Source organism: Aliikangiella coralliicola (genome assembly GCF_007004725.1).
GTDB lineage: Bacteria > Pseudomonadota > Gammaproteobacteria > Enterobacterales > Kangiellaceae > Aliikangiella > Aliikangiella coralliicola.
Window position 1 is genome coordinate 115,343 of record NZ_ML660165.1, and the last position, 230,686, is coordinate 346,028.

General features: G+C 41.4%; 190 protein-coding genes and 1 other RNA gene (1 of these 191 only partly in view). 76 read left to right on the top strand and 115 right to left on the bottom strand.

The window, feature by feature from the left end; all coding sequences use genetic code 11:
* The first annotated feature begins 255 nt into the window (after positions 1-255).
* From FLL46_RS13855 to FLL46_RS13870, 4 genes are all read left to right on the top strand, one after another.
* The gene (locus FLL46_RS13855) at positions 256-1,140 is read left to right on the top strand and encodes a MipA/OmpV family protein (RefSeq protein WP_142894355.1); all 885 of its coding nucleotides are present in this window, start codon (positions 256-258) and stop codon (positions 1,138-1,140) included.
* Positions 1,141-1,193: 53 nt separating this feature from the next.
* The gene (locus FLL46_RS13860) at positions 1,194-1,568 is read left to right on the top strand and encodes a DUF3019 domain-containing protein (protein WP_142894357.1); all 375 of its coding nucleotides are present in this window, start codon (positions 1,194-1,196) and stop codon (positions 1,566-1,568) included.
* Between the two features lie 62 nt (positions 1,569-1,630).
* The gene (locus FLL46_RS13865) at positions 1,631-2,332 is read left to right on the top strand and encodes a response regulator (RefSeq protein WP_142894359.1); all 702 of its coding nucleotides are present in this window, start codon (positions 1,631-1,633) and stop codon (positions 2,330-2,332) included.
* Between the two features lie 156 nt (positions 2,333-2,488).
* Positions 2,489-3,817 (top strand): ATP-binding protein, encoded by a 1,329-nt coding sequence (locus tag FLL46_RS13870; RefSeq protein ID WP_142894361.1) that lies wholly within the window; start codon positions 2,489-2,491, stop codon positions 3,815-3,817.
* Positions 3,818-3,850: 33 nt separating this feature from the next.
* Here the strand turns inward: FLL46_RS13870 and ispG are convergent, their stop codons facing one another.
* The 20 genes from ispG to ybgC all read right to left on the bottom strand — a co-directional run bounded on the left by ispG (position 3,851) and on the right by ybgC (position 24,592).
* Positions 3,851-4,990: a flavodoxin-dependent (E)-4-hydroxy-3-methylbut-2-enyl-diphosphate synthase gene (gene ispG, locus FLL46_RS13875; RefSeq protein WP_142894364.1), complete on the bottom strand. Its 1,140-nt coding sequence runs from the start codon at positions 4,988-4,990 to the stop codon at positions 3,851-3,853.
* Positions 4,991-5,011: 21 nt separating this feature from the next.
* Complete coding sequence (locus FLL46_RS13880) at positions 5,012-6,061, bottom strand: RodZ domain-containing protein (RefSeq protein WP_142894366.1); 1,050 nt, start codon at positions 6,059-6,061, stop codon at positions 5,012-5,014.
* Positions 6,052-6,849, bottom strand: a complete 798-nt coding sequence (pilW, locus tag FLL46_RS13885) for a type IV pilus biogenesis/stability protein PilW (RefSeq protein ID WP_142894368.1) — start codon at positions 6,847-6,849, stop codon at positions 6,052-6,054. The genes FLL46_RS13880 and pilW overlap by 10 nt, the downstream gene beginning before the upstream one ends.
* A 158-nt stretch (positions 6,850-7,007) precedes the next feature.
* Positions 7,008-8,120 (bottom strand): dual-specificity RNA methyltransferase RlmN, encoded by a 1,113-nt coding sequence (gene rlmN, locus FLL46_RS13890; RefSeq protein WP_142894370.1) that lies wholly within the window; start codon positions 8,118-8,120, stop codon positions 7,008-7,010.
* A 152-nt stretch (positions 8,121-8,272) separates the two neighbouring features.
* On the bottom strand, positions 8,273-8,704 hold the full coding sequence (gene ndk / locus FLL46_RS13895; RefSeq protein WP_142894372.1) for a nucleoside-diphosphate kinase: 432 nt from the start codon (positions 8,702-8,704) through the stop codon (positions 8,273-8,275).
* Between the two features lie 212 nt (positions 8,705-8,916).
* On the bottom strand, positions 8,917-9,336 hold the full coding sequence (locus FLL46_RS13900; RefSeq protein WP_142894374.1) for a DUF805 domain-containing protein: 420 nt from the start codon (positions 9,334-9,336) through the stop codon (positions 8,917-8,919).
* Positions 9,337-9,533: 197 nt separating this feature from the next.
* Positions 9,534-10,319, bottom strand: coding sequence for a crotonase/enoyl-CoA hydratase family protein (locus FLL46_RS13905; RefSeq protein WP_142894376.1), 786 nt, complete (start codon positions 10,317-10,319; stop codon positions 9,534-9,536).
* Positions 10,309-11,472, bottom strand: a complete 1,164-nt coding sequence (locus FLL46_RS13910; protein ID WP_142894378.1) for a Wadjet anti-phage system protein JetD domain-containing protein — start codon at positions 11,470-11,472, stop codon at positions 10,309-10,311. The genes FLL46_RS13905 and FLL46_RS13910 overlap by 11 nt, the downstream gene beginning before the upstream one ends.
* A gap of 3 nt (positions 11,473-11,475) precedes the next feature.
* Positions 11,476-15,120, bottom strand: coding sequence for an ATP-binding protein (locus FLL46_RS13915; RefSeq protein ID WP_142894381.1), 3,645 nt, complete (start codon positions 15,118-15,120; stop codon positions 11,476-11,478).
* The gene (locus FLL46_RS13920) at positions 15,110-15,880 is read right to left on the bottom strand and encodes a DUF4194 domain-containing protein (protein ID WP_142894383.1); all 771 of its coding nucleotides are present in this window, start codon (positions 15,878-15,880) and stop codon (positions 15,110-15,112) included. The genes FLL46_RS13915 and FLL46_RS13920 overlap by 11 nt, the downstream gene beginning before the upstream one ends.
* The gene (locus FLL46_RS13925) at positions 15,877-17,331 is read right to left on the bottom strand and encodes a Wadjet anti-phage system protein JetA family protein (protein WP_142894385.1); all 1,455 of its coding nucleotides are present in this window, start codon (positions 17,329-17,331) and stop codon (positions 15,877-15,879) included. The genes FLL46_RS13920 and FLL46_RS13925 overlap by 4 nt, the downstream gene beginning before the upstream one ends.
* Before the next feature lie 153 nt (positions 17,332-17,484).
* On the bottom strand, positions 17,485-18,162 hold the full coding sequence (gene queC, locus FLL46_RS13930; protein WP_142894387.1) for a 7-cyano-7-deazaguanine synthase QueC: 678 nt from the start codon (positions 18,160-18,162) through the stop codon (positions 17,485-17,487).
* Between the two features lie 124 nt (positions 18,163-18,286).
* Positions 18,287-18,931 (bottom strand): 7-carboxy-7-deazaguanine synthase QueE, encoded by a 645-nt coding sequence (queE, locus tag FLL46_RS13935; protein ID WP_246119319.1) that lies wholly within the window; start codon positions 18,929-18,931, stop codon positions 18,287-18,289.
* Between the two features lie 266 nt (positions 18,932-19,197).
* A complete protein-coding gene (gene ybgF / locus FLL46_RS13940; protein WP_142894391.1) occupies positions 19,198-19,983 on the bottom strand; it encodes a tol-pal system protein YbgF in 786 nt (261 codons plus the stop codon).
* Positions 19,973-20,497, bottom strand: coding sequence for a peptidoglycan-associated lipoprotein Pal (gene pal, locus FLL46_RS13945; RefSeq protein WP_142894393.1), 525 nt, complete (start codon positions 20,495-20,497; stop codon positions 19,973-19,975). Before pal ends, ybgF begins: the two co-directional genes overlap by 11 nt.
* 250 nt (positions 20,498-20,747) lie before the next feature.
* Complete coding sequence (gene tolB, locus FLL46_RS13950) at positions 20,748-22,100, bottom strand: Tol-Pal system beta propeller repeat protein TolB (RefSeq protein ID WP_142894395.1); 1,353 nt, start codon at positions 22,098-22,100, stop codon at positions 20,748-20,750.
* Positions 22,084-22,971, bottom strand: coding sequence for a cell envelope integrity protein TolA (gene tolA / locus FLL46_RS13955; protein WP_142894397.1), 888 nt, complete (start codon positions 22,969-22,971; stop codon positions 22,084-22,086). The genes tolB and tolA overlap by 17 nt, the downstream gene beginning before the upstream one ends.
* Before the next feature lie 80 nt (positions 22,972-23,051).
* Positions 23,052-23,489 (bottom strand): protein TolR, encoded by a 438-nt coding sequence (gene tolR / locus FLL46_RS13960; RefSeq protein WP_142894399.1) that lies wholly within the window; start codon positions 23,487-23,489, stop codon positions 23,052-23,054.
* A gap of 10 nt (positions 23,490-23,499) precedes the next feature.
* Complete coding sequence (tolQ, locus tag FLL46_RS13965; protein ID WP_342779798.1) at positions 23,500-24,189, bottom strand: protein TolQ; 690 nt, start codon at positions 24,187-24,189, stop codon at positions 23,500-23,502.
* Entirely contained in the window at positions 24,179-24,592 is a 414-nt protein-coding gene (ybgC, locus tag FLL46_RS13970; protein WP_142894401.1) for a tol-pal system-associated acyl-CoA thioesterase, read from the bottom strand. Before ybgC ends, tolQ begins: the two co-directional genes overlap by 11 nt.
* Before the next feature lie 260 nt (positions 24,593-24,852).
* On the opposite strand from ybgC, the gene FLL46_RS13975 reads away from it, so the two are divergent.
* Positions 24,853-26,550 carry an acyl-CoA dehydrogenase family protein gene (locus FLL46_RS13975; protein ID WP_142894403.1) on the top strand — a complete coding sequence of 566 codons (1,698 nt, stop codon included), beginning with the start codon at positions 24,853-24,855 and terminating at the stop codon, positions 26,548-26,550.
* Positions 26,551-26,581: 31 nt separating this feature from the next.
* Here the strand turns inward: FLL46_RS13975 and FLL46_RS13980 are convergent, their stop codons facing one another.
* Complete coding sequence (locus FLL46_RS13980) at positions 26,582-27,046, bottom strand: GNAT family N-acetyltransferase (protein WP_210418706.1); 465 nt, start codon at positions 27,044-27,046, stop codon at positions 26,582-26,584.
* 278 nt (positions 27,047-27,324) lie between these two features.
* On the opposite strand from FLL46_RS13980, the gene FLL46_RS13985 reads away from it, so the two are divergent.
* On the top strand, positions 27,325-29,883 hold the full coding sequence (locus FLL46_RS13985; RefSeq protein ID WP_142894405.1) for a serine hydrolase: 2,559 nt from the start codon (positions 27,325-27,327) through the stop codon (positions 29,881-29,883).
* A 185-nt stretch (positions 29,884-30,068) separates the two neighbouring features.
* Here FLL46_RS13985 and FLL46_RS13990 read toward each other — a convergent pair whose 3' ends face one another.
* Both FLL46_RS13990 and FLL46_RS13995 read right to left on the bottom strand, forming a co-directional pair.
* Complete coding sequence (locus tag FLL46_RS13990; protein ID WP_142894407.1) at positions 30,069-30,428, bottom strand: hypothetical protein; 360 nt, start codon at positions 30,426-30,428, stop codon at positions 30,069-30,071.
* An 81-nt stretch (positions 30,429-30,509) separates the two neighbouring features.
* The gene (locus tag FLL46_RS13995; protein ID WP_142894409.1) at positions 30,510-32,111 is read right to left on the bottom strand and encodes an ABC-F family ATPase; all 1,602 of its coding nucleotides are present in this window, start codon (positions 32,109-32,111) and stop codon (positions 30,510-30,512) included.
* A gap of 262 nt (positions 32,112-32,373) precedes the next feature.
* On the opposite strand from FLL46_RS13995, the gene FLL46_RS14000 reads away from it, so the two are divergent.
* The 5 genes from FLL46_RS14000 (at position 32,374) to FLL46_RS14020 (ending at position 36,732) form a co-directional block, all read left to right on the top strand.
* Positions 32,374-32,769 carry a GntR family transcriptional regulator gene (locus FLL46_RS14000; RefSeq protein ID WP_210418707.1) on the top strand — a complete coding sequence of 132 codons (396 nt, stop codon included), beginning with the start codon at positions 32,374-32,376 and terminating at the stop codon, positions 32,767-32,769.
* 2 nt (positions 32,770-32,771) lie between these two features.
* Positions 32,772-33,662, top strand: a complete 891-nt coding sequence (locus FLL46_RS14005; protein ID WP_142894411.1) for an ABC transporter ATP-binding protein — start codon at positions 32,772-32,774, stop codon at positions 33,660-33,662.
* The gene (locus FLL46_RS14010; RefSeq protein ID WP_142894413.1) at positions 33,649-34,971 is read left to right on the top strand and encodes a hypothetical protein; all 1,323 of its coding nucleotides are present in this window, start codon (positions 33,649-33,651) and stop codon (positions 34,969-34,971) included. Before FLL46_RS14005 ends, FLL46_RS14010 begins: the two co-directional genes overlap by 14 nt.
* A 570-nt stretch (positions 34,972-35,541) precedes the next feature.
* Positions 35,542-36,252, top strand: a complete 711-nt coding sequence (locus tag FLL46_RS14015; protein WP_142894415.1) for a UPF0149 family protein — start codon at positions 35,542-35,544, stop codon at positions 36,250-36,252.
* Positions 36,253-36,342: 90 nt separating this feature from the next.
* Positions 36,343-36,732, top strand: coding sequence for a hypothetical protein (locus FLL46_RS14020; protein WP_142894417.1), 390 nt, complete (start codon positions 36,343-36,345; stop codon positions 36,730-36,732).
* A gap of 65 nt (positions 36,733-36,797) precedes the next feature.
* Here FLL46_RS14020 and ruvB read toward each other — a convergent pair whose 3' ends face one another.
* The gene (gene ruvB, locus FLL46_RS14025) at positions 36,798-37,820 is read right to left on the bottom strand and encodes a Holliday junction branch migration DNA helicase RuvB (RefSeq protein WP_142894419.1); all 1,023 of its coding nucleotides are present in this window, start codon (positions 37,818-37,820) and stop codon (positions 36,798-36,800) included.
* 239 nt (positions 37,821-38,059) lie between these two features.
* Between ruvB and FLL46_RS14030 the strand changes: the two genes are divergently transcribed.
* Both FLL46_RS14030 and fghA read left to right on the top strand, forming a co-directional pair.
* On the top strand, positions 38,060-39,172 hold the full coding sequence (locus FLL46_RS14030; protein ID WP_142894421.1) for an S-(hydroxymethyl)glutathione dehydrogenase/class III alcohol dehydrogenase: 1,113 nt from the start codon (positions 38,060-38,062) through the stop codon (positions 39,170-39,172).
* 86 nt (positions 39,173-39,258) lie between these two features.
* Positions 39,259-40,104, top strand: a complete 846-nt coding sequence (gene fghA / locus FLL46_RS14035) for an S-formylglutathione hydrolase (protein ID WP_142894423.1) — start codon at positions 39,259-39,261, stop codon at positions 40,102-40,104.
* Between the two features lie 94 nt (positions 40,105-40,198).
* Here fghA and FLL46_RS14040 read toward each other — a convergent pair whose 3' ends face one another.
* From FLL46_RS14040 to FLL46_RS14065, 6 genes are all read right to left on the bottom strand, one after another.
* The gene (locus tag FLL46_RS14040; RefSeq protein ID WP_142894425.1) at positions 40,199-41,071 is read right to left on the bottom strand and encodes an AraC family transcriptional regulator; all 873 of its coding nucleotides are present in this window, start codon (positions 41,069-41,071) and stop codon (positions 40,199-40,201) included.
* A gap of 91 nt (positions 41,072-41,162) precedes the next feature.
* Positions 41,163-41,918: an alpha/beta hydrolase gene (locus FLL46_RS14045; RefSeq protein ID WP_142894427.1), complete on the bottom strand. Its 756-nt coding sequence runs from the start codon at positions 41,916-41,918 to the stop codon at positions 41,163-41,165.
* A gap of 207 nt (positions 41,919-42,125) precedes the next feature.
* Positions 42,126-43,328 carry an acyltransferase family protein gene (locus FLL46_RS14050; RefSeq protein ID WP_142894429.1) on the bottom strand — a complete coding sequence of 401 codons (1,203 nt, stop codon included), beginning with the start codon at positions 43,326-43,328 and terminating at the stop codon, positions 42,126-42,128.
* A 98-nt stretch (positions 43,329-43,426) separates the two neighbouring features.
* Positions 43,427-44,101 (bottom strand): ABC-2 transporter permease, encoded by a 675-nt coding sequence (locus FLL46_RS14055; protein WP_142894431.1) that lies wholly within the window; start codon positions 44,099-44,101, stop codon positions 43,427-43,429.
* On the bottom strand, positions 44,098-45,012 hold the full coding sequence (locus FLL46_RS14060; RefSeq protein WP_142894433.1) for an ABC transporter ATP-binding protein: 915 nt from the start codon (positions 45,010-45,012) through the stop codon (positions 44,098-44,100). The genes FLL46_RS14055 and FLL46_RS14060 overlap by 4 nt, the downstream gene beginning before the upstream one ends.
* Entirely contained in the window at positions 45,002-45,502 is a 501-nt protein-coding gene (locus FLL46_RS14065) for a GntR family transcriptional regulator (protein ID WP_210418708.1), read from the bottom strand. Before FLL46_RS14065 ends, FLL46_RS14060 begins: the two co-directional genes overlap by 11 nt.
* A gap of 243 nt (positions 45,503-45,745) precedes the next feature.
* On the opposite strand from FLL46_RS14065, the gene FLL46_RS14070 reads away from it, so the two are divergent.
* Positions 45,746-46,441 (top strand): hypothetical protein, encoded by a 696-nt coding sequence (locus FLL46_RS14070; RefSeq protein ID WP_142894435.1) that lies wholly within the window; start codon positions 45,746-45,748, stop codon positions 46,439-46,441.
* An 81-nt stretch (positions 46,442-46,522) separates the two neighbouring features.
* Here the strand turns inward: FLL46_RS14070 and ruvA are convergent, their stop codons facing one another.
* From ruvA to FLL46_RS14095, 5 genes are all read right to left on the bottom strand, one after another.
* Positions 46,523-47,131: a Holliday junction branch migration protein RuvA gene (gene ruvA / locus FLL46_RS14075; RefSeq protein WP_142894437.1), complete on the bottom strand. Its 609-nt coding sequence runs from the start codon at positions 47,129-47,131 to the stop codon at positions 46,523-46,525.
* A gap of 130 nt (positions 47,132-47,261) precedes the next feature.
* A complete protein-coding gene (ruvC, locus tag FLL46_RS14080; RefSeq protein WP_142894439.1) occupies positions 47,262-47,780 on the bottom strand; it encodes a crossover junction endodeoxyribonuclease RuvC in 519 nt (172 codons plus the stop codon).
* 359 nt (positions 47,781-48,139) lie between these two features.
* On the bottom strand, positions 48,140-48,883 hold the full coding sequence (locus tag FLL46_RS14085; protein ID WP_142894441.1) for a YebC/PmpR family DNA-binding transcriptional regulator: 744 nt from the start codon (positions 48,881-48,883) through the stop codon (positions 48,140-48,142).
* Positions 48,884-49,103: 220 nt separating this feature from the next.
* A complete protein-coding gene (gene aspS / locus FLL46_RS14090; protein WP_142894443.1) occupies positions 49,104-50,885 on the bottom strand; it encodes an aspartate--tRNA ligase in 1,782 nt (593 codons plus the stop codon).
* A gap of 205 nt (positions 50,886-51,090) precedes the next feature.
* The gene (locus FLL46_RS14095) at positions 51,091-51,729 is read right to left on the bottom strand and encodes a DUF1287 domain-containing protein (RefSeq protein ID WP_246119320.1); all 639 of its coding nucleotides are present in this window, start codon (positions 51,727-51,729) and stop codon (positions 51,091-51,093) included.
* A 309-nt stretch (positions 51,730-52,038) separates the two neighbouring features.
* On the opposite strand from FLL46_RS14095, the gene FLL46_RS14100 reads away from it, so the two are divergent.
* Entirely contained in the window at positions 52,039-52,650 is a 612-nt protein-coding gene (locus tag FLL46_RS14100; RefSeq protein WP_142894445.1) for a hypothetical protein, read from the top strand.
* A gap of 65 nt (positions 52,651-52,715) precedes the next feature.
* Complete coding sequence (locus tag FLL46_RS14105) at positions 52,716-53,453, top strand: oxygen-binding di-iron domain-containing protein (protein ID WP_142894447.1); 738 nt, start codon at positions 52,716-52,718, stop codon at positions 53,451-53,453.
* A gap of 111 nt (positions 53,454-53,564) precedes the next feature.
* On the opposite strand, the gene FLL46_RS14110 is transcribed toward FLL46_RS14105, so the two are convergent.
* From FLL46_RS14110 to rnr, 3 genes are all read right to left on the bottom strand, one after another.
* Positions 53,565-55,373 carry a DUF885 domain-containing protein gene (locus tag FLL46_RS14110; protein ID WP_210418709.1) on the bottom strand — a complete coding sequence of 603 codons (1,809 nt, stop codon included), beginning with the start codon at positions 55,371-55,373 and terminating at the stop codon, positions 53,565-53,567.
* Positions 55,374-55,506: 133 nt separating this feature from the next.
* Positions 55,507-56,247 (bottom strand): 23S rRNA (guanosine(2251)-2'-O)-methyltransferase RlmB, encoded by a 741-nt coding sequence (gene rlmB / locus FLL46_RS14115; RefSeq protein WP_142894449.1) that lies wholly within the window; start codon positions 56,245-56,247, stop codon positions 55,507-55,509.
* 86 nt (positions 56,248-56,333) lie between these two features.
* Positions 56,334-58,739 carry a ribonuclease R gene (gene rnr, locus FLL46_RS14120; RefSeq protein WP_142894451.1) on the bottom strand — a complete coding sequence of 802 codons (2,406 nt, stop codon included), beginning with the start codon at positions 58,737-58,739 and terminating at the stop codon, positions 56,334-56,336.
* Between the two features lie 217 nt (positions 58,740-58,956).
* Between rnr and FLL46_RS14125 the strand changes: the two genes are divergently transcribed.
* Positions 58,957-61,032 carry a S9 family peptidase gene (locus tag FLL46_RS14125; RefSeq protein ID WP_142894453.1) on the top strand — a complete coding sequence of 692 codons (2,076 nt, stop codon included), beginning with the start codon at positions 58,957-58,959 and terminating at the stop codon, positions 61,030-61,032.
* A gap of 58 nt (positions 61,033-61,090) precedes the next feature.
* Positions 61,091-62,743: a GGDEF domain-containing protein gene (locus FLL46_RS14130; protein WP_142894455.1), complete on the top strand. Its 1,653-nt coding sequence runs from the start codon at positions 61,091-61,093 to the stop codon at positions 62,741-62,743.
* Positions 62,744-62,763: 20 nt separating this feature from the next.
* On the opposite strand, the gene FLL46_RS14135 is transcribed toward FLL46_RS14130, so the two are convergent.
* On the bottom strand, positions 62,764-63,234 hold the full coding sequence (locus FLL46_RS14135; RefSeq protein WP_142894457.1) for an AAC(3)-I family aminoglycoside N-acetyltransferase: 471 nt from the start codon (positions 63,232-63,234) through the stop codon (positions 62,764-62,766).
* A gap of 330 nt (positions 63,235-63,564) precedes the next feature.
* On the opposite strand from FLL46_RS14135, the gene FLL46_RS14140 reads away from it, so the two are divergent.
* Positions 63,565-65,424: a M1 family metallopeptidase gene (locus FLL46_RS14140; RefSeq protein WP_142894459.1), complete on the top strand. Its 1,860-nt coding sequence runs from the start codon at positions 63,565-63,567 to the stop codon at positions 65,422-65,424.
* 146 nt (positions 65,425-65,570) lie between these two features.
* Here FLL46_RS14140 and FLL46_RS14145 read toward each other — a convergent pair whose 3' ends face one another.
* Both FLL46_RS14145 and FLL46_RS14150 read right to left on the bottom strand, forming a co-directional pair.
* Positions 65,571-65,930, bottom strand: coding sequence for a GFA family protein (locus FLL46_RS14145; RefSeq protein ID WP_142894461.1), 360 nt, complete (start codon positions 65,928-65,930; stop codon positions 65,571-65,573).
* A gap of 156 nt (positions 65,931-66,086) precedes the next feature.
* Complete coding sequence (locus FLL46_RS14150) at positions 66,087-66,545, bottom strand: nuclear transport factor 2 family protein (protein WP_142894463.1); 459 nt, start codon at positions 66,543-66,545, stop codon at positions 66,087-66,089.
* 293 nt (positions 66,546-66,838) lie between these two features.
* On the opposite strand from FLL46_RS14150, the gene FLL46_RS14155 reads away from it, so the two are divergent.
* Together FLL46_RS14155 and pyrC are read left to right on the top strand one after the other, a co-directional pair.
* Positions 66,839-69,043 carry a YgiQ family radical SAM protein gene (locus tag FLL46_RS14155; RefSeq protein WP_142932250.1) on the top strand — a complete coding sequence of 735 codons (2,205 nt, stop codon included), beginning with the start codon at positions 66,839-66,841 and terminating at the stop codon, positions 69,041-69,043.
* 46 nt (positions 69,044-69,089) lie between these two features.
* Complete coding sequence (gene pyrC, locus FLL46_RS14160; RefSeq protein ID WP_142894465.1) at positions 69,090-70,130, top strand: dihydroorotase; 1,041 nt, start codon at positions 69,090-69,092, stop codon at positions 70,128-70,130.
* Between the two features lie 114 nt (positions 70,131-70,244).
* On the opposite strand, the gene FLL46_RS14165 is transcribed toward pyrC, so the two are convergent.
* Complete coding sequence (locus FLL46_RS14165; protein WP_142894467.1) at positions 70,245-72,119, bottom strand: GGDEF domain-containing protein; 1,875 nt, start codon at positions 72,117-72,119, stop codon at positions 70,245-70,247.
* A gap of 418 nt (positions 72,120-72,537) precedes the next feature.
* Positions 72,538-73,200 (bottom strand): hypothetical protein, encoded by a 663-nt coding sequence (locus FLL46_RS14170; RefSeq protein WP_142894468.1) that lies wholly within the window; start codon positions 73,198-73,200, stop codon positions 72,538-72,540.
* A gap of 506 nt (positions 73,201-73,706) precedes the next feature.
* Between FLL46_RS14170 and egtB the strand changes: the two genes are divergently transcribed.
* Complete coding sequence (egtB, locus tag FLL46_RS14175) at positions 73,707-74,924, top strand: ergothioneine biosynthesis protein EgtB (protein ID WP_142894470.1); 1,218 nt, start codon at positions 73,707-73,709, stop codon at positions 74,922-74,924.
* A complete protein-coding gene (gene egtD, locus FLL46_RS14180) occupies positions 74,924-75,877 on the top strand; it encodes an L-histidine N(alpha)-methyltransferase (RefSeq protein WP_142894471.1) in 954 nt (317 codons plus the stop codon). The genes egtB and egtD overlap by 1 nt, the downstream gene beginning before the upstream one ends.
* Positions 75,878-75,987: 110 nt before the next feature.
* On the opposite strand, the gene FLL46_RS14185 is transcribed toward egtD, so the two are convergent.
* From FLL46_RS14185 to orn, 13 genes are all read right to left on the bottom strand, one after another.
* The gene (locus tag FLL46_RS14185) at positions 75,988-77,289 is read right to left on the bottom strand and encodes an adenylosuccinate synthase (RefSeq protein ID WP_142894473.1); all 1,302 of its coding nucleotides are present in this window, start codon (positions 77,287-77,289) and stop codon (positions 75,988-75,990) included.
* 307 nt (positions 77,290-77,596) lie between these two features.
* Positions 77,597-77,779, bottom strand: coding sequence for a DUF2065 domain-containing protein (locus FLL46_RS14190; protein WP_142894474.1), 183 nt, complete (start codon positions 77,777-77,779; stop codon positions 77,597-77,599).
* A gap of 67 nt (positions 77,780-77,846) precedes the next feature.
* A complete protein-coding gene (gene hflC, locus FLL46_RS14195; RefSeq protein ID WP_142894476.1) occupies positions 77,847-78,740 on the bottom strand; it encodes a protease modulator HflC in 894 nt (297 codons plus the stop codon).
* A complete protein-coding gene (gene hflK, locus FLL46_RS14200; protein WP_142894478.1) occupies positions 78,737-79,774 on the bottom strand; it encodes an FtsH protease activity modulator HflK in 1,038 nt (345 codons plus the stop codon). The genes hflC and hflK overlap by 4 nt, the downstream gene beginning before the upstream one ends.
* A gap of 221 nt (positions 79,775-79,995) precedes the next feature.
* Entirely contained in the window at positions 79,996-81,285 is a 1,290-nt protein-coding gene (hflX, locus tag FLL46_RS14205) for a ribosome rescue GTPase HflX (protein WP_142894480.1), read from the bottom strand.
* 143 nt (positions 81,286-81,428) lie between these two features.
* Positions 81,429-81,698 (bottom strand): RNA chaperone Hfq, encoded by a 270-nt coding sequence (gene hfq, locus FLL46_RS14210; protein ID WP_142894481.1) that lies wholly within the window; start codon positions 81,696-81,698, stop codon positions 81,429-81,431.
* A 418-nt stretch (positions 81,699-82,116) separates the two neighbouring features.
* Positions 82,117-84,231, bottom strand: a complete 2,115-nt coding sequence (gene recQ / locus FLL46_RS14215) for a DNA helicase RecQ (protein ID WP_142894483.1) — start codon at positions 84,229-84,231, stop codon at positions 82,117-82,119.
* 119 nt (positions 84,232-84,350) lie between these two features.
* Positions 84,351-85,301, bottom strand: a complete 951-nt coding sequence (gene miaA, locus FLL46_RS14220; RefSeq protein WP_142894485.1) for a tRNA (adenosine(37)-N6)-dimethylallyltransferase MiaA — start codon at positions 85,299-85,301, stop codon at positions 84,351-84,353.
* Positions 85,298-87,337, bottom strand: coding sequence for a DNA mismatch repair endonuclease MutL (mutL, locus tag FLL46_RS14225; RefSeq protein ID WP_210418710.1), 2,040 nt, complete (start codon positions 87,335-87,337; stop codon positions 85,298-85,300). Before mutL ends, miaA begins: the two co-directional genes overlap by 4 nt.
* A gap of 3 nt (positions 87,338-87,340) precedes the next feature.
* Positions 87,341-88,654 (bottom strand): N-acetylmuramoyl-L-alanine amidase, encoded by a 1,314-nt coding sequence (locus tag FLL46_RS14230; protein WP_246119321.1) that lies wholly within the window; start codon positions 88,652-88,654, stop codon positions 87,341-87,343.
* 232 nt (positions 88,655-88,886) lie between these two features.
* Positions 88,887-89,342 (bottom strand): tRNA (adenosine(37)-N6)-threonylcarbamoyltransferase complex ATPase subunit type 1 TsaE, encoded by a 456-nt coding sequence (gene tsaE / locus FLL46_RS14235; protein WP_142894486.1) that lies wholly within the window; start codon positions 89,340-89,342, stop codon positions 88,887-88,889.
* A gap of 95 nt (positions 89,343-89,437) precedes the next feature.
* On the bottom strand, positions 89,438-90,958 hold the full coding sequence (locus tag FLL46_RS14240) for an NAD(P)H-hydrate dehydratase (protein WP_142894488.1): 1,521 nt from the start codon (positions 90,956-90,958) through the stop codon (positions 89,438-89,440).
* Positions 90,959-91,008: 50 nt separating this feature from the next.
* Positions 91,009-91,554 (bottom strand): oligoribonuclease, encoded by a 546-nt coding sequence (gene orn / locus FLL46_RS14245; RefSeq protein ID WP_210418711.1) that lies wholly within the window; start codon positions 91,552-91,554, stop codon positions 91,009-91,011.
* A gap of 218 nt (positions 91,555-91,772) precedes the next feature.
* Between orn and rsgA the strand changes: the two genes are divergently transcribed.
* Positions 91,773-92,771 (top strand): small ribosomal subunit biogenesis GTPase RsgA, encoded by a 999-nt coding sequence (gene rsgA / locus FLL46_RS14250; RefSeq protein ID WP_168204164.1) that lies wholly within the window; start codon positions 91,773-91,775, stop codon positions 92,769-92,771.
* 105 nt (positions 92,772-92,876) lie between these two features.
* Here the strand turns inward: rsgA and FLL46_RS14255 are convergent, their stop codons facing one another.
* From FLL46_RS14255 to motA, 3 genes are all read right to left on the bottom strand, one after another.
* The gene (locus tag FLL46_RS14255; RefSeq protein WP_142894493.1) at positions 92,877-95,468 is read right to left on the bottom strand and encodes a bifunctional diguanylate cyclase/phosphodiesterase; all 2,592 of its coding nucleotides are present in this window, start codon (positions 95,466-95,468) and stop codon (positions 92,877-92,879) included.
* A 21-nt stretch (positions 95,469-95,489) separates the two neighbouring features.
* Positions 95,490-96,389, bottom strand: a complete 900-nt coding sequence (motB, locus tag FLL46_RS14260; protein WP_142894495.1) for a flagellar motor protein MotB — start codon at positions 96,387-96,389, stop codon at positions 95,490-95,492.
* Positions 96,390-96,518: 129 nt separating this feature from the next.
* Positions 96,519-97,373, bottom strand: coding sequence for a flagellar motor stator protein MotA (motA, locus tag FLL46_RS14265; protein WP_142894497.1), 855 nt, complete (start codon positions 97,371-97,373; stop codon positions 96,519-96,521).
* A 171-nt stretch (positions 97,374-97,544) separates the two neighbouring features.
* Here motA and asd point away from each other — a divergent pair, with 171 nt between their 5' ends.
* Positions 97,545-98,408, top strand: a complete 864-nt coding sequence (gene asd, locus FLL46_RS14270) for an archaetidylserine decarboxylase (RefSeq protein ID WP_142894499.1) — start codon at positions 97,545-97,547, stop codon at positions 98,406-98,408.
* 261 nt (positions 98,409-98,669) lie between these two features.
* Positions 98,670-98,876 carry a cold-shock protein gene (locus tag FLL46_RS14275; protein ID WP_142894501.1) on the top strand — a complete coding sequence of 69 codons (207 nt, stop codon included), beginning with the start codon at positions 98,670-98,672 and terminating at the stop codon, positions 98,874-98,876.
* 431 nt (positions 98,877-99,307) lie between these two features.
* Here the strand turns inward: FLL46_RS14275 and epmA are convergent, their stop codons facing one another.
* Together epmA and efp are read right to left on the bottom strand one after the other, a co-directional pair.
* A complete protein-coding gene (gene epmA, locus FLL46_RS14280; protein WP_246119322.1) occupies positions 99,308-100,246 on the bottom strand; it encodes an EF-P lysine aminoacylase EpmA in 939 nt (312 codons plus the stop codon).
* Between the two features lie 280 nt (positions 100,247-100,526).
* Positions 100,527-101,090 carry an elongation factor P gene (gene efp, locus FLL46_RS14285; RefSeq protein ID WP_142894505.1) on the bottom strand — a complete coding sequence of 188 codons (564 nt, stop codon included), beginning with the start codon at positions 101,088-101,090 and terminating at the stop codon, positions 100,527-100,529.
* Positions 101,091-101,295: 205 nt separating this feature from the next.
* Here efp and epmB point away from each other — a divergent pair, with 205 nt between their 5' ends.
* From epmB to FLL46_RS14300, 3 genes are all read left to right on the top strand, one after another.
* Positions 101,296-102,318 (top strand): EF-P beta-lysylation protein EpmB, encoded by a 1,023-nt coding sequence (gene epmB, locus FLL46_RS14290; RefSeq protein WP_142894507.1) that lies wholly within the window; start codon positions 101,296-101,298, stop codon positions 102,316-102,318.
* Between the two features lie 338 nt (positions 102,319-102,656).
* Complete coding sequence (locus FLL46_RS14295; RefSeq protein ID WP_142894509.1) at positions 102,657-104,498, top strand: hypothetical protein; 1,842 nt, start codon at positions 102,657-102,659, stop codon at positions 104,496-104,498.
* Between the two features lie 337 nt (positions 104,499-104,835).
* Positions 104,836-106,908, top strand: a complete 2,073-nt coding sequence (locus FLL46_RS14300; RefSeq protein WP_142894511.1) for an EAL domain-containing protein — start codon at positions 104,836-104,838, stop codon at positions 106,906-106,908.
* A 169-nt stretch (positions 106,909-107,077) separates the two neighbouring features.
* Here FLL46_RS14300 and serB read toward each other — a convergent pair whose 3' ends face one another.
* Complete coding sequence (serB, locus tag FLL46_RS14305) at positions 107,078-108,013, bottom strand: phosphoserine phosphatase SerB (protein WP_142894513.1); 936 nt, start codon at positions 108,011-108,013, stop codon at positions 107,078-107,080.
* Between the two features lie 293 nt (positions 108,014-108,306).
* Between serB and FLL46_RS14310 the strand changes: the two genes are divergently transcribed.
* From FLL46_RS14310 to FLL46_RS14320, 3 genes are all read left to right on the top strand, one after another.
* A complete protein-coding gene (locus FLL46_RS14310; protein ID WP_142894515.1) occupies positions 108,307-109,830 on the top strand; it encodes a hypothetical protein in 1,524 nt (507 codons plus the stop codon).
* Between the two features lie 133 nt (positions 109,831-109,963).
* A complete protein-coding gene (locus tag FLL46_RS14315) occupies positions 109,964-110,977 on the top strand; it encodes a response regulator (RefSeq protein ID WP_142894517.1) in 1,014 nt (337 codons plus the stop codon).
* Between the two features lie 233 nt (positions 110,978-111,210).
* The gene (locus tag FLL46_RS14320; RefSeq protein WP_142894519.1) at positions 111,211-112,173 is read left to right on the top strand and encodes a sensor domain-containing diguanylate cyclase; all 963 of its coding nucleotides are present in this window, start codon (positions 111,211-111,213) and stop codon (positions 112,171-112,173) included.
* A gap of 68 nt (positions 112,174-112,241) precedes the next feature.
* On the opposite strand, the gene FLL46_RS14325 is transcribed toward FLL46_RS14320, so the two are convergent.
* The 6 genes from FLL46_RS14325 to FLL46_RS14350 all read right to left on the bottom strand — a co-directional run bounded on the left by FLL46_RS14325 (position 112,242) and on the right by FLL46_RS14350 (position 119,916).
* Complete coding sequence (locus FLL46_RS14325) at positions 112,242-113,096, bottom strand: HDOD domain-containing protein (RefSeq protein WP_168204165.1); 855 nt, start codon at positions 113,094-113,096, stop codon at positions 112,242-112,244.
* A 214-nt stretch (positions 113,097-113,310) separates the two neighbouring features.
* Entirely contained in the window at positions 113,311-115,554 is a 2,244-nt protein-coding gene (gene parC / locus FLL46_RS14330; RefSeq protein ID WP_142894523.1) for a DNA topoisomerase IV subunit A, read from the bottom strand.
* Positions 115,555-115,618: 64 nt separating this feature from the next.
* Positions 115,619-117,508: a DNA topoisomerase IV subunit B gene (parE, locus tag FLL46_RS14335; protein WP_142894525.1), complete on the bottom strand. Its 1,890-nt coding sequence runs from the start codon at positions 117,506-117,508 to the stop codon at positions 115,619-115,621.
* A 347-nt stretch (positions 117,509-117,855) separates the two neighbouring features.
* The gene (cpdA, locus tag FLL46_RS14340) at positions 117,856-118,695 is read right to left on the bottom strand and encodes a 3',5'-cyclic-AMP phosphodiesterase (protein ID WP_142894527.1); all 840 of its coding nucleotides are present in this window, start codon (positions 118,693-118,695) and stop codon (positions 117,856-117,858) included.
* An 18-nt stretch (positions 118,696-118,713) separates the two neighbouring features.
* The gene (locus FLL46_RS14345) at positions 118,714-119,184 is read right to left on the bottom strand and encodes a DUF1249 domain-containing protein (protein ID WP_142894529.1); all 471 of its coding nucleotides are present in this window, start codon (positions 119,182-119,184) and stop codon (positions 118,714-118,716) included.
* A 123-nt stretch (positions 119,185-119,307) separates the two neighbouring features.
* On the bottom strand, positions 119,308-119,916 hold the full coding sequence (locus tag FLL46_RS14350; RefSeq protein ID WP_142894531.1) for an NUDIX domain-containing protein: 609 nt from the start codon (positions 119,914-119,916) through the stop codon (positions 119,308-119,310).
* 145 nt (positions 119,917-120,061) lie between these two features.
* Here FLL46_RS14350 and FLL46_RS14355 point away from each other — a divergent pair, with 145 nt between their 5' ends.
* The 7 genes from FLL46_RS14355 (at position 120,062) to FLL46_RS14385 (ending at position 125,765) form a co-directional block, all read left to right on the top strand.
* The gene (locus tag FLL46_RS14355; protein ID WP_142894533.1) at positions 120,062-120,715 is read left to right on the top strand and encodes a protein-L-isoaspartate O-methyltransferase family protein; all 654 of its coding nucleotides are present in this window, start codon (positions 120,062-120,064) and stop codon (positions 120,713-120,715) included.
* A 531-nt stretch (positions 120,716-121,246) separates the two neighbouring features.
* Positions 121,247-122,656 carry a TolC family outer membrane protein gene (locus tag FLL46_RS14360; protein WP_142894535.1) on the top strand — a complete coding sequence of 470 codons (1,410 nt, stop codon included), beginning with the start codon at positions 121,247-121,249 and terminating at the stop codon, positions 122,654-122,656.
* 141 nt (positions 122,657-122,797) lie between these two features.
* Positions 122,798-123,277 carry an SsrA-binding protein SmpB gene (gene smpB / locus FLL46_RS14365; RefSeq protein WP_142894537.1) on the top strand — a complete coding sequence of 160 codons (480 nt, stop codon included), beginning with the start codon at positions 122,798-122,800 and terminating at the stop codon, positions 123,275-123,277.
* 17 nt (positions 123,278-123,294) lie between these two features.
* The gene (locus FLL46_RS14370; protein ID WP_142894539.1) at positions 123,295-124,359 is read left to right on the top strand and encodes a LysM peptidoglycan-binding domain-containing protein; all 1,065 of its coding nucleotides are present in this window, start codon (positions 123,295-123,297) and stop codon (positions 124,357-124,359) included.
* A gap of 39 nt (positions 124,360-124,398) precedes the next feature.
* A complete protein-coding gene (locus FLL46_RS14375; protein ID WP_168204166.1) occupies positions 124,399-124,830 on the top strand; it encodes a type II toxin-antitoxin system RatA family toxin in 432 nt (143 codons plus the stop codon).
* Positions 124,823-125,107 carry an RnfH family protein gene (locus FLL46_RS14380; protein ID WP_142894541.1) on the top strand — a complete coding sequence of 95 codons (285 nt, stop codon included), beginning with the start codon at positions 124,823-124,825 and terminating at the stop codon, positions 125,105-125,107. Before FLL46_RS14375 ends, FLL46_RS14380 begins: the two co-directional genes overlap by 8 nt.
* Positions 125,108-125,387: 280 nt before the next feature.
* The gene (locus FLL46_RS14385) at positions 125,388-125,765 is read left to right on the top strand and encodes a hypothetical protein (RefSeq protein ID WP_142894543.1); all 378 of its coding nucleotides are present in this window, start codon (positions 125,388-125,390) and stop codon (positions 125,763-125,765) included.
* Between the two features lie 90 nt (positions 125,766-125,855).
* Here FLL46_RS14385 and FLL46_RS14390 read toward each other — a convergent pair whose 3' ends face one another.
* The 4 genes from FLL46_RS14390 to FLL46_RS14405 are packed head-to-tail and all read right to left on the bottom strand — an operon-like array spanning position 125,856 to position 129,634.
* Positions 125,856-126,497, bottom strand: a complete 642-nt coding sequence (locus tag FLL46_RS14390) for a hypothetical protein (protein ID WP_142894545.1) — start codon at positions 126,495-126,497, stop codon at positions 125,856-125,858.
* A gap of 11 nt (positions 126,498-126,508) precedes the next feature.
* Positions 126,509-128,299, bottom strand: a complete 1,791-nt coding sequence (locus FLL46_RS14395; protein WP_168204167.1) for a serine/threonine protein kinase — start codon at positions 128,297-128,299, stop codon at positions 126,509-126,511.
* Between the two features lie 6 nt (positions 128,300-128,305).
* The gene (locus FLL46_RS14400) at positions 128,306-128,818 is read right to left on the bottom strand and encodes an FHA domain-containing protein (RefSeq protein ID WP_142894549.1); all 513 of its coding nucleotides are present in this window, start codon (positions 128,816-128,818) and stop codon (positions 128,306-128,308) included.
* 45 nt (positions 128,819-128,863) lie between these two features.
* Positions 128,864-129,634 (bottom strand): PP2C family protein-serine/threonine phosphatase, encoded by a 771-nt coding sequence (locus tag FLL46_RS14405; RefSeq protein ID WP_168204168.1) that lies wholly within the window; start codon positions 129,632-129,634, stop codon positions 128,864-128,866.
* A 404-nt stretch (positions 129,635-130,038) separates the two neighbouring features.
* Between FLL46_RS14405 and ssrA the strand changes: the two genes are divergently transcribed.
* From ssrA to FLL46_RS14435, 6 genes are all read left to right on the top strand, one after another.
* Positions 130,039-130,385: a transfer-messenger RNA gene (gene ssrA, locus FLL46_RS14410) on the top strand.
* Between the two features lie 96 nt (positions 130,386-130,481).
* The gene (locus FLL46_RS14415) at positions 130,482-131,288 is read left to right on the top strand and encodes a Fic family protein (protein WP_142894553.1); all 807 of its coding nucleotides are present in this window, start codon (positions 130,482-130,484) and stop codon (positions 131,286-131,288) included.
* 566 nt (positions 131,289-131,854) lie between these two features.
* Positions 131,855-132,679 carry an SDR family oxidoreductase gene (locus tag FLL46_RS14420; RefSeq protein WP_142894555.1) on the top strand — a complete coding sequence of 275 codons (825 nt, stop codon included), beginning with the start codon at positions 131,855-131,857 and terminating at the stop codon, positions 132,677-132,679.
* Between the two features lie 133 nt (positions 132,680-132,812).
* Positions 132,813-134,414, top strand: coding sequence for an aldehyde dehydrogenase family protein (locus FLL46_RS14425; protein WP_210418712.1), 1,602 nt, complete (start codon positions 132,813-132,815; stop codon positions 134,412-134,414).
* 255 nt (positions 134,415-134,669) lie between these two features.
* Entirely contained in the window at positions 134,670-135,683 is a 1,014-nt protein-coding gene (locus FLL46_RS14430) for an AraC family transcriptional regulator (protein ID WP_142894557.1), read from the top strand.
* 251 nt (positions 135,684-135,934) lie between these two features.
* Positions 135,935-136,141, top strand: a complete 207-nt coding sequence (locus FLL46_RS14435) for a hypothetical protein (RefSeq protein ID WP_142894559.1) — start codon at positions 135,935-135,937, stop codon at positions 136,139-136,141.
* 332 nt (positions 136,142-136,473) lie between these two features.
* Here the strand turns inward: FLL46_RS14435 and FLL46_RS14440 are convergent, their stop codons facing one another.
* The gene (locus tag FLL46_RS14440; RefSeq protein WP_142894561.1) at positions 136,474-136,764 is read right to left on the bottom strand and encodes a tetratricopeptide repeat protein; all 291 of its coding nucleotides are present in this window, start codon (positions 136,762-136,764) and stop codon (positions 136,474-136,476) included.
* 456 nt (positions 136,765-137,220) lie between these two features.
* On the bottom strand, positions 137,221-139,332 hold the full coding sequence (locus FLL46_RS14445; RefSeq protein WP_142894563.1) for a winged helix-turn-helix domain-containing protein: 2,112 nt from the start codon (positions 139,330-139,332) through the stop codon (positions 137,221-137,223).
* Positions 139,333-139,469: 137 nt separating this feature from the next.
* On the opposite strand from FLL46_RS14445, the gene FLL46_RS14450 reads away from it, so the two are divergent.
* From FLL46_RS14450 to FLL46_RS14460, 3 genes are all read left to right on the top strand, one after another.
* Positions 139,470-139,763 carry a hypothetical protein gene (locus FLL46_RS14450; RefSeq protein WP_142894565.1) on the top strand — a complete coding sequence of 98 codons (294 nt, stop codon included), beginning with the start codon at positions 139,470-139,472 and terminating at the stop codon, positions 139,761-139,763.
* 681 nt (positions 139,764-140,444) lie between these two features.
* Positions 140,445-141,287 carry a hypothetical protein gene (locus tag FLL46_RS14455; protein WP_142894567.1) on the top strand — a complete coding sequence of 281 codons (843 nt, stop codon included), beginning with the start codon at positions 140,445-140,447 and terminating at the stop codon, positions 141,285-141,287.
* A gap of 209 nt (positions 141,288-141,496) precedes the next feature.
* Positions 141,497-142,798, top strand: a complete 1,302-nt coding sequence (locus FLL46_RS14460) for a PKD domain-containing protein (RefSeq protein ID WP_142894569.1) — start codon at positions 141,497-141,499, stop codon at positions 142,796-142,798.
* Positions 142,799-143,474: 676 nt separating this feature from the next.
* Here the strand turns inward: FLL46_RS14460 and FLL46_RS14465 are convergent.
* Positions 143,475-143,714, bottom strand: a complete 240-nt coding sequence (locus tag FLL46_RS14465) for a hypothetical protein (protein WP_142894571.1) — start codon at positions 143,712-143,714, stop codon at positions 143,475-143,477.
* 105 nt (positions 143,715-143,819) lie between these two features.
* A complete protein-coding gene (locus FLL46_RS14470) occupies positions 143,820-153,539 on the bottom strand; it encodes a fibronectin type III domain-containing protein (protein ID WP_142894573.1) in 9,720 nt (3,239 codons plus the stop codon).
* A 635-nt stretch (positions 153,540-154,174) separates the two neighbouring features.
* Between FLL46_RS14470 and FLL46_RS14475 the strand changes: the two genes are divergently transcribed.
* A complete protein-coding gene (locus FLL46_RS14475) occupies positions 154,175-155,353 on the top strand; it encodes a hypothetical protein (RefSeq protein ID WP_142894575.1) in 1,179 nt (392 codons plus the stop codon).
* Positions 155,354-155,528: 175 nt separating this feature from the next.
* Here the strand turns inward: FLL46_RS14475 and FLL46_RS14480 are convergent, their stop codons facing one another.
* Positions 155,529-156,131, bottom strand: coding sequence for a hypothetical protein (locus tag FLL46_RS14480; protein WP_142894577.1), 603 nt, complete (start codon positions 156,129-156,131; stop codon positions 155,529-155,531).
* Between the two features lie 282 nt (positions 156,132-156,413).
* Positions 156,414-156,791, bottom strand: a complete 378-nt coding sequence (locus FLL46_RS14485) for a DUF3592 domain-containing protein (protein WP_142894579.1) — start codon at positions 156,789-156,791, stop codon at positions 156,414-156,416.
* 700 nt (positions 156,792-157,491) lie between these two features.
* On the opposite strand from FLL46_RS14485, the gene FLL46_RS14490 reads away from it, so the two are divergent.
* The 4 genes from FLL46_RS14490 to FLL46_RS14505 all read left to right on the top strand — a co-directional run bounded on the left by FLL46_RS14490 (position 157,492) and on the right by FLL46_RS14505 (position 161,638).
* Positions 157,492-157,980 carry a winged helix-turn-helix domain-containing protein gene (locus tag FLL46_RS14490; RefSeq protein ID WP_142894581.1) on the top strand — a complete coding sequence of 163 codons (489 nt, stop codon included), beginning with the start codon at positions 157,492-157,494 and terminating at the stop codon, positions 157,978-157,980.
* A 429-nt stretch (positions 157,981-158,409) separates the two neighbouring features.
* Positions 158,410-159,219 (top strand): vWA domain-containing protein, encoded by an 810-nt coding sequence (locus FLL46_RS14495; RefSeq protein ID WP_142894583.1) that lies wholly within the window; start codon positions 158,410-158,412, stop codon positions 159,217-159,219.
* 62 nt (positions 159,220-159,281) lie between these two features.
* On the top strand, positions 159,282-160,982 hold the full coding sequence (locus FLL46_RS14500; RefSeq protein ID WP_168204169.1) for a PKD domain-containing protein: 1,701 nt from the start codon (positions 159,282-159,284) through the stop codon (positions 160,980-160,982).
* Positions 160,983-161,158: 176 nt separating this feature from the next.
* A complete protein-coding gene (locus FLL46_RS14505; protein WP_142894586.1) occupies positions 161,159-161,638 on the top strand; it encodes a cupin domain-containing protein in 480 nt (159 codons plus the stop codon).
* Positions 161,639-161,716: 78 nt separating this feature from the next.
* Here the strand turns inward: FLL46_RS14505 and FLL46_RS14510 are convergent, their stop codons facing one another.
* The gene (locus FLL46_RS14510; RefSeq protein WP_168204170.1) at positions 161,717-163,129 is read right to left on the bottom strand and encodes a serine hydrolase domain-containing protein; all 1,413 of its coding nucleotides are present in this window, start codon (positions 163,127-163,129) and stop codon (positions 161,717-161,719) included.
* Positions 163,130-163,395: 266 nt separating this feature from the next.
* Entirely contained in the window at positions 163,396-163,791 is a 396-nt protein-coding gene (locus FLL46_RS14515) for a RidA family protein (RefSeq protein ID WP_142894590.1), read from the bottom strand.
* Between the two features lie 231 nt (positions 163,792-164,022).
* Between FLL46_RS14515 and FLL46_RS14520 the strand changes: the two genes are divergently transcribed.
* On the top strand, positions 164,023-164,904 hold the full coding sequence (locus FLL46_RS14520; RefSeq protein ID WP_142894592.1) for a LysR substrate-binding domain-containing protein: 882 nt from the start codon (positions 164,023-164,025) through the stop codon (positions 164,902-164,904).
* 122 nt (positions 164,905-165,026) lie between these two features.
* Complete coding sequence (locus FLL46_RS14525) at positions 165,027-166,883, top strand: DUF885 domain-containing protein (protein ID WP_142894594.1); 1,857 nt, start codon at positions 165,027-165,029, stop codon at positions 166,881-166,883.
* Positions 166,884-166,953: 70 nt separating this feature from the next.
* On the opposite strand, the gene FLL46_RS14530 is transcribed toward FLL46_RS14525, so the two are convergent.
* On the bottom strand, positions 166,954-167,391 hold the full coding sequence (locus tag FLL46_RS14530; RefSeq protein ID WP_210418713.1) for a MarR family winged helix-turn-helix transcriptional regulator: 438 nt from the start codon (positions 167,389-167,391) through the stop codon (positions 166,954-166,956).
* Between the two features lie 100 nt (positions 167,392-167,491).
* On the opposite strand from FLL46_RS14530, the gene FLL46_RS14535 reads away from it, so the two are divergent.
* Positions 167,492-168,460: a catalase gene (locus FLL46_RS14535; protein ID WP_142894596.1), complete on the top strand. Its 969-nt coding sequence runs from the start codon at positions 167,492-167,494 to the stop codon at positions 168,458-168,460.
* A gap of 104 nt (positions 168,461-168,564) precedes the next feature.
* Here the strand turns inward: FLL46_RS14535 and FLL46_RS14540 are convergent, their stop codons facing one another.
* Positions 168,565-169,122, bottom strand: a complete 558-nt coding sequence (locus tag FLL46_RS14540) for a DUF3592 domain-containing protein (protein ID WP_142894601.1) — start codon at positions 169,120-169,122, stop codon at positions 168,565-168,567.
* 278 nt (positions 169,123-169,400) lie between these two features.
* Between FLL46_RS14540 and FLL46_RS14545 the strand changes: the two genes are divergently transcribed.
* The 3 genes from FLL46_RS14545 (at position 169,401) to FLL46_RS14555 (ending at position 171,839) form a co-directional block, all read left to right on the top strand.
* The gene (locus tag FLL46_RS14545; protein ID WP_142894603.1) at positions 169,401-170,024 is read left to right on the top strand and encodes a TetR/AcrR family transcriptional regulator; all 624 of its coding nucleotides are present in this window, start codon (positions 169,401-169,403) and stop codon (positions 170,022-170,024) included.
* A gap of 59 nt (positions 170,025-170,083) precedes the next feature.
* Positions 170,084-171,001, top strand: a complete 918-nt coding sequence (locus FLL46_RS14550) for an alpha/beta hydrolase family protein (protein WP_142894605.1) — start codon at positions 170,084-170,086, stop codon at positions 170,999-171,001.
* 217 nt (positions 171,002-171,218) lie between these two features.
* Positions 171,219-171,839 (top strand): glutathione S-transferase, encoded by a 621-nt coding sequence (locus tag FLL46_RS14555; RefSeq protein ID WP_142894607.1) that lies wholly within the window; start codon positions 171,219-171,221, stop codon positions 171,837-171,839.
* A gap of 49 nt (positions 171,840-171,888) precedes the next feature.
* Here FLL46_RS14555 and FLL46_RS14560 read toward each other — a convergent pair whose 3' ends face one another.
* Entirely contained in the window at positions 171,889-172,821 is a 933-nt protein-coding gene (locus FLL46_RS14560; protein WP_142894609.1) for a hypothetical protein, read from the bottom strand.
* A gap of 87 nt (positions 172,822-172,908) precedes the next feature.
* Positions 172,909-173,709, bottom strand: coding sequence for a DUF3108 domain-containing protein (locus FLL46_RS14565; RefSeq protein WP_142894611.1), 801 nt, complete (start codon positions 173,707-173,709; stop codon positions 172,909-172,911).
* A gap of 274 nt (positions 173,710-173,983) precedes the next feature.
* On the opposite strand from FLL46_RS14565, the gene FLL46_RS14570 reads away from it, so the two are divergent.
* Genes FLL46_RS14570 through FLL46_RS14580 form a run of 3 tightly spaced genes read left to right on the top strand, consistent with a single transcriptional unit; the run spans position 173,984 to position 178,639 of the window.
* Positions 173,984-174,610 (top strand): RNA polymerase sigma factor, encoded by a 627-nt coding sequence (locus FLL46_RS14570; protein ID WP_142894613.1) that lies wholly within the window; start codon positions 173,984-173,986, stop codon positions 174,608-174,610.
* Positions 174,607-175,713: a FecR family protein gene (locus tag FLL46_RS14575; protein ID WP_142894615.1), complete on the top strand. Its 1,107-nt coding sequence runs from the start codon at positions 174,607-174,609 to the stop codon at positions 175,711-175,713. The genes FLL46_RS14570 and FLL46_RS14575 overlap by 4 nt, the downstream gene beginning before the upstream one ends.
* A complete protein-coding gene (locus FLL46_RS14580; protein ID WP_142931973.1) occupies positions 175,670-178,639 on the top strand; it encodes a TonB-dependent receptor in 2,970 nt (989 codons plus the stop codon). Before FLL46_RS14575 ends, FLL46_RS14580 begins: the two co-directional genes overlap by 44 nt.
* A gap of 109 nt (positions 178,640-178,748) precedes the next feature.
* Here the strand turns inward: FLL46_RS14580 and FLL46_RS14585 are convergent, their stop codons facing one another.
* The 3 genes from FLL46_RS14585 to FLL46_RS14595 all read right to left on the bottom strand — a co-directional run bounded on the left by FLL46_RS14585 (position 178,749) and on the right by FLL46_RS14595 (position 182,454).
* Positions 178,749-180,443: a DUF2235 domain-containing protein gene (locus FLL46_RS14585; protein WP_168204171.1), complete on the bottom strand. Its 1,695-nt coding sequence runs from the start codon at positions 180,441-180,443 to the stop codon at positions 178,749-178,751.
* 68 nt (positions 180,444-180,511) lie between these two features.
* Positions 180,512-181,477, bottom strand: coding sequence for a class I SAM-dependent methyltransferase (locus FLL46_RS14590; RefSeq protein ID WP_142931976.1), 966 nt, complete (start codon positions 181,475-181,477; stop codon positions 180,512-180,514).
* An 86-nt stretch (positions 181,478-181,563) separates the two neighbouring features.
* Positions 181,564-182,454 (bottom strand): LysR family transcriptional regulator ArgP, encoded by an 891-nt coding sequence (locus FLL46_RS14595; RefSeq protein ID WP_210418714.1) that lies wholly within the window; start codon positions 182,452-182,454, stop codon positions 181,564-181,566.
* A gap of 226 nt (positions 182,455-182,680) precedes the next feature.
* On the opposite strand from FLL46_RS14595, the gene FLL46_RS14600 reads away from it, so the two are divergent.
* The gene (locus FLL46_RS14600) at positions 182,681-183,307 is read left to right on the top strand and encodes a LysE/ArgO family amino acid transporter (protein WP_142931978.1); all 627 of its coding nucleotides are present in this window, start codon (positions 182,681-182,683) and stop codon (positions 183,305-183,307) included.
* Between the two features lie 25 nt (positions 183,308-183,332).
* Here the strand turns inward: FLL46_RS14600 and FLL46_RS14605 are convergent, their stop codons facing one another.
* Positions 183,333-183,599: a hypothetical protein gene (locus FLL46_RS14605; protein WP_142931980.1), complete on the bottom strand. Its 267-nt coding sequence runs from the start codon at positions 183,597-183,599 to the stop codon at positions 183,333-183,335.
* Positions 183,600-183,866: 267 nt separating this feature from the next.
* Here FLL46_RS14605 and FLL46_RS14610 point away from each other — a divergent pair, with 267 nt between their 5' ends.
* Positions 183,867-184,235 (top strand): DUF1304 domain-containing protein, encoded by a 369-nt coding sequence (locus FLL46_RS14610; protein ID WP_281281972.1) that lies wholly within the window; start codon positions 183,867-183,869, stop codon positions 184,233-184,235.
* Between the two features lie 20 nt (positions 184,236-184,255).
* On the opposite strand, the gene FLL46_RS14615 is transcribed toward FLL46_RS14610, so the two are convergent.
* On the bottom strand, positions 184,256-185,326 hold the full coding sequence (locus FLL46_RS14615; protein WP_142931984.1) for a saccharopine dehydrogenase family protein: 1,071 nt from the start codon (positions 185,324-185,326) through the stop codon (positions 184,256-184,258).
* Between the two features lie 114 nt (positions 185,327-185,440).
* Positions 185,441-185,719: a hypothetical protein gene (locus FLL46_RS14620; RefSeq protein ID WP_142931986.1), complete on the bottom strand. Its 279-nt coding sequence runs from the start codon at positions 185,717-185,719 to the stop codon at positions 185,441-185,443.
* Positions 185,720-185,900: 181 nt separating this feature from the next.
* Between FLL46_RS14620 and norR the strand changes: the two genes are divergently transcribed.
* The gene (gene norR, locus FLL46_RS14625; RefSeq protein WP_142931988.1) at positions 185,901-187,457 is read left to right on the top strand and encodes a nitric oxide reductase transcriptional regulator NorR; all 1,557 of its coding nucleotides are present in this window, start codon (positions 185,901-185,903) and stop codon (positions 187,455-187,457) included.
* Positions 187,458-187,499: 42 nt separating this feature from the next.
* Here the strand turns inward: norR and FLL46_RS14630 are convergent, their stop codons facing one another.
* The 3 genes from FLL46_RS14630 to FLL46_RS14640 form a co-directional block, all read right to left on the bottom strand.
* On the bottom strand, positions 187,500-188,789 hold the full coding sequence (locus FLL46_RS14630) for a LamG-like jellyroll fold domain-containing protein (protein ID WP_142931990.1): 1,290 nt from the start codon (positions 188,787-188,789) through the stop codon (positions 187,500-187,502).
* A 182-nt stretch (positions 188,790-188,971) separates the two neighbouring features.
* On the bottom strand, positions 188,972-189,433 hold the full coding sequence (locus tag FLL46_RS14635) for a hypothetical protein (RefSeq protein WP_142931992.1): 462 nt from the start codon (positions 189,431-189,433) through the stop codon (positions 188,972-188,974).
* 168 nt (positions 189,434-189,601) lie between these two features.
* Entirely contained in the window at positions 189,602-189,892 is a 291-nt protein-coding gene (locus FLL46_RS14640; protein WP_142931994.1) for a DUF6172 family protein, read from the bottom strand.
* 246 nt (positions 189,893-190,138) lie between these two features.
* Between FLL46_RS14640 and FLL46_RS14645 the strand changes: the two genes are divergently transcribed.
* Positions 190,139-191,350: a cation:proton antiporter gene (locus tag FLL46_RS14645; protein ID WP_142931996.1), complete on the top strand. Its 1,212-nt coding sequence runs from the start codon at positions 190,139-190,141 to the stop codon at positions 191,348-191,350.
* A 31-nt stretch (positions 191,351-191,381) separates the two neighbouring features.
* Here FLL46_RS14645 and FLL46_RS14650 read toward each other — a convergent pair whose 3' ends face one another.
* The 3 genes from FLL46_RS14650 to FLL46_RS14660 all read right to left on the bottom strand — a co-directional run bounded on the left by FLL46_RS14650 (position 191,382) and on the right by FLL46_RS14660 (position 194,096).
* Positions 191,382-191,726, bottom strand: coding sequence for an STAS/SEC14 domain-containing protein (locus tag FLL46_RS14650; RefSeq protein ID WP_168204173.1), 345 nt, complete (start codon positions 191,724-191,726; stop codon positions 191,382-191,384).
* A 430-nt stretch (positions 191,727-192,156) separates the two neighbouring features.
* Positions 192,157-193,296: a sterol desaturase family protein gene (locus tag FLL46_RS14655; protein ID WP_142932000.1), complete on the bottom strand. Its 1,140-nt coding sequence runs from the start codon at positions 193,294-193,296 to the stop codon at positions 192,157-192,159.
* 242 nt (positions 193,297-193,538) lie between these two features.
* Entirely contained in the window at positions 193,539-194,096 is a 558-nt protein-coding gene (locus FLL46_RS14660) for an outer membrane beta-barrel protein (RefSeq protein ID WP_142932002.1), read from the bottom strand.
* Positions 194,097-194,514: 418 nt separating this feature from the next.
* Here FLL46_RS14660 and FLL46_RS14665 point away from each other — a divergent pair, with 418 nt between their 5' ends.
* From FLL46_RS14665 to FLL46_RS14680, 4 genes are all read left to right on the top strand, one after another.
* Complete coding sequence (locus tag FLL46_RS14665) at positions 194,515-194,868, top strand: hypothetical protein (protein WP_142932004.1); 354 nt, start codon at positions 194,515-194,517, stop codon at positions 194,866-194,868.
* Positions 194,869-194,944: 76 nt separating this feature from the next.
* Positions 194,945-196,249: a TolC family protein gene (locus FLL46_RS14670; protein WP_168204174.1), complete on the top strand. Its 1,305-nt coding sequence runs from the start codon at positions 194,945-194,947 to the stop codon at positions 196,247-196,249.
* Positions 196,246-197,538, top strand: a complete 1,293-nt coding sequence (locus tag FLL46_RS14675; RefSeq protein ID WP_142932007.1) for an efflux RND transporter periplasmic adaptor subunit — start codon at positions 196,246-196,248, stop codon at positions 197,536-197,538. Before FLL46_RS14670 ends, FLL46_RS14675 begins: the two co-directional genes overlap by 4 nt.
* 12 nt (positions 197,539-197,550) lie before the next feature.
* Positions 197,551-200,682 (top strand): efflux RND transporter permease subunit, encoded by a 3,132-nt coding sequence (locus FLL46_RS14680; protein ID WP_142932009.1) that lies wholly within the window; start codon positions 197,551-197,553, stop codon positions 200,680-200,682.
* A gap of 133 nt (positions 200,683-200,815) precedes the next feature.
* Here the strand turns inward: FLL46_RS14680 and FLL46_RS14685 are convergent, their stop codons facing one another.
* From FLL46_RS14685 to FLL46_RS14705, 5 genes are all read right to left on the bottom strand, one after another.
* Positions 200,816-202,828 carry an Ig-like domain-containing protein gene (locus FLL46_RS14685; RefSeq protein WP_142932011.1) on the bottom strand — a complete coding sequence of 671 codons (2,013 nt, stop codon included), beginning with the start codon at positions 202,826-202,828 and terminating at the stop codon, positions 200,816-200,818.
* 12 nt (positions 202,829-202,840) lie between these two features.
* Positions 202,841-203,218 (bottom strand): hypothetical protein, encoded by a 378-nt coding sequence (locus FLL46_RS14690; protein ID WP_142932013.1) that lies wholly within the window; start codon positions 203,216-203,218, stop codon positions 202,841-202,843.
* Positions 203,219-203,729: 511 nt separating this feature from the next.
* Entirely contained in the window at positions 203,730-204,335 is a 606-nt protein-coding gene (locus FLL46_RS14695; RefSeq protein WP_142932014.1) for an acyl carrier protein phosphodiesterase, read from the bottom strand.
* A 200-nt stretch (positions 204,336-204,535) separates the two neighbouring features.
* Positions 204,536-204,745 carry a cold-shock protein gene (locus FLL46_RS14700; RefSeq protein WP_142932016.1) on the bottom strand — a complete coding sequence of 70 codons (210 nt, stop codon included), beginning with the start codon at positions 204,743-204,745 and terminating at the stop codon, positions 204,536-204,538.
* Positions 204,746-205,317: 572 nt separating this feature from the next.
* Positions 205,318-205,755, bottom strand: coding sequence for an SRPBCC family protein (locus FLL46_RS14705; RefSeq protein WP_142932018.1), 438 nt, complete (start codon positions 205,753-205,755; stop codon positions 205,318-205,320).
* Positions 205,756-205,910: 155 nt separating this feature from the next.
* Here FLL46_RS14705 and FLL46_RS14710 point away from each other — a divergent pair, with 155 nt between their 5' ends.
* From FLL46_RS14710 to msrA, 3 genes are all read left to right on the top strand, one after another.
* On the top strand, positions 205,911-206,240 hold the full coding sequence (locus FLL46_RS14710) for an ArsR/SmtB family transcription factor (RefSeq protein WP_142932019.1): 330 nt from the start codon (positions 205,911-205,913) through the stop codon (positions 206,238-206,240).
* Between the two features lie 60 nt (positions 206,241-206,300).
* Positions 206,301-206,738, top strand: a complete 438-nt coding sequence (locus FLL46_RS14715) for an SRPBCC family protein (RefSeq protein ID WP_168204175.1) — start codon at positions 206,301-206,303, stop codon at positions 206,736-206,738.
* A gap of 288 nt (positions 206,739-207,026) precedes the next feature.
* Positions 207,027-208,355, top strand: a complete 1,329-nt coding sequence (msrA, locus tag FLL46_RS14720) for a peptide-methionine (S)-S-oxide reductase MsrA (RefSeq protein ID WP_142932023.1) — start codon at positions 207,027-207,029, stop codon at positions 208,353-208,355.
* 166 nt (positions 208,356-208,521) lie between these two features.
* Here msrA and FLL46_RS14725 read toward each other — a convergent pair whose 3' ends face one another.
* The 4 genes from FLL46_RS14725 to FLL46_RS14740 form a co-directional block, all read right to left on the bottom strand.
* Positions 208,522-209,889, bottom strand: a complete 1,368-nt coding sequence (locus FLL46_RS14725) for an aspartyl protease family protein (protein ID WP_142932025.1) — start codon at positions 209,887-209,889, stop codon at positions 208,522-208,524.
* Between the two features lie 256 nt (positions 209,890-210,145).
* On the bottom strand, positions 210,146-210,508 hold the full coding sequence (locus tag FLL46_RS14730; protein WP_142932027.1) for a hypothetical protein: 363 nt from the start codon (positions 210,506-210,508) through the stop codon (positions 210,146-210,148).
* Complete coding sequence (locus tag FLL46_RS14735; protein WP_142932029.1) at positions 210,505-212,757, bottom strand: hypothetical protein; 2,253 nt, start codon at positions 212,755-212,757, stop codon at positions 210,505-210,507. The genes FLL46_RS14730 and FLL46_RS14735 overlap by 4 nt, the downstream gene beginning before the upstream one ends.
* Before the next feature lie 2 nt (positions 212,758-212,759).
* Positions 212,760-213,845 (bottom strand): tetratricopeptide repeat protein, encoded by a 1,086-nt coding sequence (locus FLL46_RS14740; protein ID WP_142932031.1) that lies wholly within the window; start codon positions 213,843-213,845, stop codon positions 212,760-212,762.
* A 321-nt stretch (positions 213,846-214,166) separates the two neighbouring features.
* Between FLL46_RS14740 and FLL46_RS14745 the strand changes: the two genes are divergently transcribed.
* Complete coding sequence (locus FLL46_RS14745; RefSeq protein ID WP_142932032.1) at positions 214,167-215,258, top strand: hypothetical protein; 1,092 nt, start codon at positions 214,167-214,169, stop codon at positions 215,256-215,258.
* Between the two features lie 12 nt (positions 215,259-215,270).
* Entirely contained in the window at positions 215,271-215,759 is a 489-nt protein-coding gene (locus FLL46_RS14750) for a GNAT family N-acetyltransferase (RefSeq protein WP_142932034.1), read from the top strand.
* A 607-nt stretch (positions 215,760-216,366) separates the two neighbouring features.
* Here the strand turns inward: FLL46_RS14750 and FLL46_RS14755 are convergent.
* The 5 genes from FLL46_RS14755 to FLL46_RS14775 all read right to left on the bottom strand — a co-directional run bounded on the left by FLL46_RS14755 (position 216,367) and on the right by FLL46_RS14775 (position 220,793).
* The gene (locus FLL46_RS14755; RefSeq protein WP_142932036.1) at positions 216,367-217,071 is read right to left on the bottom strand and encodes a LytR/AlgR family response regulator transcription factor; all 705 of its coding nucleotides are present in this window, start codon (positions 217,069-217,071) and stop codon (positions 216,367-216,369) included.
* Complete coding sequence (locus FLL46_RS14760; protein ID WP_142932037.1) at positions 217,068-218,156, bottom strand: sensor histidine kinase; 1,089 nt, start codon at positions 218,154-218,156, stop codon at positions 217,068-217,070. Before FLL46_RS14760 ends, FLL46_RS14755 begins: the two co-directional genes overlap by 4 nt.
* A 114-nt stretch (positions 218,157-218,270) precedes the next feature.
* Entirely contained in the window at positions 218,271-220,013 is a 1,743-nt protein-coding gene (locus FLL46_RS14765) for an alpha/beta hydrolase family protein (protein WP_142932039.1), read from the bottom strand.
* 244 nt (positions 220,014-220,257) lie between these two features.
* Positions 220,258-220,491: a DUF2789 domain-containing protein gene (locus tag FLL46_RS14770; RefSeq protein ID WP_246119325.1), complete on the bottom strand. Its 234-nt coding sequence runs from the start codon at positions 220,489-220,491 to the stop codon at positions 220,258-220,260.
* Positions 220,492-220,580: 89 nt separating this feature from the next.
* Complete coding sequence (locus FLL46_RS14775) at positions 220,581-220,793, bottom strand: hypothetical protein (protein ID WP_142932041.1); 213 nt, start codon at positions 220,791-220,793, stop codon at positions 220,581-220,583.
* A 574-nt stretch (positions 220,794-221,367) separates the two neighbouring features.
* Here FLL46_RS14775 and FLL46_RS14780 point away from each other — a divergent pair.
* Positions 221,368-222,897, top strand: coding sequence for an FG-GAP repeat domain-containing protein (locus FLL46_RS14780; RefSeq protein WP_142932043.1), 1,530 nt, complete (start codon positions 221,368-221,370; stop codon positions 222,895-222,897).
* A gap of 139 nt (positions 222,898-223,036) precedes the next feature.
* Here the strand turns inward: FLL46_RS14780 and FLL46_RS14785 are convergent, their stop codons facing one another.
* The 5 genes from FLL46_RS14785 to FLL46_RS14805 form a co-directional block, all read right to left on the bottom strand.
* Complete coding sequence (locus tag FLL46_RS14785; RefSeq protein WP_142932045.1) at positions 223,037-224,704, bottom strand: S8 family serine peptidase; 1,668 nt, start codon at positions 224,702-224,704, stop codon at positions 223,037-223,039.
* A gap of 415 nt (positions 224,705-225,119) precedes the next feature.
* Positions 225,120-227,813 (bottom strand): Ig-like domain-containing protein, encoded by a 2,694-nt coding sequence (locus tag FLL46_RS14790; RefSeq protein WP_142932047.1) that lies wholly within the window; start codon positions 227,811-227,813, stop codon positions 225,120-225,122.
* Between the two features lie 375 nt (positions 227,814-228,188).
* The gene (locus tag FLL46_RS14795) at positions 228,189-228,689 is read right to left on the bottom strand and encodes a protein-tyrosine phosphatase family protein (RefSeq protein ID WP_142932049.1); all 501 of its coding nucleotides are present in this window, start codon (positions 228,687-228,689) and stop codon (positions 228,189-228,191) included.
* 163 nt (positions 228,690-228,852) lie between these two features.
* The gene (locus FLL46_RS14800) at positions 228,853-229,620 is read right to left on the bottom strand and encodes a hypothetical protein (RefSeq protein ID WP_142932051.1); all 768 of its coding nucleotides are present in this window, start codon (positions 229,618-229,620) and stop codon (positions 228,853-228,855) included.
* On the bottom strand, positions 229,620-230,686 hold the final stretch of the coding sequence (locus FLL46_RS14805; protein ID WP_142932053.1) for a hypothetical protein. Its footprint extends 1,183 nt past the window's final position; the window shows 1,067 of its 2,250 coding nt (coding positions 1,184-2,250); its start codon lies beyond the right edge, outside the window; the stop codon is at positions 229,620-229,622. Before FLL46_RS14805 ends, FLL46_RS14800 begins: the two co-directional genes overlap by 1 nt.

Sequence of the window (230,686 nt, forward strand, 5' to 3'; positions counted from 1 at the left end):
TTTAGTTGGCGTGTGTTTCGTTACTTGTATCACGCCTGTTTGATTACAATTTACAAGTATGCGATCTTATTATCTGTTGAAGAATTGATTAATTTTGTGAAATTCTGTAAAACTGACGTTATCCCTATGCTTTACAGTTTTTAACAATTACTCACTAGATAATAATGGAAACATTAACGAAGCTGATGCACTATAGAGATCAATTTATTTCAAACATCATTGTTTCAACTTTAATCTCTCTGGGATGACTGACTGTTGTTAATTAGTTTCAAATCCATCTCATCCATATTTCTTTTGCTCATGTTTTTATCGGCAAGCGGCAGGCTGTTAGCAGAAGAGCCCTGCCAAAAAGAATCCGATGATTGCACGGCGGTAGATACTTGGGCGTTTGGCGTCGCCACCGGCCTTGGTATCCGCACCAATCCGCTCGTCGACGGGGATGATATTCCACTGGTCATCCTGCCTTCAATTAGCTATTACGGCGACAATTTTTTTATTAACAACCTGGATTTCGGATACACATTTCACCAATCAGAAGAGTGGATGTTCAGCCTGCTAGCTACCCCGAGTTATGACCGTGTATTTTTTGAACGCTGGGATGTCGGCAACATTCTGGTCAATTTATCCGCTACAGATGTCGGACTCACTGCAGGCGGAGACACCGGTGATCCGCGAGATAACTTAACAGAAATTACGGGTTATGAACTGAAAGATCGAAAGTTTAGTATTCTCGGCGGGCTGGAAATCAGTAAGTTGTTAGAGCAAGGAGAAATTCAATTTAATATTCTTAGCGACTTAAGCGACATCCATTCAGGTAATGAAGTCAGGTTTGCCTGGACTCGACCAATTTTCAACCGACAGTGGCAATCGACAATCGGTTTCACCTGGAAAGACAAAGCCATGACCGATTATTACTATGGTGTAGATGCTGACGAAATTGTTGACAACCGCGCAGCTTATCAAGCGAAAGATAGCTTTAGCCCATTTATCAGGATTGCCTGGAAACAACAATCAACTGATGGCGACTTTTGGCGCTTCGGACTTGAGTACCAGAAGTTAGATAGCAGTATCAGTGATAGTCCTATTGTTGATAAAGATTATGTAATAACACTGTTTTTTGGGAAACAATTTAATTTTTAACTGAGAAAAATATTATTAAAAAGATAAACCGATTATACAAAATTGGTATTTTAATGACTTGTTTGACTGTCTTGCCGCTGAAAGCAATTGCGGAACGACAAATAAACGAGCTAGGTTTATTTTTGTCTCCAAATTTATGTCTGTTATCTCAAAAAGAGAGTCAGTGTGAGATCAAACTACACGTTCGCTGGCAAACTCAATCGCCTGGACACTACTGTATTAAAGTATCCGATGAAAACCAGGTTTTACAGTGTTGGAAAAATACAAAGAACGCACAAACCGAAGTCGAACTAAAACTCAAAAATAACCTGAGTGTTTCTTTGATTGAGCAAGAATCCGAACAAAAAATTTATCAACAGACCGTCAGATTACAACGCCAGGTAGTTAAATACCGTCGGAAACGACGCAACCCGTGGCAATTTTATTAAAGTATCGAAAAGAACAAGTTGTCGGTACTCTCATGCAGGCCTGTTGATCTTAGGAGCTAACGGTGCAACAACCCAAACAGAAAATACTCTTAATTGAAGATGATCAAAAATTAGCACAGCTAACTCAAAGCTATCTGACTGATGCCGGCTTCACTGTGGCAATAGAATCAGATGGAAATAAAGCGATTGATCATTTTCAAAGATTCACACCTGATCTCATCATTCTAGACATTATGCTACCGGGAAAAGATGGGTTGACGATATGCAAAGAAATTCGGCCTTCCTTCGACGGACCGATTCTTATGCTGACCGCACGTAATGAAGATTTTGATCAAGTCTTGGGGCTAGAGTTCGGTGCCGACGATTATGTAATAAAACCAGTTGAACCAAGAGTTCTGTTGGCCAGAATTAATGCCTTGCTCAGGCGCAGCTATTCACAAAAGAAATCTCTCTCCGAAAAGCTTAAGTTTGGCTGCCTTGAAATCGATATTCAATCCAGAAAAGTGATTTTTGAAGGCGCCCCGGCTTCGGTTTCCAGCCATGAATTTGAACTGCTGACATTATTGGCGGAAAATGCCGGTAACATTCTGAGCAGAGACGAGCTATTCAATCAATTATATAATCGCCCTTATGATGGTATGGATCGTTCTATCGATGTTCGTGTATCCCAGCTCAGAAAGAAGTTTGGTGATCACCCCGAAGATCCATTTCGAATAAAAACCATCTGGGGAAAAGGATACTTGTTTGTGGCTGACGCCTGGTGATTTCGTGTTATTGAAAACTGGATATTTACTTTTAAAAAAAATCGGACTGCTCACTACCAGGCAATTGAGAAAAAATTGCCCAGTATATAATTATTTTAACAGGCATGATTATTTTAGCAGACATGATTTTGTTAAACATTATCTCGGAAATCACGCGTGACACTTTCCACCCAAATATTTGTCAGGCTTTATCTGGTTATCATTTCCTCGGTTGTATTAGTTGGCTGGAGCGTCGACTTCATCTGGCAAACTTATTATTCAGGTCAGGATGAAAATTCCCACCATAGCGAAAATTATCATCACGAAGAAATTCTTACACTCGCTTCAAAGTTATTTGAGTTGGAGCCTGCTGAAAACTATCCAGAAAAACTGACAACCATTAACCAGTCAAGTTCGCTGCCGATGGCCTTGGTACCTCAACAAGAAATTCAAGCGAATGCATTAGAGTCTGTATTGGCGGAAAATAAAATAATCACGCTGGAAAATGACGATGGAACTTTAACCGCCTATAAACAAATTCCCGGTTCCAACTGGTTACTCGCAGTGCAATTAATTGAGAAACAACAACCAGTTTGGCCAAAGTATTTACTGTTATTGGTTTTTTACTCACTAATTGCCGGTATCGTTTATATTTGGACACTACCATTAACTCGCGACCTGAAAAAGTTAGAATGTGCCGCTTCTGATTTCGCGGCTTCAAAACGAGAAAAGTGGGATGTCGAGGTGCAGGTTCCAAGAAGTTCGCCGGTCAAACATCTCGCTGATGCATATAACAAATTATTGGCCCGGATTAAGCAACTACTCCACGACCAACAAGAAATGTCTCACGCAATCTCTCATGAACTTCGCACGCCTTTAGCACGAATAAAATTTTCCCTGGAAATGGCGATTAATCATCAACAATCAGAGCCAATCAAAGAGCAACTATCAAGTGTCACCGAAGATGTTAATGAAATTCAACGATTGGTCGACGAACTACTCAGTTATGCTTCCCTGGAAAAATCTTCCGGTGTTATTAACATTGAAAAGGGAGATATAGAAAGCCTTGTTGCGACACTCGTCGAAAAGCTGCGACGGAATTCTCCAGATAAATCGTTAGAACTGGTTATTGATAAACCACCGGCAAGTGTTTTCTGTGACGGCTATTTGATAGAACGAGGTCTGCAAAACTTAATCATAAACGGGCTTAACCATTGTCATACATTGGTTAGAGTTTCTTTTCGGCAGACCAACAATATTAATCAATTGATTGTTGAAGATGACGGTCGGGGAATTCCTCGTGACGAGCGACGGCGAGTGTTTGATTCCTTTGTCAGGCTGACTCAAAACAATCGCAGTAAAAGAACAGGCTTTGGACTTGGTTTGACAATAGTTAAACGAATTGCTCAGCTACACAATGGCCAAGTTAGTGTCAACGCATCTGAACTCGGCGGCGCACAATTTATCATTCAGTGGCCTAATGTTTCCTCAATTAACACCGATTAAGCAATTCATTTTTTGCGACTCTTAGCAAAAGAATTAGTTTGAAGTACTAACCTTAATCTGAGCTTCGCCTTTGGTCTTCTCGGCGATAGCTTCACTTTTTTGTGCCAGCTTTTCACGAACGGATTTTTCGATGGAATCAACCAGTTCCTGATTATCGATCTTGTGACTTTTTGCGCCATCTTGATATAGCAAGCTAGCTTTCAATCCACCAGTCAATCCAATATCAGCTTCTTTTGCCTCACCAGGCCCATTGACGACACAACCGATGATGGCAACATCCATTGCATCTCTAACATCTTCTAGTCGCATCTCTAATTCATTCACTGTTTTTATCACATCAAATTGCTGCCGCGAACAAGATGGACAAGCGATGAAATTAATTCCCCGCTGACGCAGTCCGAGTGATTTTAAAATATCAAAACCTACTTTAATTTCTTCAACTGGATCAGCCGCGAGAGAAACGCGAATTGTGTCTCCAATTCCTTCAGCTAATAACATCCCTAGTCCAACAGCTGACTTTACGGAACCTGCCCGTAAACCACCAGCTTCGGTGATTCCCAAATGCAATGGTTGATCAATTTGACTGGCCAGTTGTCGATAGGCAGATACCGTCATAAAAACATCAGATGCTTTTAAGCTAATTTTGTAATTTTGAAAATCATGACGATCAAGAATATCGATGTGACGAAAAGCAGACTCAACCAGTGCTTCTGGTGTCGGCTCTCCGTATTTCATTTGCAAATCTTTTTCGAGCGAGCCCGCATTAACGCCGATTCTAATGGGGATATTATTATCTCGCGCTTTTTCAATGACCGCTTTGACTCTCTCTTCATTACCAATATTACCGGGATTAATGCGCAGGCAATCCACGCCATAGTCAGCAACTTTCAAAGCAATTTTATAATCAAAATGAATGTCGGCAATGAGTGGAACCGGTGATGACTTTTTAATCTGTTTAAATGCTTCCGCAGCATCCATTGACGGCACGGAAACACGAACAACATCTCCTCCGGTATCAGCAATTCGCTGAATTTGAGCCAAGGTTGCCTGGACGTCACAGGTTTCCGTATTTGTCATACTCTGCACGGCAATTGGGGCATCGCCGCCGATTGGCACATTACCAACCATAATTTGACGGCTTTTACGTCTTTTGATCCAGGAAATACCTTTCATAACTTTCGATTACTCTATTAACTACTGCTCTAGTACAAATTGCGCGGAGCGCCCCGCTCCATATTGGGAAAGGTCATAATCCTCTCCCTTAAATTCAAGTTTAACAACCGATGGTTCACCTAATGTGACACGCCAGGGTGCAACGCCTTGTAGCGGCATAATTTTGCCTTGACGTTTTGTGCCAATTGCCAGCACTTCATTATTCGCATCAGTCACCTTAACCCAGCAGTCTCCGCTGAAAGTAAAAGTTGCGTTCACAACTGGCTCTGTCACTAATTCTAGTTCGGTAGTTTGCTGATTATTTTCAGCACTGGTGGTTTCGATGTTTGTTGCCGCTGGATTCGCGTTCCCGCTATCAATAATCGCGGTTTCTGCTGGCTGCTCTATGCTTTCTTGAGCTTGGGTCGATGTCGACTGGACATTAGACTCTGTTTGATCAGTAGTATCTTGCGAAAGGGTATTAGCTGGCGAGCTGGTCAACGCAGGTTCCTCGGAAACAACCGGCGCATTTTCCTCAACCTCGGCTTCGGATTGATCGGTGCTAACTGGTTGGTCAATTTGTAAGTCGACACTATCCGTACTTAGCGGGATGCTGTTACCTAATGAAATACTGTTATCGGTTGCTTCTTTTGAAGCTGGCGAAAACCTTTTCCAGGCTTCCCAACCGGCGAAAGTAACTAAACTAATCACAATCAGGTAAGTAATGATTTTGAAAATTGCACTACTTGAGTTGATTTCGCGTCTTGAAACTTTAAACGATGAAATAGGCTTCAAACCTTGCACAGGTTCTTCACCGGTTTGAGTCTGAACATCAAACTCAGTGCAAACCATCTCAGGATCAACGCCAACCTTCTGAGCATATGAACGAAGATAACCCCGAATAAATGCGAGTGGGATGTCCTGCTTAAACTGATTATTTTCAATCTTGGTAATGACTGCGACGGTCAGATTCATCTGATCCGCAATATCTTGATTAGAAAGATTTTTATTCTCACGTGCCTCAACTAGCAAAGCACCAATATCAATAGAAGGCTGTGTCGGTTGTTCCTGGTTTTTAGGTTCTACATCCATCGTTTTTTATCATCCAGGTATTCAGCGGTTTCATCACTATCGGGAAATCGTTGTTCTAAAATTAAGCCATAACGTGCAATCGAATCTTTATCTCTCATGTAGTGAGCCGTTCTCAAGCCTAACCAGGCAGACTCAGAGGAAATTCGACCGTTATTTTCAAATCGTTTCAAATAGGACATGGCCCGTGTATAGCGTTGCTTTGTATACTCAATTTTAGCCATCTCAATCAACGCCCCTGCCATATTTCTATCGCGATTTAGCGCTTTTCTAAAATAACTTTCAGCCTTGTCACTCTGATTCTGTTTAACAGCGCATAAGGCAACATTAAAAAACGCGGAGGCGACGTCGGGGTACGTCGGAATATCGATTGCTTTATGAAACATCTTATCGGCTTGCTTAAATTGGTTCCGCTCGCACAAAAACGCACCGTATGCGTTCAAATATTTTCCATTACGACTATCAGTGTCCATCGCTTCTTTAAAATGATCTTCTGCCTTCTTTAGCTCTTTGACTCGCTGGAAGTAGAGACCAAACGCGTAATGAACATCACCCGACTTTGGATCGTACTCAAGTGCCTTGTCCAGGTGAAATTTAGCTCTCTGATAATTGTTTCGATTTAAATAGGTAAGACCGGTGTTAACTCGATTTGCCGCTGCCTTTTTCTTATCAAAGCTTCGCTCTTTGACAGTTGTTGTAGCAGCACCAATATTCCCGGTTTTCGATTCGCGCGTTGTTTCGCAAGCAGACAACAGCAGCAACATGGTTACAATTGAAATAATTCTTATCACTGTTAGCTCCGAACTAGGTCTATGACTTTTTGTGCCCACCGATTGAGGCCACCTATGACTTCATTATAATGCCAGCCATTTATCACTGACATTTTATCACTAATCCATATCAGTTGAATGAAAACAACAAAAAAAGCTGACCTGATAACTCAGCAGCCCTACGAACTCAACTGTACTACATCGATCTTCTTTTGACGTCTTTCCTGGCGTTTAGTTCGATCCGCAACTTTACCCACTAACTGCCCACAAGCGGCATCAATATCATCGCCTCTGGTTCGCCGAGTAACGACGACAAAACCTTTTTTGAGCAGAATTTCACCAAACTTATCAATGTCTCTTTGGCTAGAAGTTTCAAATCGAGTCCGCGGAAACGGATTAAACGGGATTAAGTTTACCTTGCTGGGTAAATCTTTCAAGAGCTTAGCTAATTCATATGCATGAGCTGGGGTGTCGTTCACACCTTTAAGCATCACGTATTCGATGGTGACTTTTTTGCTCGCTTTAGAATCCTTAATATATTCTTTAACCGCCGGAATAAGTTTTTCAATCGGATACTTGCGGTTCAGCGGCACTAGTTCACTTCTTAGTTCATTATTGGAAGCGTGCAACGACAGTGCTAACGCAACATCCAGTCTTCCCAACAGCTTTTCGAGCCCGGGAACAACACCCGAAGTGCTAAGGGTGACACGCCTTTTTGATAATCCATATGCATTATCATCCAACATCAAATCAATAGCGCTGACAACATTGTCGAAATTAAGCAATGGCTCGCCCATTCCCATCATAACGACATTAGTCACTTTACGTTCACCGGTTGTCTTGATGCTGCCAAGTCGACGCGCGGCAAACCAAACCTGGCCGATAATTTCAGCAGTCGTGAGATCGCGGTTAAAACCTTGTTGTGCAGTGGAACAAAACGCGCAATCAACCACACAACCGACCTGTGAAGAAACGCATAAGGTTCCTCGCTCACCATCAGGAATAAAAACAGTTTCTATTGCTTGTCCATCTGGGGTTCGTAGCGCCCACTTGATAGTGCCATCGTCAGACAATTGCTCGGTAATGACTTCCGGGCCTTTTATTTCAGTCGTTTCTTGAAGTTTTGCTCGTAAAGATTTGGAAATATTGGTCATTTTGTCGAAATCATCGACACCAAACTGATGGATCCATTTGACAAGCTGAGGGGCACGAAAAGGTTTTTCACCGATATCTTCGAAGAATTTCACCATTTCATCGCGCGTCAGGTCGAGTAAATTCAATTTATCACTCATTGCAGTACCTTTTATGCGATTAAAAACAACAGTTCCCTCTTTATTAGAGGGAAAATTGGGAGAAGGTATCACTACTCAGAGTACCCTTGCCGCTCACAGTCGGCAAACTTCCCTCTCCCAGGTCCTCTCCAACGTGAGAGGAAAATTAAAACTTATCGAGTGCGAGCACAGATTTCTTCGTCAGAGAAGAAATATGAAATTTCACGAGCTGCGGATTCTGGCGCATCTGAACCGTGAACAGCATTTTCATCGATTGAATTAGCAAAGTCAGCGCGCAATGTGCCGCGAGCAGCTTCTGCAGGGTTAGTAGCACCCATAATTTCGCGATTTGCCTTGATTGCGTTTTCGCCTTCAAGAACCTGAACCATGACTGGACCTGAAGTCATAAATGCAACTAAGTCGTTGAAAAAAGGACGTTCTTTGTGCTCAGCGTAGAAACCTTCTGCTTTTTCTTTGCTCAAGTGGACCATTTTGCTTGCTACAATTTTAAGACCTGCGCTTTCAAATCGAGCATAAATTTGTCCGATAACATTTTTAGCGACTGCGTCAGGCTTTACAATTGAAAAAGTACGTTCGATTGCCATCAATAAACTCCAGTATAATATTCTTAAAAATCAACAAGTTATAAAATATACTATAAAAATAATATAATAATAAAAATTAGTCAGAATGCATCCGCCGATGCTAAGGGCGCGTATTATACACGGGTATTTGCACGGGTAATAGCATTGCGTGAAATTTAAACATTAGCCTGGATGATGAAACCAGCAGATCCTGTTGAAACATCACAATCAATCTACTTTCTGTAGATGGATTCTCCATATTGATTATCGTGAAAGTCGCCGATTGGAAGGCCACACCCAGCCAACACGATTAGCCAGCCAAATCCGGGCAATAATTGAAAAAGTCCAGCCCATCCCGCTTTACCCAGATCATGATATCGCTTGGTCGAAAGTGCAAAAAGAGGGTATAGGAGAAGCAATTTGATGTAGGCTGCCAGGATAATGTCGATAAATGCGGCGATAGAGATGATGCTGAGGGTAAATAAGTATCCGGTCAAAAACTGGCGTCGGCCTATTCGTCCAGAAAAACGAAAGAACAATGTGAAAATATCAACTTCTAACGGCGTTTTTCTCTTAATTCGATCTGCAACCTGACCGGGAGTCACATCGTAAGGCGGTGTCGCTGGTGATTTGTATGGATTATCGTCAGTCATAGCTAAAACCTTAGAGGTCAAAATGCCATATTTAAAATGCCATATTCAAAATACTTAGTTCAGATCAAGCTGAAAGTACGCGGCTAAAAATAGCGAATTCGAACTACATTACTTTAATACGATATCTCAAACAAATTATTCAATAAAATTTTTCCTTCTCAGGAATTTAGTGCAATGACTTAACGGCACGCGCGACCTTAGACATAATCAATATTCGATTGTCCCGTTTGCCGTTTTACCGCAATTCTTTGATTTTTGCCTAGCAAAATGCGCCATTGGTTTAGCGTTTCTCCCGCTAAAACTTTTCCTTCACTTCGGCTCCATATTTGGTGATATAGTTTCTTTATTCGATAGTTCGTATCGGGAGATCGTTGTTTCAATTGCTCGGCTAATTGATTGGATGCGGTTAGCGGATCATTACTAATCTGAGTAATTAGTTGCATCTCTAATGCTTTATCTGAGCCTATCGGTTCTGCCATCATAGCCAGTTGCATCGCACGGTCTACAGGCATATTTTCACGAAGTGCGAGCGTTCCACCCATATCAGGTATCAGGCCCCAGCGCGCTTCCATAATTGCGAGTGATGTATCAGCTGCAGCAATTCTGAAATCACCACCGAGCGCGATTTGCATTCCAGCCCCCCAACATTTACCGTGAACAGCCATGATCACCGGCACTTTTAAATGACGCCAGCCCACAGTAACTCTTTGCGCCATATTAGCCTGGCGAGGCCACCATTTCCAAAGCAGCTTCAGCGCACTTTTACGATTGGTCATCACCGACTTTACATCCAGTCCCGAACAAAAGCTCTCTCCGTTACCACTAACAATGACACATCTGACTGCTTTCTCTTTTTTAAGCTGACGAATCACTTTATCGATTGCATAAAACATCGGCATATCGAGTGCGTTATGTTTTTCTGGACGATTTAATTTTACCAGGGCCACCTGGTTATCAATCTGCAATTCAACTCTAGCCTTCACGCTTAAATGCCTCCAACTGATTAAAATCAATACCTTCTTGATCAAAACAGTATTGCCGATTTCGAAGTGAAGGTAAAACAATCTGATCAGCAAAATGACAGCCAGTTTTTACTGGATCATTTTGTCCTTGTTTCTTTCGATGGGATATTGAATGTCCGTGCCCATATTCCACAGCCTCGAGCATCGCGCCATATCCTGGGCGCCACGCTTGTGCATTTTCGAAATTATTTCTGAGTGCTTTTAAAATTGCCATCGCAGCAAAGTCAAAGTCTCCCCAGAAGTGCACCGGGAAAGAATGGTTGGAATCATTGAGCCACCAATCTATCAATCGAGCACTAGTACCGATACTCTCAATCGCCTGGAAGAAATTAATAGAAGCTGTATCTCTAATCCTTGTCGCTGCGCCAAGAAAACCAGAGCAGTAAACTAAAGCAGCCTGATCAATAACTTGAGGCTTCTTTGATATCAATTGATGAAAAGTATCCTTGTTTTCAACAAACAACACACATTGATAATCTTCGGGTAAGTAAAAATTAACCATTATCTGCTTATCAAAAACTTTAAGCCGAGGAAAAGTTTGTTTAAGCCAGTCTGATTTTGCTTCTAATACTTTAGAATCACCCCAAAAATATTTTGCACTCAACTCCTTGAGAGTCTTTGAACTTTGGTTATCTTCAGAGAGGGAAAAAAGGGCGTCTAAAATTTCATTTGAAGTTTTTCCTGTAAAACTAATTGCATTTTTTTTAAGTGATTCAAAATTACAATGGTCTCTGACTTCAGGATGCGTAGTGACATAGTGAGCAATCGCTGACTGCCAATTAACTAACTCGCTTTTTTCAATCGAAAGCCATGAGCGTACCAGGTTTTCGCTTTCCATTAGCAGCGATACTTTCGCTCGAACCCATGGATATTCGTACGCATCAATTTTTTTTGAGGAGCGGATCTCCAAAATAGTATCTGCCAGGGTATTAAGATTAGACCAACTCAATTCACCGGTTTCGTCACGCTGGAATGTACTTTCTGCTAATGTTATCGCGCTGGTTTTAATTTTTCCCGCTGATTTTTCTGCTCGTTTCAGCAGCCTGACCAACAAGGCTTCAATTGCTTTTTCTTCAGCCAACCAGGGAGGTTTCTCCAGTAGCTGATTCAGCATAGTCTACTCAACCTCTTCAGCACTTAACTCGCTCAAAAAGTCGAGCTCTGCTTGTCGGTGCACGGTTCGCTTGTGGTTCGCCCATAATGACTTTATCTTTTCCTGATTACAGACTTTTCTGTCAACCAGAACTCTGGTATAGAGTTCACCGCGTTTCTCTGGACTTGGACATTTTGCGAATACGAACTCATTGCTAATTAAATCCATAAAAGGACCACATTTACTAGTCGGCATAATAAACACTAATTGTAATCCCAGAGATTCCGTCAAATAATTAATCACTTCTCTGGAGCGTGTTTCATCCATTTTTGAAAACGCTTCATCCACTAGCACAGTTCTTAAATGACAACGACCTTCCGCAAATCGAAAAGCCGAAGTAATTGCCGCAGCTCGTATGATATAAGCCGGTGTTTCCAGCTGACCGCCACTACCAGTACCATACTCACTTAAAGCTATCGGCGGTTTGCCTTCAACTTCTTTGTAGATCTCGTATTGCCGATAGTTACGATAATCAGCAATTCTGGATAACTCTCGCAACGCTTTGTCACTGTCTTCTTCAAGTAACATATTCATCAATCGATCTCGAACTTCGATTGAATTCTTTTTCAATTTTGCTTCAAATAAAGTCTGACCATCATTAAGCTCCGGATTCTTGATTACTTCATCAAAGAAGCGCGCGTACTCTCTAAACTCTGGCACCCACTCATAATCAAAACGAAATGATTCACGGTCATCGCCGAACCGGTGATTTTGAAGTTCCTTATTTAACAGATCAATTTGACGCTTACCATCATTGATTGCTTGATGAATAGAGTGGCAAAGATTACTCACAAAGGTGTGGTTGAAACTTTCCTTCAATTGAATAAGTTGCTGATGTTTCTCCAGCAAAATATTATTTTTCAGGCGATTAAAAATGTTATCGATCTGTTGTTGTAACTTGACTATTTTTCCAAATAACACGAGATCGAGTTCGCTACTAAATGACTCATAAACCAACGAATCTCCAGGCTTACAAATCTGATTGTGCGTTTTAACCGCATCATCCAACTGTCGTTCAAAACGATACAGTCCGTTCTCTTGTTCATGAAGTGCGGTTTGAGCGGTGGCTAACTGCAGTGATTTAGCATCAATATCTGCTTGGTTAAGATGCGTATCAATATCAAAATCGGGCCAGATTGCGAGCAGCTTTTGTAGCTCATCTTCACAAGTATCGACTTGCTCTAAAGTCTTCTCCTGTTCGTCGCTCAATTTGGTAAAACTCTTGGTGAGTGTTTCCAATTTGTTTTTGAACTTTCCTGATTCCTCTATCAGCATTTTTCCTTCTTGCTGTCGCTCCATTTCTTCATTGGCAAGTTGAAGTAATTTATCTTCCAATTCTTGGTGATCCGAAAGGTCAATTTGCGCAATCAAATTTTCAATTTTTTGAAGTTCTCTACGACAGGTTAATGCTTCCGACAACTGCTCCGTCAGTTCAACTTTTGCCAACTTTATGACTTGTTCATTCAGTTGGTTAACCTTCAACATACGCTGATTAAGCTGATTCCATTGAATGGTAATTTTATCAAGTTCGTCTTTATGACCAAGTAAAGCTCGCTGCCGTGCTTCAGCCCCAAATACCAAATCACTTTCACTGATATCACAACGAAACATCGCATAGTTTCCAGAAGCAATACAATCAGCAGTTAACCCTCGACGGGTAAAACGGAGTTCCTGTTCATCTTTAACTCTTAACACATTGCCATAGCTCGCAATAATAAAGTGCTTTGCAGTACTATGAGTGAACTGCATTACCTGACAAATCGAGTCTTTATCAAGAGAGCTTCTTGATGCATCTTGTTCCGCTTTTTTCCCTTGGATTATTCGAGCGCGGTTAAACCTACCTGGCAATCCACGCACGATACGAATAGCTTCTGCTTCATAATCTTCGTCAACTAAGATTGAAAAACGAGCACCGCCTAAATACCCTTCAATAGCCGACTGCCATTTGGGATCGGTGACTTCAACATGGTCACAAAGCACTCTGGGGTCAGCTTTAGGACATAGGTTCTCAATAGCAGCCAGTGCTTTTTCAACATGTTCGGGGTAAGCAACTTTTTGCTTTTCAAGTTTTTCAACAATGCGTTCTTTGAGTTGCCGCTCTTTCGCTGATTGCTCGTAAGCCAGTTCTAACCGATCGAGTTGATTTGCAACCTGAGTATTTAGTGGTTTCAACCCTTGATGGCTTTCAAACCAAAGACTATGCCATTGGTTATACATTTTTTCGGCGTGACGAAATGTATCCAGTTGTATTTCCAATCCTTGAATATCGTTAAGAATATCTGAGCCAACTAGACTCTGCACATCTAGCGCTTTATCGGGCTCCAAAGCGAGCAGCTTCTTTGCAGTCCCGAGCATGCTCAATTCAGACAATGAATCAATTTCCGATTGAATTTCTGCACTCTGAATCAATTTTGTAATCTGACGAGTTGCTACAACTCCCTGTTCAAGGGTTTGGCTTTCACGTAGCAGGTTAACGCCTATTTGAGTGACTTTTTTATTTTGAATATCACGCTGTTTTTCTAATTCATCTTTTTGCTGTAGCGCTTCAATACCCATTCGCTGCGCTTCGAGTGCAACTCGCTGTTCATGGAGTTGTTCAACCCTTTGTCCATTAACATCAATCTTTTGTTCCAGCTCGGTAAGTTGAGATCTGAAATGAGACTCTTTGTCTTTCGCTTTTAAATAATCTTTTTGTCGAACCAAATATTCATGTTTGGCGACTGTATAGCGAGAGACTTGTAAATCTCGCCATCCTTCAATATAACTCTGGCTACTGTTAATTGCAGAATCCAGAATATCAACGGACTCCTGAATACGGCTGGCGTCACTTTCCATTCCATGAATCGTTTTAAGCTGGCCAGAGATAGAACGAATAGCTTCTCCAAGGTCCTTTTTTTCCAAAATTTCATCGGCGACAAAACGGTTAATACTCTGCACTGGTTTATAGGCCATAAACCGGGAAAATGCTTTAGCGGCGTTCATTGCCTCAATTTCGGTGACAGCGTCTTTTTTTCCCCTTAGCACACCATACAAACGTCTTAAATAGGCGCGTTTAGTATCATATTTTTCAACACTGGTTTTTCCAAAAAACTGGATCAAAGTTGAGTGCAAGTTATCCAGTGTAAGTACCGAATCTGCTGGTTGTAAATCAGCGAGAGATAAACTCCTGTTTTGCTGTTGAGTAAGAATATAAAATACCAACTCTTCCTGACGCGCCAGGCGATTTTTGCCGGCGGTTTCTAACCAGGCTCTCACACCGATTAATGCTGTAAAGGGATCACCGCTCTCACCTTGCGTCGGATGAAACACCGCAGCCATATATCCATCACTGGGATTTAAACGGGCATAACTACCATCATCACACCCCAAAATATAGGATGCCAGTGTTCTAACTTTTTTGCCCCCTCTTCCCTTCTGAGTAGTTTCGTCTTGTCCGGGGTTATACTGAAATAAATTTTCATGGGCCGCGGTCATAATCGTCTGGATCATATCCGCAGCAGTGGTTTTTCCAGAACCATTTCCGCCAGAAAATAGATTCACGGGCCCAAATTCAAATTCGTTATTGGGCAGGTTCCCCCAATTAACCATAATGAGCTTTTTAAGAAACATTCATTTCTCCTTCGGGCAAATCTTGACGCTCACTGATCACCGTTTTTTCATTGCAGCTCTTTTCAGAAGTCGCGAGCTCTTCCATGCCTAGCTTTTCCCCATCTATCTCTTCAACTTCGGTTTCACTATTACTTTCTGATGCCAGCGCATCCACCGCAGTATCACTTACAAAAGTAACAATCATAGGGTGAATCTTGATCCAGCCTTCACCGGTGTCAAATGCTTCGTCTGAACGAAAGTCGATCAGTCGGAGCAGTCTTAGTCGTTGAAATAATTTTTTTCGTTCAGTTAGTTTCTCTGGTAAATTTCGTCCTAATAAATTTTTTGCCGCAATAATCAAAGATTCAATTGAGTCAAGCGCGTAACCTTTTTCGTCTATTTTTCCTTCCCTGAGCGCTTTTTCGTATTGCGCTCTCAGCACTAATACCAATGCCACTTCATACTGCGACAATCGATTTCTTAGACTGCCACTCCAGGCATTTTCGTCGGCCTCTTTAATTCCAGGAATTTCACTTGAAGGCGGATAAACACGAACGTACTCAAATCTGGTATCCATATGAATTTGGATACCAATAACCGCTAAATATTCCTCTACCAGTTCTCGGCACCTAACCAAACGATCAAAAAGTTGTTGCTCAGTCTGACTTTCATCACGAACAATAACGGAGTAATTTACCAGGCGAATGATCAACTCTTGAAATTCACTTTCAGATATACCCGTTTCTTCCAGGCGTTGTGCTAAATAATCACTTAAATTCATTCGCTTTTCTCGTCAATCGTTTTGTTTACCAGCTTGAGGGTAAAACCATCCGCTTCTTCAAAATATTCGTCTTTGACACGTTGGTGTGTTTCTTCAACATTAAACTCAAATTCACTCGACTGGCGTCCTGCGCTACCGGCTTCAATTGCATGGCTTCGCATAAGCAGCTGTTTAGCATCGTTCACTGGTAATTGGTGTAAGTCGATTTGATGCCCCTTAGCCAATGAATCAATTAGATAGCGGCTCATTTGTTGATTATTGACAGTAAATGCTTTCTCAAGAACCTGTTGTAAATAAAATTCTTTGCGCGCATCCTCATCCATTTCTAAAAGCGCCTCGACACGCGTATCAATAATTTTTCTGGTTCGTCCGGTGTAGATTTTTAATTGCGCCGGGTCAAGAAACTCTACTTTTAAACCTGCCAGCTGCTCGCTCACCTCATACATTTTATGCTGAAATTTTTCGTCATCCATCGCCGCCAGATCGCGCAAATTGTTGAGCAGTTGATCGCCGCCCCCCTGATAGCTGAAGCTGAGCTGTCTCATGATGATATCTGCACGACGAGTGAAGTTAAGTAAAGCTCGACGCAATGCAGGTAACATTATTTCACTCGCGTTATGAATTCTTTGTTCAATTTTATCAAGTAGAATAAACAACAAAGATTGAGTTTCCGAATCAACAAGCTCCGGCACTGTTTTGCGTAATTCCTGTTCAACTTTGAGTTTAAACTCCTTTCTTTTTCGTCTTGCAGTTCCAATTGTCGACACGATTTCGTCACGATATTTTTCGACACTATCCACTGACAATCGAATCGCCAGATCAGGCACAAAACGCTTTTCCATAAAATCAAAAAATTCATCACTCGCTTTTTGCACGAGCTGCTGAGATTCTACTTCCTGGATTAAGGAACGCTTCCGCTCTTCCAACTCGCCGATAACATCAGTAAAATCGCTGATGATTCGCTCCGAATATTCGAAAGCATCTAACAAATCATAGACATCGCCCTGCTCAACAAAAATTTTTAAGGCATTGCGTGTGTTACGCGTATTGCGGTGTCGCGTTCTGAAGCGACCTTGGTTGAGTTCGATAATTGGTTGCGTAAACAAACGGCCAATTCGGGTAAACGCATAAGTGCTTTGCAAGGTTGTTTCATCAACCTGTTTTTCCAACCAGGCATGCTCCAATAATAAATTAAGCGTCCAACTGGCTTGCTCTCTATCATTTCTGACCGGTTGATTAAATTCATCATCCTGCTGAGTTTCTAAAAGCGGCGCTCTGGCGATTGCCTCTTGAAAACAATCAATTACCATTTCACGGGAAAGAAGCTGAGAGTAATCGGCCTGACTGGTATAAAGCCGGCTATAAAGCAATTGTAAACATTCGAGAATTTGCTCTCGATATTTACTGGTTAGTGGACGAAAAAAATCTTGATGTTGCCCTTCAAAAAACACTGGTTGGTAATCTCGCCTTTATTGTGGACTTTTCATTTAGTGTAAACAGTCTCTTGTTGTAGATAGTTCCTTCTTGTAAATAGTCCCTTCTTGTGGATAGCCCTTCTTGTAAATAATCATCGATTTTAATTTCCTTTGATTTAAATCGAATTTTTAAGAATGATAAATCGTTGGATCGCTGACCTGCGCACTTTCAAATGCATTTTTTCGAATGAGGCAAGAATCACACTCTCCACATGCTTTTCCATCGACATCAGCGTCATAACACGAAACTGTTTGTGAATAATCAACGCCGAGTGAATGACCGCGCTGTATAATTTCAACCTTAGTGAGATCAATAAGCGGAGTGATCAATTTTACTCCTCGACCTTCAATACCAGCCTTGGTCGCGAGATCGGCCATCTTTTGAAAAGCATCGATATATTCAGGTCGACAATCGGGGTAACCCGAATAATCAACGGCGTTGACACCTGCAAAAATAAAATCGGCTTCAAGCACTTCGGCCCAGGCTAAGGCAATCGACAAAAATACTGTATTTCTCGCCGGAACGTAAGTCACAGGAATTCCTTCAGTCCCGCCCTTAGGTACTTCGATCGAGTCATCTGTTAGCGCAGAGCCGCCAAAACTGCCCAAATTGAGATCGATTATTTTATGTAACTTTACCTTAGCATTTTTAGCGATTCGTTGCGCCGCCTCTAATTCTGATGAATGTTTTTGTCCATAGCGAAAACTGAGTGCATAACAGTCATAATTTTCCGACTGAGCTATCGCAAGACAAGTGGTCGAATCGAGCCCACCAGACAACAAAATAATCGCTTTTTTCTTACTCATAAACTTCCAATCAATTAACTTTGGTTCGGGCTAAGGTATTCATTAAATTGACAATATCTAAATGCCGATACTCATTGTCGCAATTTCAGGTTAACTTAATCGAAATGACAACAAGTGACAATAACTAGTGACCGGCAGCGTCATCCCATAAAATTTTATGCATTTGAATTTGAAATCTCACCGGTAAATTGTCAGCAATAATCCATTCAGCTAATTCCTTTTCATTAATTTCTCCAAAGCACGGAGAAAATAATACATTGGTTTTTTCGGACAACTGGTACTGTGACAACTGCATTTTTGCCCAATCATAATCTTTGCGGCTCATGATAACGAATTTAACTTCATCTGATTTATCCAGATGCTGAATATTACTGTAAAGGTTTTTTCCCATTTCACCTGAGTCCGGCGCTTTTAAGTCCATGACTTTAGTGACTCTGGGATCAACATCAGAGACATCAATGGCGCCGCTGGTCTCGATGGATACCGAGTAACCTTTATCGCACAATGCGACCATTAAAGCTTCACAGGGTTTTCGCTGCGCTAATGGCTCTCCTCCGGTGACACAAATGTGCTGTGGTTGATAAGACTCAATTTTAGCGACCAGCTCTTCTAGTTCCCAATACTCACCACCACTGAATGCATATTCTGTATCGCACCAGACACATCGTAATGGGCAACCTGTTAACCTGACAAACAGGGTCGGTTTGCCGATAGTCGAGGATTCGCCCTGTAGAGAGTAGAAAATTTCGGTAATTCTAAGACGTGGCAAAATAAAAATTCGATTAGTCGTCGGTTGAGGGATTTTACCGGAGAATGAAGGGGAATTCGAGCTTAGTCACCAGACTTTATTGAGTATAAAAACGCCACACTTTTGCACCACTGGACACTTATCGATAAACCTTTGATTTACGGTAATTTATCTATGGTAGCGTTTTTTATCAGAAAGATTTTGGGTAAAAACATCCCGCCCAAAATAAAAAAGGACGATAGTATAATCGCCCTTTTCGACTTTAATCTTTATTGAAATCAGGGATATTAATGCCCTGCTTGCTTAATATCCTGTAATCCTTTGCGCGCGAGCTGCTGAGGTGCGCCGGAATATTTACTGACAACTTCATTATAAAGTGCTTTTGCTTCCTGCCATTTTTCTTGCTTTACTTTGATTTCAGCAATTTTCAGAATAGCCGCAGACATTTTTGAAGAATCCGGAAAGTCCTTTCTTAATTGAACAAATTGTTGCTCTGCTTCAACCAGTTTTGACTGGGCAAAATAAACCTGACCAATCCAGAACCTGGCGTTGTCTGAATAACTACCACTAGGATATTGTTGCAAAAACGCCTCAAACCCCTGCACTGCTTTGGTATATTCTTTGTTTCTCACCAATTTAAACGCCGCTTCGAACTCTTTACGCTCATCGCCAGAACCAACAGCCTGCCTCACCTGACTTGCAGTGTTGGGACTAACAACTGGTGTTTTCACTGCCGTACTAGACGAAGTAGAAGTTTGCGCTTGATTACTTGATGAGTTATTTCTTGGAATAGCACTTAAGCGGGTTTCGATATCACGATACAAATCTCGCTGACGTTCCTGGATTTGCTGTAATTTAAATTCATGCTCTTCAATAATACCGCGAAGTTCTCGGACTTCTTTTTGTAATTCAATGACTTGTGTACTCATTTCAGACTGTAATTGACTACGAGTCTGGTTTTGCTGTTCGAGTTGTTCGATGCGTTGTTCGAGAGTCGATTGAGAGGCGGCAGAAACAGAAGAGGAAACAGTGGCGACAAACGTCGCCACTAACAACAAAGACTTATCCGTCATAGCTTAGTTCGCCACGTCGGTTTTTAGACCATGCACTTTCGTCATGACCTTGAACCGCAGGCTGTTCTTCGCCGTGACTAACAGTTTTGATTTGTGAAGAAGATACACCATTCAACATCAAGATTTGCGCGACAGCTTTTGCACGACGCTCGCCTAATGCCAAGTTGTAAGCCGGCGTACCACGCTCGTCACAGTGACCGTCAACAGTAATTACTACACTTGGGTTTTTCGCCAGGAACCATGCATGAGCTTCTAATAGTGCACGACCTTCAGAACTGACTGTGTCATCGTCTAGATCAAAATACACAGTGCGAGCTTTACGAGTTTCTGCATTGGCTTCCGCTGCAAGCTCTTCAGCCGATTTTGGTGGAGGCGTATCAATTGTTGTTGTCGTTGTTTCTTCAACTGGAGGTGTAACGGTTTGTGTTTCTTCTTGACCGTCAGACGCACAGGCAAATAAGAAAGTCGCTGAAGCCAGAATGACCAGGCCTTTCCCCAATTTGGTAATAGACATTAGAATGCTCCTATTTATTAGCTTTTAGTTTAAAATTCTAGTGATTCTCGTTATTCCGCCATTATCCCCGATTTTTACTCGGTAAAACAATGACAGATTTATCGATTCTTGAGTTTGAGCGTTATTAATCCGGCGATATTTTAATTAATCAGCCAATTTATTCAAAACTCATTCAAGTTTGTCATCAATCCAGATCTGTAATATTTCAACTCTTTAATATCCCAACTCGTTAATACTTCAATTAAAAACTCTAATTGAGATACGGCGACCATACTGGTGCCTTTACTTCTCCCTGCCTTGAAGGTAAACGCGCCTTAAATCGGCCATCCGTTGAAACTACTGATAATACTTGCCTATTACGATAAACCGTTGCATAGATCACCATACTGCCATTTGGTGCCAAACTAGGAGACTCGTCCAACGAAGTCTTGGTCAAAGTTTGCATCGTATTTGTTTCTACGTCCTGCACAGCTACGTGGAATATACCATTAGTCCTATTAATAAGCACCATGGTTTTCCCATCTGGCGTTAATGCTGCACTTGCGTTGTAATTTCCTTCCCAGGTTACCCGTTGTGCCCGATTACTCGCCAGGTTCTGTTTGTATATCTGCGGGCCCCGACCTCTGTCTGAAGTAAACAAAAGTGACTGGCCATCAGGTGTCCAACTTGGCTCGGTTTCTATTGAGTTAATTTTCTTCGTTATACGAGAGAATCGGTGACTAGTCAAATCTAGTACATAAATTTCGGGATTTCCATCACGAGAAAGGGTCAAAGCCAGTCTTCGACCATCAGGAGAAAATGCCGGTGCACTATTAATTCCTTCAAAGGCCGCTACTCTTTTGCGACTATTCGCAATATAAATATCTTGTATATAAACTTCAGAACGGCCATTTTCAAACGAAACATAGGCGAGCTTCTTGGCATCTGGCGACCAGGCCGGTGACATAATCGGTTGGGTCGAGGCAAATATAGTTTGTGGCGCAAAGCCATCTGAGTCGGCAACCATTAACCGATAAGGCTTAGTTTGGCTGCGATCAACACTGACATAGGCAATTTTTGTCGCAAATGCACCACGTTCACCGGTGAGCTTTTCGTATACTCTATCGGCAATTCTATGGGCATGGAAACGCAAGTCTTTTGCATTAACAAAAGCCGTGTAGGAATCGAGCCGATTTCTATCAACATTGACGAGTTCACCATTACGTACTTCTTGTTGCTTGCGAAAAATATCGACAAGCTCATAACCCACTTTTAGGCGACCATCAGGTTGCTCTTCAATATTACCCACAACAACTGCTTCAATTCCTTTTTCTCGCCAAAGTTCTAAATTAACGTCCTGGTATTTATCGACTTGTTGAACAAGTTCATGGCGGGCCATTGGGTTAAATCGACCACTACGGCGAAGGTCAGCTCCAACAACTGACGATACATCATGTAAAGGTCGATCTGCGACTCCCTTCCACGAAAAGGGTAGTACTGCTATAGGACGAGCACTATCAATACCTTCGCTTATAACAAAATCGAGTTTAATTTCTTCAGCAAGCGCATGCCCGCATATGAAAAAGGCAATAATCGATAAAACAGTTTTATAGTGAATCTTCATCGTTCTCATTTTCTAACTCAAATGTTCTAGTTTTTAGTTCCGCGTAAACATCAGGATCTTTCGACATAGGCAAAGGCTCAGCTCTCAAAATAGCCCTTCTTCCCGATTCGCAATGGACCGGATCTCCCCTGACAACTTCAATCTGGTAGACTAATCCATCTGGTGCAATACCGATTCTAAATGTACAGGATCCTTTTTTCTCTGGTTTAAACCAATTCCTCTTAATCTTCCCTCGAATCAACTGGTTAAACTTATCAACTTCGCTCAATACCTGTTGCCTATGGGCAGCTTCAAGCTCCGCAGCCTCAGCATCCATCTGCGCCTGCATTTCTCGTTCAATCGCTTCTTGGCGTGCTTTTTCCTCGGCTTCCTTGCGTTTTCGTTCAGCTTCAGCCTTCGCCTTGCGCTTTCGCTCTTCTTCTAACTTTCGCTTTCTTTCGGCTTCAGCTTTGCGTTTTTTCTCAGCGTCAGCTTTTTTCTTTCTTTCCTTCTCTTCTTTAATTCTTTTTTTCTTTAGATCTGCTGCTTTTTTTTCTTCAGCTTTTCTTTTCTCTTCAGCCTTCTTCCTTTTTTTCCGGGCATCGTCCGCTTTCTTTTCTTCCTCAACCCGTTTCCGCTTAGCATCATCTTCTGCTTTCTTAAGCTGATCTAATCGCTGTTTTTCTTTCCTTTTTTGATCAAGTTTTTCCTGTTTCAGCTTTTTAACCAGTTGCTCTACTCGCTGACTATTGATCGCCTTGGCATTAATCTTCTCCATCGGAGCAGAAGACTGTTTGACTTCAATTTTCGCAAACTGATAATTTGATACCAATAACGCAACTAACCCGATGTGAGCAACAATTGACAATAAAATGGCATTATTTAACTTCATTGGCAGCAAACTTTTTCAATACATCAAATTTAATCAACTTGGTCTTTCATTTAGATAACTGAACTTACTCAATCTCTAAGCTAACTTTCTGGATCAGTCATTAAACCAATTGACTCAATACCAGCTTCTGTCTGCAGCAGCACCATCAATTGGACCACTTTGTCATAGGAAACATTCCGATCGCCGTTGATCATCACTTCTGCATTCGGATTCAACTTAAGGTGAGCGGCCACTAACTCAACTAACTCATGGGCTTCTAACGCTTGATCCGATGATTGCCCCACTGACAAATAGTAATTTCCGCTTGAATCAATACTCGCAATCAGTGGCGGCTCGTCGTTAGCTGAAATCGGTTCTGCATCTACTTCGGGCAAATCAACTTTAACGCCGGCAGTAATCAATGGTGCTGTGATCATAAAAATCACCAGCAAAACCAACATTACATCGATGTAAGGTACAACATTAATTTCAGCGACGGGTCTTCGCTTATTTTTGCGTTTGATCGGCAATTGACTCATAAGTACTTACTCACTGCCCAGATACTTTACTGTGAGCCTTTCGGTGAAGAATTCCTGAAAACTCTTCGACAAAATTTTCATATTGAGTTTCTATCTTCTGAACTTTATGGGTAAACCGGTTGTAAGCGATTACAGCGGGAATCGCAGCAAATAGTCCCATTGCCGTCGCAATCAGCGCCTCAGCAATTCCGGGCGCAACCATGGCTAAAGTGGCCTGTTTTACGCTTCCCAGAGCGATAAAAGAGTTCATGATCCCCCAAACCGTTCCAAATAACCCGACATAAGGTGTTGTAGAACCAACCGTCGCTAAAAATGACAGGTGCACTTCAACTTTGTCGATTTCACGTGAATAAGCAACTCGCATGGCTCTATGGGTTCCATCCATTACCGCCTGCGCTGAAGTTCCGGATTGCTTGCGTAAACGAGCAAATTCGCGATAGCCGGCTAAAAACAACAACTCCATACCCGTTGGCTGAGTCTGTCGGCTGGTTAAATCGTTATAAAGCTTGCCGAGATCAATACCGGACCAAAACCTTTCTTCAAACTTATTGCCAGCATTGACCGCAGATTTGAGGCCGCGGCTTCGCTCCAGAATCATCGCCCAGGAAATAACCGACAATAATAAAAGCAAAACCATAACCAGTTGCACCACGATGCTGGCTTCTAAAAATAGATTGATAATTGACATATCAGCAGACACGCTGAAGTACCTCCCTAACAGCTGCCGGTATGCGGCAGGGTGTAAATGATTCTAATTTTAAACTGACAACGCTAATTTCGGCTTTGCATAATACCTGTTGACGGTCGCCATGTAGAAAAAGTTTTTGTTCAAATTGCAAACTGGCACCACGAATTGCTGTTAAGTGAGTAATGACTTCAACTTCGTCACCAAACCTTACCGGCTTGACATAATCAACATCCGACTTTTTGACGGCAAATGCGATATCTTGAGCAAATAAGTCAGCCTGATTAATCCCAAGACTTCTTAACCATTCGCTTCGTGCACGCTCAAAAAACTTGAGATAATTGGCGTGATAAACCACTCCGCCAGCATCGGTATCTTCGTAGTAGACACTGATTGGCCAAATAAATTCAACTGACATTATTATCGTTTGTTACGCTTCAAAGCCCCTAAAGTAGGGAACTATAACCAATTGAAAGGGAGAAATTAACCGTAAATGTGTAAAAATCTGGCAATTTTGAGTAATTTGTGAGGAAAACGCGCTAAATTATTGAAAATTTAATGAATTTTGTTGTTTAACGATTGAGTTGACGGACATTTAAGCCTGAAAAAATAGCCCTTTATTTGTTAATCGAGAGAGTGCTATAGTCATCGTACCAGTTTCTAGTCAGCCAGTTACTCATGAACACGCAACAGCCAGGTCAATCTCAAACCGACCAACTTAGAGACGGTCAAATCATCACCGCGGAAACTCACCAGGTGTTCAACCAGCCTAGCCCCCTGGAAAATTACAATGCCTTTACTTCAAATAATATTTTGCTCAATTATGTTGAAAAATTCGGAGGGGTTTGGGGTGAACAAAAGTTAGCAAATTATGGGCACCAAGTTGGACACGAGCTGTTAACAGCGGGATTTTCAGCCAATAGTCATAAGCCCGAATTTCAAAGTCACGACAGATTTGGCAATCGAATTGACCAGGTTAAGTATCATCCTGCTTATCACCAATTGATGAAAGCAGCGATTAATGCCGGCCATCACAACATACCGTGGACAAACCCCGAAAAAGGCACGCATGTTGTCCGTGCTGCGCTTGAATATCTCCACACTCAAGCCGACCCGGGCAGCGGTTGTCCCTTAACAATGACTTTCGCTGCTGTTCCAGCACTAAAACATCAACCAGACATCGCAGAAAAATGGTTGCCCAAAGTTCTTAGCAATGAATATGACCCCGACAATCGCCCATTTTTTGAAAAAAATGGATTGACTATCGGCATGGCAATGACAGAAAAACAAGGGGGGTCAGATGTTCGGGCCAATACTACCAGAGCATTTCCAATTGGCGAGCCTGGACCGGGCAAAGCCTATGAACTCGTTGGACACAAATGGTTTTGCTCAGCGCCCATGTGTGACGCCTTTCTGGTACTGGCGAATACTAATAAAGGTTTATCCTGTTTTTTGTTACCTCGATGGAAGCCTGATGGTCATAAAAATGAGATGCATATTCAACGCCTGAAAAACAAAATGGGCAACGTGTCTAATGCATCGTCCGAAGTAGAGTTTCGCGGTGCATTTGCCTGGATGATTGGAGAAGATGGACGTGGTGTTCGTACCATTTTAGAAATGGTAGCAATGACACGCTTTGATTGTATGGTAGGTTCCTCCGCTATTATGGGATTGGCAGCGGCGCAAGCGCTTCACCATACAGGTGGCCGAGAGGTTTTTGGTAAAAACCTGCATCAACAACCATTAATGCAAAACGTATTGGCGGACCTGGCTTTAGAATCAGAAGCAGCGCTGGCAATTAGCATGCGCCTTGCCTATTCTCTCGATCATCAGGAGAAAGAGCATGAACAATTGCTCTTTCGACTGGGGACTGCGATTGGCAAATATTGGATTTGCAAAAGAACGCCGCAACACACATACGAAGCAATGGAATCCATCGGTGGTGTTGCTGTCGTTGAAGATAATGTTCTAGCTCGCCTGTATCGTGAATCTCCGATAAACGCAATTTGGGAAGGTTCCGGCAATGTGCAATGTCTTGATGTTGCGCGAGCAATGACCAGGACACCAAAAGTTATCGAAGCTTTTATCGCTGAGCAGGAAAAGGCAGTTGGCCAGATTAAGTGTTTTGATCAACAACTATCGACGTTAAAAAATCAACTGGCCTCGAATAAAATTGCAGAAAATCAGCTCCGCATTTTAGTTGAAAAAATGGCGATACTTTGGCAAGCCTCAAGCTTAATTCAATTTTCAGAAGATTTTGTCGCCGAAGCATTTGTGGAAAATAGACTTAAGAATACAAGTGGAAATATGTATGGAACTTTAAACGAGAATGTCTCTTTTACCCAAATCATAGAGCGAGCAAAACCAGCTCTTTAGCTAAAACTAATTTAACTGTAACAGATTCATTTCAGGTTAAATCAAGCTCAAGGTAAATCACTTTGTTTAGTGGATTTTCATAGTAAGAAGAGATTTCCTTGAATCCCAGCTTTTCATAGAGTTCAACTGCTCGCTCCAGCCTCTCAAGCGTGTCGAGCTGCATTTTTTTATAGCCTAATTCTTTGGCTTTTTTGATAATAGCTTCAGCAAGTTTCCTTCCCGCCGAAAGCCCTTGAGAAACGGTTTTCACATACAGACGTTTCATCTCGCACGTATCGCCTTTAAGTGCTCGCACCGCGACACAGCCGATCATATCGCCCTCGTGCTTCGCCAATAAGATTGCCCCCTCAGGCGATGCGTATTTGCCCGGCAATGAGGCTAATTCTTGCTCAAACCCCTGAAAGCAAAGATCTTCGCCAAGAAATTCCTGGTACTCTCTAAATAGCTGTCGAGCAACGTCCATATCATCAGTAGTGCTGGCTAAAAAAATTTGCACGGTGACTTCCAGTTAATTATCAATGCTAATGATATTAGCATAAAGTGCATTGCCTGCGAGTTAAGATTAAATTAATAAAAATTAACTCGCTAGTCGAACCGCACTTCCTTTCTATCGAGCAGCTTACATTTTTCATCAATGTAAGTCGCTGTATACACATGTACAAGTTTTCTACATTTTTATACTTTTTTATCACAGATTTTCAGCAGTGTTAATTCTAAAGTTTCAACGCTTTATTTAACTAAAAATGTCGCATCTACATCCAAAAGGAATTAGCCATGAAAATTACTCACATCGTCGGCGCTGTTTCACTAGCGCTCGCAGTTATTGCTTGTGGTAATAGCAGTGATAAAAAAACACCACTTAGTATCACTAAAGATTCTGTTCAAGGAATTTATATAAAAACCGGGTATGGAGAAGCTTATCAAATAGACAAAAAAAAATATTCCGCTTATCAATACAATCAAAATGGCTGTATTAGAACTAACACTGGGCCCCGTGAGGAACTCTTTGAAGATGTTTCAGATTTAAAAAGTTCTCTCGATCTTAAAACTATTTCCTATCGAAACACGAAATATAGCACCCTCGCTCGGAACTATCTGGATAAACACAATGCACTTCCAGCTGCTTGCAACGCTGCATTCGAAAGCCCCGATATGGAACCCAAAACAAATTTCGACTATTTTTGGCACGCCATGAATGACCACTATGCCTTTTTCGCTGAACGCAATATCAACTGGCAATCGGCCTACGATACTTACGCAGGTCAAGTTAGTGACGATACCTCTGACGAGGAATTACTCGAAATTTTCTCAAAAATGATATCACCATTTAATGATGCTCATCTTTGGGTTTTAGATAAGGAAGGTAATCGAGCTGAATCGGGACATCCTTCAAGAATTGAACAAATAGCATCTCATATCGAACTTATTTACAACGTGAGCAGCGAGGAATATTTAACCCAATTAATAAATACTCAATATCAGATCTTTAATCACTACATTCAACCTTCCACTTATCAGCAGGCCGGTGGAACAGAAGAATCTCCAGCAATTCATTGGGGAATTAGTAAGGACAATGTCGGGTTTATATTTTTTGCTGAAACTGCCGGATTTTCTGGAGAGAACATCGAACATGTGGAAAAGGAGGTCGATGCATCAAAAGCTGTTTTTGATCGAATGATGAAACAGTTAGCGAATACTGATGCGATTATTATCGATAACCGATTTAACCTTGGCGGTGCCGACGATGTTGCGGTAGCATTCGCTTCGCATTTCGCAAAAAAGAAAGAGAAAGTACTCACAAAATACGCCAGAAACAAACTTGGCACTTCTGTTAAACAATCATTTGAATTGGTTCCCCATTCAACGCCATATACGAATCCCGTTTACCTGGTTAATAGTGAATTAACAACCAGTGCCGCTGAAATATTTTCGTTAATGTTAGAACAGTTATCACAAGTCACCGTATTAGGAACCGCAAGTTCAGGCGCATTATCAGACATACTCAATTTCTCTTTACCCAATGGATGGTTGGTAGGGTTATCCAATGAAGTGTATGAAAATCAACGGGGAGAAATATTTGAAAACAAAGGTATTCCTGCAGACATAGGTACACCGATTTATTCAAGTTCAGCTGCAGCATTGATGCGTCAGGAAAGTTACGATAAGGCACTCAAACTCCTAAACAAACCAGTCAATAGTCAGGGTAATCAGACAGTATTGGAAAATGCCATTGTCGAGGGAATGAACAACAACGCCTACCCTGGGCTTGCCATAGCTTTAGTTAAAAATGGTGATATCGTCTATGCGAAAGGATTTGGTCGCGCTGGTAGTGACGAAATGGAAGTCGAAAAATCTGTTACTGCAGACACAGCGTTTAACCTGGGCTCAACCAGCAAATTATTTGTCGGTACCAGCGCAGCGTTACTACACCAACAAAACCTGCTTGCTCTTGACGATCAAGTCGCACAAAAACTCGGTTATGAGCTTAGTGCACCCGAACACTTTAATAAACCAATAACAATTCAACATTTGCTAACTCACACTAGTGGAATTTTGGATTCAAATTTTTATGATTGTGGTTATTATCTTGACGAAGATAAAAGCAGTTTAACCAATTTAATATCAGGAGAAGAGGTTTGCCCAGACCCTGTCACCACAAACACCAGCGAGTATTTACAGTCGTATCTTACTCAAGGCGGTCAATACTATTCTGAAGAAAATTACATCACAGAGCAGCAATTCTCGCCTGGCATCATTTCTATCTACTCTAATGTTGCCACAGCCACAACAGCCCAAGTGTTGGAAAACATATCAGGAGAATCATTTCCACAATTAAGTAAGAGACTTATTTTTACGCCACTTAATATGGATAACACCGCCTGGTTCAAACAAGATCTTGGCGAAGATACTTTGGTTGCTACTCGCTATGCGTGGCTTGATGGAGAATATCAAGCAATTCCAGATTTTAGCCTGGCAACCTACGCAGACGGCGGCTTGAAATCATCAGCAGCCGACCTCGCTAATTTTGCAATCGAAGTATTGAAAAAAGAAAATCATGTTTTGTCAGATTCCGCTAAACAAATCATGTTGACACCACTATACGAGAACGCCAGTACCTACGGTATGGAAGGCATCGGATTTAACTGGCTAATGGATGGTGATTACTTTGGACACAGTGGCAGCGATCCGGGAACAGCGTCTAGTTTTATTCTTAATCGAGAAAAAGGGATCGGGATTATTTTGCTGTCAAATGGTGATGATGATCAAACACACTTTCAACAAGCCTGGCAGAAAATTCATTTAGCGGCTTCCGATTATCTGGAATCGTTGTAGTTTACGATATCTGCAACGTCGAAAAGTAACTCAAAGAAAGCTGTTATATTTGAAAGCACTGTATTTGAAAGCAATGCGAAGACAGTAATTTGTAATAGCTTTTACTAAAGCAAGAAAGCCAAGGTTCAGAACGCTGTCCTAAACCTTGGCTTTCTTTTTACTTTAGTAACTAAACTGATAACTCACTATTTAAAAACCCACAAATTATCAATGATTGGTGTCATGAGTCCACCGCCCCAAAAAGGAATAACTTCACAGCCAGAAGCATGCAGTCCAACCTTTTTGCCTGTGGTAAAAGCCATCATTGCATGTGAGAGCATATTTTGATGGCCTGCCAAATTCCCCTTAAGATGGACCTTGTCGGTAACTGCGCATCCATCCAGATTTTTAACAGCACCAGATATATGCAAAGTTATACCGCCACCAGAATGGACGTGAATTCTGGTGATAGTAACTCCTGCGTTGTAATCAGTAAAATACTTAGCGTTTGCGTTTTGCCCTAAAAAACATATGCCAACTAAAGCGACTAACAATATTTTTTTCATTTACGACTCCTTTAATTCACAACTCTTTATTAGTTAATAAAAAAAGCGAATCTTAACTGACGAAAACGACTATTTCCATAATTACTTTTTACTCTCAACAACACCTTGCGATATCAAATAATCCTCATACTTCCCTTCAAAATTAACAATCCCATCCGTCTTCATATCCAATACCCTGGTCGCCAAGGAAGAAACAAATTCGCGGTCATGAGAAACGAAAATTAAAGTGCCTTCGTAATGTTCTAATGCCAAGTTTAATGCTTCGATTGATTCCATATCCATATGATTAGTTGGCTCGTCCATAATCAGAATATTCGGTCTTTGCATGATCAGCTTACCAAACATCATGCGGCCTTTTTCACCACCGGATAATTTAGTCACAGACTTTTTAATATCATCCTGGGAAAACAACATGCGACCAAGAATTCCTCTGACAACTTGCTCATCCTCGCCAGGATTGCGCCATTGGCTCATCCAGTCGAACAAACTAATTTCTTCGGCGAAATCTTCGTTATGGTCCTGCGCGTAGTAACCGATATTCACATTTTCTGACCATTTAACCTCGCCTGATTTTGCCGGTAATTCTCCGACTAAAGTTTTCAGGAATGTTGTCTTACCAATTCCGTTGGGCCCAATCACAGCAACTCGTTCACCAACTTCAAGCATTAGGTCAAAGTCATTGATTAACATCTCTTGATAACCATTCGAAACTTTTTCTAACTCTAACGCTAATCGATAAAGTTTTTTCTCTTGGGTAAAACGGATAAATGGGCTAACGCGGCTAGAGGGTTTGACTTCTTCTAATTGGATTTTTTCCATCCTTCTAGCACGGGAAGTCGCCTGTTTGGCTTTTGAAGCATTAGCCGAGAAGCGGCTGACAAAGGTTTGTAACTCAGCGATTTGCGCTTTTTTCTTCGCGTTGTCAGCTAACAATCGCTCACGTGCCTGGGTCGCTGCAGTCATATATTCATCATAGTTACCAGGAAATAAACGCAGCTCCCCATAATCAAGATCAGCCATGTGGGTGCAAACACTGTTGAGAAAGTGGCGATCATGGGAAATGATAATCATCGTCGATTGACGTTGGCTGAGTATCTCTTCAAGCCAGCGAATTGAGTTGATGTCCAGGTTATTGGTCGGCTCGTCAAGTAGCATTATATCTGGATCAGCAAACAGGGCCTGCGCCAGCAACACTCGGAGTTTCCAACCCGGCGCTACCTCACTCATTGGCCCAAAGTGTTGCTCAGTTGGAATATCCAGTCCTAACAATAATTCGCCAGCACGAGACTCCGCTGTGTAACCGTCCATCTCGGCAAATTTGACTTCCAGATCCGCCACCAGCATCCCTTCTTCTTCACTCATTTCAGCTAAAGAATAAATTCGGTCTCGTTCCTGTTTTACTTCCCACAATTCTTTGTGGCCCATAATGACGGTGTCGATAACAGAAAACTCTTCAAACGCAAACTGATCTTGGCCTAACACGCCGACTCTTTCATTTGGATCAGTGGTTACATTACCTGCTGAAGGCTCTAGCGCCCCCGACAAAATCTTCATAAATGTAGACTTTCCGCAGCCATTAGCCCCTATAAGACCATATCGGTTGCCTTCGCCAAATTTAATAGAAATATTTTCGAACAATGGTTTAGCACCAAACTGCATGGTGATGTTAGCGGTAGAAATCAATGTAAAAGCCTTTAATTCAAATAGTTAACAGGGCGTGTGTTTATCTTTCGTTCTTTGTGAGAAAAACTCGGCAGAACTTCAGAGGGCGCGCATTTTAGCTTAGTTTGGATAGAAAGTAATCAACCTTAGTGAAAAATTCATTGACAGTTCATCACTTAGTGTATCATTATATTAATACACCAATATAAACACTGATACACTGACAGCTAATCAAGCAAAACATTCAGTTGTATCTGACTCAATTCGGGTAGAAGGAAAAGTTGTGACAACTTCATCAATGGTCAATTTGTTTTCATTAAATACTAGTTCAGGTATTCCAATATACCGGCAACTTATTGATCAAATAAAACAAGCTATTCGAATGGATTTATTAAAGCCAGGTGAACAATTACCTTCAGTCAGAAACCTGGCTAGCGCATTGCAAATTAATCCTATGACCATTTCAAAAGCGTTTGCCCAACTGGAACTGGAAGGCGTGCTTATTCGAAAGCGTGGCATTGGGATGCTAGTGACCGAGCAGGAAAAAGGCGAGGCACTAACGCCAGCAATAGAATTACCACTCGTAGAGTTTATTCAAAACGCCAGGTCGGAAAACCTGGACGATGAATCAATTATGACATTGGTTCAACAGTATTTATCGATTCACACCAAGGGTTAAATATGATGACGACTCCTATTATTTCCATCGCAAACTTATCTAAATCTTACCAGAATAATTTAGTATTAAATTCGCTTTCCTGGGATATTGAACAAGGTGATATTGTCGCACTACTTGGCAAAAACGGCGCAGGAAAAAGCACTTTACTCGAAACCATCATGAATTTACGCAATGGTGATCAAGGAGAACTAAAACTCTGGGATAAACATTGGGAGCAACTCGACCAGCCAACTCGTGAAAAAATTGGTTTTGTCGCACAAGATATAAAAGGGTTCGAATGGATGCGGGTTAGCGACTTCCTCAGTTATATTGGTGGTTTCTTCCCAACATGGAACAAAGATTATTGCGAACAATTACAAAGCCGTTGGAACCTGGACCCGAAAAAGCGAGTGGGTGATTTGTCAGGCGGACAGAGTCAGATATTACACGTTATTCAAGCCCTGTCGATAAAACCCGAGCTGTTAATTCTCGATGAACCTGTAGCTCACCTCGATCCCAGTATGCGGCGCCAGTTTTTATCAGAACTGATCGAGTTAACTTGCGAGCTCAATTCTACCGTTGTATTTTCCAGCCACATCGTTTCTGATCTGGAACGCGTAGCCAACAAAGTCGCACTGCTACAAAACGGAATCATCGATTACTACTATGATGTAGAACAATTAAAATCAAGTATTGCCCATGTCAAAATATCGGCTGATATTCCCATAGAACAAACCCCGTTATTCACCGAGTTTGTTAATTGGCGCCCACTCACAAACGGTGCAACGGCAAGTGTAGTACGCCCTCTGGAAAGCTCAATTGAAAATATTGCAGCCCAATCAAATACCAATATAGAAACAACGCCATTATCTCTGGAAGACTGGTATCTGGAGGTTAGTCATGCGGCAGGTTAGACAAACTTTATGGAATTTATTTTCTCATTCGTGGATAACATTAATTGCAATTACAATTCTCACTATTGTTTTTGTTTCTTTTCAACTGATAATCTATGTTGCCGAAATTCAGCAAAGCGATGCTTTTAAAGCCAGCACTATGACAAACCTGGTATTGGCTTGCTTCTGGGGAATTTACATTGGCGGAGCGCTGTTAAGGTTAAAACAATACTATCTCTGGAAAATTAACCAGTGTTTCCGTCAAACTCTGGTGACCACCTATCTCGGGTTACTGGGTGTTTTTAATCTATTGTTAATCTTTCCTGCCTATTTAAATATCAACTCGAATCACTCGCCACTGGTGTTAGTCGCTCCGTTTTGTGTCAGTATTTTTGCCTCACAAGTCGTACTAGCTAAGTCCCTTATTCTTAGAGCAATCGTTCCTGTAACCCCATTTATCATCGGTCAACTTTATTGGCTAAATGTTGACGAAAGCCTGATCATGTTGCTCATTATCGCGAGCACTTGTGGATTGATTTATTATTTGTATCAAAGTTCCAGTTATCGGAGAACGGAACCTCAGGATATGGTCTTTCCGGTAGCTTCACAATCTACTGGATTCAAGCCTTCAATCGTTTTTAAGTTCAATTATTTTATTAGCTTAATGATCGCTAACCACATCACCAAAAATAAAAAAAATGTCAGCTGGTCAATTTTATTACCTCATTCAAAACTTGCCATTTTTTCGTTTTTCTATGTTTTACTCATATTTGTCTTTTTAATATTTTTAGGTGGTGCAAAAAAATCAATGCTTGAGGTCTTTACATTAATCTTCATTTCGACATCATTAATCGCTATCGTTATGGAAGCGCGACAGCTGTTGCCTCAAGTTAAATTGTTTTCACATGTTTTTACAGAAGTTGATCATCGGCGATTAAAAAACAAAATTCTCATATCCTTAGATAAGGCTTTCACCTACAACGGTTTAATATTTATCACGGGTGCATTTCTGGTGGGTCAGCTACTCTCGCTAGAGAGTGACGCTCTGTATTTCTTTTCGGCTTCAATTGCAACATTATTGATTGCGATGGCACTTCATCCGTTGCTACTGTGTTTGACTTGGATAAATGTTTCGCTTACACAAATCTTAGTTGTTAGTGTCTATTTTCTAGCAATCTTCTTCGTTAGCGGTTGGATAGAAGCCAATCACAATTCGCTATTTTACTCTTGGGAAGTTTTATTATTTTTTATCTGTCTGGTAATCACAAGAACATTGGCGCAAGTATTATTTTGGAAAAAACCATTGGAAAAGTTACTTAAAACTAAATGATCTAATTTTGGGCGATCTAATTTTGGACGACCTTATTTTTGAACTGGCAGTCACTACCAGGGCAAAGAAACGCAGACTTACACCAGGAGGCCGACATGAATGTGATACTACCGGGGTTAGGCATCGTCATTTTGTGTAATTTGACTAATGAAATTGCGTGGTCGATGTCTATTTGCCTACTCCCCATTTGCCTAATAGGGCTATGCCGGTCAAAGCTTATTTTTTCAATAGTATCCCGCCCTGTATTCGCTAAATTCCGATTAATGCAAATTGGCAGGCAGACGCCTTGCCTTCATCAAAAACAGGAAAGTACAATCATTAAGCCCTGACAATAACGACCATGTCGCTAATAATTATTAATTACAAATTGATAATTAACAACATCGCACCATTCGATAACCATTATCAAATGTATAGATTTTCAGTCGTTGAACATTGAAACTGGCACTATACTTCACTTTTAATACCACGCCGACCAGTCATCAGTTACATTAGAAATTAATCATCAGGGAGTTTTTTTCATGGGTAAAACATGTACAATTCGTTTAAAGATCATTAGCAGAGTTGTACATGTCGTATAGTTTAGAAGAGCTTGAAATTTGCTTCAGCCAACCTTCAATCAAGCAGTCATTTGATGAATTGTATCAATGCCTGGGTTTTATTACCGCTGTGGCTTCCAGCCCTGATGAAATCAAGCCCAGCGAATGGATGGAACAACTTGTCATTACCGAGAGCAAGCGACCTCAATTTGATAGCGAATCTCAGGTTAAGACACTATCGAGTAACTTCACCGCCTGGTGGAATCATTGCGATGCGGTGTTTGATCACGCGACTCAGCTAGAACTACCTGAAAAAATTGGCTTAACCGCCAGCGGTAAACCCAACAAAAGTCTGGTTGAATTTTCATCAGGTTATTTAAAAGGCTATAACTGGCTGTCAAAAACCTGGCAGACGTTGCTACCACGTGGCAATGAAGAGGCCGCGAGAAGTTTAACCGTGTTGAACGCGATATTGGCGCGTTTTGTCAACGAAAGTGAATTAGCCCAGGCAAACCCTAAGCTTTTAGCCCAATTACCTGACCTTAAAGGTTGCTTTAAAACACTGCCTAACCTTTTGTCAGCAGTTGGTATGCTGGGTAAAGATATTGCGTCACAGCGAGCCGCTAAACAAAAAGAGCCACAAGAAAACCTGCCGTTTAACAATATTTATCGCAATATCGGCCGTAATGACAGCTGTCCCTGTGGCAGCGGCAAAAAATTTAAACGATGCTGTTTACATTAAAGATAGGTTTAAATCAAAATCAGGTTTACATCAAAGTAAGTAAATCTTCCATTTTCGCTAGCTGTTATTGATTAATAAGAGGAAATTTGTATGTTAAGAGTCGCTTCGATCACATTATTATTGCTCTTATTCGGCTGCCAGCAAGGGGCTACCGGACCACAGTCAAATGAAACCCCAGTGGTTGAAACTTCTCAGCCCGAATCCAGTGAGGTAAGTACGGTGACAGCAACCCTCCCATTTACCGGCACGGTAAAATATTTTGACCTTGAAGGCGGCTTTTTCGGAATTGTCACCAGCAAGGGACAAAAACTATTGCCGATGAATCTTGATAAAAAATATCTTCAAAATGGTACTGTTATTGAATTTTCCGGTGACTATAAAGAAGGCATGATGACCATTCAAATGTGGGGAAAACCCTTTGAATTAAAAGAGGTCAAGCTCATCAAAAAAGGCAAGGAAGTGCGCGATTCAGACCTTTAGCAAAGATGAATCGAATCAACCTGGTCTTAAACTAGCGCGGCTTGTTTTACACAAAAATAAGCCTGTCAGCCGCTAAATAAATCATTGGTGACCGGTTTATAGCCAAAATGTTGATAGGCTAACTTGGTCGCTACTCTGCCACGTGGTGTACGGTGAATAAAGCCCTGTTGAATGAGAAATGGCTCTAACACATCATCAATCGTATCTCGTTCTTCGCCAATTGCAGCGGCTAACGAGTCCAAACCAACCGGACCACCGTCAAATTTCTCTATAATCGCTAATATTAGTTTCCGGTCCATATTATCAAACCCTTTATCATCAACATCTAGCAGATTAAGCGCCTTGTCTGAAATATCAGGCGTGATTTTGCCGTCAGATTTGACTTCCGCGTAATCTCTAACTCGGCGCAGTAAGCGGTTAGCAATTCGGGGGGTTCCTCTTGATCGCCGAGCGATCTCCTTTGCGCCTTCAGTGTTAATGGGGATCCCAGTAATATTCGCCGAGCGTTCAACAATGTTGGTGAGATCTTGAATATCATAAAACTCAAGCCTTTGGACTATCCCAAACCGATCCCTTAAGGGAGAAGTCAACAAACCAGCTCTTGTGGTTGCTCCCACCAGGGTAAAAGGTGGCAGGTCGAGTTTAATTGAACGCGCCGCCGGACCTTCACCGATCATAATATCGAGCTGATAATCCTCCATCGCAGGATAAAGTATCTCTTCAACCATTGGACTTAGTCGGTGGATTTCGTCGATAAATAAAACATCGTTTTCTTCCAGGTTAGTTAACAAAGCAGCTAAATCTCCCGCCTTTTCCAGCACAGGGCCTGAAGTATGTCGAATATTAACGCTCATTTCATTGGCAATAATATTGGCTAAGGTCGTTTTACCAAGCCCTGGCGGACCGAAGATTAACGTGTGATCAAGTGCATCATTTCGCTTTCTGGCAGCCTGAAAAGCGATATCCATTTGCTCGCGAACTTTTGGTTGGCCAACATAATCAGCCAACGTTTTCGGGCGTATCGCCCTATCGACCTGCTCTTCGGTTCCCTGGCTTGTAGCGCTTATGATTCGGTCAGTCTCAATCATGGACAATATTTACGACTTATGTAGGTATTTGAGTAGTATTTTAACCAGATTTTAGCTTTGGAGGAAAATAAATTTAGCAATGTGGGTAAGATCCATCAGCAACCTTATGAAATCAGCCACATTCTAATGCTCCGTAAGCTCGCCACAGTTGCAAAACCGATCCGCTAATTGCACAATAGTTTAACCCTCTGCCTGGCTTCACAGGCCACTAAAAGAAAACAAGAAGGAATCACCAGACTATGGAAACTATTGCTGCCGTTGCCTATCAAGCGGGAAAGCCGCTTAGTATCGAGACAGTTCAACTTGCTGAGCCTCGCGCCGGCGAATGTCTGATCGAAATAAAAGCGACCGGTGTTTGTCACACCGATGAATTCACTCTCTCAGGCGCAGACCCTGAAGGTCTGTTTCCGGCGATTCTTGGCCATGAAGGCGCGGGAATTGTTCGCGAAGTTGGTGCAGGTGTGACTTCGCTTCAGCCCGGTGATCACGTCATTCCACTCTATACACCGGAATGCCGCCAATGTGAATATTGCTTGTCGGGCAAAACTAACCTTTGCCAAGCCATTCGCGAAACGCAGGGTCGCGGTGTCATGCCTGATGGTAGTTCGCGCTTTTCCATTGATGGCGAAAAGATTCATCATTATATGGGCACTTCAACTTTTTCTAATTTTACCGTCGTACCTGAAATTGCCTTGGCAAAGATCCGAAAGGATGCGCCGTTCGATAAAGTCTGCTACATCGGTTGTGGTGTAACCACTGGAATTGGTGCAGTAATAAACACCGCTAAAGTTCAGCCCGGCGATAATGTTATTGTATTTGGACTTGGTGGTATCGGTTTGAATGTTATTCAGGGTGCACGAATGGTGGGCGCTAATATGATTGTTGGCGTTGACACTAATCCGGCCAAAAAAGAGATGGCTGAAAAATTTGGTATGACTCATTTTGTTAACCCGAGTGAAGTCGAAGGCGATCTAGTCCCTTACCTTGTCGATCTGACCAAAGGCGGTGCGGATCATTCGTTTGAATGTATCGGCAATGTGGATGTGATGCGAGATGCACTTGAGTGTTGCCATAAAGGTTGGGGCGAAAGCACAATAATCGGCGTTGCCGGAGCAGGTCAGGAAATTAACACCCGTCCGTTTCAACTCGTCACCGGTCGAGTTTGGCGCGGTTCTGCCTTTGGTGGCGCAAAGGGGCGTACCGACGTTCCTAAAATTGTTGATTGGTACATGGATGGAAAAATTAACATCGACGATCTAATCACTCACACCATGCCGCTAAAAGATATCAATAATGCTTTCGATTTGATGCACGCAGGCGAAAGTATCAGAAGCGTGGTTTTATTTGACTAAGACTAAAACTCTCCGCTCAGAAAATGAGCGGAACCCTCTTCTCTTTTAAATTAAGAAAACATTAATCAATACCGAGAAAATAAATCATGTCATTGATTGTTAAATCGAAACAAAAGTCCTTTGGCGGAACCCAAGGTGTTTATACCCACCAATCGGCGAGTACTCAATGCGAAATGGAATTGAGTGTTTACCTTCCCGAAAAAGCCGATACAGAAAAATGCCCGGTGATTTATTATTTATCAGGCTTAACCTGCACTCAGGAAAACGTCACCGTCAAAAGTGGTTTTCAAAAATATGCCAATGAAGCCGGTCTCATTGTCGTTTGCCCCGATACCAGCCCAAGAGGTACAGATTATCCTGGCGAAAATGACAGTTACGATTTTGGTAGTGGTGCAGGATTTTATCTGAACGCGACTCAAGCGCCCTGGTCAACTAGCTACCGAATGTACGATTATGTTGTCAATGAACTTACCGATCTGATTAATAATAACTTTCCGGTGATTCAGGAAAAATGCGGTATTTTCGGTCATTCAATGGGTGGGCATGGCGCATTGACCATAGGTTTAAAAAACCCGGAAAAATTCAAATCAATTTCAGCATTTTCTCCAATCGTCGCCCCCTCTCAATGCCCATGGGGAGAAAAAGCTTTTAGCGGTTATCTTGGCAAAGATAAGGAAGCCTGGAAAAATTACGATGCCACGCAACTTATTCAGAACGGGCATCGAAGCGCGAATAATATTCTTATCGATCAAGGGACAGCTGACGATTTTTTAACGGAGCAATTAAAACCAGAACTATTTCAACAAGCCTGCGAACAACACGGACAACCCTTAACACTACGAATGCAACCTGGATATGATCACTCCTACTACTTTATTGCATCTTTTATGAAAGATCATATTTCGTTTCATCAAAAAAATCTCCATCAATAAATTCTTTATTAACATTTGCCGGGGAGTATGTTTTCTCAAGCATTACTCCCTCTAGATAACAAAGTTAATTACGATTTGCCAACAAGTAGAATTTTCACTCTAGTGGCAAGTAAATATCTGTGATCATTTCATGCTCTTTAATATCTGGAAATAAATTTACTCGATGTAAGAAACAAGGAAAATCTCTAAGTTCTTCTCCACTTTGCGGTAGCCATTGACCATAAAGGTATTCGAAGCTCTGGCGAAGATTTTGATCGGAACCTAAGTGACGAATGACCGCACAGCGACCACCTGGAATCGTTTTCTCAATGATACCGTAGCTATTATCATCGACTTCTCCGGTAACCGACGCACAAATGTCTAGTTGATAATCCTCAGCCGCTACTTGTTCGGGATCGTTATACAAAATATTGTATGTTTCACTCACATTTGGAGATAGCCTAACCTCTTTTCGCCATCGAATAAAAGTTCGGACACTCTCAAAGACTTTTTCTGGCGCCCCATGATGTTCCAACGCAGCGACTCGAGTTTCCTTAAACTCAACAATTTTTACTTCTTGATAATTCTCACGCTTTTTCACTTGATAAATTCTCTCACTGTTAATGACTTGAAAACATTGATACCAATGCTCCCAGTCGGGGGCATTTCTAAACTGCATGGGTGTTTGCCCAAATAATTTTTTAAAAGCACGAGAAAAAGATTCAGGGTTTTCGAAACCCGCAATCATTGCGATATCAATAATTTTAAACTGGCCTCTAAATGCTAATTGATATGAAGCTCGTTTCATTCTCTGCAATTGGATATATCTGGAAACTGGCAGCCCAAGTAATTCAGAAAATTGCCTGTGGAAATGGAACTTCGAAAAAAAAGCAACTCGACTGAGTTCATCGATTGAGAAATCGGTATCAAGATTAACATCGATATAATCTAATACTGCCTTGAATTTTTTTAAATAGTGATCAGTCATCGCCCTTTTTCCGAAATACTAGCTAGCGAGATAATAATGCCTGAGAGAATCGCGTTAATCCTGACTGATCTTGCTAATCTTCAACTACATTTTATTCCAGGAACCGTTGAATACTCTCCGAGTATTCTGGATAAAAAGAAATATCATTATGACCTGCCCTGTCAATAATAACTTGAGTTAAAAACTTCTGGCTAATGTGCCTGGCCAGGTTGTCACTTCGTTCGCGAGGAATAACCTGATCATGTTCCGCCACTAACAACAAAGTTGGCTTTTCAATATCAGGCGCCCGCTCAACTGAAAGATATTTATCGGTGATTAACAATGAAACCGGGAAAATTCGATAATGAGATTTCGCGACATTTTCAATACTGTCGTAGGGCGTTACCAGAATCAATTTTGCAATATCACGATTGGCAGCAACATATGTCGCTACACCACTTCCCAGGCTACGGCCAATCAGGCTAATACTTGAATGTTGAGCCTGCACTTCATCATAAACGAATAAAGCATCGGCGTATAAGTTCGATTCTGTTGGCTCGCCTCCGTTTTTACCATATCCACGATAAGGAATTAGATACACCGTGTAATCAGGGGTTACGCGGCGAAAAAATTCAATGTTATTCTCAACGCTCTCCGCGTTACCGCCATAATAAATTATCGCAGCATTGTTATTCGGATTAACAACCCAACCCGACAACTTCAAACCTCGATGATTAAAACTGACTTCCGGAATACCGGTAACTTCTCCAGCAGACTGAGGAAAGTAGAGAAAGGAGCGTTGAAACAGAAAAAGTAACAAGCATAGAAGAATGTAGCTGATAACAAGGATTATCAATATGCTTTTCATCTCTACGATATTAACTCCGAAAGTCTTTCAAATTAGTAAAGAGTAAATTGCTCTATGCTTATTTGCAAATCTAATTTAAGCACATTTTTTCGAGATGTCTATTTGCTCGCGCAGCTCAAAGTAAAAACCTTCCTCAATATTAAGCATTACAGATATCGTATACTACAGATATCAAATGTTACGAATATCAAATACTAAAGATATTCGCTATTTCCTACCATTTAACAACCATCCAATTGGTGTCCACCGAACCAGCAAAATATAACTCACCAGACCAATCGCCAAAGTTCCAAAAGAACCGACAAAAAACTTAACCCAGATATTCCAACTGACATCCAGTAATAAGTATTGAATGAAAAACAATAACGGCAAATGGACGATATAAACCCAGTAAGACGAATCAGCGACAAAACGAACTATTTTGTTTTCTTTATCAAGAAAAAGCCGACCAACAATCAAACTGCAAATACTCAAGTAGACACCAACATAAGCTTCAATAGTAACAATCAGGAGATGTTTCCAACTGTGCTCAATACCATTCGCTGCTTTCATGATGTCTTCGAAAGTGATTGTTCCAGGCAGCTCGTAGTAAAAATATCCATAGCCGACTAAACTAGCAAAAAACATCCACATCCAGTATTTTTTTAATTCGTCCATAAGCTCCTTTTTTTGATAGAACGCACAGCCAAGGAGAAAAAACATACCATAGAAACCAAACGACCAAAGCTCAGGATAAATTCTTTCCGGCGCAGGGTGAGGCGTAACCTGCGAATAGAGTGCAGGAACCAATAACAGCGGCATAATGAAAACGATAAACTTCGGCGTGAGAAACTTTCCATTAAATAAACCATTAAGCAACCGAAAGCGCATGAGAAATGCGATAGTCAAGCAAAACAAACATAAGTTAAACAAAAACCATAAGTGTGTCGTACTAAAAGGCGGTTTGGGAATATCTGGGTTGTTACTAATTGCGACAAAAAATTGCAAAAATGGTGATGGATTTTCGACATTAGTTGCTGCCCAAAATATAGTCCCCATAATCGCAATAAGAACTAACGGTAGAAACAAAAGGAAAGGAGCCAGAATTCGTTTACCACGATTTTTCAAAAACTCACGTAAACCTCTTTTCTCTATCAATAAAAAAGCAAAGAAGCCGGCAATAACAAAAAACAAAGGCATTCTAAACATGTGAGTGAACCAGGCAATCACATCGAGTATCAGTGAGTTTTCTTTATCGGCAGACAACCAGAGATTGTCCATAATGGGGCTATACGCTAACGCAGCATGAAAAAAGATCCCTGTTAACATTGCCAGGGCTCGAAGGTTATCCATGTAGTGATAGCGAATAGATTGATTGATATCAGTTTTTTCAAGGTGAGTGATATCATCACCTGTCATCGTGTGATTCATTACTTATTCCTCTATGAAATACTTTTCAGTTAAAAAGAAGCATTATCAAGTTAATGGAAATTGGCTCATTCAATTCCTGGTTAGTCGAGAGATAGCACCTACAAAAAATCTGTTTTTCTGGACTGGCACCAGAAAGTGACGATAATGATTAGTGCGGCAATCATCAGCTCGATAAGAATGATGCTAGCCGCCGTGGTATTCCAAATTGCCGTCTCCCCTTGAATATGTTTGCTAATTCCCGCAAAACTGGATATCCAAAACCAGAAAAGAGAGACGCCGATATTACAAATGGTTGTCATGACAATTGTCCAAACCTCTGATTCGGTGATCAGTGCAACCGACAAAACCAACAGGTAAGCAACAAATAATTCAAGCAGCACAATCAATGCGAAAGGAATGAGTCCATTTGGTATGTCCGCATTGAAACTGATCACGCTTAAAACGCCCGCCACCAGTAATCCCCAAGGAATTAAAAAAGCCACAATATTGGCTATCAGTTTTGCTACAGTATAATCCGAAAAAGTGACCGGCAAACTCATCACAAAAGACAAAGTTTGCTCTTTGCGCTCATTAACGACTGTCACAAATATCAGGTGCGCTCCAATGATAATAAGAATTGAAACTAGCAAAACGATACCGACATAAAACGAAAGTTTACTTGCCACACTGATTAGAAATAATGAAGCAACCCCGATCGCAAAGTAAAACGCCAGCGCATTACGACAAAATTGCCAGTCTTTAACGAACAAATGTTTTATCATCACGGTATTCATTTTTCAGCTCCTTGGCGACTTGAATGAACTTCGGCGACAAAAATTTCTTCTAATGTCATATTTTCGACGCCCAATATTTCAGCACCTTGCTGCTGGTAAGCAGATACCATATCTGGATTAAATTGATTGGTGGTAACAACTGCCAGATTTCCAGATTGCTGAATGTCAACGACGCCAGGTTGACTCGACGACAGATTATTTTCAGACCAGTCACTTTTGGACAAATCAAGACGAATTCTTTGCCAGCGCTCAAGAAATGTTTCTCTATCCTGAGAATTGACGACTTTGCCTCGATCGATAAAAGTAATTTGATCCGACAATTGTTCAACATCCTGGGTATTATGGGACGAAAACAGAACACTGCGCGTTTCGTCTTTAAGCACTTCCATCAACTCATTCAATACTTCGTGGCGTGCCACAGGGTCAAGGCCTGTTGTTGGTTCATCTAATATCAATAATTTGGGACGACGAGCCAGTACAAGCAACAAGCCAGCTTTCACTCTCTGGCCATGTGAAAGACCTTTAATTTTTTGCCGCGGAATTAAATCAAAACGCTTTAACAAGGTTTCTGCATATCCTTTATCCCAGCTGGGATAAATTGACTGCAAATATTCCATATGCCACTCAATCGTTGCATTTTTGTAGAGGCGCATATCTTCCGAGGCGAAACCAATTTCCCATTTTGCTTTCACCTGTGAAGACGGCATGGAATGTCCGAGCACAGAAACTTCGCCCGCATCCGGTTGAACCAAGCCCATTAAAAGACGGATAGTGGTTGACTTACCTGCGCCGTTAGGACCGATAAGTCCCATAATACAGCCCTCCTCCAGTGCCAGGTTGATTTTCGATAAATTGAAATGAGGGTATCGTTTTGACACTTGTGATAACTTTATTGCTAAATTACTCGTCATTGCTCTTTCCACCATCTTTCTTACTAATTTCATTCTTGCCTGAATGACTTTTCTCCACCACGTCGGTAACGCCCATTGCATCCAATGTTTTTCCTTGCCCTACAGATTCGGAATCGCTAAGTTGATGCAGTAATTCCAGGCGCTTAACCAATTCAGCTAGTCCCAATCCAAGAGATTGCGACTTAACCAAAGCCTCGGTTAAAAGATTATCAATTTCCTGATTCCTTATTTTCGCGCCAAGATTTTCAATACCAGCAACAAACGAGCCTTTTCCCTGGCGCGTAATGATCACTCCTTCGCTTTCCAGCTCCTGGTAAGCCCGCTTAACGGTAATTACACTAACCTTTAACGACACGGCTAACTCCCTGATTGATGGTAATTTAACCCCTTGCGCCCAGTCGCCAATAGCAATACGATTCTTAATCTGCTCAATAATTTGCAAATACATCGGCCTGCCATCTGCCTGGGATAAAATGAACTCGTTTTTCATAAATTGTGAGGTTGATTCCTGAATATGTACACACTGTATATAGTCAATATACACAGTATATACATATATACACACAGAGATCAAGAGACTGTTTTTTGTGGGTTGCTATCAAAAGCTCGATAATATGAACATTCTTTAAGACTACTTGAGCCCCAAAGACAAAAGAGATAGCGTATATTAAAACTGTAAACTTTTTAAATTAAAGTGATTTAGGGGAGATTAATTAAATATGAGGATTTCAGGGTGAGTCTTTTAACTAGACTGATCGCAATACTCGCATGCCTTACTTTTCCAGCGACAATATTGGCAGGAGAACATAAAGGAACTCACGGTATGTTGTTGCTATTAGGAGATGGTCACTTGATTGGTTCCCATTTTCCTTTGTGGAGAAAACCACACGATTTTCAGGCTTTTGTCGAAGTCAGCTTCATAGATGCCAAAACTCAAAAATCAGTCGTAAAAAAAATGGAAAAATCAAATAACTACTTTACTTTAGTTCCTAAACCATTTGACGCGGACAAGTTAAAATCAGGGACAGATTTTAACATCAAGGTCGATGTTTATGATGGCCACTTTGAACGCGCCGGCAAGAAAATAGTCGATTCAGCTAATGCCTCTATGAGAGCTTTGTTTTATCGACAACTAGTACCTGAACTCGATGAAAAAAATAAATCGAAGTATGAAAAGTATTATGCGCTTTATTCTGGTAGAAAGACGTTCCTGTTTAATCGAATCTCTGCTTATCGTCCGTTTGATCACGTTGTGGAAGCAGAAAGTAACCGGGAAAATATTTATTTTCCTTTAGAGGTGAAATTAGTTACGTCAAAATCGCAACCTTCTTATAGTGGCTCATTAGCCAATCTCAAAGCAATTTCGAAACGATATGATTTGGATATTATACGAACTATTTACCTGGAGAAAGATGAGCTCAAATGGTGATGAGTTGTTAAGGTGATTGATTGTTAAACTGTTATTTGAGATCACATGTTAACTTATACACAGCCCCTCTCAGGATTAAATCTACATCATATTTTTGAGCGCAAGTCGGATCAACGTTGACGCCGGTAAACTATCATCATCCAGCTTGCTGATTGCTTTACTGGCTTCCGTAGGTTTATAGCCGAGAGCAACCAAGCCACTAACCGCTTCCTGAACATTAGCACTACCACTAGAAACAGTTTGTGTTGATTGACTTGAGTCTGTCTTCACCGGTGCTTCAACTTGCCAGTCGTTCAGTCGATCTTTCATTTCAATAATCAACCGCTCGGCAGTTTTTTTCCCAACTCCCGGAATTTTAACCAGCGTGGAAGCTTCGCCGTGATGAACATTTTGCACAAATTCAATCGCGCTCATCGCCGATAAGATTGCAAGTGCCAACTTTGGCCCGACTCCATTAACTTTAATGAGTTCTCGAAATAACTTTCGTTCTTCTAAGCTGTAAAATGCAAATAAGGTGTGGGCATTTTCACTCACGGACAGGTGGGTATGCAAAATAGTATTCTGTCCAACTTCTGGCAGTTGATAGATAGTATTCATTGGTGCCTGGCATTCATAACCGACCCCATTGACATCAATTAAAATAAAAGGCGGTTGTTTTTCTAGTAATACACCACTTAATCGTCCGATCATTTTTTTCTCTTTTTAAATTTTTAGTGCCAGGTTCGAAATATCGATACCGTTAATAATTTGTCAATTCAATACACTATTTGTCAATTCAAACATCATTTGCCAATTCTCAAAACATTAATTGACAAGATCTCTATCGCAATCGACCACGGGTCACTTTCTTAGCGCCCGCTTGAAAAAGCGCACTTTGCATTGCGTGGCCATGGCAAATTGCCACCGCGAGTCCATCAGCAGCATCAGCCTGTGGTGACGCACTAAGCCCTAACAAACTGGTCACCATATGCTGAACCTGACTTTTATCAGCACCACCAGTCCCCACCACAGACTGCTTAATCTGACGAGCAGAATACTCAGCAACGACCAAAGCGTGTTGCGCCATAGCGACCATCGCCGCGCCTCGAGCCTGGCCTAGCTTTAGTGCAGAATCTGCATTTTTGGACATAAAAACCTGCTCAATCGCGGCTTCATTTGGCTTGTATTCCTGAACAACTTCGGCAATACAGCTATATATCTGGTTAAGTTTGTCAGAAAGAATGCCATCTTTCACTCTGATACATCCACTGGCAACATATTCCATTTTACGGCCATTTGAACGAATGACACCAAAGCCTGTGATTCTCGAGCCGGGATCAATTCCAAGGATGATTGACATAAAAGTCTCGCAAAGCAGTTTTGTTAGCGCATAATAACCTGCACTAGAATACCATAGTCAATTATCATTAACCTGAATTCTGGATAAGAGTAACTCAGGCTAATGAAACCTCTGGCTAATTAACCTCAGCTGCGCATAAGAAGAGTCATTGAAAGTCAGTACTGGTATGCATTAACACCAAAAACAAGTCTTAAGGATAATTGGGTCCCTCAATGTGAAGCCAGTGCAGCGATTTGAGTGGTTAGCGAGGCGAGTTTGTGTAGTAATAGCAAGCTATTAAAAACAAGCTCAACGAAGAAAACCGCTCAAAGCGCTGTATTGGCTGGCTCTTCTTATGCGCAGCTGAGGTTTATTAAGACCTATAGTTGTTCGTATGCTTCTGGTGGGATATCGGCATTACTATAAACGTTCTGAGTGTCATCAAGATCATCTAGCCGGTCAATTAATTTCAGAACCTTCACCGCCGTGTCAACGTCCAACTCCGCCTGCGTTGCCGGGATCATAGAAACTTCGCCGGCTTCAGGCTTGAGACCTTTTTCTTGAAGCGCCTCTTTTACCGTTAAAAAGTCTTCTGGTGTTGTTAACACTTCAAAGGAACCGTCTTCATGATTGACGATATCATCAGCGCCGGCTTCCAACGCTTCTTCCATAAGCTGGTCTTCATCAACGCCTGATGAAAAAACCATTTGGCCTTTTCTTTCAAAAAGGTATGCAACAGATCCCGATGCAGCTAACTCACTGCCAGCTTTAGTAAATGCATGACGAACTTCTGCGACGGTCCTGTTTTTATTGTCAGTTAAACACTCAACCAGTATCGCAACACCACCAGGCCCATAACCTTCATAGGTCAGATTTTCATAGTTATCACCTTCAGCATTTCCAGCACCACGGGCAATCGCTTTATCAATGGTGTCGCGCTTCATGTTAGCGCCAAGTGCCTTATCGATAACTGCACGCAACGATGGATTATCCTCAGGATTAGGCCCACCGCTTTTTGCTGCCACGACTATTTCACGAATGATCTTCGTGAATATTTTCCCACGTTTAGCGTCTTGTGCCGCTTTGCGGTGTTTGATGTTAGCCCATTTACTATGTCCAGCCATTGGTATGCTCCAATTTATTCACAACATTTATCTGTATTTCAAAACAAACTGTGCAGAGCTATCAATGCCTTGATTAAAAGTTACGGTTAAAACCCACAATTAAAATCAACGATTAAAAATAGCGCTGCTAATTTAGTGCTTTTCTCGACTAAAAACTTATCCTTAACTTCGTCATTCATCTTGCTTGAAAATACTGCTACGACGATGCAATATCACCGTTTTATTCTACATCCTCACCTTTGCTTTTGGCCAGTGACTTAATTGCCAGCTCAGCCAGCTGTGCTTCTGATACTGGAGAAGGTGCCGATGTTAAAGGGCAACTCGCGGTAGTCGTTTTTGGAAACGCTATTACATCTCGAATCGACTCAGCGCCAACCATTAGCATCACCAACCGGTCAAGGCCAAATGCAATTCCACCGTGAGGTGGACAACCATATTTTAAGGCTTCTAACAAAAATCCAAATTTTTCTTCCGCTTCCTGTTTTTCAATTCCTAATAAATCAAAAACTGCCGATTGAATATTCTGATCGTGGATACGAACCGAGCCACCGCCGACCTCACATCCGTTCAATACCATATCATAGGCACGAGATAAGGTTTCCGTAGGAGCTGCTCGAAGCTTGTCAGCATCGTTTTCCTGAGGTGCTGTAAATGGATGGTGTAACGCGTGAAGTTGGCCGTTTTCCTCTTCGAACATCGGGAAATCAACCACCCATAGCGGTTTCCATGCATCTTCTATTAAGTTACGGTCACTCGCAACTTTAAGCCTTAATGCCCCCATTGCATCGGTAACCACTTTATACGAATCAGCGCCGAACAATAAGATATCGCCGGCATTCGCATTGGTGCGCTCTATCAATTGATTAATAATGTCATCATTTAAGAACTTCGCGATTGGCGACTGAACGCCCTCACTACCCTTTCCGGTTTCATTAATTTTTATCCAAGCTAATCCTTTGGCGCCATAACGCCCGGCATACTCACCATATTGGTCAATCTGCTTGCGGCTTAGCTCTGCACCGCCGGGAACACAAATGACCGCCACACGGCCTTTAGGATCGTTTGCTGGATTAGCAAATACCTTAAACTCAACCTGCTTAAGCAAATCAGCCACATCGACCAACTCAATGGCTACCCGCAAATCCGGTTTATCACTGCCGTATCGCTGCATTGCCTCAGCGTAAGGCATACGAGGAAACTCGCCAAGCTCTACATCAAGACAGTCTTTAAATACCTGGCGGATCATATTTTCCATCAATCCCATAATCGCCTCTTCATCCATAAATGAAGTTTCGATATCAAGCTGGGTAAATTCTGGCTGACGATCGGCTCTTAAATCTTCGTCTCGGAAACATCGGACGATTTGATAGTAGCGGTCAAAACCACTCATCATCAGTAATTGTTTAAATAACTGTGGTGACTGAGGTAAAGCGAAAAAAGAACCTTTGTTGGTACGGCTTGGTACCAGATAATCGCGCGCACCTTCAGGTGTTGCTTTGGTCAGAATAGGGGTTTCAATATCGGTAAAGTTTTCAGCTTCAAGAAAATCGCGTAGTTTTTTCGCGACTTTATTACGAAATAAAAGACGCTGCTGCATTTCTGGGCGACGTAAGTCGAGATATCGATATTTGAGGCGTAACTCTTCAGAAACATCTTCATGGCCGTCAATCAGGATAGCAGGTGTTTCCGATTTATTAAGAACAGTCAGACCGGAAGCCAATACTTCGATCGTCCCGGTTTCCATATCTTTATTGATCATACTTTCCGGGCGCAGACGAACAACCCCATCGACACAAACCACAAATTCACTGCGAAGATCTTCAGCCTGGGCAAACAACTCAGCCTGATCAGGCTCAATCACCACCTGAATGATGCCGCTTCGATCTCGAATTTGTAGAAAAATCAAACCGCCCAAATCACGGCGACGATGCACCCAACCCGCAATTTTGACAGACTCTCCGGCTGGTATTTCAAGTAAATCACCACAATAATGGCTGCGCATAATAAAACCTTACAAAAATCGCTGAAAAAACGAGGTTTTAACCTCGCCTGAAAAACCGCGTATATTACTGGATACAGCCTGTAAAGTCGATGATTTTGCGGGGCGCGACTGGTCGTCGTATTTGAAATCGAGAGATATTATTACCAGCCTTAAAAAAGCCGATTACATTAAGTTGATTACGCTGTTCATTAAAGCCTTGATGACTTTACTTAGCTTGCGGAGCAAACCGGTAATGCCCAGTAATTTTAGCGCCGAACAAAAAATCGTCTTCACGTGGTCCAAGCCCAATATTATGCACGATCAGGTACCTTTGGCCGTCAGAGGACTTTCTGTTGCTAACAATACCGATATGGGGCAGGTTTCTGTGTAGCATCCAGGTCACCATATCGCCCGGTTGGTATGCAGCTGCGTTTTTTGAGATAGGCAATTGCTCTCCAAACCGAGAAAAAAACACTTGCAGATTGGGAACTCGACGATGATCGATATTTGTGTCTGGTCTTTTTAGCCCCCAGTTGTCAGGGTATAACTCAAAATGGTCACGCATATCTTCATGGACCAATTGCTGCAAATCAATTCCTAATTGCCGATAACTTCTGATAATCACATCGGTACAGACGCCGATATTTTCAGGCACATCTCCACCAGGATACCGAATTGAGATATAGCGCCCTGAGTAGGTCACGTTTTGCTTTGTCCTTTCCTGCGCAGCTTTAACCAAACGCTCATTCCAGGAAGCGGCTTCTTCAGCGGCATAAACCGCAGAAATCCAAAAGATATTGGCTAAGGCGAAAACCAGTGTTCGCTGAAAAAATTGTCTAATAAACAGGCTTAATTTTACGTTCAAATTTCACTCCTGATGATTTCAACTTAAGTAATCACTGATATTTAATCAATAATTCCATTATTCTTTCATCAATTGGTTTTCTCAATTTGGCTTGAACCTTTTTGACCCAAACCAGCGCGACTGAGTTCAATCTATCATTCTGTTTTTGTCAACTAACTCAATCGATACGGCCCAGGAGGTTACTCTAAAAACCTACACACTAAGAGAATGCAATAAACTATCGATGTAATTAAACCACTAAAAACTGGAAATATTATAAAAATTTGCCTATTTATTAACTACGCTCTCCTTAACGGCCAAGGCGAATTAATGGCGCAAAACAACGATGCCGCAGACACATTTATTTCAGTAGCTCACGTTGCTTCTGAACTATTTAAAGCCCAATCAATTGCAGAAGAATTATCAATTACTTCAAAGAACGCACGCGCTTTGGCAGTAAGAGCAGGTTCAACTGCTGCTGGATTTAATGAGATTACGCGTTTTATCGAAGGATTGTCCAAGCTCACCATTGAAGCAGCTAGCAGCGTTAATACTATAGCGATTTCACAGACCAAAATCGCATCGGATCTTTTTCGCGTGCAGGGATTTATTTCGCGCTTAGATCAGGTCAACTACAACCTTGAGGATGGGCAAGACAATGAACTTGCGCCGATTTATGCAACCGTTAACTCAACCAGAAAATCATTGGAACGACAAATACGCTCTAGTTTGAGAGAACTGGTCGACCGCTTGGATGAAACTAAAATGGAATTGCGAGCAACTCAAGTTGTTTCGGTTGTATCCAGAGTTGAGGCTTCAAGAGCACACGAAGATTTCCAAAACTCATTGAACTCTGTGGCAGACAAAGTTTCCAGCGCCGGGCAGAGAATTAACTCTCATCTGGAAAAAGCCCGTCGACATTTAGCCCATTTAAGAACTTAAAGCTACTGCACGTTTGATCGCAAAAAAATTAATCGATTTATTAAAATAAGGAATAACAAAAGACAATGAAAGCGATTTCCCTGTATCAAAAAGATAAACATCGATGGCTCTGTTTTGGACGAGATCCCGATAAAGACGAGAAAATAATCGACACCAACCAATATATGATAACCAGCGGCAGTCAAAGCATTATCCTTGATCCAGGTGGCATAGAACTATTTTCTCAAATGCTAACTTCTGTTTTACGTTATACCACCCTGGATAACATCAAAGCGTTGTTTGCATCACATCAAGACCCAGACATCATTTCTTCGCTAGGACTCTGGGATCAGTGCTTAAAAAATTCCAAACTTTATTCACCCTGGATTTGGGAGTCTTTCATTCGTCATTTTGGTATGAGCAGTATTGAATATGATCCGATTCCTGATGAAGGTAAAGAAATTCAACTTGGTAATATTACGCTGCAGTTTATTCCTGCTCACTATGTCCATTCCTCTGGTAATTTCAACGTCTATGATAAAGAAGCCAAAATTCTCATGAGTGGTGATATCGGTGCAGCGCTTGACGATAGTGCCGCCCCATTTTTCGTTGAAGATTTTGATGCCCACATTCCCAAAATGGAATATTTTCACCGACGTTGGATGCCATCAAATAAAGCAAAAGAAGAATGGGTGAAACGAGTAAGAAGGTTAGATATCGAAATTATGGCGCCACAACATGGTGGTATTTTCAAAGGAGAAATGATTGGTCAGTTTCTCGACTGGTTTGAACGGCTCGACGTGGGGATCGCAACCAATAAATAGCCTGGAGTTAAACCAATCTCGCTTAACATTAAAAAATGTAACGGTTAAAGATCTTGCCTTCTATTTTAGAAAACTCACATCGTTTTTTCGTCAATAGAAGGCAAATCCAGATTACAAACCGAGTTCTCTTAACATCAATGAGCGAATCACAGGAACCGGCGCACTGCCGTAACTTAAGAATTTATTATGGAATTTTTTCAGGTCAAACTTATCCCCTAGTTTATTTTTCATTTCTTCTCGAAAAGCATAAATCTCGGCGTATCCATTGTAATAACTGGTTAACTGAACCTGCGTCAAAGTTGCTCTTCGCCATTTTCCTTCAGCTTCGGTACGTTCTTGAAACGCTTCATTCATTAATAAATTCAAGCCGTCTTCCCTGGTCATTCCTAGCACTTGAATGCTGTAATCAAGGATAGTGTTCATTACCACCCTGAGATTCCACTTGCTGTACATTAACCACATTTCAGGCTCATCATTGGCGTACCCCGCTTCGAGCATCATTCGCTCAGAATACACAGCCCAGCCTTCGATCATTGCACCATTACCAAAAATTGACTTGATTAAACTCGGTGATTTATTCGCATGTAAAAGTTGCGTGTAATGGCCCGGCATTGCTTCATGAATATTGAGTATTTGCAGAATCCAATGATTGTACTCTCGCAAATAGCTCTCAGCCTGCTCTTCAGTATAATGATCAAGCGGCGTAACGTTGTAATAAGTATTGGCCGTTGCATCGTAAGGTCCTGGCGCATTGACTGAAGCGCCTGCAATCCCGCGCTGATATTCAGGTGTTTCCCTGATAACCAACGGGCGTGATGGGTCCATATCAAGGAGATCTTTTTCAATAATGAATTTTTCAATGATCGGCATTTGCCGTTTCACTTCGTTAACAAAATCACTTCTCTTAACATGTTTAACCGATAAATGATCGATCAGTTGTTTGACCGCAACCAAAGGTTCCGCCGGAATTTGTGTGTCAGGAAAATATTTAGGCCACAGTTGCGTGGTAATTTTAATCATTTCCTGATGCAAATTTTGTTTAGCCGTTAACGCCTTCTGGTAAAGTTCCTTTGCACTATAATCAGAAACGATATCATGTTTAAACTTTTGCTCATACAAGCTTTCTCCTATGCGAAAATCTCTCGCTCCACCGTCAGCAATTTTTTCTTTCTTTGCTTTTAACCAATTGATGTAGCCATTAATAGCAGCAACCGCTTTCTCTAGTTTTGGAGTAAATGCGTCTTTTTCAGCTTTTGATAATGTAGAACTTTCAACACTTTCTGGAATCGATTTCTCGAAAATACTGAGCGCGCCTGTATTTTGTTGTATGGCTAACTCAGTATGCTCAATAGTTGGAACCGTTATATTGTCAATGGCAGCTTGATAATATGCTGACACTTGATCGAGCCTGGTTGAAATAGCACGCAACCTTTCTTCCAATGGTTTATATTCCGTATTAAGTATGACGCCAAAAACGCCGGCAACATTATAATTTGAAGGATTCCAGTGACTTGACTTAAATACTTCCCGATACCACTGTGCCGACTCGATTTGGTTTTTTATCAAGGACCAATCCGTCGCATTCGCTGCAGAAAGTTTGTCGATATCAAAACCTTTAAGTTGCTGTAAAACTTTTCGTGTAAAAGCGACCTCTTTAGCAACACTTTTCTTATCAGGAACCACTAGCTTATCATCATGTTTGTAATAGCCGACATAAACTCCATAACTTGGGTTAAGTGACCAGAACTCTTCAAGAAACTTTTTCTTAAAATCGTCGAAAGCTTCATTTTGATCGGGCTGCGAAACGGTCTTCTCACTGGTTTGTTTACCGACTTGCTGCTTACTATCATTATTTTGCGTCGATTTATCGTCGCCACATGCAGCCAACAATAAACAAGTTATTAAAAATATTTTTTTCACTGGTTTCTCCCACACAATATATTTTGAATAGCCGGAGTCGGTAACATGGTTGCCAACCAAAACGCTAAACCTGTTTTTTTCAAATAATTCTTTAGTTTTATCTTAGGGCGTGTTTATCTTTCGTTCTAGTAACCTAACGACTTCTCTGTCTAACAATTTCGAACAGGCATACACCGGTTGCCACTGAGACATTTAGACTCGACACACTGCCGCTCATCGGTATTTTAATTAATTGATCACATTGTTCTCTGGTTAGTCGGCGCATACCACTTCCCTCGGCTCCCATAACCAGCGCAGTCGCACCGCTAAACTGAGTCTGATAAAGATCTGAAGTTGCCTCACCTGCAGTGCCAATAACCCAGACATTTTGTTGTTTTAACTTAGTTAAAAATCTGGAAAGATTCGTCACCTTAACAACAGGCACATGCTCTGCGGCTCCACACGCAACCTTTCGCGCAACGGCAGTTAATGAAGCCGAGCGATCTTTGGGAACAACGACTGCATCAACGCCAGAAGCATCTGCCGTTCTAAGACAGGCACCTAAGTTGTGCGGGTCGGTCACACCATCTAGAACAAGCAAAAGCAAATCTTGTTTTTCTTCCGCCAGTTCGAGTAGTTGATTTTCATTCATCAACGCATCATTAATTTTTACTTCGGCGATAACCCCTTGATGATTTCCGTTAATCCAGTCATCCATTTTTCTTTTATCAACTTGTTGAAAGCGGAGTCCTGCGTTATTCGCTAATTTTTCTATATGAGAAAGTTTTTTATCATGGCGATTTTTTTGTAAAAATAATTGGATCACTCTTTCTGGCGACTTCTCCAGAAAGCTTTCCACGGCGTGAATGCCAAATATTCTCTCATTTTGACTCATTTTCTATCTCAATCTAAAATTCAGGTTTTACAAACGCTATTACAACTTCAAGAAAAAACGATTAACTTAAATTTAGAGCTGCAATACTAGCGTTTTTTACGACGGCTAGATTTACTCTTGGCTTTTGAAGCCACTTTTTTCTTAACTTTACTTTTCGATGTAACCGATTTGCTTTTTTTCTTTCGGCCACTACCCACATCATTTTTGTCGCGCATGGATTTCATTCGAGCCCGAGCATAGAGTTTTTCTCTTTCGCTCATTTTTCTTTTGGTTCCGTCTGCTTGAGTCATTACCTCAACCAAAGTGAAATCAATTTTACGTTGCTCAATATCAACTTGAGCTACTTCAATTTCTAACTCGTCACCAATGCCAAAAGACTGTCGAGTTTTTTCTCCAATCATCCGCTGGCGAGTGCTATCGTAATGAAAATAATCGCTTCCTAACTCAGTGACGTGCACTAAGCCTTCAACAAAAACTTCATCAAGTCGAACAAATAAACCGAAGTTTGTCACCCCACTGACAACACCTGAATACTGCTTTCCGATATGACTTTGCATGTATTCGCATTTCAGCCAATCAACAACATCACGAGTTGCCATATCGGCATTTCGCTCGGTCATCGAGCTTGTCTGACCGATTGTCGCTAAGCTTTCTCTATCATAGCGCTTTAACACTTGCTGACTTTCCCGGGAACTTTGTAATGCTTCATCCGCCACTAGCGCCTTAATAATTCGATGAACAATCAAATCGGGATACCGACGAATCGGCGAAGTAAAGTGGGTGTAAGCATCAAATGCCAAACCGAAATGACCCTCGTTATCAGGCGAGTATTCCGCCTGACTCATAGAACGTAACAACATGATCTGGATATTTTCTGCATCAGGTCGAACGCTGACTTCTTCTAAAAGCCGTTGAAAAACCTCTGGGGCAGGCTCTGCTCCACCGGTAATAAAAAGTCCCAACTCCGCGAGATAGCCGCGAAACTTTTCTAACTTCTTTTCTTTTGGGCCTAAGTGAACTCGATAAAGCCCCGGGGTTTTATTTTTAATAAAAAATTTCGCCGCAGCCACATTTGCACAAATCATACATTCTTCAATAATCTTATGGGCGTCATTGCGGACAACAGGCACAATTTTGTCAATTTTTCGATTATCATTAAATAAAATTTGCGTCTCTGTTGTTTCAAAATCGATCGCACCACGTTGCTGTTTAACGAGCAATCTGGCCTGATAAAGTTGGTGTAAATCGTGAATAGGTTTGAGCAGTTCGGAATATTGCTCAACTAAAGCCTCATCACCCTGAATAATCTTCCACACTTTGGTGTAAGTCATACGAGCTTTTGAATGCATTACTGCCGGATAAAACTTACTTCGACTGACCTTCCCTTTAGCACTCACATTCATTTCGCAAACCATACAGAGTCGATCAACTTCTGGCTTCAACGAACACAATCCGTTAGAAACTTGTTCTGGCAACATCGGCACAACTGAGTTCGGAAAATAAACCGAGTTCCCTCTTTTTTGTGCTTCCAAATCCAGTGGGCTGTCCGGCCTCACATAATGACTTACATCGGCAATGGCTACCCATAACTTCCAACCACCACTTGAGGTGGGTTTACAATAAACCGCATCGTCGAAATCTCTGGCGTCTTCCCCATCAATCGTAATTAATGGCAAATCACGCAAGTCCACCCTGCCTTTAAGCTCACTTTCTTCAACTTCTAACGGAAGCTGTTGTAGTTGATCATGAACTTCGCTTGACCATTGATTTCTTATGCCGTATTGAGCAATGGCAATTTCAATTTCCATTCCCGGCGCGAGATAATCACCTAAAACTTGCGCAACAGTACCAACCGCCTTAGATCGTACCGTTGGTCTGGTAACCACATGAACAACGACTACCTGGCCCGATTCGACTTTCAAAGGGTCATCAGGCGGAATCAGAATATCTTGAACAATCCGTGTATCTTCCGGCGTCACAAAATTAATGCCGCTCTCCTGGTAATAACGCCCGACAATTTGTAAAGGCTCATCTTTTTCGAGAATTTCCACAATTCCGGCTTCTTTGCGCCCATCGGAATGTACTTTCTTTTCTCTTACAAGCACCCTCTCTCCGGGGAATACTCGACGCATTTCTCTTGCCGATAACAACCAGTCGTCTCCACCCGATTCAGGTGTGAAAAAACCAAACCCGTCTCTGTGGCCAATGACGGTTCCAGCCACCAGGTCAAGCTTGTCAACGATCCCATAAGCACCACGGCGGTCGCAATGCAGCTGTCCATCACGTTCCATTGCTTTTAGCCTGCGTGACAATGCAACTTCTTGTTCGACATCAAAAAGATTAAGATTAAACTGAATCGCTTTAAATTTTAGCGGTCCGCCGGCTTTTTCCAGCAATTCAAGAATAAATTCTCGGCTGGGGATGGGGTTATCATATTTTTTTGACTCTCGATCAAAGTGAGGGTCAATTGATGGCGATTTCTTTTTGGCCATATATCCTAAAAATTTATTGGTTCTAAAAGAGGTAGTGTAACCGATTTCCCGCAAATATCAGACTTTTAAGTCACACTTTGCTTGATTTAACTCGGTTTGCCATGAATTACCGATTTTGTATCAACCGCCATAAAAACCAACTAGAATCAAACAATATTAATTTGCTATCCTACGCTTTTGAGTAATCCCCCGATACAAAAGGACGCGGAGAGTCTGAATGTCCCAGCAGGAAAGTAAGCATTACCCCCCTATTGCAACGAAAATCGATCATATTCTCGAAACTCATGAACATCAGCGCAACGATCAATACTATTGGTTAAGAGACGATTCACGCGAAAACCCCGAAGTCATCAATTATTTACAAGCAGAAAATACCTACGCTAAACATAAACTGGCGCATACCGAAAAATTGCAGCAGACCTTATTCGATGAAATGACAGGGCGACTTGAACCCAATGATGAATCTGTCCCGGTTTTCGATAAAGGCTATTGGTATTGGTCTAAATATGAAGATGGCCAGGATTATCGAATCCACATTCGTCAAAAAGGTAATCTAGAAGCTCATCACGAGTTATTAATCGATCAGAATGAGCGTGCAAAAGGCCACGAGTTTTATCAGTTGGCGGCTCTCGAAATTAGTCCCGATCAAAAGTTGTTAGCGACTGCTGAAGATACTGTCAGTCGTCGACAATACGATATTCGCATTAAAAGTTTATCTTCAGGTGAATATTACCCCGAAATAATCCAAAACACTTCAGGAGAAATTGTCTGGTCAAATGACAATCAGACTTTGTTTTATGTTAAAAAAGATCCTGTAACGCTTCTCCCGTTTCAAGTTTATCGGCACAAGATTGGCACACCAACGAGTGATGACATCCTGGTTTACGAAGAAAAAGATGATACTTTTTATACCTACATTTATAAAACTCGCTCAGAGAAGTATATCGGTATTGGTGTTTCATCAACCATGAATAGTGAAGAACACTTTCTTGATGCAAATGATCCTTCAAGCGAACTAGTATGCTTTTTGCCTCGGGAAAAAGATCACAAATACAGTGCTGATCACATTGGCGAAAACTTCTACTTTCAAACTGATCTTAATGCACTAAATGAAAAGTTAATGTATGTGAATGAAAAACAAATCGGCAGTAAGCGCCACTGGCGAGAACTCATTCCTCATCAACACGATACCTTACTGCAAGAATTTGAATTATTTAATGACTACCTGGTTATAAATGAGAGAGTTCAGGGAATAGAAAAACTTCGTTTGCGGGACTATCAAGGAAATATCCTTCAAGAAATAGAATTTGACGATGCTGCTTATACCATTGGAATTGGAAATAACCCTGATCCTGCATCGAAAGTGATTCGGTATTTTTATTCCAGTATGACCACACCTGATTCCCAATATGAATATGACCCTCAAACTCGTCAGAGTAAACTGTTAAAGCAAGATAAAGTGCTCGGCAATTTCGATATCAAAGCCTATCAAAGCGAAAGAATAATGATTGAAGCACGGGATGGAAAGCAAGTTCCGGTGTCTCTCGTTTATCGAAAAGATAAATTCAAGAAAGAAGGTAAAAATCCTTTGTTGGTTTATGCCTACGGGTCTTACGGGATAACCATAGACCCTTCGTTTAGTATTTCTCGGTTAAGCCTTTTAGATCGTGGCTTTGTTTATGCCATTGCGCATATACGAGGTGGAAAAATGCTCGGCAGGCAATGGTACGAAGATGGCAAAAAACTCACCAAAATGAATACATTCACAGACTATATTGATGTGACCAAAGCGCTGACGGAAAAGGGTTACGGCGATAATAAAAAAGTTTATGCAATGGGAGGCAGTGCCGGTGGATTGCTGATGGGTGCAGTCATGAATATGGCGCCGGAATTTTATCACGGCGTCGTCGCAGCAGTTCCTTTCGTTGACGTGGTCACGACGATGTTAGACGAATCGATACCTCTGACCACCGGCGAATATGATGAATGGGGTAACCCAAATGACAAAGACTATTATGAATACATGCTCTCTTACTCGCCTTATGATCAAGTCAGTAAGCAAGATTATCCCAATACACTGGTTGTCACCGGTCTCCATGATTCGCAAGTTCAATATTGGGAACCGGCCAAATGGGTTGCCAAACTCAGGGCCCATAAAACAGATAACAATTTATTGATATTAGATACAGATATGGAGGTTGGGCATGGTGGCAAATCGGGGCGATACAAATCATTTATTGATCAGGCAAAGCAATATGCATTTATTCTCGATCTTGCAGGAATCAGTGAATAATCATCTATAATAACACCAGGGTCGGCAAAATAACAAAAAGAGAGATGAAACCTAGTTGATGTTTAAAAATATCGTACTATGGACTATTTTATTGTTCAGCCAATTCCTGCTGGCTGAAGAAAGTCCCAAGTCTGTTTTACCGTTGCATTTAGAGCAGGGTTGGAAGTTTTGCCCAGTGCAAAATTATCAGCCTAATGTCGATGTAGACGTACTCGATTGCCAGCCAATTACTTTACCTGCCGGTTGGGAGTCTGTTTATCCCGGTTATGACGGCTATGCACTGATCTACACTCAATTCACACTACCAAAATCTGTCGAAAAAGAGCCACTAGGCATTTACATTAGCAAAATTAGAGACGCAGATAAAACCTACATTAACAATCAATTGATCGGTGAAACCGGTGAATTTCCGCCTGAATTTGATAAGGCCGTTTTATATTCAAGACTTTACGCGATTCCTAAAGAAACGCTCAAATTCGGTCAAGAGAATACCATTCACTTCTGGATCTATAATGATGCTCGTCCGGGGGGATTGACACAATCGGTTCCGGTCATTGACACGCACCATCAATTACTCGATAACTTTTATACCAATAACTACCGGGCCCTTGCTTTTATTTTAGTGCTCGCGATTTTTGGGCTGCTCCATTTCGTTTATTATTTGTTTAATCGCCTTTCAAGCGAAAATCTTTACTACAGTTTGTTTCTGTTTGTTTGGTCAGTTTATCTTTATACTTATAGTGATCTGGCGATCGCCAGCGATCTACCAATGAGCCTGCTATTTAGAACTAATGTCGCTCTTTTCTTCGCCATTTTTTCGTTGTTGCCGTTGTTTATTTTTAAGTTTTTTCAACAGCCACTCCCTCTTTTCTTAAAGCTTCTCATCGGTCTGTCCGCAGCTCTTATTCCCATATGTTTTCTATTACCGGAAGATCGACTACTCTACTATCCGTTAGAAGTAATAGAAGTGCTGACTCTTCCTGCTCTTATTCCGATCTACTGGTTACTCATCAAAGTAGTAAAAGCAAAAATGGCATACGCCAGGCTAATGACTTTAGTATTAGTTTTATATACAACCTTAGGTAGCGTAGATATTTTTCTCGACTTTGTTCAATCAGAAGCATTAAACCGAGTTTTTTTATATGGGCCATGGGCCTTGCTCGTTTTATCTTTCGTTTTAACGCTGATTGTTGCCCATAAAAATCTGGTTTATTATCGCGATGCAACCTGGGACCGACTAACTGCAACCTTACGCTTTAACGAATTTAGTGATCGATTGGAACAGGAACTACTAAGAGCTGATCGCGCGAATAAGCCGATGGTTATCATCATGATTGATCTCGATAACTTTAAATATATCAACGACCATTATGGCCACATGCAAGGCGATAAAGTTCTTCAGTTAGTTAGCCAATCACTCCGAGGACAACTCCGGCATTTCGATCTACTAGGTCGATATGGTGGTGACGAGTTTTGTGTGGCGGCAACACTGGAACACGAACAAGAGATCAAAGGTTTTGTGAATCGACTGCACAAAAATATCAATCAGCAAACATTCAAAAAGAAAGGTCAGATAGAGCATATTGAGGCAACTTTCGGCGCGACCATTCGTAAGGCAAATGAAACAATTTCGGCGAAGTCACTGATTGAAAAAGCTGATACTTTACTCATTAAAGCAAAAGCAAGCGATAAAGGCACTGTCATGTGGTAAATACAAAGAATACGAGAAAACTAACCTGTTTTTATTGCGATATCGAAATGTAATACTTCTTCTTGTATTCCTAACTTATTGTAAAGAGCAATGGCAGGTTCGTCGCCCTGATCTGCTTGAACAAAAACCACGTAAGCCCCTCGCTCCGCGGCAATTTTCTTAAGTGTCTGGATTAAACCCGTAGCAACTCCTTGGCGCCTCTCTGCCTCATCAACAGCTAAGTCATAAATATAAATTTCACTTCGAGCCTGTTCAAATTTTTGCAGTTCATAAGCGGCAAGACCACCGATGACCTTATTAGAATTTAGCGCGACAATAGCCATAAAATGCGCTTTATCCAGTAAACGACGGAGATATGCAGTATCGGGCTGATGATTGCAATAGGTATCAACCTCATTGAATACGTCACCGAACAGGTTTAATAGTTCTCTCATCGTGACAATATCGTCAGATGAAAGCAGCTTAAATTCGTAATTCAATTCATTCTTCATATCAATTCACGTTCTCTTTGCGTACCTGCTTTTAAAACTCGATTCTCCTAAAACTCCTGAGACCTTACAAGTGGAATCAAACAATGCTAAATTAGCCGATAAACAGGCAGATCGTATGCGACTCGAACAGCCAACAGCTTATGGACCTTGAATTTTTAACATATAAATCAATGTGTTAAAAAGGTAACAACACAACATCAATTCCGTTCAAAATACATTTAACTGCGTTTCAAACGATCCTGTGATGCCTTTACACATTTCCAATAGCCTATGATAGACTGCTTTTCCTAATAATTATTAACCAAACTTTTTACTTGTCGAACCAAATCTATGAAATCAATTTTAACTTTTATTATTTTAGTCGTTTCTAACGCGGTCGTCTCGAATTCAATAATGGCCAAAGAAAATAAAGACTGGCATACGCAGTCGAACTATCAGGCGATCATTTCGACCCATGTGCATCTGGACCTCGCGGTAGATTTTAAACAAAAACAACTCACCGGATATATTGAACATCATCTAAAAAAACTGGATGAAAGCGTTGATAAACTCCAGTTAGACACCAGAGCACTTGATATCCATAAAGTAGAATTGTTAATCGACAATCAATGGCAAGCGGGAAAATTTCAACTTGCTGAACTTGATTCAATACGCGGAAATCAACTCACGATCCCATTAACGAAAAACACGGCCAAGGTAAGAGTTCATTATAATTCTCGTCCAGAGGCATCCGGCCTGCAATGGTTAACGCCAGAACAAACCGCCGGGAAAAAACATCCCTTTATGTTTAGTCAGTCACAAGCAATTCACGCTAGAAGTTGGATGCCCATTCAAGATACACCGGCAATGCGAGTCACTTATTCTGCAACAATCAAGACAGAACCGACGCTAAGACCGGTGATGAGCGCAAATAATACACCTCAAAGAAACCAGCAAGGGGTCTACCAATTTGAAATGCCTCAAGCCATTCCTCCTTATTTGATTGCAATTGCTGCCGGTGATATTCATCACAAAAAAATGTCGAAACAAACGGCTATCTATTCGGAAACGGCCTATCTTGATTCTGCGGCGAGTGAATTTTCTGATACCCAGGCGATGATTGATGCAGCCGAAAAGCTATATGGCGAATACCGCTGGGATCAGTATGACCTGTTGATACTGCCACCTTCTTTTCCCTTTGGTGGAATGGAAAATCCGCGACTCTCTTTTATCACTCCAACGGTTATTGCCGGAGACAAAAGCCTGGTTTCATTAATCGCCCATGAGTTGGCCCATTCCTGGTCAGGTAACCTGGTGACTAACGCGACGTGGCGAGATCTCTGGTTGAATGAGGGATTTACCAGTTATGTAGAAAATAGAATCATGGAAGTGATTTTTGGCAAAGACCGCGCAGTCATGGAGCAAGCGCTTGCAGCGCAAGATTTAATCGCGGAACTTGAAGAGCTTCCCAAAGGAGACTCTATTTTACACGTCGCGATCAAAGATAGAGATCCAGATGACGCATTTAGTGGTGTGCCTTATACCAAAGGACAACTGTTTTTAATGTTTTTAGAGCAGCGGTTCGGACGAGAAAAATTTGATCCTTTTGTGAGAAAATATTTCGACGATCACGCTTTTCAAAGCCTAGATACAGAAGGATTCGTTAAGTACTTAAAAACTAATTTACTAATACCTAATCCGGGAGTGGTTAGCGATACAGAGATCAATCGCTGGATATACGCGGCAGGCATGCCCGCTGAAACTCCCAAACCGACGTCAAATGCTTTTGTCAAAGTTCAACAACATATCGATCATTGGACCAAAAACAACTCATCTTTAGCTGATATTCCCACAGCTAACTGGACAATTCATGAATGGCTTTACTTTATCAATAATTTGCCCGCCGATATTTCTCTAACTCGTATGGCAGCTCTTGATAAAGCATTTAACTTGACCAATTCAACCAACAATGAAGTTGCCCACGCTTGGTTACTGTTGAGTATTAAGCGTCAATATTCGAAGATTGAAAAAAGGTTGGAAGATTATTTAATCTCAATCGGTCGGAGAAAATTAATTGTTCCGCTTTATAAAGAGTTAATAAAAAATAAACAATATTATCAATTTGTAAAAGGTGTTTATAAACAAGCTCGCCCTGGGTACCACCCATTAGCACAAGGTACTATCGACGCATTGTTCGAGGCGGCAAAATAAAATAAATGGCGAATAGTATTTGTATATTGTAGTAATTAGATACTCTACTATTCGCCGCAATCCTCGTCTAAAAATTAGCTAGCCTGAGCCCAAACATCAAATTTAAAATAGCTAACCCCATTATTTTTCGGCGGTGGCGGTCACCATTAAAAACTGGCTCCGTCAATGGTTTTTATCTGTAATCTTTCCAGACTAACCCGTTCAATACAACCAAGATTCACACGATATCGGCCGGGAACGTCAGACACTTCATGGAAGGGATAAATACCACAATGCTTGCAAAAATAATGATTAACTGCGTGATCGCCAAACTGGTAACACTGCAAGCTTTCCTGTCCCTGAATTAAACTAAAGTGTTCGTCAAAGTATTGCGCGGACATGGTCGCGCCTTTACGTCGACATATTGAGCAATTACATTGGCAGCCTTGTGTTATTGGCTCACAACTAATTTGAAATTGAATCGCGCCACAATGGCAACCTCCCTGATAGCTTTTTAGTGAACTCATGATTTACGCCTCGTAACCGTTCTGAATTACTGTGATCTAAAATTTGCTTTAATTGAATTTAATTAACCAGAATTCTGACAGAAAATTGACTAAGAGACTAAATTAAAGTTCAAGGCAGAAACGTAAAACCAAATCAATACGTATGGCATAAAGAAACTATTTTTTACTCTGTTGCCTGGATTGTTCATGGTATTGCCAAAGTACATTGATTATCTTCCATTCGCCCTGTTGGTTTTTAAAAAGATGCATATAGTCAATCCAGTCATCAGCCGTCAGTTTAATAGTTGCGACGCGCCCATCAATATCAAGAATTTTTATTTCTTTACGAGGATTTTCAGGAAATTTGTTACCATCTGCATTATAAGTTTCAGCAACCTTTAGCATTGTATCCCGGCTGGTCTCCATCACAAATTCAGTTCCGTCAGCATTTTTCCAGTAGGTTCTTTTGGCAAGTTTTTTATCGAGTGCCTTACTCATTCTTTTGGGAGACGGTACATGCTGGGATTCAATATAGTCTAAAACAACCTTCTTTATTGCAACTGCATCACCTTGTTGGCCAGCATGGGAACCAACGGATAATAGCGACAAACTTAAAAACAGTATAACTCTAAGCATTTTTCGAACTCCCAAAGTAGCTAAACTCTATGTGTTGTGTTGAAATATAGCGGGTGCTTATCAAATCCTGATAACTACCGTGCGCAAGCCGTAAGGCCTCTTCAGCACTTGTTTGAGCAATTCTACTATGGCGTGATTCTCCCATCTCATCACTTATCTCGTTAATTCAGCAACTGGTCGACACTTGTAAATTAATTTGACTAATTTTTAAACAAATAGTGAAAAACTCCGCTATTTTTGAGAGAATACGCGCCCATTTTTCGACTAATCCCGTTGAAGCCGACAAAAAGTTAATGATTAAAGCCGAACAACACCTGTTTTCATATCCAAAATACTGGGCAGAATGCTACGGTAGAGCGAAATTTTTGCCAATGTCTCGTGCTGAAATGGACGAGCTGGGCTGGGATAGTTGCGACATTATCATTGTCTCGGGCGATGCCTATGTCGATCATCCCAGCTTCGGCATGGCGGTAATTGGTAGATTTCTGGAATCTCAGGGCTTCCGAGTGGGCATTATTTCTCAACCAGACTGGAACGATCCAGAGGCACTTAAGGTATTGGGTGAACCTAACCTGTTTTTTGGCATTACAGCCGGGAACATGGATTCGATGATCAATCGCTACACTGCGGATAAAAAAATTCGTAATGATGACGCCTACACACCCCATGGCGATGCTGGAAAACGCCCTGACAGAGCCGTCATTGTTTATACCCAAAAATGCCGTGAAGCCTTTCCCAAAGTGCCCACGGTGATCGGTGGCATTGAAGCCAGTTTGCGTCGAATAGCCCAATATGATTACTGGAGCGATGAAGTTCGACGCTCAGTATTGTTAGATTCCGCTGCAGATATCCTGCTTTACGGCAATGCAGAGCGCGCGATGGCCGAAATAGCCCATCAAATTTCAATGGGCCGTGCTATTGAAGAGTTAACGGATATCCCTGGTACCGCCATAGTTCGCGATCATATTCCTGCAGGTTGGACAGAAGTTGACTCGACTCGTATTGACTGGCCCGGCAATCTGGCTGATATGCCAAACCCATTTGAGAAAAATCCATACGAATATGAAGATCCCAATTCTGACTCTTGTCAGAGCAAGCAATCAGAAAACAAAAACTCAACTGAAATTCCCATAAGAGTCATTCCAATGCCACTTATGGGTAAAAAAGGATTAGACAAAAAAAATACTGTCATCCGTTTACCGTCATTTGAAAAAATTCGTGGAGACGCCGCGCTTTACGCCCACGCGTCGCGTATTTTACACTTAGAATCCAATCCCCATAATGCATTTGCGTTAGTTCAAAAACATGGCACTAAGGAAGTCTGGATTAATACACCGCCGATTCCACTTGAAACCGATGAAATCGATGGTGTTTTCGACCTGGAATATGAAAGAGTTCCTCATCCATCTTATGGCGATGCCAAAATTCCAGCTTATGAAATGATCCGCTTTTCGGTCAATATTATGCGCGGTTGTTTTGGTGGCTGTACATTTTGTTCAATCACCGAACATGAAGGTCGCGTTATTCAAAGTCGCTCGCAGGAATCTGTCATACGAGAAATTGAGGAAATGCGGGATAAGGTTCCAGGATTTACCGGTACGGTTTCAGACCTGGGTGGCCCGACTGCCAATATGTATCATTTGAACTGTAAAGATGACGAGATTCAAAAAAACTGTCGTAAGTTATCCTGCGTCTATCCGACCATTTGTAAAAACCTCGTCACCGACCACCGGCAAACCACTGAGCTTTACCGCAAGGCGAGAGCAATTCCCGGCGTTAAACGAGTCGCTATTGCGTCTGGGTTAAGATATGACCTGGCAGTAGAAGACCCCGAATACGTTAAGGAGCTTGTCACTCATCATGTGGGTGGGTATCTGAAGATTGCCCCAGAGCACAGTGAGCATAATACGCTATCAAAAATGATGAAACCGGGAATGGACACTTACGACAAATTTAAAGAAATGTTCGATCGGTTCTCAAAAGAAGCTGGAAAAGAACAATACCTGATCCCTTATTTTATCGCCGCTCACCCAGGTTGTGACGACAACGATATGTTAAACCTCGCCTTATGGCTGAAGAAAAATAAATTTCGCGTCGATCAAGTGCAAACCTTTTATCCGTCGCCAATGTCTCTGGCAACAGCCATGTACCACTCAGGGAAAAACCCGCTGAAAAAAGTGACTTACAAAAGCGAAAGTGTTGACTCAGTCAGAGATTTGAACAAACGCAGACTGCAAAAAGCTTTTCTTCGTTATCATGATGCCAAGAGCTGGCCGTTACTGCGTCAGGCGCTGAAAGATCTTAATCGTGCAGAACTAATTGGAGAAGGCCCAAACCAGTTAATCCCTGCGACAGATCCAAATTACAAAAGCTATGGCGGCAACAAAAATACCGCGAAACATTTGACTCAACGAAAGAAAAATTCAGATAAAAAGCGTCAATCGAAATCGATGACAGGTCGAAAAAAACCGGTGGCCAGGCGTCGTCATTCAAAGTAGTAATCTGATAAAATTAAATCACTAATCAAAAACAATAGGATGTTTAATGAACGAATTAACCATACTCGCACCTGACGACTGGCATTTACATTTCCGAGACGGAGATATCCTCAAAGAAACGGTCCCGGCGACCGCTCGTTGTTTTAAGCGAGCCATCGTCATGCCAAACCTGGTGCCGCCGGTGGTTAATGCGCAAATGGCCGCAGACTACGAAAGCCGGATTATCGCAGCTATTCCAAACGGCCTCGAATTTACGCCGTTAATGACGATATACCTCACCAATGATACCAGCCCTCAAGATATTATTGACGCAAAGGCTGCCGGGATTGTGGCAGCAAAACTTTATCCTGCCGGTGCGACCACAAACTCAGACGCAGCGGTCAGTCAGTTAGACGCTTTATTCCCGGTTTTTGAAACCATGAGTGAACATAATATGTTGCTGCTGGTCCATGGGGAAGTTACCGATCACTTTGTCGATATTTTCGACCGAGAAAAAGTATTTATCGATCAAAAATTATCGGTTATTGCAGAAAAATTCCCACAACTTAAAATTGTTTTCGAACATATTACAACCAAGGAAGCTGCGGAGTTTGTGACTGATGCATCAGAGAAAATTGCTGCAACCATTACCCCTCAGCACTTGCTATTAAACCGCAACGATCTCTTAGTCGGCGGCATTCGTCCTCACAACTACTGCTTACCAGTGCTAAAAAGAAATATCCACCAAGAAGCTTTACGCAGTGTCGTCGCTTCAGGTTCAAATAAGTTCTTTCTGGGAAGCGATTCTGCACCACATGAAAAACACATGAAAGAATCCAGTTGTGGCTGTGCAGGCTGCTACAGTGCCTGGAGTGCATTAGAGCTTTATACTCACGTTTTCGAGGAATTAGGCGCGCTGGATAAACTCGAAGCTTTCGCGAGTAAAAATGGTCCAGATTTTTATAACCTGCCCAGAAACACTTCTCGCGTTACTCTAGTGAAAAAAGATTGGCAAATCCCGCAAGAAATTATTTTGCCAAATGGCAATCCCATTGTTCCATTCTTTGCTGGAGAAACAATTAGCTGGAAGATAAAAAGCGATAATTAAAAGCGACTACAAAAACCGGAAAAATGAATCAAGTATAGACTATCCTGAATGCACCAGTTGGATAGCTTGCAGAGCGTCCAGCTGGTTAAATTTGTCCAGCTGGCTAGCTTAAAATTATCGACTCACGCAGTTCCTGCCATTATTCTTCGCACGATAAAGCGCCTGATCAACCCTCGAATAAATCGTTTCCGGCTCACTCTCAAGATCTTCTATTGACGCAATACCAATACTGGCAGTGACGTTTATTATTTCTCCAGATTCACTGATGACCGGCGTTTCGCTGATGCGTTGGATAATTCGATTGGCGATAGACATCTCAAGTTTCTTACTGGTTCTAGTTAACAGTAGCATGTATTCATCACCGCCAATTCGTGCAAAAACGTCTCCATCTCTAAGAACTGAACGCCCGGCATCAGCAACCATCTTTAAGGCCCTGTCTCCATCCTGATGACCATAGTTGTCATTGATCGGCTTTAAATCATCTACATCGATTAGCATTAGTGAATGATGAACTTGTTTTGTGGTCGAGCTTGATAATAACTGAGAAATTGATGCAAATATAAAACGACGATTAGACAATCCTGTTAATTCGTCGGTGACTGACAAAGCTTTAAATCGCCTCGACACTCGAAGTTGCCAGAAAGCAACCACAAGAATAATTGAAATTAGCAGAATTGAACCGTACAGCCACAAACTTTGATTTTCAATTTTGCGCAATTGATTTTTTAACTTTAACCCTTGCACCTGATTTTTATTTTCCAGGTTCTCTAACTCCAATTGCTCTCGCTCTAATTGCAAGGTTAACTTAAGGGTCTCTAATCTAACTGAAGTATTTTCTTGTTGAATATCAATATAACGCAGGTAGTAACTATCAATTAACTGGTAAGCTAATTCAAAATCACCTTTCATTGCTGCAACCTGGGCGGCAATTTTATCGACTTCCAACACCCAGGTTGTTCCATTCAACTTCGGGATTTTCAGATATATATTTTTTGCTGCAGTAATCGAAGCATCGGCCGCGGCAAAGTCTCCCAACTTCGCCTGACAAAGCGCACTATTTTTATACAGTTCTGCATTATAGTCTTCAAAGTCCGTCAGTTTTAGCGCTTTCAAAATGATAGGTAACGCAGTTGTGCAATCGCCTTTATCGGAGTACGTCATTCCCACCCCATAGTGATAAAAAAACTGAGAAAATTTTGAATCAAGTGCTTTTACCGCTTGCTTGTATCGACCATACCACTTGATGGCTTTTGTCCAGTCTTTAGCATAACGATATGTTGTCGCTATACCATATGTACTTTCTCCTACATAAAAAGGGTACTCTAAGTCGATAAAAACCTGCCGAGCCTTTTGATAATGTCTGATACTTTCTTCAGGCTTATCGACATACGAATAAAGCGTTCCGTAAATATCTTCAGCGAGTCCAATTAACAGGGAGTAGTTCCGTTCTGATGCTTGAACATATCCTTCTTGAAGCTTGTTAAATGCACTCTCGTATTTCTCAGCCAACGTTAGCGTGTAAGCTATTTCAATCATTGCATATGCATAAATATATTTATTATTTAGCTTTATCGCTAAATCAGCCGCCAGGTTTAGTACTTCAATCGACTTCTCATATTCACCTTTTCGGTGTTTAACCACCCCGTAATATACCAAAACCAGGGCGTGTGTCTCCGCCAACGATTTTTCGTTACTTAACCGAAAAGCCTGCTCAACAAACATTTCAAACTCAGCAAATTGATAGGAATAATGACTGGCTTCAGCTCTCCTTAGCAACCACAAAACTTGCAAGTTTTCGTTAGACTGAATCAAATCTTTATCCATGTTTTTTAGACGAGCGTCAGTCGCTATCGGATCTCGCAACACTTGCTCCGTCATCGATTTCAATTCTGTAATTAATTTTTTATCAGAGTCGGCAAAACTAGTTTCGTACTTCAATAAAACGCAAACAACAATAATCAAAAACTTATTAAGCTGCAGATATTTCACTCCTTTGTACGCCTCAGGTTTGCTTATAGTTTGTTGCAGTAGATTGACTACATGGAAATTATCGTCCTACTTAAAATGGGTTTCCAAAGCCCCATATTTTTTGAGGTCTGGATTTCTGCACTTTAGAGCAAGCACTTTACTTAGAATGGACTTAGTATTAAACATGACTATTGATTAAAAACTCGTCAAAACTAAGCATAAGTTAGATTTTGCCAGATTACAACTCAACATCACAAAGTGTTAGCCTTAACGATTATCATTCAAAATTCGTTAAGACTAATTTCTTTGCTCTAACTTTGATTAGATGAAAATTGAAACGATATTTATCTAAATAACTCTTACAAAAATATCTGGCCATCTTATTTGATCGTTAAAATCGGATCATCAAAATCAGGCCAGATTTCGCTAACGAAAAAACTTACGCAGTTGCTTTTGCTTTATCATTCTCAACATTGCCAAAACCAAAATATCTTTCTAACAGTTTTGATGTCGGCCAATAAACCAACGCGGGCAAAACAACCATCAAAACTATCAAATAAAGGTGGTCTGGCAACCATTGTTGTTTCGTTGTCTCACTAAAACCATAAACATAGTTAATATTAACCGGCGCATTAACATTGTCTAATACTTGACCGGGTTCAGGCATAAACAGGTAACTCACCAGCATCGCTGCCCAAGCAACCAATGTCCATCCGATCAAAGCTTTGCGGTGGTATCCCGTTTTACTTAGAAGATAAAGAAGTAAAAAAGGTAACCAACCATGGAATAAAGATAAACTTCGAGCAAATAGAGAAATCGAGTCTCTAAACATATACTCAGTCATGCCTAACAACTTAAAATTAAAAAACATTGCCAAGAAATCTGCTACCCAAACCATTTGAGGAATAATGATTCCCACTGCAGCCATACTGATCCAGCGACTATCTTCTCGCCAAATACCAACTAACGTCAAAAATAATGCAATGTCACAAAAGTACAAAAAGTTACTGGGGCCATAGGCACTCCAATAGAATGGAACCAGCACAGCCATAAAACTGGTATAGAGAATTTTTAGGCTCATTGGTATTTTAGAATTTTCCATTTGTCTTCCTCAAACCATTAAAATATTCCTCATTTCTATTGAATTTGAGCAGAGAGTTCCATTTCGAGAGATAAAGTTGTAAAAGACAAGTCCAATCGTAGCAGTATTCGCTCCTGAAATTCATTTTAGCGATACTAACTGAAAATAATTGTGATTAATTATTTACCTCATACCGCTGAATACAAGTCCGCTGTTCAGGCCCGTTCAATCTTATTTTGAGCCCAATAAATCTCAAAAAGAGATTCATGGATATTCAAGTTTTGATCTTACAAAAACACTAGAAAACAGCCTCAAGGCGAAATAAAACAAATAAAATATTCAAGCTAACCGATGTAACATTTTGCCTGGCACAACGTCCATGCGTGGATATCAGAAAGCTGTTAAACCAATCACAACCTTTCTAACAACATTTGCATCGTTCCCTCTTTTTGACCTATAGTAATTGTAAAGAGAATGGTGTGTTGTTCGATTTTCATTCTTTAACAATAAAGGAAAATGATAGTAGAATGACCCAGGCTCTCAACTTTAAGGTTACTGGCAGTGACCTTCTACAGTCATACAAAAATACAAGAAATCACTCTCAAAGCATTTGTGCAAACCTGACGGATGAAGACGTTCAAGCGCAGTCAATGGCAGATGCGTCACCTTTAAAATGGCATTTGGCTCATACTACCTGGGCGTTTGAAACTTTTATTCTGAAACCTTTCGTTAATGACTATCGTACTTTTGACGACAGTTATGAATATCTTTTTAATTCTTACTACAATGCAATTGGCGCACAATTTCCTCGACCTCAACGCGGGCTTTTAACTCGCCCTGACAGGCAAACAGTTAATCATTATCGAAATCATGTTGATCACGCCATGGAGAAACTATTTTTCGAATTTGCTGAAATAAAACCAGACATTCAGAAAAAGCTTATTCCCCTCATCAAGTTAACAATTAATCATGAGCAACAACATCAAGAATTGATGTTAACGGATTTGAAGCATTTGTTTTCTTTTAATCCTCAATTTCCAGTTTATAGCGATATCGAACAATTTGAGCCTTGTGAAAAATCTGAAGCTATTCGATTTGAGGCGGGACAATATTCAATCGGCCATCAACAAGAAGAATTTTATTTCGACAATGAAGGCCCTCAACATCAATGCTATTTACAAGACTACACTATTGATTCTCATTTAATCAGCAATGGGGATTTTTTGGAGTTTATTAATGATGGTGGATATCAGTCCCCTCAGTATTGGTTATCTGAAGCATGGCAAAAAATTAACCAAAATTCAGTCTCACATCCACTCTATTGGAAAAAAATAAAAGGTCAGTGGCACGAATATACGTTAAACGGGCTAAAACCTGTTATGCCACGTCTCCCAGTCAAACATGTTAACTTTTTTGAAGCTAATGCCTTCGCAAACTGGCGAGGAAAAAGACTACCGACCGAACAGGAGTGGGAAACGGCTGTACGAAGCCAGCATCCTCAGTTGAAACAATGTTTTGGCCAACTTTGGCAGTGGACTTCAAGTAGTTATTCAGCTTATCCAGGCTTTAAACCACTTGAAGGTGCAGTCGGTGAATATAATGGAAAGTTCATGGTAAACCAATATGTCTTGCGAGGTGGTTCTATCGCTACACCAGCCAACCATATCAGACCATCCTATCGCAATTTCTTTTATCCTGATGCAAGTTGGCAGTTTAGCGGCATCAGATTGGCGGAGAGTATTTAATGGACGCAAAAGTCGGTAGTCTAATTGAAAATAATAATGAATTTTATGACGACGTTATTGACGGCCTTTCAAAAAAGCAAAAAAGTCTCCCCTGTAAATATTTCTACGATCAGGTTGGCTCTGAATTATTTGAAGAAATCTGTCAACTAGACGAATACTATGTAACCAGAAGCGAGCTAGAACTGATTGATACAATTAAATCAGAATTAGCACAGTTAATTGGTAGCAACGCTGTTATCATTGAACCCGGCGCAGGTGCTGGTATAAAAATTCAGAAGCTATTAGCGACGCTTGATACCCCTTCAACCTACGTCCCAATAGACATTTCCAGAGACTTCTTAAATTACAGCGGGGAAATCATCAAACAAAAATTTCCCAATATTGATGTATTTCCTGTCGCGGCTGATTTCACACAATCATTTAAGTGGCTTGATTATACGGTACAATCAAACCGAGTTGTTTTCTTTCCTGGTTCAACAATCGGTAATTTCGATCCAGCTCAAGCGGAATCGTTTCTCTCAAATGTCGGAGAGATTATTGGTTCGAAGGGCGCCATTATTATTGGTGTCGATTTGGTAAAACCAATCGCTCAACTAGAAGCAGCTTATAACGATCAAAAAGGAATTACCGCCGAATTTAACAAAAATATATTGGTCAGGATCAACAACGAGCTCAATGGAAATTTTGATCTGGATTTATTTGAACATGACGCTTTTTTTAATGTTGAAAAAAGTAGAATTGAGATGCACTTAAAAAGCAAGGAAGACCAATCTGTTATCATCAATGAACAACAAATTGACTTCAAAGAATCGGAAAGAATACATACCGAAAATTCCTACAAATATTCCATCGATAGTTTTGTAGAACTAGCACAAAGAGCCGGCTTGAAAAGAGCGAAAAGTTGGGTGGATAGTAACAACAGAGTCAGTATGCACTATCTGGTTAACCAATAAATGAAACCTACTCAATAACAGAAATTCTGACACTTTTATCTAACATAAAAAAGGTCGCTACTAAGCGACCTTTTTACTAATCTACAACAGTGTACTTTTCGAAGAATAACCTAAATTTCGAAAGGGTCTCGACGAGTGATAGTTTCAACACGATCGGGGCCTGTCGAAACAATATCAACCGGAACACCAACTATCTCTTCTATTTTAGCGATGTAGTTTTTGGCATTCTCTGGTAAATCATCCCATGACTGAACACCAAATGTGCTTTCTTGCCAACCAGGCATTTCAATATACTTTGGCTGAACCCTGGCAAAACCTTCAGCACCGACTGGTGTTGTTGATATTTCACCATCTTCAGGGCAATCATATGAGACGCAAATTTTAACAGTTTCAATACCGTCAAGGACATCTAACTTGGTTAAACAGATGCCAGTCACACTGTTAACTTGAATGGCTCTTTTAAGCGCTACAGCGTCTAACCAGCCACATCGGCGGCGGCGGCCAGTGGTTGCTCCAAATTCATGACCTTTTTCCCCTAAACGCTCTCCAACATCATCAAATAATTCTGTTGGAAAAGGACCACCGCCAACGCGCGTTGTGTAAGCTTTTGTGATACCGAGTACATAGTCAAGATATAACGGTCCAAAACCAGAACCAGTTGCAGTACCGCCAGCAGTCGTGTTCGAAGAAGTAACAAACGGAAAGGTACCATGATCAATGTCGAGCAATGTTCCTTGCGCGCCTTCAAACAACAGTGATTCGCCGTTAGCGCGAGCCTGATGCAAACTATCAGGGATATCTTCAATTAGATCTTTAAGCATTTTGCTATATTCAATACATTCTTGATAGACAGAATCAAAATCAATAGCTGCTTGTTTGAAATAGTTAGTGAGAACAAAGTTGTGGTATTCGAGCACTTCGGCGAGCTTTTCTTTCAAACGCTCAGGATAAAATAAATCATCAACTCTTAAACCACGTCGAGCAACTTTATCTTCATAAGCCGGACCGATTCCGCGGCCAGTAGTGCCGATTTTCTTTTCGCCAGATCTGGCAGCCTCGCGAGCTTGATCAAGTGCAATATGATAAGGAAGGATCAAAGTACAGGCAGCGCTAATTCTCAAACGCTCTCGAACCGGAACGCCGTTAGCCTCCAGCATTGCCATTTCTTTTTGAAGAGCTTCTGGCGAAAGAACAACACCATTGCCGATCATACAGGTTACATCATCACGCAAAATTCCAGATGGAATCAGGTGCAAAACGGTCTTTTTTCCGTCAATGACTAATGTATGGCCTGCATTATGACCACCTTGATAACGAACAACGGCACTAACGCGATCAGTCAATAAATCGACAATTTTGCCTTTGCCTTCATCACCCCACTGGGTGCCGAGAACTACAACATTTTTTGACATAGTCAGAATTTTTCAATATGTCTTCACAGGAAACCGCGCATTTTACTCCCATCCAAAACAAATTTCCGCATTTTTTGTGGATTTTTAACGAATTTATCGGCCTAAAGCGCTTTGCTTGATGTGAAAAGTATCGCAACTATTTGGTGTGCATAGAAAATTTGGAAAAGCCCTGTTTCCTGAAAAGACCTGTTAGCGTTAGTAAAAACTCTTCTGAGCAACACCAGACAACTCAAATGAGGGGATTAGACGCAAAATACCAGCTTTGCTGGTAAAGTTAGCTCGCAGTCAAATTATGTTGGATAAACGCCTAACGAACCAGAAAAAGCAGTAGTACACCGCCGAGCATTGCAATAAATCCAAAACCTCTAACTCGCTCATCAGGTAGCCTGAGGAATTTCGTTAGTGTCTCTTTCCAAACCCTGGGCGACAGAAAAGGCATCATCCCCTCTAAAATTAGCGCAATAGCGATTGCAGCCCATAAATCACTCATTACCAAACACCTGATGTAAAAAAGGCAGTCAATAGACTGCCTTGTATTATTCGATTAAAACCAAAGACTATTTAGAAGTTCCCTCAGCATCCTTTAGATACTTAAAAAACTCACTGTCAGGGTTTATCACCAATACGTCACCTTTATTTTTGAATGACTGCTCATAAGCATCCAAACTCCGCAAAAACGCGTAAAATTCCGGGTTCTTATTATAGGTATCAGCATAAATTGATGCCGCCTCTGCGTCACCTTCACCGCGTGTCGTTCTGGCGTATTCGTCAGCTTCTGCTTTAATCTTTTTCACAGTCGCATCGGTGGTCGCCTTAATAATATTACCTTCTTTTTTACCCTTACTGCGCCTTTCTTCAGCTGTAGCAGTACGCTCAGAAATGATTTGATTGTAAACATTGGGCAATACTTCATTGGTGTAGTTAACTTTTTTAACACGAATATCAACGACCTCAATGCCATAATCAGGAACACGCGCGTTAACATTCGCACGGATATCAATCATTAGTTGCTCTCGCTGACCGGCTACCGCTTCGAGTAAAGTACGTTGACCAAATTGGTCTCGCAGCCCGTTGTCTACCAACCTTTCTAACACACTCTCGGCTTCTCTGAAGCGACCCTGAGTTCGTAAGTAAAACTGAGAAAAGTCTTTAACACGCCATTGAACATAGGTATCAACATCCAAAAACTGCTTATCTGACGTAGTAAATACATTCGGCGCACCATCCATTGTTTGAACACGCGCATCGAGCGAGATTATTTTCTCGACGAAGGGCAATTTAAAATGCAAGCCAGGTTCAAAAGTGGTCGGTTTCTCATCGGCATCTCTTAAAACTTTACCAAACCTCAGCTTCAGAGCGCGCTCAGTTTCCAGAATGACATAAAATGAATCAGCTAATACAACCACTAGCAATATTGATAAAAACGCGACTATCGGAGTTTTTGCATTCATTTTTGTTCCTCCCCTGAAGTTCGCTTATTCATAATTTTATCTAATGGTATATACATCATATTGTTACCACCCTCGACATCAATCATTACTTTGGTTGAACGCGACATCACTTTTTCAAGAGTCTCCAGATAAAGTCTTTGTCGGGTTACTTCCGGTGCTGCTACATACTGAGGTAACAGCTGTTCAAAACGAGCGATTTCACCGCGAGCGCGCGCTAATGCTTCTATTTTGTAGGCATCGGCTTGCTGGCGCATCTTTTCGGCCTCCGCTTCCGCTAGTGGTAACGCTCGATTGCTATAAGCCTGAGCATCTTGTACTTCTCTTTTCGCATCTTGCTCTGCTCGGTTTACTTCCTCAAATGCGTCGTTTACCTGACGTGGTGGAAGTGCTCTTTCTAGCGTTACGGTTTCAATTTGAATACCACTTTTGTAGTTATCCAGTATTGTTACTAGCTCTTGTTGTAAATTGTTTCGAATTCGCTCTTTTTCAGAGGTTAAAACCGCATCAACACTATTGTCGCCAAGCACCTGTCGTAAAGCACTTTCGGACGCCTGTACCAACGCTTGTTTAGGGTCACTTAAATTAAAGAGGTAATCTTCTGGATCAATAATTCTATACTGAAGCCCAATCTCAACATCAACAATATTGATGTCTTTGGTCAACATTCTGCCATCAACTCGCGCCTGAAGAAGCTCGTTGGTGTTCACTTTATAAATTTTATCGATACCCCACAATCTCCATCCTAATCCAGGACCGACTGTGGTGTGGTATTTACCAAATCTTAAAATAACGCCGCTTTCCGCCTCATTAACGGTGTAAATACCGGCAACACCCCATAATGTCGCCAACACTAGCGCACCAACGACAAAAAAGTTTCTACTGCTTCCGCTGGTTCCGGTTCCGCCGCGTTTACCGCCACCAAATATTCCAGTGACTTTTTTGAGAATTTCGTCAATTTCAGGGGGGCCGTCCTGTTTTTTACGATTCCCCCAGGGATCTTTGTTACCGTTATTACCTGGCTCATTCCAAGGCATGTTTATCTCCAGTTTCTAATATCAATTGATCTTGTGAGTTTTTGTAATACATCACCTGCATTTATGCAGTGAAGTTGTTTTTCAACTTTTTTGTTTCTGCTGAACATTCTATGTAGCCAACACAGGGGATGCAAATTTATTAGCCATGGCTAGACGATTTACCCATTGAAGTAATCAATTACCAGGTTTTCGCCTAACTTTTACGCAATAAGTCAGCTGTATCAGGCTTCAATACAGAACTTTTCAATATTTCCCTGTGTTTGACGCATCAAACGTCGCCAATCTGCGTTATTAATACAGATGTCTAATACCAAACTACCGTCTTCTTCAACAACTTCATTCTCTACAACTTTCAGGTCAAACAATTCGCTTCTTAACCCTAGATCTTGTGGCGCAAGTCGTAATTTCAAGTGCTGCCATTGAATTTCAAGTTGCTCGGAAATGGTTTGGCAAAGCAATTCGATTCCTTCTCCGCTCATTGCAGAACACCAAACTCGGTCAGGTTCACCTTCAACTCCAGGCTCTACCTTCGGGCTAACCTGCTCCAGACGGTCGATCTTGTTGTAAACCTCAACGGTTTTAATCCCTTTGGCACCAATTGCTTCGAGCACTTCATAAACTTGCTCAATATTGTCATCTTTTCGCTCATCAGACGCATCTATGATATGTAACAAAATATCTGCCTGACGGCTTTCTTGTAGTGTCGCTTTAAATGCGGCCACCAGGTCATGGGGTAAATGCCGAATAAATCCCACCGTATCAGAGAGTATTGCCTGTTGCCCTGGCACCAGGTGGATTTTTCGATGAGTGGGATCTAAGGTGGCGAATAGCTGGTCAGCCGCGTAAACATCGGCCTGCGTTATTCGGTTGAACATCGTTGATTTTCCAGCGTTGGTGTAACCAACAAGCGCCACTGTCGGTAAACTTCCCCGTTTACGTGCTCGTCGACTTTGCTCTCGTTGTTTTTCAACTTTAGCGAGTCGCTTTTGAATCGTTTTAATCCTATCCCTGAGTAACCGGCGATCCGTTTCTAACTGGGTCTCACCCGGCCCTCTCAAGCCAATACCACCTTTTTGACGCTCAAGGTGAGTCCAACCTCTAACCAGACGAGTTGACAAGTGATTTAATTGTGCCAGTTCTACCTGAAGTTTCCCTTCATGGGTTTGCGCACGCTGGGCAAAAATATCGAGAATTAAGCCAGTTCGATCAATAACCCGGCATTCAACCAGGCGTTCTATATTTCGCTCCTGGGCCGGCGATAATCGATGATTAAACAACACAACATCAGCTGATTTATCTTTGACCAGCTGAGCAATTTCCTCGGCTTTACCTGTGCCGATAAAATACCGCGGATGCGGCTTATCTCGACTTCCCCCAACAATACCTTTTATCTGCAATCCTGCAGAAACAACCAAGTCGATAAATTCATCTTTGTCTTCTTTGTTGTGCGTATCTGGCAAATCGATATGAACTAAAATGGCGTTTTCACCGCCGGCGTGTCTTTCAAACAAAGGCAGGTCTCTTGAACGGCTTTCTAAAATAAAATAATTATTCTAGAAAAAATGCAAACCGAAACGCCAACCTGACATAATCAGGTCGGCGTAATTAACAGTTCGAATGTCAGTTTATCTCTGACAATATATAGCACTAGGTCCTAATAATTTCCGACACTATCGACAGAGCCGTCACCGCCCTCACCCTCATTAGAGTGTGGCAGCTTAACATTTCTGACTGGAACAACGGTCGAAATTGCGTGCTTATATACCATTTGGCTAACAGTGTTTTTTAACAAAACTACAAACTGGTCGAAAGACTCAATCTGGCCTTGTAATTTAATACCATTGACCAAAAAAATTGAAACTGGAATACGCTCTTTACGAAGCGCATTTAGGTAAGGGTCTTGTAAAGATTGCCCTTTTGACATAACTGTCTCCTTATTGATTTTTATAATCCCGAGACTTTGAAAGTTAAAGTTTGAGTCTCTTTAATTATTGTTCTTGAAAAGCCTGCAGACTGAATATAGCAATACTTTCACAAAAACTCTTCTGACAAGTTTACAAACCAGTGAAACAAAACATTAATGTTCAAATTATCGACTAATCGACAAAAAATCGAAAACCAACTATTTTCACTAACTTGAGGCTAATTTTAGCACCGAATTCTTACTTCTGCTAAATAAATAGAAGTAGTTAGCCAGGCTAAAAGTGTCTTCCTTTCCTTAGTGGGGTCATTCATTAATAAGTTCAATGCTTTTTCCCGTTTATTTCATCCTTAAAATCGTATTTTAATACTTTTGTTGTCGCGCATCTACGAAAACCTTCCTAGAAACTCAATATGCCATTTTATCCTACCTCTGCAGCGGCAACACAGCGAATAACGCCGTAGCAGAATTCTTGTTCAAGTGTCTCAAAAACTTTTTTCAGCTGACCTTGTTGTTCACCTTCACACGCATGAATCGTCTGACTGATTAATTCATAATCCTGATCGTCAATTTCGAGGGCTTCTAGCGGATCGAGCAGCCCAGCTTGTATCGCTTTTGCCAGATGGCTATAGATCGTATCTTCGGTCAATTTTCGCTCACTCGCGATTTGAGATACGGTAAATTCCTTTGAATGTAATATTAAAGTTTCATTAACGGTATCGCTCATCTGGGAATTATATTCCGCCGGGAGCGGATTATTTTTAATAATTTCGAGAAATTCCTCTCCATATTGAGACAATTTTTTCTCACCTACCCCACTGATAAATCGCATTTCAGATAATTGGCCGGGCCTTTGTTCAGCCATCTGTAATAAAGTGGAGTCGTGGAAAATAACATAAGGGGGCAAGCCATGCTGATCAGCAAGCTCACGTCTTTTCGCTTTTAATGCGTCGAGCAATGGTTGATGAATAGTTGAAATCTGCTTCTTTTTTGTTTCTTTTATCGTGACAGGTTTAATTTGTTTTCTCGCTTGAAGTGTCATTTCACCTCGAAGTACCGGCCGACATTTTTCAGTTAAGCGAATTGCACCAAACCTTTCATGGTCTGAAAACAGAAAACCTTGTGCAATTAATTGACGAAACAGGCTGCGCCATTCTGCCACTGACAGATCGGTTCCCACGCCAAAAGTAGACAACTGATCATGCCCATTGCTCACGATCCGTTGTTCGTTTTTTCCAAGTAACACATCAACCACGTATGCCACGCCAAACCTTTGCCCGGTTCGATAAACACAGGAAATCGCTTTTTGGGCTTCAATTGTTGCATCCCAGGTTTGCGGTGGTGTTAAACAGTTATCGCAATTTCCACAAGGTTGTTCTAGTGTTTCATTAAAATAAGCCAACAAAGATTGGCGCCGACAGCTGATCAGCTCGCACAGTCCTAACATGGCTTCTAATTTTTGTTGGGTCACCTGTTTGTAACCTTCTTCAGCTTCACTCTGCTGCATCATTTGACGCAAAGTGATAACGTCTTGAAGCCCGTATGCCATCCACGCAGTCGATGGCTCGCCGTCTCTTCCTGCTCTTCCAGTTTCCTGGTAATAAGCTTCGATACTTTTTGGCAGGCTGAGATGCGCAACGAACCTCACATCGGGTTTGTCGATCCCCATTCCAAAGGCGATGGTCGCAACGATAATGACGCCAGATTCACGTAAAAACCGTTGTTGGTTTTGATGTCTAATTTCACTCGATAGTCCTGCATGATAAGGTAATGCAACGCGGCCTTTTTTCGACAGCCATTCCGCTACCGATTCTACTTTTTTGCGCGAGAGACAATAAACAATTCCTGCATCAGTCGAATGTTCTTTTTGTAAAAAACGCCAGAGTTGTTCACGGCTGTTATTGCCCTGCTGAATGGCGTATTCAATATTTGGACGGTCGAAACTATTAATGTACCGGGCAGCGTGGTGCAAGCGTAAATTCTCAATAATTTCTTCACGAGTACGTTCGTCTGCAGTCGCGGTAAGCGCAATTCTTGGTATCTCTGGAAAATAGTCAGCTAAAATATTTAAGCGGCGATACTCTGGCCTGAAATCATGTCCCCATTGTGACACGCAATGGGCTTCATCAATTGCAAACAGGCTAATTTTTGTTTGTTGTAAAAGATTTAAACATTGAGGGGTAACCAACCGCTCAGGGGCGACATACAAAATGTCTAATTGACCACTTAGCAATTTCGATTCTATTTCTCGACTTTCAATTGAAGACAGGGTGGAATTTAAAAACGCCGCTTTGACACCATTTTGCGCCAGGGCATCAACTTGATCCTGCATTAGCGCAATCAAAGGCGAAATAACCACTCCGACGCCATCAAGAACCAATGCCGGGATCTGGTAACAAAGTGATTTACCTCCACCTGTTGGCATAAGGGCCAGGACATCGTCGCCGTCAAGTAAAGATTGCACAATGTCAGCTTGATTAAGCCGAAACTCAGAGTAGCCGAAGGTAGATTGAAGAATATTTAATGCTCGTTGCATTGAAAAAAATCATTAATTGTCGAAGGAGTGAAGTATACCTAAAGAAGCCAACCATTAGCATAGGCAATCACTGAATAACTTGTCAGTCTACTGCTATTTACTCGGCAGTCTTTGGTTAATTAACCGTTTAAGGAATGCCTGATTATTGCGTCTTTCGCTAGCTTTGTCTGTTCCAACACAGTCGGGTCAAACCATTTGACATCCGGCCAGCTTCGCAGCCAGGTGTATTGTCTTTTTGCTAACTGTCGAGTCGCGATAATGCCTCTTTCTATTGCTTCTTCTTTTGATAGCTCGCCGGCCAGATATTGCCAAACCTGTCGATATCCGACAGATTTCATTGAAGGACAATCCAGAGAAAGATCTCCTCGTTGATATAACTGGGTCACTTCCTCAATCAGCCCCTGTTTGATCATCAAGTGAAACCTTTCCGCAATTCGTTGGTGAAGTATACTTCGATCCTGCGGCGCCAGGGCAACCGACAGCAGTGGATTAGGTAAAGCATCGAGTGCTTGTTCCTGGTGCCATTGAGACATCGGCTTACCACTGATTTCATAAACTTCCAATGCACGCATAATTCTCTGGGTATCATTAGTATGAAGTCGCTCTGCGGTTAACTGATCGACCTCCGATAATTTTTCATGCAAATATTCGATACCTTGCTCATCCAGGTGTTTTTTCAGATTTGCTCTTACCTGCGGATCCGATTGGGGTAACTCGGCCAACCCTTCTTTTAACGCTTTAAAATACAACATGGTTCCGCCGGTCAATAACGGTGTTTTTCCCATTGCGTGAACTTGATTGATCAATCGTTTTGAATCTTGCACAAACTGCGAAGCAGAATAAGCCTGCCCAGGATCGATAAAGTCGATTAAATGATGGGGCGCGAGCTTCAGCTCTTCAGCAGTAGGCTTTGCACTACCAATATCCATTTGCTGATAGACCATCGCAGAGTCAACACTAATAATCTCAAACTTTTCAGTCTGATATAACTCCATTGCTAACGCCGTTTTTCCACTAGCAGTTGGTCCCATGAGAAAAACAACGGGCAATTCGGGGTATTCAATTTTCATTTAAACAGGCCCGAAAAATTCTCAGCGTTTAAGCGTCGATAACTTGATGATGGGATTGCAGGTGATAATTGAGAATAGATAAAATTGACCATCTCGTCAGACAGAGGTTCGAATTGATTGCTAATGACCTCCGCGGAAAAAAGCTCTATTTTTTTTGCCGGATTAAAATGACTCAACCACTCTGATAATAACGCCACAATTTGCGAATTATCCAGCCAGCATAACCACATAGGCACCTGGTTAATTTGAAGCTCACTGCTTCTTGCAGTTTCGCTCTCACTTGTTGTTTGACCTGGTGTCAAATTCTGATTAGCGGAATCAAGTTCCTGTTCTTGAACAGGCTTGAAAACAAACCCTAGGCGCTCAAGAAACAAATGGGTCTGGTAATCTTCTAATAATGCAATTTCTGCAGAAAATTTCAAAGGAAACAACAACGGTTGGCTTGACGCACTGGATTTCTCATTGAGCAAAGCTCTTATATATTCCGCTAACAATATCTGGCCATGAAGGATGATTGTTTGCTGTTGATTGCAGGTAATCCATAAATTGTCACCAACCGGTAATAATCCGTTTCTTGATTGCGCGTTTTCTTGAGTAAATGATTCCCCAACCTTCGGACCAGAATCGCCTGAATATCGATTGGTCGGCACATAGCTATGTTCAGTTCTCTTGGCATAATCAGTACCCTGTTCAGAACTTAGTGCAGACGGACTAGTTGAGTAGCGGGTGTTTCTGTATTTGTTAGCCTTAAAGTTACCGATATCGTAACTCGTTTGAGTATTCTGAACAGAATGGTGAACAGGTCGCATTCGATTTTCTACGACTTTGACATTAGAGACTGGGACAGTTAAATCTGCCTCATGCGGATTTGCCCCATGCGAAGCCGTGTCATGTGAGACAGCATCATGTGAACCCGTCCCATTTTTTTGTGTCGATTCGGTAAAAAACAAATCTCTGTTTTCTGCTTCAGAATTCGCACTGGCCGACTGTCGAGAATTAAAACTCTGATCATCATTAAAAACCAGCTCGCACTCGCCAATCGCTTCGGCCACGCTTTTCACTAACAAATCATGAACCAATCGCTGCTGCCCAAATCTGACTTCATGCTTGGTAGGGTGAACATTGACGTCTATTTGGTGTGGGTCCATCGACAAAAATATCACATAAGCAGCCATTCTTCCGGGCGGCAAAAGCCCTTCGTAGGCTTGCCGAATAGCGTGATTTAACGTTTTATCTTTTACTGGCCGCCCATTAATAAAAACGTATTGAATATCAGATTCGCTGCGATGAAAACTCGGCTTCCCCAACCAACCAAAAAGCTGGAGCAACTCATGTTGGCAATTAAATTCGACGCAGCTATCAGCGAATGGCTTACCACAAATCGTCGCAACACGTTTCAAATACTGACTGCTATCACCGCTCGCAGGAACTCGCTTTACAATTTTGTGATTGTGTTTTAATACAAATGCTTTAGAAAAATTAGCTAGCGCGTGGCGCTTAAACACTTCTTCAACGTGATTGAATTCCGTTTTTTCTGTCCTTAAAAACTTCTGTCTGGCGGGCGTATTAAAAAATAAATCAGCGACCTCAATGCGAGTACCCGGTGAAGCTGCGGCAGGCTGAATTTCCACCGACATATCACGGCCATGGGCCATCGCCTGCCAGGCTAATTCAGAATCATGAGTTCGTGAGGTTAACGTTAATTTTGATACAGCACTTATACTCGCCAGTGCTTCCCCCCGAAAACCTAAGGATTGAATACAGGCAAGATCATCGCTGCTTTGAATTTTACTGGTAGCGTGGCGTGTTAAGGCTAATGATAGATCGTCTTTATCGATACCCTTCCCATTATCAGTCACTCTGATCAGGCGAGTTCCACCGCGCTCAATATCAACTTCAATTCGAGTCGCGTCGGAATCGATACTGTTTTCCATGAGCTCTTTGACTACAGAAGCCGGGCGTTCAACCACTTCTCCTGCTGCAATCTGGTTCGCAAGACGATTATCAAGTCGTTTTATACGCGTTGTTTGAGGCAAAACTCATACCCCGGGGATCATCAATGTTTGGCCAATTTTTAGATTATTCGATTTTAGTTTGTTTCGGGACTTGATGCTGGATGTAGTCACGCCGAAATTTTGGGCAATCTGAGACAATGTATCGCCGCTTTTCACTTTATAAGATCGACTCTTGGAGAGCGTGGCATAATAACTTCCGTCAGGCGGGTTCGTTTTAAAATATTGTTTTACCCCCGCAAAGACAGCCTGGGCAATTTTATTTTGCTGGGCTGTAGTTTTCAGTAATTTTTCTTCTCCAGGATTAGAAATAAATGCCATTTCAACCAGCATTGCGGGTATATCAGGCATGCGCAAAACCATAAATGCCGCTTTTCTTAATCCTTTACCATGCATTTTCGACATTTTTCGAGACAATTGTTTTCTGACTTTTTCTGCGGCTTTAATACTTTCGCCAACTGAGTAATGCATGGAAAGATCAATTAACACCTGCGCTACTAGAGGATCTTTATTCTGTAAACTTTCAACGCCCCCTAACAAATCAGAACTTTTTTCCCGTTGCTCTAGCCATTTACCCATTTCAGAATTGGCTCCTTTCGGCGATAAAACCCAAACCGAAGCACCTCTCACTCTCGGATCTCTAAAACCATCTGCGTGAAGCGAAATAAATAAATCTGCCTTATTTTTTCTAGCCAATTTTGTTCTAGTTTCAAGCCCAACATAATAATCAGAGCTTCTTGTCAAAAATGCCTTAAACCCCTTTTCTTTATTAATTCTACTGGCTAATTTTTTGGCGACAGCCAGAGTAATATTCTTTTCTAGTGTTCCTTTTGGTCCTAACGCACCGGGATCATCACCGCCGTGACCTGCATCAATGGCAATCACGATATCTCTATTTTTATTTTTTAATACTGACGATGCGGTCTTAACAACTTGCTTTTTGCCATTTTTATCTCTTAAGTCAACCACCAATCGATGACCATAACTTTGGAATGGTTTTAGTGCAAAATGTTTGGTGGTAACGCCATTTTTAAGATCAATGACAATACGTAATTTATCGGCTTTTTGACTGGAGCGAATTTTACTCACTAGCTGTTTAGGAATTTCTATACGCGACAAATCCGTTTTTAATTTTGCTTTTTGAATATCAACGACCAAGCGATAGGGATCATCCAAAGTAAAGAGCTTGTAATCGACTTCTTCATCAACATCAAATACCAAGCGCGTTTTTTCAGGATCTTGCCAAAAACGAATACCGCTGACGTCACCAGCGAAAGCTTTGTGAATGGTAAACAATAACAACAAAAGTAACCCAGTAAATCTGGTCAGATACTTTAACAATTCAACACCTTTTTTCACTATCTTGTTTTTAAAACTATCTCTAACGAGATTCCCTGTCAGTTTAAATCAACATACCACACCCTGGCATAACTGAATCTGAATATTCGAGGTAAAAAACGAATATGACTTTTATTATAGATCAAGACACTTTTTATTGAGCAACAGCCTTTTTATTACGAACATTTCCGCCGCACCTACATTGATTGAGCAAAAAGTTCGAATCATAGCAAACTCAATACCCCAAGCTTTGCTCAACAGTCTGACACCAGCTCGCATCCGATGGTTCAAGTTTAATACTTCTTGCCTGGCCTTCATAGTCTAAATTAAGCACCAAATCGGCCTCTGGGATAAATCCAGCGCCTTTTTCCGGCCACTCAATCAGACAAATCGCTTTTTCATCCAGATAATCACGAATTCCGATGTATTCAAGTTCCTCAGGATCGCCAAGTCGATAGAGATCAAAATGATAAAATGACTTTGAGGGAAGTTGGTATGGCTCGACCAAAGTGTAAGTTGGGCTTTTGGTACTTCCCTGGTGGCCAGAAGCTAATAGCAATCCACGCACTAATGTTGTTTTCCCTGCGCCCAGCGGACCATTAAGAAAGATAAGCGCTTTTTCCGGTAAGAGACTGGCAAGCCTGGCACCAAAATCAAGTGTTGCTTGCTCATTACTTAGCATTATTTTCATAGGCTTTTATTGAAGGGCTGCGCTTCTTAAATTGATGTATAAGAATTAGCGATTTAACATTGGGCCTGATTTTATCATCATCAATGACAAACAAACTAGTCAGAGTTTTGCAGTGGATTTAACAAATCCGGCAAGTGTTGCAACAACTCGCTTGCTAACATGCCGCGATGCTGATTTTTGATTCCAGCCACTCGATCAGCGGCTTCCCCATGAATACAAACTCCCAATAGCGCCGCATCCATCAAACTGTATCCTTGCGCAAGTAACCCGCCAATGATGCCCGCCAGTATATCTCCCATACCACCCGAAGCCATTCCAGGATTACCCACGGGACAAACAACTTGCAGTCCATTAGCGTCACTAACAACGGTTCCCGACCCCTTTAGTACGCAGATCCCCCCATATTTTTGAGCAATGGCATGGGAACTGGTAAAACGGTCTTGATTAACGGCCAAACTCGATATCCCTAACAACCTGCCGGCTTCTCCCGGGTGCGGCGTTAACACCCTTCGCCCATCAAAATTTGGATTTTCAGCCAACCAGTTGAGCGCATCAGCATCATAAACTTTGGCGCAAGATTTTAACTTGTCGCTCTCGCTCACTTTCTGCATCCAGGTCTGTGCCCAATCACCTCGCCCAAGACCAGGCCCGACAACCAGGCTGTTAACAGAATTTATCGCCTCAAGGTTGATAGAAATATCTTCTTTAGCAACGTCTAATGCCATTATTTCCGGCTGTCTTGATACCAAACCGACCGAGCCATTTTGGAGCCATGCCGATGTCAGCCCGCTACCGGATTTTGCTGCCGCGCCCGACGCCAGCACAGCGGCTCCCAGCATGCCATTTGCACCACCAATAATTTTACAGTGGCCATAATTTCCTTTATGGCTAACTGGGTCACGTGGCTTAAGTTTATATTTCAGACTTCGCCAGTTTTCTGCGAAAACATTAAATTGATGCTTTTGGTAAAACTGAGTGGGGATATTCAGGTTAAATAATCGGACATCTCCACGATAATTAGCGGAGTCTCCCGTATATAAACCACGCTTGTGGCCAATAAAAGTGACAGTATAATCGGCCTGAATGGCCAGGTTAAAAACATTTCCAGTATCGGCTTCAAGTCCTGAGGGCACGTCTACTGACAGTACCGGCACCGAACTCAAGTTCACTAACCTGATCACTTCGTCAAACGGCGCTCTTACCGGTCCTTTTATTCCAGTACCGAGTAAGGCATCAATGATCAAATCAAATTCGCCAACCTCTATTTGTTCCCATAAACTATATTGAAGCCCACTACGCGGCAGCTTTTTAAAGGCAGTTAATGCGTCCCCTTTTAGTCTTTCTCGCGGGCAAAAATTACATAATGTGACTTTTTTACGTTCTTCTGCCGCTAATCTCGCAACCACATAACCATCGCCGCCATTGTTACCTTTGCCGGACAAAATAAGAATTCGGCGAGCATGGGGCCACCTTATTTTAAGTTCCTGGTAAACAGCACTGCCAGCTGCTTCCATTAACGCGTAAGTCCCTTCTTCCTGACCAAAGTCAGCTTCTATGTCGCGTACCTGAGAAGAAGTGTAAAGGGCAACGCCAGTATCTAATCCATGCCTTTTCATCGTTTTATCATTGAATTTTTTTACGGCTGCTCGGATACCAAAATAATCACTTAGGCCAAATCAATAAAATGTTGGCGATAATATTCCAACTCCAAAATCGACTCTTTAATATCCTCTAACGCGAGATGCTGATTTTGCTTGGAAAACCCAGACAAAATTTGAGGTTTCCAACGCACGACCAATTCCTTGAGCGTACTCACATCGATATTGCGATAATGAAAAAAGTCATGTAAATCTGGCATATACCTGACCAAAAAACGCCGATCCTGGCCAATACTGTTGCCACACATTGGAGACACGCCCTCCGGCACCCATTGTTTGAGAAAGTCAATCGTATCTTGCTCGGCTTTGGATTCGCTAATTTGGCTATCAATGACCCTTTGAGTTAATCCTGATTGACCATGGTGTGTAGTACACCACTCGTCCATGGCGTCTAGTAGAGACTTGGGTTGATGAACAGCCATTACCGGACCTTCAGCAAGAATTTTCAAGTTTTTATCAGTGACAATCGTGGCAATCTCAATGATCCGCTCTTTTTCAGGGGCGAGCCCCGTCATTTCAAGATCAATCCAAACTAAATTATCTTTGTCAGGCACCCAGGTTCTCCTGTTGAAACACATTTACCGGTCAGAAGGTAGTCAAGTTATCGCAGCAATACTTTGTTGTCTTAGTACAAAACAACTTGTTTCTTTTCGTATTAACTGCAATCTGTGTAGTTAAAAATAGCGTACTTATTAAGATAGTATATAATATTCAGCCGTTTAACCCTATGCGTAACATCAATTAAGCGTAAATTCTTGCCCGAGAGAATCAATTGGCCAAACGAGACAAACTGACCCACCGACAAAAACGGCAAGTTGCCCAAAAGCAACGACAGCGCCTTCAAAATGAGCATAAGATCCCATCAATGAGTGAACTGTCGGACTCAAAAAACGGTTTAATTGTCAGTCGGTATGGCGAACAGGCTGATGTGATCGAGCTGCAGAGTAAACAAAAATATCGATGTTATCTACGTCAGAATCTGGGAGCACCTGTTGCTGGTGATAAGGTTAAATTTCGCCTCGATCCTTCCAACCAGGGCGTGGTTGAAGCCATTTATGATCGCACTTCGATACTCAATCGTCCCTCTCCCCATCAGGGTCTCAAACCAGTCGTTGCCAACATTAATCTAGTATTGGTAGTCACCGCGCCGTTACCTGATTTTTCAGCCTCTTTGTTGGATCGTTACCTTGTCGCACTTAGAGATGCGAATATTGAGACGGTAATCATCGCTAACAAATGGGATTTGGAAAAAGAAATAGTGCAACAAGATATTGAGTCGCAACTCAAAATATATGAAGCGCTAGGTTATCCTGTGATTAAAATCAGCACTAAGAAAGAATCGGAATTAACACCAATAGCTGACCTTATTCGCGATAAGCATTGTATTCTGGTGGGCCAGTCAGGCGTAGGAAAGTCGTCAATCATCAATCAATTATTTCCTGGACAGAACAGTTTGGTAAACGAGGTTTCTGAAAACTCACGTCTTGGGCAACATACAACAACTGCATCCCAATTGTTTCTATTCGAAACATCAGATGGTTTTATCATTGACTCTCCCGGCATTCGAGAGTTTGGTTTGTGGCATATGGAACCTAATACAATTGCCAACGGTTTTATCGAGTTTGAGCCCTACATCGGCAGTTGCAAATTTCGCGACTGCAAGCATGTGAATGAACCTGGTTGTAATATTATTGCGGCAGTAAAAAAAGGTGCTATTACACAACAGCGATGGCAAAACTATTGCAAAATTATTAGCGCACCTGAACACTAAAGTCGCCGGAAACCACTAAGAAAATTTTTATAAACACCTAGCCGGAGGAATCTCTATATTTCTTAGTTTAAACCTTTCTTTTATGTAAGCTGACTTTTTGTAAACCTAAGTTTTTTGGACAAAATCAAGCAAATTGCCATCTGTTATCGGCTTAGAAAAGTAAAACCCTTGCGCAACGGAATAATCCATCTTTTTTATGAGTTCTAACTGTTCTTTGGTCTCAATTCCTTCGGCAACGATGTGGATGCCGAGATTGTTGGCCAGCAAAGCGATTGATTCCACAATAGCCTGGTTACTGAGCGGACCTTCCAGCGCAATGATAAAGGAGCGGTCCAGCTTAATGGCATCAAATGGAAACTTGTGTAGGTAACTCAATGAAGAATACCCGGTGCCAAAATCATCCAGGTACACCTTGATCCCCATCGATTTAAGTTCTCTGACAAAACTTAATGCTGCCTTGTAATCTTCAATTAAGATACTTTCGGTAATTTCGACATTCAGTTTATCTGGTGTAATTTTAAACTCATCCAACTTGTGGCGAATGAAATCATCAAGTGTCCTGGAAAGAATTTGAATTGATGAAACATTGACGTTGAGATACAGGTCTGCGAGATGAGGGGTCGCTTTAAACCTGGCTAACGTTCGACAAGCCATTTCGATAACCGCTTCGCCAATTTCTACAATCAAACCCGTTTCTTCCGCAACTGGAATGAATTCACCTGGATTAATCAGGCCACTTTCAGGATGTCGCCAGCGAACCAATGCTTCGAAGCCAACCGGTCGATTGCCTTGAAGCTCTACTAAGGGCTGATACTCAAGAAATAATTGCCCACCCGAAACAGCGTCTCTCAAATCCCGTTCCATTTTCATTCGATTTGTGACAATTTTTTTAATATTCGAATCGAAAAAGCAGTAACGGTTTTTGCCTTGGTGTTTCGCCTGGTACATTGCAGCATCAGCGTCACTCATAATAACTTCTGCAGATGTTTCAAAAGAATTAGCCAGGCGAACACCGACACTCGCGCTAGTGATCAACGAGTGTCCAGCAACTTCAACTGGTTTTCTCAGCTTATTCAATATTCGAGCACAAAAACGTAAAGCGACGGCATCATCGGGAATATCCGGCATTAAAATACAAAACTCGTCTCCGCCTAGACGCGCCACTAAATCATCTGAGCGTATACATTGTTTAAGCTGCTTGGCTACCTCGATTAAAAATAAATCTCCCACGTGGTGCCCCAGACTGTCATTGATGATTTTGAAACGGTCCAGGTCAAGAAATAGCAAAGCTAGTTTAATTTCTTTTTTATCCTGCTTGCTATCTAATAAATCATTAAGAACATTGGATAATTGAAGTCGGTTAGGAAGCCCGGTCAAACTATCATGTAAACTCTCATGCGCCAGTCGTTTTTCCACCAGCTTTCTTTTTTCAATCGTTTCCTCAAGTTCAAATGTTCTTTCTTTAACTCTTCGCTCCAGATTTTCATGTGCTTGACGAAGTGAGTCAGCATCTTTTTTGCGCAATATTGCTGTTGCCACCTGTTGCCCAATAGTCAACAATATCATCTGGTGCTCACTACTATAAACAATGTCCTCTTGATAACTTTGAATAGCCAATACGCCAAAAATATGTTGTTTATCTTTAAGCGGCACGCCTAACCAACTAACACATCGCTTACTACCGTAAAATCCTTTCTCGTCTTGATCGTGATGAAATAAAAAAGACTCTCCGGTGGTAAGAATTTTTTCGGTAAATCCAGTATCGCCAAGTTTTTTATCAAAACGTCTACTGGGTGGACTCGCGTCAAATTCATCGACAAAATAAGGAAATTCAATAAACGCATTATCATCGGTTAGCAGAGCGATATATTCGTTACGCGCATACATCAGTCGCTCGATAATTTTATGAACGCTTTGAAACAAATCCTTGAGGCTACCTGAAGTGCTAACCAGCTCTGTGATCTGATATAAAGCGGCCTGAATTTGCTGGCTTTTTTTTCGCTCCTGTACTTCTGCCGCCAACACAGTATTCATTTTATTCAGATCTCGGGTTCTTTCTTCAACCCGCTTTTCTAAAACTGCATTCGCATCTTTTAGTGATAGTTCTGATTGCTTACTTTTGAAAACCAGCGCAATATGACGGGCAACAAATTGCATGACATCTTCTTCTTGAGGGCCATAGCTAATATCATCGCGATAACTTTGAATAACAAGCCCACCGAGAACCTCATCATTATACTTAAGCGGAATTCCCAGCCACTCGACACAATCGGCACCAACTGCATCGATGACATTTTTCTTCTGTAAGAAATCGATTTCTTGCGCTGTTAAATGCTGCATGCTGCCAGTTCTCAGCATATAACCCGTGATAGTGCGGCGAAGCTTTTCAGACGAAAGTTTATTTAACGTGCCAACATCCTGATCGTACTCATCGACCACATAAACAAAATTAATCAGGCTTTTACCTTGTTCATACAGCGCGACAAAAAAGTTTTCAGCGTAAGTTAGCTGCTTGATAATGCCGTGCAACTCTTTGCAATAATCTTCAAGTGTATAGGTCGTTACCGCACACTCAGAAATTTGAATCAGTGCAGACTCTAACAAGGTTCGTTCGGAGCCAATCGAGTTATTTGAAGCTAACTGTTTAGGCTTACCAGCCGAGTTATCATTTTCAGTTTGATTATTATTTTTCTCCATCGTATTTTCTGCCTGCCAGCCTCACTCTACACCGAGAACTTGTTTCTCAATATTTTCTGCAACACTGCGCTTTAAGACAATAATCGCAATTCTTCTATTCACAGGATTGTGTGGATTTTGCTGATCAAACAAAATTGAGGAAGAAAATCCTTCGACACGTGCAATTTTCTTTTCTTTAATTCCGCCAAAAAGTAACTCTCTGCGAGCCGCATTTGCGCGATCAGCCGAAAGCTCCCAGTTACCGTAATTTTCTCTTTCTACGTATGGCGTTGCGTCCGTATGGCCGGTAACACTGAGTTTGTTAGGCACTTGTTTTAGCACATTTGCCAAACCTCTCAGGATAGTTTTAGAGTAATACTTTGGTTCTGCACTACCGCTATCAAACATTGGCCGCTTGTCTTTATCAACTATCTGGATCCGTAACCCGGACGGTGTAATATCTATCATAACTTGTTCTCTAAACTGGCTAAAATCGATACTATTTTCAACCAGAAATTCCAGCTCTTTTTTGAGTTGTTTTAGCTTTTCAATTTCTTTTTGTTCTGCCAACTTAGCCAGTTCTTCTTCAGAGAGCGGCTTATTAGATGCTTCGTTTTTGGATATCTCAGATTCAATGTCATCGGTTTCTGGTTGAATTGTTTCAATTTCAATAACAGCAACATTAGCACCACCTTCACCAATTACAGCCGGACTGGATCCAGCTTTCTCTTGAAACCCCGATGGGTCATGAAAGTAACCGGAAATAGCCTGTTTCTCATCTTCCGAAGTATTACCCATAAGCCACAACAACAGAAAAAAAGCCATCATCGCAGTAGCGAAATCAGCAAATGCAACTTTCCAGCTTCCGCCATGAAAATCGTGCCCCTTACGTTTGACACGCTTGATGATAATGGGTTTGGCTTTCTCTAACTCATCAACCATTAATTGTTAACTCTCTTTCCTGAATCTTTCTCACCAGAAACTTTCATCTTAGATACACCTCAAAAACCAGCTAGCTCGGAATAATCGTTAGCACCGAAAACCAATTACTTTACTGTTGATGGTAGAAAACTAGCGTAACCCTTTAACGCATTCCTCTAACTCGTAAAAATCTGGCCTCACATCGCTATACAAAGTTTTACGACCAAACTCAACAGCAACCTGGGGGGGCATTCCATTCACTGTTGCCAAAATACAAACTTTCATGCATTCAAAAAACTTACTTTCTTCAACGGCGATGTGCTCCATAACATTTGATAAAGGCGCAACAAATCCATAAGCCAGCAAAATACCTAAAAAAGTTCCCACTAGCGCAGCCGCAACATGAATACCGATAACCTCTGGTGGGCCGCCGAGCGACTGCATAGTGATGACAATACCGAGTACCGCTGCAACGATACCGAAACCTGGTAATGCATCTGCGACTTTAGCAACCGCATGAGAAGGCGCGAGAATTTCGTGCTCTCGAGTTTCGAGCTCTACATCCATTAAGTTTTCTAGTTCATATGAAGTCATGTCGCCAATAACCATCAGACGAAGATAGTCACACATAAAATTAAGTGCTGGTTTATTGTTGGTAATCATCGGAAAGCGGCTAAAAAGTTCGCTTTCATCGGGGTCTTCAATATGTCGTTCAATAGCAATTAAACCTTCTCTGCGAATGACATTAAAGACTTGGTATAGAAGTGACAGAAGCTCCAGGTAAAAACTCTTTGTATACTTTTTGCCGAACAATAAGCCAGGTAACTGCTTAAATGTCGCAATAGTGACCTTGGTAGGATTAGCAGTAATAAATGCGCCTAAAGCCGCCCCACCAATGATCAACAATTCAAAGGGCTGCCATAACGCCGCAATTTCCCCGTGTGATAATACATAACCGCCCAAAACGGCAGCTAGAACAACAATCCCACCAATTAAAACTGTCATTTAATTTTTACTCAGTACAAAAAGTTAATATTTGGCCATCCATTGCCTATCGATATTCGTTAATAAGATAATAATAAATATAGTTAAAGATCGTCAGCCACGCCTAAAACCTGACATTTCCAGTAAATATCGGTAAAATGCCGTCAAATTTTAATACTACCTTCAATAAATATGTCGTTTACCGAACAATTAAAGATAATATCTCAATACCTGATACCACAACATGGAATATCAATCGCAGCCGGAAAACTGGCGGAAGTAAAAACAGAATGGTTTAAAAATCTGTTCATTAAAAAATTTGCTGCAGCGTACAATATTGACATGTCTATCGCAGAAGAGCCTGAATTAACCAACTACGCTTGCTTTAATGATTTTTTTACCCGAGCGATCAAACTTGATAGTCGACCAATTGACACAGACGAGAAAAGCTTTTGCTCACCGGTCGACGGCGCAATGAGTCAGTTTGGAAAAATCGAAGAAGGTCGAATTATTCAAGCGAAAAATCATCACTACACGGCGTTAGAATTATTAGGTGGTGACGAGCAACGCGCTAAGCATTTTACCAACGGCGAGTTTTGCACCATCTACCTGGCGCCAAAAGACTACCATCGAATCCATATGCCCTGCGACGGCAAACTGACAGCGATGAGTCATGTGCCCGGTAAATTATTTTCGGTCAATCCATTAACTGCCAACAATGTTCCGAATTTATTTGCTCGAAATGAAAGAGTGATTAGTTATTTCGACACCGAGTTTGGTCAGCTCGCTTTAGTCGCTGTTGGCGCAACCATTGTTGGTAGCATTGAAACAGTTTGGGATGGAACCATCACACCACCAACACGAAAAGAAATTCGCAACTGGAAATATCTCGATAAAAGTATAACGCTGAAAAAAGGCGAAGAGATGGGACGATTTAAACTTGGTTCTACAGTTATCTTGTTAATGGAAAAGGCGAATTGGCAATGGAATAACCCTATTAATACAGGCTCAGATGTTTTACTGGGCGAAAAACTTGTCACAAAACTGGATAATTAATCTGGATTTTATTTAATTTATCCCAGTTTTTAAATATTGGAATAAAAAAAGCACGACACTTTTATAACTTAACGGCTTTTCACGTTGACACCCATGGGTCTTGATATATAATCATTCTAGCTAGGAAATCAGGCGTATTTATGTTTAGTCGCATCGAAGTTCAAATATTAACTACCCGTTATTGTTGATCGTCTTGCTCTTCATAAGTTATTTCCAGATTTTGAAGCGATTTGTTTTTATATTTGTTTACAGGAAAGGCATATGTCAACAGTTACTGGTAAAGTTAAGTTTTTTAATGATTCAAAAGGTTTCGGTTTTATTGAGCAAGAGTCTGGTCCAGACGTATTTGTACACTTTAGTGCAATTCAGTCAGAGGGTTTCAAAACTCTCGCGGAAGGCCAGCAAGTACAATTTACAATTACTCAAGGCCAAAAAGGTCCTCAGGCAGAAAACGTAGTTGCCATTTAAGTTTTGAGTAATGGCGCGTACCTCGTACGCGCTACCGTCCCTCCCCCTCTTTTTTACTTCTCTATTGCAATACCTATCAACTAACTCAAAAGTCAATTAGCACAATATACTCTTGTAGCTAATGCACTGAACCAAGCATTAAACAACTAACTAACCTGAGGTTTGGATAAGGGAATTCAGCAGACTTCCCAATAGACAATTATTTCAATCATTTAAAATAATTTTTGATGAATTGATTAACTCAATATTGGCCAGTGTCACTATTTTTGTGGCTATCAAGGCAAGGCTGTGAAGCAATAGCAAGCTATTGAAAACGGACTTAACGTAGAGAGCCGCAAAAATAGGGGCGCTGGGGAATTTCCTTATCCGAATCTCAGGTTAAATTCAGCTTCAAACTTTTCGCGAGATAAAATTATTGAATTAATCAATGTTCACTGATTTACAGAAAATATCTTAGGTAAAACACGACGAATGTTATTTTCACCGAGCTTAGCCATGATTAGTCGATCGATGCCAAGCGCGACACCGGCGCAGTCTGGTAGTCCTTTTTGTAACGCGCTGATGAAAGTGTCATCTATCTCTATTTTCGGATAGCCAAGTTGATTTCTAATCGAATTATCATTATGAAATCGTGCTAACTGCTCTATTGGCTCAATCAACTCCCAAAAACCATTGGCAAGCTCCAGTCCCCCTAGGTAAGCTTCAAAGCGACAACCAATAGTTCCATAATCTCTTTCAGCAGTTCGCGCAAGTGACGCTTGCGAAGCGGGAAAATCATAGATAAAAGTCACTTCATTAGAAGTAAATTGACTTTCAACAAGCTGCGAAAACAACAGTGTAAGATAATTGTCATAAAGCATATTATCAGGCAATTTTCCTAGCTTAGATTCAGCAAAAAGTGACAACTCTTCTACTGTCATATCAAATGGATCTATGTCGGCGTACTTTAAAAAAGCGTCACGATAACTCATATCTTGACGGGGTAGGTCTCCACAAATTAATTGAATAATTTGGAAGACTTCATCCATTAATTGGCGGTGATTAAAACCGACTCTATACCACTCAAGCATCGTGAACTCACTACTGTGATGGAGCCCCTCTTCTTCGGAACGAAATACTTTACCTAGCTGATAGATATCTCCGCTACCATGGCATAACAGTTTCTTCATTGCGTATTCTGGCGAAGTCTGTAGGTAACCCAGTTTTTTTCCGGCAGGGCTCAACGCAACCATCGCGGACATATAGGGGTCGGTCACTGAAAATTCTCGTAAAAGAGAAGTATCAACTTCAAGTGCGTTGGTGTCATGAAAGTATTCGCGAATGCTTCGAAAAACCTGGGCACGAATTTGCAAAACTTTTGGCAAGTTCATTGGCATTGACTTATCTCTAATACAAAACGGACAGAGTAAACAACTACAATAATTTTCCGATTTTGGTTTACCAGACTCTAGCTGAAGTCTAATACTTTATTACACTAAAGAAATTAAAAAGCCGCTAAGTTAGCGGCAAATTTATTATTGTATCGAAATCAACTGTTGTCTTATTTAAATACTGCTTACACCACAGCGTTCAAACGATATGATGTTAATGCGACAACTTCTTGGAGGTATTGAGCTTCGAATACGTCCAGCGTTACTACCTCCAATCTAATCACGCCCTGGAAACATATTCACCATTTCTAGTGTCTACTTTTATTTTCTCACCAATCTGTACAAACAAAGGAACTCGAACTACAGCGCCAGATTCAAGCGTCGCAGGTTTGCCACCACTGCCAGAGGTATCGCCCTTTAGCCCTGGATCTGTCTCAACGACTTCTTGCACAACAAAATTTGGCGGGGTAATTGATATTGGCGTTCCATTAAATAAGGTCACCATACAAGAGTCTTGCTCTTTTAACCATTTAACATTTTCACCAACAGCTTTCTCATCAGCAGCAACCTGTTCAAATGAGTTGGGATCCATAAAATGCCAGTACTCTCCATCGGTGTATAAATATTCCATATCAGTTTCCATCACGTCAGCAACTTCGAAGTTATCGCCCGACTTAAAAGTTTTCTCCACAATTCTTCCGGAAAGCAGATAATGAACCTTAGTTTTTGCAAAAGCCTGGCCTTTCCCCGGGCGCACAAAATTATTCTCGATAATTGCGACAGGCTCTCCATCAAGCATAAATTTCATACCGGGTCTGAAGTCGTTAGTCGTGTAGGTTGCCATGAATCTCTCTCTTTATTGTGAGCTACTTAAACATAAGCTGATAACGGTCCGGTGCAAAAAATAATACACCAATAATTTTCGTGATAGTCGGGAAAGTCCGAAATTTATGAGGATAAAAACGCATTTTTAACATAGCAATCGTGAAAATTAGATATGAGCTAAACAGTTACCTTTGCTTTTAGCGAAAATGGGATAAAATACCGCAATGAAAAATGTGACGCCAATAATACCTGTTTCTGAGCCTGATTGTCAGGTTAAATCTTGGAAAAACTTCTTAAAAGAAGCCGTTTCTGATCCCTTAGAGCTATTACAGGATCTCAACTTAAAGCCTGAAGATATTGAATATGCGATTGATCCGTCAAATCCTTTCAAAGTTAGAGTTCCCAGGCCATTTATCGAAAAAATGCGCATTGGCGACCCAGATGATCCTTTATTGCGCCAGGTTTTATCGTTAGATATCGAAAATGCGGACTTCGAAGGCTATAGCAGCGATCCGCTCAAAGAAACTAATAGCGATACGCCTGGTTTACTGCATAAATACGAGGGCAGGGTTTTATTGATCCTCGCCTCAGCTTGTGCTGTTAATTGCCGTTACTGCTTCAGGCGCCACTTTCCTTACCAGGACAAAGTCGCCAATGGTGACTCTCTAAAAGAGTCCCTCGCCTACATCAAGAATAACCCCACAATTAAGGAAGTCATTCTTAGCGGCGGAGATCCTCTGATTGTTAGTGACGGGTTTCTGCAAAGTCTTGTTGACGAACTAGATACGATAAAACATTTAAAGAGACTCCGAATTCATAGTCGTTTACCGATCGTCATTCCGCAAAGGATTAGCCGGGAGTTATGCAACATATTCAATAAAACACGGTTGAAATCCAGTCTGGTTTTACATATCAATCATGGAAACGAAATTGATTCTGCTTTAATCAAAAGCTTGAATAAATTGACTGAAGTGGGTGTCCAGCTATTAAATCAGAGCGTTCTTTTAAAGGGAGTTAACGATTCTGTACAAGCACTGGTACAACTCTCAGAGCGACTATTTGAAGCCGGAATTCTGCCCTATTACGTCCATATGTTGGATAAAGTTGACGGCGCAGCACATTTTGATATTTCTCAGGCAAAAGCGGTCGCTTTGATGAACCAAATTCGCGAGCAACTTCCCGGATATCTGGTTCCTCGTCTGGCAGTTGAAGAACCAGGAAAAGGGTCAAAAACGGTCATTACCTAAGAATTAACCGCGATTTGCCACCATTTATCTCAAAACGCTTTACTTTTATACGCTAAGTCGGTGACTTTAAAGCGAAAATAGTTCTTGTGTACTAAACTATTGTATAAGCTCCAGGCGAAAATTGTTGTAGGCAAACTGCGAGATTATCGAACACAAACCTGAATTGACAGTTTTAGCTTTTTGGCGAATTAGCGTATTCCACTCACACTTTTCAACAATAAATTGAATAAGTTTGTCATTTGGGATGCTTTTCAAACATAAATCATGTAAATTCCAGTTGTTATTATGCAAGTTACACAATATTTAGCCATAAAATTCAAGTTGTTAGGGACTTTATAATGAAGCAAGGAAGTTCAGGCTTGACCCTGCGGGAATACCAGGTTTATCACAAACCTGCGATTGAATTAACACCAAGAAAAGTCACTCAGTGGGTTAAAAATTTACCAATTGCCAACCTTGGTGACAGCTCAAAAAGCATCTATCGACTTCTTATTGATGCCAATCAAAGCCTGATTGACCCAGACAAAAGACTTTCTATCTTAAATTCAATTGAACCGGCGGCCCATGAATTGACCATTGCGCTGGAAAAACAATTTTTAAATAGCCGAATCGCATTATCTGAAAAGCAAAAGAAAATTGCCGCATTAGTACAAGCCATTCAAACCGAACTCTCCATCGGATATCACAGCGTCATCGAATCAATTATTTCCAGTGAAGTGAAATGGACCAACAAAAAGATTCTGGTTTCCGCAATTGCGCTAGCCATTAAATATCACGGCCTTGTTATTCTGCGCTGTTACCAGCTTTATGCTTCGGTACCCAGTCGAATTTGGCGAGAACTCTATTGTCTGTATCAAATTGCGAAGCAGTTTGAAGTTGAAAACAATGAAATTAGCGTAGACCACACAAAAGAGCGATTTTCTGCGCACAATTATTTTTCGCGCATTTTACTCCTGAGCGCAGCCAATCCTTACCAACTGCGTCAGCGAGAAATTCAAATGTTGTGGGACATACTCCCCGAGTTAAGTTCACATATTACGTTGATGTCTCACGCGTATAACAAGCAGCATTATATTATTTCGCTTAACTCAGCTTCGCCGCCGATTCATAAATCTCTGTATCAGAAAGATAACGACAAAAATTTGAAATTGACGATTTTTCCCGCGGTAGAGCATCTAAAACAAATGCTTTCGTCGATTAAGCGCTCCGATCAAAACAGCGTCAGGAAAACCATGCTGCTCAGGCACCTCATTCAAACATGGAGCCATGGAACTCATCGCTCTTTTGCCCGCACATCCTGTACCGAATCTTTAGATATTAGTATCGGGCTGGGCGCAACCCACTATTTGTTAATGCAGACTCCCGGTGAACAGGGAGAAGATGTCAGTGGTTCGAGTGATACCCTGGAAGCAATGGAAGGAAGTTTAAAAAACGCAACATTGTTAGATGTTGCTAAACGGCGTAATGAAATTTTAAAGCAGGATTATGACTATTTAAGTTCGTCAGGGCCCCCGAGTGATGATGTGTGGGCGAAACTTTATCGACCGGACCAAGTTGCCAAACAGAAGGTTGACGAACTAGAGGCCAAAAACCGCAGTCGTGACTCGATTGTTCGAGATAGTTATAAGCTACAACAAGTCAGTCTGTTAAATATGAGTCCGGGTGGCTATTGCATTCAGATAACATCAGAGAAATTACCAAAACATGCGCAAACCGGGGAAATACTCGGTTTTCTGGAAAAAGACGTACAAGAACGTGAACATTGGAGCATCGGCGTCGTCCGTTGGGTTCGACGTCAAGCCAAAGGCAGTATCGTTCAGATGGGTGTTCAATTGTTGGCGCCTGGGGCATTACCAATCAATGTCCAACTGCGAAACAGTAAAAGTGAAACTAACGAATATCAAAGGGCATTAATTCTCCCTGCACTCACAGGCACTGGTCAACCGGCCACTTTAATCACAAATCCATTATCATTCACAACTAATAGCAAAGTAAGAATTCTCGATCACGGTCAGGAATATGATGCCAGACTATCCAAAGAAGTTGCATCATCCAGTAGCTTTCGTCAATTCCAGTTTGAAAAACTCGGCGGCGATAAAAATTCAGACTCTCCAGAAAAGCCGCCACAAGATCCGTCGTATGATGCGCAAGATCTCGATGGTGTTTGGGATTTAATTTAAGCCCTGATATGCAACAAATCTGGACGAATGTCGTCTAGTTAGCTGAGGTTAGTTACAGGCAGCCTGGTTTAACGGTCAGGTTGAGTTGTGTGGTTGAACAAATAGCACAGGGAACGAGGCATAGTGAGTCAACTTAAGAAACCAGTTTTAAAGTCTAAAAATGCCTGGCAGTTCCTATACGCTTGAGACAATACAACTGGCGAGTCGAAACTCTAACGACCAATTAATCAGATAATTGTACCGTTAGTCACTAAATATTTGACTAGCTTCTCTTTTGTGCAGCGCGAATCTCAGCTACAATTTAACTTAAAACAACCTTATAGAGACAACAAACAGAATGACAGCAAAAATAAAGACGATACATTTACTTTTGCTCGAGCCGTCCTCTAATCAAGCGGAAGTCATTATCAATTCGCTTCGAAATCGCGGCTTCGCTGTACGGGCGACCCAGGTTTTAACTACCGAAGAACTTGCTCAGGCGCTCGAAAGAGGTGTTTCCGATCTATTATTGGCGAACACCGATCACCCGGATCTTTCCGCCAAACAGGCCATTGAACAAATTTCAACTTTCGGCCGCGATATTCCCTGCATTGTGCTGATGAAAGAACATGATGACGAAGCACTTACACAAGCTATGAACTATGGCGCCAAAGACGGTGTCACTAAAGATAACTTACCTTTGACTTGCTTGAAAGTTGAACGCGAACTCGCGAGCCTTGAATCTCGTCGTAAAAAAACCCAGGCGGAACTCGCTTTAAAAGCTGCAGAAAAACGCTGTACTTTACTGCTCGATAATTCTCAGGACGCCATCGCCTACGTTCACGATGGAATGCATGTTTATGCCAATAATGCTTATATGGAATTATTCGGCTATTCCGATCACGATGAACTACTTTGTGTGCCTGCGCTTGATATGATTGCCAAGGAAAGTCAGGATGAATTCCGTCAGTATCTTAAGGAAATGGCTGTTACCAGTGACCAACAAAGTTTTAGCTTTGGCGGAATAAAATCTGATATGACCCAATTTGACGCAATCATGACACTTTCTTCGGCTAACTACGATGATGAAGTTTGTAGTCAGTTATTAATTCGACCCGCGGCGGATAACGCAGAGCTGGAAGAGAAACTTAAAGAACTGAGCGCCCAGGATACGCTGACCGATCTTTATAACAAAACCTATTTCATTGAACAGGTACAACAAGCCATCGTTCAAGCCAATGATAAAGGCAATACTTTTAACATCATTTACCTGAAATACGATCAACACGCAAAAATCCAGAGTGAATACGGCATTGCCGGGGTTGATCAGATCACTCAGGAATGTTCCAAATGGCTGACCGAAAATCTAGACGAAGAATACCAACTAGCCAGGTTAGGAGACGACTGTTTCGGTCTACTCATTCCAGATAACTCCGCTAAAAAAGCGCGAGACATCGCCAAAGAACTTTGCGAGAAAATACGCTCACATCTATTTGATGTCGAAGGGCACACCCTCAAGCTCACATTTAGCATTGGAATTTGTCCTGTGGGTGACGGTAGCGAAGACGCCGCTCAAGTCGTTTCAGATGCTCACAGTGCTTCTAATCGTGTCGAAGATGGAAATGGCTTTAAGGTGTTCAATAAAGCGATTCACACTGCCGGTAGTGAGTCTGACGCTAAGATGCTAGACAAAGTTCAAGATGCGATTGAGTCTGGCCGAATCCAATTGATGTATCAGCCGATTGTAAAACTCCATGGCGAAGAAAGAAGCTTATACCAGGTACTACTTCGACTGAGCGACGAAGATGGAAATATGCTGGACTCAGGCAAAGTGTTTCCTGTCGCAAAAGCTGCAGGATTGGGCGAAAAGTTAGACCGCTGGATAATTAAGCAGGCAATTAAATCGCTAAAGGTCCAGAAAGCGGCTAAAGATACTCAACTATTTGTGAGTTTAAGCGGTTCCTCTTTGATCGATTTAAATTTGGTGGGTTTTATCGAGAAAACTTTTAAAGCCGCAGCCATTCCCAAGAGCAGCATTGTATTCCAGATAGAAGAAAGTGACGCGACCAACCATTTAAAAAGAGTTATTGCGCTTTGTGCCGAGTTAAAACAAAAAGGCTATTCCATTTGTCTCGCTAACTTTGGCGCAGATCCAGAACAGAAAGTTCTGGTCGATCAATTAGACGCTGACTTCGTTAGAATTGCTGATGACAAATCTCAGAACATTCATCAAGATCCAGAAATTACCGAAGAAGTTCAGAACTTACTAGATGAAATTCACAACCGCGACAAACAAAGTATTATTCCGCGCGTTGAAGAAGCCGCAATGTTGGCAGCACTATGGCCGATGAATGTTAGATATATTCAAGGTTATTATTTACAACGTCCAAGTGAAAAAATGGACTATGATTTTTCAGCCAGCGGTTTTTAACCAACGACTCAGTATTTTGAATATCTTAAGTAGCCTGGGTTTGAGAAAAGCGGGAAAAGTGGGATAAGTAAAACGGCTCGAAAAACTTAAAACTTATCTAAATAAAAAAACCGAACTGTTCAGTTCGGTTTTTTTATTGTCTAACACGAGCCAAAAAGTAACTGAGTTTTTACCAACCGAAAACTTCAATTAACTGGTCTAACTGTGAGTAGTTCATTCTTCCCTTCGCTTGCTGCTCAACTTTGGGTTTGGCGCGATAGGCCAAATTCATTCCCGCCTCTTTCATCATGAGTAGATCATTGGCGCCATCACCAACAGCCATCACTTGAGAAGGATTAAGAGCAAGTTCGTCACAAAGTTGATGTAAAAAATCAGCTTTAGCTTGCGCGTCTACGATATCGCCAAGGACAGCGCCAGTCAGCATACCATCAGCAATTTCTAATTGATTGGCTTTCACTTGATAAAGCGACATATCCTGTTTTAACTTTTCAACAAAAGGCATAAAGCCACCGGAAACAATTGCAATCTCACAATGATTTTTTTGAGCACTGGCAACTAACTTATCAACACCGGGAGAGAGCGGTAGTCGAGCGGCGATTTGCTCAATAGCAGATTCATTTAATCCTTGCAGGCAACGAACTCTCGAAATAAGGCTTTCAGAAAAATCTAACTCGCCTTGCATTGCCGCCTCGGTCACCTTGGCAACTTGCTCACCAACCTGATGATGTCTGGCAAGCTCATCGATCACTTCAATCTGGATAAAAGTAGAGTCCATATCAAACAAGATTAATCTCGGAGCCGCCGCCTCAGGCGCAGGCCATATTAAAAAATCAAACTCCGATTTCGTCACTAACTCAGTAAAATCCTCCAGCACCTGGCTTTCAGCGTAAATAGACCAGGTTCCGCCGTTCGATGTTTCCTCAAGGCAAACAATCAAGGTTTGCTGAAAAGCGTCGAGTAATTGCTTAAAATCACTCATCTGTGACGCAAGCGCTTTATCATTAAACAAACTTAATTTATTCGCACCTTGCGGTATTTGCTGCCCTGCTTGCCATTGCCCATGCTCGTAGGCGTAATACTGATTGAAGTCCACTAAACCATTCATTGAAATTCTGAACTTTACCTTGCTGTTCTAAAGATTTGATATTGTAGCCTAGAAGACTCGATAAACCGACAAAAAATCTCTCCCTCCAAATCACATTAAGGAATATGTTCATTGCCAACCGATTTCGTCCCTATGGCTAGAAGGCCTGCAGCAAGCTGATCTGAGAAACTGCGAATTAGCTCACATTTTTTATCAGGATACTCAGCACCTTATCTCGTCACACAGATTTCACATCAGAATTTATTCATTTGAATGACCTTACAGAAGCAATATTTAGTTGCTACAATCTAACTATGACTTCTCTCCAACAAAAACAAAAAGGAAGTAAGCCGCCCAAGTTACTGCGTGGCCTGTTTTCCATCATTCTAATGATCACCAGTGCAATCCTGTTAATTGCCTGGGCCATTATGAACTATCAGGTTGAGCAGCTGGTGGCGAAACGCACCTCCGAGTATGCCCATAGTATCGCTCAAATTGCCGCTAATTCTTCCGCTGAAGCGCTATTATCAGAAGATAAACTTCAGCTTAAAATGCTGGTGGAAAATGTTGCTAAAGATCCCTACATTCGCAGTGCAACAATATTTGCAGAGGACGGCCAGGTTATTGCAGAATTTCCCGAAGCCGCTGCAGAGGTCCCAGATGTTTCTATTGGTGAAATGAGTAACCCTCAAAGTAATGATTCCGATAAAACCAAAAACGACGATAAATCAAAAAATAATTCTTCTGAAACTCAAACATCAAATGATTCCAGCGACGCAAAAAAACAATCTGAGCAAACACTTCCTTCGTCAACAGAAGCCGACTTTCAACAAGCAGAAATAACTGACGGCACTACATTATCAAACCAAACCGAAGCCTACCTGGTATCCCAGAAAGATATTCCTTTTGTTGAGAAAATCAGTTACCAAAGCGTCACTGCCGGCTGGTTTAAAATAACGCTTAATAGAGAGCTGTTGGAAAGCAGTTTCAGAGAATCATTAAAACGATCTCAAAATATTATCCTGATTATTGCTGCATTTTTGCTGGTAACTCTTTTTACTGTTGTCTTACGATATGAAAGACGGGTTAACAGTCTTGTCTCTATGAATCATCGACTCATCCAGATCAACGCGCCGAAATTACCCCGTAGCTCGCAGCAATGGATGGAAAGCATCAAAGAAATTTCGGAAACTCAAATTCAGGATCTTCCAGAGCACAAAAGTCTACCAACAGAGGAAAATTATTGGCATTCCAGCAACCGTTCGGCCAATACTATTTTTTGTTATTGCCAATTTGCAATGGAGCAACAAGAAAATGAACAAACTGCTGCGTGCCTTTCACTCGCCGAAAAGTATTTACAAGCTTCCGTGCAAACTTATGGTGTGCAGTCTCAAGGAGATATTCTCAGTGGTTGCCTGATTCCCTTCCTGGACAACGATAATGCTGAGGAAACATTATCTGAAGCCATTAGTCTTATTCATCTTATTCGTGAATTACTCGGCAGTATCGAACTACCCATCACAATGCGAGCTTACGTTGGGCGCGGGCTTGTTCTGGTGCTTGAAAACGAGCGTGCTGTGATTACCGGCGTTTCACTCTCAAACCGGTTACAAGATAAAATCAGCAAGCTTTCGCCCAATGTACAATTCGGCGATGTCATCTGTTTATTTATCGAAGATAACGAGCTCGAAAACCTGGGCGAATTCAAACCACTGGTTGGACAGGACGCAATGCTTAACGCTTCTTGTTTTCAATTGATTGAAGTGAGCGAAAGCCTCAAGCAACAGACAAATCGGCAAGTTAGTTATATTATCGCTGACCAATCTGAAGACAAATAAATCATTAGATTAACTGGCAATTATTGTAGAAATTGCTATGGTTAAAAATAAATAATGTGCAAACACAAGCCTCGTTAACGACATCATTTTCGAGCTTTTCCTGCCCTGAAAATAGGAACGACTACACTACTCAATGGCCGTCTCAATAATAATATGTGATGACTCTCGAATGGCGCGCAACCAACTGGCTCGCTGCCTGCCCCCAGATTGGGAGGTTGACATCCATTTTGCTGAAGATGGCCGCCACTGTCTTGAAGTGGCCAGCCAAGTAGAACCTAAACTTGTTTTTCTCGACCTGAATATGCCAGAAATGGACGGCTACGAAACGCTGGAAGAGTTTAATGCGCAAAATCTCGGTTATGATGTCATTGTCGTTTCTGGTGATATCCAGCCCGATGCGCAAGCCAGAGTCGTAGGCCTTGGCGCAATCGACTTTGTAAAAAAACCGATCAGTAAAGAAAAAATGCTGGCAACACTAGAGAGTCATGGCCTTTATTCGGAGACAGCAGCAGGTACTAAAACTGAGGCGGTAAGAGAAACCGCGGAAACTGATTTAAACGACAAGGCAACTTTTATCGACGCATGCCAGGAAATCGCCAATATTGCGATGGGAAGAGCAGGCGACTCTCTAGCCCGGTTTCTAGATGTATTTGTCGAGTTACCTGTCCCTAAAGTCAACCACATTGAGCTTTCAGAGTTGGTGATGGCGTTGCAGTTTGCCGAACAAGACACCACAGTTTCTTCTGTTTGCCAGGGTTTTATCGGTCCGGGATTGTCCGGCGAAGCCTTGATTATTTTCAACGACTCCAGCTTCAAAAACATCGCAGAGCTGATGAAGTACCAGGGTAAAATAGATGATCATGTCGAATTGGAGCTGCTGATGGATATTTCGAATATCCTGGTGGGTGCTTGCCTGCAGGGGATCAGTGATCAGCTCGATATTAGTCTAAGTCAGGGGCATCCGGTGGTTTTAGGACAACACGTGATGATCCCAAACCTGATAAAAAGAAACAAGCAATGGCGAAAAACCTTAAGTATCGAAATTAATTACAGCATTGAAAACCGCGGCGTAGACTGCGATTTACTGCTGCTGTTCACAGAAGACTGTATTGAAACCCTTAAACAGAGAATAAGTTATATTATTTAACCTGAATTCTGGATAAGGAAAGCCAGAAAGCTTGTTGATTAAAGTGTTATAGAGATTATTTTATTGATTAAAGACAAAATGAAAACTCAAAGATTGGCCAGTGCAATGATTATCGAGTCTATCGACGCAAGCTTGTGTAGTAATAGCAAGCTACTGGTAGCAAGCTCAACGTACAGAGACTCGATAATGGTCGTTCTGGATGGCTGTTTTTATCCTGAATTCAGGTTATTTCAATGACTGACAATATCGATCAACTACGCGAGTTTCACTGGATGCTCGATATGCTGCAGAATATCGATGCAGGTCTTATCGTGCTCAACCGGGAAAATGAAATTCAGGCGTGGAATTCCTTTATGGAAAACCACAGTGGCATGTTATCGAGTAATGTCAAAAACAAAAACCTGTTCGAGTTATTTCCCGAAATTCCAATCGACTGGTTTCAGCACAAAGTAGAATCAGTATTCCAGCTACATACGCGAGCATTCAGCATTTGGGAGCAGCGACCTTACATTTTTAAATTCAAAAACTACCGTCCCATAACCGGAACTGCGGACTTTATGTTTCAAAATATCTCCGTGTTTCCACTCAAGTCAAGCAAAGGCGAAGTCACTAACATTTGCATTATCGTTTACGATGTAACCGACATTGCAACAAGTAGTCAGGCGTTAGAATCAGCCAATCAACAATTAGAATTTCTCAGTCGAACCGATCGGCTTACCGGGCTAAATAACCGCGGCTATTGGCAGGAGTGTCAGGAACAAGAATTTGCGCGATTCCAAAGACACCACCACTCAACTTCGCTGTTAATATTTGATATCGATCACTTCAAAAAGGTCAATGATACTTATGGACACCAGGCTGGTGACGAAGTAATACGTATGTGCGCTCGCGCACTTTTGTCTTGCGCCAGAGAAATTGATATTTGTGGTCGATATGGTGGTGAAGAATTTGTCGTGCTTATGACTGACACCGACAGCAAAGGTGCGAATATTTTTGCAGAAAGAATTCGTCAACTAATCGAAAAACTGACGATAGAGTACGACACCCACAAAATTAATTTCACCGTCAGTTTGGGTGTCTGTGAGTTAACTGATTCAATTAAATCCGCTCAACAGTGGTTGGAACTTGCTGACCAGGGGCTGTATCAGTCGAAACAGAATGGCCGCAACCAAACCAGTGTTTATCAATCAAAATAATTCAGGAAAAAATAAAACAGACGAGAATTTGAGTTCGACACAGGGCGATCATTCACGTTTATTCCAAACTAAAACTTTCCTAAAGTGTAGCGAACGGCATCCTCAAGATCTTCATAGTCATACTCTGAAAGACCGACAAATTCTAAAACTTTAGCGCCGATTTTCTGCCACTCAAAATCGATATCAGATTGGGCCAGTTTTTCTGGCAAGTTCACCATATGTTCTGCCATTTTCAGAACGCACAGAAGCGTTTTTAATGTCGGATTTTCAATGGACTGGTCATCTAATACTCGGTCGGTGGAGTGGTGATTTTTAACCGCCAGAGCGATCACTTTCGGTAAATTCCAGACCCGAGAAATTCGATATCCTGCGGCGGCATGATGCACGCCAAAATTCGCAAACTCTTCGCTGGCAATGCGACCATCTTCTCGGCTATAGGAAAATTCCATCACTTCCTGGTAATTACTGTAGCGAGCCGCCAGCACTGGAATTCCACAATTATGAAACAATCCCAGGGTATAGGCTTCATCGGCCATTGATAAATTGAGTTGGCGACAAATAGTTGAAGCAACACTGGCCACCGATACTGAACTTCTCCAGAATAGATTCATATCAATTCGTGAATCTATATTTGCCATGGATTTGCGCAATAGCAACGTCTTCAAAATACTGATCACCCTGTCAACACCAAGCATCACAACAGCCTGTGGGATAGAGCCTATTTTCTGTGCCAGGCCAAATGCCGGAGAATTGACGATTTTAATCACTGCAGCGCTCACACCAGGATCAGCAGAAATCACCTCACCAATACTTTCGAGATCAGCACCACACTTTTCAATTTGATCAATTAACCCTGGCTGTGGCGGTATATAAATACCACCAAGCACATCTTTTTCATTCGAATGACTGCGCGAATTACTCAATATCTGGCCCTTCTATCAGGTTTACTGGGGAGTTGTTTGGCTCTCATTGCAACCAGGACAAGCTCATCGCTCGCTCAAATAATGATTGCTGCCCTATCCAATAACTATAGCTAATAAATGCTTTTCAATCGAATTTCTGATTTTGGTAAATGCAAGAATATAGCGGCCCAAATGCTTAAATCACAGAATAGGCGTAAGGTAGCTGCTATTTACCTTACGCATCATCGATCTGCAAAGAATCAACTTTCTGGAACCCTCTGGGGAGTTTATTACCGCGACGTCCTCGTTCACCTCGATAGTGTTCGAGATCGGCAGGTTTTAAACGAAGATAACGCTTGCCCGAGTATACCAACAAAGATTGATCAGGCTTTACAACCGCCACCGAAGCAACAAACTCTTCACGTAGTTGGAGCTTGGCCGCAGGAATTCCAATAATCTTGTTACCCTTACCCTTTGCCAACTGCGGTAAATCAGCAATTGGAAAAACTAACATTCGACCCTCGTTAGAAACCGCAACACACAATTGTTCTGTATAGTCACTAACGGCACATGGTGTAAGAACTTTTGCACCGGCAGGTAAACTGAGTAGTGCTTTACCATTTTTATTTCGAGTAATGGTGTCACTAAATTTGGCGACGAACCCATAACCAGCATCACTACAAAATAAAAATTGCTGTTCGTCAGTTCCCATCAAGGTATCAACAAATGTCGCGCCGGCAATTGGATTAAAGCGGCCCGTCAATGGTTCGCCCTGACCTCTGGCCGACGGTAACGTGTGTGCCGGAACCGAGTAACTTCGTCCGGTAGAATCGACAAATGCAACCTGTTGGTTACTTTTTCCTTTGGAGGAGGCCAGATACGCATCGCCAGATTTGTAGTTAAGTCCTGCAGCATCAATATCATGGCCTTTAGCGCAACGCACCCAACCCATCTGCGATAACACTACAGTAATAGCCTCACTTGGCATCAAGTCGCTTTCACTCAATGCTTTGGCTTCTTCGCGTACCACAATCGGAGAATTTCTCTCATCGCCAAATTCTTCGGCAGCTTGCTTAATCTCTTTTTTAACGAGTGTTTTCAAGCGTGCCTTTGAACCCAGGATCAACTCAAGCGAAGACTTCTCTTTCGCCAGCTCAGCTTGCTCTCCCTTAATTTTCATTTCTTCCAGGCGAGCCAGGTGACGTAGTTTCAAATCAAGAATGGCTTCCGCTTGAATATCAGAAATACCGAAGCGCTCCATCAAGACCGGCTTTGGTTTGTCTTCTTCACGGATAATTTTAATCACTTCATCGATATTCAGAAATGCAACCAACAAGCCGTCTAAAATATGCAGCCTGTCATTCACTTTCTGTAAGCGATGTTCCAAACGTCTGCGCGTCGTTTGCGTTCTGAACTCCAACCACTCGGTAATAAACCTGACCAACCCTTTAACCTGGGGACGGCCATCGATACCAATCACGTTCATGTTGATACGATAATTTTTTTCCAGGTCGGTAGTAGCAAAAACGTGTTTCATTAATCCATCAATATCAACTCGGTTTGAACGAGGAATTATGACGATTCGCGTTGGGTTTTCATGGTCTGACTCATCTCTTAAATCAGCCACCATCGGCAATTTTTTAGCTTGCATTTGCGCAGCTATTTGTTCAAGAACTTTGCTGCCAGAAACCTGATGTGGTAGTGCATGAACAACGATATCACCATCCTCAACCATATAAGCGGCACGCATTTTCACGCTGCCTTTACCGGTTTCATAAGTTTTTAAAATATCTTCTTTCGGCGTAATAATTTCAGCGGCAGTAGGAAAGTCAGGCCCAGGAACAAATTCAGCAATATCCTGTAGCGTTGCCTTGGGATTATCCAACAGGTGAATGCATGCATCGGCAATTTCGCGAATATTATGCGGCGGAATATCAGTCGCCATACCAACAGCAATTCCAGTGGTGCCATTGAGGAGTAAATTGGGTAAACGCGCGGGTAGAACTTTAGGTTCCTTTAGGGTTCCGTCAAAGTTAGGCGTCCACTCAACGGTTCCCTGACCAAGTTCTGACAACAATACTGCAGCATATTTGGACAATCGAGATTCGGTGTAACGCATCGCGGCAAAAGATTTGGGATCGTCGGGTGCGCCCCAGTTTCCCTGACCATCAACTAATGGGTAGCGATAAGAAAAAGGCTGTGCCATCAGCACCATCGCCTCATAACAGGCACTATCACCATGGGGATGGAATTTACCCAACACGTCACCGACGGTACGCGCTGACTTTTTGTATTTAGCGGTAGATTTAAGCCCCAGCTCACTCATCGCGTAAACAATACGCCGTTGAACGGGTTTTAGACCGTCGCCAATGTGTGGCAATGCACGATCCATGATGACGTACATTGAGTAATTTAAATAAGCTTTTTCGGTAAATTCAGAAAGCGTTTGCTGTTCTACACCGTCAAAATTTAATTCCATAAGTTTTCTTTTTTCGTTTAATAATTAGGTTTCGTTCGCGTTCTTCGGTATTAGGTTGTCGACATTAATCAATATCAACCAGGTTACCTTTTTCCTCTAACCAACTCTTACGATCAGATGATCGCTTCTTCGCCAACAACATGTCCATAATCTCGTTAGTCTGCTCCTCAGAACCAATGGTCAATTGCACCAACCGCCTGGTATCAGTAGCCATAGTCGTTTCACGGAGTTGCTTAGGATTCATCTCGCCCAGTCCTTTAAAGCGTTGAACATTGACATTTCCGCGTTTTTTCTCAGCTTTTATTCGATCAATGACCCCTTGCTTTTCATCTTCATCAAGGGCGTAATAAACATCTTTACCAACATCAATTCGATATAGCGGCGGCATAGCAACGTACACATGACCGGCATCAACCAGCGCGGTAAAGTGCCGCACAAATAATGCACAAAGTAAAGTCGCAATGTGCAAGCCGTCAGAGTCAGCATCAGCTAAAATGCAAATCTTTCCATAACGCAGATTAGAAAGATCCGATGAACCAGGATCCAAGCCAAGTGCAACAGAAATATCATGCACCTCCTGCGAACCAAGTATTTCTGCAGAATCCACTTCCCAGGTGTTCAAGATTTTTCCACGTAGCGGCATAATCGCCTGAAACTCTTTATCACGAGCCTGCTTGGCGGAACCACCTGCCGAATCTCCCTCCACCAGAAACAATTCACTGGCTAATGGATCCTGACCAACACAGTCCGCCAGTTTTCCGGGTAAAGCAGGCCCTGAAGTCACTTTTTTTCGAGCGACTTTTTTGCGTGATCGCATCCGCTTATGCGCGTTTGAAATCGCTAATTCAGAGAGTTTATCGCCGTATGTTGGGTTTTGGTTTAGCCACAAAGAAAATGCATCTTTAACCACACCTGATACAAATGCTGCACATTGACGTGATGACAGCCTTTCTTTGGTTTGTCCGGAAAACTGTGGGTCCTGCATTTTCACTGATAACACTGACGAAAGCCCAATCCACATATCATCGGCAGTCAGCTTGACGCCGCGCGGCAGGCTATTGCGAAATTCGCAAAACTCTTTCATTGCATCGAGTAACCCAGTCCGTAGTCCATTAACGTGGGTTCCACCAAGGGGAGTCGGGATCAAGTTAACGTAACTTTCACTGAGAACTTCTCCACCTTCCGGTAACCAGAACAAAGCCCAGTCAACCGCCTCGGTATCACCGGCAAAGGAACCACAAAAAGGTTCGTCTGGAATAGTTTCTGTGTCGATAGCCGATATTTTAAGGTAGTCCTTCAGTCCGTCTTCATAGTGCCATTCCGACTTTTCTCCGGAATGATTGTCGATCAATACAACATTGAGTCCGGGGCACAATACAGCTTTAGCTCTTAATAAATGTTTGAGTTTCGCAACAGAATATTTAGCGGTATCAAAATACTTGGGATCAGGCCAGAAGATGACGGTTGTTCCCGTATTACGCTTGCCGACTTCACCAACTTCTTTCAACGGCGAAGAAACTTCACCATCGGCAAAGTTGATCGCATACTTCTTCCCGCTTCTTTTAACATGCACTTCTACCCGGCTGGATAAGGCATTAACAACCGAAATACCGACACCATGCAAACCACCAGAAAATTGGTAATTCTTATTTGAGAATTTGCCTCCGGCGTGAAGCTTGGTCAAAATTAACTCAACCCCGCTAATGCCCTCCTCGGGATGAATATCAACCGGCATCCCCCGACCATCATCCTGAACTTCTAAAGCGCCATCTTTATGCAATATTACAGTCAGGTTTTTACAGTGTCCGGCCAATGCCTCATCGACACTATTATCGATAACTTCCTGGGCGAGATGATTTGGACGCGTCGTGTCGGTATACATTCCCGGACGTTTTTTTACCGGGTCTAATCCACTGAGAACTTCTATCGATTCGGAATTATAAGAGCTAGACATCGAATTCCTTAGTGATTGTTGTTAGCTAAATACTAGGTTAAGACTATTATCAATTCTTATATGACTGACTTTGAACTTGGCTGCAGTACTTCAACCCAGCCGCCGATTAGCGCCCGATGATTCATTCGAACCTGGAAAAACCAATGCAGAGAGTTGTTCAAATCTATTTGTCATTTTCACGCCATATAATCGCGTCAAATAACGAATTACGCAAGCAGAAATGCTTTATCTCGTGGAAGGAACTCAGAGTTTTGTATAAAAGATAATCAAATTGTCGCGATGACGGGTCTCAATGGTAATTTGATACCGGATATCAGGACCCATCGACTCCGAAAGTTCAACAGACCCTAGTAACCTTTGATGGAATAATCGACGGTAAATTCCATATTATCAATTCGGTGTACGATAGATTCGATCCGACCGTCAGAAAACAGGTTAAGATACCGGTACCCTGGCGCTTCAGTGCCGGCAGAGAAATCGCTTGAGCCAGGCTTAAATTGGACACAACTTGATGGACTGGCTATCCATTGACAACCATTAATATGCTTGTTGAACTCTTGGTGAACGTGGCCCCAAAGTACACCTTTAACTTGTGGATACCGTTCTAAAACTTCACAGAATTTATCGCTGTTTTTAAGGCCGATTTGATCAAGCCATTGGCTACCGACTGGCAGCGGTTGATGGTGTAAGCTCACCAGAGCATGTTTTTCAGGGTATCGTTTTAATGCTCGTTCGAGAAACTTAAGCTGTTCAACGGCCAAGTTACCATGAACTTTTCCGCGTACTGACGAATCGAGCAAAATAATTTGCCAGTGTCCTATCAGTAATTGTTTGGCAGAAAACACCTTATTGTTGCTTAGGTATAGCTCCATGGTTTCTGGATTATCGTGATTTCCGGAAAGCCAATAAGTCGGAATGCCCATTTCTTTAAAGTAATCAGCCAGATATTGGTATGACTCGGGAGAAGCATCTTGGGATAAATCACCAGTGGCCAGCAAAGCATCTGGACGCCATTCTTCTCTTTGTACTCGCTCACAGACAGCTTCGAAACTATCTCTGGTATTAAGACCGAGTAAACAACCTTCAGGATCCGCAAAAATATGGCTATCGGTCACCTGGACCAAACGCACAACATCCAACCTGCCAGGTTGTATTTCGTGGGGAATTTTTTCTACTTTAACACTCATAAACTGATCATAACTCCCTTAATCGTTTCCGGGCAGGCAAGCTCGCAGGCTTTCCCCCAGAAAACGGTTAATTTGGCGTTTTTCGTCCACAGGCTTGGTATTGCCGTTAATTTTTTCGTAAACCGCTTTTAAAGCCCCAGGACCGCTCCCCTCCATTACTTCCATCATTTTCACATCATGATAAAGACGAATTATCAATTGCATTTCTCGGGTAATTTTAAGCCTCGGAGAATCAATTGTTAACGTCATTGTCGTCGTATATTTTGCTAAATCGGTAATTTGGAACTTCAATTGAACAGCACTTGAAGCAACCTGCCATTGACTTTGTAATAGTTCAGCCTTTTCAGATTGATCGTTTAGTGTCACCAAATTGGGCATTAGTCTCGCTAAAAGCCAATAATTTAACTCACATTGAGATAAAAGCTCATTGAGATCGGGTTTATATGCTGCTTTTTGATTCGGCTTTTTCTCTGCCAGGGAGTAATTCATTCAGTTTCCGGTCCAACAAATAATCTTATTTTAGTCTAATTCTTGGTCAAATTTCGGTAATAGGTTGATATTCCCACATTTTCGCCGAATTTTCAGGTAATTTTGTGAACAATCTCAACTCAATTAGCTAAAAAAAGACTCTTTTTCGTGCCAGTGCAATTTCAACCATTGGAGCGAAATTAATGTCATTGCATTATTTATTTCGCCACCATCTAACATTTCGAAAGCTTTGCTGACTGGAATCTTGTGGATTTTAATATCTTCATTCTCTTCCTCAAGGCCAGCATATTCTGGTAACCGAGAAGCATCTATCTCGCCGAGATAAAGCCATATACGCTCAGTTGTTCCGCCGGGGCTAACAAGATACTCGCAAATTTTTGTGACATTCTTAACCTCACAACCGGCTTCCTCGACAGACTCTCGAAACACAACATCTTCTGGCTTTTCGTTTTCCTCGATAATACCAGCCACCAACTCAAGCAGCCAGGGATCGGCCTCTGTTTCGACAGCTCCGGGACGAAACTGTTCCACTAGTACCAACAAATTAGCGACAGGATCTAATAACAAAACTGCGGCTGCATGACCACGCTCAAAAACTTCGCGCTGAAACGGTTGACTCCAGCCGCCTTTAAACATTTCATAGCAAAAAGTATATCGATTCAATTCAAAAAAGCCCTGGTACATGCTTTCCTTTGCCAGCTTTTTATAATTCATTCTAATGGGATTCGACATTTGTTTTCTAACTCAATTTGTTACGCCATATCTCAAACCGATAATGTAACCGGATTTTTGATTGAAATAATTGCCTCAGATCATTGGCAATATTAAACAGCCTCAGGCAAAATAACCAGATAAAAAACGAGGACTTGTCGCATATATGAATATCGAAAAAGCAAGATTCAACATGATCGAACAACAGGTTAAGCCATGGAAAGTTCTTGACGAAAAACTACTAGGGGCAATGGCGACCATTCCGAGGGAAAAATTCGTTCCAGAAAGCTATCGTAATCTGGCCTATGCCGATATCGCGATTCCACTTGGCCATAATCAATCAATGCTAACTCCCAGAGAACTCGCTCGAATGATTCAGGGATTGGAATTAACGGGTGTTGAAAAAGTTTTGGAAATAGGTTGTGGCAGCGGTTATGCCAGTGCCCTTTTGTCGAAACTTGCTAGCAAAGTCTACAGCGTTGATATCATTTCAGACTTCGTCAAAAATTCACGCAAACGATTACGACAACTTGCTTTCTCAAATGTTGAAGTTGAAGAAGTCGATGCCGCCGATGGTTGGTTAGCACACGCCCCGTATGATGCAATACTCATTACCTCAGCCTTACCTCACCTGACAGAAACCATCAAAAGAAGCTTGAGCGCCAAAGGTCGAATAGCAACCATTTTAGGCTCAGCCGGTTCATACACGGCAACACTTTGCAAACCTGATGAACAAGGTCAATGGCAATCCACCCCTTTGTTTCCAATGGATGCAAAACCAATGATTAACACGGAACAGCCGAATCAGTTTGTCTTTTAATAAGAAAAATTCGCCCTCTAAAAAGGAGTTTTTGACCATCTCACCAATAGATTTTTCGTTCTTTAGACGAAAATATTTGTAAAATCCGTTTACAAATTCAGTAATTTACTAATAACTTAGGCCTAAGCGCTTTGTCATGAGGTGAGTTACAATACCAACACACCCAAAACTAAAGTCGACATTGCAACGTCTACTGTAGACGCGAGTGGTAGCTAGGAATAGTAAAGAACGGTAAATAGGAAATTTTTGAATACTGGAATTTTTGAGAACTGAAATTGTTGAATACCATCAATTTAATAAATCGCCATTTTTAACGACTAATTAAATAGGGTAATCAATCAGCTTCAAGTAATTAACATTAAAGTAGCAACGATAAAGTACAAATTAGGAACTACTGAGTAGAAAAGACTCTAATACAGCACCGCCGCGATAAATGCTTTTAAGCGACTTAAGCGGCATGAATAAAATTATGGGTTGATTAAGTTCAGCAATTTGAGTGACCAGAACAACTGACTATCAATAGGTAATAAAATGAAAAAACCGACTAAAACCGCATTGGCCATAGGCTTGCTTTTTTCTTCATCAAATCTGTGGGCGGATAGCCTGTTAGACATTTACAACCTGGCAAAAGATAACGATCCAAGTTATCTAGCCAGTGACGCAGGCAGACTCGCGACGAATGAGCGAGTTAACCAAAGCATGGCCGGATTATTGCCTCAGTTAAGTGCTAGTTGGAGTTACACCAAGAGTGATAGTGAATCTGAAGGCGTTACAACTGTTTTCGACGATCCTACAACGCCTGTTGATGAATCTGGAGTAACAAATTCAAACAACGAATCTGATGGTACCTCATCTGGATACTCTATTTCATTAAATCAAGAAATTTACAATCATTCCACCTGGCTAAGTTTAAGGCAGTCGGAAAAGCGTGCTTTACAATCGAACGTGAATCACGAAAGTTCCAAGCATGATTTGATTATCAGAGTTGCAGAAGCTTATTTTAACGTATTAGCAGCTCAGGATAGTGTTGACTTTTCAAAGTCGGAAACGGAAGCCGTGTCGAAAGAACTGGCACAAACCAAGCAACGTTTTGAAGTTGGTCTCATTGCAATGACAGATGTGCACGAAGCACAATCAAGGCATGATAGAGCAGTGGCAAACCAGATTAGTGCTCAAAACGCACTGGACAATGCCCATGAATCTTTACAACAGATAACCGGTCAATATCACTATGATTTGCTTGGTCTAAAACAGGAAATACCACTCAGAAATCCACAACCAGAAGATATCAAAAAGTGGGTAAAAGAATCGGAACAAAACAATGTTACCGTTAAGGCATCAAAAATTGGTCTGGAGATCGCTAAGCAAAGCATCTCTATTTCACAAGCAGGCCACTTCCCAACGGTTGGATTACAAGCGAGTTACTCGGATTCATCCTCAGATAACAACTCTGCAGGAACAAGCTTCCTTGGCGCGACCGTGGATACAAGCCGAACAAATTCAGATTCTGACGGTCAGAGCAGCTCAATCAGTTTGAATGTTAATATTCCAATTTTTTCTGGCGGCCGAACCAATTCTCAAGTAAAAGAAGCACAACAACTCTACCTTCAAGCGGCCCACAACCTTGAAGCCGATCATCGTCGTGCAGTGAGCGATACTCGTAGTTCTTATCTCGGTGTCGTCGCAGCGGTCAGTTCAGTTAACGCGTTAAAACAAGCAGTGATATCGTCTCAAAGCGCATTAGAAGCAACTCAGGCTGGCTTTGAAGTTGGAACCCGTACAATCGTTGACGTATTGCAACAAACTCAACAATTGTTCGACTCTAAGCGTCAGCATGCCAGAGCACGTTACGACTACATTTTGAACACTTTACGATTAAAGCGGGCAGCGGGACTGTTAGCAGAAGAAGATTTAGCCAAAATTAACCAGATGCTGCGTTAATTTCGCCTGAAATCAATTTAAAGGTCGGTTTCCTGAGCAATGTCACAGTGTGGCATTGCTCAAATTCCTCTCAACTGCAGACAAAATCTCCCCTTTCCCCTATAATCCCCCCAACTTATTTAAGCCCTGACTATTTAACTGATGGCCGGTAAAAAGAAAAAAACACCCGAAAATACCATTGCGCAAAACCGCAAAGCGAGACATGACTATTTTATCGAAGATACTTTCGAGGCTGGTCTCTCTCTGCTTGGCTGGGAAGTAAAGGCAATGCGTGAGAAAAAAGCCAACCTGACTGACGCTTACATCATTTTCCATAACGGCGAAGTTTACCTGCACGGCTGCCACGTATCACCTCTGATTACGACTTCAACCCATGTCACTGCAGAACCGACTCGTAATAGAAAGCTCTTATTACATGACGCAGAAATCGGTAAACTAATCGACGCCCAACAAAAAGATGGCTATACCATCGTTCCATTAAGCCTTTATTGGGTGAGAAATCTGGTTAAACTAAAGATAGGTACAGCCAAGGGTAAAAAACTACACGACAAACGCGCTACTGAAAAAGCGAAAGAATGGAATCGCGATAAGCAACGACTAATGAAAAATAATTTTAACTAACAGGCAGAGATTTAAAAATGAGCCCAATCTGGTTGCGATTATTAATTATCAGTTTATTAGCCAATATTATTATCGGTTGTCAGATGCTGGACAAAGGTACCACCGCTCCACCGAAAATTGATGATTTAAGTTTAAAAGCAATCGCGAATCAAAACCAACAAATTAGCCGTGCCATTGTACTACTCGAAAAAGGCGAAATCACCGAAGCCAACCAATTGATTGACGAAGTGCTAATTTTCAACCCGAAACACCCAACTGCGCTTTCAGTCAGAGAGCAATTGACTCAAAACGTCGAGTCAATCTTTAACACTCAGAGAAAAACAAACTATACCGTAAAATCTGGAGACACTCTGGGAGAAATTGCCGAGAAATGGTTGGGCAACTCACTCTTTTTTATTAGTCTTGCGCGCTTAAATAATATTGATAACCCTTCACTGCTTCAGCCAGGTACGGTGATCCAGATCCCGGTGACTGAAACCAGCGAAATTGTCGTTAAAGAAAAACGCCGCTCCACAGCCAATCTAAGATTACTTGAAGAGTATCGCAGCAAGCGTTCTTTTACCAAAGGGTTAAGAAAAGCCAATACTCTGTTCATCATTGATCAACACCTGGAACAATTGCTGCAAATCCAACAATTGATTTTAGATGGTTATGCAAAAGCTTCTATTTCAATTTCAGAACGAGAAAAAATGATATCAACAGTTAATGAAATCGCAAAAAGCAGCCGCAATGAAAAGCAACGCGCGCAATATCAGCGATTTATTCATGCACAAAGTCGATTATTATTTTTAGATGACGCCACATTATTGTTTGATGAGAAAAACTACCTACAAGCCGCCGATAAACTGGTAAAAGCGAAACAACTCGACAAAGATATCAATCGGCAAACCAGCGTATTCAGAATGGAAAAACTCCTCATTAACAAATTACATGAGCAGGCAGTAGTATTTTATCGAAACCATTCGTTGAAAAAAGCGCTGAGTCGCTGGGATCTTATTCTCCAGTTACAGCCGGCAAATGAATTAGCCAAAAAATATCGGCAAAGAACACAAAAATTGCTTAACAAGTTAAACCAGTATTAGATGGCATGAGCTTGCGCCAGAAACAGGAAATATAAAGTAGTGGAAAAAATTAAACGCAGCGCATTGGTTCCTTATTCTGCGCAACAGATGTACCAACTGGTTGACGACATAGAAAAATACCCAGAATTTGTTCCCTATTGTAAAAAATCTCAAATACATTCTCGCTCAGAAGCAAAGGTTTCCGCGACACTAGAAGTGGCTAAAAGTGGTATTGCAAAATCCTTTACCACTCAGAACCTATTAACGCCACATCAATGTATCGAAATGACCCTGGTTGATGGACCTTTTAAGCATCTTAAAGGCGGTTGGCATTTTACTCCGCTTTCAGAGGAAGCTTGTAAAATAGAACTCAATCTCGAATTTGAATTTGCTAATAAATTAGCATCATTTGCTTTTGCAAATATTTTTAATCAGCTAGTACAATCAATGGTTACCGCATTTACTGAAAGAGCAGAAAAGATTTATGGATAAGATAACAATCGAGTTAATCTACGCGCTTCCAGATAAACAAGAACTGCTCACATTAGACGTTGAAGAAGGAACTAATATTGGCGAAGCCATTGAATTATCAGGCATTTTAAATCAATACCCTGAGATTGATTTGGCGACTAATAAAGTTGGTCTTTTCAGCAAAGTATCGAAACTGGATCAATCCCTCAGGGAAGGTGATAGAATTGAAATCTACCGGCCGTTGATTGCTGATCCGAAAGAAATGCGACGCAAAAAAGCGATGGAGAAAAAAAAGTAAAGTCAGTCAATTAAAAAAATTAAACTGAACCGACCAATATATTTTTTTACCACCAGAGATATCTCATTGCTCACCTCTTTAAAACTAGAGATATTCATCTCACTACAAAATTAATCTGCAAATAATTTCATATCACACCAAAATAAAAAGCCAAAGGTTTCCCTTTTGTACTATGTTAAGTTTGCATTGAATAAAGCAGGCCTGAGTAATGCAAAACTCGTTTTGGGTAAAGGATCTTCTTTGCTCGTGAAAACCGATATTCAACATTTAGGAGAACAACATGGCAAACCCAATTGCACTTAACAATACTGACGATAACGTCAGTATTTCAGTAAAAAATTGTGATAACCAAATCGAAATCAAACTCAGCCCCGATGACCCGAAATTTTTTGGTACTGGAACGGTCTTTGTGGCTTCAGGAGATGGTTTTGCAACAGCACCCGATGCAGCACTACCTTTAAATAATTACCTGCGTAGCCTCAAGTCACTCAACCCAAATGCTAAAAGTGTTATTCTGACAGTGATAAGCAGTAACTTTGCCGGTGGTGGAAGTTTTTCTTATTCGATTACTGGATCAGGCGTTTCTTTGGCACCGGTGAACTATAACCTTTCCACCTACACCAGCCAGATGGACTCTTATAAAGTTAATCTTTATTAGAATAAGGAGTCGGAGCAATCCGCGCTTTTAAATATTATTCCCTCTCAGCTGAAATTTTGCTGAGAGGTTGTCACAACTTTTTGAGAAAAGCTACTCAACGTGTGGCCTTAACAAAAGCCCATCTGTGGTAACCATTAATTGATATTCTGCTTCGCCTTCAGCGCTAGCAAAACTCGCGGAACCATGCTCAACATCCAGTAAAAAAGAAAGTGCCGAATAATCCTCTCGCCATTGAGCAATCCCTTTATTACCTTTATTGTTTATTGCAAAAACCGTTCTTGGTTTATTTTGCTCGTCTTCCAGACTTTTGTATCGACCGGTTACCCGATCCAGACGGAATGCCGTATGAAGCCCGATGATATTGGTCCAGGGTTTCCACTTTAGAACATAAGCATCGACCAGTAGTTCATCTCCTTTCAAAACAAAAACCTGCTCCCTGCCGTCGGAAAAAATCATTCTCGCATGATAACTCTGCTCACCGGCCGGGCTCACTTTGACAGTTGCAACAGATTGCTCTCTAGTTAGCCCCTGGTAACCCTGAGTGCCAAGCACAATAATTGAAAGTGCACCGGTTAAACCGGCAAAAAAGAAAAAGCTAAGTAATCGTGAGACTGCACCTATTAATCGAATTTTTTTCAACTTTAAACATAATGAAAACAAATAGTAAATCGACAGCAATCCCGTTATGCCGGCAATAACGACCATAGGGTTTAAATACTCAACAACGGGCATATCTATTCCTTTTATTCTTTAGCGGAAGAATGCTTTTCACTTTCCGAAATAATATCAAGCTCAACCGTCTCATCTGCCGGACTAGCAGCTTGCCTTTTGTTTTTGACAACTGATGCTTTTTTAATAGTCACCATCTTTTTATCGACGTGCGTCTCAAATCTCTTTTCGATAAAATTTGCCAGACGATTAAACGCAGTAAATAGCTGGCCAACCTCGTCATTTCTTTCGCTCACTAAGCGAGCTTCCACCCGCCCCAACGACAGTTTATCGAGTGCCAGAGTGATCCTTTGATAGTCTTTCGAAGTTTGACGAGCTAACACCAATGTAATAATAAAAACCACAAACAAAGTGATCATCATAACCACCAACATAGCAACCAGAGTAGTTTTTGACGCAGAATACATCGAGTCGGCGCTAAAGCTGACATAAAGGTTGCCAATGGCTTTTTCGCCAAAGTTGATAGGCATTTCAATATCAAACAAAACTTTATTTTCAGCCAGCTCTCTCTGGTAAATTTGAGATTGATCTAACGACTGCTTTAGCTCTCTTGACTGCGGCGGAGAGAATTGTTTTCCGACCTCCTCGCTAATGGTTGAGGCAAGCACTTTGTTATTGACATCCATTACAAAAACGCTTTTCAGCTGCTCATTTTTACTCGACTCTAATACCAGTGCGTTCAGGCCGACATCATCACCTAACAATATTGGCTCAGAACTTTCAAATGCGATCATGCGAGCAATGGAACGCCCATAGTCAAAAGTAATTCCCGACAAAGATCGATATTGAACAAAGTAGACCACAGCCAAACTAATACACATTGCGACAAATACGACGCCGGCCATGATGCCGGTCCAACGCAATCTTAAAGAGACAAATTCTCGTTTTTCTCGCTTGCTTGAATCTCCCAACTTGGCGTGAATATTTTTTAATTCTGCAATAACCTGCGACGCATTTTGAAATCGCTTTTCTGGTTTTTTCCGTAGTAATTTTCGGCTTAAATCTCTGATATCGTCCTTAACTTTTTCTTCTTCTACCACAAGCGGCGGCGGCTTATCTTTGACAATCTGTTTGAACAGCTGCCCCAGATCATCGCTGACAAACGGTGGCAATCCCATCAACATGCGAAAGATTAATACGCCAAAGGAGTAGAGATCAGATCGATTATCAACGGACTGTCCCAGGACCTGCTCTGGCGCCATATACTCTGGTGTACCCAAAACTTTATCTGTTTTTTTACCAACATTCCCCAGAGTCTCATCGAGCTGAGCAATGCCAAAATCAGTTAGCTTAACGGTTTTTTTGTCTTTTAGTACGACAATGTTTCCAGGCTTAATATCACGATGCACCACACCTTGCTTGTGCGCGTAGTTCAACGCGCTAGACAATTGAATGGTCATTGCCAGCACGGTACGCAAATTGAGCTTTCCCTGCGCCTTTAAAACTTGTTCCAATGTGACCCCTTCAAGCAGCTCCATGCCAATATAGGGTTTATCATCGGCGATACCAACGTCAAAAATGGTCACAATTCCCGGGTGAGTGAGCTGTGCTGCCAGCCGCGCTTCCTTCACAAAAGCGCTACGATAATCGTTATCTTGAGCGAGTTCTTCTCGCAGTACTTTGATAGCTAGAAAACGGTCGAGTTGAGGGTCGTAAGCCTTGTAGACAAATGCGGTAGCACCGCGCCCAACTTCATGCAAAATACGGTAACGTCCAAGCGTTTTAGGGGGGTGAGCTCGATATTCAAAATTATCCGAAGCCTTTTCAGACACGTCGGCAGGAGCTTGTGAATGACTGTTTGGCATACCCATCTATAAAATAAAATAGAGTAAACCACCAAAAGCGGCAACCAGGCCAACCGCAACTAAAACGAGAGCCAAGTTTTTACTGGTGCTTTTTTTTGCGAGTGGTTCATCAATTAATGTGAATACAAATTCGGCGCCGGCAAAAGCCACACGATCACCGGGTGTAATTGTCTTTTCGACAATCTTTTCACCGTTAACAAAAGTACCATTCGATGAAAGCAAATTAAGTACCTTCCAGTTTTCGCCATCTCTGATGATGTGCGCGTGCATGGCCGATACACTGGATTCGTTCAACGATATATCACTGTTCGGTCTTCTACCAACCTCTAATTTGTTTTTAGAAAGCACAAACTTCTGCCCGGTTACATTATTACTGACACCAATTAACGCCGGTATCGTCGCACTAACCGACTGAGATTCCGCAATTTCTGCGGCAATCATTTTATTGACCTCGTCAAGCTCAAAAACCTGGGTGCCTTGTGGTCCCATCGATTTTTCCCGATCGTCTTTATTCGTCATCTTAGGCCCTTGATAAAATTTATTATTAACTAACCCAAACTGCGTTTACTTAAATATTGACTTCAATTTTTCCCAAAGAGACAACTCACCAGTCACCGGAGACTCAACCAAAATGATGCTGATATTATCTTTTCCACCTTTGCTTTTCGCCAAATCAACTAAAGCGGCCAGCTTTTCGTCATTACTAGAACTCTGCTTTAGTACAGATACTATTTCAGATTCTTCCACATCGTCGGTTAACCCGTCGCTGCATAATAATATTTGTTGATTGCCTTGCCAGCGCCCCTGGTAAGTATCAACTTGAACATTTTTTATTTCAACTGATCCCAAGCACTGTGTGATCATATGCCGCTGAGGATGCTGTTTGGCATCTTCGCGTGTTATCAACCCTGAATTGATTAATCTTACGATAAGCGAGTGATCTTCAGTAAGCTGCGTCAATCGCTTTTTTTTGATTTCCCACAAATAGGCTCGACTGTCACCCACCCAAGCGATCTCAAACCCTTCGCGCAATGAGATAAGTGCAACCACCGTTGTTCCCATTCCCGATTGCCCAACGCCTTTTTCTCCAGCCTCAACCACTTTCAGGTGAGCTGTTTGAATGGCTTGCGGTAATAGACCTGTCTTACTAAATTCGCTGGATATTGTTTTCGCCGCTAATTGACTGGCGACCTCACCACAGGCATGCCCCCCCATGCCATCAGCAACCAACCAGAGCCGATCACTCACAAATAGGGTATCTTCGTTCAATTCTCGCACACAGCCCACGTCGCTGATATGTGCATAATTACAATTATTTTGGCGAGTGCTGTCCATCAGTCCCATTAAAATCGGTAATTAATTCATATATTTATTGTTTATTTCTCACGTTTGCAGTCCTAAGTGTGGCATAAATTATCGGTTGTTTCGAGAAATATATCTGAACCAACTGCTGAGAAAGAGCCGCGAAAATGAGCGATTGGTGGACAAGTGAGCAGAAGTAGACGGAACATCGCGCTAACAGAATGGCGATTGACATAAAATTTGACAACAAATTCCTAATTTTATTGAGTATTTCGTTTGTTCAAAGCCCTGAGTATGGCATAATTTGCGCTTGCTTTAAGTAAAGTTAGTCAGTGCTAATCGCTTAAAGCGATGACAATCTGAAATGCGGCGACTATATTGCTCAATTTCTAACCAATTAGATTGTTCATTCAAAACTTTAGTTTTTAAAATCTTTTGGGGGCGACATGGCTTCGACGAGGGTTACAAAACTTTAGGTGCATGCCGAGGTGTCAGCGAACCTCGTACCCACTAGCTGAAAAATGATAGTTGCAAACGACGACAACTACGCTTTAGCCGCTTAAGGCTAACTGTTACTCCCGAGCGTCACCGGTAGGGAAATAACAGTCACTTACGGAGACTCGCGTGTAAGGGTGTTTGCCCCCCAAGCGTTAAAACCAAGCAAACTCGCCTTCGACCTCCTGTTAGTCGGAACAGTTGAGGGTTAACTTATAGACTAACTAAGCATGTAGTACCAAGAGCAGCGGATTTTCGGACGCGGGTTCGATCCCCGCCGCCTCCACCAAATCAATCAGGTTTACCATTAGGTAAGCCTTTTTTGTTTTATGAGATATCTGTTAAAGTTAAACTAAACACTTTGCCAAGATATGAGTTCAATTAAGTGACTAAATTTACTTTTCTTAATGCACTTGATAACGATATTCAATTATCTCTGCTCAATCAGCTAAGAGATATTTGGACTCATACTTCAACCGCACTTGAAGGCAATACTTTAACTCTAGGTGAAACAAAGTTCGTCATAGAAGAAGGGCTAACCGTGTCGGGAAAGCCTTTAAAAGATCACCAAGAAATAGTCGGTCACGCCAGAGCCATTGAATTAATCTACAAACTGATAGAAAACCCAATCACTCAATCCGATTTATTCGAATTGCATAAAGCCGTTCAAACAAGTGTTGTATCGGATATTTATAAACCGGTTGGTGCTTGGAAAGCAGAACCTAATGGCACATATGCAATTGGCGAAGATGGAAAACAAGAGTTTATTGACTACTCTGCTCCAGCTCACGTGCCCAAATTAATGCAGGAGTGGCTCGCAGAACTTAATCGTTTATGCAGTTCCTCACTCGATTTAACAACCGCAATCAATGCCTACAGTCAATTGCATATGGGATTTGTTCATATTCATCCATTTTGGGATGGAAATGGTCGAATGGCTCGTCTACTTAGCAACCTACCGTTACTTAAGTCGGGACATGCTCCATTAGTTATTCAACAATCTAGACGACAAGAATACATTCAGCTGCTTTCTCAATTTCAGTTACAAACAGGTGTATTAGATTCTGCAACTGGAGTATGGCCGGATTTAGCGGAGTTAACTCAGTTTCAGAACTTTTGTGAAAGTTCGTATCAAACTACGACCGAGTTGATAGAGAATGCTAAAGCACAGCAAGCGAAAAGGAAAAGCTGAGAGTGATTTAGTGAGCCTGGTTTCACCGGTAAATCTTATAGCAATATTCTAAACTAGCAATTTCACTTTAAACACATCAACTATTAAGTATTATAAACAGACTGTCTATTTAAAGTTCTTCTAAACACTTTTGGATTAAGCCTATCAAACAAAGTCAAGTTCATCTGATCCCTTTGATTGTTCTTCGTCAAGACTCCAACGCTTTATCCCAACGAAATTTCTCTGCTAGAAGTAAAAACTGTTTTTATATTGATCAAGCAACTTGACCCCTTAATTTTTTGACGGGTTAATTAATTGTTATTGTCGCTTTTTGCAAGTGTGTTGGCGCGATTCACTAGTGAATGAATATTTTTACTGCAATACCATTGGAAAAAAGAAAAACAAATTACGCCCGATATGAAATCCTTCGCATGCTCGAGTTAACAATACTTAATACCTGATTGGATTAAACAAAGCTATTCAGTGCAGGTGTTGGTTCAACAGATATTTAAACTGGCAGCATCAACTTCAACCATTATGGATATGCAAAAAATACTTTTTAGAAAATTAAACATGAGATAAGCACTATGAGCATAAAAACTATATTAATTACAGGCTGTAGTACGGGTATTGGTCGTACTACAGCAAAATACTTTCAAGGAAAAGGTTGGAACGTGGTCGCCACCGTTCGCAGTAACCCTGAAGCAGATACTGAGCTAAACGCACTTAACAATACACTTGTTACTAACTTGGATGTGACCAAAGAAGACACCATCCAGTCTGCTATTGCGAAGACTATTGAGCAATTTGGCAAGATAGATGTGTTGCTCAACAACGCGGGGTATGGTTCCTATGGCATTCTCGAAGCGACGCCTGAGCAAGCGATACGTATGCAGTTTGATGTCAACGTAATTGGCACTCTACTGGTTACCAAAAATGTATTGCCTTATATGCGCAAAGAAAAAGACGGCCTCATCATCAACATTTCATCAATGGGTGGCAAAATATCCTTCCCAATGGGCACACTATATCACGGCTCAAAATTTGCTGTAGAAGGCATGAGTGAAGCCTTATCGTTTGAATTAGAAGCCATTGGGGTTGGAGTAAAATTGATTGAGCCTGGCATGATTAATACGAATTTTGCCGAAACCGTTGGGGCGGGGTTCAATGTTGACCCTTCGCAAACCGAATATACTGCATTTGCTGGCAAGGTGATGAAAGGCTTGGAAACTGCCAACAGCTATCATTCTGAGCCCATTTTGGTTGCAAAAAAGATTTATGAAGCCGCAACCGATGGCAAGAAACAGCTTCGCTACATTGCCGGTGCCGATGCTGAACAAATTATCACAGCGCGTAAACAGCTAAACGACGATGACTACATAGCGCTGATCAAGCAAAACATGGGTTTGTGAGTATGAGCTATACAAACAACAAACAGGTTGGCATGTGCTATATATGTTTACTAATCGTATTTATACCAATTGATTGCGCTAACCCTGCGCAGCGAACAAACCGCATCTGCAGCGCACCCAATAGGAGAGCATTATGATTATGACCGCGCAACAAGCCTTCGACAGTCTCAACCCGGCAGCTTGGGCAAACACGCCTGTAGTTGAAAAACTGGCGTTAATTGAGCAAATTCAAGCGAATTTAACCACTTACGCTAACCAGTTGGGCGAAGTTGATGCCAAAATGAAAAATGCTCTTATTGGCGAGAATAAACTATCCATCGCCGAATGCATGGCGACAACGGTTATGCCAATGGCGGGCGCATTAAAAGGTATTGAGAACCTGTATGAATCTCTTGTTCTTGGCAAAATGCCTGAAGCCATAAGCGTTAACAAGGTGAATGCTGATACCTATGCCGTAGAAGTGTTCCCGGTTTATAAAAAAGACAAGTTGGTGGCGCAGAAACAACGTGGTTTTTTGCACGTTACCGGTGAACCCAAGCAGACCAATCCAATGGACAAGCCGGCTGGCGTAATCGCAATCTATGGCGCAGGCAATTACAGCTCTTCTATCGAAATGGTGATGGCCCTATTCTTGGAAAACAAAGTGACCCTGCATAAACCACATGCACTCAATGAGGCGACCGATGCGGTGTGGGAAAAGATTTTTGCACCATTGATTGAACTCAAGGCCGTTGCCTTTTGCAAAGCTGACCAAGGGCGAGAAATGTCAGAACTTGAGGGGTTGCACGCTATCTATTTCACTGGTTCTACCGGCGTTGCGCATGCCATTCAAAATCAAGCCAAGGCGCCTTTGGTGTCTGAGTGCGGTGGAAACAATCCTTGTATCATAGTGCCAGGCAAATGGTCAGACAAAGACATTAAGCGCCAAGCCATTCAATTGGCGTCAGTTGGCAAATTGAACGGTGGAGCGGTTTGCGGCCGTCCACAGACGATTATTACCTCAAGAAACTGGCCACAGCGCGAGCAGTTTTTGAATGCGCTGCGTCAAGCGATATCCAAGCAAACCTTTGCTTGTAGCACACACTACCCGAATGTTGACGAAACAAAAGCACAGTTCCTTGAAAATCAACCCACTGCTGAAACTCTCAAACCTGAAAATGGCGAGCATATAGCCAGTGAATTTATATTCATTCCAAACATTAAAGAAGACGATTTTGCGGTCACCAATGAAGCCTTTTGCCAGATTTATAGTGAAATTTCATTAGACGTAAGTACGGATACTACCGAGTTTCTGGATAAGGCAACTGATTTCTGCAACAACAAACTGTTAGGCTCGTTAGGTTGTATGATTTTAATCGACAACGACACTATGAAAAACCATCATGGACGCTTAAACCAAGCGATTGCCGAGCTAAACTACGGCGGCATTGCGGTGAATGATGTGCCGCCCAACATTTGGCTAAATCCATATCTCACTTGGAGCGGTTGTGGCGAAACCATTGAAAACTTCGTATCGGGAGTGGGCAACTTTGGCAATGCATTCAATATTGAGAATGTGAAAAAATCAGTCATTTTGAATGATTTTACCGCCACCAGTTTTGAGCTCACCAATCGTAGAGCAACAGAGAATTTATTAGAAAATGCATCTTACTTTTCTATCGATCAAAGCTGGGGGCGCTTCGCCAAGCTGGCAGGTCAAATGATGGTAGATAGCTTTAAGAAAAAAGACTTCTAGCGAAGCATGTGGTAGACGAATATGGTGGGTTACGAAAGAATCGTAACCATCTGCTACGTTTATTCTGTTAATTTATTTGCTGGCTGTAAAGGTTATGAATTTTAAACAAATTTTACAAATATGGCTGAAGGGGGAATTGCTGCAAGGCAAACTGATGATCGTTATCGGCGTGCTTTTGTTACTGGCTATTGCCATTTTTCATAGCCAAAATGAGCTACTTCGAGGAACGTTTTTGCCGCTCGGGCTGTTGGTATAATGAATCAAAAATACATACTGGATGTGGGCTGGTTATTACTGCTCAATGACCTAAAAATTGCCCCCCAAGACGCACTTAAGAAAGCTCAGCTTCCCGAAAGCATGATGCGTGACCACCAGTTGGAGTTAACGGCAACGGAATACTATCGCTTGTGGGAATCTCTTGTCACCACGAGCGAGGATTCTTCTTTTCCCCTAAAAGTTGTACAGACAATATCCCCCGAAATGTTCAATCCCCCCATTTTTGCTGCACTTTGCAGTCCAAACTTTGCTGCAGCTATTCAACGCTTAAAACAATACAAGCCTTTAATAGGCCCAATTAAGCTGAATATTGCTGAAGAAAAGTCGAGTGATGCTAAGACAGAAAAAAATACGGTCATAACGCTTACTGGACTTCCGAAAGAACAACCGTTACCGATTTGGATATCGTTATTTGAGCTACTATTTATAGTACATTTACTACGCATGGGAACTCGGGAGAAAGTAATTCCTGTTAAGGTAGAATTGGCACACGACTTAACAAGTTTGCCTAGCCTCGATGACTACAGTGAATTTTTAGGTGTAAAAATGGAAAGTAGCAATGCTACTCGTCTTGTTTTGAGCCACACCAGTATGCAACTGCCATTCAAGACAGTGAATAAAGGCATTTTGCAAGCGTTTGAGCCTGGGTTAGCCGTACGTTTAAATGAGCTGGGCAAGTCCGCACCTTTTAAACAACGTGTTCGGGCCTATCTATTTGAAACAATTGCCAGTGGTGGTGTTTCCATGCAAACCTCAGCATCTCAGCTCGCCGTTAGTCCACGAACTATGCAGCGTAGATTAAAGAACGAAAATACCAGTTTTCAGAAAGAACTCGCCGCTGTCCGTAAAGACTTGGCTATGCATTATCTAAACAAAACAAAATACAGCAGTTTGGAAATTGCATTTTTACTCGGTTACGACGATCCTAACTCATTTTTCAGAGCGTTTAATCAATGGACGGGCCAGACTCCCGAAGCGGTGCGCAAGGGATAAGGGATCAGGTCACTCTTTTAACAATGAACTGTGAATTTCTACTACTACAATAAACAGACTGTCTATTTAAAGTTGCACAGTGAACTTTCAAGTCACTCAAGGAAGAAACTTTATGGCAGTCGCCAGACGGAACCTGGTGGATAAAGAAACTCAGGGCTCTTACCACTGTACCAATCGATGGAACAATCTTAGGCACATTTGGAATTTTTTGGCTTGAGTAACGTTTTTGTTTACTTTAAAAGGAGATTTTAATGAGCAAGAATATTAAACGAAGCCATTTTATTACTTATGGCCTGCTGTTTGGATTTATTATCGGCTTATTTCTGGACTTATATGAATCCACAATTTTTGGCGACGTTGGTCTCGGCATTGTGTATGGCCCAATGATCGGGATTATTCTAGGGTCTTTTCTTGGAAGCTATTTATATAACCGGCATAACAATACTAATTCAGATTAAAAATGATATAACCAATCAAAGCAGCATATATGAAACTCGTAATGCTGTTTTGAGCGTTATACGAATTGGGTTATGGGCGAAATTAATAAGGTTGAATGCCATAAATGCAAATTTCCGAATGAATTTTATATGTCTGAAGGTTGATAAACAGACTGTCTAATTAAGTTTTTTTCATCGAGGCTACTTACTATTTAACAGAGTATCTACCGAGCTAATTTTTTGGATATCTTTGAATCCATGAGTTCAATCTTTTTTGAGCTTCTTCGCTCTCAGGCTCAACTTGCCTTGCTTTACGATAAAAGAAATTCGCTTTGTCATGCTCCTTCAACTTTTCATAACATTCCGCAATACACCAATAAGGAGTGGCCGAATTTTGAATCAACTGTATGGTTTTTTTCAAACCAGTTTATTGCTTTCAAATAATCTTTTTTTCGATAAAAAATATTGCCTATATAAAGGTGAGTCCATGGGTCGCTATCATCTAGCTCTAAGGATTTTATAAACGCACCATGCGCCTTTTCAATTTCCTTTATATTTATATAACTCTTTCCTAATCTTTGATAGGTATCTGCACTTTTACCTTTAACTGAAATTTCTTCTAACAATTCGTCAACTTTGCCCAACTGAACTCTCCGATAACTAATTAAGTTACTTTTACAAAACAGGCTAACCTTTAGCTCTCGTTGATTTTCTTTAAAAGAGTATCGTATTCTATAGATTCAGCAATATTTTTAAACCTCTTCATCTCATCAAATGTTTCATCAGTTTTACCTTGTTCCCATAAAAAAATCAGATGGACACTCAATTGATAGTCATTCTCTCACAGAAATAACTGTCATTCACCGATAGCTTTATCAGCTTCTCAAGATTGAGATATTTTCATTTTCTTTTCACAATGAGCTTTCAACTCAATCATGGAAGATACTTTATGGCAGTCGACAGACGGAACCAGGCGGATAAAGAAACACCGGGCTTTTATCACTGTACCAAATCCCATAAACAGACTGTCTATTTTTGGTTTAACCTCGCAAAAAACCAGGAATCTCCCCTTATTTTCAGGGTTTCAAATATTTCCAGAGTTATCTTTCAACTCTCAACCTAATTAGATCATTTTGGACCGGAGCATCAATAGTTGACACTAGCTGGCTTACAGATTCATCCAGCGAAAAATACATACTATCAACAGGTATAATCGCGGAAATATCATCTGTATTGAGGTCTCGACTAACCAAAATTTTAGTATCACCAACTGAATCCACGTAGTAAAGCTTTTCATCAATGACATCAAAGGAAGTTGAGCGAAACAACGGAAAAGATACTTCAAATAGTTTTGTGATTTCTCCTAGTGACGTTCTTCTAAAAAGAGTTGGCTGTTTTGATTTGTTTATATAATCAAAATAATAGATGTCACCACTGTGGGTAGTTTTGGGCATAAAACCGTCTACGACTTCCGTTCGCTTAAAGCCATCACTAATCGAATAACTAACGACTTTAACTCGACTATCTTCCTTAATGGCGGCAATGAGTTTAGTATCGTCAAACGTGAAGGAAAGGCCAATTGTTGTGATATTTTTACGCAGGTAGAGTTCACCAGTATTATCAATTACATTTAGTTGACTATCTAACATGAACGCGATGTATTTACCATTTGAAGATATCGCCAGGTCCAAAACCTGATCACGCTCGCGAAATCGTACAAGTGGTGTAATGTGCCGGTCTCTTGCCAATAATAACTGATGTTTACCGTCTCTGGTTGAAACAAATACCACATCTCCAGACTTTTTAGCCATTGCCATCTTATGATCTAATGCAGAAGACGATAAACTATTGTCTTTTTCTCTACTTGATAAATCGTATTTAACGATGTCCTTATCCTTAATTTTTCCAGAAACAAAACCAACACTATTTTCGCCTATCGCAAATGGAAAATATAACGATGTATTATTTAGTCTCTTCAGTTTTGTAGCTAAACCACTAACATTAACAATCTCAAACTCATTATCTCCACGCGCAATTATATTTTCAGCATTTAGCCAAGCGACTGAAAATAATGGATGGGGATAAGACTTTAACAAATAGTCTTTTTCATTTAGAAAGTCATATATCCTTAACTCGCTTCCAGTTCCTTGAGTAATTGACTGCCTCAAATAGGCTATTTTCTTCGATTTGTTATGATAAAACAAACTGTAATCGCCATGCACTGATTCATTCGGAGAAGTTATTTTCGTTCTCTTGTTGGTGTTCAGGTCTAATTCCTCAATTCCATTGGGTTTGTTGATTCCTTGTGGTAACGATATCAATAGAGATGTTTCTGACCTCCATTGAGGAGTTCTGGCGAAGTTTTTAATTGAGCAATCTAATACATTTCGAGGATTTAGAATAGATAGACTTTCTGAAACAAATGTAGCCACCATAACGCTGCAATATTTTTTATAATCTGTTTTTACCCAAGCAATCTTATTTCCTAAAGGAGAGAATGCTGGCTCAGTATTATGCTCCCCATGCTTTCCTGTAATCAGTGTTTTAATTTCACCAGTATTTAGCAGGTTATCTCCATCTAATCGTTTTGCCTTAAGATACCAAGTCGGACTATTGTAGGCCTTATGAGTAAATAGTAAAAACTTCCCATCAGCTGAAACCGCAGCTCTTTGGACTTCTCCCTTTATGTCGGTAACGGACTCGCTTTCAACAATAGTATAGTCATACGAGCTTTCTTGATGTTTGAAAGAAAAGGCTAATACCGAAATTGATATCAATAAAGATAAAGTCAATGTAGCAAAATTAAATCTTCGAAGCCTTCCTCTCTGCTGTTCTGTTTGGAAATGAAACACAACTTTTGGCTTAATCGAAAACAGATTCGTAGAAGGGTTATCAATGATTTTCCAAGGACGAGAATCCCCCAGTTTTTTTCGAAGTGTAACGATCACCTGGTAAAAACGAGTTTCAGGGACCTCTTTGTTACCCCAAAGTAACTGGCAAAGTTCCTTTCTAGTAACAGAGCGATGGTGGTTTTCAATGAAGTAGTCAAAAACTATTTTTGACTGGCCAGAGATAATAGTTGTTTTACCGTTATTTTCAATTTCTGATGACTTAGGGTTATACTTGATATTTCCAACAGAGATAAACTCTACTACCTTGTTGTCTCTCCTTTGAATATTATATTGTTCATAGAGTTTTTCTTTTGTCGTCACTACATATTTTCCCTAATAAATACTTGAATATTTTCCACGGAGATATACAACCTCTTGTCACTTTATATTCTGCGCGCGTATACTCTAACATGATTTTTTTTGACGGACTACATTCGGAAAAAACCGGAGTGACAAAAATGAAAAAGCCAAGACCTCTTCCTGTTCTTCTTATTCTGTTAATAGCTTCAATCAATACCAACTTGATTGCATCAGAATATTTCATTCAATCAAAAGAAACTACTTCACAACACATCTCAGAATTGGAGCAAGAGCAGAAAACAGTGCAAGAACCAGTCATGTATAACTGCACTCCGCACCCTTATTGTGACTCAAATTCTGACTCTTCAGATAAATCAACCCATACATTTCTGAATTTAATCCAAGAATTACTTAAACAGTCTGAAAATAAGAAAAATCCCGATAAGCAATAACGCGTTAGCTTTTCGAAAAACTGAGGGAGTGGTAGTAACCACGCCTCTCCCATTCGCACCCTATAGAAAGCCTAAAAACAACATTACTTGTTTTGGTCCAAAGAGCATTTTTCTATCTTGTCATAATGCATTACGACCACGAAAACTTGAGTAAATATTAAACCCATTTAGAGATTTCTATCATTGTAAGTGTAAGAAGAGATTATCTTCGTATTAAGAACAAAATAATACAAAGAAAATACTGAGTTATCGTATTTTTTTAATAAAAACAACGTGAGATTCTACAAAAACTTATTATATATCTCACTCGCCTTAGATCTTCCGTTAGTTAAACCTGAAGAAGTCGCTTCTTATATAATTTGAAGTACACGATTTCAAGGCTCACTATTTTCTGATAAATAAATTTGAATAACTCAGTATTTTCTTCGTATTCATGCTACTCATTTTTGTTAATAATTCCGGACAACCTGATCGCAAGATTACTTTAAGTACTCAAATCGAAAAGGTTAGAGCGATAGTCACTTTTGACTGACTATCGTAGTGTCTATACGCTAATTAAAAAAAGGTGAGATAATACTTGAATCAATTCAATTATTTTAACCTCTTTTAGTAGTGAATCGCGTTTAGTATCATTAGCACCATAACTTGCTGGGAATGTTGAACCCAGCAAAGGAGAATACTTTGAAAATTAAATCTTTAATAGGGATTCTGATTATTAGTTGGCTGTCTTTGACTATTCAAGCTACAAACAAAGGCCAACCAGCCGCCCAATCAGTATTGGCAGATACAAGTGAGATATCTGCTCCTCAGTTGTTTAAGCCCATAAAGAAGGATCTAAAAAGAAACATACCAGCATTTCGTTATTTTGAAGGTGATTATGAATACAGAACAGAACTAGCCAGTTCGTATTCCGAGCAGCTACTAGCTCAATTTGAAACGATTTATGAAGGCTTAAAAGAGAGAGAGGTTCATACCGAGATAGCCGACCTCGCAAGCTCTCATATTAACCTTAGAGATTCCGATGGTATTCGCCTCGGTATCGATCTTAACTTTGATGTCGGTAATGTCTTATCCAAGAATACAAAAGTTATTCAGATATCAAAGCATACAATTCCCTATATCATCGATGGTTTTGACCATCTTAATGATAGTAAGGATACTGGAGTATATACGGAAAAAGATTATGATACTTATATGATTGAATTTTTGCGAAGTCCAGATGACGAGTCAGACTGGTTGTCGATCAATAAACATTTCCTTAAAGGAGCGGTAAAGACTAAACACTATAAAATTGAGTTTTATTCAGAAAAAGATAAAAATACTGTTCAAGTTGCTGTTCAAGCTCATTCAACCAAACGACTTCCAAGAAAGCTACCAAGTGTTAGCGACGTTGCGAATAATCCTTCGGAGATAGCAGCTCACAGAGCAGCCCATCCAGAACTATATATAAAAAATCCTGAAAGCGAAAAACGAGCAAAGGAAATTCTTAAGAAATTTAAGAACTCCAAAAAAAAACAGAAATAGACCTTAAAGCTCAGAATGAGCTGCCGAATGTATTAGAGGCATCAACTTCGGAATTAATCGAGATTAATGTTCTATTTATCTACGAATGGTACTTTAAATCTAATCCGAATACTCAACATTCCAAACTTTATAACAGGGTTGGGGAAATTCTCCAGCAACTCAATTCTATACTATCAATTCAAAATTCCAATTTTAGATTTGTGAGTAGAATGCATAACGAAAACGGGAATGAAACACAGGCCGTAAAACAAGCCCCGCCATCACTAACTTGCGTAAATCAACATAATCGGCCATGTGCTAGCCCGTATAGCGATAACTTGTCATATATGCGAGCTAATGTCGATCTCGGTCAATGGAAAATTGATCATAAAATTGATCTTGTGGTGTTACTAAGACAAAACCCCGGACCACATGGCGAAGATGGCTCATCTTATCAATTGATTAAAAATGAAACAGATAATGCTAATTGGGGATATTCTACAGTAGCTTTACACGAAAATAAGCTTAGTGGCGACTATAGTACATTCGACAATATTTTTCATGAATTAGGTCATTTACTCGGTGCCGATCATTCAGAATTTAATTACTCAGATAGAGTTTCTGGTCAAACTGCAAAAGCCCCTTCTCGCGCATTTTTAACTCACGCTAAAAGACGAACTAATCCTTCTTCAAAAGAAGGATATTATACGATAATGGCTTATTACGAGACAGCCTTGCAACATGAGTTAGACAACCCAGTTCCTTATGTTTTCGATCACTATGGCATACCAAGATTCTCTAGTCCCATCGGTAAATTTAGCTACCCTGTAATCGAAAGCGAATATTTTAGTTTTGGCGATGCTACTCACGACAACTTAACCGTTATGGCATCTAATGCCTATAATGTAAGCCTATATAGCAACTACTTAACAGGCAACCTTCCTCCTACCGCCAGAATAACTAAAATTGGCGGTCAGCCCTATGCAATAAATCAAACATTAACTTTTAGTGCGAAGGATTCAACTGATCCTGACAACGATAAATTATTTTATGGCTGGGATCTTTTTAAAAACGGAACCAGGATCGCAGGTGTGACTAACAAAATGGAATTTAGTTACCAGTTTACTGCTCCGGGAGATTATCAACTTACACTAACAGTGATGGACGCAAATGCTGAGAAAAATTCTACCAACCACAAATTCTCGATTTCATTGACAGCACCGGTTATCAAATTTGATAAAAGAAGCTCCGATTTTAAAATCAGTTGGGATCCCGTTCCTGGAGCAACATCCTACCGTGTTTATCCGCGCTTATGGAGCAATCCTTGGGGTACACCATGGAATCAACCAAACCGCTCTTTTGTTAAACTTTTTTCAGATATGACTGATAATGTATTGTACTCGTACAAAGTACAAGCTTGCGCCGGAAGTGAGTGTAGTGGTGACTCTAATATAATAACAATCAAGGATATTGGGGATGGTGGCGACCGCCCCCCAGGAGGGCGACCTTGTCCTACCTGTAGTATTCCATAGGTAAATAGAGAGAGCAGACATCTTTGATTAACCATGTTGTCTGCTCTTTCTAATCAGATGAAATCCTATAAACAGACTGTCTAACTAAGATTTGTGCGATAGTGGCAACTCCGAGCACAACAGCGAAAGCTCTCATAGTAAAGACGCGAATTGGTTTATGGATTTTTAGAATTATTCCAAAACAATGAAAAGCAACCTGAGTAAATTTGGTATTGTTGCTACAAATATTGGAAGTCTTAACGATAGTTCCAGTCGATTTTTGAGGCTTCCAACAAATAACGCGAGGTCATACGAAGCTCTCACCCCCTTTCAATCCAACTGTAGTAAATATTTTTAGATTTTTTATTGAAAACAGATGATCCACTTTCCCTGTTTTTATCGCTCGCAGCTAAACATAAAAGTAAATACCAACCACAACTCGCTTGAGGTTGGTATTAAGAGACGCTATCTACCAGACTTCATAACCACAATCAATCGAACACATTTCGATAGTTTTGTCTGCCTGAACTTCCTTAATTTCAGTTTGTTCAAAAACACAGTCGACTCTTTTTTCTAAATTACTCTTCGCCCTTCGAGTGATAACTTAAATCTCTAGGTCAATGTCTCAATTTGATGGGAGGCATTGACCAATAAGAGACAGTCCGCTTTGCTTTTTCAGCCTACAACATTAAATACATTATTTACTCACTTTGGCAGTTAATTGTTCAACAAATATACCTGCCACATCAACGATGTCTGCATCTTGGGCCGCAACAAATACAACAATGGTTTTCTTTTTTGTTAAACACAATACTGTAACTTCCAGGTTTTCAGATATGTACGTGTAGGTGCTATCATCTATAAGTTCGCCAAAGTCGTCCTTAATAAAGGATTCTCTCGCTTTTTTCGAAAAATTCAGGCACTCAGAAAGTCCCATATCACTCTCTATAATTTGATACCCTGTTCGAACTTCAGCTCTAGCGAAGAATGGCAAAAATATAAATAGTATATAATACAATCCTCTCATTGTTTTTCTCCTCTATTACTTTCTCTTCTCTGGATATCTCATAATTTCAATCTGCTCTCTCATCATTCCATTTCTAGGATCTAATTCCAAGGACCCTTTTGCAGTTCCACTAAGTCCACCTACTAGTTTGGCCGTTGCACTCCAATGTAGTGTCCCAGAATCATCCGTTTTTAATGATACATTAATTTTTTTAAATAATTGCTTACTAACAGCTATACTCTTATCTGTAATTGATAACTTAGCACCATCTCCATATTGTATTGTGCCCTTACCGTTCGTATCGAAGCTTAAGCTGAATCCTCCAGCTTTCTCTGCGGCTTGCAAATCTATGTCATCAGAAGTAATCACAAGGTTAAATACCTTTGAGAGTTTCACTTTCAATGTAGAACTAACTGACTTCCTGATATTTGCTTTTTTAGATTTAGTTTTTCTAACTACATCAGGAGCTTCTAATTGATCCATAGGCCTATCCCTACGTAAATCATTAATCTCTTTCTCATAACGTCTTTGAACATCTCTTTTGCAGGCATCATCGTTTCCGCAAGCTGCTTTAGCTCCATAATATGCTTCATCACTTATCAAGCTACCGCTTTTTTCTGTTCCGCCAGTATTGAACATTTGTATTCCTTGAGTACTACTACAATTTCTCGCAAAACCACACATCCTCTCATTTTCGGGAATTAAGTCTCTATCTGGGTGTATTTCTTCTGGAACAGCAAAACTATTATCCTTAAGAAGCTGATTTGATTTACCAGGCTCAGCACCATTACCTGTACTAAGACTATCACTACCCCGATTACATCCTTTAGCTGTTTTACTACATAAATTACCATGTTCATTCTCACCTCGACTTCCTCCGATTCTAGACGTATAGCCACTCGGATCAGTCCCAGCCAATGGATTATTCATGATGTAAGTGTAGGGATTCATACTCTGAGAATTTCCAGGCTCTTGTATGAATGGGTCAACCGATAGGAATCTTCCCAGGTTATAATCATAAACCCGTCCATTCATATGAATGAGCTCCGCATCATCCAAATGCTCATGGTCAGTAAACCCACGACGCGTATGCAACTCAGTATCATCCCCAGTTCCGATAGCACCATACAATTCAGCCACTCGAGTTAAAGAAGCAGGCTCTAATGGGTCAATAGATTCCAAATTCCCTTTCCTCGGTTTTCCAAACGGATCATAACTTTTGTTATCAACCACATCGCCGTTTTCATTGGTGATAGTAACCACTGAATTTAATCGGTCACGATGTACAAAGCCGATTTTGTAATCCACGATGTTACTTTCAGTCTCAGTGATAATGGCATCACCTAAGTAAACCTTCTTCGCCGTTTCACCGTTATAACTAATCACCTCGTAGTCTTTACCGATATAAATCGTAGTCTCAGTGCCATTAGCTTGACCGGTTTTTACCTGTTTATAACGCATCTGATCAGCGCCATAATAGAAGGTACTTTTAATTGAGTTTTTAGTGATCGTAAGCGGTTTATTAAAAGCATTGTAGGTCATGGTTTTGCCATCACCAGTAAGCAGGTTACCGTTATCATCGTAACTAAATTCGATTGTGCCTACGTTATTTTTATTCACACTACGCACCGCATTGGGGCCAGCTTTCCCATTGCTCTTTGCTAAATCCCCGTACACATAACCACTACCATAATCATCCTTGCTGGTGAGGTTACCCACTGCATCGTAGGTGTAATTAATCGGAGTTTGTGCGGCACCTCCAATGGATAAACTCGACTGGGTTAAGCGATGTAAATCATCGTATTGATATGTCTCAATCGAGGTCACCACATTACTGCCCTGCATGGTTTCCACATCCTGAGTTTTCAAATTACCAAACCCATCATAGACATATTCGATTCGATGACGCTGATTGCCTGAATTAGTGGTATGGGTGTAAACCTCAGTCATCTGCCCCGTCTCAGGGGTGTAAGTCGCATTTTCGGTTAACACCCCATTAGCCTTTTCTGCCAGGATCAATTGTCCCTGGGCATTCATCGCCTTCGCTTCGTGGTAGATATAACCGGTGGCCGCATTTTGGGTTTGTGTGAGATAACCTCTGCTATTAAAGAAACTCGTTGCAGTTAAACCATTGGGATAAGTCACTGCTTTCACCCGACCATAGTTACCATCATATTGATTCGACATCACATAATCGGCGCCATCAATCTGGGTGGTAGCAACTAATGGTCGGCAATAGTTGTCGTAATCATAACTGCGATTAAAACTATCACCGCCCGATAAATCTTCTCTGACTTCTTGCGCTGGAACACCAATACACTGACCGCCAGTTGAGCCCTTTGGTGCTGTATCAAAACTGAAGCTCGCTTCTAATTGTGTATTCAGATAGCGCTTCTCTAAACGACCCAAGATGTCATAGTCATAGTTATACACATCATTGTTCGCATCAGTTTCGGTATCCACTTCCCCAAAGCTAGTGTAAGTGAAATCTTTACGGCCCATATTCGGGTCATCCACATACAGCTTTTGACTAAGCGCGTTATATTTGGCTTTAATCGGATTGCCATTGGCATCTTGCATCACAATAGGATTACCCATCGCATCATAGGCGTATTGAGTCACCCCCGTTAATGCATCGGTAGTTTGTATCAGCTGACCATTACCACTATAAGTACGACTCATGTTTAATGTTTTGTTAAAAGCATCGGTCGCAGCAATATTAGTAACATGCCCGTTATAGTCATAAGTCACCGTCATTTTGCCGTCATGGGCCTGGTCAACTTCTTTGGTGAGAACGCGGCCTAAATCATCATAACTCGTCAATCGGGTACCTTTAGATTCGCTGGTTGAAAAAGATGGTATCGTGTTAACGGTTTGACGCCCCAACGAATCATACTCAGTGCGTACATAGATTTGAGTGTTATCCTCAAAACCTTCGGTGGTCGCAATCAGCACTCGGTTAAACTGGTCTTTGTATTCAACGGTGGTCGGCGACCCAACACTGTAAGTGGTGACTTTATATTGGATATCCCCATAAGCAATAACAGTATCACAGCCACTTTCACACCAGGCAAAGCGACTATAAGCAGGCTGACCGCTACCGGTTGGCGGAGTGATTTTTTGCACACGGCCAAAAGCATCATATTCAGTAGTACTACTTAAGCCATTTACATCGGTCACTACATGGGCTTGACCATGCTCCGGATAAGTCGTGGTAGTAACTGTATGACCTAAATTATTAGTCACTTGGTAAGGGAAGTATCCATTCAGACTGACACTATTCCCGTCGTTAGAATAAGTGGTAGTGACCGTTCTAGCATTATTGAGTTGACCGGCTTCATAAGTTTTCACCGAAATCGGCAAACCATAAGTATTGTAATCGGTATCAACCTCCGTGACTTTACCGCCACCCAAAATCGGGCGAACAGTAACTGTGTCGACAAGGCGCTCATTAGTGTAGGTATATTCGGTTTTAATTGATTTTTCAGGATCGAGGTTACTGTCATACACACTGGCACCAGTCGGTGCAGTCGTAGTCTTAGTCGTCACCGTCATATCATCCAATCGTCCAATCCACCATGTTGAGGCTTTGTTATCGAAGCTACTTTCACTAGTGATGGTGACAGTTTTGAAACCATTATCGATAGTCGTCACTGACTTGGTCACATTCCCATAAGCGCTTTCCACATCAACGTTCGGGTCAATGGTGGTGGCGTTCTGCGAAAGCTGAGCGCGAGTATTTAAATCGTTCGTTGTCTCAACACTACTGGTTGGTACGATCCAGTAGACAGAATTGTTGGCAGTGGTTAATTCCGCATAACTGATATCGGTTTGAGTAATCGGATTACTTCCACAATCTTGTGCATCGCTGGTTAAACAGGTTTTCGCGGTCTCAATTTGGCCGGCGAACGGGAACTTCTGATGGAAATCCGTGACCGCTCGAATACCTGTTGGATTATCCACAATAATGCGTCTAAAACCTTGAAAGCCTCGCCCCTGGTTATTGTATACCGCGCCGCGATAACGATATTGGGTTGCATTCAGCGAGCCAATACCACTGCTCATCTTATGCTCTGCCACCACCATCATGTTGGAACCAAAATGGAAATGCTCGGTATCATTGGCATCAATACCACCATTCACATAATCATGGTCCGGGTCATAAAATGATAAACTGCTTTGGTCAAATTCATCACTTCCCAATGGACGATAGGTCCAATGATTTTCTACCCCCAAACCATTGGTGACTTTTTTCATCACATCAATGGCTTCGTATTTATTGTTGTTACTCGCCGCGCCTACATTACGATTGATGTAAACCGTGTTTTCTAAAATAGATGAATCCTGCTGCATGCCACCGTGAGCGGCCGCGCCTGCATTAAAAGTACACTGGCCCACTTTACAGGTGAAAGTCGTCACGACATCTAGTAACCCATCACCAGTGACATCAAGTGCCATGCGCTCAGTCGGCGAAGCAATAATATCGGTATCCACCACACGAGTGGCGAAACTGCCATCGGCTTGTTCATCAAAATAAATGGCTTTATAGTTTCTGGCAGAGATATCGATTCGGCCGCCATCGACAGGTTCTAGCATCACGCCACCAGATTGAGTCTGCTCTAATCCCCATAACTCTTCATCGCATAACCATTCACTACTCGGGTAATGCAAGTGATAAGTACAGCTCGATGCAACAACACTGTCGGCATACAACAACTCAGGTTTACCATCGCCGTCGTAATCCATGAGCATGGTTTTTTCCTGAATAGGCACAGTGTAAACCTCAGGCTCTCCAGGGATCTTTTCATACATCATATCCCGCAGTGGAATCCCGACACCTAGATCAGTCCAGCTACTTTCAAAGCTGCCGCCCTGGTTCAACTTGTAACTCAAGTTGGCGCTGGTATTTACTGCCAACCAATCGGATAAACCATCTCCATTAATATCATGGAAAAAGTAAGCTTCACCTATCCAGTTCTGACTTCCTAATTGGATATACCCAGTGAAATCCACTTCTTCAAAAGTGATGGCACCATTGAGTTGGGAATGCAACAGGATTAATTTAGAAGGACGCGGTGAACCTGGATAATTGCCCAAACTCTTTCGTTTTACGGTCACCAAGAAATCCGGTAACCCATTACCATCCATATCACCCACTTCAGATACCGTCTGCAAATAATCAAAATCGGTATAAGGGTTAGCCACTGAGAGTTCAAAAACCTTAACTCGGGTACTGACGCTAAAAGGCGCTGATTCATTTTGGCTGTTCGGATAGATAAAGACGCGTGGTGTACCGTTGGTCACCAACGGCTCATAAACAGCAATGTCCGGCCAACCATCACCGGTAAAATCGGAAAAGCTCAATATCTTGGTATTGCCGCCAGACAAATCGATATTCGTGTTCACCCAGTTGCTTGACCCTGAGTAGCGCAGGTAAATTACATTATCAATATATTTGTTAAAATCAGTTTTACCATCCTGGTTAAAGTCGGCAGAGAAACAATGTCGCGAAAAGTCATAAGCTTGATTGGTTTCGCAAATACCCGTGTCTTCAGTATGAGTCGCCAGTAGTTCTCTTTCAGCATTCACTTTAAAACCTGGCTCGTTCACCTGGTCATAATCCGTATCAACCGAAGGCCAGTCCCTGGTACCATCGCCGTCAATATCACCGCGTGGGATTAACTCAGAAATATGAGACCGATTATTTGCCGCGGTCATGGTTCCGCCGTTATCAAACTCCACCTTTTCAAATACGTAATTCGGTACCGCTTCTTGCCAGTCAAAATTTGTCGGTCTTAAACAAGACTCAATCGAGTTCAGGTAAGCACATTCCTGCACACTTCGCAGCAGGGTTCGGCCACTGGATAAACTCACATTGCCATAACTCAGTTTGTAATCACGCACTATGGTTGAGTCATAAAAGGTTTGAACGGATTTTAAGCGCTGAGTCTGACGCGTTTCCCCGCCAGCTAAGAAACTGGTGCGATAGTCACTATTGCCGGCACTATCTTCTCGATCTTCATAGACGAACACCACTTGTCGATTACCATCACTACCGTTACGACCACTCACACCATTTTGACCGTCTTCACCAGTGTAATTAATCTGCGATAATAAATACTCTCCATCACCTTGGTTGGTATAGTGATATGTCATCATATTACCGGACCGATCTTTCACATCAGTCAATGCCCAAGTAAGGGTTTCTGAGCGACCTTGTGCAGAATGACGAGAGTCTGTCGATGCACCATAGGTTTTGACTAGACCACTTTTGGTTTCAACCAGAAATTCTGAAGTAGTCGCATTAATACCACCTGTTTGCGTAATCCGTGCAAAGCTATCCATCTCAGTACGATACTCAGTACCATTTTCACCATAAACACCGAAAGTCGCTATCAGGCGCTGGCCATCTAAACAAAGTCGGTCACGCGTTGCATCGTATTGTGGTGCGGAAGTAAAACCATCCTGGGCCTGGGTCGCTGAACAACGACTAATGCTGCCGCCCACGCTTAAGCTCCAACCAACACCCGCTACACCATTGCCGCCACGAGAGGAATAACTTAAACCCACCGACGGTTGCATACCGGCACGACCAGGTGGCAATGCAATCGGAATAGTGTAAGTGGCTGAACCACCAGAGACACCGCCGTTCCCTTCCAGAGCGCCAACAGTTTGATTATTCGGCACAGTCAGAGTGCCTAAAGTAGCATCCGCGACGGTCGCACTAGTTTTTAACGCCCAATCCGGTGCCAGTGAAACGACAATCGATTTTAATCCACTATAGCTTGAGCAAGCCCAACTAAATTCATTACACCCTTTCACCCGGTATTCATAAACACCACTCTCACTCGCAGTGACATTAAAATTGGTCGTGGTTTGACTCGCCGCTAGTGTGCTCCAACTACCGCCGCTGCTCCTTTGTTGTAAGGTGTAATAAGTCGCCTCAGTTACGCTATTCCATGCCACTTGAAACTGCGAATCATTGGTTGAAGTAACGGTAGGTTGGCTAATCGCAGGAACACCAGGAATACGTCTGACCTGGGTATCGGTTGAGGCACCACTGTAGCTTGAACAAGCCCAGTTAAATTCATTACAAGCTCTTACCCGATAATCGTAATCTCCGCTTGCTCGACCAGACACGCTTTTACTCAGCAGCGTTGTATCATCGGCAATAGCAACCCAACTACCGTTATCCACTCGCTCTTGCAAATCATAAACTGTGACAGTGCCACTGGGTTTCACCCAGTTAATCGAATAGCTGCCGTCTGTGTCTGTCGCTGGGTTACCTGTTGGTAGAGCTGGCGCACTTGGCTTAACACGCACAGTCGTTTTTGAGGTTGATGCCGCGCTATAACTGGAGCAAGCCCAACTATAACCATTACAAGCTCTGACACGATAATCCCAACTACCATCAGTTAAACCAGTAATCGTTTCACTCAGACCAGTATCACCCGTGACAGCTGTAATCCATGAACCTGAATTATTTCGCTTTTGCACATCATAATAGGTTGCTGTAGCCACACTACTCCAGTTGAGTCCAGCACTGCCAGTCGAAGTTAATGGCCCAGTAGGTGCAGCCGGAACTGCTGGTTTTAAACGAACCGTGGTTGCCGATATACCAGTGCTATAACCCGAACAAGCCCAGGAATAACCGTTACAAGCTCTAATTCGGAAATCCCAACTACCATCGGTAAGCCCTGATAAAGTTTCACTTAAATTAGTATCACCAGATTTTGCGGTGACCCAAGAGCCCAGGTTATGACGTTTCTGGATATCATAGTAACTCGCATTAGTGACACTACTCCAATTCAATGCAGCACTACCAGTGGAAGTCGACGGCACAGTTGGTGCTGCAGGTACAGCTGGTTTTGCACGCACAGTGGACGCAGATGACGCTGCACTATAGCTTGAGCACGACCATGAATAACCATTACAAGCGCGGACACGGAAATCCCAACTGCCATCGGTTAAACCCGATAAGGTTTCGCTGGTACCGGTATCACCACTTTTTGCGGTCACCCATGAACCGGCATTATGACGTTTTTGTACATCATAATAAGTGGCATTGGTTGTACTACTCCATGTTACCGCGGCACTTCCGGTAGAAGTTGAAGGAACAGAAGGCGCAGCTGGAGTACTCGGTTTAATACGGACAGTGGTATCCGATGAAGCACTGCTGTAGCTAGAGCATGACCAGGAAAATTCATTACATGCTCTGACACGAAAATCCCAGACACCATCGGTTAATCCACTTAAAGTTTTAGAGGTGGTGGTCACCCCATTACTTCCGGTTTGCCAGCTGCCGGTATTGTTTAAGCGTTTTTGTAAATCATAGTAAGTCACTAAACCGCCGGGTTTCGTCCAACTGATTGAAGCACTACCGGTTGAAGTGGATGGCCGTGTCGGCGCACCAGGCAATGACGGCTTTAAACGCACCTTAACGCTATTGGCACCACTGTAAGAAGCGCAAGCCCAGGAATAAGAATTACAAGCTTGCACGCGATACTCGTAATTACTGCCATCGGTTTTACCTGAAAAAGCTTTTGATAATGCCGTGGTGTCGCTCGCAACAGTTGTCCAACTGCCGCCGTTGACCCGTTGTTGCAGATTATAATAATCCACACTGCCTGATGGTTTGCTCCAACTGACCGTATAACTGGTTGAAGTGGAATTAATGCTGCTCGGCGTACTTACACTACTCGGTTTCAGCTCAACTCTAACAGTTGCTGCCGAACTATAAGCTGAGCAAGCCCAAGAGTAACTATTACAAGCCCGTACCCGATATTCGTAAAGGGTATTATTCGATTTACCTGAAAACGCTTTCGACAAAGCCGTCGTGCCGCTGGCAACTGTCGACCAACTACCACCATTAATTCTTTGCTGTAAATCATAATAACTGACCGTACCGGAAGGTTTACTCCAACTCACCGTATAACTGGTTGACGTCGAGTTAATATTGCCCGGCCGGCTCGGAGTGCTTGGCTTTAATTCAACTTTGACACTATTGGCTGAACTATAAGATGTACAAGACCAGCTATATTGGTTACAGGCCCTTACCCGATATTGATAAGAAGTGTTATTACTTTTACCACTGCGGCTCAGTGAAGTGCTTGTTCGGTTACTGGCGACTGTGACCCAACTGCCGCTACCGACTCTCTCCTGCACATCATAATAAGTCACCGAACCAGAAGGTTTACTCCAACTCACTGTATAGCTGGTGGAGGTAGAATTTATATTACCAGGTGCGGCTGGCGTCGATGGTTTATTACGCACCGTCATTGTCGTGTTACCTGTTCTATATCCGCTACAGTTTGCACCCTGGCAAGCCTTCACCCGATATTGATAACTCCCATCACCACGACCGCTTAAGGTTTTAACCGATATTATCCCGGCATAAACTTGCACCCAGGCACCGCTGTTTTTGCGCTCTTCTAATCGATACTGGCTCACAGAACCTGTGCTCGGATCCCAACTCACGGCAAAGCTACCACTTGTGCTCGTACTCGGATAAATGATGTTGCCAGGCGCTGCGGGTGATCCTCCACCACAGTTGGAAAGCGCTTGGCCAGACTTGATTGTGACCTCACCCGCTTTTTCCGTTTGCGCTTGTTTCGCCACGGGAGCACCATGTGAAAATAACACTGGTGGCAAACAATCCTGGGTGGTATTCGCCCAGGCGTTGGACAACCCCAAAGGCAATATCGGATTAAAAGCAATTAGCAAGAAGAGACAAAGTCGTTTTATTTGTTTGAACATGATTTTTTCCCGGAATTAACAAATCCTAAATAGCGATAACAGGTAATTAACACCGCGATAATGAGATAATTTGCAGGGGAAAGTTCGTAAATATTCGACCAAAATTCTTAAATTTTCGACTTTTTTTGTTTAGAAACAATAAGTAAGATGTATAGGCTCACCAGGGATATTAATAATCTGCTTTTTAAGTAGATAGCCTAGTAATGGCTGCTATCTTTTTAAGCGCTCTTTAGTAGACAGTCTGGTCATGGCGGTGGTAACCGGTTTTTAACATTTTTCGTCCTGAAATTAATACCGCAGCAGACGCCAGCCCCCCTAATATGATGCAAGTCGGTTTTCCTTATACTGTTTGTCTAGATCATTATGGCGGCAACTACTAATTTCCGAGAGTCGGGGAAATATAATAATGAACTTAAAATCATATTTTCCAAACCGCTCTTAAACAAGTTTCTGTTGCGCCCAAGCAGCTGAGTTAACCGGTAATTTTGTTAGAAAAAACAGAATACAGACATCCAGGTTTAAATCCCCAATCAAGCAAACTTTGCATGGGCCTGGATATAGTAGGTCTGTCTCGTTTCTGCGTTTTTTCTCAACAGCGACAATGAGACTATCTTCAATATCAAAGAGGAAAATTTATGAAAAGTATTTTGAAATTGGTGCCGTTGCTAGCAATTGCGAGTGGTACATCTTTTGCCGATTCGCTGCCAGATGGCTCAACTTACCTTATCAATAATCAAGTTCACCAATTTAAACCAAGGGTCTGCGTTCTTCGTGATGAGTGTTGGTATCAGGGTTATGAGAACAATGTCAATATTGGTTACTACAAGCTCAATGAAGTTAACGAGCAAGGCGGTACTGTCACTCATACGCGATTTAACATAAGGCCTTTGCCGGGTAATACTGGTTACTACAATACTTTTCTGAGCGCAAAACATACCAATGTTGAAATACGTTACCCAGGCAATGAAACGGGCCCTGGGCAAGAGTGTACCTATGATGATATGGGCCGCATGACTCGCCCCACCCATGACTACTTAACGAGCAATGGTACCTACACCTATGAAAACGGTATTCTCACAATAACAATTGACGGCACGTCTATTCAATGGAAAAAAGCGGATGCTAAGCGTTGGGAAATCATGGGTCCTAAATTCATTGCTCCTAACAATCATGCTACTGCTGAAGGGTTGTACACCAATGCTCTCGGTTTTGGCTACATGACAGATAGTCTTGGTCCGACAGGCGGGCTAGATTTTAGACAGCATTTCACACAAGGAGACCCGGGTAATAGTGCCTCAGCTTACGAAGGTCAGTCTTATTCAAATACGGTGGGAAGTGAAGCAGCGACAGATGCAAGTGTATTCCCCGCTCAAAATAATGTGGATAAACGTGTTGGCGCGCTGTACAGCAATGTTGGCATCGATGGCGTCCCACGGCCAGACAAGTATAGCCAAATTATCTATGAGGACCATACTCATGGTAATCACGCAAGGCAGTACTATCAATTTACGATGAAGACAAATTACTACTCAGCCCTGCCCACTTTAATTTATGAAAATCACGGTCATATTAAGCCAATTACAAAAGATCCGTACGGCGCGGAAAGTAGCTATGCTTTCAATACCAGGAGATGCTGGACCCATTCAGATACTTCTAAAACTCAAGGTCATAACTACATACACTTTGGAGTGTGGGATAGTAGTATCAACAAAATCGGTCATATGGTTTCAGTAGAAGTCGCAAGAAACAATAATAAAGGCGTTTTTTATCCCGTTATTAAAGCGGCCTACTTTAAGAGCAGGGAAGTTCAATAAGAAAAAACGGTAGTGAGTAGCTCATAAGCAGACAGTCAACTTAATGAAATAAAGTTTCCTAAGTTGGCTGTTTTTCGTCTTAATAAGTTTGATGATTTAGATATTTTTTAGAGGTTTAAAAATAACAGTTTCGACATAATTAGACAGTCTAACTAAGATTTCCAAGCTCAGTTTGCTAACGGTGCAATTCTCCTGCCGTGGTTTCCACCGCAAGGTTACAATCATCAAACGATTCTACAACTATCATTGTTCCTCTTTGTTTTTGAACAAATTTTATGAAGTGTGAAAATGCCAATTTACTAGTCTGGGCTGTCTGATAAATAATATCAAGCAATGCTTCTGCTTTCTTTTTTGTTTTATATAGTTCCACATTACACCCTACACTTTCACCAAAATCCACATGCGAGTAATCGGTCAAATATTTATCTACATACTGTTGAAGGATTACCCTTTGGTTTTCGATGTGTTTTTCATAACCCGTTTTCCTTAACCCTTCATCATTTTTAGAGCGAATTCTATCAATTTCATTTTTGAGCTTAGTAAGTTCTTTCGCCTTCAAGTCTAACTGCTCTGCTTTCACCTCTAACTCAGCTTTTTGCTTGGCAAATTTAATTTCTTTTTGGAAGAGTTCAGACTCTCGTTTCTTCAGTTCACTCTCTCGACTTTCAAAATATGTCCAAGCCTTATCGATGACGAGATATCCTAATGCAAGAGCAATCAACACCGCCACAATTTGCTTAGTTAACCAATTAGTAATAACTTTCAAATTATCTAACATAATACGATATTCCATGAGAGCGAATTCAAAATAGACGGTTACCCCGCCAGAGCTTCCTGCTGATTGCGCTAGCATCCTGCTGAGGCATGTTAACCATAACCGTATTTTTTGTAGATAGCTAATCTCTGCTTGAGTTGCGAGACTTCGATCCTTTTGCAATGTTTAAAGTATGTGCGGACGTTATACACATAGATAACGATCCCCCGAGCGAAAGTAAATAAGCTATAAAAGCGCCTATCTCAAAATATTTACTTAGCAATCTTATTTCAATTGCCTTGAACACTATGTTTTTTTAGAATTCACATAACCGACAAGGATAAATAACACGCCAACACTAAAAAACACACATCCTAGAATTCCAAAGATTAAGTGCAACCCCCAGATTGAGAAAAAATCACCAACTTTTGCACTATCCGGCTTTTCCGGCAAGTAGTAAACATCAACCAACTCACCAACTTCGTAGGCCGGAGGGTAAGAGGCGTGGCTCGATACAAATTCGGTATATTGCCCCTTATCATTTAAAAATGTGACCAACGGCGCAACTGCATTAGAATCAGACGAGCTCGATTCAATAAGCTCTATTACCTCACCTTTCGTGACATAGGCATTATCCAAAAAAGCCTGTGTTTTCAAGGTAAGAAAATATACTAAAACGAGCATACCGATACCTATTATTGGGAAAAAGACTTTAATACCTTTCAATCAATAAACCCTCTATTCAATAATTTTTGAGATCTTGTAGTTGAATAAATAGACGTGCGAGGAAAAATAATATTTCATATCCTACCATTTAAAATACAGGTATAAATCAAATAGTGTGAATAATTACAGTTTTTTCTAAAATCCCCTCATGGCCACATTCAGCTGTGGTCGCGTTCAACGGTGCTTCCTGTTTAACTATTAGCTAATTAAAAATTTTAACACTAGTAATATTTCGTCAACATCAATCGAAAAACTGTGACTCAATCACCATTATATGAAGGGAGCTGAAACATTTCCTCTACAACAAATTCTACACTCGCAAGAAAAAACTGTTCGGCTCTCGACGAAATAAAGAACCTATTTTTAAAATCTACCAAGCACTTTCCATTGGACACCTAACAACCAGTTGTGAATCTAAATAGAAAACCGGATAAACACATTCAATCTCCGATTAGAATAAAATCACAAATAATGAAAATTTCATTTTAAAATGTTCATTCTCTCATGTATAAATATTCCGTTCGTATGGGTAACCTACTTTTTTGTTTAGCCATCACTTGCACCAAGTTGTTATCTAAAAGTTATTATCTAATTGCAGTCGCAGTATTTTTTAACCTGAACAAATCGAAAGAAAGCTCACCGGGACGGAGCGCGTAGTATGGGAAGCTATCAAAAATTCGACCTAGATCCACTCTATTTAGGCGAAGAAGAATCCAATAAAACTTTCTTAGTCAACAATCAAATTATTGTAGATATCGACAAGCAATTTTTAAAACTACCTGACGGTCAAAAACGCACATTCAGAAAAAAAACTGCAGGCGTACTTTTGGCTTTTCTGGAACAGCCTAATACCCCCATTGCAAGCCACCACTTTTTAGAGAAGGTTTGGAGTGGTAGAATTGTGTCCGAGAATGTGCTGAAAGGGAGCATTTATGAACTGAGAAAGCTACTCAAAGATGAACAAAAATCAATGATAGTGACGATTCCTAAATACGGCTACTTATTAACCGCTCAAGTATCTTGCCCGGTTAACGTCATTAAATCTGAAACTAAAAAGACCATCGTTTCTAGAACTTTAACTAAACGCACAATAATCATATTAGTGAGTCTAATACTAGTCTCCACAATCGCCTTCACATTAATGTAATCGTATCATCTAAATTACGCGACTGAAACTTAATCCCGCTTCAACAAATTGTTGGAATCAATCAATAACATTTTCGCGACAACCATTAAAAGCACTCTGTTTCTCTTCATCTTAAGAGCTTAGTTTAACAGTTCACCTGTAGATTAATTAGAGAATTCCCAAGCCAACTTCCTTGAATAAAAATCTCTATTACTAATACTTCAGACTAATTTAAGGACTTCTTAAGAAGTTCTTAATAATTTCACCAGTAATTCAATAAAAAAACAAATTCCTCATTCAACCTTAAACTTTTTTCACTTCGAATTTGAGAATTAAACATTGCGAACCGCATTAAAGTATTGACGCTGTGTTTTGTCACAGCACCAACTACACAGAACAAAATTAACGTAGAAACTTCACGTTCAATACTTTAAATAGAGGAAATTTACCATGTCTAAAATAGCAACACTTAGCGCCATACTCACTGGTGGCTTATTAATGGCAGCAACCAGCGCACAGGCTGAAACTTGGGCGACATCGATTTTTGATAAAACCGGCTCAATGCAATCATTAAGAAGTAATGGTGAGTCTCGCTGTGAGTTCGGAAAGCGGAAGTTGATAGACAACTTGAAAATTGCATTAGGAAAAGCTGACTATATCAACGTGAAAACATTCGCCGGTCCAAACGCTTTAACTTCGTTAACTAGCGGCTTCAAAAATATCCAAGGTTATACTCCCACCAATACGCAAGGACAGAACTTCCTTAACCAAATTGAGAGCCAACTCGCTCAAGTCAGTTGCACAGGTAGCACTGCGCTAGGAGATGCTATCTGCTTGAGTGCTGACGAATTACGTAACAACGCTTCGGCCGGTTCAAAACTTAGAATGCTCACAATAACCGATGCTGGAGAAAACTCTTCAGTGACCTGCGGCGGCCCTATCCCAGGTTATATTTCCACTCATATTGTGCCAAAAATATTTGCCAGCCCAATGATCCAGTACAACACCGCTATTTTATACAACGGTGGTAATGTTAATCGAGCTTATGCAACACAGCGCATCGCAGATCTTGAAGGTTTAGATCCGTTAAAAATGGTTTCTGGTCGTTCTCAGGCCGCCAACGCGCGTGATCAAGAAGTCTCTCAACTGCTGTCACTTTCTGCTATGTCCGGCGGAAAATCAATCGTAATTTCCGACACCCGAAATTGCGACACAGGATGTAATCCTGGTGACGATGACGATTGGGGCGGTGAATGGTAAATAGCCTGTGAGGGTATGGGAAACCATACCTTTTTAAATCGATTTTAATGAGGGACTTAAATATGTTTTCAATAAAAAAATACCTGCTGATATTGCTGGGTATGACTTTTTCGTTACATAGCATTGCAAATATCCAACCAAAACTAATTAGTACCAACACGCTATCATCGGCACCAGGATACGAATTAAGAGAAATCACTTTTACCGACGCCAATGGCGAGACCAGGGTACAAGAACTTTATTATATCCATAGCCGAGAAGGCGCAAAAAATGCTCATCTTTTTGGCGGACTACCCATTGAAGAAAAGGAAGAGCTGGAAAATGAAATGGACAGCTGGGGCGGAGACTGGGATGCCAATCAACCTTTGGCGCGAAACAATGCGCAAGACCCAGAACAATTAAATCCGCATACCTGGATTATCGATCGACGTGGCGTGATGATCAGTAGTGACGCAGAAGCAGAAGCCTACGCAAACGAATATAACTTGCAACAGGTTATAGAGGAAGAAATCCAATTTCCCGAAGGCGACAACGAGGCGGCTAACACTCTTAACTCAGCCCGCACATCGACTTCAAAACGTCAAATCAAAGGATGGTTTAGTGGCTGGTTTAAAAAGTGCCGCGGCTGGCGAAACAAATCCAAACACTTTGGCAAATCGATTGATAAGAACTTTTCTCACGATAAACGATTCGGAAAAGATAATGCTTACATTGACTTCAAAGGCGATCTAAAAGTCAAAGCTGACCTTAATCTGGATCTTAACTATCGATACAAGCGTCGGTTCTGTATTCCTTATAAATTCAGAGTAAGAAACATTGTCGCAAAATCAAACTACGACGCCTCTGGAAAATTCAGCCTCACCGGTAAAGCGCAACATGATTTTGGTGATTTTAAATGGGAGATAGCAAAGCCTAAAGTAATGGACAGTTGGTTTATGATTGGCCCAATTCCTGTACGTGTCGCGATGAAACTACCAATAGAAGTTGGCACCGGAAACATTCAGGTAGAAGCGACCGGACAAGTTGCTTTAGTAAAACCCGTTCACTTTAAGGGTAATTTCCATTACACCTGTACCACTTCCGCTTGTACTAAAAACTCCGCTCAACACCAAAACCTGAGTGGTAGCCTACAAAATTCTTTGGGTGCATCAATTAGTGCAAGTGCAAGGATTAAACCTTATCTACACATTGCGGCGCGTCCTTTTGTTTACGGTGAATGGTTTTTATACGCGCAGGTCGGTGTAAAACCATCTTTTCCAATCGAACTATACGGCTACTGGGGAAATTTATGTGGTGACGGAAACAATGACGGACACCGAGAAACAGTCGGTGCAGCTTTATCAACCATAGAGTTTGAGGCTGGGATAACAGGCGAAGCCAAAGTTTTCGGCGCTTATATTCTTAGACCAAAATATTGGAAAATCTGGGACACTTCCCTATTTTTCTTTGACTTCTTATCACCAGGCAGTAGCGCATTTAGCCCAATTTTGCGGCCACAAACTCAGGCAAGTTCACTTGCGGTTTCGTTACCTGTCAGCATCCGGTCATGTGTAAGTCGCTTTGCTAATAAATTCCCTGTTGACTACCAAATCAATTGGGGCGACGGTCAAATTAGTTATCTGAATAACGTCAAGTCTTCTTCAACCATGAACCACACCTATCAAAGTTCAGGCACTTACCCTGTTACTGTGAGTTATAAAAATGGTATCAGTACCACCGTGAATGTTACTGTTGACAATGACGACTGGGGCGGAGATTGGTAGTTATCTTCTGACCCCAAACTGGTTCGATAGAATTAGCTTTTATCGAGCCAGTGGCTATTAATTGAATTAAATTACTCAGCCCCCCTTTCGCCATACACCACCTAAATCATTTTCGCTGATATTCATTTGTTGCCTTAAAGTCTATACTTATTCTCGAAAAATACGAGGAACTTAATATGAGCGAAACAAAGTCAATTACCAGTCTAGAATCACTTGAACTCCAAACCCGAGGCGATGGTGGTAAATTTGAGTTTGGGTATGCCCGACTCGGCGCCGAAATCGGTCTTAAAAAGTTAGGTTGTGGATTATTTGTACTGCCACCGGGAAAATGCACTTTTCCTTATCATGCACACTCCACCATTGAAGAAATGCATATTATCCTGGAAGGCGAAGGAACCATACGCCACAACGACAAAGAATACTCAGTGAAGGCCGGAGATGTTGTTGCTTCCAATGTAGGCGATGCTCATCAACTGACTAATACATCCGATAAAGATCTTCGATATCTAGTGGTTTCGAATAATGAAAATATTGATGTTGTTCACTATCCAGACTCAGATAAAATTCTCGCCATGTCTGATATTCTAGGCAATCCTCTGGTGCATATCACTCATCGCAATGCAGGCACCGATTACTATGATGGAGAAAGTGAATAGAACGAGGGGCCGCGGGCCCTTCTCAGCGTCATAATAAAAAGTAAGTTATTTCAATCTGGGTGCGGCTTAACGAATAATTTATTCAGAAAGCACTCTTTTCTGATAATTTCCCTCGTCTCCTACCAAAAACGTTTTATCCTCGTGATTAAAAATAATTAAACTCGGTTGGCTTTCAAAAGTTCTTCGAAACAATCCATTCCCCAGGTATATTAAAGGCTGCCAGTCTTCATCCCCTTCATTAATATAAAGTCTTCCCCTCTGCCAACGCAGTTGTATCAAATTAAACGATGGTCGAAAAAAACGCTGGGTAACAGACTGATAAGCGCCTTCAAATTTTCGTGGAAGTTGACTCTTTACTTCTCGCATAACCTGAGCTTTGGGAAGCTCCTGGATTAAAAAATTTTCAATCACTCTTTTCATCGCTCGCTTTGCGCGATTATTAAAAGTATTGATCACAAAAAAATATCCCAGCTTTGCATCTTTTTGATAACCGAAATGAGAAAGGTATCCATCGGCATCACCGCCATGGCCGTAAAACCGATAACCGTTACGATACCATTGATATAAACCAGGTCCATAACCATAGCTAAGCCCATTTTGCGCGGCAAGAGAAGCTTCAGGGTTCTCCTGACGATGTAGCATCTTTGCGGTAATAATTTCAGAGTCCCGCGCTAAATAGAGTTGTAATAACTTGCCCATATCGCGAGGTCGAAGGTTAATTGCGCCTAACGACGGGTAAATCATATTCCAATAAGGGATCAGTTCAGTACCATCGCTCTGATAGCCAGGCACAAGCTGACTCTTAACATTTTTTGATCGAATCAGCGTTGCCGTTGACATTTCAAGCGGTTTAAAAACTAACTGAGTTACAACAGTATTGATATCAGCCCCCATAGCAACTTCTAATACTCTTCCTGCTAAACCATAGCCAGTATTGCTATACGAGTTAAAAGTTCCCGGTTGCCACAGAGTTTTTCTTACAGACTCAAACCTCCTCAGGCCTTGCTCTAATGTGACGACATCGTTCGAATCAAACTCCTGTTTACTCATATCCGTTAAACCGGCAGAGTGTTCTAGCAGTTGCGCAATTGTAATTGGATGATCTTTTTCAAACTTATTTTTTAATGTTGTCTTTTTTAGATATTTAAATATGTTCTCATCTAATTTCAACTTTCCCTGAGATTCTGCGACTAGCGCAGAAAGCGCAACAAAAGTTTTAGTGATGGAACCGATTCTGAAGTAAGCATTTTGTGAAACCGGCTCACTCGAACCTGATTCAGCGACGCCTCGAACTTGATCGAATATAACCTTTTGAGGATCAGAAATAACTAACGCATATGCAGGAATGTTATGTTGTTTCTGAATTTGATCGAGTCGCTCGACCATATCAACAAAGCGGTCAGCCCTGTTCTCAATCGCGAGAATGGGCATTGTTTTTAAAACAAGCCAGCAACCAATCAAGGAGAACAAAAAATGTCGTTTGCGAAGCATAAAGAAATCTTTGCGGGTTAGCGTGTCAAATTTTAACCTGAGTTTGGAAGTAAAAACCCCCCTCCTTACAACTATTATCATTGTGGCAGAAAAGTGGGACTTTTAATATATTCGAATATTTTTTAAATAAAAATTTAACTAAACCTCCAACACAAACTTCCAATATAGTTAGATTAGTTAATCGTATAAACTGAAACAGCAAATCGCCTACAATAAATGGTTAAAGAACTTTTTCGTCACTAATATCACGCACTACATTTTCTTTTCTATTTCGCGCAAGCAATAATATCCACTTCAACAAACCAGTCCGGCGAAACCAAACCGGAGATAAAAAGCGTGGTGTTCGCCGGCCGAACACCGCCCAATATTTCTTTACGAACTTCAATTAATGCAGGCATATCCTCACGCCGTGTGAGGTAAAAAGTTGTTTTTACAATGTCACTCAGTTTCATATCCGCTTTCTTTAAAATGGCTTCAACATTGTGCAGAGCTTGCCGACATTGGCCTGCAAAGTCTGAAGGCAGCTCCCCTTCGGGAGAAACACCCACCTGACCAGAAATGTTGAGAATTCGAGCCTGAGCCCGTGTCTCAACGCCAAAAGCATAGATATCTTCATACGGAGGCATTACCGGGTATGGGTCGTGGCGAATTGAAATAGTCATGTAGACACCTCGGGTAAAGGTTAGTGGGAACGACCAGGCTGTCAGTAAACTCAATCCTACTGAGCGACACCGATAAAATAAAACTAATTTATCGCAACTACTTATGAGTTTTTCTCATAGCCAGACAACATTTAGCCATGCAAAACTGATGTAACTATATGATTTTAAATGACTATTACTTTAAACTAGATAAGAATTGCAATAAGACTTACAAAAAAGTCATAATTAGCCATGAGTAAAATTAGACATCTTCGCGCTTTGCAAGCTTTTGATTCGGCCGCTACACATCGAAGTTTAAGTCGCGCCGCGGAGGAATTGTCCGTTACCCAGGGCGCGGTCAGCAGACAAATAAAGCAACTCGAAGAATATCTTGGTGTTAAATTATTTAAACGGACTTCTACCGGCGTTGAGAAAACGCTTGCCGGCGATAAACTGCATTTAATGACCGGGCAAGCCTTCACTCTGTTAGAGAAAGGTCTGATCGAATTTGTCCAGCCGAAAACTAACAAGTCCCTCACAATTTCACTCACCTCCAGCCTGGCAACAAAATGGCTTGTTCCAAGGCTATCGAGTTTTCGAGCCCAAAACCCTCAAGTAGAAATTTTTCTCGATACGAGTGATGAACTTATCGATTTTGATATCAGCGAAGTCGACGCAGCCCTTCGCTTCGCCATCCCCGAAAACAACGGACTCTTCTGGGAACAGCTCACCGCTGAATCCCTCATTGTTGTCGCCTCCCCTAATTTGGTAACGGATAAAACTCTCCCGTTAACACCTAAAGAAATATGCCAGCTGCCAATCTTAGTAGACGACTTTGATGACAGGTGGCTGGATTGGTTAGCAATAGTTGGACATGATGTTTCAGGTAACTATCTAAAACCAGACATGCGATTTAAAGATTCTACAGTGATGATTTCAGCGGTGATAAATGGACAAGGAATCGCGCTTGCACGTGAATTATTAGTCGCCGATGATCTTGCCGAAGGACTTTTAGTTAGACTCGATGATGTGCAAGTGCCACTTGATCGTTCTCTCAACTTTGTTTGCCGACAACGTGACAAAGCTAGTCCCAACTTAGTCAAGTTACGCAAGTGGCTAATGGCAATCCAATAAGCTCACTAATACTGCACTGCTCGTGAATAACAAATTTCACCTGATTTTTTTTACTTTCAGTGCAATAATGAACTTACTATCCTGAAAAAATAACGATAACAATAAAAACTGGAGGTGAACTGATGAAATATTCTTCTCTGTTATTCTTTGGCCTGTTATTTGTTCTCAGTTGTGGTGGAGGCGGCTCTAGCACACCACCGCAAGGCACAGATGAACCTCCACCACTAGTTCTCGCTAATGTCCCCAATTATGTGCTAATTGATACCGATACTTTGCTCAACACAATCACAACTCGATTAACCCCTTTGACTATTACAGAGTTTTTTGAAGAGTCCTACAAAGTTCTGGTTGAACGCGACCATCAAAGCATTATCGCTGATGGAAGACTAGGTGAGTTTCAAATCGAGGCCCTTGAATTAAATAATATTGCTGATGACTTTGATATTCAAACAGTGGCTATAAAGGAAAGAATTCTCAACTTACTTCTCGCATATGATCGTTCACTTCTTTCTGATCCTGACAAACTTTCCTTCGACGTTTATAAAGCTTTCTTAGAGTTTGAGTTAGAGGAAGCGACCTATAGAAATTTTGGATACCCTGCTACTTATGGTTTCTTTGGTTGGCCAGGAAGCACAGAGTCATTTTTTACCGAAGTGATGCCAATTGCAAATAAGAGCGATGCTGAAAATTACCTGGCGCTCTTGAATCAAATTGGCCGGCGGTTTAAACAAATAGAAACATTGCTTGATACCAGGCAAGCAGCCGGCGTTGTTGAACCCTCCATCACTTTAAACTTCTCCAAAAGCCAGGTAGATGCTATGGCACAGAGCGCGGCAACAGCAACTTCCTACTACCAAACTTTTAATGAAAAAGTCGCGCAACTTAATGATGTTAGTAGCAGCGAGAGAAGCACAATGCTTGCCCTTCTGTTGGCAACAGTAGAGCAACGCGTACTTCCGGCATATCAGTCGCTATCTAATAAAATGGGGGCAGTACTTTCACAAGCACCGAGCAATATTGGTTTTGGTCAGTTCGAAGGTGGTGAAGACTTTTACAATTATCGATTACGCTATTTCACATCTTCAAATCTTACCGCCGATCAAATTCACCAACTTGGCCTTGACGAATTAGCGCGAATTCAAGCTGAAATGCGCGTCTTATTCGATCAACTCGGCTATCCTCAAAATGAAACTTTAGCTCAGCTTTTCGCTCGCGTTGATGCCGGCGCTGGAATCATCGCAGGCAATCAGGCAGTTGAGGTTTATGAACAGATTATCGCCGAAGCATACGCCGAGTTACCCAATATTTTTGAGCAGTTGCCACAACAAGAAGTCGTGGTAATTGGCGGAGAGAGCGGTGGATATTACATTGCGGGCGCCGATGATGGCAGTCGCCCTGGTGCATTTTACGCTTATACCGCGGGAGATATTCCTTATACAACGATGCCAACACTAGCCTACCACGAAGCGGTGCCGGGACATCACTTGCAAATTGCATTGGCTCAAGAACTAAATCTACCAACATTTCGCCGCAAAGAAAATTTCACCTCATTCGTTGAGGGCTGGGGATTATACGCAGAGCGTCTTGCCAAAGATCTCGGCTGGTACGAAAACGAAATCTATGCTGATTTGGGAAGATTACAATTTGAGGCAATGCGGGCATCTCGATTAGTACTTGATACTGGCATTCACAGTAAAGGTTGGAGCTACGCTCAGGCAGAAGCTTTCTCATTAGAAAAAGTAGGCATTCCGGGCTCAATTGCCCGCTATAGCGTATGGCCAGGTCAAGCAACAGCCTATACTACCGGTATGTTAAAAATTCTTGAATTACGCGAACTCGCCGAAACTCAACTTGGTAACCTATACGATATCAAGGAATTTCACAGCAAAGTAATCGGCAGCGGGTCAATGCCACTGAATCTATTAGAAGAAGTGATTAATAATTACATTGCCGAGAAACTCGCACCCGCTGGTAACTAAATAATTAAGCCAGATAACAAGGTCATACGCTCAAGAGTTTGACCTTTTAAAAATTATAATCAACAGAACTTCAGGATATTTTTCTGCAGAGCCTGATGATTTCACTGGCCTGTTTTTTTGATAATCCTGTTTCGCAAAACGCCTGCTCGGTGATCGCTTCACTTTTTTGCGAAAGTTCGCGACCTGCTTTAGTCAAAACGATATTTTTCTGACGTTCATTGTCAGCCAAATACTGACGTTGAATCAGTTGCTTTTGCTCCAATCGCTTTAACAGAGGTGTCATGGTTGCTTTGCTCAATCCAGCTCTCTCCGCCAGTCGACTGATGGATATGTTGTCTTCTTCCCACAAGGCCATCAACACAATGAATTGAGTATAAGTCAAACCTAGTGGCTCAAGAATAGGACGATAAATACTGGTCAACCGGTTCGACGCGGAATACAACGCAAAACACAATTGACTATCTAATTGAGCTGCTGCCAATCGATTGCCTCCTTTTAAAACAAACATAGATTTTGCCTATGAATGATTAAATATGCAATATTTAGTTGAAATATAGTTAGTACACGAATAGTATTTACACATACTACACCATAGCTGGAGAATTAACATGTATCGAAAAATTTTATGCCTGGGAGCTGTTTTACTGTTTAATGGAATTCTCGAAGCGCGTGCTGATAGCTCAGCAGTCGATACAGTCAACGCTTTTGAAAAGTTATTTGGTGTAACGGAAGGAAAGCGGCGCAATCATACGAAAGGATTCTGCTTCGAAGCAGTGCTAACGCCTGAAGATAAAGCAATTAAACGGTATTCAAATAGCGCACTATTTTTGAACGAATCAAAAGTAATCGGTCGACTGTCTCACAAAGGCGGTAACAACTCTGCTCGCGATGACAAACCGGCAGAATATGGTATGGGACTATCAATCTCGACGACTTCTGGCGAAGTGCACAATATGTCAATGAACACCTTGGACTTTTTCCCAGTATCAACCCCTGAGGCTTTCGCAGAATTGATGTACGCGAAAACTCAAGGCCCCGCAGCAGTAAAAGCATTCAAAATGAAAAACACCGATCTTCAACGCTTTAAAAAACACATGTCAAAAAAAGCACAAGTTTTAACGCCCTATGAAAACTCAACCTATAACAGTCTGAATAGTTTTTTTCTGGTAAACGCGAAAAGCGAGAAAACAGCGGTCAGGTGGTCTTTTGTACCTGCAGAACCACTCTCTTTTGTCGTTGATAAAAAACCTGATTTCTTTTTTGACAATATGCAGCAAAACCTGAAAAATCATTCAATTAGTTGGAACATGATTGTTACCATTGCAAACGAAAATGACGTTATCAACAATGCCGCTATTCAGTGGAGTGGAGATCACAAACAAATACTAGCAGCAAAACTGAAAGTGCTATCGATCAGCTCAGAGCGTGAAGGAAAATGCGACGCTATCAATTATGATCCCCTGGTGTTGTCCAAAGGGTTCGAAGCTTCAGCTGACCCACTATTACAAGCACGGCGTAACGCCTATGCCATATCCTTTGGAAGAAGAAGCGCAGAAAAATCAAAGCGAGGAAAATAATCAGGAAAACAAAGTAATAATATATATTTAAGAAAAATCTATAACCGTTTAATTTTCTACTAAATGCCTAGCCGCGTTAGCTCCCTTTCGTCAAAGGGGAGCCGCTAAAAATATTTGATCACTCCAGCCCAGCTCAGGATTGAAACGACCGTTCCGACCGCTCCAATAACCATCCTGGCAAAATGAACAGAATGTATCCCTGGTTGAATGACATTGACAGAGGGGTCGCCAGGTTTGTAGAACACCCAAAATGGTTGCATCGCTTTTACCAACTTTAGTTTTTCTTCGGCCTCTGATTTCTTAGTATAACTAGCGCTAAAATCATATTCAGTTCCCGAATAGTCCTGCTCTCCGACTCGAAACTGACAATGTATTTTCGGTGCATACCGTTTACTTCCGTTTGAGGTATGCCAAGTGAGTGAAGAACTAATTAATCTGGCTTCAGCCTTAGGCCATGTAGGACTATCTTTAGCCTCTTTGAGAGTAATCACTCCGGTAGCGAAAATAAAAAAACCAAGGATCGTTGCCATACACCAGGCTACCGAATCCAACCATTCGTATTCCGTAAAAAATGCAAGGGGAGCAACTAACATAAATATCAACAAAAATGATATTGAATAAACACTTCTACCGGTTACTATTTTCACAAAACTACTGGACATTTTCCTAATCCTCTAGTTATTAGCCAGCTTTTCTCTAAAATAGCGAATAACGTTATAGTCTCTTCGATTGACAGTCAATGTCGTCATTGGAGAACTTATTCATTGTAAATTCTTATAGTAACTAAACAGGAAATACTATTAACAATATAATTTAGTATGCAATGACTAGTTAATAGGCATTGATAGTATACTTACGTAACAATATGTGAATCACTATTCACATATTGTTCAGGTTTTGCTATATTGACGCTGCCGTAATCTGAGTAAGGTGATAAAATTTGACGGGGATTAAGAGCCAACAATCTCGTAGCCAAAAGACATTATCAAAATTGATAGATGCGTTTTATCAATTGCTACAAGATAAGTATTTTGAACAAATATCGATCAAAGAGATCACTTCGCTCGCTAATGTTGCTGTCGGTACCTTTTATCGACGAATTGAAAACAAAGAAGCCCTTCTACCCGCAGTTTACGAAAAATATCATGAAGACATGGCACAGTGGACAAACCGACATTTTTCTCCAACCTATTGGAGGGGAAAATCGGTCAAGGAATTATCGTTTAGTTTAGTGGCAGATATTTATCACTACTTTAAGTCGCGCCGCGGCATAATTAGGACATTGCACCTCTATTCTCGACTTAATCCAAATATTGTGTCTGCTCAACAAACTCAAGAACGCTTGGATCAATACAAAAACATAGAGCAGGTAATTGCTAATCTACTGGAGTACTCAGGCCATAAGCACCCTGAAAAAAAGGCGAATATGGTTAGTTTTTTAATTTTATCATGCATCATCGAACGTGTGCTCTATCCAGATATTACACCATCGTTAGGTTTATCTATGTCAGATAAACAGTTCACATCAGAATTATCAAATGTTGTATTTACGTATATCAATTAGTACCAAATTAAACATAAATAAACCTCTATCAATGCCGACCTAGTAAGGAAATTAAAATAATGTCTATTGCGAAAAATGTAGCGCTATCGATGATCATGTTTTCAAGTTTAATGTTTTCCCACCAAACGCTTTCAAAGTCAGAGTTATCAAGCCCAATACTTTCAGAGTCGAATCCTTCAAATTCAGAATTGGATCAATGTAACGATATAGAAAATGAAGTTCGCGTCAGCAATATTTGCACAAAAATAGAAACCTACAAAAGCAAAAAAATAACTCAATCACCTATCCTCGTGATCACGCTACATGGCGATGCGCCGTTTGGAAAGCCTTCATATCAATATCGATTCGCACAAAAAATTGCAAAGAACAGCGAGAATGTAATTAGTGTGGGAATGTTAAGACCAGGGTACACTGACGACTTTAACCGAACATCTGATGGTAAAAGAGGTCAAAGTGTCGGCGACAACTACGATGATAAAAGTGTGCAGCAGGTTGCTGACGCAATTGCGAGTTTAAAAGCTCGATATGAATCTGATAAAGTTTTCCTCATCGGTCATTCTGGTGGTGCTGCCATCGCTGCAAAACTAATCGCACTCAACCCACTATTGGTAAACCATGCATTTATCGTATCTTGTCCCTGTGACATCAAAGCGTGGCGAGCTGATATGTATGCAAAAAGCCAATACGATGGATTTAAAGGAGACCTGAAAATTTCTTCCCCAACCGATTTAGTCAGTAAAATTTCCAACGATTCTCAAATTTCGATTTATGTCGGCGACAAAGATGAAATCACGAAGCCCTATCTCTCCAAAAAGTATATGGCAGAATTAAAAAAATTTAATAAGAAAGCGATGCTAAAAGTTATCAAAGGAAATCACGAAATTCTTCAACACAGGCAAGTCATCGAATCAGTAATCAGTGCGACATTAAATTCAAGCCAAGAAAATGACTCAAAAACCTTATCCCCGAATAACTAATGATGGTGTTTTTGCTAAATAACGATACGTAGAAATGACATAATTTTTGAGACATTGGTGTGTGAGGAAGAGCAGTTAGCAATGAATACTTCTCCCTGTTTAAATAGTTTATTTTTCGCATTTTGAGATTGACTAGAAAATTAATCATGCGGCATTTATAGTATTACTGCAAACTAACTGATTTGGCATTTCACCTTTAAAAGGAAACCAATTAACAATGTCCACATTCAAACTCACTTATTTTGATATTGACGGCGGCCGTGCAGAACCCGCACGACTGGCAATGCATATCGGCGGCATCGATTTTGAAGACTATCGTTTTACTTTCGACCGATTTAATGAAGTTGTATCCACGACGCCGTTAAAGCAAGTACCCACTTTCGCCATAGATGGTAAGCAAATCACCCAGTGTAATGCCATTCTACGTTACCTGGGGAAAAAGGCAGATCTCTATCCCGCAGATGATATGCAAGCTCTATTGTGCGACGAAGTTCTAGAAGCAATGGAAGATATGACCCACAAACTGGTCGCCACTTTCGGCCTCGAGGAAGATGCATTAAAAAATGCTCGGGAAGCATTGGTAGAGGGGGCAATTAGCCATTACCTGAAGTGGGCGCAATCAAAACTAGAAGAACAAGGCGGCGAATATTTTATCGAAAACAAATTGACTGTCGCCGACTTAAAAGTATTCGTCTGGATCAGAGGTTTAAACTCAGGCCATCTCGATCATATACCGACGACACTGGTAGAAGAAGTCGCACCATTATTAAATGCTCACTGTGAAAGAGTCGCCGCGACACCTAAAATTGCTGATTATTATTCGTCGAGAGGATTATAGTCGAGAGGACCATAAAATTTAGGTGCCATTCGTTAGCTTTGCTGAAAACTCAACCAATGGCACTAACTTGTGTTAAAACATTGCCTAAAATCCCGGGAAAAATCGGCAAAAGTATTGCGGTAATACTTGACCAGTGCTTTTTTAAAATAGTACCGGGAGTCTCTGCGCCGTTAGCAGGCGCACTATCAGATTTATCCTTCGGCAAAACCTTGAACCGCCCCTGCAACCAAAGATAAGAAGAGAAATAACTGGCAGCCAGCAAAGTACTCGCAATAATACCAATAACCAAACTGAAAGACGGTGCTACATCAAACAAAACGTCTCGAATGTCCTTAACAAATAGCGTTGCAGAAAACCGATACATTTCTTCTGCTTGAGACACCCAAATCACAAATAACACCGCCCCGTTATACATCAGGTAAGTCATGAAGCGCATTTTTTCGTTAATATCACTGGTATTTTTAGCCGGCACTAATAGCAAACAGTTTGTAGCCAACAACGAAACCATAGCAATAATTCCTAGTGCCATATTGTATGAGGTTAAACGCACTAAGCCACTCGATACCTGGTAAATATTTTTAAGTATATGCTCCACCGGCATTAGCGGCTTTTCTGCAATCGCTATGGTATAAAAAAGAATTGAACTACAGGAAATTAAAATAGCAAAGAAAATGCCTCGCACAATGTAGCGCTCTGTAGTTGATAATTCCTTTGTTATTCTGACAATAATATAACCACAAAAAATAATCGTGATGAAAACCACCAGCCACATAAAATAACTGAGAGAAAACCATTTCAGTGCGGCTTTGACAATGTGATGAGTGCTTTGCAGTGAAACGTTGGGATAGCCTTCTAATGTCACCAGGTTAACAACTGGCCATACCGCATTTTCAAACTGCGTTAATCCATCCATCGCAGCCAGTATCAGTAATACACCGAAAACAGACAATAAAGGATAAAGACACCCTCTATATTGATACATTTTAACCTCGAAATTTATGTCGAATATATAGGTTATTTTTAAGATAAAAACTGGTTGTTTTAAACCGCATCAAATATCACCCTTATGTCAGCATCTGGGAGCTTGCGAATTAACTGGCTCTGGCTCACTTTGTTCTGGTTTAATCAGGTCTGTTGTTGAAGATTCTACCAGTTCTCTTTGTGAGCTGGATTCTGCCGGATAAACAATGATTGGTTCGGACTTAAGTTCAATGGTAATCCCATCAATTTCAATCGCCGCGGGGATCCACGCATAATTTTTTGCTAACCACAAAGTGCCGCCACCAACATCAGCTTTGCTAACAACTTTCAGTGTGTCTAGTTCCTTGAATTCAGTTTCATACTTCATCATTTTTTCAAAGTGAGCCTGTTGAGGATTGACTCGACCTTTTTCAATCACTTGATAATCGTGGGTAAACCCGACAGTTTGCGAACTTGCCAACTTCATCAGGTAAACTTGTGCTGAAAGTGGATCCCACAAAGTCGAATCGACATCATTTAACACACTTACTCGATCGAGCCCCCGAGTTGTGGTAATTGTTTTATTGTTCCAATCAAAAATAGTTTTAACATTATTTTTACTTTCTTTTGAATCAGTATGTAAATACTCAAGAGGAACAATCGAATCGCCTTCAATTTTTAACACACTACAATCATAAGTTTTATGCACCGAGAAAAAAAGAAGTGAGCCTTTTGCCTTTAACGAATATTTGATGTAATTATTACTTCTAACAAATTCGATTCTGGCTTCGCCATTTAAGACAGCATACTCACTGCCCTCATAGACACTTGTGAAGGATAATGGAAAAGAAGTTGCAGTCGACGCACTGACCGCTAACAAAACAGGAATATTAAGAAGACTTTCAACCATATCAATTTGAGATAATCCTTTTCTACATCATTTAAGTCACCAGACAAACTTAAATATAAAAGTCTTTTATTTCCCTCCTTGTCACTATTGTACTTTTAATCATAGCATGCAAGATATCACGACAATAACTAATTTGTTATCGGTTACCGAGATCTTGTTAATGGATTTTCTTACCCGTTAGTTCAAAGTTGCAAGATAATTCTTTCCCATACACAGGTTTTTATTCGCATTATTCGGAAAAGTAGCTGTTAGAATTTACTCTGAATATTGTAAAATGATAAAAAACAGATCGATAATTTATGGGACGCTAATAACAGTGGAGAACTTCTCATCCGGGCAAGCCTCCAGGCAAAAAGAGGGTCTTCAGTCTAACCTTCAGGGTCTTTTAAGAACGCTCTACAATAAACACTGGAAAGAATTGTGCCAGTATATCGCCGGTAAGTTTGGCACGCCTCCTGATCCGGAAGACGTGGTTCAATCAGCCTTTGAACGCTTCTCAAAGTTGGACCAGCCAGAAGCGGTAGAAAACCCTCGAGCATTTCTCTACAAAATGTCGCAAAACATTGTCATAGATTACCACAGAGCGGCAAAAACTCGTGAAAACCACGCCCAGCAAGTTATTTTCGAGAATAGCGAAAATAATCTGGACGACAACGATCCCTCAAACGTCTTAATAGTTAGAGAGAAACTAACTATTGTGACCAAGGTGATAGAACAACTTCCCAATACACAGCGTCAGCTAGTAATATTAAATCGATTTCATCAAATATCTTACGCCGAAATTTCACGGCGTACAGGCATGTCACAAACTGAAATCAAGCGCCAGGTCGCCAGTGCATTAGCTATGTGCAGCGAAGCTATTGAAAAACAGGAATCAGCTGGCAAGGGCTTTAAACAATGACAACAAATAATACCAACAAGACAGCCCAAATTCGGGAGCAAGCCAGCGACTGGTTCGTGCGGATGTCAGCTGACGATGTCGACAACAATGAGCGAAATCATTTTCAGCAATGGCTCGTCATTAACCCCGAGCATGAGCGTGCTTATCGCCGTATTGAGTCAGTCTCAAATGCAATTGCCGGAGATGACTTTGCTAATACCACTCTGGCCAGCACTAGTGTCGAACAAGCTTTCAAAGCGATACGTGACAATCAACCAACACAGCCGTTGAAGCGTGCCCGCTTTTGGCAACGAGCAGCAAATGATAGTCAGTTTTCTCCTGTCGCTTTAGTCGCCAGTATCCTGATAAGCGTTTCAATATTAGTACTCATGTACACTGCCGGTCCAACGACGCCAGATTCGTTACATTATCAAACTCAAGTTGCAGAGACTCGCGAGATTTCCCTTAAAGACGGTTCAATCATTTCTCTGGGCGCGGCATCCGGCATTACCGTTAGCCTGCGAGAGGAGATTCGTCAGGTGGTTTTAACCAAAGGAGAGGCATATTTTAACATTGCAAAAGACCAAAACAGGCCCTTTGATGTTACTGCAGGAAATACGGCAGTGCGTGTCTTAGGCACTCAGTTTAATGTGCGCCGCAATCTTAAAACAGTCAATATTGCAGTCGCAGAAGGACTCGTTCAGGTGACCCATCAGTCTAAAAATTCTTCCGAAACCAAAACGCAACTATCCCAGGGACAAGCTGTTACCAGCGATAGCAAGAATGGATTATCGGCAGTATCCCAGGTATCTGCGGAAAATATTGATAGCTGGAGAAATGGACGATTAGTATTTGAAGACGTTCCTCTTAGCCAAGTAGTAGAAGAAATTAAGCGCTACTATAAAGGAAACATAATGATTAGTTCTCCGGCTGTTGGCGAATTGCGCGTTACCGCCACATTTAAGGTTGATCAAATTGAGTCGATGCTTTTTAATATTGCCGCCGGGCTTTCAATCGAAATCGTTAAGTATAGTTCTGGTATCTTTTTATCCGAAAAAGTTAAGAAGCCAGACGTGAAAAATGAAAAGTCGACAACAAAAAATAATCACTCAGAAAGCGACTGAGGCTCATGTTCAATTAACAAAAAAACGATTAGAGGCCTCGGCTTTTGCAGTTCCAAAATTCAGGCCGTATTTATTTCTTACAACGCTCTGGCTGATTTTCAGTCTTTTTATCTCCAACACTGCAACGGCTAAATCACAAATACATACCATTCGCCTGAACGCACAACCTCTATCAAAAGCCCTGTTTGCGCTCTCAGAACAAACCGATATCGCGATTTTCGCATCCGCGGACTTATTGAAAGGGCTTCAATCAAGTGCTATTAACGGGAACATGACTGTAGAACAGGCACTTAAAAAATTACTCAGTGGATCGTCCCTGGTGTTTGAGAAAGTTCGCGATGGTTATGTAATAACCGCTGAGAAAAGCGAGACTTCAAAACCAGACATTGACACGTCAATTGCGACCAATAAACCTGATGTAAAAAAAATGACCATAATCGGTACTCGTCTGGCGAATCGCCAATCATTGTCAACAAAGCAAGATTCGACAAGAATTATGGATGCTTTGACAGCAGATGACATCGGCGAGCTGCCCGATATTAATGCCGCAGATTCCTTCAGACGAATTACCGGTTTGAACACATTAAACGACTCTGACGAAGGACAATTTGTTGTCGTACGTGGAATTTCTCCAGGGATGAACTTCGTCACGCTCGACGGCATGGCAATCGCAAGCGACCACAGCGACACCCGTGGTATAAACCTGGAAACCATGCCCGCTTCAGCGGTTGCCAGCCTGGAAGTTTATAAGAATGTCTCGCCTGATCTTGAAGCGAATAGCACAGGCGGCAACATGAACATGACGAGTTACAGCGCGTTCGAAAGAAAAGATGATTTTTTACAAATCGATTTTAACCTGGCGAAATATTCTCTGGATGATGTACCAGATAATGATGATGGATTGAGCGGCGATTTTAAAATCGACTACAGTACGACTCTCGGTGAAAATAATCAATATGGTTTGGTTTTAGCTGGAGTTTATAGCAAGAAAAAGCGAGACGAAAAAAAGTGGGATCCCCGTTTTCGTTATATCAAAAATACCGGCGGAGCAGATTCTGCTTTTCGACAACGATTTAACACAGCGCAATACACTAACACATGGAATCGGCAGGGCGGCACAATTAAGCTGGAATTTTCTCCTGGCTTTCACTTACACGCCTATTTGCAATCGTATTTTTATAAACTGACTGAAAAGGAAGACCGCGACATTTGGAACATTACTAATGAGGCAGGTGACAATGTAATATTTAATGCATCAGGCACCGCATCAACACCACGCGCCCGGGGAGAAGTAAACTACACTTTTCGCCCAACCTATCGACAACTTAGCGGCAATCACTTTCATTTCGATTTTGACTTTGATCGACAACACGAAATATCGTTCGATATTGCACAAAGTAAGGGTGGCTTCAAACGTCCACAGCATGAAGTGGTATGGAGAACCAACACTGATAACGAAGCGCTGGAAGCTTTGGCCTACACTTACCAGGAGAATAGTGACTTTCCAGATTGGTCTTTTTCCAACGCATCATTTGCAGAAAACACGGATAATTACTTTTTCGATGTATTCAAAGATAAATTCACACAAGTTGAAAACCGAGTCACCGACATTAAGGCCGATTATAATTTCAATGCCTCAAGCTTATCCAGCGGATTAGGCGTTAAAATAGGTGTAAGACATCGCCGCAATAAGCTTAAGAATAATAGTCAGCAAAGCAATGTTTTCTGGCAAGGAGCCGCTTCTCTTTCATTAACTGCTTTTTCGGAGTTGAACCATTTTACTCCACCGCATTTCGACAATATCATGCCTTTTCAAAATGAAGTTTCTTTTTTCTCATTTTATAACGCAACTCCAGATAGTTTCGGTACGATTGCCGAAGATGTCGCCTACTTCAATCAACGCGATGACTTCTATCATCGTGAAACCATATCCAGTGGTTATGGACTCACTCAATACAACGCTGACAATTGGCAAATAATCAGTGGCGTTCGTTACGAATCAACCGACAATTATAGCCAAGGTGTACTTAGAAACCTCGACTCGCTCACTGTCAGTTCAAATGACTATAAAAGTAGTTCGAGTGATTGGCTACCATCAATCAGCGCTCGCTATCATGTGAACGACTACCTGAGAATACAGGCGGCATGGGGGCGTTCACTAGGTAGGCCTGAGCTAAGCGATATTAATGCCATTGAATCAATTAAAACTGGCGAAAATGAACAGATAATCACCCGCAAAAACACGACATTAAAACCGAGCCTAAGCGACAACTACGACCTGTCATTCGAATACTACTTTGACGATGACAACTTATTTTCTGTCGCACTTTTTAAAAAGGACATCAAGCGCTTCCCGCTTTTTGAACAAACTCAAACAAGCAACCCGCAAACGAATGTCACGACTATTATTAATGAAACAACCAATCATGCCAGCGCTAATATCAAGGGAATAGAGGTCAGTTTGATAAAAAACAATTTTGACTTTTTGCCTTCCGCCTTCGACGGTCTCGGATTAGCGGGGAATGCTACCTGGACTAAAGCAAAACTAAATTATCTAGATCTCCAGGGAAATTGGTCAAGCATCAATCACCTCTCCCATCAGCCAGATTTTATGGCAAACCTGATTGTTTTTTATAACTTTTGGAATGAGCTAGCCGAACTTCGTTTAGGCTACAACTACACCGATCACTACTCTGATCAAGTGATAACTGACAAATCCTTAAGAGAAGAAGATATCTGGAAACCTTTTGAACAAATAGACACCCAACTTCGTGTTGATATCTCACAGCAACTGACGCTGAAATTTAAGGTTAGAAATTTAATGAATCGCACCCGAAAACGAGCTACCGGCTTGCATCAAGAGCTACTCGAACATGAGGTAATATTCGGCCGCTCCGTCTGGCTTGGATTAACCTACTCCTACTAAGCAGACTTAATCGAGATAGCTAACTTTTATTAAATATTCTTTCAAATGATAAAGCGTCATATGAAGCAAATAATTTATGCACAGCTTCCATGGTACGCGAATCGCATTATCAATCAGTTTTGCGACTAGACGACTTAATACTAACCTTGTAAGCCCCTTTATTATTTCGATAAAATCCTCTCACATCATTGAGGTAAACATAAAGTTTTCCGCTGACTTTTTTGTTTGGAAAAAGATTTTGTAAGCAAAGCGAAAACTCTCCCTTTCCGGCCTGTATCCATAATTTGCCCATATCAATTTTTTTTCCATCGACTTCGCCAATCAGACTAAACAGATTCGCGCCGGGCATGCGACTAAATCGCTTTGCAACTTTATGAAAAGTTGATTTCTCCGCCAGTGCTTTCGCATTCCACCCACTAAAGTCACATAGAATATCTTTGTCAAACAAATCACTTTCTATTTCAAGCGAAACATTGTAGGTAGTCTGATAGTCGAGCACATATCCAGTGTCAGTTTTCTTATTTTTTGCGTCAAATAAAATGTCACCGCCATTAATAATTCTTGTAAAATGTTCAGCCTTAAAGCCTTTGTTAAAACCATTCACAAAGTTATCAATATCGATCTGCCTTTTCGAAGGCTGCTGAGTAAATATTTGAATAATATTTTGCGGTCGATACTTTTCCAGTCTCGAATATCTGGCTTTATTATTGTTGACTTCAAGCGGATGATTGAGCATTCTTTGAATAGCTGTGTCATGAATTTCCAGTCCTGAATTTTGGTATTCAGGATCTGAAGTTAGATAGATTTCGCGCCTCCCCTTTCTGAAAAGCACACCATCTTTGATCACATAACCAAGGGTCTTCGACTCAATTAATTTATCTTGTGGGTAGCCCCGATAAAATGCCAGGAATGACTTATCAAATTTAAGGCCGAGCTGCAGCTCTTCAATTTCTTTAACCATCCAGCGTAAAGTAATATTGGCGAGGCCATCGTTCACATAGCCGCCACCGATATTCGAATGAACACCGGCAAACCAACGCTGTTTTAAATCTTGCTGAGAAGTTGCCGGTGCCTTCCAGATCGCCGGTAAAAAATCAGATCTTTTTTCGTCAATAGCCAGCGCGTGCCGAACGTGCCTGATACAATTTGCAGGCATATCTTCCAGATGAAACTTTCGATGAGAAACTTTTAACACTCGGCCTCCCAATGAAAGTACCGTATCCCATACACCTAAAAACGAGATTTCAACCTGGTTAAAATGATTAAGTTGTTGATTAAATTTGGCTAACTTCTGATTAATTAGCTGTTTGGCAACTTGAAATTCACTTGGGTCTCCCATGTGATCAACATAATGCCGGAGAAATTCAGGAATAAAAAAAGCATCGCTTTTAAGCGGAATTCCGTCCATCCATTCAATAAAATTTGATAAGGCCCTGGCTGTCGCGGCACCACGACTGAAACCACAAATATAAACCTGATCGCCAGGTTGGTAGTTATTAACCAGAAAAGTAATCGCGTCTTCAATATTGCTCTCAAACCCAGCTCCCCAGCCACCACCTAACACTTTATCGGAGTAATGCAATAACGCATTGTAAGGCCCGGGGAATTTCGACATGGACCCAACCCCAGTGTCGTAATAGACAATCTGTTCAATTCCGTCAACAGAGTCGTGGGGTAAAACAGCTCTGGCAAACTTGAGTACGTTTGAGGGCTTTATTACTTTGCTGCCGTCAGTTCGCTCGCTTTCTGCGTAAGTGTTGTTCCAGGTGCCATCAAGGCAAAGTACAATTCGCCGAATTGCCATGGCCGACATTCCTTCTTTTAAGTTGTTATTTTTATCGGTGCTTTTATTCGGGCGTGTTGCCCTATAATTTATTGACTAGCGCTCGGTTTACGAAACACCAAAGTCATGCGAGTTGACTCTCCGATCGCCTTCAGCTTTTCTTTCAGCTCAGGATTATCTCTACTCGTGGCAAAAGACGGAGACAGTCGCCAAACGACATCTTTTTCCGTTGGCTGATCGTTAGGATTAATATTGATATCACTGGAAGCGACATAATCAAATCCAGCTTTCTCCATTTGCGCAACAACAAAGGCTTTCTTCAAATACCCCTTGGCTCCACTAGCCCATTCATCGGAAGCATCGGGTGACGCCATATGCTGCACCACACCAACAATTCCGCCGGGTTTTAGCACACGATAAGCTTCGCTCAGAGCTGCAGTCAAATAGCCGCCGTCGTGCTCAAATCTGGCCAGGTTGTGCAACGCGCGAATAAAAAGCACCGCGTCGGCACTGCCATTCATGGAATCGGGCATTGAGCTAAATTGAAACGCACTGATGCTTGCGCTTGCTTCATCGCGCCAACCTTCAGCTTCAACAGGCCAGTCCTTTACCCAGGTCTTCTTAGATTCAATGACTTCATCGCTGAAAAAGCCGAACTTTGGAAACATGTCCGCCGCATAATCGGCGCCAATCAATCGCCCTTCGGCCCCCAGGTAAGGTAGTAAAATTTTGCTATACCAACCTCTGCCCGGCAACGCTTCAACCACAGTCATGCCCGGCTGAATTCCAATAAACGTGAGCGTTTCCTGAGGATGGCGGTGAGCGTACCTTGCTTTAACATTTTCAGCTCCTTTGGCCAAAATGCTTGCCAGTTTTTCACTGGACCGCGCTTTGCTCGTTTCATCTGTATTGTCCTTCGACGGCTGCTCTGTTTGTGTGGATGCTTTATCATTTGATTTATTTTCCGACGTCTTTGCCCCATCAGGCGCATTATCACAACTGGTAATTGATACAGCCAAAATACTGACAAGAAGAATCGCGAGTGATCTTTTCATGGGTTTCACCTTTTTATTGTCTATTTTATAATCAATATATTATTCTACAATCGAGCTTAAATACAACTCTACTGCCCCGGGCAACCCTAGAGTAAAGTTTTTCGCGCATACTCAACAATCATCTTAGAGGCTTGTTTAAATATCCCTTTCTCAAGCACCCAGGAATGCCAATACAAAGTATCCACCTGGTTTTTCCGAGGCGCAATTTTAACTAGCTCACCAGAAGCTAACTCTTGCTGAATCTGAATTTCTGGGATCAAAGTATACGCCAAACTTTTCTTTGCCATATTCACAAATGCTTCGGATGACCGAACAGAGTGACAAGGGTAGCTATCAACCGGCAGGCCAAAGTGCTTTTCAATAAATTGTTGGTGCATTAAATCAAACCGATCAAAACTCGCCCCCGGCGCATTACGCACACTATCAACGTTAACACCCTTAGGAAAATAATGTTGCTTAAATTCTGGCGTGGCAACAAGCACATATTTTAGCCGTCCGAGCTTTTCGGTCTTAAAACCCGGCGTTGGATTAGGGTTAGTCGATACAGCGCCAAACGCCTCTCCAGACTTTAATCTCTCGACAGTGCGAGTTTCCCCGCTAATCAAAATATTTAATTCTATCGCAGAAAACTTAATCAATGGTGCCAGCGCATCGAAGAACCAGATAGCTAAGCTGTCAGCATTAACAGCTAAAGATAACTTGATCGGCGCTTGTCGAAGTTCCGGTCTGATTTTCGGGAGTAATTCTTGTTCAAGGATTTCAACCTGTTTAAAATGATTAATGAGTTGTTTACCCATTGAGGTAAGACTCAACGGTTTTCCCCTGATAATCACTGGATGGCCGACATATTCTTCTAAAAGCCTAATCCGCTGAGACACAGCCGACTGCGAAATGCAAAGCACTTTTGCAGCTCGCTCAAAACTTTGATAACCCATTACCACATCAAGTGCTCTAAGAAGTTTGTAGTCCAGTTCCATAAATAACTCCCCTTCACTAACAAGCATACCCACTAACAAACATACTCACCGACAAACCTATCCACCAAAAAACCTTCAGCCTTAAATTCAACATCAAGGGTGTGCATTAAAACTAAACAAGTCAATCATAAGAAAAACTAATACTAGTTAAGAAACATTAATTTAACTTAATAATAGTTTTTCAATAAACTGCTTGTCAAAAGTTAATTATTAAATGAGTTAAACAATGACAATTTACCCTGCTATTCAAGGCTTTTTTCTCGGTGCGAGTATGATCATTCCGATCGGTGCACAAAATGCGTTTGTCTTAAATCAAGGCATTAAAAGAAACTACCATCTGGTTGCAGCCACTATTTGTATGCTGTGTGATTTTGGCTTAATCCTTATCGGCGTTTATGGCGGTGGAAAACTGTTAGCAAGTAATGATTTTTTACTAACCCTGATCACCTGGGCGGGCATATTATTCTTAGTTGTTTACGGTGGTCTGTCTTTTAAAAATATTTTTAAACCGCAAATGGTAGATTCCACTGTAACTACAACCAAAAAATCACTCAAAATGGTGATACTGGCGACACTTGCCGTCACCTTGCTAAATCCGCACGTTTATCTGGATACAGTGGTAATATTAGGTAGCGTTGGGGGGCAATTTAAAGGCGACGCTCAATTGATATTTGTCCTGGGTTGCTTGCTCGCCTCACTCGTATGGTTTTACAGTTTATCCATTGCAGCTGCGAAGCTATCACTGACCCTGTCAAAACCAAAAACCCGAAAGTTCATCGATTTTACCGTTGGTTTAATTATGTGGACAATAGCCCTTGGTCTTTTGTTAAACTGGACTAACAATTTATCCTAAATAGGAAACTATTAAGTCAGTCAAACTATTCCGCTACGTACTCTAGAGCTTTTCCGATTTGACGAACTATTTCGATAGACTCTTTTTCTTGGGTTAAGGTATTGATTTCCTTCCACAAAGCTTCTATCGCGCCAGGATGTTCATAAGTTAGATGACAAATAGAATGAAACTTGTCAACCCGGCTGAACAGAGACTGCTGGCCGATTATTTCAGGCTTAGACTTCAATTGGTTGACGAGTATATTTACATCGGTACATGATGATAAATCATCCATCTTTTGGATTACAGGCATATCCAATTCCCCAATAATTTCAAAGTGAGATGCAAGCCTACTATTTTTTATCTCATAGATAAAGTGACACGATAACTAATAACAATTAGCGATTAAAGCATAGGTCGGTGATAAGCTTTGCTAACTCATGCCAAAGCGTTATATTCTTTAACCTGAAATAATCAGCCGCATGGGGAAAGATGTACAAACTCTTGATTCACCTGATTAATTTAAATTTAACTAACCGGAAAATGGGAGAATGTTATCAAACACCTCACAAATCTATTAATCGGCTTTGTTGCTTTAAGTCACATAGGTATTTTGGTTCTGGAAATGTTTTTCTGGGATCACCCTATCGGCCGAAAAATTTTCTCCATGTCGCCAGAAGTATCAGCATCCTCAGCAGTACTCGCAATGAATCAGGGGTTGTACAATGGCTTTTTGGCCGCAGGATTAATCTGGGGCATGTGGACCGCTCAACGTCAGGTTAAAGTGTTCTTTTTAACTTGCGTTATTGTTGCGGGTTTATTCGGCGGACTCACCGCTAAAGCCAGTATCATTCTAACTCAGGCGACTCCTGCACTGATCGCTTTGATTTGTTTGCTATGGGTTGAACGTAATTCTAATTCCAATAGCAGATTGACGAAAGACGAATAAACAAGAGACCTTTTACCAAATTAGCGCTCGACAAATGATATTGAGCTAGTGCCAGGTAATCGTTCGACTAATTGATTGTCCATTAATTTTGACGGTGTAAAAGCACCGCCATTGACCTGGTTGTTAATCAGAAATTTCGCCACTTCGACTGCCCCCAGATAAGTCAGCTCATATCCGTTAGCAGTTTTAAAAGTTGCAGAAATTACCTTTCCAGCTGAATTTTTCACTTCCCCCCAAAGAAAAGTTTCTGCATTTGCACGTTGTTCGCTATTTGGACCTTTGGTCGTTTTTTCGATTTTGTTTTTCATTAGTTTTTGGACGAAAGACAACCCAAGCAATCCACGAATCCAATTAAGCCGAGCCATTCTTTTTGCCCCGCGCGGAGAAATTGGTATGTAGACTTCAATATTGGGAATACCCGTTGAATGATAAGCAGTTGAAACATCTCCCCAGGGAATGGTCACAGCGTTCTTTTTACCATTTCCAAAATCAATTTCTCGAGTTTTATATGCCAGGGGAACTTGAATAATTTGACCATTTTTTCGAACTTTACCGCCAACCCCTAATCCTTCCACTGAGGTCTTAGCCGTGCCAGGGCTCATACCACTCGCCGAATCGAACCCCAGCGCTAAATGGGTCGCATCAGGCATTTTCTGTTTTAACTGACTCGCCAGGCAATCTGTAGGAATCACATCAAAACCAACACCGGGACAAAGAACCACACCCGCATCAATCGCCTGCTGGTTTAAACTCTGCGCCAGCTCAAAGACACTAATTTCACCGGTAATATCAGTGTAATGTGTACCACTTTTTAAACAGGCTAACATCATTGAATGAGCGGTAGCAGAGAAAGGTCCGGCACAATGAATAACGACCGCGACATCTTTTAAGTTAGTCGCGATTTGTTCGACAGAATCCAAACTAAACCCCCTTGCCGGTAATCCCTTAACTTCGGCCAGATTGGCAATCGCTTCTTTTTTACGTCCTGCAAGAATTGGTTTGAACCCGCAATTGATCGCCTCGTCAACAATCAATTTTCCGGTATACCCGTTAGCACCATAAATTAAAATTTGTGTTTGAGAATTTTTCATTGGTTTATTGTTCTAGTTCGCCGATTTATTCGACACTTAGACTAACACATCTGAAAAATGCTTAAACCTAAATTAGCCCACCTCCAATTCTACATAGCTCTAAACAAACCAGATCTACTTTAATAATTGCGGCTCAATTTCCAGCTCGCCGGCAAACTCCATTTCGCCCGGTGAAAAATCGTTTATTCCCAAATGCTTGCTCGCGTTAAGGTGCATCACATAAGACAGTTTAAGAAAACCAGCGCCAAGCATTATCGAGATGTGCGCAATCACCTGTTGCGGAATGCTAAATGCTTCGTGATCAATAAAACCGACATAAGCGCCGGATGCCATCATCACAATTGAAAGAACGATAATTGTATTGGCGATTCTATATAGTTTCTTGGCCGGCATAATTAACTCCTGAAATTGTTGCTTAAGTTGGTCTTAATCGCGTTTGATTTTTTCCTCTCTTATTCTCATAGAGCAAGCAGTGTGCCAGCCAATAGTTGCAATATAATCAGGCTGTTATAGAATAGCGTTGTGTATATGACAACACTTGTCCGTTGTCATATTGATCCCAAGCGAGGTTAAAATGACAACAAACAATTCAGCGTTATCAGCTCTTTTTTCTGTCGCGGTGGATCTCGCGGCCAGTTTGACCTCTGCCGAACGATTTGAAAGATTATTAGCTGCCGCCAAAAATGTGATTCCATGTGATGCAGCCGCGGTGCTGAAACTCCAAAATGGCGCACTCGAACCTCTCGCGGTGGACGGCCTGCAGCGGGAAGTGCTGGGCCGTCGATTTCTGGTGTCGAGTCATCCGCGTTTTCAAGCCATTCTCAGCTCTTCAAATGTCACTCGTTTTGAAATAGACAGCCAATTGCCAGATCCCTATGACGGACTCGTGTCTTCGTGCGAAGGCGATTTACCCGTTCACGCCTGTATGGGAGCAGGGCTAAAAGTTAATGAAAAAATCTGGGGAGTCATCACGTTCGACGCCTTTGATCCCAATGCCTTTGACTCAATTAGTGAAGAACTTGTTAGCGCTTTTTGCGCACTGGCGGCGGCGGCCGCTTCTTCAGCAAATTATATTGAAAACTTAGAAATTGCCGTTAACAAGGAGCAACAAGTTAGCGAAAACCTTATGCAACAGGTGTTAGGTCATCATAGTGAAGAAATGATTGGTGAAAGCGAGCAAATAAAATTATTACGCGAAGAAATTTCACTGGTTGCAAAATCCGATTTAAATGTACTCGTTACTGGTGAAACAGGTACCGGAAAAGAGTTGGTAGCCCGCGCAATCCATAAAAACTCTAATCGCTTTAACCAACCAATCGTTTATTTAAACTGCGCTTCCTTGCCTGAAAACCTGGCTGAAAGTGAATTATTCGGCCACCGAAAAGGCGCCTTCACCGGTGCGGTTAAAGATTTTAAGGGTAAATTTGAACTTGCCGACGGTGGGACTTTGTTTCTCGATGAAGTTGGAGAGTTACCTTTGTCATTACAGGCAAAATTGCTCAGAGTATTGCAGAGCGGTGAAGTGCAGGCGGTTGGCTCAGAGTCAACCCGTTACGTTGATGTCAGAGTGATCGCGGCCACCAATAGAAACCTGAAACAAGAAACGCTGCAGGGAAATTTTCGTCAGGATCTTTTTCACCGTTTAGGTGTTTTTCCAATCACCGTGCCACCGTTACGGGAAAGAACTGGAGATATTGCATTATTAGCAGGATATTTCGTTGAAAAGCTTTCACGCCAATTTGGTTTACAAACAGTCTCGATCGCCCCAAATGCGATTGATATGCTTAACACTTATTCCTGGCCAGGTAATATTCGCGAACTCGAACATTTATTAAACCGCGCGCTCCTGAGAATAAGCAGCAAAAAAGCTCAAAGAATAAACCGACTTCAGCCCGAAGATTTTGATATTTTGGATACGCTATTAAGTGACAGCTCTAAACTTCCACCGCACAAACAAACGATGTCAGAATCTGACTCTCAACCACTAGGTTGGCTGGTTGATCAATACCAGAGCCAAATTATTCGGGAACGATTACACCAGCATCAAAACAACTGGTCCAGGACCGCTAAAAGTTTAGGGCTCGATCGAAGTAACTTGCACCGAATGGCAAAACGGCTTGGGTTGAAGTAATCACTTATTTATCCAGTCATTAGCTTATCAAATCATCAACTATCAACGAGCGGCCTTGCGACAGTCGCGCTGAATTCCTTTAGCATATTGGCCCTGGATTTCCTCTATAGACCACAACCCGGAGCGAATTTTAATTTCACCTATCGAGCCAGGAAATAATGCCGAATATGATGAAGAGCGGCTACCAATTCTCATCCGCTTTGGCGTAGTCAGAGACCCACTTCTTATTGTTGGATCCTGGCTTTCAACAAAAGCGCCATCAACAAAAAACTTCAAACCTTCCGGATCATCTCTATCAATAGTCGCAACAATAAAATGCCATTGGTTGTCCGCCACATAAGCATCGGAATTGAAGTTTGTGCAGGAAGATTTTTCAGCATCTAGCGTGCAACGCCATTCCCCTTTTCCATCGGCAAGTTGTACGCCCACTTTCCCCTTCAATAAGTGTAAATTAAACCCTCGAACATCGCCCTGATAGCTTTCATTTCTCTTGTCGATGACTACCACGGTATCCTCTGTCGAAGTTTTTATCCAGGCGCTCATCGAAAAGTCACCTCTGCCGATATCAACGGTGGCATCAATGATTTCGACAAAATCATCCACACCATCTAAGCAAAAAGCTTTATCCGCTTCATGTGGCGCAAAAGTCATGTTATGAACAACTTTATAATTATTAGTTGATAGCAAATAATCAGCTTTTTTATCGGACGGAGGACTCTGTTCAACTAACCCATAGTGCTGAATCAACTGGTACTGATTAACGAAATAAAAAGTCACCACTCCAACTGAAAATACGAGTAAAACAAGCAAAGAATACTTTTTTTGAATCAACAAATGAAGGCGGCTGTTGTTATCTTTTTTCGGGTTGGACAAGTAAGAGACAGGATTTTTTGATGATTGCAGGTCAGCTACCTTACTTTTATCCGGTGCTGGCGTTAACTCACGAAGCTCTATTGATTGGTGTCGTTCAGAAACTGTTGTTTCTTGAGAAACTTTAGCCTCTTCTGACACAACTTTAGTCGCCTTATCTGCAGCCGGTACTTCATCAACTATAATGACATCAGCTTGAAGTAAATAGCCCTTCTTAGTCACTGTTTTAATACTGCTCTGACTACCACCTTTAACATCAAGCAACTTTCGCAGCTTGGCAATATTGCGATTGAGTGAGCTATCACTAACGGCTTGATTTCGCCAAACTCTGGCAATAATTTCCTCGCGCAAAACCAGCTGTCCGGCATTTTCAATAAGGACAACTAACACAGCCATCACCCGCGGTTCGAGCGAATGAACAACCCCTTGATAAATTGCGCGGTTGAGCTTAGGGTCAATCACGCAACCATTTATGTCATATAAGTTTGAGATACTTCTTACCTTTCCTACATAGCAATCACTGCTCAATTATATCGAGATAATTTTAATTAAAAAATACATTCATTAGCCTGCATTATCACTATTCGCTTTTTTTCGCTTTTTATACTCACCAAGAAGCTAAAAAACAACAATCAAGCTTAAGACTACTGAATGAAATCGCAGTTCCTCGCCGAAATAATTTCGCCATCGAAATCTAATCGCTCACACTTCGCTTCATGTTTGGTGGGGTTGCTCTTCGACTTATCTGGCCCTTCTCGCGTATCAAAGTCTAAAAATAATTTATAAAGTGAACCGCTATTCGATCGAATATGGGTTTCGCAAACATAATTATCTGCACGATAGTCTAATCTTCCCAAAATAAAAGGGTGTCCTGAATGGTATGCATTTTCTGCACATTGAACACCATTAAGATAGTCACGCTTAGAAGCATTGAGGTCATAAAAGCCACAATTGTTAAATTCTTCCCCCGCTAAAAACTCTACTCTTGACTTAAATCCGTCATAACATTTTTTTGACCAGTCGAGGTATTGTTCTGCCACGGGGTTCACTGTGCAGGCGGCTATAAAAAGGCTTCCAGCGGTGCTAAATATAATTTTCCAATTCATCGGCTTTTCTTTTCTTAATTAAATAAACATTACCAATCAGCATTCATTACATCATTGGGAATTCCCCAAAATATCAATCCGTTGGCTTCAAATCCTCCCCAGCCCTCCTTTGCTAAAGGAGGGTGTAAAAATATTAAAATGCTTCATCTTGATACTTTTTCCGGACACTTATTCAGATTCTCGTTTTTTAGCGCCAGGCTTTGCCAAAATTTCGAGATAAAAAGAAGTGAGCCCCTGCCGCTCTGCCTCATCAATTTTCTTATTGATTTCGGTCACATGAATGACCTCTACGTCACTTTGCTCGGCACCAAATTTACAGTCAAAATCCCAATACCCGGCATCTTCTGGCAGTTTTTTATTTCTCTCTCTTTTGAGGTATTTTTTCACTTCGTGTTTAGCTGCTTCAAACATTCTGGCAATTTTAATTTTAGGATGGTTGAGCTCAAAGGTTTTTTTCATGGTAATCTTCTTTGTGATTGATTGCGGGCTATCGCCGATTGGTAGTCTACTTTGCTGACTTTTATGACACAAATTCATTGATTAGGGCATGTTGCCCTAGCTATGGCTAAAATCTATGTTCTACCGGTAAAAGCAGTATTCAGCCAATCTAAGTCGTCAAAATGTGGCCAGCTATTATACTCGCAATTATTGTGGCGACAACTATACTCCAGAAAGAGATGATTAGCTTAATTCTGGAGCGAGAATATGTCACTCATCGATATAATCACCACAATTTTAATATTCTGCAGCCTCGGACTGGTAGGATTACTGATATGTAGACGAGTACCAATCCCCTATTCATTAACATTGGTTATTTTGGGATTTGGCGTTTCATTTTTAACAGAGCCGTTGAGTTGGGATACCGGGATCCGTGCGAGTAACTTTCAAGATTTGATGTTGTATGGACTGCTTCCCATACTGATTTTTGAAGCAGCATTTGGAATTAATTCGTCGCTTTTAAGAAAATATCTTCCCAACACGCTTACACTGGCGACTTTAGGTTTAATGATTTCAAGCTTAATCACCGCTGTAGTTCTTTTCTATGGGGTAGGTCATTCAGGTTTTCCATTCATTGCTGCGTTGCTAACAGGTGTTGTTGTCTCGGCGACGGATCCGGTAGCTGTTGTTAACCAACTCAAAGCGCTAAAAGCGCCCGAAGAGCTCAATGTTTTAATAGAAGGTGAAAGCCTGTTCAATGACGCCACCGCGATTGTACTATTTGTTATTCTCCTCAATGTCGCACTCGGAACAACAGAACCAAGTGTTGGTGCTGCGATCATTCGATTTGGTATTGTATTTTTTGGTGGCGTTTTAGTTGGCGCTTTGTTGGGTTTTATTACAGCAAAAATTTCCAGGTGGATAGAACAGGCCACTTCTCACTTTATTTTCATCACTCTGCTGCTGGCTTATGGTTCTTTCTATATTAGCGAACACCTTTTACACGTGTCGGGAATTGTCGCGATAATGTTTGCCGCAATTAGTTTTAAGCACTTTTCGACTAACATCAGCTATAACCAACATCGAGAACTTCATGATGTGTGGCATTCATTGGGCTTCATCGCCAATGTATTTGTGTTTGTCCTTCTGGGCCTGGTTATCACCTTAAATATGTTCTCTGAACGTTGGCTTGCGATGGTTTTAGCCATAGGCGCAACCTTAGTTGCTCGCATTATCGCGGTATATTTTTCTAATGTCTTAAATCACTTCACCATTGGCGAATCAGTCGATTCAAGGTATGCACCAATCATGGTTTGGGGTGGGTTAAGAGGTGCTGTTACCATCGCTCTTGTCTTATCACTGCCAACAGATCTACCTTATTGGTGGACCATTCAGTCAATTGGATTTGGTGTTGTTTTATTTACCTTGGTGGTTCAAGCAACCACAAATCCCTGGTTAATGAAAAGGTTAGGAATTTAAACTAAAGTTATTTATCTAATGCGAGGAATATTCAGTCGGTCTCTTGCAGCCATTGAATCGCATCTGACTCGTTTTCAAAATACTCAACATAGTGAAACGCATACTTTCTGCTTTGGGTTTTATAGAGATCTAATAACATTAAAGTAAACTCGTCCTGTGCGACAAATGCAACTCGATGCTCCACTCCGGCCACATTAAATTTTTCCCAAGCGTGTGACAATACAAAATCAAAATCCTTAATGGTTATTTCAAGTTCAACTTGTGTGAGATCATACAGCCGATGATAGTTCTTTTTTCTGTCTTGAGTTTTCTGAATTGCATCAATTAATTCGACCACCGTTGTATTATTTAAACACCCCGAAATACGAACGATCATTATTTCGCATTCCTTTTTTATTTCAATGTCGTAGTTCATTTCCATAAACATTAACTGAAAATATCAGGTTGTTAGTTAGCGTATAGCAAAGAAAATTGATGCACTAATTGTCATTCATGCAATGCCTACTTATGAAAGCTAGCCGCATTCGTTTTCTTTGTCAAAATTTCAAAGAGAGATTAGCAAAGCCAAACTCGTTAAGGGAAATTTATCAAAAATAAAACAGACCTATTGATTTAGATCAAAATACGAACGCATTTTTTCAACTAGTTTGGGTTTACTTTTCTCAAAAATGCTGGATGTCTATGAGTGCTCAAAAAACCAATGACGACACTATAATCGTCAAAAACTTAGCGATTACCGGCGCAGTAATCGTAGCTGTGACAATTTTTTTAGTTGTACTAGCGAACTCTCTCGTCGGTTAAACGCGTTATTGCGACCTTTTGAACGGGTAAAACAATTGCCCTAAAAATGTTCTCGGTAATCGTTTGGTTGTACCATATTCCTGTGGCCAATGTTGGCTAGGCATATGATAAGTACCAAATAAGCGGTCAAATAACGGTAAATGCACGGCATAATTGGAATCAATTGCCGGTTTATCAGAGCTGTGGTGCCAATGATGATATAGGGGGGTAACCACCAAATACTTCAAAGGACCGAACGGAATGCCAATATTCGCGTGGACCAGAACAGCCTGAAACGCCGCAAAAGTAACGTAAATATCCAGTGCAGCTTTATCTGCACCCAATAAATACAAGGGTAACATCGCAATCGAGCGGTCGACAATTGTTTGTACAATATGATTGCGGGAGCCCGCAAGCCAATCCATGTGTTCAACCGAGTGGTGAACTGCGTGGATTTTCCATAGGCCGGGATTTTCGTGAAAAAATCGGTGCGACCAATATAGAACAAAATCAGCGCAAACGATGAGAATAACCACCTGAACAACAACCGGTAAAGATTGAACCCATGCCTGTAGTTGACTGCTCGCCGCCCAGCCAAAAACAGTGACAACAAAATAATTGGAAATCAGCAGCAGCACTGCAATTAACAAATGATTAAAGCAAAAATAAAACAAATCCAATTGCCATTCTGGCCGTAAAATCGCCTGCTCACGATATTTGGGGATTATTTTCTCCAGGAAAGTAAATATCATCACCGAGGCAATCAAAGTTAAAATAAGCCAGTCGAGGCCTAATGACAATGTGTTTGACTCAACACCTCTCACAGGAATTGTATAACCGCCTAATGAAAATGCGAGTAGAGAAAAAACCACACCAATAGCGCCGAGCCGTCGATGTTTTGACAAAATAAAGGTTAATAAAGCGAAACCAAGTGACGACCAAAGGGTAATCATCAAAGCAACTTGTAAAATCTTCGCATCATAGACAGCCCGTAAATCAGCAGTCGTTAAATAAGCCGGAAATTGATAACAAAGTACTGCTAAAAAGCTGAGAATTCCTAATGAGCAAGACAGGTAGCCGCTAATTTTTCCCTCGCCCAATCGAAATGCCCGATCAGACATATCCTCAGTTTTTCTCGGTTTGTAGATGTGGCTTTCTTCAGGCATAAAATCTATCCGTCTTCTCAACAACTTTGGTCCAATTTCAATGAGTGATTTTGGGCTGGTCGATTTGTATCAAACAACCCACTCAACTGATTTCAATCAGGATCAATCTCCCCGATCCCAACAATTAAATCAATTCACTAATTCGGACGAATATTCTAACATTATTTCACGCTATCGCTCATCACTCCTTACAAAATAATATTCGCAGACGGTTCATTAAAATAAAGCGCAAAAAACGTCGATTAAAAACTAAAAGTTGCGTTGATACCAAAGGACTCTACATCAAACTCATCTTCATTTAATACCCGATACTTCAATCCCATTGACCAACTTTGTGACAATTGCTTCTCAAATGCCAGTTCATAAAAGAGAGAATTACCATCCTTAATCACATCGCCTGAGCCAGGTCCAGGATCGGCATTCAACTCCCAATTCATATAACCGACCGCAGGAGTGAAGTAAAAATCCCCAACTTCGATGCGCTTAGCAACTTTCAAATATAGACCGTCAAATTCGGTTTCGTTACTAATTGAGCTATCCGTAAACAGGTCGTCAAAAGCATCAATGACATGATCGAGTTCATAACCGAGTTCAAAGATCCAGTCGCTATTGGTTCTCCACCCTGCCGCAATATTTTCGAAAGTTTCTTTCTCAGAATAACCATTGACCCCGGCAGGGAAATAACTATCTTTAACATCAAACGAACTTCTTCCCAGATCGATAGATACATAGAAAGCCTCTTCTGCTGAAACCGATAGCGAACACGCCAAGCTTGCTAATAACAATGAAATTTTACGCATACTTTTTTTCCAAATTTATTATCATACTCAATTGAGTTTTTTTAGATTAAGGTAATTTAAATTAGTTCAGGGAACGTAAATATTACCTGAACTTCGCAGCACCGAATGGTAACACTTTTTACGGCGCGCTAAACCTACATCGGCGTATTTTCAATTCCAAATAAATATAACGACCAGTTCGTCATATTTACCTGAATTCAATATTGGCGTAGCAGTCATAGAATCCCAGAAGGTTAATAAGGAGAACAGATTATCAAGCTCAACTCACCAATTTAAATCTTAATTACGCCATGCATTCCGTCACATTTTGTAGCGATTTCGGCTGCAGATTTGCCCTAATTCCTTGCAATTCGCTACCATTTTGATAGCATTTGCTGCGAACTATTGATTACAATTTAAGCGATATTTCCTAGAGAGCATGATCAAACGACTTTTCGTTCTTCTCATCATCAGCCAACTACTCATTAACGGCGTGTGGGCGTCTGCTCATATGGCTGAAAGCGACCATGCTTCTCACAATATTCCGCATTTACATCTGGACATTAGTTACCAGTCAGACGCGCTTTCTAGTTGGGGCGAACTGGATCAAAATTCGCCTGATAGTCCGAGCGAGCATAGTGTTGACAAACATTTCCATATTCATTTACATATTTTTCTACTGTCAAATGAAATCGCTGAATTTAATCGGCGCTTTAGTAGTCCGCCAGTATTTTTCGAATCCAGACTAACCAGCCTTACTCACACGCCACCGGTTCCACCTCCAACGCTCTAATCTCCATCACTTTTTATATATTTTAATTAATTGTATTGGCACGCTCGATTGACGCGCGCCCGCTATGGAGAAAATCATGAATATTCTTAAGAGGACTCGATCAGCTTTGCGGCGATCGAGCCACGTTCTGAGTATAGCGCTCGGAACCTTCTATCTGTTTATCAGCTCGGTACAGGCCGAACAATCCATCAATCTGGAACAAGCGTTACAACGAACACTAGCCCAAAACCCACAACTTCAGGCTTATCCATTAATGATTCGTGGCGCTGAAGCCATGGGAACGCAAGCGAGTTTAAGTCCAATTCCAAAACTCAGCATCGAAGTAGAAAATGCCCTGGGCTCGGGTGAATTTAAAAGTTTTGATAACGCCCAAATTAACCTGACATTAAGTCAAACTGTCGAGTTGGGTGAGAAACGGCAAAATCGCCTCAGGTTTGCTAATTCCGAAACACAACAACTTAAACGCGAATACGAATTATCCAGGCTTGATATACTGGCTGAAACCAGCCGGCGATACTACCAGGTTCTTGCGTTACAGGCACAACAATCCTGGGCAAAACGAAGAGTTGTTAAAGAACGAAACGCATTAGGTATTATTGAAAAAAGAGCGAAGGCAGGTGCAGTCGGACAAGCAGATGTTTCCAAAATGGCGCTGAGATTAACGCGATCAGAGGCGCTTCAGGAAAAGTTGACAGCAGATTTAAATATCGCCAAAACTCGACTCGCTTCAATGTGGATGACAAACTCCAATTTCGACACTGTTGACGGACAACTCGATACCTTTCCGTCCATTCCAACAGAAGCAATGATTAACGATTCTGTTAACAATTTGCCAGGGGTTTTGAACCAAATTGCATTGCAGCGAATTGCCGATTATCGGGTAGATCTGGCGAAATCTAACGGCCAAAGCGATATGACTTTCGGAGTAGGAATAAGACAACATCAATCAAGCGGCGATCAGTCGCTTAACTTTAGCTTCTCAATGCCACTGGCTTTTAAAAATCCCAACAAAGGTCGAATACAGGCAGCACAAGCAAAACTGGATTTAAGTATTCAACAAAGCGAATGGATCCGGCAGCAACTACGCCTTACGTTGCTCGAAACTCGACAGCATCTCACCAACCTTATGTCACAGGCCAATCGCATGAGACAAAAAATGTTACCCCAAGCTCAGAAGCTACTAAGAGAAACCGAAAATGGTTATCAGAAAGGCCGCTACTCGGTATTGCAATGGGTTGATGCACAATCGGAATTATTTTCGATTGAACGAGCAATAATCCAAACCCATCAGCAAATCTATTTACAGTTCCTTGAACTCGAACGTATTACCGGTCAATCGATGAGCAATGTTGTTACCGCCAGTAAAGGGGAAAAATCATGATTTTATTTTTAATTAATATCATTAAGGCAAGTGTGAAAGTCACACAAACCAAAGCGAGCCTTATTAAAACTTTTTATGTCGGTATCGCCCTTACCGGACTAGTGGGCTTTAGTCAGCTCAGCATGGCCTCAGGTTCACACCATGCCGAGCAAACTGAGCATACGGAAATAAAAGGCCCGAACGGCGGTAAGCTTTTATCCGATGAGGACTTTTCCGTTGAGGTAACTATTTTCGAGTCGGGTATTCCGCCGGAAATGAGAATTTTTGCTTATCAAAATGAAACTGAAATAGTGCCGGAAAAAGTCGAATTAACAGTTACACTTGATCGATTGGGCGGCGTTCAGGATATCATTCAATTTACCCCCGAAAGAAACTACCTGGTGGGCGATAAAGAGGTCATCGAACCCCACTCTTTCGACGTCACCATTAAAGCACAATTTCAGGGTAAATCTTATCACTGGCACTACGATAATCACGAAGGCCGCGCCGAAATAAGTGATCGCCTGATTAAACTATCGGCCATTGAAACCGAAAACATAACTCCCCAAACCCTTGAGTTTACCGATACTCTTTTTGGCGTCATCAGCGTACCACAAAATAAAAAGTTTCAACTTCATGCTCCCTACCCGGGCCTGGTTGAAAAAATAAATGTGAATGTCGGAGATAAAGTTGTGAAAGGTCAACGGCTCGCCACCTTACACAACACTCAAACACTACAAAACTACTATCTTGAAAGTCCGACTAACGGTGAGATCAGTGGTGTCTTTTCCAACACAGGTGATCGTGCAGACGAAAACGCGATTCTGGAAATCATCGATCTGTCTGAAGTGTGGGTAGACTTGTCAGCGTTTCCTGAAAATATTGAACGGCTTTCAAAAGGTCAAAACGTCATCGTATACGATTTACATCACCATGAAAGGGTTAAAACTAAAATTGACTACATCGCTCCACAAATGACCGGTGGGCATATCGCCCGGGCAAGAGCCGTTATGAAAAATCCTGACGGACACTGGCGCCCCGGTATGCACATTAAGGCAGATATTGAGATAGAAAATCGTCCTGTGGATTTAGCCGTTAAGGTGAACGCAATACAATCCTTTCGCGATATGCCGGTGGTGTTCGCCAAGTTCGGCAATACTTTTGAAGTTCGTATGGTACAACTGGGCGAGAGCGACGGCGAGTACGTTGAAGTACTCGGCGGTATAGCACCTGGTACTGAATATGTGACGGGCAATAGCTTTCTACTCAAAGCAGAAGTGCTCAAAGACGGCGCAAGCCACGACCACTAAGGAGGATCAATAATGATTAATCGATTGATCGCTTTTTCAGTGGAAAAGCGCTGGCTGATACTAATCGCTACATTTCTGATCGCCATACTTGGATTGTTTAACGCCTCTCGACTACCGATAGACGCGGTTCCTGATATCACGAATATCCAGGTCCAGATTAACACCAAAGCCGATGGCTACTCTCCGTTAGAGTCCGAACAACGGATTACCTACATTGTTGAAAATGCAATGGCCGGAATCCCGAAGCTCGACTATACCCGCTCGCTGTCTCGCTATGGTTTGTCGCAAGTGACCGTCATTTTCGAAGAAGGTACGGATATATATTGGGCGCGACAACAAGTCAGTGAGAGACTGCAAAGTATTAACGGCGAATTACCACAAGGAATCGAACCTCAACTGGGGCCAATTGCCAGCGGGTTAGGTGAGATTTTCACCTATACCATTCGTGCTGAAAAAAACGCAACCAAAGCTGACGGAACGACTTACTCGGCAGAAGATTTACGAACCATCCAAGACTGGATTATTCGGCCGCAGTTAGTCAAAGTTCCGGGCATTACTGAAATCAATAGTATCGGCGGTTTTGAACGGGAATACCAGGTTACCCCTTTTCCAGAAAAACTACTGGCATATAAAGTCACCATTCGTGATCTGATTAGTGCCATGGAAAAAAACAACCGAAATGCGGGCGCAGGCTATATCGAGCGAAATGGCGAACAGTGGTTGGTTCGTTCTCCCGGGCAACTACAGACTATGGAAGAAATCGCTGAAGTCGTGATTGCCAAGCGAGACGACGCACCGGTAAGAATTAAAGACGTAGCCGAAGTAAAATTAGGTAAACAACTTCGCTCGGGTGCTGCAACACAAAATGGTAAAGAAACGGTGCTAGGAACGGCATTTATGCTGCTTGGGGAAAACAGTCGCACGGTATCAAAAGCCGTGGCTGAAAAACTGGCACAAGTCAATCTGAGTTTACCCGAAGGAATTGTGGCAGAAGCGGCCTATAACCGGACCACCCTGGTCGATAAAACCATTGCAACGGTGCAAAAAAATTTACTCGAAGGCGCTTTACTGGTTATCGCCGTTCTGTTTTTGCTGTTAGGTAATATGCGTGCTGCGTTGATTACTGCGATGGTTATTCCACTCAGTATGTTGTTTGCCATTACAGGCATGGCAAGTAACCAGGTTTCAGGAAACCTGATGAGCTTGGGCGCAATTGATTTTGGACTAATTGTCGATGGCGCAGTCATAGTCGTTGAAAATGCGCTCAGACGATTAGCTCAAGCTCAAGCAAAATTAAAACGAACACTTTCCTTATCTGAACGCTTACAGGAAGTTACCCATAGTACTGCAGAAGTTTTCAGACCGGCAGTTTTTGGCGTTTTGATCATTACCCTGGTTTACGCACCAATAATGGTTTTGACCGGTGTGGAAGGAAAGATGTTTCAACCAATGGCTTTCACTGTGATAGCGGCTTTGATCGGCGCACTAATATTTTCAGTGACATTTGTTCCTGCAGCAGTGGCCATTTTTGTTAGCGGTAAAATTAGCGAAAAGGAAAACTGGATCATGGCAAAAGCGCGTCATGCTTATCAACCATTACTTAACTTTTCACTAAAGCGACCTTTCATTTTACTAACGGCAGCGACGTTATTAGTAGCAGCCGGCGGATTTCAGGCAAAACGACTCGGCACTGAGTTTTTACCGCAATTAGATGAGCATGATATCGCACTTCACGCTTTGCGAATTCCCGGTACAGGCCTCGAACAAGCCGTAGAAATGCAAAAGCAACTCGGCAAAGTCATTCGCGAATTTGATGAGGTCGAGCGAGTCTTCGGAAAAATCGGTACACCGGAAGTTGCAACCGATCCCATGCCCCCCAATGTCGCTGACACTATTATTATTTTAAAACCGAAAGAGCAATGGCCTGATCCTTCGAAAACTAAAGCCGAATTTTTGAATGAGTTAAGAGTTGCTGTTGAAGAAGTGCCAGGGAATAAGTATGAATTTACTCAACCAATTGAAATGCGCTTTAACGAGTTAATCGCAGGCGTTCGCTCTGATGTTGCAGTCAGAATATACGGTGACGATCTTGAAACGCTCGCCGAGTATGGAGAAAAAGCCAGTAATTTGCTCGCTAGAGTTGCAGGAGCTAAAGACGTTCGCGTAGAACAGATGAAAGGACTACCTATGCTTTCCATTGAACCGCAACGGGATCATATGGCACTTCTCGGGTTAAATGTAAGCGACGTTCAATTCGCTATTCAAGCGGCGATTAGCGGTATTCAAACCGGACTGATTTACGAAGGAGATAGGCGATTTAAGTTACTGGTGAGAATGGATGATTCCGTGCGAAGAAATCCAAAAAGCCTGGCTCAAATTCCTATCGCTCTTTCTAGTGAAGCGACGCCAGATTTAAGTTATGTTCCGCTAGGAGAAATTGCGACTATTAAAGAAATTAAAGGCCCGAATCAAATCAATCGACAAAGCGGAAAACGCAATGTTGTGGCAACCGCGAATGTGGAAAATCGTGATCTCGGTTCTTTTATTGCTGAAACACAATTGTTGATGGAAAGCGAGTTGAACTTACCGAGTGGCTACTGGATAGAATACGGTGGCACATTTGAGCAACTTGAATCCGCAAGTCAAAGACTATCAATTGTTGTTCCCGTCACTTTATTGCTAATTTTCGGATTGTTATTTGGCGCATTCAATTCATTTCGCGATAGCCTCATTATTTTTACTGGCATTCCACTCGCATTAACAGGCGGCGTGTTAGCACTAACACTCAGAGACATGCCTTTATCAATATCAGCGGCAATTGGTTTTATTGCGCTTTCTGGAATATCTGTGTTGAACGGCGTGGTAATGATTTCCTTTATTCGGGATATTCAAAAACGTGGTATGAAGCTAATTGATGCGATAAAACATGGCGCCAGTCAAAGGTTACGCCCAATTTTGATGACTGCACTGGTAGCTAGTCTTGGTTTTGTTCCCATGGCATTTAATACCGGCGCCGGTGCTGAAGTACAACGACCACTCGCGACGGTTGTGATTGGTGGCATTATCTCATCGACCTTATTGACTTTGGTAATCCTGCCGACGCTTTATCGACTGGTTTATAGCTTTGATAAAAACTCGTCGTAATGTTATCAACTCATAGGTAATTAATAATTAAATAATTTGCCTTCAACATCAACAAAAGTGTTGGGTTACGCTGCCAAAAAGCAGCTAACCCAACTTATGACCAGCGGATTTATTTTCCGTAATCTGTAAACATCTACCCTTTAGTTCTACGCAACAACAGCAAAAATGCGAGAAAATATAGCGCTAACGATCCGCCACCTGAAGCATTGCCTGAAACAGATTGCTTATTTGGCTGTTCAACTTTTGTCGATTCAGAATTTAATAATACATTCTCTCCAGTTGAAGAGTGGTTTAAGTTCTCAACGATATCTGGGCTAACAATCATTTCCAGCTGCTCAATCATCTCGGCGCTAGTGGTCAAGTTACTTCCATTAGTGATATTGATACGAACCTTAGCAGTGTTGGATGCGGAACCACTATTGTCATTAACCTGGTAAGTAAAATAATCTTGTCCGATATTATCACCTGTATGCTTGTACAAGACATAACCTCCTGACTCAACAAAAGTCTTTCCACTGGTCGGATTATTGATAATATTGAGCGACTCGACAACCAGTGAACCGTCAGCATCCGTGTCATTTTGTAAAGGATAAATCAGCGCGCTCTGACCAATATTTAAAGTCAAAGCATCATCTTTAGCAATTGGACTTTCATTAGGGATCACTGTAATTAAAACTTCATCTTTTGCTTGATAACCTAAATCGTCAACAACCAGCAAAGTCGCCGTTAACACCATTGAAGAAGCCCCGTTTTCTAATTGAGGCGCAATAAAAGTTGGGCATGAAGTATCGGCATTTTTAATTTGCACATTTTCATTATCTATCGTCCAAAAATAACTGGAAACACGACCATCGACATCGACTGAATTAGAGCCATCCAGAGACACCGTTGCGCCCTCGTTGATAGTAATATCTGGGCCAGCTTCTGCTGTTGGCACACTTGCGTGTACAGTGTTGTAACCAATTTCACCGCTCAACAATGGCGCGGTCTGGCTTCCGCAATGTTGTTCAAAGGTACTTTTAAAAGAGGTAGGCGTTTGCCCGTTCCACTCCATATCAAGGACTTCAAACCATCCATAAGATCGATTGCAACCTCTGCCATCTCCCGTTACGGATAAACCTGCTTCTCCAGCTGCCTGGAAAGGGAAACGTGTCGCCGGACTATGCACGCCCTTAAACAACTCAACTTCATCTGCTGCTGCAAAATCCGCTGACCAACGGGAGCCGCCACGAATGTTCATGGTAACGCCTTTGTCATAATTTCGCCGAATCGAAATTAAAGAGTCGGCTTCGTCAAAACTCCAATCTAGTCCACGACCGATATAATCTCCCGGTTCACTACTCATTCGAAAATAGCTATGAGGATCACTCTTACTTTTCACGTTAATCCTCATTGTTGAAGTGTCGGCCTGGTTCAGATCATCAGTAACCGTTAAACCAATAACGACATCTTCGCCACCCAGCTTGATCGGATCATTTAAAGTGATTTCAGACAATCCGTCATGAACAGCACTGAAGTTCACTGACGGACCAGAAACTTGTGCCCATTCAAATGACCTGGCTAACCCATCAGCACCTTTCGAGAATTCACCATTGACAGCGATTGGTTGACCTTCAACGACAATAGATGGCGCTTGAATTACTGAAAATGGCAAAGGATAGGGAATTGGTGAATCAGTGTTAATACGAATCGAACCGCGCAATGCATCACTTGTACTATCACAGAATTGCACAAAGTCGAGGGAGATAACCGGCAAGCTTCCATCAGTTTCATACTCATAGATGTAAAAATATCCATTGATAGTATTACAGCCCCGATAATTCCCGGTCGCACTTAATCCAGGATTCATAGGCCCCCGGAACGGTGCCCGTTGAGCATTGACATATCCACCCCGTTCAAGCACTCGGTTGTCCGGTGCAACAAACTCATAGCGAAAATATTCACTTGACGAATTGCTTCGATAATTAATACGCAACTGACTATCGCTTTTCGTTACCGAAAAAGTCCCAGACTCATCGGAAAAATCATACGACAGACCTTTGCCAATCCAATCACCACTATCGCTATCCATCGTAATATGATTGGCCGCTCCTGCACTAAAAGAAAACAGTGCCAGTAAAAAAATACTTACATTCCTTGCTCTCATTGTTAACTCCTTTTAATCTTGTTTGTCTTTATATTGCTCGCAAATCAACGATTTGCTAATAGACTGGTTATTTACCTTGAACTCTATCTTGTAGTGATTTTTCTTTTCTCGCATAACCTTCAATGCGCTTTTTGATTTATCTTCACTTTTAAAAAAGCTAAGCATTTTGTCCTGGGTTACCAGATTCGCTTTAACTTTTTGATTAACCCCCTTGTGTTGAATGACAGCTTGATAATCATCATTTCCCAAGCTTCTAAAATCAATTGACGTTTCAGCGTCAAAACAGCGCGAGATATTTGACTTCGTTTCCGCCTTAACCTCTGTATTAGTTTCTGCACTAATACCGTAAGCAAAGCAGCTTGTGAATAAAACTAACATTGTTTTTTTCATAATGGCTCCCTAAATGTAGATAAAAATTAATCGTTGCAATTTGCGGAATACTGCGACGAACTCACTTTTGAAAAGAAGGGAATTTAAAACACAAACTTTGGTCGAGGTAGATATTTTCAAATTCCCTTTGAAACTTAATTCAATACTTTCTAAACATCGAATTATTGAATAGGTTTAAAACATTTTCCATTTTTTACATCATTAAAATTAACATCGAAAGTTAAACTCAGTCAAACATTTCCAGGGTGTTCAAAAAACACCTGTCACTTTTTCAAGCAGATGAGTTTTACAGCAACAAAGAGTTGGTAAAAATCACATTGCAATATTCTTTTATTGTGCGTTTCAAATATTATTTATTAATTAAATTTCCTGTTTAAACATTATAAAGACTCGAATAAATAAAAAATAACAACAAGAGATACAAAATCTTTTTTAACATATTGAGAGAAAGCATTGGTTGGTTGTTTTTGCTATCAGCTATGAGATTGGAAAAGGCGAACGATGAAGCTACTCAGTTTTTAATGAGGGTGGTGGTATCTTTTGAGAACTTGCCTAGCTCAGGAAAAAAATCGAAGAAATCTCGTTCTAACTCATTCTTGTTTGAGATAATTTCTTCAACAGAATTGTTCAAATTGTTTTCGCGATTGAAACGCCGCTGAAACCTTTTACCAATTCCATTAAGACCATAAGAAATACCAGAAATCGATTGATAGTTTTCCAACCAATTTCCCTGGATGAGATGTGGCACAATTTGCCGGCTGTTTAACGGCAGCAATGCTAAGTCTTGCTGCAAACTTTCATGGAAGTCCTGTACAAATTGATTAAGAGGTTTATTAGAAAATAATTTCCAGTTACGCGCCAAGAAATGATCATAGGCCATATCGACAATTATTCCGGCATATCTTCTGCGGCCGCTTGATATTCTGGTGCGGCTTTTCTGAACAATTTTATGTGAGTCAGTGAAAACATCAATCTTGCGATGCAAACGCACACCAAGCTTATACTCTGGTGACAAATCTGTTTGCTCAAGCCTTCCACGAACAAAGTCACCTAGAAAATTTCCAACTAGCGAAGTATTACTAATGTCAGCAAGATAAAGGTGGGCGAGATAATTCATTCAATTCAATCAGTGGTGTAGAAATCAGATTGGCCAATCTCGTAAAGTATTTAAGATTTTATCCTAAATAGCAATATTCAAAGTCCTTTTGTAAAAATGAGACAAAAAAAAGAGCAAGAACACTGTTCTTACTCTTTTTTCTTAACGACTTAACAAACTTAAGTCACTACAATCAAGCGTGTTTGTAACTATCTCGTTAATTAGATAGCGACAATATTTTCCGCTTGAGGACCTTTAGGTCCAGTCGTAATAGTGAACTCAACTTGCTGGCCTTCGGCCAAAGTCTTGAATCCTGTACTAACAATTGCACTAAAGTGAGCAAAAACATCTGGGCCAGATTGCTGCTCGATAAAACCAAAACCTTTAGATTCATTGAACCACTTAACGGTTCCGGTAACTGTATTAGACATAATCATAATCCTGTAAAAATAAATAAAACGATGCCATGTTAGGCGTAAATAGCGAGAAAACGGGCTGTAACTTAGAAACTGCAAGACGATGAATTATGTGAATACTGCTGTAATACTTCGAAATGGAGATAATAAACAAAGACTTTCTTCCTAGCCGCGCCACATTTTATAGACAATAAACGGGATGTCAACAAACAATTCCCACTAAGGCTGATTGATCTTTAGTGGGTGATCACTGCCAACAATTAACCACTAAAGATCAACGACCCAAAAATACCATAGCACTAAACCAACAAAATTCAATTTGAATTAACCCAAAAAAACAAATAACCGGTAATCGTGCACATATTTTTTCAATTGTCATTTCAAAAAGAAATATTTGCGACCGATCTGTTTCAGTTTTTTAATAACAAGGCCATACAAATCCAAATTAAAATCGCATAAAACAATGCGCTGTGAAGTTACATGGCCTCATGACAGCCCGACTGATTGCTATTATTTGGTTGCGTGTTCACTGATAACTTTAGTTAACACGCATAAAGCTTTTACAACCGTCACCATCAATAATCTGATTAGAATCCTGTCGTCACAATTTTTCTATCATCAGGAAACGGCCGACCTTTGCCTTCATCCAATAGTTCCTTAAGACTTAACAGGAAGGTAGCCCACTTCATCGAACAATGATAATGAAACGGCGTTTCTTCCCTCCAGTTTTTATGTTGAAAATAGATAACGGTTTCATCTTCGTCTTTTATCAGGAAACTGATTTCTGTGCCCAACCACTCATCTGGTCCGGCAGTACAAAGCCAGACAACTTTATCATTAGAACTTGCCGTTACTTTCATATCTGGACCACTCTCATTGAAACGAAAACGAATAGTTTGCCCCTCACTCGTCTCACCGCTAACATCAGTTGTCCACCAACTCGAAAGTCCTTCAATCGTGTTTATCGCAGCCAAAGTGGTTGCTCTATCAGTCGCGACGCCTATCTTTAATGAAATGTTGCTCATTTTGTTCTCCTGTGAATTAGTAACACTTTAAATAATAGCGACTTAATATCAATTTCATATATATTTAGGTATAATTTTAAATTCATGATATATGATTGATATTTAATAAAAATATTAATTACAAACCATTTTTAAATAGACTATACTTTCCAAATATGGAAAGTAAAAAAAGACTCGATCACATATTTTTCGCACTTTCTGATAGTCGTCGCCGCGATATTTTGGAAGAGCTATCAGAAGGAAAGAAAACTGTTGGCCAACTCGCAGACAACTTTGATGTGACACTGGGCGCAATCTCGAAGCATGTGAAATTATTGGAAAACGCAGATCTTATCTACAAAAGTAAACGTGGTAGAACGGTTTATTGCCATATGAATTTTGATATCTGGAAAGAGGTCGCGATGTACATTGGTATGCATAAAAGATTCTGGAGCAACCGCTTAGACGAACTCGAAAACTATATTAACGGCGACGACGGCGCCTAGCATTTAAATTCCCCCTAATATTTCAACATGAATCGATTCAGCTGGTATAAAAGGTTAAACATGAAAAATGATGACTTGATAATCAGAAAAACATTCAATTGTTCAAAACGGCAGCTTTTCGATGCCTGGTCTAAAGCCAGCATAATGGCCCAATGGTTTTTTGCAGCATCAGAAAAGTTTAAAAATTCAACTGTAGAAAGTAACTTTACAGTTAACGGAAAATTTTCGGTGAAAATGTATTTTGAAAATGGAACTGATTCTCAAATTACCGGGCACTACAAAGAAATTATTCGATACTCCTTGATCGTATTAACCTGGAACTCTTCAATCGCAAGAGATAGTTTAGTCAAACTTAACTTTAAAGAAATATCGCCTAACAGAACTGAACTAGTATTAGTGCAATCGCTGTTTCCATCAGAAGAGTCCAGACAAGCTCACAATAATGGGTGGGACGCCTGCCTTGCTAATCTAACCCGGTTTATTGATTCTGTTTATTGACTCTATTTATAAAACCAGCTTCAACTCAGACTGATATTAAATCGGGTTATTCGGCCTGGCTTTAAGCTGTACAATTGGCTTATTTTTTATAGCGTTGAATAACTATTCCTCCGATAAATCGCGCCACCTCGACCCAGGTGGACGACCATTGTCCCATCGTATAATTCAACAATAAGCTGTAACGTCTGCTCAGATGTTAACTCTAATAATCAAACAGTTGCGAAAAAGCGGCTATATTGATAACACTAACGTCTGAAACAAGCGTTTAAGATAGGAATCTCAAACAATATGAAACGAGTCACTCTGGCTAGCGCCTCAATCATCGTCATATTATTTTTTGCCTTAAACCCAATGGCAAAACAACACACACTGGCCAATGCTGCGAAACCAACCCATACCATTGATAAAAATATGCCTGCGTCTAAACACCTGGACTCAATTGTACTGGGTGCTGGTTGTTTCTGGGGAGCAGAAAAACGCTACGCAGCCATTCCCGGGGTAATCGATGCAGTATCTGGTTACGCCGATGGCAGCGTGACACCAACTTATCGCGAGATCACCAAGCGAAGAAACAAGTTTAATCCTGAAAATCATGCGGAAGTTGTCAAAGTTACCTTTAATACTTCTTTGGTGAGTCTCGAAAAAATTCTCCAAAACTACTTTGAAGGACACGACCCAACTCAGCTAAACCGTCAAGGGAACGATGTGGGAACACAATACCGCTCAACAATTTTAACCAACAGCGATTCACAAATAAGTACAGCACTCAACGTGCTCAACCAATTCCAGACATTACTGTCAAAGGAAGGTTATGGAAAAATTACCACGCAGGTTAAACCTTTAACCCAGTTTTATGCTGCGGAAACTTATCACCAAGATTACCTGGTTAAAAACCCTAACGGTTACTGTCCTGATCATTCTACCGGCGTCAAATTTAACAACCAGGTGAAAAATATCGCAAAGGTAGACAATAGTGTGCTAACAAAGGGCAAACAGATAATCGTTATAGAGGCTGAAAATTACTGTCCCTACTGTGAAAAATTTAAAGAAAATGTCGTCGCCGACTATCAAGGCTCAATTCCAATCACTTTTCGACTGGCTTCTCAATTGACGGGATTAAAAATAAAATCCCCAACCTGGGCTACACCAACTGTATTATTTTTGGAAAACGGTCAGGAAGTTTTTGGTAAGCAGGGTTATATGTCACCGGAAGAATTTTATAAAGCTCTCGGTAAGTTTAAACTTGGACAATCTGAAGCCTACAATGTGGCCTTTAATGAAGGTACAGACAGTCGATTTTGCAAGCAGTATGAAATTTTTAAAAATACACCAGACGGCCAATTTGTTGACAAATTAAGCGGTGCACCATTATTCGATACGCGAGACCGATTCAACTCTGGCACTGGATGGCTATCTTTTACTAAAGCGGTCGATGGTTCGGTGTATGAAAAGCCAGATAATAAATATGGTTTGAAACGAATTGAAATTCGCTCAAAAACTTCAGACGTTCACTTAGGTCATGTTTTTCCTGACGGGCCTAATGGGCAACCAAGGTACTGTATCAACGCAACGGTGCTGGATTTCGTCCCACGACAAAAGAATGCCGTTAGCGGATAGTTGCCATTGACAGACAGATTCGTTAGCGGGTAAAAATTTAACTAAAACAAATTATTTACAACACAGCAGGGCGTCGATTTAGACGCCCTGTTTTTTATTTTCATTAACCAATTTCTTATCCTTTAATTCATTGCTAATCCTTTGAGTTCTAATCTAAAGCAAGCAGTCAAATACTTGGCACGGAATACCCAACAATATGTTTTGAAACGACGAGCTGACAACTTTCGGTTGCTTCTCCCATTTTAACTGAAGTGCTGTTTTCTCTCTTAAGACAGACCTCATAGCGGCCTGGGCTCGCACTAGTTGCTAACCAATCATCAGAACTCATATCGGCAGTATTTTTGCCGTTGATACTGGTCACAATATCACCTACCTGAAAATCCCCTGCCGCAGCCGCCATATCGGGCAAAACATACCGTACAACAAATTCACCAGACCTAATTTTTCTTAGCTCTAAACCTAGCAAGTTAAATCGCGAATGAAACCGAATATCTTCATAAGGTTTCAAATATAACCGGTTTGAATGATAGTCTACGACGCTAACGTACTTATTCAGCAATGCGCTTCCTATCACCCACAGGTCATCTTCGTCATCAGTGCGGATGATGTTGGTTTTAATATGATTAACTTCCAGCTTTTCCGACGCAGCGCTTTCTAGCGCTAAATTGCCCAGAGTCAGTCTCGGTAAACTAAACCGCTGGTGGAGTGCTCGCCCATTTAATCCAAAATCCGCGGCTTTAATTGTAGGTTGAGAAATATCGATTTCGTTATTCTCCAGATACAACGAATTGATTTTCAGATAGTTGCGACTGCCTGTATCGATGATTAATTCATGAGTCACTTTTTGACCCGACTTAAATAACATCTCTCCCTGGATCTCAAGCTTACTAAACCAAATATCAAAAGGCATCGAGATATGTTCTTCTTTCGGGTTGTAAGGACCGTTGAACACAGTTATCGTGTCTTCTTTTTTATCGAATTTCCAGGTAAAGTGTCGCAAGACGTCATGTCCAATAACACCATCGTAAATCGCCTCATCAGGTCGAAAAAAATACTTTGATGTTGAGATAGGTAAATAGGCAAAATTGATATTTTTAAATCTAATGCCATCAAACTCAAATTCATCTGCACTGGTTTGATATGCGGGAGAACTCTCTTCATCTCCCCACCCGCTTAATTGCAACTCGTATCCGGGTTCAAGCTTGAGCGCTTTAATTTTAGGCGTATCTTGCAGTATCGTAATAGAAGCCCCTGTATCAACAAGAAACTTAAACCCCGGCACGCCGTTGATAGACGCATAAATATAGGGCTTTTCGCCAATATAAGTTGAACGTAATTCGACTTCTTGTGCACTATTTCTCCATTCAGCCACCAAATCGTCATTGGCATTTCGCATACGAATTTTGTTAACGAAGCTACAACCAGAAGTAGCAACAATAACTAAAATGACCATTATATTTTGACTTAAACTTTTAAGGTTCACAGCCTTTACATTCGCTACCTTTTGAATAACGGCTTGTCGAAAAGAAAACATGACTACTCCTCAAATATTCGAACAACTTTATTCAGGTTATATTAAAGAGTGTGAAGTAGACGTGAAATGACGGCGCAAGACTGACCTAAAAGCCCTCCGTTTTTCTACATTTGGCAATCAAACCAAAGAAACCTTAATTTATAGCCCATCAAAGGTGAATGCATTGCGCATTCACCTTTTTAACGAACCTTAACTCCGGATGATGACCCACGCTGAAACCTTTACTTTACAAGCGGTTCTAACTGTCTAACGTCAGTTAGTTGATGAGTTCGGTGCTCAGCAAACGATGCATTTCCCTTGACAGCTTCCAGGACAAATCCTGTTGACTTTCATCGCCCATCGCGTCAAAAACGGTCAGCATTTTTAATCGCGTTTGAGCACCCTCGTTAATAAACCAAACATAAAGTTTTTCTCCGGATGGTGCTAAGCCAATCAGATGATCGTCACCAGCGCTTCCCTGTAAGATCGATAACTTGTTATTTAACATCGCCTGAATAGTGACATCTCTTGTATCATTCAATGCCAATGGAATTAAAATACCGGAATCATCCTCCGCAGGTTCTATCGAGCTACATCCACAGATAAAAATTGCAACAAATATAAAATAAGTTAATTTCATTTTGACCACCTCCCCTTTCTCTCGGGTTCAAAGATTGGAAAAATAATTGAAGTCGAAAACTGCTTGTCGTCACCACCAATCGAAAAACCGGCTTTCACTATCATTCCACGATCGTTAGTCGCAATGAATTCGATTCCTTTCGCTTCAATATCACGATCATTTTGTTTGGCGTAATAGGCTGATACACCGAGGTTAGAGAAAGATAGTTTATTCATCGGCCAGTTAATTCCGGCTGAGAAATACTGATAACGACTCTCCAGTTTCGCCAGTCTTGCGCTCGTTGAAAAATTCATCGAATCGGTAATCGGGAGATTAAAGCTAACACCGGCAGCCAGCGATGCAGAAGGTTGGGTCGTTCTTGCAGGAGTATCTCGCCGGAACGCATTGTCGACATCGTCTTGTTGTTGTGAGCTATACAATTCAACTGGCTCAGGGCGGTATTGGGCATCAAATAGAAAGTTCGTGCCATCAGGCGCCAAAGGTAAGAGGTATCTTGAGTAAAGATTGATTCCCGCTAACACATCTTCATGATAGTCAACGAGGCCGGGAAGATACGTGTCAGATACTTCCATCAATCTCATAAACCCTTCAGCGCCAATACCTGCTTCTAGTCGATTATTCCAAATTTTAAACCAGGTTCGACTATATTGTAGACGGGCAATTTCATCGATCGGTGCGTTGTATAACAAATACTCCGGGTTGTAATTATTAGAAGTCACTGAGACTACCAACGAACTATCCTGGCCGCTAAAATCACTCTCCTCATCAAACGATGTCTTCCAGGGTGCAATCTTATCGCCAATTTTCTTTCTCGAAAAATCAACATGACCACGCTCATCCATTAGCTCTTCAATAAATAAAGGAAGTGGAGGTCTTTCTTTTAAGCTGCGCACCAAATAATTTATTAGCGATTTATTGTCCCGGGGCAATTCACCGCTTAATCTACCCAATGAAAAAATCAGGCTTTTTTCTCTGGATTGATGTGCCAGAACAACTTTTTTCATATCGCGCAACGAACCTAATTCAGCGAGTTCATAGGTGATTGGTTGCACACGCAGACCACCCAATAAAGTTAAGTTTACAGCCAAACCAGGAATGCTTGTTCGAATGGGACAGACACTGCTGGGCTGTTGATAATAGTTCGCGCTAAATTGATTCAGGCTACTAATCAGTTCTGAACTCAATGCCTTTTCGTCCAGCTCATTAAATACGGCAATCAAACCGGCCATGCGTTGAAAGAAGCTTAGTTCCGCTGGTGTGCGGCTCTGTAGCATTTGGTCAATTTCGCTATTGACTGCATTCGCCATTGCTTCGCTAGAACTTCTTCCTGGCCGAATGAAATTAAACACCGAATGTTGACGCTCTCGAACAATTTGTTGATAGATAATATCAGCCGCTTCCAGCACACTGGCGCGATATTCGTCTGGAATAACTTTGACTTCGCGACTTAGCCTTTCATACATTGCTAAGCGATCGTCGAACTGTAAAAGGAAGTCATAATCAATGTGAATTAACTGGTAAAGCGTCGTATATGGAATTTTTTTACACTGATGTAAGAAGTCCTGAAAAAAATCGCCCTCTCCCGATTGACCAGAAACGACACGAATAGTGGCTGGCTCCCGAAGTATTAAAATATCGTTGTTTTTAGCAACATTCGCTGCGGCAACGGCATGAAACATATTAGAAAAAGTTGAGCTATTGATTTTACAATCATGCGCTAAAGAAAATTTTCTGATTTGTTTCTCAAAGTCGACTTCCTGAACCTGATCTTTCAAGGCTTTTTGTAATTTCAATTGAACATCTAGCGACGCTGTCACTAAGCGAGCAAAAGAATTATCGGCTGAAGGCGGCCCATTATATTTAAAATAATGATGAGTGCCTGCAACAAAAACAGAATCATCGTGACCCGGCTCAATTGAGACGCTCGGCGCTTTAAAGCCACTACCGGCTCTTGATTCAAATGCAATTTTAATGCTGTTTAAATCAAGCGGAATAGCGCCCGGTGTATGTGAACCAATGATCAACAAGCCACCTTCCGGTGTGGTTACAATACCTCTAACTGATGAAAGTCCGGCACCATTTCTGGCGAAACTATTGAGTGTATGCTTTGGATCATTGGCAATCTCTAACGCGGCTTTTAAGTCGACCACGAAAAGAGATTCTTCGGCTCTGACATTGAAGCAGATCAAAATCAGCATCATCATCATCTTAATCAAGGATTTAAGTATGGAGTAAGATAGAATATTCATGGCTACTTCTCCTCGACTGCATAGTGTTTCGAGAAATACTTACAAGGTCTGCCGTTTATTCCGGGACCACATTCGCGAACAACCTCAAAATTTGTACCTTTCAGCAATTCTGATGTGTTGCCACCGCCTCTAAAGATCTTCGCCAACACAGCTGCTAGTTTACTGATCACAATCAAAACATACGCCCCAGTATCACCCTCAATCAATTTCGTCTTATCAACTTCAAATGGATGCCAAAAAACAAAAAAGGGATCACTCAGGTAAACGTGCTCAAACAATGCAGTGATTTCACTCGGACCAGACAACGCTTGATTTAAATAAAATATGGCCAGGTTAAAGTGCGGCTCATAGTAGGCTGGAGTTTCTTTAGCTTTATTAAAAAAATTGAGCGCCTCACCAATACTGTTTTTTTGGATGGATAAAATCGCCAACATGTTATAAGCGACTCCTTTTACCTCTGCCGAGGCAGAGCTTTCACCGATAAGATCTCGCAGGTATTTTTCTGCAGCTTCACTGTTTCCTGAATGCAATAAACTATCTGCACGAAGAACCGATAGAACAGGAAAGTCACCGGCAGAAACGGAAGAAATATCTTGTCTGGTTAGATCGTTGTTGCTATTTTTTTCAGCGCGTGACTCAGACACTTGATTCACTAACATGGAAGAGAGCGCGTCATATTGTTTAATGCAGCTCTGTGTGCAACGTGAAAATGGCGTGCGTCCTTCAATTTTAGAGCCTGGTGCTAAATAACTAATCACGCCAAGTCTTTCCAATATTAACGGGCGTTTTTTTTGTTGGATAATGTATGTCGATATTCCGCGCCAGTTCTGATGAATAATAGCGTTAGCAAGCTCATTTGCTGATGAAGAATCAACTTTCGCTTTCATTAAAAGCAGGCCAAGTTCTTCTATTTTTTCCCTCCCATGAACCGCTGCTTCTGTCGTTAGTGATGGCGTCGACCTCAGCGGCACATTACTGTCCTCATTCGACGTAGCGAAGACGGCCGAGTACGAAAGCGACAAAAGAATTAAGGCCAGGAGAGACGCTTTTTTGATTGATAAACAATTTAAGTGTTGAAAAAGTCGCATGATATTTTCCTCTCAGTGGGTAATGAATGACAACATGTGTCGAGAGAATTATTAACATCAAAAAACTGACTTTCCTATTGACTAGAACAGCACATAGTTAATGATACTTAGTTATTACTAACAATATGGTTAAATATTTATTTACATATTGGTTATTTTTCAATTCTAATACACTAACTACTATGTCAATATAATGTTGACACTTAGCCATTAAGCTCAAGAATATGTAATATATTCTTTTACATACTTTTCGGAATGGGTTCACCCAGCTTGTATTCGGATCGCTTACTTTTAACAAATTCAGTAAAAAAGGTGATCAAATTGCAAATAGAGATAATATTAAATGATCTACTGCGTGAATACGGAGTCGAACGAGGGGCCTCCGCAGACTTAAAAAAATATCTGAATGTATCGCGACAAACCGCGTCGAAAATCATCAACAATAAAAAAAACTTAACCAATGAAGAAGTCGGCGATGTGTGCGACTGGTTAATCGAACGCGTGACCAATCATGTTAACACTACCAGTGACGATGTCAGACGACTACGCCTGATTTTACCGGGAGGGTTGTTTCGAGCCGCAGGCGCACTCGACAGAATCTTACGCTCTTCTGCGCTATGCCTCTATCTTGGTGAGCAGGTTCGATTGCAGGCGACTAAAAATGAAGAATCTTCAAAATCTCGTTGGATTTCTGGCGCCGATGCCGAGGTAGCGACCGATCTGGTCCATCGGATTGCGCGAGACGGTAATAAGCTTGAGTTTCTTTGGAAAAATGTCTCCTTTCATATCACTCCCGATTCTGAAGAATTAACATATGAAGGAAATTATTTAGAAGAGGATCAGAATAGAGCCATCGACTTTTATACCAATATGATGTGCACCACAGAACGGCGTCGTGCGAATAAAAAAGACAAAAGCGCCGTATTTATGATCGGTAGCCAAAGAGTAAATTACATGGTTGAAGTTGTTTTCGCAAAGCTTTTCAAAACCAAACCCTTCAAGGAAACAAAGCGGCGCAGTGTGCCAATTTATATGCAATACCGGAAAGGCGCCCCAGGTCGGCCGAGTTGTTTTGGCGGAGATAAGCCACCAACAGGTTGGCAAGGTGAAGGTGGTAGCGGGATTTACTATCGCACTGAAGATGGCTCCTGGGCCCACATTTCAAATCGACGTAATTTGGGCGGAATTGTATTGCTAATCGATGATTCCGACAATGCACAATTTATTGTTGTATTATTTGGATTCTCGGGAAAAGCGACACGGCAAATTGGTCAACTCTTTTACGAAAAACCTGAGCGTTTCTGGCCGCTTGATAAAACCATTGGCAATCTGCGCACTGCACTCTTTGCCTGTAAACTTCCCAAAGAAAAAGAACTTGGTGAAGCAGAAGTTATTCTAGTAGAAACTTGTTAGAAGGAACATTTTTTGAATTTGATTTACAGAAGGCTCTCTCCAAGTGAATCCTTTGCATATCGGGAAGTACGCCTTGAAAGCTTAAGGCTATTTCCAGATGCATTTGAGGCGATCTTTAGTGAGGAAAAGAAAAACACGGAATTGATGTTTGAATCGTTAATCAAGCAACAAGACAAGTCAAACTTTGTGGTTGGTGCGTTTGAGGGAACCTCACTCGTAGGGATATGTGGTTTTGTAAATCGAAATCAATATTCTCTGGAGCGTACCGGCACGATCATTCAGATGTATGTCAAAAAGGAGTACCGAGGGAAAAACATTGGCCTACATTTGACCAATAAGGTTATTGAAGAAGTGCGAAAAATACCGAAGACAAATCGCTTAGTTCTTGAAGTTAAAAAAACAAATAGTGCCGCTATTGCCGTTTATGAAAGAGCCGGGTTTAGAATTGAGAATATTGCGAGGAGCTCAGAACTTAGGTATATGGAGTATCTTATCAAGTAGAAATTTCACAATTTAACTGCAACGGGAAATGAGATCTTGAACTTGCTTTTGAACGAGAAAAATACGAAAGTCATCATTGAAAAAGATGAGTATAAAAACTGTAAAATACTCAGCCTAAGACAAAATCAGGATTTTTGAATCAGGTTTATGCACAAGATTAGAGAAATTATCGCAGTTATTGCTTCTCTGCTAGCATTTTGCTCTATACCAATCTTTGGATTTCCTTTCGGGGGTTGCCAAGAGTTCGGTTATGTTACTTTGGAGGTTGGCTGCAGTTCGTGGTTTGAATTCTTGAGGGGCGCGTTAGTCGTCGCTCCCATTTTAGTAATTTCAAAGCACAAACTCTTACTTTCTACCTTGAGCATTCCTATAGTTTTAGCAATTTCAGTACTTGGAGGAATAGAACATATAAGAGCAGGAGAACATTGGGACTATTTCTATGAGAACTGGAACCAAATTAGATATCATGTCAGCCAGCCTATACTAGTAGGTGCGGTAAGCGTCTATGGAGTATTCTGGAGTACGGTTTTTATACATAACAAGATAAAATTTAGAGACACATAAATTGAAAACCTATTTGATTACTCAGAGTAACAACTGCCGCTACTCAAAAACTAAGCAACTGCTTAAAATTACTAGTATGCCGACGAGATACTTCAATTTCTTTACCATCAGTCATCGTCAGAAATAAACCATTAGCGCCCGATGGCTCGATATTTTCGATAAAGTTCACATTAACAATATACTGTCGATTTGTTCGAATAAAGACTTTTTCTTTCAATCGTTTTTCTATTTTACTCAACGATTTATAAATCATCGGCTTGTTCTGCTCAAAATAAATGCGAGCGTAATTTCCACAACTTTCAAAATAGCGAATTTTTTCAATGTCAATCAACCAACATCGTTCACCATCTTTAACGAAAATTTTATGGTCAATCTCGGTAGTTTCATCTTCAGTAATTTCACTCTCGATAAAACACTTACTCAAAGCTTGCTGCAGCCTTTTGGGATTAATCGGTTTAAGCAAATAGTCCAGCGCATTAAACTCAAAAGCCTGAATTGCATATTCATCATAAGCCGTGGTAAAGATTACCTTAGGGCAAGTTTCTAGTTTTTCTAACAAATCAAATCCATTGCCATCGGGCAAATTAATATCGAGAAAAATCAAAGCTGGTTTTAGCGACTCTATTTTATCAATGCCAGACTCAACGCTGGACGCCTCACCGACAATTTCAATTTCAGGGTGAAGCTTTAACAACTGTAATAACTCTTTTCGAGCCAGGCGAGAATCTTCAACTATTACCGCTTTCATTGACTTCCTCCTGTCATCGGTAATTCAATCACCGAAGTAACAACATTATTTTCCTCACTGATACCAAAGCTCGCTTCATCGCCGTACAACAAGTGAAGCCGCTGTCTGATATTTTCCAGACCCAGCCCGGTGCTTTGCTTTTTATTTTTTTCATTTGATTCCTGATTTATTTTTCCAGGATTCGATACGATAATTTGAACCCGGTTTTCGACCTGGCTAATTTCTAACTTTAATTCTCCCCCGGTTGAACTTTGGTCAATTCCATGACGTATCGCATTTTCAACCAATAGCTGAACAAGCATTGGTGGAATTTTGCAGGCCAATACTTTTTCATCCAATACTTCAACATATTCCAGTCGCTCTTCATACTGTATACTCGCCAGCTCGATATAACTCCGCACAGTGTCTATTTCGTTTTCCAACGGCTGTAGTTTTTGTTGATTATTTTGTAGCGAGTATCGCAAAATTTCAGACAATGAAGTTAGCATATCTCGCGCACGGTCAACATCTTCCAACATTAATGAGCGAATATTATTGAGGCCGTTAAACAAAAAATGAGGATTCAGCTGGCCAATTAATGTGTTTAATTGCGCCTGCTTAAGCTCCAGCGCCATCTCGCTATCTCTCAATTCTAACTGTTTAAGCCGATTAAGATGATTAATTGAAACATAAATTACTGCCCATAAATAAAGCACAATGGTCATGATCATCCAATTACTATAAACCTCCGACATAAAAAATATGTAGCGGTAAGAATACTTCCACAGTAGTAGATAAAGACCGAGTGTGCTAATAATAATGAGAGAAGACAAAAAGCCAAGCCAGGTACAGTTAACGAGTAGCTTTATCCAGACGGATGGTTTTCTCGCATTTAGCCAATTGAATCGATGAATTAATTCTCTTAACACCAGACAAATCGAGGTATTAACAATAAACAAGATGATCGCAGAAACAATACCGTGTTCTAGCGGCTCGATTTCTTCTATCTGTCGAGAAATAAAGTTTAATGCGACAAATCCGCCAAGACATAAACTATGAAACATCCAAAATATCGGATTAGTTTTTGGCGCTTTGAGTATTGACATAATATTAGTAACCAGTGAACACGAAAATAGAGTTATGAGTGGACGGTTGATTAGGCAAGTACAGGCTATTTTTCATTCGAAATCGATTGATATTATTATTCTAGTATAACGCGACTAAAATCTCTCCTCTAGCCAATCTACGATTAACTTTGATGCAACGGGTGAAAAAGTTTCCTCTATGATTGCATATTCCACCGGAGAGCCAGTTTTGCTGGTTTGAAAAAGGTGATTGAGTTGCGGTAGTTCTACCACTGTGAAATCTGAATGATTCGCAGACTTCAACGCGTTACGAATGCCGTCCAGGTTAGACTTAGCGGCAACTTGCAAGTCGTTGCTGCCATTAATTGCCAATATCGGCGCTTTGACCTTAGCCAGTTTTTCCGCTGGCGAGTAGCTCAAAAAATACCGAAACCAGCCTGTTCCATAAGTTTGAATTAACTGCTCCTTTTGCTGCTCGAGGATTTTTTCATCGTTCACGCCAACCAGTCGAAGCGATTTTTCAATCAGGTTAACAATCTGCGGCTCAGATGCCAGCTTTTTCTCCGTTGCGCCAATTAGCGCGAATAATTGTTTATCAACGTCTTGCTTCTGTTTCAGAACATCCGCTGAAATGCCTTGCGCCAATCCAAGTAAATAATGCTGCTCCGCTAACAGCTCTGCATTTGGAATGCCAGGACCGGCTAGCATAATCACGAAAGCGACATCATCTCTTTGAGCCGCCAGCATCGGCGCGATCATCCCGCCTTCGCTGTGACCTATCAGCCCAATGGTATCAGCCGGAATGTCATCACGAGATAATAGAAAGTCAACCGCTGCGCCTGCATCAGTGACAAAATCTTCGGAAGTCGCCGAGTCGAAATCGCCGGTCGATTTTCCTGTTCCCCGATCATCCAATCTTAATACAGCAAAATCAGCTTTAGTTAAAATATCCGCAATCACCCAAAATGGCTTGTGGTTCACAATTGTTTCGTCACGGTCCTGCGGTCCTGATCCTGAAATCAAAACCGCGGTTGCTTTCACTTTATTCGATTTCGGTTTTGTCAATGTACCAGCCAAAACTAAATCTGCTTTATTATTAGTAACGAGAACTTCTTCGATGTGATAATCAAATGGTTTCTTAGGCGTTTGAGGCCTTGAAGAAACTTTTTTCTTATATTGCCCCTTAACCATTTTTAACTTAAAAATAAATCCACTTTGAGCAAAATCACCTTTAATGGATTGCTTATTTTTAGCGAGCATACCCACAAATTTTACGCCCAATTTTTTAATTTCGAATTTTACCTGACCCTTTTCAAGGGAAATAGAATCGATTTCTATCCCATAAGACTCCTGGTTCGGACTATCAGCTACTGCGACTAAACTTCCCTGCTGCTGTTTTACATGAACCACAAAGTCGAGCGGGTTTCCCGGAATTTTGATAGGGCCGTACCACTGTCCTAATAAATCTTCTGAATTGCTCGAACCATCAGCCGGTAGCGGCTTTTTAACGATTCGAGAAAAATTCAGTTTTTGCATTCCTTTCTGAAAGAAATTACCTTTTATTTGATCAGTTTCTGAATTAAGTTTTCCAGAGTAATGAATAGAAAGATCTTCGATTTCAAAAGTGAGTTCCTTCTCATTAAATTCTACCAGGGTCATTGGAATATCAAATCCACCCTGACTTGGTGTATCTAGCGTACCGACTTGTTTACCGCCTTCTGTCTTAATGTGAATGACAATTGGTAATACGCCGCCCGGCAGCTTCAGGTCTCCTTCCCAATCGCCTTCAAATCCCTTAGCTAACACCGAACTTGAACCGTACAAAAGTGCAGCGATTAACAACATGATGATACTAAAAAATGATTTTGCTTTTTTCAAAATGTTTCCTCCGAATTGATGATGTTATCAGCGTACATCAATTCGGTCTAAAAATAAGTATTATAGGATAAAGGGCAGGTTTTCTATTTAAGAGGTAAAACCAGGAGGTAAAACTAAGCCCTATGCTAGTCAGGCTATAATTGTGCTATTCAGGCAAAAATGACGCAGACGCGGGATTTAACGACATTACAGTTACTAACTGCGTGAACTACCCCTGATAAGAATGCATAGCTTCCCGGTATTACTACCGCAACATCACATTGAGCTGATCAACAACCTCAGCCCAGTCAGCATCATCGTCAATAACCTGCTTTAAAAAGCTCGACTGTGAAACATTCCAGAAGTCGGCGTTGTGCAATTCAACATCATCAGGAATCGGTTTATTGCGCCCAATAAAGTCCTTAATCGCTTCATCAGAGCTATCTAGCCCCAGTTGGTTAAATAGAGAAATCAGGTTGTGGATCGGCTGTTCCATCATTTTTCTCCTTATTGGAGTTTATTTCAAAACATTGAATTAAATATAGTCCTAAGCGAGTAACAAGTCATCATCAAACCCTCAATTAATTGCTAAGTAAGCGTGTGGCTCCTTTGACTGCGTTCAAAATTCTCCGCTAGCGAGCAATCTTGCTGCGTCTCCACTTCTCGGTTATCGAGAACCCGGCTTTCGTCATAGACCGCATTTAGCGCATCGTCGTGGTCAATGTAGCCGCCAATTTCAGCCCCATTCTCAAATACAGCGTTCCAAAATGCCCCTTGTCCGTACACAAATATCACTTTCATACTGACTTTCCGCCCGATAATAATGTTTGCTATTCATTGGGCATAAACTGGACCAGTTATTAAGAAAAATAACCACGCTATTCATTTTGGCCTTGATCTGCCCCAAAAATGAGAAATTCATCACAAAGAACCCGTGACACAGTTCAAATACTTCTTGTTGTTGAACAGCACTTTTTATCGTGTGAAATAACAATCCGGTTTCTCACCATGACGTAAATGGTCACCTTGTGAGAAAAATGGTCACAAAATAGACTACCTTAACGAGAGAACATTGATATTTACAAAATTCAACCTCCCATATCCGGTAATCAATTTCTTCTTTTAAAACCCATCCCTTAAACTAAAAAATCGCATAAAAACAACAAGGCAAAATAAGCGATGGAGGCAATGGCTCATAATATTGTAATAAGGATTGATAACTCTCAGCACTTCAAAAACAAGTTCAATTTAATAAAACGAGAGCTTCTTTAATCGCTGACTATCAACAACATGTTTTCGCCCTGATGTCTTTTAAAGCCAATTTATAATTTTTTTAATATTGATTCAGTTAACACTCACTTCTTAAGGAGAAAATATGATAAGAAAATCGATAGTTGCAACGAGCTTTTTATTGGCTGGTTTTCAGTCCCACGCGGATATTGTTTCTGAACCTTGGTCAATAAATCAGGAACAGGGAACCATGCGTTCGTTAGTTGGGGATTTCAACGGTGATGGGCAAGAAGATATTATCGGCCTAAGGGATCGTTTTTCAGAAACTCGTGATGCCTTTGATATTGTTTACTTTGATCACTCGCAGTCTTTCGCTCAAAGAACGCTGCGGGAAGTTAATACATATAGCTCTTATATTCACTGGGCAACTTCAGATTTCGACAAAGATGGAATTTCCGATATTGTCGTCAATATTGATGGCCAGGTCCAAGTATGGTTTTTTGACCAACAAGGAACAATTGCGGAAACTATCGAACTCGGCTCTACCGGTCGAGGGGATTCTCCTTTTCTAGCTGACCTTAATGGTGACGGACAAGAAGATATTTTGATCCCAACCGATCCTGTCCCTCCTTCCACAAGCTATGAAGACTTAGCACTTTATGTCACCTCCGCTTCACGAAATATTTCTCAACCAACCATTATTTCAACCAATAGTGAGAGCTGGCTTACAGATATGACAGCAGGCGACTTTGACGGCGATGGCCACACTGACCTTGTCGTTGAACAGAGAGGTAATAGTTTTCGCGTTTATTTAAATCCGAATGGAAATGGCCAGTTAGAATTTGATACTCAGGTAAACGTCCCTTTTAATTCGATTATTTCATGGTCAGCATTTGACGCTGACAACGACGGTAGCGATGAATTACTTGTTGGATTTAGCGCTCGGATTGCTTCTTATGATCGCAATGAAAACGGTCAATGGACGGTGGATAATCGACTCGTATCAGCACCGGCAGGAATGGTTTTTCGCGGTTTAACGGCGCAAGATGTTAATCAGGATGGTCATAATGATTTAATCTATATTGCCGACGGTGGTCGATACTATGGCAGAACTCTGAACATTAGCGAAGGCCCAGGGTTTAACAGTCAATTGGAGTCACATGAACTAGCCGAAGATATAGTTAGCACATCTGATTTCCAAATTACGGTCGGCAACCTCGATGATGATAACTGTCCGGATCTTCTCGTTGATATCAGTCGGTCGCTTAACTATAAATCGGTCTATTCAAGTAATGCCTGCATGCCCGCAACTGATTTAGCATTAGAAGGTTGGTTGTTCGACTGGCTAAAACCCCACGTCTTAAAGTTTCGTGTGATTAACACTGGCTCGGGTAGTTGGCCACCGGTGATAGCTGAAAATGCTAGTGTAACGATCGAATTTGAAACTTCGTCAGCGGTGAGTATTACAACGGCTGATACGAACTGTGAATTGATGTCTCCGAATCAGTTCAAATGCCACGCTCCCGATCTGGATGAGTGGTCACTACAATATTTTCAACTGTTGATTGACGGAGAAGCGGGACTACCGGTAAAAGCCAGGCTATCGGCTGATGCGAATAACCCCGAACAAAATGATGACAACAACACGTTAGAATTTGATTTTATTATTAAATAATAAAGCGACTTTAAGACGTTAGTCTATTAACCTGCAAAAAAGTAACGCACAACCCGTTTTCCATTCAATAACAAACGGGCTGTGCATTTTCTTTCACTCTTTATTGCTCGGCATAATTTCATGTAGCAATTTCATCTAACTACTCGCCAGAACAAACACCTTCTTTTTTCCATACATTAGAATAAATAGAGGGGTTTGCGGCAAACGACCAATAGATAGCCACGTACTTAATATCATTCCAGAAAACATGATCTCCTTCATGGTAAAGTTTTTGTTGGCTCCAATGTTCAACGCCATCACATTCGGGTGGAAGACTACTATCGACCGTTATCGTTTTTAGTTTTAGATCAGTCTCATTTTTATCATTAACCACCGTTAAGCTTACCCGGTAATTTCCATTCTTTCGATATTGATGAGTTGGATTTTTTTCGGTAGACATTTTTTTATCGCCAAAGTCCCATAGGTAACTCACTATTTCCTGCGTGTCAGTTGACTGGTCACTAAAAGAAACTGTTCTTTCGTTTATCGAATAATTAAAGTCAACCACCAAATCTCCAGTGCCCGACCCAACACACCCGGTCGCATTTAAATAGTCATAGGCAGCTTTCGCTTTGACAATCCCAAAACCATAAGAAGTATCCCTTCCCCGACTCCCTTTATCTTCTGCGGTGTAGCCGAGCGCGTACCGAATTCGATCATTGGTACAGTCAGGAAAATGGCTCCACACTAGCGCCGCAACACCGGCGACATGAGGAGATGCCATTGATGTGCCGTTCCATTTTGCATAACCGTGTGACGGTAGCGTTGAATTCACCTGAACACCCGGTGCAGCCAATTCAACTTGCTCATTAAAAGTGGAGAAATTCGCTTTAGTTCCGGTATCATCAATTGCGGCAACTGATACTACAGCATCGTAAGATGCGGGATAGTGAGCAGCCGGTGCAGCAGTATTTCCGGCGGCGGCAACATGAATCATTCCAGCTTCATAAGTTTCATTAAATGCATCCTCTTCCACCTGCGAGCGGCGGCTTCCTCCCAAACTCATATTCACGACAGTGGCCCCGGCGTCACGGCATTGATACACAGCAGCCGCAAGATCAGAACCATACGCCCAGGTTCCCTGATTATTAAAAACTTTAACGATATGTAAACCAACCAGCCCTGATGGGTTAACGCCTACAACCCCTTCATCATTACCACCAATCGCCGCAATAGTTCCTGCAACATGAGTTCCATGACCGTGCCCATCGTCAAACCAATCCCCGGTATCGATATTTCCATGTCCATCATCGCCGGTAATCCCACTATTTGGTAAATCTGGATGTGTAAGAGTATAACCAGTGTCTACAACACACACTTTCATATTCCCGGTGTTTGCATCCGATAATTGGTCGGCTTCCACCATGGTTATTCCATAAGGAACACTTTCAGCCAAAAGATATCGTTTCGGATCGATTTCCACATAGCTCACTTTCGAATGAGATTGTAGAACGCGTTTTTGTTGTTCAGTTAATGCTAATGACATTGCATGAAGTTCAGGTAACGATCTTAAGATCTCCACCTTTGCGCTTGATGCTATTTGCTGTAGAGCGGCCTCAACTTTCTTTCTGTACTCCGTCTTAGTGTAGTGATGTAGACTTGCTTCTTTTTGTAAACTTTCGATAACGCTGTTACCTAGTTTAATAATATGGCGCTGTTTAACTTCAGAAGATGACATCGCAGACTGCATAGTTAAAACGCAAGTGGAAAGAACAAATCCAGAAATAAATTGCTTGGCTCTTTTTCTATTGATAATTGAATGTTCCATTAATAACTCCATGAGTAGTTGAATGAATTTAAAAACTTTTGTTCGTTTGAATAATTTATTTTTATCAATTTGGATAACGGCCAATCGTGCAAAAAATCGTGCCGACAACTTTATTTGTCACACAATAAAAATCATAGATCACGAACTTAGTATTTTTTTGTGGATATTTAATTGAACAAGAAAGACTTAAATTTTTCTGTAATAAATTTGCATGAAGAGATAAAGAAAAAGATCGACTAAAAAAAAATAAAAAATGCCGAGCAACAATTATGTTAACTCGGCATTCAAAACATTAATTTTTTATAAAAATTCTAAAATATTTTAGTTAGTATTAATTACAAATTAGCGCACGCTAGCTTCAAAAACTGAATAAGCTGTTCTTTATCACTAACTAAAACTTACAAAACACTAGCAATTATAAACCACTGGTTGAGCCATTACAGGTCCCTAGATTAACCCATGGCCCTTCTGAATTAGCAGGACTATCATTGACACCAGACGCATACCATTTATTTTCATAAGCATCTCCTTCGAATTCAACTCGTTGACCGGGAATACTATAAATAACATCCGCACTCCATGGTTCTAGTGTACAAGTGTCTGGTGATAAAATAGAAAACTCATTGATAAACTCCCCTGACAAACCATCATTATCCAACGCGGAAATTTTCAGGGTGTAGTTTCCGTAAGCCGGTGGTGTCCATGACGCAGAATATAAATCATTTTCACCGGTGGCGCTCAGGCTGATTGATTGTCCATTAATCGTAGCCGATAATGTGTTAATTGTTCCATCGTCATCTACCGCTTTAACTTCTAAGGTCATTGATGACAACTCATTTTGTCGAACAACTTCACTCTGCAGTGGAGAAACAAACCCAACCCAGGGTTCGCAATTTAATTCACACTTAGGCGTTTCCTTTGCATATTCTTTTTCCAGTGGTACCACACCATTTTGATAATAGGACTGAACTTTTTGAATCCAGAAATAGTCATCTGTCGGCGGAGAACCTACACCGTCAGTTGAAATGCCTACCCCCGCACCAAACAAAGCGACAATAACACCTGCATCCTTCGCTTCTTGAATATGACTTCCCCAGGTAATTTTATTTCCAGCAACATTCAATTGATTATCCTGTGCTTGATTCTGAGCAAAGTAATCGAGGCGGACGCTATTACCCACCGTAAATGAATCACCGAAAAAGAATGTCGTAGAGCTATCTTCTCCTTTGGTGGGAGTATTATTTAAATCCTGGAATCTTTGTCCGGTATAAACGCTGGTTTCGTGTGTTCCATTAATATGACCCACAGGCAATTGCCAAAGCACTATTGGTTTTGCGGAAGTTTCGTGCATAGTATTCACAAAGTGCAAATAATTCATCCAGTGATCATTATTAAAAAACCAGGTCGAGTCAGCGGGATTCTCCTTGTTCTGGTGAATCATCGCATCAAGACCATACTTATCAATGGAAATAAAATCGGCGCCGTGAGTTAAAATTCCTGCATCAATTCCATATTGTGTTGTTTCCCGCGCACTCTCTACAATTGCGTTTCGTCCCTGTACCCATCCGAGGTCATCAGTACGACGTAACACGCCTTGATTACCTGAAGTGGGAGCATAAGCCCATAAGTTGAGTTGCCAACCGAAAAATATTTTGTGGCCCAACCGACGTTTATTATCAATGGTCGCATTAATTCTTTTAACCAACGAATATATAGTTCCAGCATTTTCTTCAATTTTATTTTTACCCACTACCGTTTTTATTTTAGTGGGATCATTGGTACCTAGATGTAAAACACCATTTTGTTGAAAATAGCCGAGAAAATCTGGCTCAAGAATAATACCGTATAATTCTCCCTGGGCAACTTCTTGAACTTGCTCCATAAAAATATCGATATCTTGAAAATAATCATTCATGTAATCAACACTGCGGATGTGTTCAAGATCAGTGGTAAAACTTTCTCCACCATCGGGTATGTTGTAATAAACAAAAAACGGAACCAAACCAAAACGAATACTTTCCTCAGCAAACTTTCCGGCCCTTCGAGTTCCCCAACTTTGCCATCCTCTTTCCATTGGGCCACCGTTGATGTAGATGTAACGAATGTCCATATTCTTATTTGTCAGGTCGGTATCAATATCACGCCAAAATTCTAAGTCGGTCACACTGTCTTCTGAAACCGACCCAATTGAGAGGTATTTGGGCAACCCGGGTAAAGCGCCATCAGAATGATTGATACGCAACCCCAAGTAATAATTTTCACCTGTTGCGGTAGAAATTTTTAACCCCGTTCGCCCCGGGATTTTTCCGGTTATTCGAACGGTTTTGTTGTCAATTTCCCACTGGGCAACATTGGATTTTCGAGAAATAATTTTCGTGACGGGTTGATTAAAGATATAAGTGGCAGTGGCACTTTCATTCACATTAATTTGTAACGGAAGTGCTTCAAACGAAAGATTAGTACCGTTAGAGCCACCGTCTGCCTCAGTAACAACCAACTCACCTGACGCACTCGCGGTTGCTCCCAGGTTGTCTGTCGCCACCACATTAATCGTATACGTTCCGACAACGCTCGCCTCGTATTGGACACTATAAGGCGCCGAGGTATCAATCCCGAGATTGTTTGCACCTTCTGCGAAAGAAACTTTTGTGATAGAGCCATCGGAATCAGAGGCGGTCGCAGAAATTAAAACTGTATCGCCGACTTTCACCGTTGGTAATTGATTCAGCTTTACTGTCGGTACCTTATTCGACGGACCAGTTCCAACTGTAATAACCGATACAGCACTTTCACTACAGCCATCGCTATTACACAAAGAAACCTGTAAGTTGTGGACACCTGAATTCAGATCGACGGAACAACTTCCCTTCTGAGCATTCTCGCCATTCGGCGTTAATGTTCCTTCGCAAACCTTATTGCCATTATCTAACAATTCCCAGTCGCTTCCGTTAACTCCCCACCACATATTCCATTCAACAGTTAATCCGTTGCCATTTTCGATCGTTTCTGGAAGCCAGGCTATTTGTGGCACACCTGGAGGCGAAGCAAATACTTGCGAAGAGAGACTAATTGCAATAAGCAGATAGCAGTAACAGAAGATCCTATTCATGATTTTGTGCACTTTATATTGTTAGGATAAATAGTATTTAACAGTAAGTGACAACGCTGTCAACAAAATAAAAAATAAAGACATGTACATTTAATTGGAAAGAGAACTACTTCTCGGTCAATTGTGGAAATTTTAATTTTCGATAAGAAAAGTCAGGAAGAGTATATTTTTACAGTCTCAATAAAATGCGAGTCGATCGCATTTTTTAACTAGCGCGGCTTACATGCCCACGCCCCCTTACACGCTAACCACCGGACGCTCTGCTAATGGTCAGTCGTTTGAAAAATGCTTTGTTAGTATTTTCGTTGTTTTGCAAAACTTACAAACTGAAATATTTGCCATCAAAAGTTGATTTCATTTATAAGTGACTTGCTGTCAATTGCGTGTCTGGTATTTTGCCCATATCGACGCCAACCAGTTTACTTGCTCTTCTGTATCTGGAACCCGAACCCCACGAGCTTTAGAAACTAAATCAAAAGCTTCGGTAGAGCTTATCCCTGATTGTAGCAAGATAGCGCCAGCAATAATTCCTGTACGTCCAATTCCAGCTCTGCAATGAATCGAAATATGATTGCCCTCACATATTTCTTTATAAAGAGTCTCAGCTAAATCTATCGCCAATTCAGTACTTGGTAACCCCCTATCCTGTATCGGAAATGAGAGGTATTCGATGCCGTTCTTATGGCATAGCTTTTCTTCCGAAGCCAATCCAAGTTCTTTTTGCTCCCAGTCTTCGAGTAAACATACGATCTTATTTATTCCAAGGCGCGCAAACCCAGTGAATTCTTCGTCGATGTATTCCCCAGGTACAGGCTTCGCCATCACTGATAATGTACCGTTTTCTAGCTCGATGACTTTGTATGTTGTTGGTAGCATAGAGCCTTAAGATAAGTAACGCTTATTTAAATTGTGAAACCGAAAGTTATTGGAGTCGACCATCAACCTGCACTCAACTAATAGTCAATAAGTTCATCTACTCTGGCATTTCAAGTTGTATCTTATTTTTCAGGCGAACTAGGTCGCCTGTTCAGATTAATTTTTAACAATTCGCAGGTTGAGCAATTTCGCCGGCCGTACACGATGCTTTTAAACCAGCCTGTTTGGCTGTTTTTTTAGCATTATAAACCGTGCATACTGCCTGCGGAACATTTCCTCTTGTCGTACTCAACAGTCCGACGCCGTTAATCTCCATTTTTTGGCAGAGCAGATCCTCAATTCTCTTGTCCATTTCAAGAACAAATTCAGGATGAACATTACTGCTCATAATAAGTGTCCGTCGAGACAAAATAATGTCGAGGTTATTTTTTAAATCAGTAAAAAGCTTTTCTGCTTGTGGTGCATAATTTGGACGCTCGTCAGGCGGTCCTGAACGAGCTTGCTTATCAACTTGACTAATCCCTGCAGAGGTTTGATCAACTGCCGCCAATACTGGAACAACCGTAAGCATGCTGCAATCTCTTGGTGCTTTATTAAAATTTTCACCGTCGCATAGTTTTCCGCCTTTAGCAGCATAACCGGATAATTCACTACTTTCAGATTGCCAGGTTGCAATGGTCGCTACACGATAAAATGCAATTTTATTACGCGCATCACTTTCTTTTTCTGCTTGCGCGGCAGAATCTTTAGCTAAATTATCCAGCGAAACGCGAGCATCTTCAGCAATACGCCACTGCGCGTTTTTTTGGGCGCTTTCAAGTGCTTGATAATGTATGGTCAACGCCTGGTTAGCATCTCGCAGTTGAAATGCGGTACAACCCGTCATCGCAACCACAAAGAAAACCAATAAAAATCGTTGCAGTGTCATCATTAAAACCCTCCCCTTAAAATATCATCAACTTGGTCGACAACCAGTGGCGGTACGCCTTTGTTTTCTAATACGCCGCCCATCAACACGCGGAAAACACGCAGCCACTCTTTACTTCCATATTGGGTATTGTTCGTGGCCACAAATTCATTCAGTGATACTACCAACTGCTTGATTTCAGTAATGTGCTCCTTTGCGGCAAGCGCGTTGCCTGAAGTTGTGCGCAATACAATTGAAACCGCTTCTTTTAAAGTGTCGCCAAACAAAACAGCTTTATCTTTACCATTTGCGGTCACAGTTTCATTGGCTGCATCAAGTAATAATGTAATCAATTGTCCTGCCAAAATATCATCGGGGTTAGCTTCATCCAGGTTAAACAGGCGACCAGGATTAGCAGCCGCTTCTTGAATGGCAACCTCGATTATCTGCATCCAGTCTCCACCGGAAAGCAGCGCGTCATCAACGGCATTCATTGCGTTCATAACCGCCACCAATACACCTTGCTCTGACTGCCCTTCTAGTGCTTTTCCTAATAGACTTTGGAATAATTCTAGCCACTCTTCACTACCAAATTGCCCGCTGTTTCCAGCAACTAACGCGTTAAGCGATTGCAGCAATTGTTGAACCTGCTGCAGGTTTTCCAACGCCTCTTTCGCTTTACCTGAAGACGATTGCAACACGATTGCTATCGCTTCTTTTAGTGTATTTCCAAACAACACAGCTTTGTCTTTGTTGGTGGTAATCGCCTCGCTCGCGGCATTGAGCACCAGGGTAATTAATTGACCTGCCAAAATATCATCGGGGTTGTCGGCATCCAGATCAAACAACCGGCCGGGGTTGGCCGCCGCTTCTTTACTGGCAATGGCGACAATTTCAATCCAGTCATTTCCCGATAGCAGCAAATGTTCATCGGCTTTCATCGCGTTAGTAATTGCCACCAATATTCCTTCCAACGATGCATTGTTTGATTCCAATATCATTGAAGGTGAGGCAGAAATATTAGTCAATAATACTCGGCCAAGTTCGATCAGTTGAGGTCTTGAGAAAACGCTGTCTAAAGGTTTTCCAG

Excerpts from the sequence above, each read along its gene's own strand:
- FLL46_RS14425 (WP_210418712.1), top strand. The coding sequence starts at position 132,813 with ATGATTATGACCGCGCAACAAGCCTTCGACAGTCTCAACCCGGCAGCT.
- tolR (WP_142894399.1), bottom strand. The coding sequence starts at position 23,489 with ATGAGTCAATTGCCGATCAAACGCAAAAATAAGCGAAGACCCGTCGCT.
- FLL46_RS13900 (WP_142894374.1), bottom strand. The coding sequence starts at position 9,336 with ATGACTGACGATAATCCATACAAATCACCAGCGACACCGCCTTACGAT.
- FLL46_RS13860 (WP_142894357.1), top strand. The coding sequence starts at position 1,194 with ATGACTTGTTTGACTGTCTTGCCGCTGAAAGCAATTGCGGAACGACAA.
- FLL46_RS14040 (WP_142894425.1), bottom strand. The coding sequence starts at position 41,071 with ATGACTGATCACTATTTAAAAAAATTCAAGGCAGTATTAGATTATATC.
- FLL46_RS14575 (WP_142894615.1), top strand. The coding sequence starts at position 174,607 with ATGACAACAAATAATACCAACAAGACAGCCCAAATTCGGGAGCAAGCC.
- FLL46_RS14395 (WP_168204167.1), bottom strand. The coding sequence starts at position 128,299 with ATGCCAAACAGTCATTCACAAGCTCCTGCCGACGTGTCTGAAAAGGCT.
- FLL46_RS14590 (WP_142931976.1), bottom strand. The coding sequence starts at position 181,477 with ATGAAAAGATCACTCGCGATTCTTCTTGTCAGTATTTTGGCTGTATCA.
- FLL46_RS14555 (WP_142894607.1), top strand. The coding sequence starts at position 171,219 with ATGTCCACATTCAAACTCACTTATTTTGATATTGACGGCGGCCGTGCA.
- FLL46_RS13985 (WP_142894405.1), top strand. The coding sequence starts at position 27,325 with ATGAAAATTACTCACATCGTCGGCGCTGTTTCACTAGCGCTCGCAGTT.
- FLL46_RS14360 (WP_142894535.1), top strand. The coding sequence starts at position 121,247 with ATGAAAAAACCGACTAAAACCGCATTGGCCATAGGCTTGCTTTTTTCT.
- FLL46_RS14155 (WP_142932250.1), top strand. The coding sequence starts at position 66,839 with ATGATTAAAGCCGAACAACACCTGTTTTCATATCCAAAATACTGGGCA.
- FLL46_RS14055 (WP_142894431.1), bottom strand. The coding sequence starts at position 44,101 with ATGAATACCGTGATGATAAAACATTTGTTCGTTAAAGACTGGCAATTT.
- FLL46_RS14380 (WP_142894541.1), top strand. The coding sequence starts at position 124,823 with ATGGATAAGATAACAATCGAGTTAATCTACGCGCTTCCAGATAAACAA.
- FLL46_RS14050 (WP_142894429.1), bottom strand. The coding sequence starts at position 43,328 with ATGAATCACACGATGACAGGTGATGATATCACTCACCTTGAAAAAACT.
- FLL46_RS14185 (WP_142894473.1), bottom strand. The coding sequence starts at position 77,289 with ATGTCAAAAAATGTTGTAGTTCTCGGCACCCAGTGGGGTGATGAAGGC.
- FLL46_RS14010 (WP_142894413.1), top strand. The coding sequence starts at position 33,649 with ATGCGGCAGGTTAGACAAACTTTATGGAATTTATTTTCTCATTCGTGG.
- epmB (WP_142894507.1), top strand. The coding sequence starts at position 101,296 with ATGAAAAATGTGACGCCAATAATACCTGTTTCTGAGCCTGATTGTCAG.
- FLL46_RS14600 (WP_142931978.1), top strand. The coding sequence starts at position 182,681 with ATGACAATTTACCCTGCTATTCAAGGCTTTTTTCTCGGTGCGAGTATG.
- serB (WP_142894513.1), bottom strand. The coding sequence starts at position 108,013 with ATGAATGGTTTAGTGGACTTCAATCAGTATTACGCCTACGAGCATGGG.
- FLL46_RS14435 (WP_142894559.1), top strand. The coding sequence starts at position 135,935 with ATGAGCAAGAATATTAAACGAAGCCATTTTATTACTTATGGCCTGCTG.
- FLL46_RS14145 (WP_142894461.1), bottom strand. The coding sequence starts at position 65,930 with ATGAGTTCACTAAAAAGCTATCAGGGAGGTTGCCATTGTGGCGCGATT.
- FLL46_RS14620 (WP_142931986.1), bottom strand. The coding sequence starts at position 185,719 with ATGCCGGCCAAGAAACTATATAGAATCGCCAATACAATTATCGTTCTT.
- fghA (WP_142894423.1), top strand. The coding sequence starts at position 39,259 with ATGTCATTGATTGTTAAATCGAAACAAAAGTCCTTTGGCGGAACCCAA.
- FLL46_RS14135 (WP_142894457.1), bottom strand. The coding sequence starts at position 63,234 with ATGAAGAATGAATTGAATTACGAATTTAAGCTGCTTTCATCTGACGAT.
- FLL46_RS14300 (WP_142894511.1), top strand. The coding sequence starts at position 104,836 with ATGACAGCAAAAATAAAGACGATACATTTACTTTTGCTCGAGCCGTCC.
- parC (WP_142894523.1), bottom strand. The coding sequence starts at position 115,554 with ATGGAATTAAATTTTGACGGTGTAGAACAGCAAACGCTTTCTGAATTT.
- FLL46_RS14470 (WP_142894573.1), bottom strand. The coding sequence starts at position 153,539 with ATGTTCAAACAAATAAAACGACTTTGTCTCTTCTTGCTAATTGCTTTT.
- FLL46_RS14020 (WP_142894417.1), top strand. The coding sequence starts at position 36,343 with ATGTTAAGAGTCGCTTCGATCACATTATTATTGCTCTTATTCGGCTGC.
- FLL46_RS14525 (WP_142894594.1), top strand. The coding sequence starts at position 165,027 with ATGAAATATTCTTCTCTGTTATTCTTTGGCCTGTTATTTGTTCTCAGT.
- FLL46_RS14530 (WP_210418713.1), bottom strand. The coding sequence starts at position 167,391 with ATGTTTGTTTTAAAAGGAGGCAATCGATTGGCAGCAGCTCAATTAGAT.
- msrA (WP_142932023.1), top strand. The coding sequence starts at position 207,027 with ATGAAACGAGTCACTCTGGCTAGCGCCTCAATCATCGTCATATTATTT.
- FLL46_RS14450 (WP_142894565.1), top strand. The coding sequence starts at position 139,470 with ATGAAAAAGCCAAGACCTCTTCCTGTTCTTCTTATTCTGTTAATAGCT.
- ruvA (WP_142894437.1), bottom strand. The coding sequence starts at position 47,131 with ATGATCGGACGATTAAGTGGTGTATTACTAGAAAAACAACCGCCTTTT.
- FLL46_RS14400 (WP_142894549.1), bottom strand. The coding sequence starts at position 128,818 with ATGACGAATAAAGACGATCGGGAAAAATCGATGGGACCACAAGGCACC.
- FLL46_RS14505 (WP_142894586.1), top strand. The coding sequence starts at position 161,159 with ATGAGCGAAACAAAGTCAATTACCAGTCTAGAATCACTTGAACTCCAA.
- FLL46_RS14535 (WP_142894596.1), top strand. The coding sequence starts at position 167,492 with ATGTATCGAAAAATTTTATGCCTGGGAGCTGTTTTACTGTTTAATGGA.
- FLL46_RS14650 (WP_168204173.1), bottom strand. The coding sequence starts at position 191,726 with ATGATCGTTCGTATTTCGGGGTGTTTAAATAATACAACGGTGGTCGAA.
- FLL46_RS14315 (WP_142894517.1), top strand. The coding sequence starts at position 109,964 with ATGGCCGTCTCAATAATAATATGTGATGACTCTCGAATGGCGCGCAAC.
- tsaE (WP_142894486.1), bottom strand. The coding sequence starts at position 89,342 with ATGAAAATAATGCTAAGTAATGAGCAAGCAACACTTGATTTTGGTGCC.
- norR (WP_142931988.1), top strand. The coding sequence starts at position 185,901 with ATGACAACAAACAATTCAGCGTTATCAGCTCTTTTTTCTGTCGCGGTG.
- hflK (WP_142894478.1), bottom strand. The coding sequence starts at position 79,774 with ATGCCTTGGAATGAGCCAGGTAATAACGGTAACAAAGATCCCTGGGGG.
- ispG (WP_142894364.1), bottom strand. The coding sequence starts at position 4,990 with ATGAAAGGTATTTCCTGGATCAAAAGACGTAAAAGCCGTCAAATTATG.
- ruvB (WP_142894419.1), bottom strand. The coding sequence starts at position 37,820 with ATGATTGAGACTGACCGAATCATAAGCGCTACAAGCCAGGGAACCGAA.
- FLL46_RS14710 (WP_142932019.1), top strand. The coding sequence starts at position 205,911 with ATGGAAAGTAAAAAAAGACTCGATCACATATTTTTCGCACTTTCTGAT.
- FLL46_RS14730 (WP_142932027.1), bottom strand. The coding sequence starts at position 210,508 with ATGAAATTAACTTATTTTATATTTGTTGCAATTTTTATCTGTGGATGT.
- miaA (WP_142894485.1), bottom strand. The coding sequence starts at position 85,301 with ATGAAAATTGAATACCCCGAATTGCCCGTTGTTTTTCTCATGGGACCA.
- smpB (WP_142894537.1), top strand. The coding sequence starts at position 122,798 with ATGGCCGGTAAAAAGAAAAAAACACCCGAAAATACCATTGCGCAAAAC.
- FLL46_RS14085 (WP_142894441.1), bottom strand. The coding sequence starts at position 48,883 with ATGGCTGGACATAGTAAATGGGCTAACATCAAACACCGCAAAGCGGCA.
- FLL46_RS14475 (WP_142894575.1), top strand. The coding sequence starts at position 154,175 with ATGAAAAGTATTTTGAAATTGGTGCCGTTGCTAGCAATTGCGAGTGGT.
- FLL46_RS14190 (WP_142894474.1), bottom strand. The coding sequence starts at position 77,779 with ATGAGTGATTTATGGGCTGCAATCGCTATTGCGCTAATTTTAGAGGGG.
- FLL46_RS14585 (WP_168204171.1), bottom strand. The coding sequence starts at position 180,443 with ATGGCAATTCGGCGAATTGTACTTTGCCTTGATGGCACCTGGAACAAC.
- aspS (WP_142894443.1), bottom strand. The coding sequence starts at position 50,885 with ATGCGCAGCCATTATTGTGGTGATTTACTTGAAATACCAGCCGGAGAG.
- efp (WP_142894505.1), bottom strand. The coding sequence starts at position 101,090 with ATGGCAACCTACACGACTAACGACTTCAGACCCGGTATGAAATTTATG.
- FLL46_RS14465 (WP_142894571.1), bottom strand. The coding sequence starts at position 143,714 with ATGGGACTTTCTGAGTGCCTGAATTTTTCGAAAAAAGCGAGAGAATCC.
- asd (WP_142894499.1), top strand. The coding sequence starts at position 97,545 with ATGTCGTTTACCGAACAATTAAAGATAATATCTCAATACCTGATACCA.
- FLL46_RS14500 (WP_168204169.1), top strand. The coding sequence starts at position 159,282 with ATGTTTTCAATAAAAAAATACCTGCTGATATTGCTGGGTATGACTTTT.
- tolA (WP_142894397.1), bottom strand. The coding sequence starts at position 22,971 with ATGAAGTTAAATAATGCCATTTTATTGTCAATTGTTGCTCACATCGGG.
- hflC (WP_142894476.1), bottom strand. The coding sequence starts at position 78,740 with ATGAATGCAAAAACTCCGATAGTCGCGTTTTTATCAATATTGCTAGTG.
- FLL46_RS14510 (WP_168204170.1), bottom strand. The coding sequence starts at position 163,129 with ATGCTTCGCAAACGACATTTTTTGTTCTCCTTGATTGGTTGCTGGCTT.
- FLL46_RS14045 (WP_142894427.1), bottom strand. The coding sequence starts at position 41,918 with ATGAAAAGCATATTGATAATCCTTGTTATCAGCTACATTCTTCTATGC.
- FLL46_RS14795 (WP_142932049.1), bottom strand. The coding sequence starts at position 228,689 with ATGCTACCAACAACATACAAAGTCATCGAGCTAGAAAACGGTACATTA.
- FLL46_RS14645 (WP_142931996.1), top strand. The coding sequence starts at position 190,139 with ATGTCACTCATCGATATAATCACCACAATTTTAATATTCTGCAGCCTC.
- ndk (WP_142894372.1), bottom strand. The coding sequence starts at position 8,704 with ATGGCAATCGAACGTACTTTTTCAATTGTAAAGCCTGACGCAGTCGCT.
- FLL46_RS14670 (WP_168204174.1), top strand. The coding sequence starts at position 194,945 with ATGAATATTCTTAAGAGGACTCGATCAGCTTTGCGGCGATCGAGCCAC.
- FLL46_RS14550 (WP_142894605.1), top strand. The coding sequence starts at position 170,084 with ATGTCTATTGCGAAAAATGTAGCGCTATCGATGATCATGTTTTCAAGT.
- FLL46_RS14355 (WP_142894533.1), top strand. The coding sequence starts at position 120,062 with ATGAATATCGAAAAAGCAAGATTCAACATGATCGAACAACAGGTTAAG.
- FLL46_RS14635 (WP_142931992.1), bottom strand. The coding sequence starts at position 189,433 with ATGAATTGGAAAATTATATTTAGCACCGCTGGAAGCCTTTTTATAGCC.
- FLL46_RS14705 (WP_142932018.1), bottom strand. The coding sequence starts at position 205,755 with ATGAGCAACATTTCATTAAAGATAGGCGTCGCGACTGATAGAGCAACC.
- recQ (WP_142894483.1), bottom strand. The coding sequence starts at position 84,231 with ATGCAACGAGCATTAAATATTCTTCAATCTACCTTCGGCTACTCTGAG.
- FLL46_RS14430 (WP_142894557.1), top strand. The coding sequence starts at position 134,670 with ATGAATCAAAAATACATACTGGATGTGGGCTGGTTATTACTGCTCAAT.
- FLL46_RS13910 (WP_142894378.1), bottom strand. The coding sequence starts at position 11,472 with ATGCTGAATCAGCTACTGGAGAAACCTCCCTGGTTGGCTGAAGAAAAA.
- FLL46_RS14680 (WP_142932009.1), top strand. The coding sequence starts at position 197,551 with ATGATTAATCGATTGATCGCTTTTTCAGTGGAAAAGCGCTGGCTGATA.
- FLL46_RS14310 (WP_142894515.1), top strand. The coding sequence starts at position 108,307 with ATGACTTCTCTCCAACAAAAACAAAAAGGAAGTAAGCCGCCCAAGTTA.
- FLL46_RS14790 (WP_142932047.1), bottom strand. The coding sequence starts at position 227,813 with ATGAATAGGATCTTCTGTTACTGCTATCTGCTTATTGCAATTAGTCTC.
- FLL46_RS14565 (WP_142894611.1), bottom strand. The coding sequence starts at position 173,709 with ATGGTTGAAAGTCTTCTTAATATTCCTGTTTTGTTAGCGGTCAGTGCG.
- FLL46_RS14515 (WP_142894590.1), bottom strand. The coding sequence starts at position 163,791 with ATGACTATTTCAATTCGCCACGACCCATACCCGGTAATGCCTCCGTAT.
- FLL46_RS13975 (WP_142894403.1), top strand. The coding sequence starts at position 24,853 with ATGAACACGCAACAGCCAGGTCAATCTCAAACCGACCAACTTAGAGAC.
- FLL46_RS14100 (WP_142894445.1), top strand. The coding sequence starts at position 52,039 with ATGGCGCAAAACAACGATGCCGCAGACACATTTATTTCAGTAGCTCAC.
- FLL46_RS14770 (WP_246119325.1), bottom strand. The coding sequence starts at position 220,491 with ATGATGGAACAGCCGATCCACAACCTGATTTCTCTATTTAACCAACTG.
- tolB (WP_142894395.1), bottom strand. The coding sequence starts at position 22,100 with ATGAAGATTCACTATAAAACTGTTTTATCGATTATTGCCTTTTTCATA.
- egtD (WP_142894471.1), top strand. The coding sequence starts at position 74,924 with ATGGACGCAAAAGTCGGTAGTCTAATTGAAAATAATAATGAATTTTAT.
- FLL46_RS14140 (WP_142894459.1), top strand. The coding sequence starts at position 63,565 with ATGAAATCAATTTTAACTTTTATTATTTTAGTCGTTTCTAACGCGGTC.
- FLL46_RS14735 (WP_142932029.1), bottom strand. The coding sequence starts at position 212,757 with ATGAATATTCTATCTTACTCCATACTTAAATCCTTGATTAAGATGATG.
- FLL46_RS14690 (WP_142932013.1), bottom strand. The coding sequence starts at position 203,218 with ATGAAAAAAACAATGTTAGTTTTATTCACAAGCTGCTTTGCTTACGGT.
- FLL46_RS13920 (WP_142894383.1), bottom strand. The coding sequence starts at position 15,880 with ATGAATTTAAGTGATTATTTAGCACAACGCCTGGAAGAAACGGGTATA.
- cpdA (WP_142894527.1), bottom strand. The coding sequence starts at position 118,695 with ATGAGTGTTAAAGTAGAAAAAATTCCCCACGAAATACAACCTGGCAGG.
- FLL46_RS14695 (WP_142932014.1), bottom strand. The coding sequence starts at position 204,335 with ATGAATTATCTCGCCCACCTTTATCTTGCTGACATTAGTAATACTTCG.
- FLL46_RS14275 (WP_142894501.1), top strand. The coding sequence starts at position 98,670 with ATGTCAACAGTTACTGGTAAAGTTAAGTTTTTTAATGATTCAAAAGGT.
- FLL46_RS14800 (WP_142932051.1), bottom strand. The coding sequence starts at position 229,620 with ATGATGACACTGCAACGATTTTTATTGGTTTTCTTTGTGGTTGCGATG.
- FLL46_RS14370 (WP_142894539.1), top strand. The coding sequence starts at position 123,295 with ATGAGCCCAATCTGGTTGCGATTATTAATTATCAGTTTATTAGCCAAT.
- FLL46_RS14015 (WP_142894415.1), top strand. The coding sequence starts at position 35,542 with ATGTCGTATAGTTTAGAAGAGCTTGAAATTTGCTTCAGCCAACCTTCA.
- FLL46_RS14420 (WP_142894555.1), top strand. The coding sequence starts at position 131,855 with ATGAGCATAAAAACTATATTAATTACAGGCTGTAGTACGGGTATTGGT.
- FLL46_RS14540 (WP_142894601.1), bottom strand. The coding sequence starts at position 169,122 with ATGTCCAGTAGTTTTGTGAAAATAGTAACCGGTAGAAGTGTTTATTCA.
- FLL46_RS14390 (WP_142894545.1), bottom strand. The coding sequence starts at position 126,497 with ATGCCCGTTGTTGAGTATTTAAACCCTATGGTCGTTATTGCCGGCATA.
- FLL46_RS14065 (WP_210418708.1), bottom strand. The coding sequence starts at position 45,502 with ATGAAAAACGAGTTCATTTTATCCCAGGCAGATGGCAGGCCGATGTAT.
- FLL46_RS14385 (WP_142894543.1), top strand. The coding sequence starts at position 125,388 with ATGGCAAACCCAATTGCACTTAACAATACTGACGATAACGTCAGTATT.
- FLL46_RS14495 (WP_142894583.1), top strand. The coding sequence starts at position 158,410 with ATGTCTAAAATAGCAACACTTAGCGCCATACTCACTGGTGGCTTATTA.
- FLL46_RS14405 (WP_168204168.1), bottom strand. The coding sequence starts at position 129,634 with ATGGACAGCACTCGCCAAAATAATTGTAATTATGCACATATCAGCGAC.
- FLL46_RS13990 (WP_142894407.1), bottom strand. The coding sequence starts at position 30,428 with ATGAAAAAAATATTGTTAGTCGCTTTAGTTGGCATATGTTTTTTAGGG.
- pyrC (WP_142894465.1), top strand. The coding sequence starts at position 69,090 with ATGAACGAATTAACCATACTCGCACCTGACGACTGGCATTTACATTTC.
- FLL46_RS14130 (WP_142894455.1), top strand. The coding sequence starts at position 61,091 with ATGTTTAAAAATATCGTACTATGGACTATTTTATTGTTCAGCCAATTC.
- FLL46_RS14640 (WP_142931994.1), bottom strand. The coding sequence starts at position 189,892 with ATGAAAAAAACCTTTGAGCTCAACCATCCTAAAATTAAAATTGCCAGA.
- FLL46_RS14570 (WP_142894613.1), top strand. The coding sequence starts at position 173,984 with ATGATAAAAAACAGATCGATAATTTATGGGACGCTAATAACAGTGGAG.
- FLL46_RS14520 (WP_142894592.1), top strand. The coding sequence starts at position 164,023 with ATGAGTAAAATTAGACATCTTCGCGCTTTGCAAGCTTTTGATTCGGCC.
- FLL46_RS14460 (WP_142894569.1), top strand. The coding sequence starts at position 141,497 with ATGCATAACGAAAACGGGAATGAAACACAGGCCGTAAAACAAGCCCCG.
- FLL46_RS14660 (WP_142932002.1), bottom strand. The coding sequence starts at position 194,096 with ATGCGTAAAATTTCATTGTTATTAGCAAGCTTGGCGTGTTCGCTATCG.
- FLL46_RS14615 (WP_142931984.1), bottom strand. The coding sequence starts at position 185,326 with ATGAAAAATTCTCAAACACAAATTTTAATTTATGGTGCTAACGGGTAT.
- epmA (WP_246119322.1), bottom strand. The coding sequence starts at position 100,246 with ATGAACTTGCCAAAAGTTTTGCAAATTCGTGCCCAGGTTTTTCGAAGC.
- pal (WP_142894393.1), bottom strand. The coding sequence starts at position 20,497 with ATGTCTATTACCAAATTGGGGAAAGGCCTGGTCATTCTGGCTTCAGCG.
- FLL46_RS14060 (WP_142894433.1), bottom strand. The coding sequence starts at position 45,012 with ATGACGAGTAATTTAGCAATAAAGTTATCACAAGTGTCAAAACGATAC.
- FLL46_RS14480 (WP_142894577.1), bottom strand. The coding sequence starts at position 156,131 with ATGTTAGATAATTTGAAAGTTATTACTAATTGGTTAACTAAGCAAATT.
- FLL46_RS14715 (WP_168204175.1), top strand. The coding sequence starts at position 206,301 with ATGAAAAATGATGACTTGATAATCAGAAAAACATTCAATTGTTCAAAA.
- FLL46_RS14490 (WP_142894581.1), top strand. The coding sequence starts at position 157,492 with ATGGGAAGCTATCAAAAATTCGACCTAGATCCACTCTATTTAGGCGAA.
- FLL46_RS14785 (WP_142932045.1), bottom strand. The coding sequence starts at position 224,704 with ATGGAACATTCAATTATCAATAGAAAAAGAGCCAAGCAATTTATTTCT.
- FLL46_RS14105 (WP_142894447.1), top strand. The coding sequence starts at position 52,716 with ATGAAAGCGATTTCCCTGTATCAAAAAGATAAACATCGATGGCTCTGT.
- rlmN (WP_142894370.1), bottom strand. The coding sequence starts at position 8,120 with ATGAGTGATAAATTGAATTTACTCGACCTGACGCGCGATGAAATGGTG.
- rnr (WP_142894451.1), bottom strand. The coding sequence starts at position 58,739 with ATGGCCAAAAAGAAATCGCCATCAATTGACCCTCACTTTGATCGAGAG.
- FLL46_RS14775 (WP_142932041.1), bottom strand. The coding sequence starts at position 220,793 with ATGAAAGTGATATTTGTGTACGGACAAGGGGCATTTTGGAACGCTGTA.
- egtB (WP_142894470.1), top strand. The coding sequence starts at position 73,707 with ATGACCCAGGCTCTCAACTTTAAGGTTACTGGCAGTGACCTTCTACAG.
- FLL46_RS14665 (WP_142932004.1), top strand. The coding sequence starts at position 194,515 with ATGATCAAACGACTTTTCGTTCTTCTCATCATCAGCCAACTACTCATT.
- ruvC (WP_142894439.1), bottom strand. The coding sequence starts at position 47,780 with ATGTCAATCATCCTTGGAATTGATCCCGGCTCGAGAATCACAGGCTTT.
- FLL46_RS14685 (WP_142932011.1), bottom strand. The coding sequence starts at position 202,828 with ATGAGAGCAAGGAATGTAAGTATTTTTTTACTGGCACTGTTTTCTTTT.
- FLL46_RS14760 (WP_142932037.1), bottom strand. The coding sequence starts at position 218,156 with ATGTCAATACTCAAAGCGCCAAAAACTAATCCGATATTTTGGATGTTT.
- FLL46_RS14725 (WP_142932025.1), bottom strand. The coding sequence starts at position 209,889 with ATGTTTTCTTTTCGACAAGCCGTTATTCAAAAGGTAGCGAATGTAAAG.
- FLL46_RS14605 (WP_142931980.1), bottom strand. The coding sequence starts at position 183,599 with ATGCCTGTAATCCAAAAGATGGATGATTTATCATCATGTACCGATGTA.
- parE (WP_142894525.1), bottom strand. The coding sequence starts at position 117,508 with ATGTCTAGCTCTTATAATTCCGAATCGATAGAAGTTCTCAGTGGATTA.
- rlmB (WP_142894449.1), bottom strand. The coding sequence starts at position 56,247 with ATGAGTCAAAATGAGAGAATATTTGGCATTCACGCCGTGGAAAGCTTT.
- FLL46_RS14170 (WP_142894468.1), bottom strand. The coding sequence starts at position 73,200 with ATGGAAAATTCTAAAATACCAATGAGCCTAAAAATTCTCTATACCAGT.
- motB (WP_142894495.1), bottom strand. The coding sequence starts at position 96,389 with ATGGTTGATGAGTTAGAGAAAGCCAAACCCATTATCATCAAGCGTGTC.
- FLL46_RS14595 (WP_210418714.1), bottom strand. The coding sequence starts at position 182,454 with ATGGAACTGGACTACAAACTTCTTAGAGCACTTGATGTGGTAATGGGT.
- ybgF (WP_142894391.1), bottom strand. The coding sequence starts at position 19,983 with ATGACGGATAAGTCTTTGTTGTTAGTGGCGACGTTTGTCGCCACTGTT.
- FLL46_RS14005 (WP_142894411.1), top strand. The coding sequence starts at position 32,772 with ATGATGACGACTCCTATTATTTCCATCGCAAACTTATCTAAATCTTAC.
- FLL46_RS14675 (WP_142932007.1), top strand. The coding sequence starts at position 196,246 with ATGATTTTATTTTTAATTAATATCATTAAGGCAAGTGTGAAAGTCACA.
- FLL46_RS14255 (WP_142894493.1), bottom strand. The coding sequence starts at position 95,468 with ATGGAGAAAAATAATAATCAAACTGAAAATGATAACTCGGCTGGTAAG.
- FLL46_RS14320 (WP_142894519.1), top strand. The coding sequence starts at position 111,211 with ATGACTGACAATATCGATCAACTACGCGAGTTTCACTGGATGCTCGAT.
- FLL46_RS14740 (WP_142932031.1), bottom strand. The coding sequence starts at position 213,845 with ATGCGACTTTTTCAACACTTAAATTGTTTATCAATCAAAAAAGCGTCT.
- queC (WP_142894387.1), bottom strand. The coding sequence starts at position 18,162 with ATGAGTAAGAAAAAAGCGATTATTTTGTTGTCTGGTGGGCTCGATTCG.
- hfq (WP_142894481.1), bottom strand. The coding sequence starts at position 81,698 with ATGTCAAAAGGGCAATCTTTACAAGACCCTTACCTAAATGCGCTTCGT.
- FLL46_RS14560 (WP_142894609.1), bottom strand. The coding sequence starts at position 172,821 with ATGTATCAATATAGAGGGTGTCTTTATCCTTTATTGTCTGTTTTCGGT.
- FLL46_RS14485 (WP_142894579.1), bottom strand. The coding sequence starts at position 156,791 with ATGCTCGTTTTAGTATATTTTCTTACCTTGAAAACACAGGCTTTTTTG.
- FLL46_RS14350 (WP_142894531.1), bottom strand. The coding sequence starts at position 119,916 with ATGTCGAATCCCATTAGAATGAATTATAAAAAGCTGGCAAAGGAAAGC.
- FLL46_RS14655 (WP_142932000.1), bottom strand. The coding sequence starts at position 193,296 with ATGCCTGAAGAAAGCCACATCTACAAACCGAGAAAAACTGAGGATATG.
- FLL46_RS14150 (WP_142894463.1), bottom strand. The coding sequence starts at position 66,545 with ATGCTTAGAGTTATACTGTTTTTAAGTTTGTCGCTATTATCCGTTGGT.
- FLL46_RS13880 (WP_142894366.1), bottom strand. The coding sequence starts at position 6,061 with ATGGATGTAGAACCTAAAAACCAGGAACAACCGACACAGCCTTCTATT.
- ybgC (WP_142894401.1), bottom strand. The coding sequence starts at position 24,592 with ATGTCAGTTGAATTTATTTGGCCAATCAGTGTCTACTACGAAGATACC.
- FLL46_RS14700 (WP_142932016.1), bottom strand. The coding sequence starts at position 204,745 with ATGTCTAATACAGTTACCGGAACCGTTAAGTGGTTCAATGAATCTAAA.
- FLL46_RS14580 (WP_142931973.1), top strand. The coding sequence starts at position 175,670 with ATGAAAAGTCGACAACAAAAAATAATCACTCAGAAAGCGACTGAGGCT.
- FLL46_RS14125 (WP_142894453.1), top strand. The coding sequence starts at position 58,957 with ATGTCCCAGCAGGAAAGTAAGCATTACCCCCCTATTGCAACGAAAATC.
- FLL46_RS14030 (WP_142894421.1), top strand. The coding sequence starts at position 38,060 with ATGGAAACTATTGCTGCCGTTGCCTATCAAGCGGGAAAGCCGCTTAGT.
- FLL46_RS14295 (WP_142894509.1), top strand. The coding sequence starts at position 102,657 with ATGAAGCAAGGAAGTTCAGGCTTGACCCTGCGGGAATACCAGGTTTAT.
- FLL46_RS14240 (WP_142894488.1), bottom strand. The coding sequence starts at position 90,958 with ATGAAAAGGCATGGATTAGATACTGGCGTTGCCCTTTACACTTCTTCT.
- motA (WP_142894497.1), bottom strand. The coding sequence starts at position 97,373 with ATGACAGTTTTAATTGGTGGGATTGTTGTTCTAGCTGCCGTTTTGGGC.
- FLL46_RS14755 (WP_142932036.1), bottom strand. The coding sequence starts at position 217,071 with ATGAAAGCGGTAATAGTTGAAGATTCTCGCCTGGCTCGAAAAGAGTTA.
- FLL46_RS14345 (WP_142894529.1), bottom strand. The coding sequence starts at position 119,184 with ATGAATTACTCCCTGGCAGAGAAAAAGCCGAATCAAAAAGCAGCATAT.
- FLL46_RS14780 (WP_142932043.1), top strand. The coding sequence starts at position 221,368 with ATGATAAGAAAATCGATAGTTGCAACGAGCTTTTTATTGGCTGGTTTT.
- FLL46_RS13915 (WP_142894381.1), bottom strand. The coding sequence starts at position 15,120 with ATGTTTCTTAAAAAGCTCATTATGGTTAATTGGGGGAACCTGCCCAAT.